This is a genomic window from Exiguobacterium sp. s133 (genome assembly GCF_018618595.1).
In the GTDB taxonomy this organism is placed as follows: domain Bacteria; phylum Bacillota; class Bacilli; order Exiguobacteriales; family Exiguobacteriaceae; genus Exiguobacterium_A; species Exiguobacterium_A oxidotolerans.
Map to the genome: position 1 here is coordinate 1 of NZ_JACSMK010000002.1, position 230686 is coordinate 230686.

Genomic DNA, 230686 nt, shown 5'->3' on the forward strand with positions numbered 1-230686 from the left:
ATTACGTGAAGGGGGAGCGTGAAAAGCAATTCGCCTATTCCTTTCATACAGCATGTGATCGGAATGGTTTTGTCCTCGGGACAATTGTCACACCAGGTAATATTCACGATAGTATCATTTTAAAGCCCTTGCTCGAACTCATCATCCACCGTTTTACCGTCCCGTTTGCAGTCGTCGCAGACTCCGCCTATAAAACCGCCCCCATCGCACATTTACTTCTCAGACAGCGTATTTTGCCAGTCTTCCCCTACACCCGCCCCAAAGGGGTGAAGGGTATGTTCAAAACGAATGCCTTCTATTATGATGCGTATTACGACTGCTATCTCTGTGAAAATAATCAGCCGCTTATCTACCGAACAACTACACGGGAAGGAAGACGGGAGTACGTATCAGATCCAAAAATCTGTGAAACTTGTCCATTTCTAGAACGGTGTACGAAAAGTCAGACGATGCAGAAAGTGATTCATCGGCATGTCTGGCAAGATGCAATCGACGAAGTCGAGCACCTTCGCCACACACTGGTTAATAGGCAGCTGTATGCCCGACGAAAAGAGACAATCGAACGTGTCTTTGCCGACGCGAAAGAAAAGCATGGCATGCGTTGGACTCGCTACCGCGGGTTAAAAAAAGTGACGATGCAGGCCATGCTCACTTTTGCTGCCCTGAACCTCAAAAAATTGGCCAATTGGTCATGGGATTCCAGTCGGAATCCTAATGGAGTGTCATATTTTTTACGCATACATAAGACAAACCCTCATTTCCAAGCGGAAATGAGGGTTTGTCTACAGTCTGAGACCGGACATGATGTCCGGCCTTCGTGTAGATAAACTCTTACGAAACGTGAACATGCGATATCGAGGCGGATTGCGCTCTAAAGTGTCTGCATGCTGGATTTCCATCATGGTATTCCCTAAAAAGCGTCACGTTTCGTTGACTCCTACGGAAAAGTGCGTGTTTAACGCACGTTCAGAGGCAGGCAAAACCCTGCTCGTTGTCCGCTAGGATCCAAGGAGCAACGGCTTGCGCCTCGCCCGAGGAAAGCAACAAAAAAAGACGCTTGATCTCCCGATAGCACGTTGTCTACAGTCAGAAGACCGGACATGACGTCCGGCCTTCTGCATGTTAGTACTTATGCATTTTGTTCAATCAATCCACCGACACGAACTGTGTCACGTGCGATCATCAATTCTTCATTCGTTGGAATGATGATGACTTTGACTGGTGAGTGCGGGTAGTTGATGAAGAGTTCTTCTCCGCGCGCTCCGTTGTTAAGCGATGGATCCCAGTAGACGCCCATGAACTCGAGTCCACGGAGAACACGCTCACGAATCGAGTCAGAGTTTTCACCGACACCTGCCGTGAAGATGATGGCATCGACGCCGTTCATCTCTGCAGCATATTGTCCGATGTATCCATGAATCCGGTTCGCGAAAATACGAAGTGCCATTTCAGAACGATGGTTTCCTTCCGTTGCTGCTGATTCAACATCACGTAAGTCACTTGAAAGACCAGATAATCCGTAGATTCCTGATTCTTTGTTCATGACGTTCAAGACATCTTCTGCCGACTTCCCTGTTTTCTCCATCAGGAACGGAATCAAGGCCGGGTCAAGCGAACCAGAACGTGTTCCCATCGTAATTCCTTCAAGTGGCGTGAAGCCCATCGTCGTATCGAGTGACTCACCGCCAGCAACTGCTGCAATCGATGCCCCACTACCGAGGTGACAAGAAATCAAACGAAGGTCTTTAAGCGGACGTCCGAGCAACTCAGATGCACGTTCCGTAACATATTTGTGGCTCGTACCGTGGAAGCCATATTTCCGAATGCCGTATTCCGTATAGTATTCGTACGGAAGGCTGTAAAGGAAGTTTTCTTCTGGCATCGTTTGGTGGAAGGCCGTATCGAAGACAGCCACTTGCTCGACTTCCGGCAAGATTGCTTGGAACGCACGAATCCCAATCAAGTTTGGTGGGATGTGGAGTGGACCGAGCTCTGTATAGGAATCGATATCTTTAATGACATCTTCCGTAATCACGACAGAATCCGCATACTTTTCTTTACCATGAAGTACACGGTGTCCAACACCTTTGATTTCATCGTAAGAAGAAATGATGCCAAACTCCATCAACTTTTCAAGTGAGAGTTCTACTGCTTCTTTATGTGTTGCAAGCGGAAGGACGTCTGTATACTTTTGTCCTTCACCATATTTAATTGTAAAGATTGCATCGTCTTTCCCGACACGCTCTACTAAACCGATTGCTACTAACGTTTCACTCGGCATCTCAAGTAGTTGGAACTTAAGCGACGAACTACCAGCATTTACCGCCATAATTTTTGCCATGATCTATTTTCCCCTTTTCCATTCAAAATCAGTAGACATTCACATCTGTGTGGGTGTTCTATTTTTTCTGTCTTACATTAGGATAGTCAAATTAACAATAGAATTCAATTACTTTTCACTTTTCATTTTAATTCTGTATTAATCCATTCATCAATCTGTTTCACCATTCCACCAAATGCACGTGCATCGGTGAATGACGGGAGTTCAGCAAGTAATGCTTGTTTTGGCATCGTCATTCCCGCTAGGTGATTTCGGACGATTAAATAACTTTTTGCTGCCTGTTCTTGCTTGAACATGGTTAATGGCAGTTGCAAGATGCCGACGACATGTGCCTTCGTCTCAAAATACTGCTTCAATTTCCCTTCCGTATCGTGCTCAAATAAGCCATTCGGGATGACAAAGACACCGAATCCGCCTGGTTTAACATAATTCATCGCCTGTTCAATCAAAAGAAAGTGGCTGTAACTCATTCCTTCTTCTCGTTTTAACACATACTCTTTTGATACTTCTTCGTCCGGATAGTAACCAATCGGCAAGTCTGCCATCGCGAGATCGACCGGATCTAACAATAGAGGACGGAGTGCATCTTGATGCGTGTAAGTGACGGGATAATTGAGTAATTCCGTGATTGAAGCCGATAACCGGACTAACGTTTCATCGACTTCGACTGCTTCTGCTGCCGTCCCCGTCGGAAGTTGACTCATGACGGCATGAAGCATCCCACCTGTTCCACTACCAAGATCAAGTAACCGAGCGTCGTCCTTCTTGATTAGTTTCCCGATTAAATAACCTGCAAACAATGCAACGCTGTCCGGTGTCGGCAAATGATTCGGTTGTGCCTGTTTCATTCCTTCGAGAACAGCAAGCGAAACAGATTTCCGAATGACTTCTGGATCGACTTTTTCAGTATGGCGGTCATTTAAGCGATCAATGACCTCCGTCAGCGCCTCTAAATAGGGCATATCAAGGTCGCGTTCTAATTTTCTCGTTTGTTGCGTTAGTTCCTTATATAATTTTTCTAATGCTTCCATCGTCAGTTCATCCTTTCAAAACGAAACGGCCCCCCATATTTCCTGGGAGCCGTTCTTCTCATTACATCCATTGTATCTGTTTTACGTCGTTTGTAAACTATTCTTACTTCGCAGCTTTTGCTGCGGCGATCGCCGCATCAAAATTCACTTCGTCTGTCGATTCTGGCATATATTCGACATAGACGACTTGATTTGCTGAATCAATAACGAATACCGAACGAGCTAGCAAACGAAGTTCTTCAATCGCGACGCCATAGCTATGCCCAAACGATAAATCACGGTGATCCGATAATGTTACGACATTATCAAGCCCGCTTGCGGCACACCAGCGACGTTGTGCGAACGGAAGGTCGTTTGAGATTGTCAACACTGTCACGCCATCGATTTGTGCTGCTTCTTCATTGAACTTACGTGTTTGAGCGTCACAGACGCCCGTATCGATCGATGGAACGACGCTAATCATACGAATTCCTTTGTATGTATCGCGCGAAACCGGCGAAAGATCGTTAGCGAGTACCTCGAAGTCTGGTGCTTGTTGTCCGACTTCAACTTGTGTACCAAGTAATGTAATATCATTTCCTTTAAACGTTGCCATGTGTATTCCCCATTTCCCCATGTTGTCTTTCAAATGCATTTCCAATCTTACTATAGGAATGTTCGCCTTATAACGCAAGCTTTCTGACGAACTTCCTAGCTATCGGTTCCCGATTTCTGAAAAAACAGTTATAATGAAAGAGTACATGAAACGCTTTCAAGGGGGAATTGACCATGGCTCGAAACAATGTCTACCTGTATTACCGAAATAAACAAAGACACGAGACGCAGGTACGTAAATTAGTTGAAGTCGGCAAGCGATACGGATTGAATGTCGTCCAGGATCATAAACAAGCAAATATCATCGTTTCAATCGGTGGTGACGGCGCGTTTCTTCAAGCAGCTCGCTTTACAGGCTTCCGTGACGATGCCATCTATGTCGGTTTCGCAGAAGGTCCAAATTCCTTTTACTGTGACTTCGACATTAATGACCTGTCCTCCGTCGAAGCCATTTTCAAAGAAACAGGCGATCGCGTCTCGAATGGCGAAATTGAAGTCCGACGTTATCCATTGCTTGAAGCATCGATCAATGGCGGGCCAGGTATGCTTTGCCTCAATGAATGTTCCGTTAAATCGAGCATCATTAAATCACTCGCAATTGAAGTCTACATTGATGGATTCTTATTTGAAACGTTCCGTGGCGATGGTATGGTCATTTCGACGCCGACCGGATCGACCGCTTATAACAAGTCCTTGTCTGGTGCAATCGTCGATCCATTGATTCACTGCCTCCAAGTCAGCGAAATCGCATCCGTCAACAATAACCGCTACCGGACGCTCGGATCGGCTTTCCTCTTGAACCGCGGTCGTAAATTATCGCTTCGCATCATCGAAGACGGAAACGACTATCCGATCATCGGGATGGACAATGAAGCGTTAAGCTTAAAACGAACGGACTCCGTCGACATCCAATTGTCCGATAAAGAATTAAAAACCGTCAAATTAACGAACAATACATTTTGGCACAAAATCCAACGGTCATTCTTATAAAACAAACAAAAACTTCCCTGTCCACCAAGGACAAGGAAGTTTTTTTATCACCTAAGGAACGTACAGAAAAGAACGTCTTGAATCGCTTTAAACCGCGAAAAGCGGATCATCGGTCATTTGATTGATAGAGGACGGAAACGTTCATCCTCGACTCCGAGGGGAAAGGAAGCGCGTCCGTCACAAAGGGTGGTGTTCATCTGACTATGAGTCATCCCCTTTTGAGGATTTACGGAACGAACGCAACCTCTTAAGTCGTTGTCAAAGATGCTTCCTGGCGATAGACCGTTTTTCCTTGTTGTACCGTTTCGACTAGTCGATTCGTAAGAATCTGTTCATCTGCAAGACGATAAAAATCTTCTTCGAAGATGACGAAGTCTGCATTATATCCAGGCAATAACATTCCTTTTCGTCCATGTGTCTCTGTTGCGACATGTGGATTTTTTGTGAATAATAACAATGCTTCGTACATTGAAAGAACTTCGTTCGATTTATTAATCCGCCCTGCTTTCCCCACGGTCGCTGCATAGAGCGCTCGGCGAACATCGGGACTTGAAATCGGCGCGTCAGAGCCGCCACACATTAAGGCTCCTGTGCCCGCTAGCGACTTCAAGCGATAGGCCGAGTCGAGACGCTTCAAACCGAGACGTGCTTCAGCAAAATCAGCATCATCTAACAAGAAGACCGGTTGCACATCAATTAAGACAGGCAACTTCCGAATCCGTGCCAATAATTCAGGTCGTACGACCGTTGCGTGAATAATACGATCGCGCGTCCCTTTCGGAGCCGGATACTTTTCAAGCACATCCACGAAACGTTCGATTGCAAGATCTCCGATGACGTGCGCCGCGACAGTGAAACCGTAGCTTCGTGCTCGTTTCACGAGTTGTTCAAGTTGGTCCTGCGAGTGAACTTCAATGCCACGCGTCGTCGGGTCGTCCGAATAGCCACGATGCAATAATGCCGTTCTTCCACCGAGCGCACCATCGACAAATAATTTCATCGCTCCAATTGAGAGCGTGTCAGGGAGAACAGGGTTTGCTTGAATGAATTCATCAAGGACGAGATGATGCACGAGAAGATGGGCATGAAAACCCGTTTCTTCCGTCACTTCTTTATAAGCTGATAAGACTTCGTTTAATGCACCGTGATAAGATAAATCCTCTGTATGTGCCGCCACGATCCCATGACGATATAAGTCTTTGATTGCCGCGCGCAACGATGATTTGTTTCGTTCCGTCGATCCTGCTTGCAACGCATAGAGCGGTTCCATTGCTGCATCATAAAGAAAACCATCTGCTTCCCCTGAATCGAGCAAACCGATTTTCCCACCCTCGATGACCGTTGATGCTTTATATCCCAATTGTTCAAACAATACGTCATTGACGAGTACCGTATGCCGATCCGTCCGCTTTAGTAAAGCTGGTTCTGTCGGGAACAGTTGATTCAACCAAGTTTTTGTTGGCGCTTGATCTAGCTTGGTCTCGTCGTAGCCTTCTGCCACATGAATTCCATTGATCGCTTCCGCTTTTAAAAAGGCCTGTCCGAGTTCTTCTAGCGTCATGTAACGCGAAGCATCGACACGACCTATCGCTTCGCCATATCCAATGAGGTGGATGTGCGCATCGGTAAAGGCAGGATAGACGGCTTTGCCATTCAGATTCTCAATCGAATCGACGCGTTTACCGAAACGTCGCCGTAACTTCCCCTCATCCCCCATGGCTATAATCCGACCTGCTTCGATAAACATCGCCGGATGAACATCATGTTCATGCGCCATCGTTCGAATGATTCCGTTTACATAAAGTATTCCCATCTTAATCGCTCCTTTTTTTTACGAAAACAGGGTGACCGCGGCGGCCACCCTGAGTTGTCAGTGATGATTACATATGAATCGTTTCTTGCTTGGCACATGCTTGTTTGATTCGTTCAATTGATTGTGGATCAAATTGTTCGAGGACACGTTCCCCTAGTAAAATCGCACGTTCGTAATCGCCAGCGAGGAACTTCGTCTCAGCAATCGTCAACGACATATGTATCTCATTATCATTGCGACGGAAACGATTCGCGTACTGGACAAGTCGTTCTGCATAAGTGACTTCGAACACTAATGTATCTATCCGTTCTTGCAATTGTTTAAACGTCAACTTGACATCTTCGCTTTGCGAAACGATGTAACCGACATTAAACGGAATCTCCTCAAAACGTGCCTCGAGCGTCTGTAACGAACGACTCGCTGTTTGAAGCGCTTCTTCGACATCTTGCGGCATCTTCGGTAACCCGAGCCGTTTCAATCGTAACCGGGCACTAGAGAATGCATGACGCCATTCATTGATGCGTTCGCGTACTTCCAGCTCTTCTTTGCGTAGTGCTTGGAGTTCGATACTGAACCGTTCGTATTGAATCGTTAATTGTTCTTCCAGCCGAATGGCATCACGCATCTGATCTTCTAACATGCTGAACGGAATGATTCGGCTAGCGATGGATTCGTCTAAATCCTTCGCTGCCCCAAACAACATCTCTTCATCGCGCTGAATCGACTCGTAATGCTCTCCTAAGTCAGCTGAAATCTCATACTGTTCACGGAGCGAACTAAATTCTTGCGCCAATTGGTGGACTTTTTCACGCATCCGCAGTGCTTTTTGTTTCAAGACTTGATTTTCTTTTTTCACATGATGACGCGCGTCGACTTCACGACGGAACGTATCGTACATTTGGTCGACATCAGCCGAAAGTTGCTGGACGCGTTCTTCTAAATCGTCCATTTCTAGAAATTCAAGTTTTTTAACTAGGTTGAGGCGTGTTTCCTCAAATCGTTTAATATCCGACTGCATGCCAAGCGGCTCAAGCGGATAGCCATCCAGCGTCATTTCATTATATCCGGCGCTCAATTGGTCGATTCGTTGACGTAACTCATGTGCCAGGACTTTCCAATGATTCGGAATCACTTCGACTAATTGACGCGTCTGTGCGACTCGTTCTTCAAGCTGAAGGCTTGTTTCATACGCTTTCGTCACTTCACCTGCTTCCTCAAAAGCAGACATTTCTGTACGCAACTGATCGATTTCTTCACTGCGTTCTTCAAGTTTCGCTAATGCCGGACCAAACGACGTCGCTTGTAGGAGCAACGATTTACGGACTTGACCTGAATCTGTCTCACCTTGCGCTTTCAATGAAGTCAATGCAGATTGATTATTTTTAAACGTCTCCATCTCACGCAGCATCTCATCGATTAACCCTTCAAGCTCACCGATTAATTGTTCCGTTACTTCTAAATCATTCTTGACGGCAAGGAAATGATATTTATCGAGCCCTTCTTCCGCTCGATACAATGTTTCATCGATTTGCGCGACGTGGACTGTCAACAGTTCCTCCCAAGCCTGATGCCAGGAAGTGAATTTCGTCTCCGTCTCGCCCGCCATCGGAAGCTGCTTTAATTCTTGTAGCTCCTTCGGAATTGATGCGCTAATAATCCCCTGTTTGCGCATATCTAGCTCGTCAATTTTTGTATAATATTTTTTTCGACTAATCATGCTAAATAACATGACGAGTAATACGATGACGATGACACCAATCACCCATGCCCACATTTGTCACGACCTCCACCCTATCAAGCGATTCCATTTTTCAACAATTTCGCTTTTTATCTTATCCTTATAATAGTATAGCGCAACCGATTTGCATAGATTTACTAAGGCTTTTCCTGATTTCTTCGACAGATTACAGCGTCTCGCCGAGAAATCAATTGTTTGTCAGCATCTTTAAAACTCGGGTAAGATAGATTAAATATGATTTTTCAGGAGGAATCTTAATGATGTTTGAGACAACGACGTATGATGGTGACCGAACAAAACAATATGACATGCTGAATAAGCAACTTAATGCTTTACTGACTGGAGAAACGAATCAAATTGCCAATCTTTCAAATGCGAGTGCGTTACTTGGTCAATTTCTCGATCGAACGAACTGGGTCGGCTTCTATTTAACGGACGCAGAACAAAATCAACTCGTTCTCGGACCATTCCAAGGCTTACCTGCTTGTGTCCGGATTCCATTCGGTCGTGGTGTCTGTGGTACAGCGGCAGAAGATCAAACGACACAACTCGTCATGGATGTCCATGCTTTCCCAGGACATATCGCGTGTGATGCGGCAACGAATTCCGAAATCGTCATTCCATTAATTAAAGATGGAAAAACGATTGGTGTCCTCGATATCGACAGTCCTGAACTGAATCGTTTTGACGAAACCGATCAAGCCGGCCTTGAAGCCTTTAGCGAAATTCTTCTTCGTCATATTTGATTGACAGCAGGAATAAGCAGACGTATACTTGTAAAAGTGCAGAAATGATAACGATAGCGGTCAAATCGCTTGCGTATCACATTTCATGACTCGGCTTTGCCGGAGGGGCATCGTGTAACTTTGCTATCAAGCGAGGGTGCTACACCATGAAATGGGCGTAACGTGGGTTTGATGGCGTTATTATTTTTATGCAAATAATAACGAACACTAAGGAGGAGTCTTATTATGGCTCGCTATACAGGTCCAGCTTGGAAACTTTCACGTCGTCTCGGTATCTCTCTTACTGAAACAGGAAAAGAAATCGCAAAACGTCCGTACGCTCCAGGACAACACGGTAACAGCCGTCGCAAAATGTCTGAGTACGGTCTTCAACTTCAAGCGAAGCAAACGCTTCGTCACATGTACGGAGTAAACGAACGCCAATTCAACCGTATCTTCAACGATGCTGGCAAAATGCCTGGTATCCACGGTGAGAACTTCATGTTCTTACTTGAAGCACGTCTTGACAACGTCGTTTACCGTATGGGTATGGCTCGTACACGTCGTGCTGCTCGTCAGCTCGTCAACCACGGTCACATCCAAGTTGAAGGCGCTCGCGTCGACATTCCTTCATTCCGCGTGAAACCAGGTCAAACGATCTCAGTTCGCGAAAAATCGAAGAACTTTGTCGTTATCAAAGAAGCACTCGAAGTTGCACCAGCAACTAAAGACTTCGTTACTTTTGATGCTGAGAAGCTCGAAGGAACGTTCGTCCGTCTTCCAGAGCGTTCTGAATTGAACGATCAAATCCAAGAACAACTCGTCGTTGAGTACTACTCACGTTAATCAGTTGTTTTTAGCACTCACTTCGGTGGGTGCTTTTTTTGTGTCCTTTTAACATTTTTTAAAAATAGTAGTTGCATCATTTTCTTTTTGTGTTAACCTTTTATTTATATTGGTTAACACAAAAAGAAAAGAGGCCCTCATCCATCATGAAAACAAAAGATCTTACATTTACTGCACTCGGTGCTGCAATCATCTCAGCCATTAGTTTACTACCACAACTTCAACTCGTCGGACCTGTACCGATCACACTCCAGATGCTCGCCATCATGACGGTCAGTGCCATTCTCGGTGCGAAGCGCGGCGGGCTTGCCGTCTTGATTTTTTTGCTGCTCGCTGCTGCCGGATTACCACTTCTCGGAGGCAAAGGTGGTCTTGCGCCGTTCGTCGGACCGACCGTAGGGTACTTAGTCGCCTTCCCGATTGCCGGCTTCTTCATCGGCTATGTCGCCGAACGAACGACTCGCTTCATCCCATTGTTTTTTGGAATGGTCGTTTTCGGACTCGGTCTCGTTTACTTACTCGGAACATTCGGTTTAATGCTCGTCCTACATTTATCATTCATGGATGCCCTCGTCATTAATGTCCCGTTCATCATCGGTGATACGCTAAAAGCGTTACTTGCCACGACGATCGCCGTTCGTTTATTACCACTCCGTATTTTTAGAACAGCCTAAGCAAAAAGAACGCTGACGAGCATTCGTCAGCGTTCTTTTTTGTTATATCACTTACGCATGTTCAAGTACGAAGTATTTCTTTTTCCCACGACGGATGATCGTGAAGTCACCAATCGCATCTTGCTTCGTGATCTCTTTCGTCAACTCTTGTTCACGGTCTCCATTGATGTAGATTGCGCCATTCGTCACGTCTTCTCGCGCTTGACGCTTCGAAGGACTGATTTTCGCTTCGACGAGTACGTCGACGAGATTCGTTGCTTCACCAAGCGTAAAGCGCGGCATCCCTTTAAAGGCATCTGCGATATCATCTGCCTTTAACGATTTGATGTCGCCACTAAAGAGTGCTTTCGTGATTCGTTCTGCCTGTTCAAGTGCGTCGCTGCCATGAACGAGTTTCGTCATCTCTTCTGCCAGGCGGCGCTGGGCAATCCGTTTTTCAGGTGCCGTTTCCACTTCCGCTTGCAATCCTTCCAGTTCTTCGTGTGTCAAGAACGTAAAGTATTTCAGGAATTTGACGACATCAAGGTCATCGACGTTGAACCAAAACTGGTAAAACTCGTACGGTGTCGTTTTTTCGGCATCGAGCCATACTGCCCCGCCTGCTGTTTTCCCGAATTTTTGCCCGTCTGATTTCGTGACGAGTGGTACAGTGATGCCGAATGCTTTCTCTTCATGACCAACGCGTCGGATCAGTTCCATCCCTGCTGTAATGTTTCCCCACTGATCACTTCCGCCGACCTGGAGTCGGCACCCTTCGTTTTCATATAGCTTTAAGAAATCAAATGATTGTAATAGCATGTACGAAAACTCTGTGAAAGAAATCCCGTTCTGAAGGCGTGAATCAACAGAGTCTTTCGCTAGCATGTAGCTGATTGGGAAGTGTTTTCCGATATCGCGTAAGAAATCGATGATCGTTAAATCTTTTGTCCAATCCAGGTTGTTCGCAATCGTCACAGGGTTTTCGCCATCCAGCGGTAAAAAGCGTGATAATTGCCCTTTGATGCGGTTCGCAAATTCTTCGACGATATCCGACGTGTTCAGTGATCGTTCTGTCGACCGCCCACTTGGATCTCCAATCATCCCGGTTGCGCCACCGACGAGACCGACCACGTGGTGCCCCGCTTCTTGGAAACGGCGTAGAACGAGAATTGGTAACAGGTGTCCGATATGCAATGAATCTGCTGTCGGGTCGAATCCCGTGTACAGTGTTGTCGGACTTGCCAGGAGTTCTTTAATACCTTCTTCATCTGTCATTTGGCTGATTAGGCCGCGAAACTCTAAATCCTCAAGTAACGTCATCTGTTTTCCTCCTAAAAAAATTGTATAAAAAAACCGCCCCTCCGACTGAACGAAGGGACGGAATATTCCGTGGTACCACCCTAATTGCATGCAACACATGCCACTTAGATCGTCGATAACGGGACGGTCCGCCTGATTTCTCAAGAAGCTCCTGGAGACGTAATTCATGAACACGCTATGTCCTAGTTCGCAGCACCACTAGGTCTCTGATACAGGGAGCGTTCCATTACTAATTCCAATCACAGCTGATTTTTTTCGTATATTTTTCATAAGATGTTTTCATGATACGTCGAAGTAGAATCGACTGTCAAGAGACATTGTCACGTTTCAGTTGTGGTATAATACGTCTATCTGTGATTTAATGTTAATTTACACCCAAGTTTAAGATGTAAAGGAGATCATTTATGCGCGAGAACTGGTCCAAGTTTTGGAATCATCCCCGAACGAAAGCCGTTCGGCACTGGTCGAATATCACATATGACGTATCTTGGAATATCATTTTATTCCTCATCATTGCTGTTCTACTGATTGGGAGTTTTTCTGTCGGTGCAGCAGGCGGCTATTTCGCTTCGCTCGTCAAAGATACAAAAGCACCAGAATTAACGGAAATGAAGCAACAAGTTAATAGTTATGCCATTACGAGTGAAATTTACTGGGGCAGTGGCGAAAAGTTGACGAACATTTCAACAGATGAAGAACGTCAACCGGTCAACATCAAAGAAATTTCACCTTACCTGCTAGACGCTGTTCTTTCGACGGAAGATGTCGATTTTTATGAACATGATGGCGTCGTACCGAAAGCAACACTCCGGGCAGTCTTACAGGAGTTAACGAACTCGTCTTCTCGGACGGGTGGCAGTACGTTGACACAACAATTGATTAAAAACCAAATTTTAACGAATGAAGTTTCATTCGAACGGAAAGCAAAAGAAATCATCTTAGCACTTCGTCTCGAAAATGCGATGACGAAGGATGAAATTCTACAAGCCTATTTAAACGTTGTCTCATTCGGTCGAAACTCTCTCGGACGAAATATTGCCGGAATCGAAGCCGCCTCTCGTGGTGTCTTCAATAAATCCGCGAAAAAACTGACATTACCACAAGCAGCCTTCTTAGCAGGCATTCCGAAAAACCCGTATTATTACACACCCTACCTTCAAGGTGGTGTCGTCAAAGAAGATTTGACAGCAAGTACGAACCGGATGAAAACTGTTCTAAAACGGATGTATGTCGCAAAAAACATTACGAAAAAGCAATATGAAAAAGCCGTCAAATACGATATCACAAAAGACTTCGCCAAAACGTCAACACGTTCGCGTGATACGTACCCGTACGTTTACGATCTTGCTGAAAAAGAAGCCTTGAAAATCATGACGAGCTATTTCATGAAAAAGGATGGCGTCAAAGAAGATGAAGTAAAACCATCCGAACTCGCAGAAGTCAAAGCGAACTATCAGGAACAGGCTTTAGTTGCCATGCGTCAAGGCGGATACAAGATTCACTTGACACTTGATAAGAAAATTCACGAGGCGATGCAGGCACCAGCTAAAAATGCTGCCAACTTCCCTGCTTCTCCACAATACACGCAAGTCGTTGATCCAAAAACGAAAAAAACGGTCTCGAAAAAAGATCCAGAAGAAACAGCTGCTGTCATGATTCAAAATGAGACAGGTCGTATCTTAGGCTTCGTCGGTGGACGTTACACGGATGGAACGGCGGATGATTTCAACCGCGCGTTCCAGGCAAAACGTCAAATCGGTTCGACAGCCAAACCAATTCTTGTTTATTCGAACGGTATCGAAAACGGCTTGATTACACCGGCTTCGACCGTTAATGATGAAAAGTATTATTATCAAACGGTTCCACGTCAACCAGGTGACAACCCAATCAACAATGAAGGCGGGCGTTACCGAGGTAATGTGACGGTCCGTGAGGCATTGGAACTTTCACTCAACGTTCCAGCCGTGAAGATTTACGAAAAAATGAATATGTCGAACTCGATTCAAAAACTAGTCGACATGGGTATTAAAGTTCCTGACAGCATCCGGTACGCACCATCTGCTGCTCTTGGAACGATGGAAATCACACCGGTTGAGCTTGCTGGTGCTTATGCGATGCTCGCGAACTACGGTGAATACGTCGAACCGTATATCATCTCGAAGATTACGAAAGACGGGAAAAGCATCTATAAAGCTAAATCGAAAAAAGAAAAAATCTACGAAGAGCGTACGGCTTATTTAACGCTTGATATGATGCGTGGTGTCTTTGATAACGGAACAGCTCGTTATGCGAACTCGTTATTAAAAGTACCTGGCGATTGGGCCGGTAAGACCGGAACGACGAACGAAATTAAGGACTCTTACCTCGTTGCTTCAACACCAGGGGTTACACTGGCGGTTTGGACGGGGCATGATCAAAACAACTCATTGATGGGTGCAACGACATATTACCAACGTACCCAGAACCTGTGGGCACAGATGGCAAATGCAACGTATGCTGCGAACAACAGTTACTTCAAGTCAGGTGCACGCTTCAATCAACCGGCTTCAGTAGACGCAGATGACTTCAAGAACTCAGGTTCATTCAAAGAAGAAGATAAAAAGAAAAAAGAAGCGGAAGCGAAGAAAAAAGCCGCTGAAGAAAAGAAAAAAGAGGCCGAGGCAAAAGAAAAAGAAGCAGACGCGAAGAAGAAAGACGACGCTGAAGCGCAAGCAAAAGCTGACGCTGAAAAGAAAGCTGCTGAAGATAAAGCAGCCGATGCGGACGCGAAAAAAGCGGCCGATGCCAAAGCGAAAGCTGATGCAGAGGCTAAGAAAAAAGCGGCTGACGACAAGGCGAAAGCCGATGCGGAGGCTAAGAAGAAAGAAGCAGAGGCGAAGGCTGATGCTGAAAAGAAAGCAAAAGAAGACGACAAAAAAACTGAATGAAGCCATTCAAAAAAACGAAGTTCACGTAACAGTGAACTTCGTTTTTTTGTTCATATTAAAAAACTACCAACGAAGCATCGTTGGTAGTTCAAGAACAGTCAATCCTATACGTCACTTACTCTGACATCATTCTTCCATCGTCGAGAGGTCACCCGCTTCAAGATTTAGTTCCCACGCCTTCAAGACGCGGCGCATGATTTTACCGCTCCGGGTTTTCGGAAGCTTGTCTCGGAAGTCAATCTCACGTGGCGTCGCATGTGCTGCAAGCCCTTCTTTGACGAACGCCTGAATTTCTTGTTTCAATTCTTCAGTCGGTTCATAGCCGTCTCGTAACGAAATGAAGGCTTTGATGATTTCACCACGTACTGGATCCGGTTTCCCGATGACACCGGCTTCTGCAACTGCCGGGTGCTCGACAAGACGACTTTCAACTTCGAACGGTCCCACCCGTTCTCCTGCCGTCATGATGACATCATCGACGCGTCCTTGGAACCAGAAGTATCCTTCATCATCCATATATGCAGAATCTCCTGAAACGTACCATCCTTTGAAGAAGTATGATTCATACTTTTGTGGATTATTCCAGATTTGCCGCATCATGGATGGCCACGGTGTTTTCAAAGCTAAATTGCCCATTCTAAACGGAGGTAACTCATTCCCTTGATCATCGATGATTGCAGCTTCTGTCCCAGGAATCGGTTTCCCCATCGACCCTGGTTTGATGTCCATCGATTTATAGTTGCAAATCATCATTGCCCCTGTTTCCGTCATCCACCACGTATCATGGATGCGTTGGTCGAATGCTTCTTTTCCCCAACGAACGACTTCTGGGTTGAGCGGTTCTCCGACGGATAACACGTGCCGTAAGCTCGACAAGTCATGTGTTTGTGCGACGTCTGCGCCGGCACCCATCAGCATCCGGAATGCGGTCGGTGCACTATACCAAACCGTTACCTTGTATTTTTCAATGACACTGTACCAAAACTCCGGATTGAACCGACCACCGACGATGACATTCGTCGCACCATTTAAGAACGGGGCAAAAATCCCATAACTCGTCCCCGTCACCCAGCCCGGATCTGCTGTACACCAATAGATATCATCTTCCTGAAGGTCAAGAACCCAACGTCCGGTCATCATGTGTTGAATCATCGCATTTTGAGCGTGTAAGACCCCTTTTGGTTTTCCCGTCGACCCAGACGTATAATGTAAGATGAGACCGTCTTCCCGGTCGAGCCAAACCGGTTCGTACACATCTGACGCGGACTCGAACGCTGCCCGGAAGTCCAGTAGCCGATCTGTCGTCTCGATGTCTTCATCGACTAAAAAGACGGATTCGAGTGTCGATAACTCTTCAAGCGGAACACGTGGTAATAATGCTTTCGTCGTAATCAACATCTTTGCTTCAGAATCAAGCAAGCGGTCGCGTACAGCTTGTTCCATGAAGGCTTCAAACAACGGACCGACGATTGCTCCGACTTTCAAGGCACCGAGCAACGCAAAATAAAGTTCTGGCGAACGTGGCATGAAGATAAAAATTCGGTCTCCTGCTTTGATTCCAGCATCCGTCAAAACGTTTGCCGCTTTGTTCGTCAAACGTTTCATGTCAGCATACGTAAAAGTTTGCTCCGTCGTTCCATCAAAGTAAATCAGAGCTTTTTTATTCGCTCGTTCACCTTCAGCATGACGGTCAATTGCTTCATGGGCCATATTGACTTTCCCCGTCGTTGCCCATGAAAAATATTGTTCCGCTTCTTGCCAATCGTATGACGCCGATTCATTATAGTCGGATAACCAATGCTTACCCGGAAGCGCTTTCAAAACTTTCATCTCTCGTTCCTCCCCTTCTCTATACTCTTCTCCATTATAAGCTAGTTATGGTGTAGTTCAATCGATTGCCGTTAATTTGTTAAAAAATCCCTCTCTTTCCGCAACTCGCTTCGGCTATAATAAAGAGAAAGGTGGTGACGCTTACATGTTTGAAAAACAATTCAATCATCGTACTCATGAAACATCGCTCGGTCCAGTTGAAATCGAAGGACCTGTCGCGAGTAAACAACTCGCCACTTACCTCCTCGATGACGGTTTAACTGCCTTCAGGCAACCGAAAGAGCAGCATCAAGCGCTCCTTGAAATCGCGGATTTAGATGAAGGACGGATCATTATCGCTAGGCAAAATAAAGAAATCATCGGCTATGTCACATTCCTTTACCCTGATCCCTATGAGACATGGAGCGAAGGAAATAATCCATATATTTTAGAGTTAGGTGCGATTGAAGTGTCTGCTCGTTTTCGCGGTCAACAGATTGGTAAAAAGCTTCTCGAGGTATCGATGCTCGATCCGGCCATGGAAAACTACTTAATCTTGACGACTGAGTATTACTGGCATTGGGATTTAAAAGGCAGTGGACTATCTGTTTGGGACTATCGAAAAATCATGGAAAAGATGATGAACCACGGAGGACTCGTCTTTTTCCCAACCGATGATCCAGAGATTGCATCGCATCCGGCTAATTGTTTAATGGCACGTATCGGGAAACATGTCGCACCAGAAGTCGTCGCTCATTTCGATGCTTTACGGCTCCGCCGTCGCTTCATGTACGATTAAAGGAGGAATAGCATGTTAATCGAACAAATCATGAAGACGAATTGTATTACGATTCAACCAACAAATTCTATTGCGCATGCCGCAGAATTGATGCAACGTCATGAGATTCGCCATATTCCCGTGACAAACGCCCGTCATGAACTTGTCGGTCTCATCGGTCTAAAAGAGCTCCAAAGTGCAAGCAGTGTCTTTCATCCAGATACCCTTCACGTTGATCAACAAAATTCCGTTTCCAGTATTATGCAACAAACTCCTATCACGGCACACCCGCTTGATTTCATTGAAGACGCCGCGATTGTATTTTATGAACATCGCTTATCTTGCTTACCGATTGTTCGGGGACGGCGTCTCGTCGGCTTAATGACAGAAACCGATTTGCTTCGGACATTCGTTCAATTAACAGGAGCGCTCGAGCCGAGCTCACAAATCGAAGTGCGTGTTGAAAATACAGCGGGTACATTAGCAAAGATTGCGAATCTACTCGCCAAAACGAATATCAATATCTTAAATGTCCTCGTGTATCCTACGCCTGATCCGTATGTCCGCATCGTCGCTTTTCGTGTCCAGACGATGAATCCGATTCGAATCATCGAAAAGTTACGGAAGGAAGGATTCGATGTACTCGGTCCCGACGTCAGCCGATGAAAGAGTTTGCTTATATTTACAGTGAGGAAGAAACGAATTATCGTTTTTCCGATACACATCCTTTCAACCCAATTCGACTGGACTTGACCGTCTCTCTCTTAGAGACGATGGGGGCACTCAAGGACGTCGACTGTATCGCACCACGTCGCGCAACGGATGAGGAGTTACGACTCGTACATGATGCCGATTATATTCAAGCCGTCAAGCTGGCGGGTCAAGGTGAACTGACGCCAATGAAGGCACAGATGTATGGGCTAGCAACAGAAGATACACCCGTCTTCCCTGACATGCATGAAGGTGCCGCACTACTCGTCGGTGGAACAATTGAGGCTTGCGAACTCGTCTTGTCCGGACGATATAAACGGACATTTCATATCGCGGGTGGTCTGCACCATGGTTTTCGTGGTCGTGCTTCAGGATTTTGTATCTACAACGATACAGCAGTCGCCATGGCGGCGATGATTGAAAAATATGCGTGTCGTATTCTTTATGTCGATACCGATGCGCACCATGGCGATGGTGTCCAGTGGGCTTTTTATAATCGTTCCGATGCCATGACGCTGTCACTGCATGAAACAGGACGTTATCTCTTCCCGGGGACAGGTATGGTGACAGAGCGCGGATCTGAAGAGGGTTATGGCTTCAGTTGGAACATTCCATTTGATGCTTTTACGGAAGACGCTTCGTTTTTACTCGCCTATCGGACTGCCTTGTTCGAAGCCTGTGAGTTGTTCCAACCTGACTTGATCATTACGCAAAATGGTGCCGATGCCCACGCGCTTGATCCATTGACTCACTTGTCGCTCACGATGAAAAGTTATGAACAAATTCCGCAAATCGCCGTCGAAGCAGCAAACCGTTATACGAAAGGCCGGATTGTCGCTTTAGGCGGAGGAGGATACGATTGGTACCGTGTCGTTCCCCGCGCCTGGAGTCAAGTCTTCGCAGCTTTGACAAATCGTGCACCATTTAGTGGGGACCTCCCGAAAGACTGGATTGAGCGATGGACAAAACAGAGCACGACGGTTCCGACTACGTGGGCAGATCAATTGCCAGTGTATCCTTCGATTCCCCGTCGACCTGAAATCGAGGAAAAAAACTGGGAAACCGTTAAACGACTCCTATGGCCATTTATCGATGACGCGAAAAAAGACCGTTTATCAGAAGCTTCACCCTACTCGAGTGATTAAAAATTGTCCTGTACTTTTCACATATACTTCGTTCGGATTTCACAAGTTATTGGTATACTAAATAAGGTTTCAATACTTTACATAGTAAATGAATAATTGGGGGACTGAACATGAAGAAAATGATGGGGATGAGTGTTGCCGTACTTGCAACTGGTCTATTTCTTGCAGGATGCAACAATAGCGAAGAAAAAGCGATGGACCACGACGCGATGCAAGGTAGTGGGAAACCGGCAGTCGACGTCAAAGTAGAGGTTCCAGCAAAAACGATGGCTGATGAAAAGGTCATATTTAAAGCAACTGCTGTCGAAGATAAAAAAGCAGTCAATGTAGAAGATGTGACGTTCGAGATTTGGAAAGCAGATGAAAAAGATACTGCTCATAAAAAAATTAAAGCTTCTTTGAAAAAAACGGGTTCTTACCAAGCAGAAGCAACACTAGCTGAAGGCGAATACGAAGGACTCTATCATATCAATGATAAAAAGGGTCTACATCACATGGATAAAATTTCTTTTACTGTGATGGATCATTCGCATGAAGAAGCTTCACATACTGATGCTGAGCACGATCATGCTTCGAGCGAAAACCTTGCAGTCCACTATATGGGGGCAACGAAAGTCACGGCAGGTGCGACGCTCCCCGTTTCGTTTCATATTTTTGAAAAGGGTGAAGTCTTAAAAGCAGATGTCCAAGTCGAAGTCATCGAAGAAGGTGTCGAAAAACATACGTACATTCCACTAACGTTGAAAGACGATATGTACGTCGGTCAAGTCAAATTAGCACAAGCCGGTCAAACGACGGTCCGGCTTCATGTTGAAAATGATCAGTTGCATCACCATCAAGATCAACTTATTACCGTGACACCTTAAATAATTTAGAACAAAACAAAAATCGTCTTTTTTCCTAGACTCGACTAGGAAAGAGGACGATTTTTGTTTGAACATCATGAACGTGTAGAGTCCCGGTGCTCAATCCGGTGCGGTAACGTTACATCATTTGTTTCAATTTCTTCTTGATTCAAGATTTTAGTCAACAGACGCATCGAAACTGCTCCGATATCATACATCGGTTGCACGACAGTCGTCAGCTTCGGACGAATCATCGTCGCGAGACGTGTATTATCGTGTCCGATGACTTCGAAGTCTTCAGGAACACGGTGACCTGCGTCCTGTAAGGCATGAATGACACCGAGAGCCATTTCATCCGTCCCAGCGAAGATTGCACGTGGGCACTCCTCACCGAGTTCAAGCAGTTGGTTCATTGCCTTCATTCCTGAATCATACGTGTAGTTTCCTAAAACGACATTTTGTTCGTCAAACGGAAGATTGGCTTCTTCCAGGGCATTACGGTACCCGGCAAATTTCTTCTCACCGTTAATCTGTTGCTCGAGTGGACCCGTGATGAACCCGATCCGTTTATGTCCATGATCGATCAATGATTTGACGGCGTCATATGCCGCACTCTCGTAATCGATGTTGACAGCAGGAAGATCATAGTCTTGATTGAGCGTCGCTGCTAATACGATCGGCACAGGGGATGTTTTGAATTCGCGGACTAAATCTTCATGAAGGCGTCCACCCATGAAAATGATGCCATCGACTTGTTTTCCGAGCAACGTATTCAAGAGATGGATTTCTTTTTCACGATTTTGATCGGAATTACATAAAATGATGTTGTATTTGTACATCGTCGCGACATCTTCAATCCCACGCGCTAAATCGGCAAAGAAAATATTTGAGATATCCGGTACGATGACTCCGACCGTTGTCGTTTTTTTACTTGCGAGTCCACGTGCGACGGCATTTGGGCGATACCCGAGTTGATCGATTGCATCCTGGACTTTCTTGCGCGTGGATGGCTTGACGTTCGGATTTCCGTTAACTACCCGGGAGACAGTCGCCATCGAAACAGCGGCTTCGCGTGCTACATCATAAATTGTAATATTACTGTTCAAAGCAAATTCCTCCTTATTTAAACAATCATTTCGTTTTCATTCTCATTTTCATTTTTAGACAACACGAAAGGAAGACAGGAAAAGATATCTTTCTTTTCCCATTCTTCCTTCATTGTAAAACGTTTTCATTCGCTATAGGTTACCCTTTTTACAAAATCATTGAACGTTTAGTGCCGGAAAAGTTGACGTTAAGTTTTCGACGAACGCATCGAATTCTTTAAAATCAAGTTGTTGGTTCGCATCAGACAGTGCCAATGCAGGGAATGGATGCACTTCGACCATGACGGCATCCGCCCCAACAGCATATGCAGCTTTCGCCGTCGGTAAAAGAATATCTTTTCGTCCTGTCGAGTGTGTGACATCGACCATGACAGGAAGATGCGTTTCTTGCTTCAGGATAGGAACGGCAGAAATATCAAGTGTATTCCGTGTCGCGCGTTCGTAAGTACGAATACCGCGCTCGCATAGGATGACTTGATCGTTCCCGCTCGCCATGATGTATTCAGCTGCGTACATGAATTCTTCGAGTGTTGCTGAAAGACCACGTTTTAAAAGAACGGGTTTGTTCGTACGCCCGACTTCCTTTAACAAATCGAAGTTTTGCATGTTACGTGCACCGACTTGAATGATATCAACATATGGTAAAGCAGATTCAACGGCACTCGGTGTCATAATTTCGGTAATGACATGTAAGTTATGCGCATCTGCTGCTTTTTTTAACATCTTCAATCCTTCTAAACCGAGCCCTTGGAAATCGTAAGGCGATGTCCGTGGTTTGTATGCCCCGCCACGCATGAAGCGAACACCATGCTTTGCAAGCTGTGCGGCTACTTCAAAAACTTGTTCCTCACTTTCAACGGCACAAGGTCCAGCAATCAGTTGTTGGGATCCGTCACCGATGACATCATCTCCAACACGGATAATCGTATTCGTTGGTTTTTGTTTACGTGACACGAGCAATTTACGTGTCCGGTCTTCCCCTTGTAGTTCAAGTGACGCTTTAAAAATCTCTTTGAACATATGCTGAAGGCGCCCATTTTCAAAAGGACCATGATTATTTTCGGCTATCGACTCAAGCATCTGACGTTCACGTACCGGGTCGTAACGGTCAAGCCCTTGCGCACGTTTTACTTTACCGATTTCGACGGCGATTTCGCCCCGCTTGTTGATTAATTCTAGTAAATCAGCGTTTACTAAATCAAGTTCATCGCGTAAACGCTTTAGTTCTGCTTGTTGATCCATCTGTCTACCACTCCCTAATCAGCATATAGCTCGTAATAGCAACTAATTATAGCCGACTTCATGCCGATTGTACATGATAGAACTACTCGAACCCATTCTTTTTTTGATGTGCTCTTATCAAATCAAATTATACAAAAAAATAAAACGTATTAGCTACTAAAAGCAGCTAATACGTTCAGTAAATTACTTCTTCGGCTTTTTCTCGTTTGCCATGTCTGCTTGCGGATCGTTTTCCTCAGCCTCATCTTCTTGATCTTCTTCTAAACCTTCACGCAGTTCTGAAAGATCAGCGACAGTCTCTGTATCGAGTTGTTCCGCAACAGCTGCACCGTTCATTTCCTCACCGATTTCACGTTCGATGTCTCGTACGAGTTGTTCTGCTTCTGCGAGTGCTGCGTCAATGCTTGCCTGATCTTTTTCAAAACCAGCGTATTGTGCCGCTTCTTGAACAGTTGAATTTTTTTTCGCTTTTTCGATGACCGGTGCTGCTTTATCTTTTGCCAGTTGAATCCATTCGCCGACGAGCGGCTCCGCTTTTTCACGGACCACTTGCGTCTGTTCATTCAAGCGTTGACGTGCAGGAGCTGTACGCTCATCGAGCATGCCACGCATCTCGCTTCCTGACTTCGGACTTGAAAGTAACGCAGCGGCTGCACCAATCAATCCTCCAACGATGATACCTGCTAAGAAGCCGCCACCTTTTGAAGTATTTTGGTCCTGGGCTTGGTATGGGTGTTGTTTTGTCATGATTTACGATCTCCCTTCAATTCATCTGGAATACTTTCAACATCCGGCACTGACACGACTTCCGGTGTCACCGGTGTATCTGCCTGTTTACGGAAACGGCGGCGTTGTTTTTTCTCCACCGTTGTCGTAGCCGTACTAGAAGATGAAACAGGTTGACCTGATTCCGGTTTATTCTTTTTAAAGAGTTCAACAGCGACTGAACCCCAACGAACCGCTTGAGCAATCTGTTCTTTGTTCGTATCTGCTGCCCCTGCTACTGTATCAGAAACAGTTCGAACAGAATCCGTCACTTTGTTTAGCGATGTGCCTAACTCTTCAATCGAATTCGCAACCGGCGCAAGGAGCTCTGTTTTTTCTTCGATTGTATCGACAAGACGATTCGTTTTATGTAGCAACGCCGTCGTCTCCATCATAATTCCGTCCAGCTGGCGTTCAAGCCCTGCTGTCGTGTCTGCGACATTATTTAGTGTCTTGCTTGCTGCACCAAGTACGCGCGCAAGGAAGATAACGAGCACTACGAATGCGATCGCAGCGACTAGTCCGGCGATACCGCCTAATGTGATTTCCATGATTCATGCCTCCAATTTCTTTTGCTAGTGTCTTGTTGGTAGTTCGACGTATCTCGAGTCGTTCCTGCTACTCCAATTGGTTTATTTCCGTTACAATGATAGATGAAACCTACATACGCAAATTAGAGGGGGAACTATTCATGCGCGATCCACGTCTTACACAACTTGCAACGAACTTAATTAATTATTCTGTTGCACTCGCTCCTGGTGAAAAAGTTTTAATTGAAAATTTCGGAATTGAGCGCGAATTAGTCGAAGCACTCGTTGATGCTGCCTATGAAGCAGGCGGACTTCCATTCGTCCTGTTGAAAGATAATCGTATTCTACGAAAATTATACCGAAATGCATCAGAAGAGCAACTTCAATTGATGGCTGACATCGAGCAAAAGCAGATGCAAGCGATGGACGCTTATATCGGCTTACGTGCCGGGGATAACATCAATGAATTATCTGACGTGCCATCGGACAAAATGAAGTTATACGGACAAACATTAGGGAAAATGCATACCCAAGATCGTGTTAAAGGAACGAAATGGGTCGTCCTCCGTTTCCCGACAGCTTCGATGGCTCAACTTGCCAACCAATCGACAGAAGCGTTTGAAGACTTCTACTTTGATGTCTGTACGCTGGATTACGAGAAAATGGGCAAGGCGATGGAACCACTCGTCGAGCTGATGAACAAGACCGATCGTGTCCGCCTCGTCGGGGACGGGACAGATTTAACGTTCTCGATTAAAGATATCGCCGCAATCAAGTGTGCCGGTAATGCCAACATTCCGGACGGTGAAGTCTTTACGGCCCCTGTCAAAGATTCCGTCAACGGCGTCATTTCCTATAATACACCGTCACCTTATCAAGGATTTACGTTCGAAAACGTAAAATTGACGTTCGAAAACGGAAAAATTGTTGAAGCAACGGCGAACGATACGGAGCGCATCAATCAAGTGTTTGATACAGATGCCGGCGCCCGTTTCGTCGGTGAGTTTGCGATTGGTGTCAATCCATTCATCCAACATCCGATGAAAGATATTTTATTTGACGAAAAAATTGATGGCAGTTTCCACTTTACGCCGGGTCAAGCTTACGCTGAAGCCTATAACGGAAACGATTCTTCGGTCCATTGGGACTTGGTCAACATTCAACGCCCGGATTATGGCGGCGGTGAAATTTGGTTTGACGATGTCTTGATTCGTAAAGATGGACGATTCGTCCTTCCTGAACTCGACGTCTTGAACCCGGAAAATCTAAAATAAGTAGAAAACGGATGGCCGAATCCTCTAAGGATGCAGTCATCCGTTTTTGTTCACTTATTTTTTTAGTGTCGCACGCAACATCCAAATTTGTTTTTCGATTTCTTTTGCTTGAGCCAGTAAATCATCTTCGACCGTCACGTCTTGCGCCTCTAAATGTTCAATCGCTTCAAGCATTTCTTTACGTACTTGTTGGAAGTCGCTGATGACGGATTCAACCATCTGATCGGCAGATAAGCCAGATTTTGCTTCTTCAAGCGTCGTCTGCTCCAAATATTCTTTCATTGTCGCTGAAGGATTTCCATTGTTCATCAACAGTCGTTCTGCGACAACATCATATTGCTCAGATACCCACGTGTACAATTCCTCTAGTTTAACGTGTAACGTCAAAAATTCTGGTCCTTTAATGTACCAATGATAATTATGGAGTTTTACGAATAAAACACCATAGTTTGCAACTTGTTGGTTTAGTGCTGTTTTTGCGTGATTACTAATCATCTTCGATTACCCCTCTCACGAATTGTAATTTGTTCTATATCATCTTTATCCTTAAATAACATAGAGTAAACATCTTTTTGTGGAGAATCCCGTGATGTTCTTCAAAAGTTTTCATTACTTTTGACGTTTTAACCCCTTCAGCATGTATCCCCCTTTGAAGTCGACCGAATCGAAAGCAACGAGGAATGCTTTTGGCTCATATTCTTCGACTAAACCACGCAATACTTTCATCCGCGTCCGTGCAGCAAGTACATCGAGCCGGTACCGGACACCGTCTCGTCCTTGTCCTTGGTAATGGGTGACACCAAATCCGTTATCGCGGATGACTTGAATCAGTTCAGCCGGAAATTCTTGTGTATGGACTTGAATCATATTGTAGCCAATCGCAAGTTTTCTTTCGACGAAGCCACCAATTAAAATACCGAGCCCGAATCCGAGTGCGTAGACGACCATTCCGAGCGTCGTCAAGTCACGGAACACGACGCCTAAAGCAAAGATATAGATTAACGTTTCGACCGTCCCGAAGACACCAGCGATGACAGTCCGCCCTTTGACGAGCATGATTGTCCGGAGTGTCAGGACAGGCACGTAAATGAGCTGCAATAATAAAATCAAGAAAATTTGTCCCATGTGATTGATTCCTTCCTAAATTAACATACCCCCACTATTCCAAAATTCAATTCAAGATGCAATAAAAAAATGGTTCGGCGTACGTCATCTTTTCTTAACTTCACGAAACCGACAAAAAAGGCATGGATGCCTGAATGCACCCATGCCTTTTACTGATGAAACATTTTATTTTGTTCCTTCATACTGCTGTTGGTACGTTTGGATATCCCCCGCACCCATGAACAATAGAACAGCATTGTCATGTTTACTTAAAATCGAAACATTATCTCGCGTCAAGATGTCAGAATTCGGAATCTTCTCTTGGAGATCCTCAATCCGAACTTGCCCTTCTTGCTCTCGCGCCGATCCGAAAATCTCACAGAGATACGTAGCGTCCGCTTCCCGAAGCGATGTCGCAAAATCATCCATGAATGACTTTAGGCGTGTGTACGTATGCGGTTGGAAAATCGCGATGACTTCCCGGTCCGGATATTTCTTACGTGCCGATTCAATCGTCGCACTAATTTCTTTCGGATGGTGTGCATAATCATCGACTAAAATCTGTGATCCGAAATCTGATTCACTAAAGCGACGTTTGACTCCTCCGAATGAAGCGAGACGTTCCGCGACATCCTCTTTGTTCAACCCTTCATACTGACAGATTGCGATGACCGATAAAGCATTCAAGACATGATGTTGACCGAATCCCGGAATCAGGAACGTGCCATAAAAATCATCCCGTAAATAGACATCGAATGATGTGCCGTCTGGTGTTGATGCGACATTTTCAGCGCGGAAATCATTGTTCTGTCCAAAACCATAGTAGAGGACAGGCACATTCGCTTGAATGTTTTGAAGATGCTCGTCGTCCCCACAAGCAACGATCGCTTGCTTGACTTGCATCGCCATTTCTTGGAACGCCGAAACGACGTCATCAATGCCTGTAAAATAATCCGAGTGATCAAAATCGATGTTCGTCATGATTGCATAATCTGGCTTGTAGTATAAAAAGTGACGTTTGTATTCACATGCTTCAAACACAAATGCTTTTGCCTCTTCGACACCTGCACCTGTACCGTCACCAATCAGAAATGCGGTTGGCGTGATTCCGCTTAAGACATGTGACAACAGACCTGTCGTCGATGTTTTACCGTGTGACCCTGTGATTGCGACTGAACGATATTCGTCTGCTAGGTGACCTAAAAAATCGTAGTAATGATAAATTGTTAAACCAAGTTCATTTGCCCGCGCGATTTCTGGATGTTCATCACCAAACGCATTTCCTTGAATGATGATTTGATCTTCTTTGATGTTGTCGGCGTTGAACGGGAAAAACGGAATACCTTTCGCCCGTAAAGCGTCCTCAGTAAAGATGTGTTTTTCGATATCAGAACCTTGTACTTGATGGTTCATCTCATGTAATACTTGGGCAAGTGCACTCATTCCAGTCCCTTTAATCCCAACAAAATGATACTTTGTCATATAAAAGCCCTCCAATTCACGTTCCGGTTCGTACCATCGGGCTTGGGTACAAAACCTGTACCATTATAGCAAACCGACTTATTTTTTACCATGTAAATTATTTTGTTCACGTCGTGCACGATACATCGCCATTAAGTCTTTAGTTGTCATCACAACGTTGACAGGCGGTCCAACAGGTTTCTTGACTGCACTTGACTGTACTTGTGTTTTTTCTTCAGCGCGCTTTTCCGTGAAGACATGTTGTTCTTGCACGGTTTCCGTCTCAAGGACATGTTCGACGGTGTTTTCCGAAGAAATCTCATCTCCGTTTTCGACGGGAGGTTGTTCCGTGTCTTCACTTAAAGATGTCACTTCTAATGATTCATCTTGTTGTTTTAGTTCAGTAACCGGTTCTTCTTCAACTGGCTCTTGTTCCGTTAGAGCTGAATCAAAAGATTCTACAGCAAATGCTTCAGTTGATGACTCGATTGATGGGTCAGGGTTGAGTAGTTCAGAATCCGTCACTGGAACAAGACCTGCGTCTACTTCGGTTAAGTCCGTCTGTTCCATCGTCTCGATCCCTGACGCTTCAATTGTTTCATCTGTCATGTTCTCAAGCGCCTCATCGGTTTTTCCCTCTTCTGATTCACTTGAAACGTCCATTTCCGATTCAATCGAAGTTACATCTTCTTGGATCGACCGTTGCTTTTTAGGCCGTTGGAATCCGTAAATAGGCGATGGAACATCCGTCAACACGAAGCGATCTTCTCGCTCTTCTTTTTTCGGTCGTTCGACTGGAGTCGTCTCTTTTTCGCCCGCTAATTCCCGTCGAATCCGTGCCGCTTGTTCCTTCAATGACTGTTCGTAACGATTGCTCATTCCTTCACCCCTCCATCTTGTTAAAAAATCGGCCGAATCAACGGCCGATTAAGAATGCCTCTCCAGTATGTGCTGAATCCTCTAATACAAGAATTCCTTTTTCTTGTGGTGCGTCTGGTAATGCGAGTTCACGGGCAGAACACAGCATCCCGCTTGACGGTATACCTCGAAGTGCAGAAGGTCGAATGATTAAACCGGATGGCATGACCGCCCCTGGTTTAGCAACGACAACTTTTTGTCCTTCTGCGACGTTCGGCGCGCCACAAACAATTTGAAGTGTGTCTCCGTCCACCTCGACTTGGCAAATCGATAGTTTATCCGCATCCGGATGTTTTTCACAAGAGCTAACGTATCCAACAACGAATTTTGGTGAGTAATCGATGTCATCGATTACAAGCGCTACGCCGTTGTCCGCTAAAACGCTTTGAATTTTTTTGACGAGTTCGGGTGTCAGTTCAACTGGTCCGACTGCATTCAATTCAAATTGCTGTGACGCTTCAAAAATATTGTATCCAATCACGCGCTCATGATGGAAAATCGTCGCGACAGCACCTGCACGTTCAGCCGTAACTTCCGCTCGTGGTGCATCTGATAAGATGACCATCAAGACGTCTCCGACACCTTCTTTATTATAAAACACATTCATTCAATCCATGACTCCCTTCAGACTTTCTCACAATGCTTATTGTATCAGATTATTCAAGGTTTCGGATGCTTGTTTTTCGCAAGGACGAAGACCGGTTCAAGATTTCCGTCTTCATATAGGAATGGGAGTGCCGTAACCGGTACACGTCCATTTGTGAAGAAGTCAAACATTAGCTGTTGCAAGACATCATAGCCCGCGTCATTTCGGATATCCGCAAAAATTAAGACGTCCTGATGAGGAATCCCAATCGAAAATTCACCTGTCACTTTGTCTGCATAATCTGCTAACAATTGTTTGTTGAGGACGCGGCTAGCCTCATAGCCATCTCCTGTACTCAAGAAATAAAAGACATTTCCTGCGACTTCATCGACCTTGAATGGTGCTTCGAGCGACTTCAAGTTGAAGCGTGCTGCTTCAGACAAGTGTTCAGTCGTCCACCCCGCCTGTTCAACTAAATCTTCATCAATTAGGCGATAGGTCGCTCCTAAGTCAAGAGCGTACATGATTTTTGTTTCACCCGTATGTGGCGTACTGATGATTCGCTTGCCATCTTTCGTTTCGTCAGCGAACGACTTCGCTCGAATGACTGGTAATACTTTTTGTTCATTTCCGACTAATGAGATAGGCTCCGTTTGTTCTAGAACCGCTTTGATGTACTCAATCGTCTCTTCAACAGCAATGACACCTCGCCGCTTTGCCTTTGCGACGAGCGGGTTTAATCCAAGGTCAACGCCCGTCCGGTCTTGTTTTCGTTCAATCCGAAGGACCGATTTTTCACGATCAAAGTACGTCGTATAACGTTCTTCTTCAAATGCTTCCGTCACCATACGGCGAATTTGTTGCAGTTCCATGGGTCATTTCCATCCTTTCTTAATGAAAAAAAGCGAGACAGCGCTCGCTTTCGTGTCAGACTGTTTCTAAAAATTCGGTCACTTGTTCAGGTGTTTTACGTTCTTTTCCGACGTAACGTCCTGTTTCTTCGTTTCCACGATAGGCAACGAAACTCGGAATGCCGAAGATGTCCATTTCCTGGGCAATTTCCATATGTTCATCACGGTCGACGTAATAAAATTCAAACTCACTGAATTTACTTTCGATTTCTGGCATGAACGGATCGAGAAAGCGGCAGTCCGGGCACCAGTTTGCTGAAAAGAGAAAAACAGCATTTCCTTGCTTCGCTGTTTCAAATAGTTGTTGAGAATCAAGTTTTTTCATGGTAGTTCCTCCTTTGATTACTTCTTAATTTCATTGGGTACATCATAGCATATTCGAATGTTTCTGTGCGTTTTCACGCTCTGTTTGCTATACTTCAACTAGAAAACGCCTTGAAAGGAAATCACTATGACGGACCAACCTATTAAACATCCATTCGAACGTTTCGTCGGCTTCGTCGGAATGACGAGTTGCCTTCGCTACGGTTACTCTTTTATCGATTCTGAACGAGGATTACCTGAGATTTTAACATTCTTAGTTATCGGGTTTGCGATTATCCTTGTCCTTGAAGCACTCGGGAAACGTGTCGCCCGAAAGTTACCAGTTGTCCGGATGCGTTACTTGACCCCCCTCTATTTAATTTATCTCTACGTATTTCTGACGAGTTTCTACTCGAGTTCGTTCGGTTTTTCTTTATAATGACAAAAGGGACTGACTTAAAAGCGTGAACGACTCTCAATTAATTAGAAATGGCCGACGATCCCGTGAAAAGTGGGATCATCGGCCTTTTGATTGATGGAGGACGGAAACGTCCGCCACAAGGATTATTTTTTTTGCTTATGAGTCAGCCCTTTTTTTAGATTCAATAGTCGATTTTTAAATCGCCGTCCTTAATACGTCCATACCGGTACAATACCCGATAAATTAGATAACTGATGATTGCCGGAGCGACGAAACATAGGATGCCGACAGCAAGATAATATTCTGTCGTGAAGCCCATTGTCTTCAGTACCATCAATGGACCAACTAATCCGCTCGTCCCCATTCCAGAACCCGCCGGATTACTCTCGAGACTGAACAAGACTGTCGCGAATGGTGCCAACAACGCACCGGCAAGCGTTGGGGGAATAATCGTCCACGGATTACGGATGATATTTCCGACTTGAAGCATCGATGTCCCGACCCCTTGTGCAATCAATCCACCAATCCCGTTATCACGATAACTGATGACACCAAATCCAATCATTTGGGCTGCACAACCGATCGTCGCTGCCCCTGCGGCTAATCCATCCAGTCCTAACATGATGCCTAAAGCAGCACTTGAAATGGGCGCTGTCAATGCGAGTCCCATGACCGTCGCAACAAAAATCCCCATCAGCAGTGGTTCGCGTTCCGTTCCCCAGCGAATGACTTCTCCGAGATCCGTCATCAACGTTCCAATCCAAGAACCGATATACTTCCCACTTAAAAAGCCGATCACTAACGTAAGTAAAGGTGTCACGATAATATCGAGACGCGTCGTTTTTGAAAACAGTTTTCCGGACTCCGTCGCAATCAACGCCGCGATATAGCTCCCGGCAGGTCCGCCTGCTTCATAACCGAACGCTCCGACAACGACTGCTGAAAATAAAATCAACGGCGGTGCCTCTAAAGCGAACGCGACAGCAACACCAATCGCTGGTCCGGTCAACGCAATCGCTTGATCCCCAATCGTGACGAGAATCGATGCATCGACTCCGCGTGTCACCAACCCGTCGCCAATCGTTTTTAGAATCAATCCCATAATCAACGAGCTAAATAAACCGAGCGCCATATAACTGAGCACTGTAATGAAATAAATCCGAGGGCTTAATGATATTCCTTTATCTTTTAACAAGTCGCCACGTCCTTTTCGTCAAATCAACGTTATTATAACAAATTTCCCACAAAAGAAAACACAAATGTTATTTCATCTGACAAGACATGTGTTTCGCGAAAAAGAAGGTGAATTTGTCCATAGAGACAAATCCACCTTCCGGATTGCTTACTTCACTTGTAGTGTCGCGAGCGTTGTCGCATCCAATTGCGTGACGAGTTTTTTCAACAACTCTTTCGCCGCATCGTAGTCATCCGTATGCATGATTGAAGCATGCGTATGGATATAACGAGCCGGTAAGCCGACGACCGTCGTCGGAATCCCATTGTTCGAACGATGAATGACACCGCCATCCGTCCCGCCCGCTCCAACATAATACTGATACGGAATCTGATTCGATTCTGCCGTATCAAGTACATAATCCGTCATTTCCTTCGATAGAATCATGACGCTATCCTTGATGCGTAACAAAGGACCTTGACCAAGTTGACCAAACTCCGTTTTATCGCCTGAAGCATCGTTCGCTGGTGAAGCGTCGACAACAAATGCGACATCCGGATCAATCATGTTCGTCGCCGTCTGTGCTCCGCGTAATCCTACTTCTTCTTGGACAGTTGCACCAGAGAATAAGACATTCGGATGATCGGCTGCCTTCGTCTCTTCAAGCAACTCAATCGCCATACCGACCCCGTACCGATTGTCCCAGGCTTTCGCCATGATTTTTTTCGGATTCGCCATCGGTGTGAACGGGAAGAATGGAACAGCCGGAATTCCTGGTCGAACGCCAAACGATTCCGCTTCTTCTTTTGAATCCGCCCCGATATCGATAAACATGTCTTTGATCGCCATTGGTTTATTCCGCACTTCCTCTGTTAAGAGATGTGGCGGTGTCGATGCGATGATTCCCGGAATGATTCCATGATCGCCGCAAATCGAAAAGCGTTGTGCAAGTAGAACTTGACTCCACCAACCACCTAGCGGCTGAATCCGAAGCATCCCGTTCTTCGTGATTTGTGTGACCATGAAGGCAACTTCGTCCATGTGACCTGCGACCATCACTTTCGGACCATCGGCCTGACCCGTCCGTTTACCGAAAATCGATCCGATACCATCTGTAACGATTTCATCCGTCACCGGTGTAATCCGCTCTCGGACGAACTGTCTGACTTCATGCTCAAACCCCGGAGCCCCGTTCAATTCCGTCAATGTTTTAAATAGATCTTTTGTCTTTTCATTCACTATGTATCGCCTCCTATTTTTCTATTATACAAAAAAATGCTTCAATCACTTAAGCTTTTGTTTCTATCTTGACGAATTATTTGGTACAGTAGGTATAGAAACCTGTAAGGAGGGGAAATTTTAATGAAAAAACGCTATTGGATTATCGGTTTGGCAGCAGCTGTCGTTGCAACTTTCGCAGTTAAGAAGGCTGTCGACAACAAACAACTATCTGCCGAGGAAGCTCTCGAAATCACGAAACGCACATTTTCAGCAAAAGGACGTGTCCAAGGTGCATGGATCTCTGCAACACCAGAGGCGTACGCATATGAGTCACGTGACTACCAAAGCTACAAAGGTGGCATCTCGGTCCTTGAAGGTGACGATGAAAAAACGTATCAATTCACAGTTGATGCAGAAACAGGCGCTTTACTCGAATACGCATAATATCGGGACCATACTTCGTCAGTCGAAGTATGGTCTTTTTTTAAGGAGCGAACTTTCATGAACCTACTCGGAACGATTCTTGTTTTACTTGTTGCCCTTGAACATTTCTATATTTTAGCTCTTGAAATGTTTTTCTTATCTTCAAAACCAGCGCTTCGTACGTTTGGACTGACGAAGGAAATCGCAGCAGATCCACGCATCAAAACATTGTTTGCCAATCAAGGATTATACAATGGTTTTCTTGCTGCCGGATTGATTCTCGGTCTTGTCCTTGATTCATCTGTCATTCAACTGTTTTTCTTAAGTTGTGTCATCATCGCCGCCCTGTACGGTGCAGCGACAGCAAATGTCTCGATTCTCTACAAACAAGGACTGCCTGCCATTTTGGCATTTCTCGTCGTATTATTTTTTTAGTTCAAAAAAAACCCACCTCTTCGGAATCTTACTTCCTCTTAGGCGGGTGTTTCGTTTTGTCCGACAACGATTAACGTGGGTTATCGTTACGTTCGTAGATCGGGTTCATGTATTCACTTGTCGAATAAAGACGTGGTACGACGACATAAAGTACAATTGCTGGTACGGCAATCAACAAGATCATCAATAACATCGGTAACCAGTAGACTACTTTCTGCTGTAAGTTGTTCGAGTTTTTGTCGATGTATTCTTTGACGCCATCTACTTTCGCAGCATCTGCGTTCGTCAACATCTCTTTACTCTCCGTGTTATAGAAGTGGATTTCACGTTTGATTGTGATAAAGATGCCATCACGGACTGTCTCGATGACAGCGATTCCGCCGATGATTTCTTCACCTTTTTCACCAGTGAATGTTTTCGGGTCCTCGATTTCTACAGAACCTTTTTTATAATCGTAATGCGAACTCTTTAATTCCTCGTCGAGAGCCTTTTCCATTGCTGACGTATCAATCGCAGCGAATACCGATTGACCGATACTCAGCGCGAGAAAGAGTGCTGTTACGAAGGCTAAGCTTTTTTGCCACATCCCCAAATTCCCCCTTTACCTGTAAGTACAAGTTCTTCAGTCAACAACATTGTACCAATTAATAAGAAAAAAGTGTGAAAGAAATACCAGGAAAATAAGAAAACTTTTTGTCTAAATCATTTTCCGTACGTTGCTTCCATCCGATAAATCGGTTGACCAAGTGCTGAAAAACGTTCTTCGTACTCCGTTCTGACGTTATCTTCCGGCTCATTAACGTGTAAATCAAGCGACATCCAGTCGAATGTCATACCGTAAGCTGACATCGTCATCAGGCTCGATTCAAATAGTTTACGGTTATCCGTCTTAAAGTGAATCTGACCTTGCTCCGGCAAAATGTCTTCGTACGTCGCGAGGAACGTCTTATATGTGAGACGTCGTTTCGCATGACGCGACTTCGGCCAAGGATCAGAGAAGTTTAAGTAGACACGAGTGACTTCTCCCTTTTCAAAGAAGTCACGTAAGTCTTTTGCATCGACCGTCAAGACACGGACGTTAGGTAGTGGCTCTTCGACCAATTTTTGAACGATTGCAACCGCAACACTTTCAAATAATTCAATCGCGATGAAGTTGATATCCGGGTGTTGCTTTGCCATGCCCGTGATGAATGCCCCTTTTCCGGAACCTACCTCAATGTATAGTGGATGTTCATTTTTAAATTCTTCTGACCAGTTTCCTTTTAAGGTCGCCGGGTCCGCGATATAGATCGATGCCTGTTCTTTCATATAATCCAGCGCCCAAGGCTTGTGGCGTAAACGCATATTGTTCATCCTTTCAATTCTTAAATTATCCGCAGATAAGTTTATCATGATTTGGGTAATTATATAAGATGTTATTCGTTTAGCAGAGTCGAATGTTCAGCAGATCGTCACTTGAGAATTACTGAGCAATCTACTACACTTACTATACGGACTATCCCTAAAGGAGGTTTTGACATTGGAAAATTTCTTAATCATGTGGGCATCACCGATCGTTCTCGTCATGGGCGTGACTGCTCTTTTCGTTTGGGCGACATTCGGTAAAGTTGACGCTAAATAATCGCGATTCAGTAGGCATCTTGTGTTCTGTCACAAGATGCCTTTTTTACTTTCTAAAGGATTATGGTTGGTTTCTGACTAAAACAGATGTATAATTTCGATGAAACAGTTTTTATATTACAGCTATCAATCGACAAAATACGTTGATAAAGAAGGAGAATTGTAATGAACAAAAACGAAAACAGAGAAAATGAAAATTTAGTACAGAAAAAAACAGGAGCTGATTTGGTCGTTGATACGTTAATCGAGCAAGGGGTCGAATACATCTTCGGAATTCCCGGAGCAAAAATCGATTCTGTTTTCAACGTCTTACAAGATCGTGGTCCTGAATTAATCGTCGCACGTCACGAACAAAATGCCGCTTTCATGGCCCAAGCAATCGGACGTTTGACGGATAAACCAGGGGTCGTCCTCGTTACGTCTGGTCCGGGCGCATCAAATCTCGCAACAGGTCTCGTGACAGCTAACTCGGAAGGCGATCCGGTCGTCGCGATTGCCGGTGCCGTCTCACGTGCCGATCGACTCAAACGGACGCATCAATCGATGGACAACCAAGCACTCTTTACGCCAATCACGAACTTCAGCGCGGAAGTTCAAGATGCGGATAATATCCCAGAAGTCCTCTCGAATGCTTTCCGGACTGCCGAAACGACGTCCGGTGCTGCTTTCGTCAGTATTCCGCAAGATGTCGGTTTGAACGAATCAAACGTCACGTCCTTTAAAGCCGTACCGACACCAAAACTCGGGATTGCTCCAGAAGAATGGGTCGAAGAGACGGCCACACTGATCGAACAAGCGAAACTCCCTGTTCTCCTGCTCGGTATGCGTTCCAGTCAACCGGACGTCGTCAAAGCGATTCGCACTTTATTGAACCGTGTTTCGATTCCCGTCGTCCAAACGTTCCAAGCTGCGGGGACTTTGTCACGTGACTTAGAATCTAATTTTTATGGTCGTGTCGGTCTATTCCGCAACCAACCAGGTGACGCGTTGCTCGCTGAAGCGGATCTCGTCTTATCCATTGGTTATGACCCGATCGGCTACGATCCGAAGTTTTGGAACAAACCAACGAATGAACGGACATTAATTCATATCGACCAAATGCGGGCTGAAATTGATCACTTCTATCGTCCTGATCGCGAGCTTGTAGGTGACGTCGCGAAAACGATTGATGCGTTATCCGATCGTCTGAAGCCACTCGCCTTGTCAACAAGCACGGATACATTCTTGAACGGTCTTCAACAACGGCTCGTCGAGCGGGACGTCCCGCCGGTTGTCGAAGACTCGCTATTGACGCATCCACTTTATTTCATGAAGACATTACGCGAACAGATTGCAGATGACGTTACCGTAACGGTTGATGTCGGTTCACATTATATCTGGATGGCGCGTCACTTCCGTTCATACGAACCACGTCACCTCTTGTTCAGTAACGGGATGCAGACACTTGGTGTTGCATTACCTTGGGCTATCGCAGCGACACTCGTCCGTCCTGGTAAAAAAGCCGTCTCGATTTCAGGTGACGGCGGGTTCCTTTTCTCTGCAATGGAACTTGAGACAGCCGTCCGCTTGAATGCTCCGATCGTCCATTTCGTTTGGCGTGACAGCGGCTTTGATATGGTCGCGTTCCAACAAGAAATGAAATATAAACGGAAATCAGGCACATCATTCGGCGATGTCGATCTTGTGAAGTATGCGGAAAGTTTTGGTGCAAAAGGCTTACGCGTCAATCATCCGTCTGAACTCGTCGCTGTCATGGAAGAAGCTTGGAAAACAGAAGGACCTGTCATCATTGATGTTCCGATCGATTACAGCGATAATGCTGCGCTCGGAAAAGAAGTACACTTGGATCAATTAAACTGATAAGGAGATGAGCAGATGACGAACGATGATACGTTACTTCAAATCTCGACGATGATGGCGTTACTCGACGGCGTCTTCGAAAGCGAGGTCAGTTATGCGTCCGTTCTTGACGGGCGCGACTTCGGCATCGGAACCTTCGACCATCTCGACGGAGAAATGATTGGTTTTGATAATACCTTTTATCAATTGCGTTCTGACGGGAGCGCCCGCCCGCTCGACCCCGAAACGACGACACCGTTTTGTACGTTGACTCGATTTACTCCGACACAGTCGATTCAAATCGATCAAGAAATGACGAAACAAGACTTCGAGCATTGGCTAAGCACGCAACTCGCGACAATCAACAGCTTTTATGCCGTGCGAATCGATGGAGAGTTCACGGAAGTCAAGACACGGACGGTCGCACGCCAAGAACAACCATTCGTCCCGATCACGGAAGCCGTTGCGACACAAAGTGCACGGACGTTCGAACAGACGGAAGGGACACTTGCCGGCTACTATACACCACGCTTCGGTCACGGGATTGCCGTCGCCGGATATCATCTACACTTCATCGATCAAGCCCGCGAAGGTGGCGGGCACGTCTTCGATTACACGGTCAAGAACGTCACCGTCTCATTCGAAGAAAAACCACGCCTTGATTTACGTCTACCGACGACAGCTGCTTACCGAGAAGCAGATCTTGAAAGTCATGACATCGAACAAGAAATAAAAATAGCAGAAGGTTAATGTTCAGGCTGTAGACAAAGTTCTATCAGGAGATAAAGTGTCACGTTTCGTTGCTTTCCTCGGGCGAGGCGAGACAGGGCAACGCGAATTGTTTGCATCTCGATATAGCATGTTCACTCTTTATAAGAGTTTGTCTACAATCTGTGGTTAATTTTTTCGCTTCAACTAAAACCGCCAAAGCGCTTATTGCACTTTGGCGGTTTTTTAGTTATTTTCATTTTCTGTGACTCCTGCGGGAAACGAATGTTTTAACGGTATCACAGAAAAAAGATGGTCGATCACCCGCAAGTGATGCCCACCTTTTTTCACTGGTCCAACCGCCCCTGCCGATTACATTTCATTTTCGAGCAACTGCGCGAGAAAAACATAACTTTCTGGTGCATCCGGATGTTGTGCATCTTCATACCAGTAAATCGACAAAATCGCTTGCGCCACCACGTACCAATGCATGCGCTGTTTTAATTCAAGGGTCAACGGATGACCGTAACTCGCAAACCATTCCGGCCAGTATTCCTCGTCAACATAACTATAGAGCATCATCCCTAAATCATAGGCACGATCGGCGATGATCGCATCATCCCAATCATTTAAATAGAGATGACCATCCGCCCCCGTCAACCAATTGTTGTGATTTAAATCTGAATGACAAACGACTTGCTCATCCGTTCGGACAAGCGCTAAATGCGTCTCTAGATAACCAATTGCCTGTTCAATCAAGTTTGCTTCACGTAGTTCTGCCGGTTGAAAATAGAGCCGGCATTGACGCAATAGCTCATCTGGTTCAATTGGTCGTTGATCAAGTTGTTGTAACATGAACAACAACTCTTTTGAATCATGTATTTTCCCTAGTAATCGGGCCACCTCTGGACGCTCCATCATTTCCGGTTCGAGTTCGTTTCCTTCAATGAATTGTTGCGCACTGATGACATCCCCACTGTAAATTCGTTTAGTCCAAAGCAACTTCGGAACGATTCCATCCGCCGATAAAATGGCTAAGAACGGAGAAGAGTTCCGCTTCAAAAATAATTTTGACTGTCCAGTCGAAGCGACGTACGCTTCACCTGTAATGCCGCCTGCTGGCGTAAGCGTCCAGCCTTCGCCAAGCGCATCTAAAATATCTAATTCCATCATAATCCGCTCAACTTTTTAATAGATTTGCCATAAGGCACAATGAATATCTTAACATGTCGCAATCGTCGTTGACAACGGAAGCACTTTAATCTTGGCGACGCCTTTTTCGATTGGGGTGACGGATGCTTCATCACCTTGAACATGAAGATTCCACATCGGGTGATCGAGCGCAATCTCGATTGTTTCATCCGTCACATTATGCACGACGAGTGTTCGCTGCCAGGCATCATAAGAGTGAATCGCATCCACTTCGTAAGCGATGACACCCGGTCGCATCGGTAAAAAATGAAGCGATTCTTGAATCTGATTCGCCCAGTGCAAGCGGAAACCACCGTGCATCCGTCTAATCTGTAAGATATTTTTAATATAGTCGACCATCTCAAAATGACGATCCCGCAATGTCCAATCCAATCGATTAATGGCATCGGGTGCATTATAACTGTTTTCGACACCTTGTTTCGTCCGACCAAATTCTTGCCCGGCATGAAGAAATGGAATTCCCTCTGCTAAAATCACAATCGTTTGTGCAAGACGACTCATTCGTAGAAGTTGGTTTTCATCGAGATCCGGTCTAGCAAGGCTCAATTTATCAAACAGCGTATGATTGTCATGTGCTTCGACGTAGTTAATCGAGTAGGTCGGCTCTGGGAAACGACCGTACGTTTGATTCTCAAGCGTCACACTTCCGGCTATTCCGTTTCGAACCTCTCCTTCTTTCCAAAGATCGCCCGACACAAATCCACGGTCATGTTCATTAAACGTTGATCCCTTCAGTGCATCCCGAAAGACATCATTAAAATGACCAATCCCAGGCATCCGTGCAGCAGAGGAGCTAATCGCTTTTCGCCGTGCGGCTAACGGTGTCGCAAGATCCCATCCTTCCCCGTAGATGAGGATTGTCGGATCAATCGCATCAAGCGCCGTCCGAAGGCTGTTCATCGTCTCCACGTCGTGAATTCCCATCAAATCAAATCGGAAGGCATCAATTTGGAGTACCTCCGCGAAATAGGTCACGCAGTCAACAAGCAATCGTTTCATCATAAAACGTTCTGATGCTGTATCATTTCCGACGCCCGTTCCATTCGCTAGCGTCCCGTCGAGTTCATAACGGAAGTAGTAACCAGGAACAAGATGTTCGAGTGCTGCCTGCTCACGAATATAGACATGATTCATGACGACATCAAACGTGACCCGGATACCGGCAGCATGCAGCTGATCAATCATCTCGACGTACTCGAAAATCCGCGTTCGCGGATTTGTCGCATCACTCGCATAGCTACCCGCCAGTGCGAACCAGTTTACGGGGTCGTATCCCCAATTGTATGGTGAGCGTGTAATTTCATCCGTCGAACCGAACAAATGTACCGGTAGAAGTTGAACGTGTGTTACGCCCAAGTCAAGCAAATAATCGAGTCCCGTCTTCTTCCCAGCCGGAGAACGCGTCCCCCGCTCGGACACACCCAGGTATTGTCCCGGGTGCGTCGATCCTGATGTCGCATCAATCGTGAAGTCCCGGATATGCGCTTCATAAATTACTGCATCCGTCGGTTTCACAAGAATCGGACGTTTTTTCCGCTTCGGAAATCGCTGCCTGATTTCTTGATCGACATCTGACAGGACGCCGAACCGTCCGTTCGCCGTCACTGCTTTTGCATATGGATCGACGACTTCGGTCGTCCCTAAGTACGTCGTCACGCGATAACGGTATCGGGCGTGTTCATATTCGCGAGCTAACGTAATTTGGTAAACACCACGATCGCCCCGTTTCATCTCGCTCGTTTTCAGAACTGTTTCTGTTGTATCGTAGATGACACACTCGATACGTTCCGCAATCGGTGACCAGACAAAAAGTGATAACATCCCATCATCCATCATGACGCCAAGCGGTCCTTCGTAACTATATTTACGATCGAACAACGATGTTTGAACAACACGCCCCGGAAAGATTCGAATCCGTCCCTGTGTCGCACTCACTAATTCATACACACTCCCTAACTCAATCGCTCCCTCTACTTCCAAAATGAGACGTGCGACTCCTCCGTCTTGTTGTTGCGAAATGACAGCATAATCGATGATTGCCTGATTTGAAACTAACTGCACGTCTTCTTTAGTGAATGACTGTTTCGATTCGACCAAAATCGATTGAAACGTCAAAAATTCCGCTGAAATTAATTGTGGGTGCATCAGCGCTAGTTCGCTACTTTTCATTTTCGTCATATGTGCGCGACAACATCAAAATTTTTGCCGCTCCCTCCTCACGTCTGAATCCGTTCATTCTCTTGATCATTGACCGCCATTTGAAATGTGATCGATGACGTTTCTTTTAGTATCTTTTCACAAACTCGCATTTGAAAAGCTTTTGTATAGGGGGCGGATGTATTCATTTTGTGTAACCAGTGTGCAAAATCGACTTTACTTACATAAGTAGTTTTCGACTCTTTCGGCAGTTGATCAAAATAACCTTTCGACGCAATGACGACTCGTTCGATTGGTAGTTCAAGTTCACTTCCTAAAACAAGCCGTAAAATATCTTCTGTCCGTTTCAAACTGATCAACGGATTCAGAATGTTTTTCGTCGGTGCCTTAAACGGCTGCTCACGCCATAATTTCTCTCGTTTAATATGATAGATGCTCTCTTCTCCATCCAACCAATCGAGTAAATAAATCGCGGATGGGCCGACGGCAAAGGAACTTAACTCGACTTCTCCTTGTTGATAATGAATGACAGCACGATAAAACAAACCGTATTGATCATTTAACAGATGGACCATCTGATAAAAGTCGAGGTGTCGCCGAAGCGGCAATTTCCATATCTCATCTTCAGTTGCCCCGCCCGCTACATAGAGCAACTTTTGAATCTCGACTCGTTTTTTATACCATTTATCAAACGCTGGCTTTGAGATCTGTTTCCCTGGTAACTGGACGACGACAGGAGATTTGAAAAATTGCCACCATTTCTTAGGACGGACGATCGTCTCGCCCGGAAACAAGTCTCCAGCTTCCCACTTATGGAATAGATTCTCGTAGTCTAACTGCCGTTGCTCTTTGTAGCGTTTTGAGACTTCGAGCGGGTTCTTCTCATACTTACTCTCTAAATCATATAACTTCATCAATAACGCCATGAGATCACCTCACTGTTCTTTCCCGCATCTAGCTAAGGTATTGATTCGATATCTCGGACGATTAGCTGGATGGATTTCATATAAAATAAGTTCCGTGACATTAATTTTCGCTTGTAGCGTCATGTCTGGCAATGGTTCTTCACAGTCTGCATTCCAGCGTTTCGCAAGTGTGATATGAGGAACGAACGGTTTATGTCGTTCCGGAGCCAGTTGATTCGCGAGTCGTAATAAAGAAGTCGTCTCTTCCACCCCCGCAGCGAAAACACGTGGACGGTCCTCATTGCCGAACGTAACGAGATGATTGATTATCAAAGTGAACGGCTGAACAGTAGCTGCAATTTCTTTAAGACGACATTGCCATTCATTCAATTCGCGCTCCGTCAATCCACCTAAGAAATGTAATGTCAGATGAAAGTCTTCCTGGCCGTAGACCTGTTGATAGTAATGACCAAGATTAACCGCTTCAGATAACTGCTTCAACTCGAGGAGCGGTACAGGAATCGCGATAAAATAATGTCGGTCCAATTTAATCACTCCTTGATCCTTCCACTTATCAGATAGAGCACTGCCCCAAGCAAGCTACTACTTGTATATACCCAAAAGACACTATAAATTGTCCATTGTTCGAGGACAACGCCACTCATCAAATTGAAAATCGCGGTCGCAAGTCCCGTCGTAGTAGCCATATATGTACTGACAGCCGTAGCTACCATTGATGATGGGACAAGCGAACGCACATAGTCCAGCGCAACGGGAATCAGTAATCCAACAATCATCCCTTGTAGTGCCGCAAGGATCCATAACGAGAAGACCGGTGGTTCTAAAGCAAGCAATCCCGTCCGAACAGCAGATAAAATTGAGACAAACGCGAGGACAGGAATCGCGCCAAATCGCATTAAGACACGTGTCGCAATTCGCATGAACGGAATTTCGCAGAGGACAGCTACAAAAAATAAGGTCCCGACGAGTGCCGTCGATTCGCCTCGAATCGTAACATAACTTCCGAAATAATAGTTGTTCGCAAAAATCGGACCAAAGACGAGACTTCCACCTGCTAAAAATAACAGGAAGCGCTTATTTGAAAATAGTCGTGAAACGGGCATCCGTTCACTGACCGTCAACTGGACTGGAGCTGCTTCGATACCAATCAATACTAAGAACGCTAAAATCAGCGCTGCTCCACTTGCATAAAAAATCGCTCCGAGCGTCCCCCCTTCTGTCACCTGCCCAAGTACGAAGACAGCAAGCGCAAAACCAGCTGAACCGAATAAACGAAGTGCGCCATAATCGACTGATTTCCGCTTCGAAAATTCAATGGCGAGTGTATCGACTAACGGAATATGTGCACATTGGAATAAGGCCCATAAACATGCAATCAATAAGAGCAGGATGTAGACCGATGTCAGTAAATAACTGACAGTAAATCCTGCTGCTGCGAGGAGCGCAACGAGCAACAGACGTTTCGGTCGACCAAAACGATCAGCCGCGAGTCCCCATAGTGGTTGCAACAAAATCGATAAAATCGGACCGATCGCAACAATCGTCCCGATTTCTGAACCAGATAACTGAAACGCATCATTCGAAAAATAAAGCGTTAAGTACGGAATGAGTGCACCTTGCCCGAAGAAGATAAAAAAGTAGAGTGCCTGAAAGTGATATTTTTGACGATTGATCACGCGGTGTACTTCCTTTCAAGAATCAATCCCCCGTCATCGGTGTGCCGGGGGATTCATGTCCATATTATTTGGCTAGTTCATAAATCGCTTCTGCATAAATCGCGACCGCTAACAATAACTCTTCAAAATCAACGTATTCATCGACTTGGTGCGCGACTTCCGGACCACCCGGGAAAACTGGACCGAATGCAACACCTGCTGTTAACGAACGCGCGTACGTGCCTCCACCAATTGCAATCAAGTCCGCTTTTTGATTCGTGTGACGTTCATAGACAGCACTGAGCGTCTGAATCAATTCATGTTCTGGATCAACATGGTGCGGTGGCATGTGCGTCCGCGTCTGAAGGTCGAAACCATAGGCCGAAGCCGCTTCCTTGATCAACTGTAGACGCTCCGTGAAATCAGCGCTGTGCGGATAACGAATATTGAGTGACGCCGTTCCTTGTCCCTCTTCATAGCGGAAGACACCACCATTGATCGTTAAATCCCCCGTTTCATCTGATGCCGCGACACCCAATGCGACACCGCGTGAATCACGGAACATATGCATGACGAGTTCGATGTAACGCCGTCCATTGTAGTCGAGGTGAAGCGTACTTAAGAAACGAGCAAGGTGTAATGCCGCGTTTTTACCATTATCCGGCTCCATCGCATGCGCTGCTACTCCGAAGACGTCAAAGACAAGACCTTCTGCCGTTTGCTTCACTGTCCCTGTCAATCCTTGCTCTTCCAGGTAGGCATGGAATGAAGATTCAATCGATCCGTGTTCAGCTACATGGACCGTCGCTGTCGCATGACCCGGTACCATGTTCGGACGTTCTCCGCCTACGAACGTTACGAGATGATAACCTGTGTCTGCAGTTTGTGCTGGTTTCCCTTGGATCAAAAGGCCATCATATAATCCTTTTTCAGCATTGATGATTGGAAAATCAGCGTCTGGTGCAAATCCAATCGTCGGCATCTCTTCATGCTTGAAGTAGTGATTGACACAACGCCATTCGCTCTCTTCATCTCCACCAGCAATTAAACGAATCCGTTTCGATAACGGTAACCCTAACTCTTTGACGATTTTTAACGCATAGTATGCCGCAATCGTCGGTCCTTTATCATCAATCGCACCACGTGCATATAGTTTTCCGTCCGCTAGCGTCGGATTGAACGGTCCATACGTCCAGCTGTCCCCTCCAGCAGGAACAACGTCGAGATGGCAAAGAATCCCGAGCAGTTCTTCACCTTCACCATATTCAAGGTGCCCTGCATAACCGTCGACATTTTTTGTTTTGAACCCATCGCGCTCCCCAGTCGCTAACATCCAATCAAGTGCACGTTTGACTTCTAGACCAAACGGCGCCCCTTCTTGAATTGTTGTTTCATCGAGTATACTCGGTATGCGTAACAACTCTTTTAAGTCTGTCAAAAGTGCTTCGCGTCGCGTTAAAACTTCTTCTTTCCAATTTACCATATGACACCTCTCCCTTATCCGTTAATACGTTCACCTTTTCAGTATAGCGAATGTTCGGCGATTACGAACATCCAAAATCTTAATTCTTCCATTTCTCTTATTAAGACGAACATTAAAAAATAATAAAACGATTACATTCGTTAATCAATGTTCAATTTGTATGTTTTTTTCAATAACGTTCGGTTAAATTACTTGCATTCTATACTGAAAGAGTTATACTAAAGACGAAACAACTTGATATATCACCGTCTATTGTCACCCGAAGTTTTAGAACACTATTCTATCCATTGGGGGAGTGGTTATACCAATGAAAGATTCTACAGACCGTATGTTGACCCGAATTAAGTCGATCTATCTCTTTATCAACGAGAACGGAGCTACTACGACAGCAGAGTTGGTTGAAGAGTTTGGCATCACATCAAGGACCGTTCAACGGGATTTGAATGTGCTCGAATACAACAATCTCATTGTGAGCCCAAGACGTGGTACTTGGACATCAAGTAAAAAGCAACGCCAAGCCGGTTAATCAAGCAGTTTCAACACTATTTTTCTTTTACGACGCGAATCCTTCGCGTCTTTTTTTGTTTTTATTTTTAACAGACGGGTATACCTAGTCTAGAGAAGGAGATGATTTGAATGAATATCATTATTATTGGAGCAAACGGAACAACAGGTCGAAAAATGGTTGAATTGATTGCAAAACAAGGACAACATCAAGCGATTGCTGTGGTCCGAGAAGAAAATCAAATAAACGATTTAATCGCTCTTGGTGCATCTGAAGTACGAATCGGTGATTTAACAGAAGACATGTCGAATGTCGTTAAAGATGCTGACGTTACGATTTTCGCAGCAGGTGCCGGTGGAGCATCGGACGAATTGACTCGCGCTGTCGATAAAGATGGAGCCATCAAAGTCATCGATGCATCAAAAGCAAACGGAATTGAACGCTTCATCATGCTCAGCTCTGTCGGTACGGATAATCCGCGTGGCGAACTAAAAGTTTATCTCGAATCAAAGGCCGCTGCCGACGAACACTTAAGAGCGAGTGGACTTGATTACACAATCGTCCGCCCTGGTCCATTGAGTGATGAGGACGCAAGTGGTACAGTCGAAATCAAAGAACACTTTGAATCGTACGAAGATCGTAAAGTCCCACGTGCCGATGTCGCCACACTGCTCGTGACATTAGTCGACCACAAAACACAATCACGTCAATTCGAAGTATTAAGCGGTCCTTTCCCAATCGCGGAAGCACTCCGGAACGTTTAATCTGCTCTTCAATTGATGGAATCCAAATAAAAAAACGCTTCTGCCAAGTGCAGGAGCGTTTTTTGACACGACACTTATTCCGGTGTCCAGTCGAACAGCGCTAACTCGCCACGCGTCAGTTCACGGTACTCACCTGGTTCGAGTGTCGAATCAAGTGGCAATTCACCAATCGATAGACGTTTTAAATACGTCACTTCTTTTCCTAACGCCAGCATCATCCGTTTGACTTGATGGAACTTGCCTTCTGTAATCGTCAGTTCCAGAGTCGATGTCTCATCCGTTGCCTCTAAGATCACGAGTTTCCCCGGTTTCGTTTTATATCCATCCTCCAACGTGACACCTTCTTGTACTTCAATCACGTCTTCTTCCGTCAACGTACCGATGACTTCTGCATAGTACGTTTTCGCAACATGTTTTTTCGGTGACATCAACGCATGATTAAATGAACCGTCGTTCGTCAACAGTAATAAACCTTCCGTGTCTTTATCCAGTCGTCCGACCGGGAATGGTTTGAAGTACGTCACGTCCTCGAACAATAACTCAATCACTGTTTGGTCCCGCTTGTCTTCCGTCGCACTGATTACACCAGGCGGTTTGTTCATCATCAAGTAGATATACTTTTGGTAAACGACAGGTTCACCATACATGAGAATATCTTGTGTCTCGACATCGACATGCTGTTTCGGGTCGAGTACAATCTCACCATCTACTTGAATCGCACCGGATTTTAAGAGTTGTTTGACTTCTTTACGGGAGCCTGCCCCCATATTGGATAACAATTTATCTAGCCGCATTGCCACGTCCTCGTTTCATTGAAAATTTTCTTCCTAATACTGCTTCTGCCAGTCCCGTCCAAATGGCTAATCCGGCAAAAATTACGATGCCAAGTCCCGCACCGACGATTAAAATCGCGAGTGACGCAAGTGTCGTTTCTGGCAAGAATGCAACCATTCCCCATTTCACGAGTGCAACACCGATGCCCATGATGGCACTGATGATCATGATTAACGATGTCCGGCGCAAGACACTACTGAACGGAAAATCGACCGTTTGAGTGATGCGGAAGAACATTAACCCTGTCGCGACGAGGTACCCGAGAATCGTTGCATACCCGGCACCCGTTCCGTCACCTGTCAAATGAATCAACGGTGCGTTTAGTAAATACTTCGTCACTAGTCCGGCAAGTGTCGCAATGATTGTAAAGTATTGGCGATTGATTCCTTGTAAGACGGCCGCTGTTACAGAGTAAAGCGCTAGGAACAGCGCACTTGGAGCATAACTTAAAAGATACACCCATGCCTCCTGGTCTTTCGGGAAGAGGACATGGAATGTCTCTTGACTCAATAAAATCATCCCGACGACGGCTGGAATCGTGACGAAAAATGCCAATTGATAAATTTGTGAAATTTGTTTTTTAACTTTTTTCATGTTGCCTTGCGTGAATGATGCTGTCAACAACGGCGTTGCCGACAACGACAATCCGGTTGCGACCGAAACAGGAATCAAGACGATTTTATGACTGTCGGCAATTAAATACGCTGTCGCGTTACCCGCTGCCTCAAGTGTATACCCGATACTTTGTAAGGCTGCGTTCATCGTATTTTGATCGATGACTTGATAAAGTGGCGTCGATAACCCGACCATGACGATCGGAATCGCATATGTCAAAAGTTCTTTGTAGAGATCTGTTAACGGCCGTTCCGGTGATTGAACCGTTTGACTGTCACGTAACTCTTGTAATCCGGGAGCACGCTTCCGGAAATAGTAAACGAGGATTGCCACACTGCCGATTGCTCCAATGAATGCACTGAAGGTTGCAATCGTTGCGGCCCATGCTGCATCCGCATCGAAGATATAAATCGCAATGCTAACACCTGCCAGTAAAAAAACAATTCGAACGATTTGTTCAAGAATTTGCGAAATTGCTGTGGGTCCCATCGATTGGTGACCTTGAAAATACCCGCGCGTCATGCTCATCGGTGGGATGAGTAATAACGCGAAGCTGACCCCGCGAATCGTCATCGTCACGGCATCGATGTAAGAAGCCGAATTGACGTCACCGCCAGGAATTGCCCGATGTGCAAGATAGGGGGCAAGTAAGAATAAGGCGATGAACGAAACGATCCCGGTCAAAGACATGATCTTTAATCCAGAACGATACAGACGTTCACTCGTATCGTATTCGCCAAGTGCATTATATTTAGCGACGAATTTAGAGACAGCGACTGGAATACCCGCTGTCGCCAGCCCAATCATGATTGCATAGTAGTTATACGCATACGTATAAAACATGATGCCGGTCGCACCGACCATAAACTGAAAAGGAAACAGGTAAATCAGACCAAGGGCTCGTGAAATAAGTGATGCTCCAGACAAGAGCATCGTTCCACGAACGAATCCCGAGTTGCCGGATGAAGTCGATTGCTTTTTGTTAACAGTGGCCATGATAACTTCCCTCACGCTTTCTTTTTTTATTAAAATTAGACGAGAATACTCCCACTTTTAAACGTTCAGCGCGTAGTCCTAGTGTGAGTGGGAGATGAATCGTCTTCGGGCAAGACGTGTCTTCCGACACGTCAATTGTCCGACACTCTTAGTTTGAAAACAACCAAGATCAGGAATCCTCTACCTCTAAGCGAAGCGTAGGTGGAGGTAGTTCAACGCTTGACAACCTATAATATATTGTCTCAATTAACAAGTTCTATGATGCACAATTGCAAATCATTATACCGCTCCCCTCTCATAAAAGAAAGAGACGGTTTGTTTACAGACCGAACTTCTGCTAAAGTGGAACAAGCAGAAAACTATTCAATGAGGTGACAGCATGTACGATGTAATCGTAATCGGAGGCGGACCGAGCGGCTTGATGGCAACGCTCGCCTCTTTACAAGCAGGCGCGAAAACACTCCTGCTCGATAAAGGAAATAAATTGGGAAGAAAACTTGCGATTTCCGGTGGCGGGCGTTGTAACGTCACGAATCGTAAACCGCTCGACGAACTCGTCCAGTCGATCCCAGGAAACGGACGTTTTTTATACAGCGCCTTTTCACAATTCAGTAACGAGTCGATCATCGACCTGTTCGAAGGGTTTGGTGTGGCGTTAAAAGAAGAAGATAACGGGCGGATGTTCCCTGTCTCGGATAAAGCAGCTGACGTCGTCCGTGTCTTGATTGATCAAATCCGAGCGCACGGTGCCGAGATTCAAACGAATGCAGAAGTCGCGTCGCTCGAGTTTCACACAGACGGTTCATTTGCAGCCGTTCTCATGCAAGACGGCACACGCCTTGAAGCGAACAGTTGTGTCGTTGCAGTCGGTGGACAATCCGTGCCCCATACGGGTTCGACCGGTGACGGGTACCCATGGGCTGAAAAAGCCGGTCATACGATTACCGAACTTTTCCCGACCGAAGTCCCGATCTTACTGAACGATGCTTCTATTCAAGCGAAATCACTTCAAGGGCTCTCGCTCCGCGACGTCGCTTTGACGGTTCACGGAAAAAAAGATAAAGCCATTAAAACACACACGGGTGATTTGCTCTTTACGCATTTCGGGCTGAGTGGTCCGATCGCACTACGTTGCAGCCAATATACAATCAAGGAACGCAAACGCTCCGGCGAACGAATCGTTCATTTATCGGTCGACTTATTCCCAGAAGAATCAATCGGAGCATTGACGGAACGTTTTCAGGCTGCGCTTGCAGCCAATCCGAAAAAAACCGTCCGAAACGCCTTAAAGGGATTCGTACCGGAACGTTTGCTTGAATTACTCTTCACACAAATCGGTTTTGGTGACGAAGTTTGTACGCAAGTGAAGAAACAAGATTTCACGCAACTGCTGACAACATTAAAACGTTTCCCACTTCATGCGACCGGGACACTTGATTTTGATAAAGCCTTCGTCACGGGCGGAGGGGTCTCAATCAAAGAAATCCATCCAAAAACGATGATGTCGAAAAAAGCAGACGGTCTATTCTTTGCCGGAGAAATTTTAGACATTCATGGTTATACCGGCGGCTACAACATTACAGCTGCTTTTGTAACAGGACACTGTGCCGGAACGAATGCTGCTCTACTCAATCAAACGACGTAATTAAAAAAAGGTGTTCGTTCGTGATTTTTTTCACGAACGGACACCTTTTTAATTTTTTGATCAATCGATCGGGGTAAACGAACGGCTCGAAAATTTGTCTGTTTCGACCAAAGCAAACAGTTCATTGTCTTGAACAAAGATTCCTTCTGCTCCGTATACTTTCGGACTTGCAGATTCTCCCGTGATCGTCTTATCCTTCGCATCAATCGAATAAAGATACAAGGAATCGGAGTCCAACGTATAGATGCGCCCTTGTCGTTCTGCGAGTCCAATCGGACGGAAATTTTCTTCAAATGCTTTTTTTGCATCTGCTCGCATACCATCTGTAGCATCGATTCGATCTCGCGTAACAACCGTCAAATACGGAGGTTTCTGCTTTTTCTTGAGTTTCTTTTTCTCTTTTGCTGTCGCATCAGGACCAATTTTAATTTCATCTTGCTTCATTTTAAAATACGTCAATTCGATGCGCCCTAACGACCGGATGTTATTGATCGTGTAAAATTCTTTTTCTTCAGCATCGTACCCAAGCCCATGAAAATTATCTCGAATGGTCGTGCCTTTGATTTTTTCACGCGTTTCTTCCGACCATGCACCGTCTTTTCGCGTAATCGTCACAAGAATTTGATTTGATGTCAGTAATGCAACCGTTTCACCATCAACGAGTGCCATTCCATCAAGCCCTGCGAGTAACAGTTTGCCATCATTCTTCAATTGGAAGGAAGCATTGATTCGCTCGCCCGTCCCACTGACTTCAAAGAAATGATAATCTTCCGTCACAACAAGATAGGAACCAATCGAATCATCATATAACATCTGTTGAACATCCTTGATTAATGGTTCTTCCGGATTCGGAATCGAAGAAGGAAGGCTTGGCGGCACTTGTTTGACAGCCGCTTGGTGTTTTGATTGCGTCTCGATTTTTGTGAAGGTCTCTTGAATTTGCACTAACGTCTCTGGTTTTGAGAAGACGAGTAGAATACAAAGGATCAGACCGGAGACGACGGCAAAAATCGTTGTATAGACTATATAGGATCGTTTCATTTACACAGATCGCCTTTCTCTCTCGGTTTCTGATTCAGTGTAGCAGAAGGCGCACTAAAAAAAAAGCGGACGCGAGACTGAATTCAAAAACAATCCCCTTCCCCCATGACTACATGGGCAAGGGGATTCGTATTAGTTTGCTACGATATTGATGAGCTTTTTCGGTACGACGATGACTTTACGAACCGTCTTGTCGCCAATCCACTCTTTTGTTTTTTCATCTGCAAAAGCGAGTGCTTCGATTTCTTCTTTTGTTGCGTCGATACTGATTGTCAATTTTGAACGGACTTTTCCGTTGACTTGAATGACGAACTCTATCGTATCACTGACGAGTTTCGTTTCATCATATGTCGGCCATGCCGCATACGTTAATGTCTCTTCAAACCCTAGTTGCTCCCATAACTCTTCCCCGAGGTGAGGTGCGACTGGTGTCAACAACTGAATGAATCCACGAAGGAAGTGACGCGGTAACACTTGCTGTTTGTTCGCTTCGTTGACGAAGACCATCAACTGCGAAATCCCTGTGTTGAATTGAATGTTCGAGAAGTCTTCCGTCACTTTCTTGACGGTCTGGTGATAGACACGTTCAAAGTCGGCATCAACCGTCTCGACATCTTGAATGTCTGCAGTCCGTTCGAACAAACGCCAGACGCGGTCAAGGAAGCGACGTGCACCGTCGAGCCCATTTTCCGACCAAGATACGGACGCATCGAGTGGTCCCATGAACATTTCGTACAGACGAAGCGTATCTGCTCCGTGTGATTTGACGATTTCATCCGGATTGATGACGTTCCCGCGTGATTTCGACATTTTTTCGTTGTTTTCGCCAAGAATCATCCCTTGGTTATACAGCTTTTGGAATGGCTCTTTTGTCGGAACAACGCCGATGTCGTATAACACTTTGTGCCAGAAACGTGCGTACAGTAAGTGAAGGACCGCATGTTCTGCCCCACCGATATAAATATCGACCGGAAGCCAGTATTTTAATTTCTCCGGATCCGCGAGTGCCTCTTCATTATGCGGATCGATGAAACGAAGGTAGTACCAGCAGCTACCGCCCCATTGTGGCATCGTGTTCGTTTCGCGGCGTCCTTTCATCCCTGTCACAGGATCCGTATAGTCGAGCCACTCTTCTGCAAGAGCAAGCGGCGACTCTCCTGTTCCCGACGGTTTGATTTCAGGAATCATCGGAAGTTCAAGCGGCAACTCTTCTTTATCCAGCGTCTTCATCGTTCCATCTTCCATATGGACGACTGGAATCGGCTCGCCCCAATAGCGTTGACGGCTAAAGAGCCAGTCACGCAGACGATACGTAATTTTCTTCCGTCCGACTTGGTTCGTTTCGAGTTCCGCGATGATGGTTTCGATTGCGTCCGCCTTCGAGAGACCGTCGAGCATTTGTGAATTGACATGCTCCCCTTCTCCCGTATACGCTGCTTCGTCGACATTTCCGCCTTTTACGACTTCGATGATTGGAAGGTCAAACTGTTTCGCAAACTCATGATCGCGTTCGTCATGTGCCGGAACGGCCATGATGGCACCTGTTCCATACGTCGCAAGAACATAGTCGGCAATCCAGATCGGAAGACGTTCGCCAGAAATCGGGTTGACGGCGAACGCACCCGTGAAGACACCTGTCTTCTCTTTTGCAAGATCCGTCCGTTCAAGATCCGATTTCGTCTGAACAGACGCGATATAACGTTCGACTGCTGCCTGATGTTCTGCTGTCATGATGTCCGCGACGAATGGATGCTCCGGTGCTAAGACGAGGTACGTTGCGCCGAAGACTGTATCCGGACGTGTCGTGAAGACCGTGACTTGTTTTTTGTGGCCGTCAATCGTAAAGTCGATTTCCGCACCTTCCGATTTACCAATCCAGTTCCGCTGCATTTCTTTCACCGACTCCGGCCAATCGAGTTCATCTAAATCGTCGAGGAGACGGTCCGCGTATTCCGTAATCTTAAGGACCCACTGGCGCATCGGGACACGGACGACGGGATGATTTCCACGTTCAGACAATCCATCGATGACTTCTTCATTCGCAAGGACCGTTCCAAGTGCCGGGCACCAGTTGACTGCCACTTCATCGACGAACGCAAGTCCTTTTTCGTACAGTTGTGTAAAGATCCACTGTGTCCATTTGTAGTATTTCGGATCCGTCGTATTGATTTCACGGTCCCAATCATATGAAAAACCGAGGTCTTTCAACTGACGTTTGAACGTTTCAATATTTTGTGCCGTGAACTCACGCGGGTCATTCCCCGTATCGAGTGCATACTGTTCTGCCGGGAGTCCGAACGCATCCCATCCCATTGGGTGAAGGACGTTATACCCTTGCATCCGTTTCATGCGAGCGAGGATATCCGTTGCCGTGTATCCTTCCGGGTGTCCGACATGCAGTCCTGCTCCCGATGGATAAGGAAACATGTCGAGGGCATAAAAGCCTTCCTTACTTGGGTCTTCCGTCGTTACGAACGCGTTATCCTGTTCCCAGCGCGCTTGCCATTTTGGTTCAATCTCACGATGATTATACGACATCTATTCTTCCTCCTCTGATTAAAAAAACCGGTCCTCCGCCCCTAAGAATAGGGACGAAAGACCGGTTTGGCTTCCGCGGTACCACCCACGTTGTCTGTCAATGACAGACCGCTTGACTCACAGATAACGGTGTGAAGGACCGGATTCGCTACTCGTTGTTCACGAATCATGCTCCCTGACGAGTTCATGGACAGTTCCGACTGGTTTGCACCACCCACCAGTTCTCTAAACGGAATGTCTCCACTACTACTTCAGTTCGTTGCATCTGACTATCTATTAGTTAGTTTAATCTGAATCTTAATCAACCGTCAACGTTTCCGTAAAATTTCTCCAATCGCAGCATGTGTTGAAACCTGATGATCCGCGTGATGTAACATCTGCCCCGGCATCCGGTCGTCGAGTAACGCGATGACTTCCATCCCAGCTTTTTTCGCCCCCATCATGCCGTTCGCCGCGTCCTCAATGACGATACATGACTCTGGGGCGAGACCCATCCGTTTTGCTGTCAGCTCGAAGATAGCTGGGTCCGGTTTAGAGCGCGGGACTTCAAAACCGCTCGTGTAGGCGTCGACTGTCAACCCATAAAATGCGATGACGCGTTCAATTTTTTCAAGCGAACTCGATGATGCAATTGCAATCCCGTAACCTTCGCTTCGAGCGATACTCATCAACTCATGAACTCCTTCCTTTAATCCACAGTCTTCCGGCTTGGCGTGTTGTTGAAATAAGTCATGTTCCTGTGCAAGTAACACATCCGTTTGATGCGGTAAGCGATGTTGTTCAATTAATTCCTGCCACATCTCGTCGCCCGTCTTACCCATGAAGGTCGCATATTGAACTAAATCAAGTGGAATCCCGAGTTGATGAAACATTTTTTTATGTACCCCAAAGTAGCGAATTTCACTATCTAAAATGACGCCATCCATATCGAAGATTAAACCCCTCGTTTGCATCCCATTCACTCCTTTTTTTGATTTTAACAAAAAAAACGACAGTGATGGACTGTCGTTTTTATCATTTCGAAATCAGTGTTGGTTGCGAACGATATCCCGGAAAATAATGTTCCAACTCTCCGTCTCCATAGAGCTGGCACAGTTGTTCATATTGAGCAGGCAGTAGAACATTTTTTCCTAAATGATATTCAAATAAACGATAGCCCGTATAGCGACACTTACTCTCGAACAGGCTATCACGCTCTTTATACCCGCCACCTAAATGCTGTTCGACCAACCCGGCATCTTTCGCACATAAAATAGCCTCAAATTCTAACCGTTGATTTGGATAGACCTTATGTTCATCCCGCTTACAGCCAATCAAATGACCATGTGCAAATTCTCGGCCAAGTAAAACGAAGTAACCTCCGATGATTTCCTCGTTAAGTTCTGCAATCAAGAGGAGCGGCGTACAGAGGCTCGTCGACTCAAATAACTGTTCGAAGTAGTCTCGAGAAAAGTAGTAATGGCTCGAGGCATCCTTTCGGTCCATCGTCTGATAATACAACTGAATGAATGATTGTAAATCTTCGTGTGTCCCTCGTCGGACAACTAAGTCAGAAGCCAATGATTTCCGAACCATACTCCGCGTCTTTTTATGAAATGTCTGTGTAATTTCTTCTACGGATGGTCGTAAGTCGATACTCGTAGTATGTCGAATAAATTCTTTTTGCGTCCAGTGGTGCGCAAACCGCTGATTTTCAGTCAACGGATTGTATCGGATCAACTCTGTGACAATCTTTTTCTGCAACGCCCAGTCATAAAAGGAAGTTCGAGCCTCTGCCCACTCTTTTTCAGTCAAATCACCCACCACTTCAGGGCCGCCATATCCGTATGGAGTAATCAAATCCCAATACTCCGTATCAAAAATAGCTCGTTTTAAGAAAGGATAAAACAGTTTCCCGGCCTCTCCTTGAAAATAAATCAACCCGGGATGTTCCCCTTCTCGTGCATTTAACATAACGTATTCATAACTGTAAAAGATGTCTAGCGGCTGATTGCAAATAAGTGCTGTCCAAGTTGCTTGATCGTCGATGAAAACGCACTTTGCCATTCTGGTACACCTCCTGTTAAAAAAAAGACCATAAAAATAAAATTAAATTTCTTTAATTTGGTTAATTAATTAAATTTTACCTCTTTAAATTATTACCCTATTTGATTTTTTTTATTCCGTCCAGCAAAAAAAAGACCAACTATTTCATTTTCGAAACAGTTGGTCTAAGATATCTTAATTGATTTTAGGAATTGCTCGAACAAATACGATACCTGCAAGTAAAATTAATCCGATTAGCGTCAAGAAGACTGCGTTCATTCCAGATAAATCGTAAATCAATCCACCGACCGTCGGACTAATCATCCGTCCAGCGGAAGCCGCAATGTTGACGTACCCTTGGAATTCCCCTTCTTTACCGATCGGTGCAAGTCGTGCCGCCATCGCAGGGACAGCTGGCCAGATGAACATCTCTCCAACCGTTAAAATGACCATCGCAACAAGAAACATTTCAAAACCTTCAGCAAACGGTACGATGAGATAGGATAATAAGAAGATGCCCGTTCCCGTCAATAATTGACGTTTTAAATCATCTCCGAACCATCTTAAAATCGGCGTCAAGAGCGGTTGTGCGAAGACGATTAATGCTCCATTGATTGTCCATAAAATCGAGTACTCGGAAATCGTCACACCAAGTGATTTCGTGTGGACGGCAAACGTTCCTTGCCATTGTACGTAAACGAACCAAAGCAACGCATACCCGACTGAAACGTAGAGCATCGTCCGAACCGACTCCTTCGATAACGGCTCACGGACTTCTTCCGTCGTAAACTCTTTTTGTCGTTTAACCTGCGGCGCCTGAATCCAGTTCAAACCTATGAACAGAACAATCGCAAACACTACATAGAGCAATAAGTTCGCGATGAAGATAAATTGAATATCAATCGCAGCAATTTGACCACTGACTGCCGTACCGAGCGCAACTCCAACGTTTTGTGCTACATAGATTGCATTAAAGGCACGTCGTCCGCCTTTTGGCCAAATCAGACCGGTTAATGCGTAAATCGTCGGGAACACCATCCCCCCGACGAAACCGATCAATCCAAGCATCGTCACATAACCAATGAATGTCTGATGGAACAACAGCAGACCAATCGAAGCAATCACGAGTCCGATGACACTGATGATGAGCGTCCGCTTCCCACCTAAACGATCAAACGCTTTTCCACCCATGTAATTTCCGACGATTGCGAGCGCAGAGTTGACGAACAAGGCCATTCCTGCCTTGGTCATGGATTCGCCTAAGTATTCATGAATATATAATGTATTAAACGGCCATAAAAAAGAGGCTCCTGTCGTATTGATCGCCATCGCCAACACGAGGATCCAGACCGCACGAGGTAATTTCGGCATAATAGGTGTCCTCCAATATAGTTCTCACCCTTGCCACTTTACGAAATTGTTCTGTGCTCTGTCAAGAAACTTCATTTTGAATGAATTATCGGAATAATGGTATAATCAGGAACAAAAGAATACGTGATGAACGAACAAAGAATAATCTTACTTGAACAGGAGTCTGAACCCATGTCACTAGCCCGCGTCTTACCTTATGCCAAAGAACTCTTAGAATCTGTCATCCACGAAGGAGATTGTGTCGTCGATATGACTGCCGGAAATGGTCACGATACCTTGTTTCTTGCGGAACAAGTCGGACCAGACGGTCGTGTCATCGCCTTCGATGTACAAGAACAAGCGATTGAAGAAACGAAACGTCGTCTAGAAACCGCTCACGTCAAAGAGTGGGTCGATCTTTACCACGAAAGTCATATTCATGTTGGCGCACGCCTCGTTAATGAAGCCCGTCCGATTCGAGCGGGCGTTTTCAATCTTGGTTATTTACCAGGAAGTGACAAGTCCGTCACGACGACCGGTGAAGATACGTTAGAAGCGCTAGGTGCTTTGTTACCCGTCCTCGTACCCGGCGGTTTAATCGTCCTCGTCATCTATCATGGACATGTAGAAGGAAGACGTGAACGGGATGCTGTTCTCGATTATGTCGAAAGTCTTTCGCAGCAAGACTACGCCGTCTTACAGTATCGTTTTCTCAATCAACAAAACAATCCACCTTTCATCATCGCCATCGAAAAAAAATTAAAAAAGCAAACACTCGATTAATAGCAAAAGACGCTGTCAGCACGACAGCGTCTTTTTTGTCATTCCTCAACCATCTTCAAAAAAAGCAATAATTTTTCAGCGAACCGCGTATTGAGACGTTCAAAGCTGAAATGCGGAAATCCATGGAGCCGTTGAAGATAGATTTGATCGCCACCCATTTTCCGGCAAATCTCTAACGTATATTTTACGTCCGCGAATTGATCGTCCGGTGCATAAAAACAAGCGAGGTTGACTCGCGGTAGTTTCTTCCGCTCTTCATCATGTAAGACGATTTCTTCTTCAATCTCCCGGTACTGTGCATATGTCAACTCACCGAGACGTGCCGTATCTTCACTATTTTGACCAAACGGCAACATCCCGAGTGGCGCATCCGGTCGAAAACGATCGAATGCACTTGCAAATACTTGTTTGACGCCACCGAGTTGTTTTGAATTATGCCAATCAAATAACGGCGAAATATACGACAAACTCGCAATCGGCAATTCATATTCCTGCAGTAGCCGGTTGACGACGAGTGCGCCCATGCTGCAGGCGATGATATGAATCGGTAACTTTCGTTTTCCGGCTTCTCGTAAAGCATCCTTCAGCAGTTGTTGATGTTCCTCAAGCGATATCCGGCGCGGAGCATCTACACGTAACACTTCATAATCCTTTTCAAGGACTCGAATTAACGCATCGCTCGGCGTCGCTCGCAGTTGAAGGGGATAGACAAGTACGATAATTCCTGTTGCTTGATCTTCCACAAACTCACCTCTTCATACAAGTATCTCTGTATTATAACGTTTACATCTTGATGTCAAAACCATCTTAAGTTGGATTTTCATTCATATATACGCTTTAAGCGTGTCACAGGTTCCACTTGACCGAAAATTTCTTCAGTCGTTTCACTTTCTTCTTTAAAACCGAAAGAGACTAGAAACTGGCGCGCTTTATAATTTCTTGATTCAACGTAGACTTCAATTGGGGAAGCACCTTGGTGTTCAAGTTCACGAATCAACTTTCGCCCAATCCCATTTTGTTGATATTTCGGTAGTACGTACAAGCGAACGATTTCCCACGTGCCGTCAACATCGATTGCATGGATGAAACCGACGATTTCTTCCTCGATAATGGCGACATTGAAATATTCTCCCCGCGCTTCCTCCGCCGTCCGAATTGCTCGAACGACTTCTTCTTGCGGATACGCCTCTTGTACGAAATGGGCTTTCGAGCTTTCCGAGTAAATCTCTTCATACGTATCCATCCAAGAGGTGATGGCAATATCATGAATGCGTGCCGCATCAGTAGGAATTGCTTCGCGTATCTCCATATCGGACTCCCCCTTTTTTCCGTTTACCGGTACATGTTCTTTTACCCTGTTCTAGAAAAATCATTCGTTTCCCTCCAAAATTCGAGACAAACAAAAAAAGTTCAGAAACAAACTCGTGCGAGTCTGCTTCTGAACTGAAAATTAAGCGAATCGTTTCGCTTGTTCTTCAAGAATTGCTGCTTTATCAGTTTGCTCCCATGGTAATTCGATATCTGTACGACCGAAATGACCATAAGCTGCTGTCTGACGATAAATCGGACGGCGAAGATCAAGCATCTTGATGATCCCTGCTGGGCGAAGATCGAAATTTTCGGCAACGAGTTCGACGAGTTGTGCTTCTGGAAGTTTACCTGTTCCAAACGTATCAACTGCAATCGATACTGGGTGCGCGACACCAATCGCATACGCAAGTTGAACTTCTGCTTTATCTGCAAGACCAGAAGCTACGAGGTTTTTCGCGACGTAACGTGCTGCATATGCTGCAGAACGGTCAACTTTTGTTGGATCTTTACCAGAGAATGCGCCGCCGCCATGACGTGCATAGCCACCATACGTATCAACGATGATTTTACGTCCAGTTAATCCTGCATCACCTTGTGGTCCACCGATGACGAAGCGACCTGTCGGGTTAATGAAGAACTTTGTTTCCGCATCGATGTATTCTGATGGAATCACAGGTGCGATGACATGCTCTTTCAGGTCTGCTTGGATTTGCTCAAGCGTCACTTCTTCTGCATGTTGTGTTGAGATGACGATTGTATCGACACGAACCGGTTCGTTGTTCTCATTGTATTCTACAGTTACTTGCGTCTTACCATCCGGACGGAGGTAGTCAAGTTGTCCAGTTTTACGGACTTCTGCGAGACGACGAGCAAGTTTGTGTGAAAGTGAGATCGGAAGTGGCATCAATTCAGGCGTTTCTTTCGTTGCATAACCGAACATGAGACCTTGGTCCCCTGCACCGATTGCATCGATTTCTTCATCTGACATGTTACCTTCGCGTGCTTCAAGCGCTTGGTCAACACCGAGAGCGATATCTGCTGATTGCTCATCGATTGAAGTCAATACAGCACAAGTGTCTGCATCGAAACCATATTTAGCGCGTGTATAGCCAATCTCACGAATTGTTTCGCGAACGACTTTCGGGATATCGACATAAGTCGATGTCGTGATTTCACCTGCGACGAGGACAAGTCCTGTCGTGACAGATGTTTCAGCAGCGACACGAGCATTCGGATCGGCTGCGAGGATTGCATCTAAGATAGAATCCGAGATTTGGTCACAGATTTTATCCGGGTGACCTTCAGTAACTGACTCCGACGTAAATAGTCGGCGATTAAGGTTTGTCATGTTTGACCCTCCCAAAAAAGAATTTGACGGTGTACTCATTTCCCCTAGTTGAGTGGGACGGTAAAATGAAAAAAAACCTCTCCATGTCCAAAAAATGGTCAGGGAAAGGTTGTGCGTTCTTCCTTTACCCTCTTATCGTTCGAAGTGTTTACTTCGCTTCAGGAGAGCACCTTTTCCTTCATTAATAGAATTCTTAATGTAGGACGGTTGCCGGGTTTCTTCGGGCCTTGTTCCCTCCACCTGCTCAGAATAAGAGTATCCGTTACGAATTACATGATATAAAGTTGTGACCACTCTGTCAAGCTACGTTTTAATTTCTAGTCGAAACTTTCCCGAAGAGATGTTAAACTGTTAATGCTGAAAGCGTTTCCAAATAAATAGAAATCAGCGCTAAAAAAGGATTGCTCATCCTTTAGTATGTCATATATAATAAATGTGTCATACTAAATGTCAGAGCTAAACCAACGTAGGGGAAAGGTGGGGTCAGGATGCCGATGACGGTCCTGAATATCGAAGAGCTACTCAAGAAGGAGCATGTGTTCAAACAACTATCTGTTGCTGAGCTAGTCGAACATGCAATTCGTAACGAAGAAGGGGTTCTTGCTGAAAATGGCGCTCTGTCTGTAGAAACGGGGAAATTTACAGGTCGTTCACCTAAAGACAAGTTCATTGTTCGCGATCAGTCATGCGAGTCACATATCGATTGGGGCCATGTCAATCAACCGATGGAAGCAGACAACTTCGAGCAACTTTTACAAAAAGTTCTTCGCTACATGAATGAAGCAGATCAGCTCTACTACACAGAAGCTGCTGCTGGTGCAGACACTCATTTTACCCTTCCGGTTCGGATCGTGACACAATATGCTTGGCATAATTTGTTTGCAAAACAACTATTTTTGCGTGAATATCCGACAGAAGCTGCTTTTGAGCCTTTCACGGTTATTTATGCGCCTCACTTCAAAGCAGATCCGAAAGTCGATGGAACGAATTCCGAAACGTTCATCGCCATGTCATTCGAACATCGGATTGTCTTAATCGGTGGAACAGAATATGCGGGCGAAATCAAAAAATCGATTTTCTCTGTCATGAACTACCTTTTACCTCAACGAGACGTCTTATCGATGCATTGCTCGGCTAACGTCGGTCATGAGGGTGACGTCGCCTTATTCTTCGGATTATCCGGTACTGGTAAGACCACACTGTCTGCTGACGACAGTCGTCAATTGATTGGTGACGATGAGCACGGGTGGTCCAACGACGGCGTCTTCAATATCGAAGGTGGCTGTTACGCAAAAACGGTCAACCTATCGCGTGAAAAAGAACCACAAATCTTTGATGCGATTCGGTTTGGCACTGTCCTTGAAAACGTCGTCCTCGATGATGCACGAATTCCTGACTATGATGATACGTCAAAAACGGAAAACACACGGGCCGCTTATCCGATTACAGCGATTGATAATATTGCAGTACCATCACGCGCCGGACATCCGAAAACAATTGTCTTTTTAACAGCTGATGCTTACGGCGTCCTGCCGCCAATCAGTAAGTTGACGAAGGAGCAAGCGATGTATCACTTCTTATCCGGGTATACATCGAAGTTAGCCGGGACAGAGCGTGGCGTAACAGAACCGGAAGCGACATTCTCGACATGCTTCGGTTCACCCTTCTTACCGCTCATTCCTGAAAAATATGCAACGATGCTCGGTGAGCTCATCGACCGGCACGGTGTCACGGTTTACCTCGTCAATACAGGCTGGACGGGTGGCGCATATGGGACGGGAAGTCGGATGAAGCTTGCATATACACGGACGATGGTCAATGCAGCTGTCAACGGCACACTCGCTGATATCCCGACGGAAGAGCATCCGATTTTCGGGCTACACATGCCGCTCGAAGTCCCTGGTGTCCCAAGCGACTTGCTCAACCCTGTCAAAGTTTGGTCGGATGCTGATGCGTATGAACAACAAGCACGGGCTTTGGCGACTAAATTCAAACAAAATTTCACACGGTTCGACAGTGCAACTACTGAAATCAAATCAGCAGGGCCACGTGTTTAATTAAATTAAGATAATTAAAAGGCACCAGACACTGTATGTTCAGTGAGCTGGTGCCTTTTAACGTCCATCAGACGATTGAATCTTCTTCATCCGGTTGCAAATGAAGTTCTTTTTTAGTCAACCAATCTTGACTCTCTTTTAATAGTGCATAGGCACGCTGTTTTGAAATACCAAAACGATGGGTTAGTTTTTCAAACTGTTCAAATTCACCACGGTCGGCACTAATCGCGAGCAATAAACAATCACGAAACGGATGATCTTTTCCTTGTAACACGATTTTCAACGTCGACTCGATTGGTAATTGATCAATGATTTCATCAATATCGACTGACAGTAATGCATCGATATGCGAGAGTAAGCCAATCATGTAGGCACTTTCCGGACGTAACGTCTTTGTTTCAAGTGCAAATAACTCGCATAACTTGGCACAATGCAGTGAAGAACGCAACAACTCGTCTGACCACTTGTACGGACTCGCAAGTCGCATCTCTCGTAAAACGATTAACGAAATCCAACTTTTAAGTTGTGAAAACCCGAGTAGTGAAATCGCTTGACGAACGGATTCGACGGTATTTCGAAGACCAATCCCGGGAGAATTGATGAGCTGGAGGACTTGCACACTAATGTATGGATTTCCTTCGATTTCATCGACGACTTGGTCATAATACTCATCTGATTCGAGCCACTTCAACATCTTTAACAATACAGGCAATTGTGGCGGAACAGCCTTCCCTTTCATCAACATCGGTTTTGCATAAAAATAGCCTTGGAACCAGTCGTACCCCATGCTCAAACTACGAAGATGATCTTCATGCGTTTCGACACGCTCTGCCAACAAACGGATATGCGGATAGTTTCGTTTAACGATATGTAAAATCGCACTTTGTTCACGTGGGTTGATTGCTTCGATATCAATTTTTATTAAATCAATTAAATCAAACAACTCTGGACCATGATTTCGTAATAAATCCGTCACGAAATCATCCAAGGCCAATTGAAATCCAGCCTCTTTCCATTTTTTCAAAACCGACAGCATATGTGAATCGATGACGACGGTCTCAAGCACCTCGATGACAAATCGTTCCGGATCTAAGTGATCAATCAGCTCACCTTGTAATAAATCACCGGTGAAATTGATGAATAAACGTTTTCCTTCTGCCACTCGATCGACACCTAAATGGACGAGCGTATTCGTCAACACGTCCATCGTCGCTAATTCACCATCAAAAATAGCAGGCGCTTCCACTGAACGATATAATAATTCAAATGCATCGATGGCACCGGATCGATTCACGATTGGTTGTCGTGCCAGCAAGATTTCCATCCCGTTCTCCCCTTTTGTCTTCCACCCTATTGTTCACTTCATATTTTCTAGTATACCAAATATTGTTTTTTGTTTAAAAAATGCTTTTTTAAAACATATCAATGTTACTGATTTCCTAAAAAAAGTCACCCCGGCTGTTCGAGGTGACTACATCCTATGTTCCATCAGCGCAACATCCAATCGATGATTTCCTTCGTCACAGCAAATTTTTCGTGCAACGGAAATTGATGGGCCTGCTCGTAAATACGAAGCCGCGTCTGACTCGGATAGCGCGCAGCATAATTCGTTGCATGACGTAAGCGAACCTTTTGATCGTACCGTCCGTGAATCAGCAAGACTTGCCCTTGTGGAGCGGCGTAGAGCGGCGAACGGATTTGATACGCTTGTTGTTGCGTCTCTGGCAATCCACCCGTGAAACGGCGTAACATTTTTTGCATCGTTCTCTGTTCTTCATATGTCCAGACGAGATTCGTCACCCCTGCCCATGAGACCGTGCGCGCGACCGGGCGATGATGTGCCAACAACAAGGCCATCTGCCCACCACGAGAGAAGCCAAACACCGAGACGCGTTCCGCGTGACGGGTTAACCAATCATATGCCCCTGTTGCATCACGAATATCATGATGACCAAAATCTTCCTTCCCTGTGCCTCCTAAGTTCCCTCGGTAAAAAGGGGCCATGACTAAAAATCCGGCTTGAGCAAACTGCATCAGTCGCGTCGGTCGAACCATTCCGATATTACGTGTCCCGCCACGTAAATACAGCATCCCTTGCCCATTCGGACGTGTCGGTAAAACGACATAGGCACCGACCCGTTCGTGATCAGATGTTTCATAGTATATACGAAACGTCCGGAAGGGACCTTGCTTCGGCAATTCAAACCAATCGGCGTTCGGCGAGTACACGAAGTGTCTCCGGAAGGACACGGTCCTTCATCATAAAGCTGTATTTTCGATTCGCGTCAAGACGCTGCGGGAGGTCGTCCAACAAAAAGGCTCCGTCTGTCTCATCGACAGCGAGATGCGGAACGAGTGATTCGATTTCGGCGAAGTAGATATTCTTAATGATTGTATCGCCTCGTCCTTCGACACGATATTGACCAATGTAGGCGAGGCTTGCGATGCTACCGCCTGTCTCCTCCATCACTTCCCGGCGTGCCGCTTCTTCCGCTGTTTCACCCGGTTCGACTTTTCCCCCAGGAAACTCGTACCCGCGCTGCTTATGATGCGTCAATAGCCATTTCCCCTCGTACACGGCAATGACCCAGACATGGAGAGGTTTTGTCGAGAAAGGATGATCATCGAAACTCAACTCAACTTGATTTTGATAGTAATCTAAAAATCTAATCACGTACGTGCACCTCATTTCTTCTTCTACCTTCACTTTACCTGTTTCGAAAGCATTCTAAAAGTGAAAGTGCGTAGGAATCGAGGAGAATGACAAAAAAAGGCATCCCCTGTCATCCAGGAGATGCCTTTCCAACTTATTTCAAGCGTGCTTCGAGCTCTGCTTTTTCTGCTTCAAAACCAGGTTTTCCGAGAAGTGCGAACATATTTTTCTTATATGCCTCAACACCCGGTTGGTCGAATGGGTTAACTCCAAGAAGATAACCGCTCATCGCGCAAGCTTTTTCGAAGAAGTAGAACAAGAATCCGAGATGGTACGGCGTCATCTCTGGTAATTCGACTGTTAAGTTCGGAACTTGACCATCTGTATGAGCAAGTAACGTCCCTTCTGCCGCTTTATCGTTGACGAATTGGATTGATTTCCCTTCGAGGAAGTTCAAGCCGTCAAGATCTTGTGCATCTTTTTCAATCGTCAATTCATGACGCGCTTGACCGACTTTAATGACCGTCTCAAACAAATCACGACGCCCCTCTTGCACGTATTGACCCATCGAGTGTAAATCTGTCGAGAAGTCGACCGCTGCCGGGAAGATCCCTTTGAAGTCTTTTCCTTCTGATTCTCCGTACAACTGTTTCCACCATTCTGATACATAATGTAACGCTGGTTCGTAGTTAACGAGAAGCTCGATCGTTTTTCCTTTTGCATATAATGCATTTCGGACGACAGCATATTGATATGCTTCATTTTCAGCCAGGTTTTCGTTCGCAAATTTCTCTTGTGCGTCACGCGCGCCAGCCATCAATTCTTCGATTGAAATACCAGCAGCAGCGATTGGCAAAAGACCGACCGGTGTCAAGACAGAGAAACGTCCACCGACATCATCCGGAATGACGAACGTCTGGTATCCTTCTGAGTCAGCAAGTGTTTTTAACGCCCCACGTGCTTTGTCCGTCGTTGCATAAATTCGGTTTTTCGCTTCAGCCTGACCGTATTTCTCTTCCATGAACGATTTCAACAATCGGAATGAAATTGCCGGCTCCGTCGTCGTCCCTGATTTAGAGATGATGTTGACCGAGACGTCTTTTCCTTCAAGCACTTCAAATAAATCGTGCAGATACGTCGATGAAATGTTATGACCCGCATAAATGATTTGTGGCGCCTTCCGCTCGTCTTTTGATAACAGGTTGTGGAAGGAATGACCTAACATCTCGATTGCGGCACGCGCTCCGAGGTAAGATCCACCGATTCCGACGACGAGCAAGACGTCTGAATCTGATTTGATTTTTTCAGCTGATTCTTGAATGCGAGCGAACTCCGCTTTGTCATAGTTCGTCGGTAAGTCGACCCATCCGAGGAAGTCGCTGCCGGCACCTGTGCCATTATGAATCGCTCCATGTAATGTCTTAACCGTGTCTGCCATGTAATCTACTTCATGTTGCCCTACGAATTGTAATGCTTTCGAATAATCAAAACGTACCGTTGTCATTCCATCGTCCTCCTTATTCATTCGCAAACAAATGCGACCTTCCTTCTCATTAAAACGCAAGAAGGAAGGTCGTTCAAGTCTTTTGTGAAAAGATTAGCAAATGTTAGAGAAACTTATAACGCTGCCGTTACGATTTCACGAACATCTTCATTACCAAGTGATTTGAAGTTACCGAAATCACCGCGTGTCATTGCTGACTTGACGATTGAATCGACTGTATCTTCTTTAATGTCGTAGTCCGCGAGACGGTTTGGTGCACCGAGTGATGTCCAGAATGCACTGATTGCATCGATCGTCGCATGAGCTGCTTCGATTTCTGATTTACCTTCTGTGTCGACGTTAAAGACGTTTTCACCGAGTGTGACGAAACGATGTGCGTTTGACTCGTCTAACACGTGGCGCATCCAGTTCGGGAAGAGGATTGCAAGACCACCTGCGTGTGGGATGTCATGAACCGCTGAGACGGCATGCTCGATATTATGTGAAGCCCAGTCACCGCGTGCTCCCATTTGAAGTACGCCGTTAAGTGCCATCGTACCTGCGAAGAGAATCGTTCCGCGAAGTTCAATGTTTTCAAGATCGTTGACGAGTTTTGGTGCTGCTTCGATGACAGCTTTCATGACGCCTTCTGTCATCCGTTCTTGGACAGGTGCGTGTGCTGTGTGGAAGTACTGCTCAAGACAGTGACTCATCATGTCGACAATCCCGTAAATCGTTTGGTCTTTTGGAACACTGACCGTGTATTTTGGATCAAGGATTGAGAACGTCGGGAATGTAAGCGGGCTACCCCAACCGTATTTCTCTTGCGTTTTCCAGTTCGTGATGACAGAACCAGAGTTCATTTCTGAACCGGTTGCTGCAAGTGTCAAGACGGTACCGAATGGAATGACTGTTTCCGGAGTCGCTTTCCCGATGACGAGATCCCATGCTTCACCTTCATACGGAATACCTGCTGCGATCAGTTTTGTACAGTCGATGACAGAACCGCCACCTAGTGCGAGCAATGCATCAACACCTGCTTCACGTGCGATCTTAATGCCGCGCTCTGCTGTTTCGATGCGTGGGTTTGGTTCAACGCCATCACATTCGACGTATTCGATTCCTGCTTCGTTCAGTTCGCGTGTAACGTCGTCATAGACGCCGTTGCGTTTAATACTTCCGCCACCAAAGACGAGCATGACTTTCTTAGCATTTAGTGTTTTAAGTTCTTCTTTGATTTGGCTGACTTGACCGTCACCAAAAATTAATTTCGTTGGATTGCGATATTGAAAGTTTTCCATTGTGTGTTGCCCCCTCGATAAGTAATGAACATCTTACATTATCCACACATTCCCCTTTCGCATCTATTTTAATGCTTATAACGTAAAAAAAAAGAGAACCGACCGATGTCGATTCTCTTAAAGATTCTTATTTTTGGAAGTTTGATTTTTCAATCCATTCTTCCAATTTGCCTTTTAACACGTTGAAGCCAGGAGCTTCTTCTTGTTTGAAAGCAGGACCTGCATCGCGGCGTCCAGCGTTTTTGCGTGGGCCTTTAGCGCGTGCTTCGCGTTTTGGAGCTTCCTGAGTTGCTTTGATCGAAAGCTTCATTTTTTTGTTAGCTTCGTCGATGTCGAGAACTTTAACAGTTACTTCATCGCCAACTTTTACGTAATCGTTGATGTCTTTTACGTAATCGTGTGAGATTTCTGAGATGTGGACGAGACCTTGTGTTTGCTCGTCAAGTGCTACGAAAGCACCGAAGTTTTGAATACCAGTTACTTTACCAGTAACGACTTGGTCTTTTTCAAAGTTTGCCATAGTTTATACACTCCCTAACTAAATTCATCAACTTATAATAACATACTTTTTACGGATGGTAAAAAATATTTTTTAAATTGTTTATTTTTTATTTTCCGAGGGAACATTTTAGTAGCAAGACTTCAAGTATTCCCCCTGATTCTGCCGGACTTTTCGAGTCCGGCCCTTTTTTTTGCTTTCTTGCTTTTTTATTAAAGGAAAAGAGAAAAATATGTAAAAAAGACAGCAACGTGTAGACAAACGATTAAGAAGCGTAAACATGCGATAACAAGAGGCAATCCGTTCGCGCTTCCCTGTCTCGCCTCGTCTTTAAAGCGTCTGCATGGCTGGATCTTCCTCATGGTATTCCTTAAAAAGCGTCACGTTTCGTTGACTCCTACGGGAAAAGTGCGTTTTCAACGCACTTTCAGAGGCAGGCAAGACCCTGCTCATTGTCCGTTAGGATTAAGGAGCAACGGCTTGCGCCTCGCCCGAGGAAAGCAACGAAAGAAGACGCTTGATCTCCCGATAACACGTTGTCTACAGTCTGAAAAGGACACGTCCGGTCTGCTCGCTTTCCGCGGACAAGTCATCATGCCGCTTCAGATGCGTTGCATCTTCCAGGGTCATGATTAACTTGTTTTTCCGCAGGAGTCGAGCATGACCTCACCTGTCCTAGATTATATGAAATTTCACAGTGAAGCAACCATAATTTAATTCAGATTGATTACTCAATTAAAAGTCGAAACGTAATTGGCAATGGCCATTTACGAATGAACCTGAACGAAAGTGTGCGTCAATCCAATTGTTTCCACGGTAATGACCGCAGACCCAATGGGAATTTCTATAATGCGGAATAATTTTACACATGAGAGTTCCACTCCTTCCCTATTAAGCAGGGAAGATTCACTATTCAACTTTAATTAAATAATAAAGAGATTTACCTAAAAACGCATATGTAGTATTGTTTAATACAACACAATAATACTATTCTTGTTCGAAAAGGCACGCCAATGCTTTTTCGAACGCAACGCGCAGTTGAAGGCTCATTCTTTCCTGCCGTATTAAAGCAGTTGCGCTTTAGCAGCTGCTTTTTTTTGTTCTTTTCGAACCACCCCCTTAAAAATCAAAATTTTCGGTTTTTTTCGGCGTTAGAAAAAGAACTAACTGATTTTGTAGATAAATTTACATCAGTTAGTTCTTTCTGCTTACATTTTATTCGGCTTACAAATCGTCAAATCCGTTCGCATCCGTCACTTTTGCATACGAACGTGATTTTTGTTCGAAGAAATCGGATTTCGTCGCATTCATCGAGTCATCCGAATACGCACGAATCCACGGCATGACGTCCTCGTCATGTCCTTCATAGAGATGGGAGAGACCAATGACACGAAGGCGCTTGTTCGCGAGATATTTGACGTAATCACGCATTTCACTGACATCTAGTCCATCTAAGTCACGCAGGACATACTCACTCCACTCGATTTCGAGATCGACGGCACGCTCGAATGTGGCATACACGAACTTCGTGAATGAACCATCGGCATCGATTTCCGAGTGTTCCGTCAAGACGGCACGCAACAATTGACTGATGAAGTACGAGTGTTGCAGTTCGTCTCGCTGGATGTAACTGATCATCGTCGACGTTCCGACCATTTTTTGATGACGCGCTAAGTTATAGAAGAAGGCAAAACCAGAATAGAAGTTGATTCCTTCAAGAACGATTGATGCGACGAGTGATTTCGCAAAGTTTTCCGGTGTCCGGTCGTTTTGGAAATCTTCATATAAATCAAGAATAAAGGCATTCCGCTTCATGACCATATCGTCATCTTTTGCGATATCGAAAATCCGGTTTTGTTCCGAAAGTGGAACGAGACTCGATAAGACATAGCTGTACGACTGGTTATGGACGACTTCCTGTTGCGCGATGATCGCAAGAATTGCATGAATCGATGCATCTGACGTGAACATCGCCGACTCTAGGATGTAACGCGTTTGGACCGAGTCTAAGATTGATAGCAGACCGATGATCCGTTCAAACGCATCTTGTTCTCGCTCACTCAACTGGTTCCACTGTTGCATGTCTTTTGACATCGAAATCTCATCCGGAATCCAAAAGTTCGACAAAAGCTGTTTATAGATTGAATAAAACTGCGGATAGGCGATATCGTTCCAGTTGACGATTGAACTCGTCTCCCCACCGATAATCGCTGTCGCACGATTCGGATGGCGGGCATCAAGCAGTTTGATCTTTTGTAACTGTTCCATGTTGTTCGACTCCTTCTTGCTGTAATTGCAGGATCGTTCGTTTCGTCCATTCTTTGACGGTATGCGGACGATTCCGTGGTGACTGTTCGATTTTTAACAGTTCACCGGCGAGCGGCACACCAAATTTCGCGAGATGGTAGGCCATTTCATCAACGGCGCGGCAGTACTTGACGAACATCTTATCGCCCGTACCGAAGACGGCAGCTTGCGGAATTTTGTGCGGACTTTCCTTTAAGACAAGCTTCAGGCAGTCACGCATTTCATCCGGTAATTGACCGTCGCCCCATGTGTAAGAACCAAAATAGACGATATCATAAGGTGCTAATTGATATGTCGTCACATCATCAGCGAACATCATCGTTGGTTCGACGTGCATGTCGGAACAGGCTTTCGCAATCAGTTCCGCAACCTCCTCTGTGTTACCGCTCATTGACGCATATACGATTGCTGCCTTCATGATATCGTCTCCTCTCTTATGACGAACACGACTCACATTCATCGATTTCGACGGTTGTCGAACGTGTATAATAAATCGTCTTCATCCCGAGTTGCCATGCTTCCATGTGCATCTCGAGTAATTCAGTCGCTTTGACGTTGTTTTTGACATAGAGATTAAAACTGATCGCTTGGTCGATATGACGTTGACGTGATGCATTTTGACGAATGCTCCACAGTTGATCAATCTCAAATGCTGATTTATAGAACCAGTTCGTATCCGGCGTCAAATCCGGAACCGTCACAGGAATCTTGTAGTTTTTCTTTTCTTCTGCGTAGACTTTTTTATAGATTGGATCAATCGATGCCGTACTACCGGCGATGATTGCTGTCGACGAGTTCGGTGCGACTGCCATCAGGTAGGCGTTTCGCATACCATGCTCTGTGATATCTGCTTGGAGACGATCCCAGTTCAGCGCGGCAGTTGATTTATAGTGACGACGTTTGATGTATTCACCTGTTTGCCATTCTGATCCTTCGAATAAACGGTATGCCCCTTTTTCTTTCGCAAGTTGCATCGATGCATCAATCGTCAAATAAGCGATTTTTTCGTAAAGACGATCCGCATACTGGACGGCTTCGACCGATTCCCAGCGAATCCCTTCGAGTGCAAGCAGATGGTGCCAACCGAACGTCCCGAGACCGACGGCACGGTATTTTTGGTTCGTGATTTGTGCTTGCGGGACGTCAATCGTATTCAAATCGATGACGTTGTCGAGCATCCGCATCTGAATCGGAATCAACCGTTCGAGGACATCCGAACGAACGGCGCGCGCGAGGGCGATCGAAGATAAATTACAGACGACGAAATCACCCGGTGTTTTCGTAATGATGATTTTTCCATCTTCCGTGTATTCTTCCGTCACCGTCGTCGGACTCATGTTTTGCATGATTTCCGAGCAGAGGTTTGACGAATAGATCATGCCGGCATGCTTGTTCGGATTGGCACGGTTTACCGCGTCACGGAAGAACATGTACGGTGTTCCGGTCTCGAGTTGCGAACGCATGTAGCGTTTGACGAGATCGATCGCCGAAACTTTCGTCCGGCTGAGACGCGGTTCGTTGACACAGGCTTCATACTTTTCAGTGAAGCTGCCCCCTTGTTCCGTCTCATCGAAATGATCTTCAAGACTAAAGCCCATCACCGTCCGGATTTCGTGTGGATCGAATAAATACCAATCGCCACGCGCTTCAACCGTACGCATGAAGTGGTCCGGCAAACTCACGCCCGTAAAGAGATCATGTGTCCGCAATCGCTCGTCCCCGTTGTTGAGTTTCGCATCGAGGAACTCGAGGATATCTTTATGCCAAATGTCGAGATAGACCGCAATTGAACCTTGACGCATACCGAGCTGATCGACACTGACTGCTGTGTTGTTCAACTGTTTCATCCAGGGAATGACACCACTCGAAACACCTTTGAATCCTTTAATGTCTGATCCGCGCGAACGAATTTTACCCATGTAGACGCCGATTCCGCCGCCGCCTTTTGAGAGTGTCGCAACGTCCGTATTCGAGTCGTAAATCCCCCGGAGTGAATCATCTACCGTATCGATGAAACAAGACGATAACTGTCCGTATGATTTCCCGGCATTCGAAAGCGTTGGCGTCGCAACCGTCATGTAGAGGTTCGACAAAGCCCAGTACGATTCTTTGACGAGCTCGACCCGGCGTTCTTTCGGTTCTGTCTGCATCAACGTCATCGCGATAATCATGAAGCGTTCTTGCGGTAGTTCATATAATTTTTTCACGTGATCCCGGGCAAGATAACGATCCGCTAACGTCCGGAGACCAATGTATGTGAAGAGTTGGTCGCGTGAAGGATCGATTGTCGCAGCGAGTTCTTCGATTTCATCCTTCGTGTAGGCTGAAAGTAAATGTGGTGTGAAAATACCAATTTCAGTGAGCTTTTCAATCAACGTGTAAAGCGATCCATAACGTTCATCTGCTACATATCCACGATTTTCACTTGCCTCGAGATAAAGACGATTTAAGTACGTTGCCGTCGCGACGAACGTCCAGTTCGGTTCCTCTGCTTTTAACATGTCGAGCGCATGCATCGTCAAAAGTTCGTAAACTTGATCGGCCTGGAGCGTTTTCCCTTCGAGCGCCCGAATCGCGCGTTCTGTATAACGTTCGATGTCGAGTTCTGGATAAGACGCTGTCACTTGTCGAATCACGAGATATACATCTTCTATTGTCATTGCACCCTTATAGATGCGTGCTGTATTCAGTGGAGATGCCACTATGAACCACTCCCATTCTCTATCGTTAAACAGGTTCGCATTACAGTAAAAAATGCGCTAAACTAAAAAAAGACGTCCTACATATAGAAAGAACTATTAAAGTGTCACTCTATATATAGACGTTTTAAGCGTTTTTAAACCTATTTATGTACAAGATATAGGTTATCACTGAATCAGTAAAAAATAACCCCTTGCATTAAAAATCAGGTCAAACAAATTTAAAAACGCAGACCACCGCCTTTTGAGATATATTGAGATAAGGAGTTGAACGCGTTTTGAGTTCAGAAGAACTTTTAAATAAATATGATCCTTTTCTCCTAGGGTCAGGAAATTATCCAACGGAAATGTCTGCTATACTAGTGCTATTAACGATTCACGATCAAGTAAGCCCACTTGCACTAGCAATTGGTGAAATATTTGAAGAATCGTTTGGGGAACAACCCGATCAGCAGGAACTAACAACACTCGCAACGAATTTACTTTTGTGCGAAGATTCGTGTGAACTTTGAAAGGAGACTTATTATGCAAGTAGACTACACACCAAACCCGAACTCAGTAAAAATCACGCTCGACGGAGACCGTTTCGGCTCAAAAAGTACGAGTGTCAAAAAAGACGATACACCAGAGGACGCATTACTCGCAGCATTGATTACGATCGATGGCATCGATAACCTCTTCGCTTACGGTGATTTTGTCACAGTAACGAAAGAACCAGCCGCTGAATGGAATGAATTACTTCCAGTTATCGAAGAACAGATGTAAGGAATACATGAAGACACCTGGATGTTGCAGGTGTCTTTGTTGAAGGAGCCGATTCTCATGCCAATGGTATCTGTCATCATCCCGACGTACAATCGCCCACGTGAGTTATCTGAGGCGCTCGAAGCATTGACCCGTCAATACTATCAAGATTTCGAAGTGATTCTTTTGAACAACAACGGCGACTCGATTATTCCCGTCGTACGTGCTTTTGAAGACCGCTTAACACTTATCCATGTCGACTTACCTGAAAATCATCACGTCCGGGCTCGCAACCACGGCGTGACAATCGCGAACGGTCAATTCATCTTGCTCCATGATGATGATGATTTATTGTTGCCTTCTCATATCGAGGAATCGCTCGGCGATTTAGAAGCCGGGGCAGACTTGACGTATGCAGATGCCGAACTCTTTACGTATCGCTGGGAGAATGGACGCCGGACCGTCATCGATACGGAGCCATTCGCCTATCCATATGACCGTGACGCGATGAAGCAAGACTCGACGTTCATCCCATCCGGATCAATGTATCGCAAATCACTTCACCAAACACTTGGTACGTTTGATGAAGACGTCTTCAACTACTGGGACTGGGACTGGATTCTCCGTGTCGGGAAGGACCACCTCGTGCTTCATCCAGCACGCGCGACGGTCCTCTATGCCTTTAATCCGTCCGGTAATCATCAATCCGCTCAGCAAGATGCGGCACGAAAAGTCTACTTCGACCGTCTCGTCGCTAAACACGAGTTGCCAACGACCGAAATGAAAAATTTTCATATTGTTCAGTCTGAACGCCGTGCCCGGTTACGTGAGACACGCCGGACGTTTGACGGACAATTGACAGAAAGCGAGTGAATCCCGTGTATACAGAAAAACAATTAGAACTCTTAGAGTTACTATCACAAAGTGGTCCTGTCGATTCGACACTCGCTGCTCAAATGCTCGACCTGCCAGTCGACGAAGTCATCGACTCGATTGCCCGTTTTAAACAAGATGGTGTCTTGTTAGGTTATACGGCAGTCATCGATTGGCAAAAAATCAATTCCCACCATGGCGTCACGGCATTCATCGATGTCAAAGTTACACCGAAACGGGGCCGCGGCTTTGATGAAGTCGCAGAACGGATTCATCGTTTCCCGGAAGTCACGTCGCTCTACTTGATGTCAGGTGCTTACGACTTACAAGTCGTCCTTGACGGAAAGTCGCTTCAGGAAGTCTCGCAATTCGTCTCGGAAAAACTATCGACACTCGATTCCGTCATTTCGACGACGACCCATTTCCGTTTGAAGACATACAAACACGATGGTGTCCTCTTCAGTCAGGATGACGGCGATAAACGATTGAAGGTGTCTCCATGAAGTCACTTTCTGAACGCGTCGAACAATTAGCACCATCCGGCATCCGTCGCTTCTTCGACTTAGCCGGTTCAATGGAAGATGTCATCTCGCTCGGCGTCGGCGAACCCGACTTCGTCACCCCGTGGAACGTCCGGGAAGCAAGCTTCGCAGCACTCGAGCAAGGGTATACGGCATATAGCGCCAATGCCGGTTTAGTCGAGTTACGGCAAGAAATCCGAAACTATATGCACGAAAAATTTGCAATCGAGTATCAAGTCGAAGACGAAATCATCGTCACGACCGGTGCATCCGAAGGACTTGACTTAGCTTTTCGGACGCTGATTAATCCTGGTGACGAGGTCATCGTCGTCGAACCGGCATTTGTCTCGTACGCGCCTTTAATTGAGCTCGCAGGCGGAATTCCTGTTGCTGCTGCCTGTCGCCCGGAAGACGGCTTCGCCATTCTTCCTGAGACGATTGAAGCCAAGATCACGGCACGGACGAAGGCCATCATTTTTTGTTTTCCGTCCAACCCGACCGGTTCTGTCATGACGTGCGATCAACTCGCAGATCTCGCCCTCCTCGCAAACAAACATGATTTATATGTCATCAGTGACGAAATCTATGCAGAGTTGTCGTATGAGGAAGAGGCGACGTGCTTCGCGACGTTACCTGGAATGCGGGAGCGCACGATTGTCATCAATGGTTTCTCAAAAGCCTTTGCGATGACAGGTTGGCGTCTCGGTTTTACCTGTGCGCCAAAAGAAATCACGGCGTGTATGCTGAAAGTCCATCAGTACGGCATGATGTGTGCACCGACGCTCGTCCAATTCGCTGGGATCGAAGCACTCCGTTCACGCCACAAGACGGTTCCTGACATGGTCCGTAGTTATCGCCAACGTCGTAACTACTTCGTCAAAGCTTTGAATGAAGCCGGTCTCCCGACTCATTCACCCGGGGGCGCCTTCTATGCCTTTCCATACATCGGAGATACGGGTTTGACGAGTGAAGCCTTTGCAGAACAACTGTTACTAGCAGAACGTGTTGCCGTCGTTCCTGGTTCCGTCTTCGGGGCGAGTGGTGAAGGTTATGTTCGCGCAAGCTATGCCAGTTCAATCGAACAACTGCAAGAAGCCATCCATCGTATTTCTCGCTTCATGCAACAACTTGAACAACGAACGGCAGTTGCTGATCGTCTGACATGATTTTCCCGACCGTTTTCTTTCAACACACAAAAAGCGAACCACCTTACGAGGCGGTTCGCTTTTTAGCGTCATTTTCTAATTACGCATCAATATAAAGCAACAAAAACATCCGGTGTTCGTCCTCTGAGTGAAACGGTGACACCGGCCCTAACTGTGAAGCATATACATCGATTCGGTACGGGGCTTCTTTAAAGGACAAAGGGGTTTGTTCCTTGATGATCCGTCCGATTTCTTCTGCTTGTTCTTTGACAGCGACCAATTGATCACTTCGCTCAATCGGTGCTTCCAGAACAAATGCCTCGATTCCCTCATTACGAGCACACCGTAAAAAGCGTCGCAACGACGGTAGTGCCTGTTGGATGTTCTCTTCTAAGGAACGTTCCGCTTCATACACCGGCGCACCCCAGAGTCGCTCCTCACTGCCGGTCGCACTCCGGTAATGATCAATCGTCGCCTCCGTAATGGGGTCTCGTGTCAGTGCGAAACGCTTACTGTCACGCACGAGGTTCTTTTCATTCGTCCGATCGATTTCTTTTAACAAATCAAGACCTAATGGACGGGCAAACCGGAACAACTCGCGCTGCAGACGGGCGAGTGACGTACCGACCGTAAGCGTTGCATCTGTCTTTTTCGGTGGCTTGTCTCCTTCGTAGCCGTTCATGACCCGGGCGACCTGACCTGCTTCATGAACGAGTCGGTAAAACGAGGCATCCGCTTCGTCCCGTTCTGTTTTCAACTGCTGATGCTCCGAGGCTAAATCGGTCACGTATTGGTTTGACAGACATGTTGAAATCATTAACACGTCGACGAGTTCGGCACAAAGTAACGTCGTGTCCTCTTTTTCTAACGCTTCTCCCACTTCCCCGACTTCTTCAATCAAGCGCGCGAGGCCAGAGAGCGGACGAAAATAACCACCTAACGCTCGAATCGTCTCATCGACTTTTTGTTGAAGTAGAATCATCTCCTGCATCCGTCTCGACCTCCATCATTTCTTTAATCAACTGCTGCTGCGTTTGTCGTTGATACTGCTCAGTAAATTTTCGGTTTTTACGCCATTCACGGACGGCTACACCACTTGCGATCGCCAAGGAAACCATTAGTCCCACTTCTTTTCGTTTCATCGAAATTCCTCCTCTGTTTGAACTACGTTCTCGTTCCTTAACATGCTATGATGATGGTATTACATATATATAAGAGGTGTTGCTCGTGTCGACTGAACGTCTTTGGCAATTGGCTCGTTTCATCGGTGTCATACTCGCCTTGTTTCTCACAGGTTTTATCATCATCCGCCTGTCTTCGTTGATGTATCCGTTCGTCTTCGCATTTTTATTAGCCCTACTCAGTCGTCCGCTTGTCGACTTTTTCCAAAAACGTCTTCGACTCAACCGTGGTTGGGGTGCGTTATTGTCCATCATCTTAATGAGCGGTCTTTTGATTGGTTCACTCGTCTTGATTGTCATGCAACTGATTCGAGGACTCGTCTTCGTCGCCAATCAACTCCCGGACCAAATTCAGGAACTCAGTCTCTACTTCCAAAAGCTCTACAATGACAAATTGGCCCCGATGTGGAACGACGCTTCGGAAGCGCTCCGGTCACTCGGTCCGTCACAACAGAATACGGTTCAAAACAGTATCGAATCACTCGGAAGCTCACTTGCAAGCTTCATCGGCGAGGGATCTAAAAGTATCGCCACGATGTTGCAAAGTGTGTTAGCGACCTTACCTTCAATCGCCTTGATTCTCGTCATCGTTCTGCTCGCCTGGTTTTTCCTCGCGAAAGACTGGCACAAATATGAAATCAGGATGAAACAGTATGAGATGTTCCCCTGGTTCGCACGTGCAGAAACGGTCGTTTCGAGTCTTCGGTCCGCCCTGTTCGGCTACATCAAAGCCCAATTGACATTGATTACGATTACATTTTTCATCGTCTTAATCGGTCTTTTGGTTCTCGGTGTCGATCATCCGTTTGCGATTGCTTTTATTGCCGCTTTCTTTGACATCTTGCCGTATCTAGGTACAGGGTCTGTCTTTTTACCGTGGATTGCTTACTCGATCATCACAGGAGATACGGGACTTGCGATCGGACTTGGTATTCTGTATGCAGTCGTCATTTTGCAGCGTAATATCATGGAACCGAAAATCGTCGGTGACAATATCGGCATCCAGCCGATTACGGCACTGATTGCCTTGTTCGTCGGGATTAAATTTTTCGGGGTCTTTGGTCTGATTCTCGGACCGCTCGTCGCCGTCATCATCAAAGCGTTATATAATGCACAAATCTTTCATTATTTATGGGACTTTATTAAAGGATCACCCACACCATTCCGGTGAGGGTGATTTTTTAGGTGCTGCCGCATATAAGGGATGACCCGTCGCATCAACCGGTCGATGGTTCGGGAGATATTCCACCGGACAAGTCGCCGCGACGGCAAGCAGACAGGCATCAATCCAGTCGTCAGTCGCAACCCCTTTGACGGATTGTTCCCAAAAAGCAGGACATGCGAACTGTCGTAACAATTCTGTCCGCTCCTTTATCCCCTGGACCGTCTTTTTGTTATGGCGGGCCGGGTGACCGGTCAAGCGAGCAAAACAAACTTCCGGATGCGACTCGTACATCCCGTCCCGGTAATAACTACGCGCTTCCTGAATCTTCGGTAACAAGTACCAGGCTTGTTTTGATAAGCCAAGTCCTGCCGCTTGTTTTGACTGCGCGTTCGCGGTGGCATAGTCACATGCATCAAGCGCCGACACTAATGGTGCATTGAAGACGCTGCTCGTCCGCCCCGGCTTCAGCTCATTTCGTAACAGCTGATCGACGGTTCGTCTTGTGTCTGTTTCAAGCCCGATCGGCATGTCGATGTAGAGCACGTCGCTATTTTCGAGTTGATTGAGGTGTTCGACGATTTGATAGGAAAACTGACCCTCTTCAATCGAGACAGCGACCCAGCCGGCTTTTGCCGCGTCAATCCCGGTGACGCGCATTCGTTTTCTCCCGTAGCACCTTCAGTAATGACAAGACCGTGAAGACTCCTAAAAACGTAGCCCACGCTAGCGAAACGCGTGAACCCGACTCTACATACCAGACGATGCTGAGCACCGTCATGATGAGTAAGAGGACGTTCAGCCATCTCATCCTTCTTGTTCAGCGAACCGGTAAAGACTTCGCACCATGACACCTGTCGCACCTTTCGGACCAAGCTCCGATGCTGATTTTTGCTCTGATGTTCCGGCGATATCAAGATGGAGCCATGGCGTTTTCCCGACGAATTCACCAACGAACGCTCCGCCAAAGATCATGTGTCCCATCCGTCCCGGTGAGTTATTTAAATCAGCGACTTCCGACCGGCGCACTTGTTTAATGAATTGATCGACGTACGGCATCTGCCAAATCATCTCGTTCGTCTCTTTTGTGATGGTTTCAAAACGGCTGTACAAAGCTTGGTCGTTCGTTAAGGCACCCGTGATTTCTGTCCCGAGCGCAACGAGCACTCCACCCGTCAATGTCGCGAGATCAATAATCATTTTCGGATTGTATTCTTTTGCATAGGTGACAGCGTCCGCTAAGACGAGACGCCCTTCCGCATCCGTATTCAAGACTTCAATCGTTTTTCCAGCCATCGATGTAATGACATCATCCGGCTTGAAGGCATCACCTGAAATCATATTGTCCGTTGCCGGAATCACTCCAAGGATGTTGACGTTCGGCTTGAGTTGACCGAGGGCTTCGAATAAGCCGAGGACGGCTGCTGCACCACCCATGTCCCCCTTCATGCCGACGATACCGTCTTTTGGTTTAATCGAGTAACCACCTGTATCGAACGTGACACCTTTTCCGACGACGGCGATTGGTGCTGCATCACCCGCCCCTTTATATTCGAGGACGATCATTTTCGGCGGGATTGTCGAGCCTTGATTGACGGCAAGCATCGCCCCCATGCCGAGTGCTTCCATTTCTTCTTTTTCAATGACTTTTAACGCATGTCCATGACGTTCCGCAATGAAACGAGCTTCGTCAGCGAGTGCCGGCGCCGTCAGGATGTTCCCAGGCATCGTGACGAGACGACGGGCTAAGTTCGTTGCTTCAGCGAGGGCATGCCCGCGTACTGCTTCTTGTTCCCCTTCATCGGACCAAATCGTCAAATCGAGTTCGTACGAAACGCTTGGACCTGTTTTGTAGTGTTTGACGTCATATGTAGCAAGTGCAAACGTCTCAGCGATCAACTCGACAGGTTTCCCCGGGAATGTCGCAGCATCAACCGTGACGTTCGATAGCTTCCGGACTTTTAAAAATTGGGCGGCTTTTCCTAACAGTCGACGTAACTCATCTTGAGATAGACGGTCCGCTTTACCAAGACCGACAAATAACACACGGGCAATCGTCCCCGTCAACGTCGGCAATAACCGGAGTTCGCCTTGTTTCGTCGAAATATCTCCACCGCGGACCCACTCATCAAACCGCTCCGGATAAAGTGCCTGAATCCGTTCTTCCATTTGTGCATTTCCTGAGATACCGACGACGAGTACTTCGATGTCTGCTTGCTGATCTACTTGTTTTAATCGCATCTTAAAAATCCCCCTTTAGTGTTACTAATAAGTATGAAGTGTTTTGCGCCATTTTCCAACTGATAGCCATCACGCAGCTTGAAAACGCTCTCATTTTTGACGTTCGGTAATTTGTCGAAATGCACGGCTCCAAACAATTGTTGCCCGTTTCACAATGTGATAGGATTAACAGGTGAAAAGTACAGGCACTTCATAGAAACGTTCATTTTGGTAACGACAGAAATGTCTACGTTTTCATTCAAAGGGAGAGTTCGCAGTCGACCCGTTAAGAGAGATGCGTTTATGGGTATCTATAGATAGCAGAGAAACGACGTCGTTGCGGCGAAAAAAACTTACTGAAAAGAGGGTAATGCACATGGCACAACATATCAAGGGAATTGGCGCTTCTGCAGGGATCGCGATTGCAAAGGCATTCGTGATGGAAACACCTGTCTTTGACATTCCAAACAATAAAATCGAGGATTCAGCGGCTGAAAAAGAACGGTTCCAGGCAGCGATCGCTCAATCAAAAGGTGAACTCGAAATCATCCGTGAGAACACATTAAAAGAACTCGGTGCAGACAAAGCAGAAATCTTCTCAGCTCACTTGTTGATCCTCGAAGATCCTGAAATCGTCAGCCAAGTCAACGCAAAAATCGACGAGGACAAAACGAACGCAGCGCAAGCACTCGACGAAGTCTCACAAATGATGGTGACAATCTTTGAATCGATGGACAACGAGTACATGCGCGAACGTGCAGCTGATGTCCGTGACGTAACAAAACGGACAATGGCACATCTTCTCGGTATTACATTCGTCACACCTGCACAAATCAACGAAGAAGTCATTATCATTGCAGAAGACTTAACACCATCAGACACTGCCCAACTCAACCGGAAGTACGCAAAAGGTTTTGCGACGAACATCGGTGGACGGACTTCGCACTCGGCGATCATGTCACGTTCTCTTGAAATTCCAGCAGTCGTCGGGACAAAAGTCGTCTTGACTGAAGTCAAACACGGTGATTTCTTGATTCTTGACGGAGCGGAAGGCGATGTCATCGTCAACCCTTCAAGCGAACAAATCGCAGAGTACGAAGAAAAACGCTCAGCATATATCGCTCAAAAAGAAGAATGGAAAAAACTCAAAAACGAAAAAACAGTTACAGCAGACGGTCATCACGTCGAGCTTGCAGCAAACATCGGAACACCAAACGATGTCAAAGGTGTACTTGAAAACGGTGCGGAAGCAGTCGGTCTCTACCGGACTGAGTTCCTCTACATGGATGCGGAAACGTTCCCGACGGAAGATGAGCAATTCACAGCATACAAAACAGTTCTCGAGTCGATGGGCGATAAAAAAGTTGTCATCCGGACACTTGATATCGGTGGGGATAAAGAACTTTCATACCTTGACCTTCCACACGAAATGAACCCGTTCCTTGGTTACCGTGCAATTCGTCTTTGCCTGGACCAAACTGACTTGTTCCGGACACAACTTCGTGCGTTGCTTCGTGCAAGTGCATACGGCAAACTTGCTGTCATGTTCCCGATGATTGCAACACTCGAAGAATTCCGTGCAGCAAAAGCGTTACTTCTTGAAGAAAAAGCGAACCTTCAAGGTGAAGGTGTAACGGTTTCTGACGACATCGAAGTCGGAATGATGGTCGAAATTCCGGCGACAGCAGTCATGGCGAAACAATTCGCGAAAGAAGTCGACTTCTTCTCTGTCGGAACAAACGACTTGATTCAATACACAATGGCGGCAGACCGGATGAACGAAAAAGTTTCGTATCTCTACCAACCGTTCAATCCTGCCATCTTGAACCTCTTGAACAACGTCATCACAGAAGCACACAAAGCCGGTAAATGGGTCGGCATGTGTGGTGAGATGGCGGGAGAAGAACTCGCACTCCCAATCCTCCTCGGACTCGGACTCGACGAATTCTCAATGTCTGCTTCTTCTGTCCTTCGCGCACGCAGCTTGATGACGCGCCTGAACAAAACAGAGTGTGAAGCAATCGTTGAGCAAGTCCTCGACATGGATACAGCCGAAGACGTCGTCAACTTCCTCAGCACGACATTCGATATTAAAAAATAATTTTTTCGGACACGTCCCATCTCGGGGCGTGTTTTTTTGTCGCGTCAAAAGGAACTGTTATTTATACAGACTGTAGACTAACCCTTATGAAGATTAAAAAGTTTTTATAGGTATGGCCTGCCCTGACCGCGCTTCCCCATCTCGACTCGTCTACATAAAACATGTTGCCCAATGTCGCTTTTCCTACACCCTAGTTCAAAAGCTAATATTCATCTGTGCGCTTCCTGTAGAAGCCTCGATTTCTTGAATACAAAAAAAGGGCTGACTCCAAAGTTACTCTAACATCAGTCTTAGTGACGGACGGTTCCGACATCCTCGCTTTCCACGGGCGGAATGTAAGCCGCAGCAACCCGCGTTTCATGCGGTCATGCCGGGTCTTCCCTATTCCTGACGGAAGCGCTGATCGCGCTTCCTTTTCCCATAGGAGTCGAGGATGAACGTTCCGCCCTGTACGCAAAAAAACGCCGATGATTCCGTCTTTCACATACGGACTCATTGGCGTTTTCGATATCTATTCTTCTCGGTCCTGACTGATGTGTATCTAAGCCGCACATCGAAAAGGAAAAGTATGCACTCGTTTTATTCGACTCCCACAGGAGAGCGTATCCTGTTTCCTGTTGGAGAAAAACACGCGTGTGAAAGAGTGATTCCTTTTACGTCAGTCTCTTTCCTATCAAAAATGACTTGAATTATGCTTGTTTCGTTTGTGGTCGATCGCCTTGTTCTTCTTTTAAGATTGGTCGTTCATTACCCATGAAGAACACGAAGATGACACCCAGTATCGCTGGAATCAACGCCCACATATAAACAGAGGAAATCGAATCTGCAAGTGCTGTTTTAATCGCTGTCGCCACTTCCGGTGGCATCTTCGCAAATGCTGCTGCTGTCGGGAACTGTCCACCGTCCGGTGCGCTGCCGCCAGGTAATTGCTCACTAACAGATGACGTAAACGTCCGTGATTGAACGATTCCGAGAATCGTTACACCAAGTGTCATCCCGATTGTCCGGAACGTCGAGCCCATCGATGTCGCCGCACCACGACGTTTCATCTCGATGCCATTGATGCTTGCAAGATTCAATAAAGAGAAACTGAAGCCGACACCAAAACCTAAGATGATCATATAAATCGTAACGGCAGTCCGTGTCGTCTCAAGTGACATCGTACTTAATAAATAAACACCAAGAACAAAGAACACGGCCGAGAGCATCATGACATTTCGGAACCCGTATTTATTCGGGAGACGTCCTCCGAGTTGCGCCGAAACTACTGAAGCAATCAACATCGGCATCAAGATCAGACCTGAGTTCGTCGCACTGCCGCCAAAGACACCTTGGACGAAAATCGGAATGAAGACACTTGCTGAGATGAAGACGAATCCATAAAAGAATGCGACCCCTTGCGTCGCTGCGAACAGGCGGCGACTGAACAGACTGAACGTAATGACCGGATCAGCCGCCCGGCGTTCAATCAGACCGAAGAGAATGAACAACGCGAGTGATGCGCCAAATAATCCAAGAATTTGTGGTGAACTCCACGCGTACTCTTTCCCACCGAGTTCAAGCCCGAGCAGGAACGTGACTAATCCAGCGACCAATGTCGCGGCACCCGCATAATCAATTTTTTGAGTCCGGTGAATCGGTGATTCTTTATAGAAAAATGAAACGAGCGCCAATGCAATTAAACCAAGTGGAATGTTGATATAAAACACCCAGCGCCAGTTAATTGCGTCCGTCAAAACGGCTCCAAGCAATGGTCCGAAAATACTTGAAATCCCGAAGACTGCTCCGAACAAGCCACTGACTTTCCCTCGTTTTTCTGGTGGGAAAATATCAAAAATGATCGTAAAAGCAATCGGCATCAAGGCACCGCCACCTAGTCCTTGAACGGCACGATAAATCGATAACTCTGTAATCGAATCTGCGACACCACACAGGATACTCCCTGCGATGAAGAGCAACATACCGAATAAGAAAAATCGTTTCCGCCCATACATGTCACTTAACTTACCGAAAATTGGCATCCCCGCGACCGTCGCGATCATGTAAGCGGACGTGACCCAGGCATATTGATCAAAACCATTCAGTTCACTGACAATCGTCGGCATTGCTGTTGCAACGATTGTATTGTCCATCGCCGCTACTAAAATCCCGATCAATAATCCAAGAACGACATAATTCGTCTTTGTCTTTGTTTCTGTTGTAGTCGAAGCCATCGACTCACCTCTTTCTTAAAATATAGCTAATCTTCATAATAGCTTACTCATTGTATCATCATATGTGCAAATTCTCATTACTGAATGTTTTGGACTACAAAAAAATCGTATCCGACAATTTCGTCGAATACGATTTCGAGGTCCCATTATTTTTTAAATGACGTCATTTAATCTCATACGTGACTTTCTCTCCTGCTTCAACCGTCCGGCCAATATCAACCGTTACTTTCCGGTCACCACTGTTCGTGACAATGATCGGCGTTAAGAGTGACGGCACAAGCGGTCGAATTTGTTCGAGATCGACGTTCAGCAGTGGTGTTCCTGGCTCAACACGATCTCCCGCTTTCGCGAGTGCTTCAAAACCTTTTCCTTCGAGTGAAACCGTATCGATTCCGATGTGAATTAAAATCTCATCACCATTATCGGCCAGGATTCCAATCGCGTGTTTCGTTGGGAAGAAGGTCGTGATTTCACCGGACACTGGAGAAACAACATAACCTTCAGTTGGTTCGATTGCATACCCGTCCCCCATCATCCGGCCAGAGAAGACTTGATCTGGTACATCATCAAGCGAACGAATCGTTCCGCTCAGCGGTGAGACGTATCCGTCACTTGGTACATACTCTCCACCTGATCCTGCTAAGTCTTCCCGTTCTTCCCCACGTGACTCAGCTCCAGTCGGAACTTGCGGAATCGGGTCAGCTTCTGGTTTTTCAGGTGGTTGATAATTTGGATCGTTCATGATTTCTGCCATTTCCGTCTTGATGCCATCTGATTTCGGACCGAAGATGGCTTGGACATTATCGCCAACTTCTAATACACCAGCTGCGCCAAGTTCTTTCAGACGATCCTTGTTGACACCCGATTTATCATTAACGGTAATCCGCAGACGTGTGATACACGCATCGAGATGTTTGATATTCGATGGTCCACCAAACGCTTGCAGAATCTCATATGGGAGCTCACCAGCCGTCGCACCAGCTGTTGCCGCCCCTTCCTTAATTGCTTCACGTCCTGGAATTTTTAAATCAAACTTCGTGATCACAAAACGGAATCCGAAGTAATAAATGACGGCGAAGACTAAACCAACCGGTATAACGAGCCACCAGGCGGTCCTGTTCGGTAAGATTCCGAATAAGGTGTAGTCAATTAATCCACCTGAGAAGGTCATCCCGATTTTAACGTTCAAGATGTCCATGATCATAAATGACAATCCTGCAAAAACAGCGTGGACTGCAAACAATAACGGTGCCACGAACACGAATGAAAACTCGACTGGTTCCGTAATCCCTGTCAGGAACGATGTTAAAGCAGCAGAGAAGTAGAGTCCTTCAACTGCTTTACGACGATCTTTCGCAACCGTATGATACATCGCGAGACAAGCTGCCGGAAGTCCGAACATCATGAACGGATATTTCCCGGTCATATACGTCCCGGCCGTGAACGGAACACCATCTTTTAACTGAGCGAAGAAAATTCGCTGGTCCCCGTTGATAACCGTGCCTGCTTTATCCGTATACTCACCAAATTGGAACCAAAAACTTGAATACCAAATATGGTGAAGACCGAATGGAATGAGTGACCGTTCGACTAATCCAAAGATGAAGGCTGATAACGTTTCATTTGACTCGATGATTGTTTTCGAAAACGTGTTAATCCCACTCCCGATCGGCGGCCAGATGAAGGACAGTGCAAAACCAGCGACTAAACTGAATAGCGCTGTTGCAATCGGTACGAACCGTTTACCGGCGAAGAATCCAAGAAAGTCCGGTAGTTTGATTTTAAAGAATTTATTATAGCTATATGCGGCAATTAACCCCGCTATGATCCCTCCGAATACCCCCATTTGTAAGGTCGGTATCCCTAATACAGTTGCGTACGATAAGTCACTTGATTGTTGCGCTTCCGAAACTTTTTCCGGTGTGATTTGTAGGAATGAACTGATAACCTTGTTCATGATCAAGAATCCGACGATTGCAGCAAGCCCTGCGACCCCTTCCCCATTCGCAAGACCAATCGCAACCCCGACGGCAAACAGTAATCCTAAGTTCGCAAAGATGATATCCCCTGCGTCTTGCATGACACGCCAGATGACGACGAGCGAATCATTTTCGAGAAAAGGCAGATACTGCGTCAGGTTCGGGTTTTGAAACGCCGTACCAAACGCCAGTAGAAGCCCTGCTGCCGGCAAGATGGCAACTGGTAACATCAATGCTTTACCAATCCGTTGCAACACTCCGAATACATTTTTCCACATCAGTGATTTCCCTCCTTTTTTTGACCAGACTATTTAGTTCATACCCTGAATCTTTCTCCCGCAAAACTAATCACAACAATTCTTTGAAACACAAAAAAATGAGCCTCCCGATTTCGGAAGACTCACTTTACTTAAAGACTTAAACTGATTTTTCTTGTTTACGTGAATTGATGACGGCTTGGATCTCAGATTTGATGTTATCTGATTTTGGTCCGTAGATCGCTTGAACGTTGTTACCCACTTCAAGGACACCAGCGGCTCCAAGTTTTTTCAATTCGTTTTTGTCGACTTTCGACTTGTCGAGAACTTCAACACGAAGACGTGTGATACATGCGTCAAGGTGTTTGATGTTTGATTCAGAACCGAGTGCGTCAAGGATACCCGCTGCGAGCTCAGAACCTTGAGCCAATGAAGTTTCTTGTACTTCATCTTCACGACCTGGTGTTTTCAGGTTGAACTTGCGGATTGCGAAACGGAATCCAACGTAGTAAACGACTGCAAGAACAAGACCGACGACGATGACGAGCCACCACTGCGTACGTCCTGGAAGGACACCGAAGAGAAGGAAGTCAATCAATCCACCAGAGAATGTCATCCCGATTTTAACGTTCAAGAGTTGCATTGTCATGAATGAAAGACCAGCGAAAACTGCGTGTACTGCGAACAAGATTGGAGCAACGAATAAGAATGCGAATTCGATTGGCTCTGTGATACCTGTTAAGAAAGCTGTAAGTGCTGCTGACCCAAGAAGACCACCAACGACTGCGCGACGCTCTGGGCGTGCTTCATGGTACATTGCAAGTGCTGCTGCTGGAAGACCGAACATCATGAACGGGAATTTACCAGTCATGAACGTACCAGCTGTTAATTCAACGTTGTCTTTTAACTGTGCGAAGAAGATTGCTTGGTCACCGCGGACAACATCTCCTGCTGCGTTCGTGTACGAACCGAATTCGAACCAGAACGGTGCGTAGAAGATATGGTGAAGACCAAACGGAATCAATGAACGCTCAATGAGACCGAAGACGAAAGCTGCAAGCGTCGGGTTTTTCTCCATCATGAAGTGAGAGAATGAGTTCAACCCGTCTTGAGCGAATGGCCATACGAAGACAAGTACAAGACCTGCGAACAATGAAACGACTGCTGTAACGATTGGAACGAAACGTTTACCTGCGAAGAATCCGAGGAACTGCGGCAATTCAAGATTATGATACTTACCGTAAGCCCAGGCTGCGAGTAAACCGATGATGATACCACCGAAGACACCTGTTTGAAGTGTCGGAATACCAAGTACGTTTGCGTACCCTTGACCGTTTGCGACCATTTCTGGTGTAACGCCGAGCCAAACACTCATCGTTTTGTTCATGATCAAGAATCCGACGATTGCTGCAAGTCCGGCTGCGCCGTCCCCTGCTAAACCAATCGCGACACCGACCGCGAATAAGAGTGCTAAGTTACCGAAGATGATATCCCCGGCTGCTTCCATCAATTTTGCAACCTTGATGATCGCATCATTTTTTAAGAACTCGAGTTTTGACGTCAAGTTCGGATTTTGCATCGCGTTACCGAATCCAAGTAAGATCCCGGCAGCTGGCAAAATCGCAACAGGAAGCATTAACGCTTTACCGACACGTTGAAGAACAGCGAAAATCTGTTTGAACATGTGTGTTTCCTCCTCTTAATCTAAAATCTAGGAATAATGAATAATACCAATGACAGGTTGAAAAAAGTCAGACATCCGACCGATTTTTACAGAAAAAAATCAGGCACGAGCGGATTGTAGAACAAAATACACTTATTCCGCGAAATGAATCTAACGGAAATAAACCATTTTGTCCGACTTCCCACTCATGCCTGATCGTATCAGTAACACGTAGTCCGTGCGGTCATTTACCTAAATCGTACTGCACTAAGCGTTGCAGATGCATCGTAAGATACGTCGCCTCACCGCGCGGTACCGCTTTCTTCAACTGACGTTCCATGATGGACATCAGCTCCCAAGCAGTATCATAGCACAGGGGATATTCTTCACGCAATAGCTTTTCTACTTTTTCTGGCGCCTCTAGGTACTCCCCATTGGAAACCCTTTCAATCGCCGAGCGGAGATGGCGAATTAAACGCTTATAATCCAACGATTTTCGATCGATTTTAATTTCTAGCCGTTGCTCGATATGACTCGCAATTAATCCGACGAGTTGATGATGACGATTGACTTCGAGCACATCTTTAAAGTTCGTCGCCGAATGAATATGGAGTGCGATGAATCCTGTTTCTGCCGGCGGAAGATAAAAATTCATCTCGGCACTGATGAATTCAACGATTTCCTCAGCAAGCGCATATTCTTCCGGATACAAAGCTTCCGTTTCCGCTAAAAAGGGATTCGTGACCTCCATCCCTTGTTCGAGCCGCTTGAACGTAAACGTCAAATGATCCGTCAGTCCGATATGGATATGTTCATCAACGCGCTTACCGAACCGCGTTTCAATCATCGAGACGATATCATTCATCAAGGCGACGAAATTTTCATCTAAATGCCCGACGAGTGCTTTATATTGGTCTTGCTCTTCTTTATCCTTCAAGGTATAGACTTTTTCTAATTTTTCAAGATCCGTCAGTTGATCGCCTGGCTTCCGTCCGAAGCCAATCCCTTTTGCGAGGATAATGACTTCCTGATTTGCACCAGTCGAACAAATGACGACATTATTATTCAAGACTTTGATAACGTGGTACATTTGTTTATCCATTCGCTCTCAACCCTATCTGCTCTTACACATTTTTTAAAGACACTGTTTTTATTATAACGTGTTTCCACGCACTAAAAAAGCCTACTTACTCAAGTAGGCTTTAAAACATTTGGTAACCACTTTTACGCAGGAAACGAATCGACATTCCGGCAATGATGATACCGGCAAGTCCTGCCGCAAACATCGTAACGTCCGCTGTCTGCAAACCCATGATTCGATCACCTAACGCTGGAATTGCTTTTTTCGCATTCGTAAAATATTCAAGCGTCGACTGATTATCAATCATCATGATGATGATGACCGGATATAAGACGAGCATAATCCATGTGCTACGTAACAACATGTTTAAGATAAAACCAATACTAAAGAACATGACGAGATAAAGTACACTCCCGATCACGGCTTGGATAATATGCATAATGTTCCCCCTTTAAATCTCTTCGTCTAGTATAACCGACAAAAAAGGCAAATGCACGAGTGTACATTTGCCTAAAAGGTGAACTTAGAATTTACCTTTTTTGATCGCAAGACCAATTTTCTTCAGTTCAAGGAAATGTTTGTTGTCGATGACTTTTTTCATGAATGATGCGTTACGACCATAAATCTTCTTACCGAAGACCATACCGATCCCATCTTTATGACCAAGTGATGCGACTGTTCCTTTATTTTCATATGTGAACGTAGATGTTTCACGTCCACCGATGAGTGCTGAAATGTTTTCAGCGACTTTATGCGCTTGTTGTGTCGCGATTTGTGCTGTTGGCGGGTATGGACGGTTTGAACTTGGGTCCATGACTGCTGAACAGTCACCAATCATGAAGACATTGTCATGTCCAGGGACACGAAGATCTTCCTCAACGACAACACGGTTACGCATTGCTTCGAAACCTGATGCCGCAACGACCGGGTTCCCACTGACGCCACCTGTCCAAATGATTGTGTTCGCTTCAATCGTTTCTGTTGTATCACCTTGGAGTGGACCAAACGTAACCGTTCCAGGACCACATTCCTTGATGCCGTTACCGAGTTTGAACTCGATCCCTTGGCGCTCAAGCCATTTGTGTGCGTAGTTGACGAGATCAGCATCAAATCCAGGAAGGACAGTCGGAGCTGCCTCGATGTTGACGACACGCACGAGTTCGCGTGGGATATCGTATTGTTTACAAAGCTCTGGAATCCGGTTGACGAGCTCACCCATGAACTCGATTCCTGTAAATCCAGCTCCACCGACGACGATCGTCAGAAGTGAACGATCCGTTGAACCAGTCGTTTTGTATTCTGCAAATGAATAGTCGATGTGTTCTTTGATTTTCCGGACACTGTTCAATGAGCTGATCGTTAGAGCGTTCTCTTTCAATCCTTTGATTCCGAAAGTCTCTGGAACGCCACCGAGTGCAACGACGACGTAATCGTAAGGAACAGCTCCACCGTCTTGAAGTTTCACTGTGTTGCTTGCCGTATCGACTTTTTCAACAATCCCTTTAACGAGTTTGACGCGTGAAGGATTGATGACATCATTGATATAGATGCGCGCTTGTTCTGCTGACATCGTACCTGCCGCAGGTTCATGTAACCAAGTAGTTTGGTAATGATAGTCATGTTTGTTGATCAATGTGATGTTGGCTTGATCGACGCCAAGTTTCTTTTGAAGGTTGACTGCTGTGATCAATCCACCGTAGCCGGCTCCAAGAATAACAATGTTAGGTGTGTTCATGTTCTGATACTCCTTACGAATGGTAGTTTTGTTGTGATTTTCTTCACATTCAATTACAAATAAATGCTCAAAAACTTTGTTCAAATAATGTTCACATGTCTATAAGCTTATTGAAACACTTTTTCTGACGGATTGCAAAAGAAAATTCTAGAAATGCTGAAAAAAATGTAAGATTTCCCGTACTTGCAACACCCGCCCCTCCTACCTATATAATAGGAGTATCCAACTATAGGAGGGAATCAGATGTACCAACCATATGATGTCACGATTATCGGGGGCGGTCCAGTCGGATTGTTCACCGCGTTTTATTCAGGGATGCGTCAGATGAAGACGAAAGTCATCGAAAGTCTCCCCCAACTCGGTGGGCAACTGGCGACGCTTTATCCTGAGAAATATATATATGATATTGCCGGCTTCCCGAAAGTCAAAGCTCAGGATTTAGTCGATCGTTTGCTTGAACAAGCAAATGAATTCGACCCGACGTATGTCCTCGGAGAAACGGTCGTCGCCTACGAGCGCCTCGAAGACGGAATCATCCGCCTCGTGACGAACAAAGGAGAACACTTCACGAAGACCGTCATCTTGACGGCAGGTAACGGCTCGTTCGCCGCCCGTCCACTTGGTGTTGCCGATGCCGAACGGTTCGAAACGAGTAACTTGCACTATTTCGTCAATGAAATGGATCGCTTCAAAGATCGTCAAGTCGTCTTACTCGGTGGTGGCGATTCCGCTGTCGACTGGTCATTGATGCTTGAGCCGATCGCGAAATCCGTCACGCTCGTTCACCGTCGCGATAAGTTCCGTGCACATGAACATTCAGTCGAACTGCTCCACAACTCATCCGTCAATGTCATGACACCGTATACGCTCGAATCCGTTACCGGTGAAGAGAGTATCGAAACTTTGACGTTCAAACATGCGGAAACGGAAGAAGTCATCGTCGTCGGGGCAGATGACGTCGTCTGTAACTTCGGTTTCGTTTCGTCGCTCGGCCCGTTAAAAGAATGGGAAGTCGAGTTTGAACGCAATTCGATTCGCGTCAATTCGAAAATGGAGACGGCGATCCCCGGCATCTTTGCCTGTGGTGACATCGCGACGTACGACGGTCGTGTCAAATTGATTGCGACCGGCTTCGGTGAAGCACCGATTGCTGTCAATCAAGCGAAACTACTCGTCGATCCGTCCGCCCGTCATCCACAACACTCGACAAGCCTGTTCGAAAAAGTAAAAAATCATTAATGGACATGAAGAAGAAGCGTTTCCTCGGTGTAAATCGAAGGAACGCTTCTTTTTTCGTAGTTTTCCCAAACGAAACCCGACTGATTTCCGCTTCCTTCGTTACGAAAAGGAGAGGGGTAAATCAATCCGGTAAAGGTGTTCCTCCAGTTCTTTCCCACCCCGTTCGATCACACACCCGGAAACACGGATACCTCCGAGTCGTTCATAAAAGTGGCAGGCCGGATTATCCGCGAGCACGGCAATGATGAGTGACGTAACACCATGTTCCTCCAACTGACGGACGACACGGTTGACTAAGGCGCGACCGATTCCGCGCCCTTGATACGAACGCAACAAATAGATCGCTGACAGTTCCCCTTCTGTCGATTCTGTTTGATTTTGCTTGCCGTGGGCAAAACCAATCAAACCTTTTGCGTCGACAGCAACAAAAACAAGTCCATCAACTAACAATTCCCGCCATGCAGCGGCACGCTTTTCTGTCGACAACTGATCGAGGTAGTCGTCAGGAATGATACCGCGGTATGTCTCTTGCCACGCTGAAACGTGGACGGTGGCGATTGCTTCAGCGTCGTCTAACGTCGCTCGCCGTATCTGCATCTCGAAACCCCCTCCCTCAAATTAAAAATCATCCTAATCAAAGTAGGATGATTAGAATGATGTTAAGACAGCGGAACGTTGAATCGTCGTACACGTGACCCGTCTTCTTTCATAAATGACTCCAGTTCTTCTCCGCCGTTCGCTTCGATGACACGTCCTGACGCGATGTTGTCTGCACTGCACGTAATCAAGACCGATTCTAGTCCACGTTCTTTTGCGACTTCAAGTGCTTGACGCAGACCTTCCGTCGCGTAACCGCGCTTCCGGGCGCTCGGCCGAATCCCGTATCCGATATGACCCCCGATTTGTTTTAAACCATCGTTTAAGTCATGACGGAAGTTCACAGCACCGACGATTTGTTTCCCGTCGTAAAACCAATAGGTCGAGTGCGTCACCCAGTTCTCTGGAGCCGTCAATGCCTCTTGTTCCTGCTCCTCTAAAAAGTCAGCGAGGGGTAAAAACGTTTTGCTGACGACACTCGGGACAATCGGTTCCCCGGATTGTTCCCATTCTGCCAAAAAGTCTAAATACTCCGTTTCGAGATGGACGGACGGTTTTACTAACGTAATCATTTGTGATTTCGTACCTCCTCTTCAATGAGTCGATCGAGCCACTCGTCGACGTGTTGGAATAAATAGCCGGCTTTTTTCGCTGCTGACGTATCCATGTAGAAATCACGTTCTGGCGCCAGTGGTGATTCATCGTCGCCCGTCGTCGCGAACGTTGATTCCGTTCCTGCGACACGGTCAATCTTATCCATCAAATCTTGAATCGATAACACCCCGTCACTCGCTGCATTGATTGGTCCTGTCATCGTCGAACGACCACACCATTCAAGGAACGAGGCCGCTTCATAGCTTGAGATATATCCCATTTTCGCATAGAGGTTTTCAGCCACCACAGGAGTCCCTGCGAGCGCACGTTTCACATGGAAGACGAGACGTTCCGTGTAATCATCCGGTCCTAAGACGACCGGGAAGCGAACGGCGATAACAGGAAATGTCGCCCGTTGAAAGAAATAACTTTCTGCTTGGCGCTTTCCTTCCCCGTAATCATGTTCCTGTTCCAAGTCATATTTCCCGAGAAACGGATTGAAATCCCGCTCTGAAAGATTTGCTCCTCCCCCGTCATAGACGGACATCGTCGACGTTAAGATGTAGCGTCCGACCTTTCCTTCGAATGCATCGACGGCAAGTTTTGCTTGATATGGATTAAAACAAATATTGTCGTAGATGATATCCCAGTTTTGACTCCCTAAATCTTTCATCGTACTGCTTGACGTCCGGTCCCCTTTAAAGAATGTCAAGCCCTTCGCGACAGGTGGCGTATGTTCCCCCCGTGTGACGAGCGTCACATCATCGCCGGCGTCAGCGAGTCGTAATGCCAGGCGTCTTCCAAAATAACGTGTCCCACCAAAAATCAACACTTTTCGCATCGATAGTCCTCCTTAATGATGACGTACTCATTCCGTTGCCCTACTGTCTTCTCTACCCGATTCTTAAAATCCTGTATCTCACGAAAAAACAAAAAAACGCGGACTCTGAGGTCCACGTTGTGAGTTAGCAACCACCGGGTGTCCCGGCGTTCGTCGCTGTTCTGAATGATGTCCCGCAGCCGCATGTCGCGATTGCATTCGGATTCGTGATTGTGAATCCGCCACCAAGCATCGATTGTTTATAGTCAATTTCTAATCCTTTGACGACCGGATAGTCTTTTTCATTGACGATGACATTGACGCCATGTTGCTCAAATGTCAGGTCCGTCTCCTTTTGGCTATCGAAACCCATTCCGTAGGAGAGACCACTGCATCCGCCACCTTGAACGAGCATGCGGAGATTTCTTTCATCGTCCGGCGCTTGTTGCATCATCTCTTTGACTTGAAGAGCAGCTGCTTCTGTTAATTGGATCATGTAATCACCTTCCCTTTTTCTATAGTATACGCAACTTTACGTAGATTCGAAACCTAGTTGCTTGAAACTATCTTGAATTCGTTGTATAAATGAATTGTATCAAAAAAATTAAATCGTTCCATCTTCAGGGCAGGGTGAAATTCCCGACCGGCGGTAAACAGACTTTTGTCTGAAGCCCGCGAGCGAATAGGGCGCTATTTGCTGATTCTGTGTGACTCAGGAGCCGACAGTATAGTCTGGATGGGAGAAGATGGCGGCATGTATATAGACTTATTCCGATTTTGCACATTTCGGATAGGCTTATTTTATTGCGGACTTCTCCCCTGTTGAATCTTATTCAACGGGGGTTTATTTTGGACGCAGTCATGCCAATACTTCATCGAGAGGAACGAAAAAAAGGAGATTTTACTCGTATGAAACGCACTCAAAAAATGGTCACACTCTCAATGTTAGGTTCAATTTCATTTGTTCTTATGTTACTCAACTTCCCACTACCCTTTTTACCGAACTATTTAAAAATCGACTTCAGTGATGTCCCGGCGTTGATTGCTGCTATCATGTTCTCACCGGTAGCGGGTGTAATCGTCGAAGCATTGAAGAACGTTCTCTATTATATTTTCCGCGGAAGCGGTGTTCCGGTCGGCGAACTTGCAAACTTTGCAGCGGGTGTTGCTTTCATTCTTCCTGTCAGCTGGTTCTACCATAAAAAGAAATCAACGCAAGGTCTTGCAACCGGCTTAGTCGCAGGAACCATTACCATGGCACTTGGACTTGCGATTCTCAACTATGTTTTGATCCTCCCGGCATATGCTTGGTTCTTCGGGATGGACTACATGCTTGATCCGGCTGTCAAATGGACAACGATCATCGCTGGTATCTTGCCGTTCAACATCATCAAGGCCCTCTTCATCTCAGCACTCTTCATTCCGCTGTTCTTAAAATTAAAACCTTGGATCAACCGTCGTCAACAAGCTGCATAAGTCCTAGGCGCGCCCGCCGACCGACAAAATCCCCCACTTCATTTGAGGTGGGGGATTTTTTTAGAGTTCATTTTCTTCGATTTTAGCGTAGATGTTTTCTAACAGTTCTTCCGGTGTCTCTCCGATGACGGTCTGGCCGTCAACAAGACAAAAATGGTCAAGCGAGCAGATGCCGCAGTAGCCAAGACAACCATACTCGACGACATCGACATTCGGGTCGCGTTCGAGTTGTGACATGACGACTTGGGTCCCTGCCGCTAAGTTACTGATACAAAATTCAATAATGGGATTCACTTTTTTTCCTCCTTTAAGCAGGAATTTACCTTCCTCTTGTCGTATTATACAAGGTCAGACTGATTTAGGGGAACTAAGGGGGATTTTAAGTTATGAAGCAACTAGTCGTTTTAGGTGGCGGATATGGCGGAATGCGAATTTGTGAACGCTTCAAGGATGAAGAGGTCGCCGTGACGCTTGTCGATCGATTGCCGTATCACGCACTAAAGACCGAGTATTACGCTCTTGCAGCAGGTACATTATCCGATCGTGATGTCCGGATTGAATTTCCGGAGGGGAAACATCTCACATATAAATATGGGCATGTCGTTAACATCTCGCCAGAGACGAATTCTGTGTTCTTGCAAGACGGGACAGAACTTTTTTATGACGATCTCATCATCGCATTAGGTTGCGAAGATAAATACCATAACATACCGGGTGCTCAAGAGTTTACTTATAGCATTCAGACACTCGAAGAGTCACGCAAAACGCATCAAGCGATTTGTGGACTGTCGCCCGGCGCGACGGTCTCGATTGTCGGTGCCGGTCTCTCGGGTGTTGAACTGGCAAGTGAACTCCACGAAAGTCGCAAGGACTTGAAGATTCGTTTATTCGATCGTGGTCCATCTGTCCTATCGTTCTTATCTGATAAAGTATCCTCTTACGTTCAGGAATGGTTCGAGGAGCATGACGTCGATGTCATCAACAATTCGAACGTCACCCTCGTCACAGCAGATGATGTCCGCAACGGTGAGGACGTCTATCCGACGAACTTAACGATTTGGACAGCCGGAACGCAACCCGTCAAAGTTGTCCGTGACCTCGGATTTGAAGCAGATAGCGGCGGACGGATTAAACTAGCGGAGCATCATCACGTTCCGGAATACGATAACTTGTTCGTCATCGGTGATTGCGCGAGCCTCCCGTATGCACCAAGCGGACAGCTCGCAGAGCATCAAGCGGATCAAGTCGTTGATGTCCTTGAAGCGAAATGGGCCGGAAAAAAACTTCCGAAATTACCGGAAATCAAATTACGCGGCATGCTCGGGTCACTCGGAAAATCAGATGGATTCGGAATCGTCATGGGTAAACAGGCCCTGACGGGAAAAGTGCCACGCCTTCTAAAATCAGGTGTCTTATGGAAACATAAAAAGATTAAATAAACGCAAAATCCCCAAAGTCCATTTAGGCGCTTTGGGGATTTTAGGCTGTATACACCACTTATGTAGAGTAAAGAGGCTTACATGCCTCTGCTTTCTCCTCACCTTTTCTTACACCGGCCTAAAAAGCTTTTCATTTCGTTGACTCCTGCGGGAAAAAGCGCGTTTTTTCGCGCTGCCGAGAGGCAGGCAAGACCCTGCTCGTTGTCCGCCAGGATCAAGGGGCTTGCGCCTCGCCCGAGGAAAGCAACGAAGAAGAAACAATCTTTGATCACCCCATACTACTTTGTCTACACGCTGAAACCCCCAAAGTCCGCTTAGGTACTTTGGGGATTTTTAAACGTCAATGAAGTTTACTGCGCAGCCTGATTCAATTTCAGATCAATCGCACGCGTGACTTTTTTCAGTTGAACATACCCTTCGTCAATCATTTCGCCATCGAGTAAGACGAGTGGGTAAAAATATTCGTCGTCTTTTAAAGCATCCACCCAACTGTCACGTGTCGTCGCCTGTTCAAAATCGACGTAAACAAATGTTAACTCCGTTTCATATTTCCGTCCAAGTACAGCCTGTAACCAGCTGAACGTCTCTTCCGAACTCGGTGCCCCGACACAGCTCGGACACGTCACAGCTGCCCCATATACCTTGATTTCCATCAGATATCCCCCTTCTTCCGTTTACTCTTTCTCAGTATACAAGTTTTCCAGATTGAGAACATTTTTCAACCCTGTTACAATGAATTTATAAGAAAGGATGTGTTTACGCATGGAAATGTTTGATCAAGTGAATGAAGTCCTCGAAAAATTGCGTCCGTTCCTTCTTCGTGATGGAGGAGACGTTGAGCTCGTAGATGTTGAAGATGGTATCGTTAAACTTCGTTTGATGGGAGCTTGCGGCAGTTGCCCAAGTTCGACAATCACATTGAAGGCTGGTATCGAACGTGCCCTGCTTGAAGAAGTAGCTGGCGTCGTTGAAGTAGAACAAGTCTTCTAATTCGAAAAAACCCCCGATGACATCCGTCGTCGGGGGTTTTTATGGTTATAAAATCCACTCGGCAAGCGAATCGACCATGTACGTCGGCTGAACATCCTGCCCTTGAATAAAGACAGGCGTATGAACACCCGAGTTGACATGCATCGTCCGAATCCCACCATTGATTCCGAATAAGATATCCGTATGGTAGTTGTCACCAACCATGATGACATCTTCCTTCGCAAGACCAATCATTTCAGCAGCGATGTTGACCATGACCGGTTCCGGTTTCCCGATGTAGAACGGCTCTTTTTCTGTCGTCACGCGTAAAACCGACGTCAAGGCACCGTTTCCTGGTAAGAAGCCGCGTTCTGTCGGAATTGCGATATCGCCGTTCGTCGAGATGAATCGTGCTCCTGCCCGAATCGCCAGTGCACCGATCGCTAACTTCTCATACGTGATTTGACGATCGAGTCCGATGACGACGTAATCCGCATGCTCATCGGCAACGACTTGAAGTCCTTGTTGTTCTAAGGCATCGAGCAACCCGTGTTCACCGATCGCATAGACATTTGCACCTGGGTCGAGTTCTGCGATGTAGCGACCTGTCGCCATCGCACTCGTTAAGACATGTCCTGCATCGGAATGAACGCCCATGCCGCGTAGTTTTTCAGCGACGGCTTCTGCTGTCATCGATGCATTGTTCGTCACGAACAGGTACGGCACGCCTTCTGCTTGCAAGCGATTGACAAAATCAACGGCTTCTTGAACAGGTTCTGTTCCGTTATACATCGTGCCGTCTAAATCGAATAAATAACCTTTCGCTTTCATCCTGACTCACTCCTCGTTTGGTAAAAATGCCGAGACGGGTCCGAGTTCTGTCTCTAAGTATTGACGGACCGCGGACGGAAATCGACGAAGCTCTATTTCTTCTTCGCTCAAGACCGTCCGGACTTCTGCTGTACTCGACTTCGTAAACTCACGGACGATCGGTGTCCGCAGTGCGACGATTCGTTTTAAGCTCGTCGCGAGTTCTGCGTCAATCACCCGCTCGTCTTCTAAAATCAATACGATATCTTCATAACTTCCCGGATCACGCATGATGAAACCATCAATCATACTATTTCCGATATCAATGATACTTTCGATGACTAAAAACCCGATCCGTTCCAGCGCTAAAGCTGTCGTCACCGCATCCCCCGTTAACTCTTTGCTTTGACGAAGCGCTGTCTCGAAACAAATCACCGTTTGTTCAATCTTTTCCCGATTCACGAAATACATCTAGCATTCCCCCTTACATCTTCCATTTTAGACCTATCGGCGGTCCATGAAAAGTAGAAACGCCATTTGCATCACATTCCTCAATGTGTTATCCTCAATTTAGATTTTTACCCAAAATAGTATGTCACATTAAGTGACTTGGAGGTTATTTATACATGGAACGGGAACTTGCATTAGAAATCGTCCGCGCAACAGAGGCTGCTGCCCTCGCATCTGCAAAATGGATTGGTCGTGGGAAAAAGAACGAGGCAGATGATGCCGCAACGACAGCGATGCGTGAAGTCTTGAATACGGTCAATATGACAGGAACAGTCGTCATCGGAGAAGGTGAACTCGATGAAGCACCGATGCTGTTCATCGGCGAACAACTCGGCACGACAAATGGTCCGATCGTCGACATCGCAGTCGATCCGCTCGAAGGCACGAACATCGTCGCAAAAGGACTCGGTAACGCCATGGTCGTCATCGCTGTCGCAGACCAAGGCGCACTCTTGCATGCTCCTGATATGTACATGGATAAATTAACGGTTGGTCCGAACTTAAAAGGACATGTCTCGCTCGACGATCCACTCGAAGTCATCATTGAAAAGGCAGCTGAACTGAACAATAAACGGATTGAAGACGTGACGGTCATCATGCAAGACCGCCCCCGTCACGACCACTTCCGTGAAGCCGCTATGCGGATGGGCGCCCGCGTCCGGTTATTCGAGGACGGCGATGTTTCTGCCGGAATCGCCCCCCTTTCACCGGCAACAGGCATCGACATCTTCATCGGAACGGGCGGTGCACCGGAAGGCGTCATTACCGCTGCTGCTGTCAAAGCAATGGGTGGCGACATGCAGGCACGCTTACACCCGATGGATGACGAAGAGACAGCCCGTGTCATTCGGATGGGACTTGCTGATCCGTTACAATTGTTGACGCTCGACGACTTAATCAAGAGCGACGATTGTATCTTCGCGGCGACAGGTGTCACGACCGGTGAAATGCTCGACGGGGTCAAGTTCATCACGGACGATATCGTAGAGACGACGTCGCTCGTCATGCGCTCAAAAACACGGACCATCCGTAAAGTCATCGCGGAACACAGTCTGTCGCGCAAACCGTACTTGCAAAATGTTCCCCAAACCCTTTAATCTGAAAAGAGACTAGGAAATGAGGGACTTTACACGTCATGATGGAAGAACGCGATTTTTTATATGATGATGTCGAACAAACGAAAACACGGTTTATTTGCTGGATTGGTGAAACGAGCCGGTTCGATTTAGCAATCACGCACTCGGAACATTTTTTCGGAAAGATTTTAGTGCTGAATTTACTCTCGAACCGCTTCGCAATCATCGGTGCCGATGATTTTGACGAACCGGGTTATATCGCTCATGCCTTCGACCTCAAGGAAGACGCAGCTGATGAACTCGAACGGTATTTAAGTGAATACATTGGTCTCACATGAAAAAAAGCAGCTCCATCCGTGAAGGATGGAGCTGCTTTTTAAGCATTTTAGATGAGACGATCATTGCGTTCATTCAGTGTATTCGGTCCACTGAACACATTCGTATTGTCTGAATCATCATGAGCTTTACGCTCTGAATGCTGATCTGCCTCGTCCCCGACGAGCAAGACGAATTGATGGTCTTCGACTGCTTTGTTTGCACGGTCGACATCTTCTTTACTTAAGCCACTCGCTTGCAACACATCTGTATGCGTCGTCGAAGCAGCTTCTTTCTTTTTGAAGATCCCTTTGATCTCATGCCATAGGTTCATATGCTCTTCTTGCGACAGCTTCGTTGACGTCTGGTGATTATGCAAATCTGCCATGTCTTCGATTTGATCTAAGTCATAGCGGTCATGGGCAACGACTTTTAAGTCCGTTGAAATGACTCCGGCGACACGCAAATCATGAACAGCACTAACGATTTCTGGCACAGTTTTATAAATCCCGACGATTCTCATGGATGGTTCCCCCTATAGGTACGTGATACTTATAGTAATAGCCGAAATCAGCCCATCAGAAACGTTTTTAAATATGTCTTTTTGATTACTGTGCTTCTTCAGTCGGAGAAAATTTACGTTTAAGCTTCAACGTATTGGCCGAAGATCCGTCGAAGCGAGGTGGTGCTTCTTCTCCTTCTACCGGCTCCATCCGCTTGACGATGAAATAAGCACAGCCGAAATTACAGTATTCATATAAATAATCCGCAACATGCGAAATCTTCGTATCAAACGTCGCCTTGATGTGATCGTCATTATAGAAGCCACGTAGTCGAAGTTGACCGTGCCCCCAATCTCCGACGATGTAATCATATTTTTCGAGGACATCACTGAATCGTCCGATGAAAGCTTCCTCATTGAAACCTTCACGCTTTTCTTCGACGATTTCATATCGTTCGCGATTGACTTGTATCATTTTTCCACCCCCTGCTTCTATTATCATAGCATATTCATTTCTGAAAACGAATCTCCGCGCAGACGAAAAACCGTCCCAGTCGGCTACTGAGACGGTTTCATTTACTCAATCGATTGGTAAAGCAGCTTTATTCTTTTTCGCTGCGTTGACTTGTTCATCCGCATGATAAGAAGAGCGGACGAGTGGACCGGCTTCACAGTGTGAGAAGCCTTTGCCAAGCGCAATTTGTTTTAGTTCAGCAAATTCTTGTGGTGTATAGTATTTGATGACATCCAGGTGTTTTTTCGTCGGTTGAAGATACTGACCGATTGTCATGATATCGACGTCGTTCGCACGAAGATCATCCATCGTCTGTAAAATCTCTTCCCACGTTTCACCAAGTCCTAACATCAAACTTGATTTCGTCGGGATTTCGGGAGCAAGCTCTTTTGAACGGCGAAGGAATTCGAGTGTCCGGTCATACGTTGCTTTTGCACGGACCGTCGGTGTCAAGCGTCGAACCGTCTCGATGTTATGGTTCATGATGTCCGGTTTCGCTTCAATCAAGGTTTGGAGCGCATCAAAGTTTCCACCCATATCAGATGGCAAGACTTCAATCGATGTCTCCGGGTTCATCCGTCGTACTTCACGGACCGTTTCGGCGTAAACTCCTGCCCCGAAGTCATTCAGGTCGTCACGTGCTACTGCCGTGATGACTGCATGTTTCAAGTTCATCAGACGAACCGATTCTGCGACACGTGTCGGCTCTTCTAAATCGAGTTCATTCGGACGTCCTGTCGTCACAGCACAAAAACGGCATGCCCGTGTACAGATACTCCCAAGAATCATAAACGTCGCTGTCCGGCGAACGGCCCAACACTCATGGATGTTCGGACACTTCGCTTCCTCACAGACAGTATGTAGCTTTTTTTCTCGCATCATACTCTTAAGCTCTGTGTAGGTCTCGTTCGTATTCAACTTGATTTTTAGCCATTCTGGTTTCCGTTGAATCTCTCCTCTAGCCATAAATACACTTCCCCCTTCATCCCCCAAAAAAGTCATTTATTTTCTGTTTCAGTATACCAAACAATTATCGTTTAGGGGCATGCAATTCAGTGAATTCTGACTTCTCCGATAGCCGGTTAAATAGCAAATCTCGTAAAAGCTCCGGCATGAAATACTGTTTCGGCATGTCTTTGATTGCTGGGAAGAGAGGTCCAAACGTAAACATGTCTGGCATCGCGACCGTGTAGTGCGCCGACTCGTCCAGTGTGGCTAAAACGGAGTCACGTCCTGCGTAATGCATTTTCCCCATCAATTTCCCGCGAAAACCGAGTCCACGGACTTTTAACTGTTCAAACTGATTCGTTTCGACTTCTTCCATGAACGTCATCAGTTGCCGTCCTGTCATCGTGACGTTACACGGATTGATGGGATGCGGACATAACCGGTGCAGGTCGAAGGAAGAGACGGGACCCGGAGAGAGCGAACCGAGCAACATACCAGCCGGGACACAAGCGATATCGGCTTTACACCAGTCCTGCATCGTGTCTGCTAACAGTTGGGAGAACGGTGACGGACTAAACCAGTCATTCGCTAGACCTGATGTCCTGCCAATCGGTTGTTTCATCACTTTTTCAGCCGCATATTGTTCACGGTCGAGTAATCCGGAACTCGCTTCATCCGCCGCATAGTCGTGGAGCGGGTGCAAGACGGCTTCTTTTTCACCAGTATCCGTGTTGAGATAAATCTCACCTGCGTATTGACCGTGCTTACCGGCTTGGGCAATCAAGACACCATTCTTGACGACACCATCGTCTAAGACATGATGCGTATGGGCTCCGATGATTAAATCAAGCTCCGGGAACCGTTCTGCCAGTTCCTCATCCTGATAAAACCCAAGATGACTCAAACAAATCAGGACGTCGACCTGTCCGCGAAGCGACTCGATTTCACGCGCTGCTGCTTCGAACGGGTCTTCGATTGTCCACCCGAGCAACTCATACAATTCATAGTAAGGAGCCGTCAGACCAAAGACTCCGACGTTACCGGTCGGAAGTTCCTGAATCATGCCAGACTTCGCGAACGGTGCTGTCATATTCGAGACGAGTACAGGGAACGTCGCTTCTGTATAGAGTGCCGCAAGCCAGTCATGGGGAAACGTGATTCCTTCATTGTTTCCGATCGTCACGGCAGTCGGTGCTAACTCATTTAAGAGATGGGTATTGATTTTTCCTTGCGTCGCTTCCGTCGCCGGTGCGACACGGTCTGCATGATCCCCTAAATCAAAGACAAGGGAGTCGTACGTCCGGTGTTCCTTGATGAACGACATATAGCGAGGCCACATATCAAAGTGTGAATGAAGATCATTATAATGGATGACGTGTAACTTCACGCTCAAAGCCTCCTCTAAAATTAAAACAACGAGATTTGCCGGGGAGCGAGTTCATAATCGAGATTAAGGATCTCAATCAGACGTTTCGCATTCGGCGCGGCATCGCCTGCTGAATTGTTATTAAAGAAAACATACACGTCTTTCGCTTGTCCTGCAAGCGTCCGGACATGTTCTGCTAATTCTTGTAATTCTTCTTCCGAGTACCGGTATAAACAACGGACCTTCCGCCAGTCGTCACTGCTTTGCCCCGGCTTTTTCAGCCAGCCGTTTTTGTTCCGACCATGCAAGCGGACGAACGCTGTTTCTTGCGTGACGACAGGAACAAACGGGACGGAACCGTCTTCCGTCTGCGGCTCATCACAAATCGTATGAATGAACTGATGCTCTGCTAAAAAACGAAGTGTCCGTTCCCGATATTCGTCGGAGTACCAGGACGGATTTCTGAATTCGATCGCAACCGGGAGTCCCGCAAGCGATTTACGAACAGTTTGCAAGTATTCAAGGTGAACTTTACTAACGTCGAACCAAGGTGGCAGTTGGACGAGGATCGCCGCAATCTTCCCGCTCTTTCGCATCGGCTCAATTGACGCAATATATTGTTCGAAAATCGGACCGAGTGGATCTTTATTGTCCCGGTCATGCCCGCTCATCGCCCGGTGTACTTTGACGATGAAGCGAAAGGCGTCCGGTGTTTCTGCGACCCATTTTTGATAGTTTCGTTCCGGTTGAATCGCATAAAACGTCGAATCGATTTCGACTGCCGGAAAATGTCCCGCGTAGGCAGCCAGTTTTTCTTTTCGGTCTTGCGGTGTCGGATAGAGGCTATCATGATCCCCCCAACCGGTCACGCCGACATAAATCATCCGCTTATCCCTCCTTACGACAAAAAAGACCTATCGCTTTTTTTGACGCAGGCTTTTTTGCACTGTCTATTTTCTTATCATATCACAGCTAAATCGAAAACTTCTTCTCGAAGATTGTCGTCAGCGTGTTCGTTCGTATCGAAGGACAACACAGCCGGAAGAAGCAAAGTGCCGTTGTTCGACAAGCCGTAAAGCAAGTGATTGGTCGAGTCGTCCAAACATCCGTTTTCCGCCTCCGAGCAGGACAGGATAGACGACAACATGGTATTCATCAATCAAGTCACGTTGCATGAATTGTGCAGCAAGATTTGCGCCACCGACGGATATCCGTTTGCCGGGCATCCCCCGTAAACGTTCGACTTCTTCTTCAATCGTCCCTGTTGCAAGCCGGGCATGCCCATCGACCTGCGTCAATGTCCGGGAGAAGACAATCTTCTCGATTCCTGTCCAAATCAGTGCATAGTCACGAATTTCTGCGACTTCTTCCGTATCGCTTACGTTCGACCAAAACGGATGCATCATTTCATATAATTTCCGTCCATAGAAATGTGTATCAAACTGTTTTTCGTAGTCATTGAAGTAACGATGGAGTTCCTTGTCAGGTGTAAAGGGGAGTAAGCCTTGCCCATCTTCGAGATAGCCGTCAAGCGATGCTTGAAATGAGTAGACAATCGGTCGCATCGGTCATCCTTCCTTTCGAGAGAACTGTTTCTTACTCTCTACCCGTTGTCGGAAAGAACAATCAACAATACCCCAGTAAAATAAGACCGTATGCCAGACGGATAGTTCGTGTTATCCGACACGCTTTCCCTTCTCGAATCACATCTTGAAAACACGTTGATTCTCGTGACTCCTACTGGAAAAAGCGTTCAGCGGTAATCGCTTTAGCAACCAATCTGACTTTCGTTAAAGTCAGCTACTGGAGACAAATGCTGTCTTATGAAGATTGAAGAGCCGACATCACCATACTGCCGCGTCGCGCTTCCATGTCTCGACTCGCCTTACTCTGCGGCACAACCTAAACAAAGCTTCTCTTTTTCGTTGACTCCTACGGGAAAAAGCGCAAGGCAACTTGCGCTGTCAGAGGCAGGCAAGACCCTGCTCATTGCCCGATAGGTCAAGGGGCAACGGCTTGCCCCTCGCCCGAGGAAAGCAACAGAAAAGGAAGAAGCTTATTCTTGTCTAATCCGGCTTCGCCTAAAAAAGTACGAGAGCAGATTTTAATCTAAACGAAATCACGCGCCTCACCCGATTCCTAAAGGAAAACGGATAAAGCGCGTGAGGAGTGTAAAATTCTTTTTCGGAGTTAGATTATCCGATTGAACCTTCCATCTCGAACTTGATGAGACGGTTCATTTCGACCGCATATTCCATCGGCAATTCTTTTGTGAATGGCTCGATGAAGCCCATGACGATCATTTCTGTTGCTTCTTCTTGTGAAATCCCACGGCTCATGAGGTAGAACAATTGTTCTTCCGAGACTTTCGATACTTTCGCTTCGTGTTCAAGCGAGATGTTATCGTTGAGGATTTCATTGTACGGAATCGTATCCGACGTCGATTGGTTATCCATGATGAGTGTGTCACATTCGATGTTCGAACGCGCTCCGGTCGCTTTACGGCCGAAGTGGACGATTCCGCGATACGTAACTTTCCCACCGTGTTTAGAAATCGATTTCGAGACGATCGTTGACGACGTGTTTGGCGCAAGGTGGATCATTTTCGCACCCGCATCCTGGTGTTGCCCTTTACCCGCGATGGCAATTGATAATGTCATCCCACGTGATCCTTCACCTTTTAAGATGACGGCTGGGTATTTCATCGTCAATTTCGAACCGATGTTACCATCGACCCATTCCATCGTCGCGCCGGCTTCACAGATCGCACGTTTCGTCACGAGGTTGTAGACGTTGTTTGCCCAGTTTTGGATCGTCGTGTAACGGCAATACGCGTTTTTGTTGATGAAGATCTCAACGACCGCCGAGTGAAGCGAGTTCGTTGTGTAGACCGGTGCCGTACATCCTTCGACGTAGTGCACAGATGCTTCTTCGTCAACGATGATGAGCGTCCGCTCAAATTGACCCATGTTTTCCGAGTTGATGCGGAAGTAGGCTTGAAGCGGCGTATCCATCTTGACGCCTTTTGGTACATAAATGAACGATCCACCCGACCAAACCGCTGTGTTAAGGGCAGCGAATTTGTTATCTGTCGGCGGAATCAATTTACCGAAGTACTCACGGAACAAGTCTTCGTTCTCTTTGAGTGCTGTATCTGTATCTTTGAAGACGATCCCTTGATCTTCAAGTTCACTCTTCATGTTGTGGTAAACGACTTCTGATTCGTACTGTGCCGAAACACCTGCCAAGTACTTTTGTTCTGCTTCCGGGATACCGAGTTTGTCAAACGTACGTTTGATTTCTTCCGGTACTTCATCCCATGATTTTTCAGCACGTTCCGACGGTTTCACGTAATACGTGATGTCGTCAAAACGAAGATCTGATAAATCGCCACCCCAAGCTGGCATCGCTTGTTCGTTGAAAATCTTAAGCGATTTCAAACGGAAGTCGAGCATCCATTGTGGTTCTTCTTTCATTTTCGAGATCGTTTCGACGACTTCTGTCGTCAAGCCACGTCCAGAACGGAAGATCGAGATATCGCGATCGTGGAAACCATATTTATAATCGCCAATTTCAGGCATGTTCTTAGCCATGTTCATTTCCTCCTCTTACTTACTGACCGAAGTTACTTGCCTTCTTCCACGCCACGTTCGAGCGCTTTCCAAGCAAGTGTCGCACACTTGATACGTGCTGGGAATTTTGTCACACCGGAAAGTGCTTCTGCGTCCCCAAGATCAAACTTCTCATCATCATAGTCTTTCCCTTGAACCATCTCAGAAAAGATTTCTGCGAGTTGTAATGCTTCTTCGACCGTTTTTCCTTTGACGATCTGTGTCATCATCGACGCGGACGCCATACTGATGGAACACCCTTCGCCGTCAAACTTCGCATCTTGGACGATATCGTCTTCGATCGCGAGCTGTAAACGAATCGTGTCTCCACACGTCGGGTTGTTCATATCGATCGTCACGCCTCCCTCGATCGCACCGCGATTACGAGGAGTTTTATAATGATCCATGATCACTTGACGGTACAAGTGATCGAGATTGTTAAAATCCATGACTGAAATACTCCTTCGTTTGACGAAGTCCTGTCACTAAGGCATCGACTTCTTCTTGCGTGTTATACAAGTAGAAGCTTGCTCGTGCCGTTGAACTGGCACCGAGCCAACGCATCAGTGGTTGTGCACAGTGATGACCGGCGCGGACTGCGACGCCTTGCATGTCGAGTACCGTCGCGACATCATGTGCATGGACATCGCCGAGATTGAATGTGACGAGACCGACACGTTCTTCTGGACCATAAATCGTTAATCCATCGATTTCACGCATCTGTGCCATCGCATACCGGGCGAGTTCGCGTTCATGGGCTTCGATGTTCTCTAGACCGATTTCTTCTAGAAAATCAATCGCTGCCGACAGACCGACTGCCCCCGCAATGATGGGTGTACCGGCTTCAAAACGGTACGGTGATGGTTTGAACGTCGATTCTTCAAGTCCGACGTAATCAATCATCTCGCCTCCGAATTCGACCGGTTCCATCGCATTCAGTAATGCTTTTTTACCATATAAGACGCCGATTCCTGTTGGTCCACACATTTTATGGGCAGAGAACGCCAGGAAATCACAGTCGAGATCGACGACGTCAATTTTTTGATGCGGTGCACTTTGCGCTGCATCGACGACCATGACGGCACCGACGGCATGCGCGAGTTGCGCCACTTCTTTGATTGGATTGATCGTACCGAGGACGTTCGAGACATGTGCCATCGCAACGACTTTCGTCCGATCGGAAATTTGTGCTTTGACGGCTTCAATCGTCACGCGACCATCAGCTGTCAAATCAACATATTTCAATTTTGCTTTTTTCTTTTTCGCGACTTGTTGCCACGGAATGAGATTCGCATGGTGCTCAAGATAGGTGACGACGATCTCGTCGCCTTCTTGCACATGCTCCATTCCGTAACTGGACGCGACGATATTAATCGCCGTCGTCGTCCCACGGGTAAAGATAATTTCTTCATGGTGTTGCGCCTTGATGAAACGACGTACGTTCTCACGCGCACCTTCGTACGCATCCGTCGCTCGTGTTCCGAGCGTATGGACGCCACGGTGCACATTCGAATGAACCGTCTTGTAGTAGTTGTCGATCGCTTCGATGACGACGAGCGGCTTTTGTGACGAAGCCGCACTATCTAAATAGACGAGTTTCCGGTCATTAACCTGTTGGTCAAGAATCGGAAACTGATTGCGGATGGATGCATCGATTCCCATATTAGTTTACTTTCCCTTCAATCACTTGAACGAGACGTTCCTTGACGGAGTCAATCGCAAGCTCAGAGACGACAGGTTGTAAGAAACCGTGAACGACAAGGCGTTCTGCTTCTTTACGTGACAACCCACGGCTCATCAAGTAGTAAAGTTGAAGTTCGTCGACACGGCCGACAGATGCCGCGTGTCCTGCCATGACATCATCTTCATCGATCAAGAGGATCGGGTTCGCGTCACCACGTGCCTTTTCAGACAACATGAGCACACGTTCCGTTTGGACTCCGTTTGATTTCGACGCACCATGGTGAATCATTGACGTTCCGTTGAAGATCGACGTCGCCGAATCTTTTTGAACACCGTGAATCAAGATGAATCCTTCCGATCCTTTACCGAAATGATCTGTCCGGACGTTGAAGTTTTGTTTTTGATCGCCACGACCGACAGTAACGGCTTTCGTATCTGAGAACGAATCGTTCCCGACGAGATGCGTTTTCGTTTCTGTGATCGTATGTCCGTCATTCATGTGACCGAGTGCCCATTCGAGCTTCGCGCCTTGTTTGACGACACCACGGCGGTTCATATACGTGACAGCACCTTTCGCAAGCGTATCAACGCCTCCGAAAAGAACTTTTGCGTTCGCTTCGACGAACACTTCCGTCACGACGTTGACGTTATGTGCTTCTTCACCGTAAGAGACGAAGCTTTCGATATACGTCAATTCGCTGTCTTGATCGGCAACGATGATTGCGTGGTGGTAAAGTGCGCCGCCTGCTTGTTCGAGCGTATAAATCGCTTGCATCGGTACTGTCAGCTTAACGCCTTTAGGTACGTACAAGAATGTTCCGCCGTTCATGAGCGCTGCGTTGAGTGCTGCGAGACGGTCTTCATTGACGTTGACGCCTTCTGTCATGAAATACTTCTCAACGAGTTCCGGATGATGCTTCATCGCATCCTCAAGCGTTGTGAAGATGACACCGTTCGTTGCTTCACTGTTTTGCGCATGGACAAGTTGTCCGTTACGCGTGATCAACATATGGTCACGGTTTTCACCGATTAATGTTTCGATATCCGGCGTGAGACCTGTTGCTGTCTCAAGATCTGCTGTGCCTTCTGTGAAGTTCCAGCCACCGATTTTAATTTTTTCTACTTTTGGCAATGCGAGCGTTGGGGCAAGATCAAGTGCATCTTGGCGCTTAGAAATCATCCAAGCGGGCTCCCCTAAGCGAGTCGCACGTTCTGCCACTGCCTCGCGATTTACGGCAAGATTCAGTTCTACAGTCATCATGCTTCCTCCCTCGTCTTACGCTTTTGTTTCGATTTCGACTTCTTCGATGCCGAGTTCTTTTTTAACCCAGTCATATCCTTCTGCTTCAAGACGGTGTGCAAGTTCTTTTCCGCCAGACATGACGATTTTTCCACCCATCATGATGTGGATGAAATCAGGCTCGATGTAGTTCAAGAGACGCTGATAGTGCGTGATGATGAGGCAACCGAACTCAGGTGAACGCATTTCGTTAACACCTTTTGCAACGACTTTAAGTGCATCGATATCAAGACCTGAATCGATTTCGTCGAGGATTGCGATTGCTGGTTTCAGCATCGTCATTTGAAGAATTTCGTTCCGTTTTTTCTCTCCGCCTGAGAAACCTTCGTTGAGGTAACGGTGTGCCATTTCGCCTGGCATTTCAAGAAGTCCCATTTGCGCGTCAAGTTGACGGATGAACTTCATGAGTGAAATTTCATCGCCTTCTTCACGACGTGAGTTGATTGCTGAACGAAGGAAGTCAGAGTTTGTAACACCACTGATTTCGCTTGGGTATTGCATGGCGAGGAACATTCCTGCTTGCGCACGTTCGTTAACTTCCATCTCAAGAACATCTTCTCCGTCGAGTGTGACTGATCCAGATGTTACTTCATACGTTGGGTGACCCATCAATGCAGACGCGAGTGTTGATTTACCTGTCCCGTTTGGTCCCATGACCGCGTGGATTTCGCCGCCTTTGATTTCTAAGTTAACGCCTTTCAAGATTTCTTTGCCGTCGATTGCGACGTGTAGATCTTCAATCTTCAAGTGTGAAGCCTTCATGTAGAATCCCTCCATCTATTCATTTCGTGTCTGACGATTCAGTTCACGAGAGTTACTAATTTAGTATCATTCTAATCTTAATGAATCATACCACATTATTCAAGCGTCATCGCTCATGGTTTTTTCTCAAAATGAAGCCTTTTAGTGAGAATGACTTTAAAGTGATACGACTTCTTTCTCTTCTTCCACCTTCGTTCGTCTGTGAACCCGCTGTGACAGTAAGAGCAGTGGTATTCCGAGTAATGTCAAGAGGGCTAAGCAACCAAAAATCGGCAACGGACGATCGGCGCCAAAATAAAAAAGTAATTGTCCGCCGATGACCGGTCCGATTGACTGACCAATCGATGTTAAGCCCATCGCTCCGAAATAACTGCCCCGTAATTCCGGTTTCGCAAAACTATCGGTCAAAATATCCGTCATCGTGAACATCATCACTTCCCCGCACGTGAAGATGAACATCGCACCGATCATCAACCAGACCGTTCCGGCATTCCCCATGACGAATAAACCGAACGCGACGGTCGCAATCCCGACCGTAATCGAGACGAGCGGCGACGTCTTCATCCCGAACTTCATGATCGGGTACTGGACGATTAATACGGTCACGGCATTAATCGTGATCAATAAAGCAAACAAACTAGTCCCACCGGACAGTAACGTCGTCGTCGTCAAAAATTGCGGCAACGTCGAGTTGAACTGACTGTAGCCGAGAATCCCGAAAATGATACCGGCGAGGGCAAACGTGAAAGCGACGTCCGTTTTCAACAGTTGAACCGTTGCGCCGAACGAAACTTTTTTCCCGCCGTGACTCTCTGTGATCGGATACCGCTGAAACAGGATAAAAATCGCAATCCCGTACGCGAGATAAACAAAGGCTGTTATATAGAAGGTAATCGCTGTATTGCCGGCACTGAGCAATAACGCAATCCCCGGCCCGATCGCAGCCGCGACATTGATCATGGCGTAACGGATGTTGAAGACGAACAGTCGATTTTTTTCATCCGTCGTGTCACTGATCAGGGCGCGGGCGGATGGTTCGAAGATGGAGCGAAACACGCCGTTCAAGGCACTCAAGGTAAAGAACGCCCAAAACGTCTCGACCTGTGCCAAGGCGATGAAGACGAAAACGAAGCCGAGTGTTCCGGTCAGCATCATCGTCCGGCGCCCGTAACGGTCAGACAAGGTCCCGCCGATGAAACTCATGACAAGACTCGAGACGGCTGAAATACTGAGGACCCAGCCGACATCGACCGGGCTGAACTTCAGCACCGTCGATAAATAAATCGCAAAGAATGGCATCGTGATGAACGTCCCGAGCCGTGAGAAAAATGTTCCGAGCAGGACGCCGATCGTCAGCGGATGTAACTGTCGTAAACGGTGCACCTAGAATCCCCCTTCAACTAAAAAAATAATGCATCCTTCCATTATATAGGAAGAATGCATCATTCGAGTGAATTATTTGCTGACCGGAACGACGGCCCCTTTATATTCTTTCGTAATCCAATCCTGTGTCTTTTTCTCGTGTAAGATATCGAGCAATGCCGTCACACGCTCGTCTTTTTCATCACCTTCACGCGTGACGATGATGTTGACGTATGGTGAAGACTCATCTTCAAGGGCAATCGTGTCTTCTAACGGGTTCAAACCGTTATCAATCGCGTAGTTCGTGTTGATGAGGACAGCATCGCCTTCATTGTTTTTGTACGCTTGCGGCAAGAGTGACGCTTCGATATTCGTTTTGAACTCAATGTTCTTCGGGTTTTCCGCGATATCGCTAAGCTGAGCATCTGTCGTCTTACCGTCTTTCAACTTAATTAAGCCTTCGTTTTGGAGGAACGTCAAGACACGTCCACGCTCCGCGACGTTTGAGCTCGTCAAGATCGTTGCACCTTTCGGTAACTCGTCGAGCGACTTATATTTTTTTGAGTAAACGCCGAGCGGTTCAACGTGGACGCCGCCTGCATTTTCAAATTTATAAGATTTGTTCTCTTTTTCCTGTTGCTCAAGGTACGGAACGTGTTGGAAATAGTTCGCATCGATTTCTTTTGCAGCGAGTGCCTTGTTCGGCAACACATAATCTTGGAACTTTTTGATTTCGAGTTTGTAGCCTTTTGCTTCATACTCTTTTTGAACGTGCTCTAGGATTTCAGCATGGGGAACGTTTGAAGCACCGATGACAAGTGTCTTCGCGTCGTCTCCTGACGATTCCTCTCCGCATGCTGCAAGGCTGACGGCTAAGACGGATACGGCTGCTGTACCTACGAATTTTTTCCAAAGTTTCATGAATAATTCCTCCCAAGTTAACTAAAATAGTATTATCGTTTATCGATGGCTTTTACGAGCAGGTCACCAATAATTTGAATGATGAAGACGATGACGAGAATCAACAATGTCGCGATAGCGATGACATCGTTTTGAGAACGCTGGAATCCTTCGATATATGCCATATCCCCGAGTCCTCCACCACCGATTGCCCCGGCCATTGCCGTGTAACCGACGAGCGCGACGAGCGTAACGGTGATACCCGAGACGATTGCCGGAAGAGCTTCCGGAATCAACACTTTATAGATGATTTGGAACTTCGTCGCTCCCATTGATTCCGCTGCTTCGATGACACCTTTGTCGACTTCACGGAGTGCGAGTTCGACCATCCGCCCGTAAAACGGTGCCGCCCCAAGAATCAGTGCCGGAAGTGCTGCTGTCGGCCCTAAGAACGACCCGACGATGATGAGTGTAATCGGAATTAATAAAATCAACAAAATGATAAACGGAATTGAGCGGAAGACATTGACTAAAAAGCTGAGCACGGAATACACTGCCCGGTTCTTAAACAACAAGTCTTCATTCGTCGCGTATAACAACAGACCGATGACCAGTCCGAGAACAAATGTCGCGATTCCGGCAACAACTGTCATATAGACGGTACTGCCAGTCGCCGTCCAGACCATTTCCCAATCAAGGTCGTTAAAAAATGTACTCATCGGTGATCCACCTCCACTTCCACGTCACTCGCTTGAAGCTTCGCGATGACCGCTTGTGTTTCATGTGCCGCACCAATCAGTTGGATGAACAACGTTCCGAGTGCACCGTCTTGCGTCTGTCCGACGTTCCCGCCAATGATATTAAATAATAAGGTCGAATCTTTCATGACTTCTGCGAGGATCGGACTTTCTGCTGTCGAACCGACGAATGTCAGCTGGACGATTTTCCCTGTCGGATAGCGCTCACGAAGTTTCGCGAACGTCAACTCGTTTTCTGTAGACGACGTCAGTTGTTTGACGAATTCTTTTGTCATCGCTTGTTTCGGATGCCGGAAGACTTCTGAAACAAGACCCTGTTCGACGATTTTTCCGGCCTCCATGACGGCGACCCGGTGACAGATTTTTTGAATGACGTGCATCTCGTGTGTGATCAAGACGATCGTCAGTTTTAGTTTTTTATTGATGTCGACGAGTAACTCTAAGATCGAGTCCGTCGTTTTCGGATCAAGGGCGCTTGTCGCCTCGTCACATAATAAGACGTCCGGGTTTGATGCCAGTGCGCGGGCAATCCCGACGCGTTGTTTTTGTCCACCGGATAGTTGTGACGGATAAGCGCCTTCGCGACCGTCGAGTCCAACGAGTTGAATCAGCTCGGAGACCCGTTCTTTCCGGCGTGCTTTCGGATATCCGCCGAGTTCGAGCGGGAACATAATGTTTTCTTCGACCGTTCGTGACCAAAGCAAGTTGAAGTGCTGAAAGACCATCGAGACATTTTTCCGGACGCCGCGTAATTCTTTCGGTCGTAACGTCGTCATCTCGACACCGTCAATTTGAATCGAACCGCTTGTCGGTGCTTCTAACATGTTCAGCAGGCGAATCAAGGTTGACTTCCCTGCACCGGAATAACCAATTATTCCGAAAATTCCGCCGCGCTCAATCGTGAGATCGACGTTTGCGACAGCTTCGACTTCGCCGCGCTTCGAGCGATAAATCTTTCCTACATCCTGTAAACGAATCACTACTGTCCCTCCTAAACATAAAAAAAGTGCGCACGTTTTAGAGCAAACGCGCGCACTTTCAGTACACAAAACCATTTGCTCTCATCTTGCAGACGTTCGTCTGCTGGAATTAGCACCACTTCGGAAATAAATTCCGCGGTTGCCGGGTTTCATCGGGCCAGTCCCTCCACCACTCTTGATAAGAGTTATCGGTATTTAGTTGTTTTTAATATATTTTGAATATTAGCAGGGGTTATTTTGCTTGTCAAACAGTTTTTTCAGAAACTTTTTCGAGCAAACTGAAAGCATGCGTTAAATCTTCTTTCAAATCCTCTGCATCTTCAAGTCCGACCGAGATTCGGACGAGACCATCCGTGATGCCGAGTTCCGCCCGACGTTCTGCTGGAATCGATGCATGTGTCATCCGTGCCGGAACGGAAATCAAACTTTCGACCGCCCCTAAGCTTTCAGCAAGCGTGAAGAAGTGTGATGCTTCCACAAGTTTCTCTGCATTTGCAGCTGAACCGACATCAAAGCTGATCATCCCGCCGAAACCAGTCGCTTGTTTTTGCTGGATCGCATGACCGGGATGCGATGCAAGTCCCGGGTAGAAGATGTTCGAGACGACGTCTTGCGCTTGCAGGAAGCTGACAAGTTCATGTGCTGTCTCTTCAATCGCTTCCATCCGGATACCGAGCGTCCGTAATCCACGGACAAGCAGGAAGCTGTCTTGCGGTCCGAGAATTCCACCCGTCGAGTTTTGGATGAAGTGAAGTTCTTCGCCGAGCGTATCATCGTTGACGACGACAAGCCCTGCGACGACGTCCGAGTGTCCGCCGATGTATTTCGTTGCACTATGCAGCACGATATCTGCCCCAAGCGCGATTGGTTGTTGCAAGTATGGTGTCGCGAACGTGTTGTCGACGACGAGCTTCAAGTCGTGACGACGCGTGATGGCTGCGATCGCTTCGATGTCCGTCACTTTTAATAACGGGTTCGTCGGTGTCTCGACGTAGAGCATCTTCGTGTTGTCCTGAATCGCCGCTTCCGTCGCGCTGAGATCCGTCGTATCGACGAATGTCACTTCGATGTTGAACTTCGGTAGGACACGTTGCATCAAGCGGAACGTTCCGCCGTAGACGTCGTCCGTCATGACGATGTGGTCGCCAGACTGAAGCAGATTGAAGACAGCATGGATCGCCGCCATTCCTGATCCGAACGCGAATCCACGGACGCCTCCTTCAAGATCAGCAATCAATCGTTCGATGCTCGTCCGCGTCGGGTTTGCTGTGCGCGAGTACTCATACCCGTCTTTTAATTGACCGATTTTTTCTTGCTTATATGTGCTCGTTTGATAGATTGGCGGTGTAACGGCACCCGTTGCCTTGTCTACACCCGTTCCTCCGTGAATCAACGCTGTTTTTTTACGCATGTGTCTCGTCCACCTTTTCAAAGATTTGTTGGCTCAAATACCGTTCTGCACTGTCTGCGAAGACGGTGACAATCGTACTTCCAGGATGGCGCTGGGCGATATCGAGCGCCGCGGCGAGTGCCGCTCCTGCTGAACTGCCGACGAGTAACCCTTCACGTGCCGCCAGTTCATGGACCTTCGTAAAAGCATCCGAATCAGAAATCGTATGAATTTCATCGACCAGGTCGCGAGAAACGAGACTTGGCCATTTAGCTGTCCCGATTCCTTCTGTTTTATGCGGTCCGGCTGACCCTCCGTTGAGGACGGAGCCTTCCGGTTCGACGATTGCCCCTTTTGTCCCGAAGCGTTCTTTTAAGAAAGCCGTCGTTCCGGCAAACGTTCCACCTGATCCGCATCCGGCGACGAACCAGTCGATGTGACCGAGTTCCGCCACAAGCTCCGGACCAAGTGTCCGCTGATAAGTGACCGAATTTTCTTCGTTTTCGAATTGGAGTGGCACATAACTGTTCGGAATCGTTTGTCCGAGTTCTTTTGCCTTATCGATTGCGCCTTGCATATCGAGTTCAGTCGGCGTGTTGACGACAGTCGCGCCGAGTGCCCGCATCAACGTCTGTTTCTCTTGACTGAACTTTTCCGGGACGACACAAATGACTTGTAAGTCATATTTTTTAGCGGCGAGCGCCAAACCGATGCCGGTGTTGCCGGCAGTCGGTTCGATGATCGTTCCGCCTGGAGTCACGTACCCCTGTTCGATTGCGGCATCAACGAGTTGGATACCGAGGCGGTCTTTGACGCTGCCCCCAGGGTTCATCCATTCGAGCTTCGCCAAAATCCGCGTACCAGCAGGCAAATCGAACGAAGTAATCTCGTACAGTGGCGTATTTCCGACGAGGTCTCGGACTGACTTCGCGATCATCCGAAGACGATGTCCCATTCGTCGCGACCGGCAAGCATTTTCTCGGCATAGTGCTTCGCTCCTTTAAGGTCATGTGCGCTCGCAAACCCACATTGCGTTTCGTTTTGTGCCGGAATCACTTCAGCCGCTAAGACGTCGTTCAGTGTCTTCTCGACCAGTTCACTCATTTTTTCGACTGAGTCAAAGTTCATCATCGCCATGTAGAAACCAGTTTGGCAGCCCATTGGCGAAACATCGATGACGTCGTCCGAATAGTTGCGGATGTTTTCAGCAAGTAAATGTTCGAGTGTGTGCATCGCACGCATCGGCATTTGCTCGACGTTCGGTTGTGTGAAACGAATATCATATTTGACGACTTGGTCGACTTTACCTTCTTTATAGCCTGCTACACGAATATATGGTGCTTTGACTTTCGTATGGTCCAAGTTAAAGCTTTCTACGTTCATTTTTTTGATTGTCATGATTTATTCCCCCATTTTCTCGGCTTCTACGAGCCAGACGAAGTGATTGTATTGTGTGAATGTCACGTCAAATCCGCGTGACGTAAAAATCTGTTCCATGACTGGAATCAGTGGATAAAATTCGCGTTCTAAATCTTCTGCAAGGTTGTCAAACCCTTGAGTTTTTGCTTCTGCAATCGTTTCTAGACGTGCTGCCTCAGAAACGAACATCGTATCGGCATAGACGATTTTTCCGTCTGCCGGTAAAATCGCTGCCATCAAATCGACGGCCTGTCCTTTTTCTTCATCCGTCAAATGATGAAACGCATAAGTCGAGACAAAACTTTTTGCCTCTGCTGCTTCAAACGATAAGAAATGACCATCTTGAACAGCCAGCGCCGGAATTTTATTGATTAAGATGTCGCGCATTTCCGGACTTGGTTCAATCGCCAGCACCTGCTCATGACGCGCAAGCAAACGTTGCGTCAAGTTGCCTGTTCCTGCGCCAAATTCGGCAACAGGTGACATCGCTTTTTCAGCGACCGTCTCTAATATTTCGTCATAACGGCGAAAGACTTCTTTGTACTCCGGATCTTGCCCCGTTACTGTGTCGTCGTAAGATGACGCCCACTCTGTAAATACATCCATGAAACGTACTGTCATGCCTTTTCGTCCTCCGCATCCCGCTTTTAATTCCGACTAATCGGATATGAATTAAAGTATTTTTCCTTAATCGCATTGTAGCAGGGACAATTCTGATTAGCAAGGCGACAGCTTCAAAATCTTTCGGAAACAAAAAAAAGGCGTTGCCGGAGAACCGACAACACGAATAATGTGGTTAGAAATGCAACGAAGGAAAACCCAGCTCTGATGCGAACTTCTTCGTTCGTCACATCAGAGGACGGCGCCCTTTCGAACTATAAAAGCAAGATGTCACAGTAGTCAGATCGACCATTCGAATCCACCACCTCTTTTTTGAACCGCTTCGTCTTTGGGGGACGACTTAAGGGGAAACAGAAAAAAAGATTTAGGATGTCATTGAATGGTTCTAAATACGAGAAACATCAGGTTCTATACCTCTGCCAGACTTCCTATAAAAGCATTTCTAGAAGTTGATATGAATATACCATTCATAAATTGTCATTGTCAATGAATTATTGTAAATATTCCGACAATTTAACATAAAGAAAAATCATCCTATGATTTTTCTTGTTATTCTGCACAAAACGCAAAGACATTTTGGACGTTTTGGAACGCATATAACCGCTCTACGACTTGATGATCCTTTACTTTGAGCAATGCCGGCACACTCATGACTTGCGCCTGCTCTAGAAATTCAGGAATGAAATTTCCATTCGCTTTTTGGATCCATTCCTCGTCTTTCGTCGCTTCGACGATGTCGAGCATCCGACTGGCGATGGCACATGTGCCGCACATCGGTGCATAGACATACAACAACCCGTTTGCCGGTACTTCTGTTACTTCCTTCATCTTGACCCCTCCTGTTATCCCGTGCTTCTGAAGCCAGTATACAAAAAAAAGGACAGCGATGAAACGAAATCGTTTCACCCCTGTCCGTCTTACCTTAAGTATTACTCGTTAATCATTGATTTGTATGCCGCAGCATCCATCAATGCTTCAACTTGTGACTCATCTTCTAGCTCGATATCAACCATCCATGCACCTTCAAATGGTGATTCGTTAACGAGTTCTGGGGAATCCGAGAGTGATTCATTGATTGCAACGACTTTCCCTGAAATCGGTGCGTACAACTCTGAAACCGTCTTGACCGATTCAACCGAACCGAATGGCTCGTTGATTGAGATCGTATCTCCGACTTCTGGAAGCTCAACGAACACGATATCACCGAGTTCGTGCTGTGCGAAATCCGTGATTCCGATTCGTGCTTTGTTGCCTGTTACTTCGACCCATTCATGCTCTTCCGAATACCGTAGATTGTCTTTGACTTGACTCATTTGCGATTCCCCCTGTGTTCTATAGTGGACTAACGGTTTTAGTATACCAAATTCAATCGGCTTCTTAATACCATTTTCCTTGATACATCTCTTCTTTAAATCCAAGTGTGACATCTGTCCCGTCCGTGACGATTGGACGTTTCAACAGCATGCCGTCACTTGCGAGCAAAGCATACTGCTCTTCTTCCGACAAGTCGGGTAAACGATCTTTCAGACCAGCCGCACGATAGGATTGACCACTCGTGTTAAAGAATTTTTTCAGCGGTTCGCCACTTTTTTGATGGAGTTCGCGAATCGTCGCGGCACTTGGTGTCTCGTTGACGATGTGTTTGTAATCGACTTCGACGCCGTTGTTTTCAAGCGCCTTCTTCGCTTTGACACATGTACTGCACTTTGGATAGCCATACATCGTTACCATATTTCATCACCTCACCTTTAAGACTAGCAGATGGATCAGTGTTCCTTCAAGCGCGCGAGTGCCGCATCAATTTGATCTTGATGATGGTGATCGTGGGCGATGAACGACGCGACGAACTCACGGGGACAAAAGCGCCCTTCATACGTCTGTTCATACTGCGCGTCCGTCAACCGTCCGAGTTGCGTCACGAGTTCGCTTCGAACCGCGATTGCTTTTTTCAGTAACGTCAGTGCGTCGACATGATGCGCATATTCGACCGCTAACCGGTTGAACTCATCAAAGTCCGTCTCGACTAACGTCAGTCGATCGTCAGGGAGCTTCGCGACAGCATGATCGAGGTAATACCGGTCCCACAGGAACAAATGGCCGACACACTCCTGTACCGTCCATTTATCGATCGCGAGCGGCGACTGCCACTCTTCATCCGATAAACGCTCGAGCGATTTGTAGTAGTCGACTGCAAACTGAAGTTCTTTTACATCTTTACGCATCGCTATTCCCTCCTCAAAAAAATTCGCCTTTACAGAGATTTTCCCTGCAAAGGCGAACTCGTAAACCTGACTTAGACGAGATATTTGTTAGCTTCAATCAAACGTTTCGCAATCGCACGTTTCGTGCCGATTGAGTTGATTGGTTGGTAACGGCTGAATTTCTTCAGTGCCGACAGCAACATCCGTAACTCGTCTCCACTTGCTGCTGCGTAGAGTGTTTCTTTCGCGTCACGTTCAACACCTTCGAATGCCTGTTGGGCGAAGACTTCCGTATAACGGATTTTGAGTTCGCTCTTCTCAGCGCCTTTTGAAGCGATCGCTTTTTCCGTCCGGACGATGGCTGACTCGAGCGCATAGATTGCACTCATGATATCGGCCGTGTTCGCGAGAATTTCCTGTTCGCCTTGTAACTTATCTTGATATTTCTGAACAGCCGTTCCAGCCGTCAATAAGAAGATCTTTTTCATCATCGCGAGCAGGTGACGTTCCCGGTCGAGCGGTTCTGTTCCGACTTCTGTCGGCATGAAGCTCATGACTTCCTGTTGGAGGCGCTGCGCTTCCGCTAAGAGTGGTAACTCGCCTTTCATCGCTTTCTTCAAGAGCGTACCTGGTACAAGCAGACGGTTGATTTCGTTTGTTCCTTCGAAGATCCGGTTGATCCGTGAATCACGGTACATGTTTTCGACTTCATATTCCGCCATGAAACCATATCCGCCGTGGATTTGAACCGCCTCATCGATGACATAATCAAATGTCTCGGACGCAAAGACTTTGTTCATCGAACATTCAATCGCGTACTCGGCAATCGAATCAGCGACGCGTTTGCCATCTTTGCTTTCTTCTTCCGACAGCTGATCGAGACTATCTTGGAAGAGACCGCCTGTCCGGTAAACTGAGCTTTCCATCGCATACGTTTGGGCTGACATCGTCGCCAGTTTCTCTTGAATCAATGGGAATGAGCTGATCGGTGTTTTGAATTGTTTCCGTTCGTTCGCATACTGAACGGCGAGATCAATCGCGCGTTTTGATGAACCGACGGCACCGACAGCGAGTTTGTAACGCCCGACGTTCAAGATGTTAAAGGCGATGACGTGCCCGCGGCCGATTTCACCGAGGACGTTTTCGACCGGTACTTCCGCATCTTCTAAAATCAATGTCCGTGTCGATGACCCTTTGATGCCCATTTTTTGCTCTTCCAGACCTGTCGAGACGCCCGGGTACTCACCCTCGACGAGGAATGCCGTGAATTTATCGCCATCGATTTTCGCATAGACGACGAACAGACTGGCGAAACCGGCATTCGTGATCCATTGTTTTTCACCGTTCAAGATGTAGTGTGTCCCGGCTTCGTTCAAGACAGCTGTCGTCTTCGCACCGAGTGCATCTGACCCCGAGCCCGGTTCTGTCAATGCGTATGACGCGATCCACTCACCTGACGAGAGTTTTGGCAAGTATTTTTGTTTTTGCTCTTCGTTTCCGAAGAAGACGATTGGCAGTGAACCGATTCCGACGTGTGCCCCGTAGCTGAGGGCGAATGAACGACCACGTGCGAATTTTTCTGTGATGATCGAAGACGAGATTTTATCCATTTGGTAACCGCCATATTCTTCCGGAACGTCTGCCCCGAGAAGACCGAGCTCGCCTGCTTCACGCAAGAGACCGACTGAAAGTTCGAACTCATGTTTTTCGATCCGGTCAAGCACCGGAACGACACGATCTTCGACGAATTTCGCCGTCATGTCACCGACCATTTTATGTTCTTCTGAAAAATCCTCCGGTGTAAAGAGACGCTCTGCTTTTAATTCATCCAGTACAAAACTTCCACCTTTAATCAATTCGTTTGTCGTTTGGCTCATTGTCCTGTTCCTCCTTCAACTAATTCGAATACACCGGCAGCACCCATGCCGCCGCCAATACACATCGAGACGACACCATATTTCGCGTTGCGGCGTTTCATTTCATGCAAGAGTGATAATGTCAGTTTTGTTCCCGTACAGCCGAGTGGATGACCGAGTGCGATTGCTCCCCCGTTGACGTTGACGATGTCTTCGTTGAGACCGAGCTCACGGATGACACCAAGGGATTGAGAAGCGAATGCTTCATTCAATTCAATCAAGCCGACCTCTTCGAGTGTGATTCCTGCGAGTTCAAGGGCTTTCGGAATCGCGACGACGGGTCCGATTCCCATGACTTCCGGACGGACACCGCCGACGGCAAACGACTTGAACTTCCCGAGAATCGGCAGCCCTTGACGCTCTGCTTCCTCACGCTCCATCACGAGTACGGCTGCTGCCCCGTCTGATGTTTGTGACGAGTTCCCGGCCGTGACACTGCCACCAAGCCGGAAGACCGGACGGAGTTTTGCCAAGCCTTCTTTTGAAGAATCTGCCCGAACCCCTTCGTCATGCTGGACGACCCAGGATTTTTCTTCGACCTTCATGTCATCGTTGACGACGTATTCCGTCACCGTGACGGGGACGATTTCATCCGTGAACTTACCGGCTGCGATCGCGGCTGCCGCTTTTTGATGACTGCGTAAGGCAAAGGCATCTTGATCTTCACGTGAGACGTGATACGTCGCTGCGACTTGCTCTGCCGTATGCCCCATGCTCATATAATATTCAGGTTCCGATTCGATGATTGACGGGTTCGGACGAACGACGTGTCCCGGCATCGGGATTTGACTCATCGACTCGAGACCGCCGGCGATGACTGCCTTCGCTTGACCGGTCATGATTTTCATCGACGCATCGGCGATCGATTGCAGACCTGACGAGCAGTAGCGGTTGATTGTGATGGCCGGTACTTCGTGTGACAAGCCGCCAAGGACGGACGCGTAGCGGGCGATGTTCATCCCTTGCTCTGCTTCCGGAAGAGCACAACCGAGAATGACATCATCGATTGTTCCCTCATATTTCGAACGCTTCAACGTTTCCTTAATCGCGATTCCTGCGAGTTCATCAGAACGCATCGCTTTAAATGACCCTTTTTTTGCTTTACCGACTGGTGTCCGCGCACCAGCGACGATTACTGCTTCTTTCATTCGAATCCCCCCAGTCAGTTACGAAGCGGCTTGCCTTTGACAAGCATATGCTGCATCCGTTGTTGTGTTTTCATCTCACCGATCAAGCTCAAGAACGCTTCCCGTTCAAGGTCGAGCATGTATTGCTCATCGACGTGTGTGCCGAACGCAACGTTTCCGCCCGCGATGACATGCGCTAACTTGTTCGCGATTTTCAAGTCATGCTCCGAGACATAACCGCCATAGAACATTTCCCGCGTTGCCAGCTCAAGCGTCGCTTTCCCTGTCCGTCCGACGACAGGAATCAAGGATTTAGCAGGTGGTGTATAGCCTGTCCGGTCGAGCTCGAGGACAAGTTGTTTCGCATCATACGTCAAGTGATCCCGGTTCATCGAAATCTGGTCGACAGAGCGGATATAGCCGAGTTCGCGTGCTTCGAACGCTGATTTCGAGACTTTTGCCATCGCGACGTTTTCAAATGTCTTTTGCGCTGCTTTTTCGATATTGACTAAACCATCCGGCGTATTTTCAAGTAAACGACGGTACGTGTTGACGTTTCCGCCACCACCTGGAATCAAGCCGACACCAACTTCGACGAGCCCCATGTAAGTCTCGAGTCCTGCTTGCAGGCGAGCTGCCGGAAGTGAAATCTCCGTTCCGCCACCGAGCGTCATCCCTTGTGGTGCTGCGACGACCGGGCGTGACGCGTAACGAATCTTTTGAATCGATTGCTGGAATTTATTGATGATCCAGTCTAGCTCGAACCAGTTTTCATCTTCTGCTTCCATCAGCATCATCGCGAGGTTCGCACCGACACAGAAGTTTTTACCATCGTTCGCGATGACGAGTCCACGGTGATTTTTTTCGACTAAGTCAATCGATTGTTCAATCATCTGCATGATGTCGACGCCGATTGCATTACTCTTCGACGTAAACTCAAGAACTGCTACGTCATCTCCGACATCGAGTAAACGGGCCCCGTTGTTCTCAAGCAAGACGCCGTTCGACTTGCGGACGTCACGTAAGCGGATTTCTTTCGGGTTCTGTTCACTGCCGACATACGTTTTGCTCGTCGCATCATAATGCTGACCATTTTCGTTGTAGAAACTTGTGTTGCCTGACGCAAGCATCTCGTCGACCCATGCCGGGACGTCGTAACCATCCTGCTTCATTTTCGCGACGGTCTTTTCGACACCGAGTGCGTCCCATGTCTCGAATGGTCCCATCTTCCAACCGAAGCCCCATTTCATCGCTTCATCGATTGCTTTGATGTCATCCGCGATTTCATGTGTCAGTTGTGCCGAGTAGAGCAGTGTCTTCGCATGGATCGGCCAGAGGAGTGCACCGACACGGTCTTTTGCAAAAACAACGGCTTTCAATTTATTTTTGGCGCCAGGAAGAGCTTTCGCCTGACCGATCGACGGTTCAGTAAGCGCTTTCTTTTCAACGTATTCAAATGAGTTCACATCGAGTTCAAGGATTTGTTTCCCGACTTTCTTATAGAAACCTTGTCCTGATTTAGCACCGAGCGAACCTTCTGCGACGAGTCGCTTCATTTCCGCCGGTACTTCAAACGTATCTTTTTCAGGACCTTCCGGTAACAGGTCATAGACGTTGTTCGCTACATGGACGAACGTATCGATTCCGACGACGTCAAGCGTCCGGAATGTCGCTGAGCTCGGACGACCGAGTAACGGTCCCGTCACGGAGTCGACTTCTCCGATCGTATAGCCGCCTTTTTTCATCTCTTCCATCGTCACGAGCAGACCATATGTCCCGATCCGGTTGCCGATGAAGTTCGGTGTGTCCTTCGCGATGACGACACCTTTTCCAAGACGCTCTTCCGCGAATTGTTTCATGAAGCGGACGACTTCCGGATGCGTGTCCGTCGTCGGAATCAATTCGAGTAGCTTGAGGTAACGTGGTGGGTTAAAGAAGTGTGTGCCAAGGAAACGTGAATTAAATGATGCCGATCGTCCTTCACGCATCGCTTCGATCGAAATCCCTGACGTATTCGAGCTGACGATCGCATCTTCACGGAGGAACGGTTCAATCGTCGCGAACAATTGTTGTTTAACATCCAAACGTTCAACGATGACTTCGACGATCCAGTCCGCTTCCTTCAAGCGTTCGAGGTCGTCTTCGAGATTACCGACTTCGATTAAGTCGATCAACGACTTTGAAGCGAGCGGTGCCGGATTTTGTTTCAGCAACTTTTGACGGTTTTCCCGTGCGATCCGGTTTCGGACGGCTCTGTCCGATAACGTAAGTCCTTGTTTTTCTTCCTGTGCCGTAAGTTCTTTTGGTACGATATCAAGCATCAATGTCCGAATTCCCGCATTCGCGAGGTGTGCCGCGATTCCTGCACCCATGACCCCTGAACCGATGATGACGGCGAATTGAATATGTTTCGTCAATTTAAGTGTGGTCGGCTGACCGATCTGACTCGCCATGATATACCCCCTGATTCGTAATTGAATGAACAACCATTCATTATTCTGACAAAAAAAGAAGCCCATCAATCTTTCCCCTGCTTCTTCTACCTCTCCATCATAAATGAATAATGATTCAGTAGCAATAAAAAAACACGTTTTGGTCAAATTTTCCTGTTAGACTAAAAGAAACAAGGGGGAGATGTCATGAAACAGACGGAACAGCTGTGGGATCAGAAGGCAACGGACTGGGCGGAACGCTCGGAAATGATGTGGACACAAGGGAGTCGTAAAACGATCATTCCTTTCCTAAAGTCGGTCATCACCGCTGGCAAGATGCTTGATTTAGGCTGTGGCGACGGAGCGGCCTGCCGCTTGCTTACTGACTCTTTTCAAATGACAGGACTTGATTTATCGGAAGAAATGATTCGGATTGCCCGCGACAAATCACCGACCCTCGACTTTGTCGTCGGCACCGGTGAAGCGTTACCGTTTGTAGATGATGCATTTGACGCCGTCCTCGCCGTCAACTCACTCGAGTGGTCGACGCGTCCGCTCGCAGTCCTTCAGGAAATCGAGCGGGTTGCACCAATTGTCGTCATCAGTCTGCTCGGACCGACAGCAGCACCACGGGCTTTAGCCTATCGTCGGCTGTACGGGGAAGATGCACCGATGGGCAATACGATGATGCCGTGGGAACTCGTCCAACTGGCAGAAGAACGTGGTTGGACATTGCTCGACGAAGCAGTCATTCAAAAAGAAGGGGCTGTGTTGACCGGTCACCGGTTACTCGATCAAGCGCATGCGTTTTCGTGTTTGTTTGCGTTTCGGACACGAAATTAAAGAAAATCGGGTCTCTATAACAGACGTATGTCCACCCGCTTTTCTCGGGCGGGACGCAAGCCGCGCCCATCTAACGATGATCGGGTCTTGCCTGTCCCTGACGGAAGCTACGCTTCCTTTTCCCGTAGAAGTCGAGTGGACACGTCTGTTTGCTGATAACCCATTCAACATAATCGTTCATCTGCTGACACGTATCAAGTAGAAAAAATCACTCGATTCATGCAACTCCTACAGGAAAAAGCGCATTTTTTTGCGCTGACAGAGACAAACAAGACCCGACTTGCGAATAGCAAAGTCTGGCTTGTGTCTCGCCTGAGGAAAGTGCATGAATAACGAGTGATTTCTTTTGAGTCTCCCAGCCAGATTAGCTACGAAAAGCACAGGGATAGAAAAAAAATTCAAACAATAAAACAAAAAGATGAAGCCATGACAGCTCCATCCCTATTTTTCGATTACCCTTTGACCATTCCTTTAAGGACGAACGCGACGTTTGCCGGACGTTCTGCTAAACGGCGCATGAAGTAACCGTACCAGTCACGGCCATACGGGACGTAGACACGGACTTTATAACCGAGCTTCACGAGCTCAAGCTGACGTTCGACGCGGATGCCGTACAGCATCTGGAATTCGAACTTATCATTTCCGATTCCATTTTCCTTCGCGTAGCGAATGATTTGTTCAATCATCGCGTCGTCATGCGTCGCGACCGCAGCATAATTTCCGAGTGACAATTGAAGTTTTACGAGTTTGATGTAGTTGTGGTCGACATCTTCTTTTTCCGGGAAGGCGACCGTCGCCGGCTCCTTGTATGCCCCTTTGACGATGCGGAGGTTCGTTTCAAACCGTCCGACCCGTTTGATGTCGTCTTCTGAACGATAGAGGTAAGACTGAATGACGGTACCAATGTTATCAAACGACTGACGCAACTCTTCAAACAATTGAATCGTTTTTTCACAACGTGGTTCATCTTCCATGTCGATGGTCACGAATACGCCAAGCTCTTTCGCCCGTGTCAGAATCCGTTCCATGTTCGATCGAATTAATTGATCTGAAATATCAAGGCCAAGTGACGTTAACTTTAGTGAAAGTTGCGAGTCTAATTTCTCTTCCGCAATCATTTCGACGGCGCGGATACACTCTTGCGTCATCATCTCCGCTTCGGCTCCAGTCGAGATGAACTCACCGAGGTGATCCATCGTCACACATAATCCTTTTGCATTCAAATCTTGAATCGCCCGTTTCGATGCTTCGAGTGAATCCCCCGCCACGAAGCGACCAGCCCCAAACTTCAGACCATATCGTTTCGCTAATCCATTCAATGTCTTATTCTGCGATAAGAAGATAAAACCATCCCGTAGTACTCGTTCCATCACTCATTATTCCCCCTAAATAAATGCTAGGCTGTTTTACCGTATCGGTTCACATCACTGCACTCATATTATGACATAAAGCGCTTACATATGCTCTCTCTTTTGTTTTTTTCGTAAAGATCGTTGTGCAAAAAAACCAACTGCAAAAAACAATACGTATAAAAAGACAGCTAAGAAAAATTGCCACGAAAATGGATCGCGCAGACTCGCCCCGATGTTGTTGTAAACGAACGCCCCAGGAATGATACCGAGATAACTTGCAAGTGCAAACTGCTTAAATTTAATTTTCGATAGTCCGGACGCATAACTGATTGCATCAAATGGAAACAATGGAATCAAGCGGACGAGCAACACGACTGTAAAACCATTCGAAGCAATCCGGTCGTCGAATACCGTCAGCTTACCGGTCCCAATGATTTTCTCGACAGCGCGCCGTCCGAGCAGGCGGGCAATCCAAAAACTGAGTAAACTGCCTGTCCCGGCGCCGATGACGTCAAGCAACGTGCCGAGCCACGGACCATAGGTATAACCGCCGAACATCGTCAGTAAGCTCGCCGGGAAAAAGACGAGTGGACGGATTGTATAAGCGAGGACATAGAGCAGCATGCCGGGAAAGCCTTGCGCGAGAATCCAGTTCGACAACGCCTCTAAATCAAATTGCTCCATCATCCCCGACAAGCGGAAATAAAGGAGCAATCCGAGTCCGAACAATAAATAAAGTGAAAAGGGAAGCCAGTCCCGCAAGCGAAGTTTCTTCATGACATCGGTGCCGGTGCCACGTAATAGAAAATCGACAGGAAAATCAAGACACTTCCTGCGAGAACAAACAGATGCCAAATCGCATGATTGTACGGCAAACGAGCCCAAACGTAAAAGATGACGCCGAGTGAGTACGCGAGTCCACCGCCGAGTAGTAACAAGAACCCTTGTAAACCAAGTGCTTCATAAATCGGTTTAATGGCGAAGAGACAACACCAGCCGAGCACCAAATAAGAAACGTTCGAAATCCAGACGTGTTTCCCCGTCGAATAGAGTTTCCAAATCATCCCGAGCGTCCCGACGCCCCAGACGATGCCGAGCAACGTCCAACCAAGTGGTCCGCGTAACGTAATCAACGCGAACGGTGTGTAACTCCCTGCAATCAAGAGATAGATGCCTGCGTGATCGAGAATTTGCAGGACTTTGTTCGCTTTCGTATGCATCAGCGAATGCATCAATGTCGAGAACAGATAAAGTAAAATCATCGTCGCGCCAAAGATACTGACCGCCGTGATGTTCCATGCACTACCGGATTTCGTCGCCTGTAACACAAGCAACACGAGTGCCACGATACTGAAGATGACACCGAGCCCGTGCGTAACCGCACTGGCGATTTCTTCTTTCAAGGAATCCCCTTTTGCGAGTAACTCTTCGAGCGTTTCTTTGGACTGTTCCTTAATCGTTTTCGTAATTTCTTTTTTTGTGATCAAACAAACACCTACTTTCTAAACAAGACAGACTATGCCCTTGATTATACGCCCGAACAGCAAGACTGCCTATTAAAACATTCTGTCAATTTGATGACGTCCTGGGCACTGTAACCTATTCCCGATTTTTCATCAAAAAAATCCACTTCCCGCAAAGGAATGTGGATTTCGGATTTACCACCGTTCGATATCCGGACGATCTTTGAACGTCGATTTCGTACCGTGCCGTTCGTTCAGCACCGCTTCGACTTCTTTATACGAGACACCGCGGTCAGCAAGCAAGACCGTCAAGTGGTACAGCAAGTCTGCCGTTTCTTCCGCTAATGTGTCGTCGCCTGCGAGGACGACCTCAAATGCTTCTTCCCCGAACTTCTTCGCGATTTTCTCGCGTCCGGACTGGACGAGATAGTTCGTGTACGAAGAGTCCTCATTCGCTGCGATTTTTTCTTTTACTGTCTGTTCCAATTCATGTAGCATGGGGCACCTCCACTTCTGTATAGAAACATGTCCGGTTGCCGGTGTGGCACGTCGGACCATTCGCTTTGACCGTAATCAACAGACTGTCCTGGTCACAATCAATCCACATGCGACGGAGCTCAAGCGTATGTCCGCTCGTCTCTCCTTTCGTCCAGAGCCGGTTTTTCGTCCGCGAGAAAAACGTGACGAGTCCGGTCGCAAGCGTTTTGTCGTAAGCGGCCTGATCCATGAACCCGACCATCAGGACATCGTTTGTTGTTTCGTCTAAAATCACCGCCGCAACGAGTCCTTTTGAAAAATTCAATTCGATCATCGGACGTCGACTCCTCTCGCCTTCAAGTAATCCTTCGTCTCCGGCATCGAATACGTCGCTTCGTGGAAAATCGAAGCGGCAAGTGCAGCGTCGGCACCTGCTTCGAGACCCTCGGCTAAATGTTCAAGTGTCCCGACACCGCCGGACGCAATGATCGGCACGTTAACGACGTCGCGTAACCGTTGAATCAGTTCCAGGTCATAGCCGTCCTTCGTCCCGTCCGCGTCCATCGACGTGACGAGTAACTCGCCGGCGCCGAGCGCAACGACTTCCTGCGCCCACTCGATGACGTCCCGACCGACAGCTTGTGTCCCGCCGTGTGAGAAGACCCCCCACGAGTCGCCCGTCCGTTTGGCATCAATCGCAACGACCGTCGCCTGGACACCAAACAACTGACTGACGTCATGGACAAGTTGCGGATTCTGCAGAGCTGACGAATTGAGGGAGACCTTATCGGCACCAGCTCGTATCAGGCGTTTCGCGTCCTCGAGTGTCTTGATCCCGCCGCCGACCGTAAACGGCATGTAGATGACTTCAGCGACCCGCTCGACGATATCGAGCATCGTCTCCCGTCCTTCTTGTGTCGCCGAGATATCAAGCAAGACGAGTTCGTCCGCCCCTTGTTCATAGTAGTACTTCGCGACGGCGACGGGATCGCCGAGGTCACGTAAGTTTTGGAACTTGACACCTTTGACGACACGCCCTTCCTTGACGTCGAGGCAGGGAATGATTCGCTTCATCAACATACGGTCAGCACCTCTTTCAACGAGAGCGACCCGTCGAGTAAGGCACGGCCGATGACGGCGCCGTCCATCCCGATTTCTTTCAGGCGGGCGACATCTTCGACCGTCGTCACGCCACCGGAGGCAATCAGTTCAACGCCGTCCCGTTTCAAGCGATCGAGTCCGTCGACATCCGGTCCCTGCATCATCCCGTCGCGCGAGATGTCAGTATATAAAAACGTCTTGATGCCTTTTTGAATCAAGTGTTCGATTGCCCGTTCGAGCGTCCAATCACTTGCTTCGAGCCAGCCGCGAGTCTGGACGATGCCATTTTTCGCATCCAGGGCAACTGCTAACTTGTCGCCGGCTTTCTCAATCATCTGTTCGAGCAAGGCTTCGTCCTCGAGGGCGACCGTCCCGATCAAAATTCGATCGATACCGGCACCGACGTAGGCTTCGACCGTCTCGATGTTGCGGACACCGCCGCCTGCTTCCACGAACAACCCCGTCTCTTTTTTTATGTCGGCGATCAGGCTCAAGTGCAATGGTTCGCCGGCTTTCGCGCCATCTAAGTCAATCAGGTGAATCGCTGTCGCGCCGTCGTCCTTAAAGCGTTTCGCGATCGTCAGTGCATCACCGAAAAACGTTTGTTGCTGAAAATCACCTTGCTTGAGCCGGACGGCTTGTCCGCTCATTAAATCGATTGCTGGGTAGAGTTGCATGTCGTCTCTCTCCATTCTTTAAGTAATTTCAGTCCGACTTCGCCACTCTTCTCCGGGTGGAATTGCATCCCCGTCACCAAGTCCTTTTGGACGATTGCCGGGACGAGTCGACCGTATTCGACGGAATCGATGATCCAGTCCGGTTCGCAGACGGCACCGTACGAGTGGACGAAATAGACAGCTTCGCCGTGATTCGTCAGTTCGTGCCAGCCCATATGGGGTAAGCGGACCGTTTCCGGTAACTTCTCGATCGTCCCCGGTAAAATGCCCAGACCCTGCGTCCGACCGTTTTCGTCACTCGATTCAAACAATAACTGCATCCCGAGACAAATCCCGAGGAACGGTTTTTTGGTCGCTTGGTCCCGCAAGAAGTCAATCAAGCCGGTCTCTTTTAACCGGGCCATCGCCGGGGCATAGGCACCGACGCCGGGCAGGACGAGTGCTTCCGCCTGTCCGAGCAGTTCGATGTCACTCGTGACGATGACGGCTTCACCGAGTTCTTTTAACGCCCGTTCGATGTTCGCGATATTCCCGACGCCATAATCTACGATTGCGATCATTGATCAATCAGTCCTTTCGTCGAGGGCACGCCTTCACTCGTCACGGCGATCGCTTGGCGAATTGCCCGTCCGAGTGCTTTGAACAAGCCTTCAATCATGTGGTGCGTGTTCGATCCGTAGAGGACCTCGGCATGAATCGTCATCCGCGCGCTCCGCGACATACCTTGGAAAAATTCTTCCGCGAGCTCCGTATCGAAATCACCGAGCTTCGGATTTTTGAATTCAGCGCGGAAGACCGTATAGGGACGTCCACTGAAGTCGAGAACGACGGACGCGAGTGTCTCATCCATCGGCACACGGGATTCACCGTAGCGTTCAATCCCGGCCTTGTCACCGAGTGCTTCCGTCAAGGCAGCCCCGAGGACGATCGCTGTATCTTCGACCGTATGGTGGGCATCGATCCAAAGATCGCCCTTCGCTTCGATGATGAGTCCGATCCGCGCTTGAAAAGCGAATAACGTCAACATGTGATCAAAGAAGCCGACGCCTGTTTTGATCTCGACCGGGCCTCCCGCGAGATCGACCGCGACCTTGATTTCTGATTCTGAACTTACTCGTTCGCTTGTCCCACGACGCATTGCATTTCCTCCTCTACACATCTTTCTAGTACGTTCATTGATTCAACCGAACCACAACTGATCCGGAACGCTCCGTCAAACAAGCGGATCCGCAGTCCGGCGCTCGCACACCGTTCAGTAAAACGTTCCGCTTCATCGTATTCGACATAAACGAAATTCGCGGCACTCGGATAGGTTGTTCCGAGCGGCTCGACGAGACGGGCAATCGTGTCCCGGCTCGCATACGTTTCCGCTAAGACAAGATCAAGTTCCGGTTCGGCCATGATGGCAATCCCGACCGCTGCCGAAAGGCCGGATACATTATACGGCGACTTGATTTGTTCGACTTCCGCAACGATCGCTTCACTGGCGATCAGAAAGCCAAGGCGCAGGGACGCAAGTCCGAACGCTTTTGATAAGGTCCGGAGGATGATGGCGTTCGGATACTCCTCGAGTAAGCCGACCATCGACTGCTCGAGCGCGAAGTCGATATACGCTTCATCGATGACAACGTATTTGCCGCTGTCGAGTAACCGGCGCACGTCGGCTTCTTTTCGTAAGATACCAGACGGATTGTGCGGGTGACTGATGAAGATGATGTTCCCCGGTGCAGCAATCAAGCCGTCGACGTCGAGTGCCATCCCGTCGAGGAGCGGGACTTTGCTGAAGTCAGCCCGTGCCCGGTCGGCATAAAACTGATACATGACGAAGTCCGGTTGCGAGGCGATGACCGGTGACTCTGGACCGGCGTAGCGGGCACAGAGGTAACCGATCATTTCATCGGAGCCATTCCCGGTCACGAGTTGTGTCGGGCGGACACCGGCATAGGTGCTGTAAGACGTTTTGACTTGGTCGATGATTTCGACCGGATATTCATTTAACGGAAACGTCTCGACGAGTTGTTTAATCGTCTCGATTCCGATTGTACTATGGGCAGTAAAGCGTTCATTTTGGTGGAGTCGCATCAGTTTTCCCTCACTTCTATCGCTTGTGCGTGTGCTTCGAGTCCTTCGACCCGGGCAACTGTTTTTGCGGCATTGGCAAGACGCTGGACACCTTCCCGTGTCGCTTCGAGCATCGTCTGGTGACGCAGGAACGTCCGGGCCGATAAACCGGACGCGAAGCGCGCCGTCCCGGACGTCGGTAAGACGTGGTTCGTTCCGGCGACGTAATCCCCGAGCGTCTCCGGCGTTTCGTGACCGAGGAAAATCATCCCGGCGTGACGGATCGATTTGACGACGTCCTGCGGATTAGCGACGGCGAGCTCTAAGTGTTCGGCTGCTAGGCGGTTCGCTTCCTCGATCGCTTGCTCGAGCGAGGCGACGAAGACTCCGCCGTTTTCCATCGCACGGCGTGCAATTTCTTGACGCGGCAGTTGTTGCAGGCGTGTTTCGATGTTGGCATCGACGTCTGCTTTCATCGCTTCCGTCGGGACGAAGGCAATCGCGACCGCGTCCCGGTCGTGTTCCGCCTGGGCAAGTAAATCAGCAGCAATCCGGTCCGGGTGCGCCGTCTCATCCGCGATGACGACGACTTCTGATGGTCCGGCAACGGAATCAATCCCGACGATCCCGTAGACTTGGCGTTTTGCTTCGGCGACAAACCGGTTCCCCGGTCCAACGATCAAGTCGACGGCACCAATCGTTTCCGTACCGAACGTCAATGCGGCGACGGCTTGCGCGCCACCGATCGTATAGATTTCCGTCACACCGGCGATTTGAGCCGCGACCAAGACTTCATCCGTCAGTCCTGTCACGGGTGTCACCATGACGATCCGTTCGACACCGGCAACTTTTGCCGGGATTGCATTCATCAAAACGGTCGACGGATAACTTGCCGCACCACCCGGGACGTAAATCCCGACCGAATCGACGGGAAGAAACCGTTGGCGCCGTGTGATGTCGGCTTCGACGAGTTCGATGTCGGACGGTAACTCTTGTTCGTGCCACTCGACGAGGCGTGTCGCCATCAATTTGAGCGAGTCGATTAAATTCGTGTCCGCTTGCTCGAATGCTTGTTGAATCCGTGTTTCGTCTAATCGCAAATCCGTCAGCTCGATGTTGTCGAACTGTGCCGTATAGCGACGGACTGCTGCGTCGCCATCGTTTGCGACCGTTTCAAGGATCGCCCGGACGGCTTGTTCCGTCTCACGGTCGACGCTGAAGTTTTTTGTCGTTGCCATTACCGTGTCACTCCTTCTGTCAGCTGTTCCAGTAGTTGAATCACTTCGACCCGCTTGCGTTTGAGTGTCCATTCACTCGTAAAGAACCGGGCACTGATGTCGATGATTTTTTCGTATTCGTTCAGTCCGTTCGCCCGTAACGTCTCGCCCGTCTCGACGATATCGACGATTGCATCGGCGAGTCCGAGGAGCGGTGCCAATTCGACCGATCCGTTCAGCGGGACGATATCGACGTCGACGCCGAGTTCACTGAAGTAGCGTTTTGCGATGACCGGATACTTCGTTGCGATCCGGACCCGGCGTCCGCCTTCGAACTGGAGCGGCTCTTTCGCACAGACCGACATCCGGCAGACGCCGAACGGTAACTCCGTCAGTTCCGATAACTCTTGATCCGACTCAAGTAAGATGTCACTCCCGGTGATGGCGACGTCGAGGACGCCCTGGGCGACGTACGGGATTAAGTCCGATCCTTTCATGAAGACGAATTCATGCTCGCCCCGTTTGACGATCAATTCACGTTCAATCGCGCCCCATGTCTCGACGCCCGCTTCTTTTAAGTAACGCTCGGTCGCTTTCGACAGGCGTCCTTTCGTGATTCCGATTCGCATTTACAGCACCTCCGCAAGCCGTTCGACCGAAAATCCGATGCCGAACGCCTGTTGTTGTTGACCAAACTGTTCATATAACCGGTCGTAACGACCGCCGACTAAGACCGGCTCCGTCACACCATCGATGAAGCCGTGGATCGTCACGCCGTCATAATAGGTCTGTAAACCCATCTGTCCGAAGTCGAGATCGGCATTGACGGCGTCCGCTAAATCAAGGACGGCGTTCAACCGTGTTTCATCGACGAACGGTAAGATTTTTTCTGCGCCTTCACGTCCGAATAACAGTGGGAGTTTTGCCAACAATTCATCATCGAGTTCCCGGGCGATTTGTTTCAGTTCAATCACGTTCCGCAACCGTAGCATCTGCGTCACCTGGTCACGCAAGTGGTGATCACCGACCCGTGTCTCGATCAAATGTTCAATCAGTCCGGCGTCGCCGATCGATAACGTGACTGCTTTGCCCGTCAACTCTTCAATCAGGCGGACAGCCAGCTGAATCGCTTCGACGGCTGCGATCTCGCCCCGTTCCTCAAACCCGACTTGGAACTTCTCTTCCGGCTGAAAGACCGAACCGCTGTAAAAGACACGCTTATATTGTTCACGGCCACGCTCACTGAGGGCGCGGGCGACACTTGTCGTAAAGTCCATCCGAATTTGTTCCCGTCCACCAATTTCTTCAATTAAAGGTGTGATTAATCGGGTATAGTTAGATTGTTCGAGTCCATCCTCAAGCTGACGGATGACCCGTTGCAGACGTTCTGCTGACGGTCCGACATAGTCTGTCGCCCCGTCCTTGAGTCGAATCGTAGAAAATGATTGCATGTCGCCACTCCTTTATCTTATTATCACTGTACCACGCTAAATTATTTAACGATAAGATACCTTTTTTGCGGTCCGCTTGTCAATCCTTTTGCCTGTTTTACTACCTAAAAAAACATATCGGAGGTTTTGTCATGCATTTAATGAAATGGGACGGTCACGTCCACAGCCCGTATTGTCCGCACGGAACGAAGGATCCGCTCGAAGCGTATATCGAACGCGCCCTGTTACAAGGTCTCGAACGGATCAGCTTCACCGAGCACGCCCCGTTGCCGGAAGGACTCACCGATCCGGCACCCGATAACGACTCCGGGATGTCGTTTGCGACGGCAGAACGCTACATCGAAGAACTGAAAACGTTACGCGAGACATATAAAAACGATATCGAGATCCGAATCGGGATGGAGTTTGACTACTGGGAGCATGACGTCGACGGGACACGTGACATCATCGCCCGCTACGGCCCCGAGCTGACGGACGGCATTCTGTCGCTACATTACCTCTGGATCGAGGACCGTTATTACATGGTCGACTTCAGTAAAGAAAGTTTTGGTGAGATCGTCACGAAACTCGGCAGCGTCACAGCCGCCCACGAGCGCTACTACGAAGGCATCCAGGCACTCGTCATGACGGACTTAGGGAAACACCAACCGAAGCGTCTCGGTCACCTGACGTTGCCGACGAAGTTCATCCAAGCCTATCCGCTTGAGTCAAACCCGGCGAACCTTGACGATACGTTACGGAAAATCCGTCAGGCGGACTTCACGCTCGACGTCAACACAGCAGGACTCCGTAAGCCGTTATGTGGTCTTTCCTATCCTTACCCGGAACTCCTGCAAGTCACGCAGTCTTTATCGATTCCGCTCGTTTACGGATCGGATGCCCACCTCGCGAAAGATGTCGGGGCTGATTTTGATATGAAATGGTGACGACGATGATTGTCTGATACAAAGAAACGCTCATTTTTCACTTGCTTTCCTCAGGCGAGACACAAGCCGCGGCTCCTCCGTCCAACTATGGACGGGGAACCGGGTCTTGTTTGTCTCTGACAGCGCAGACGCGCTTTTTCCTGTAGGAGTCGCGTGAAACGAGCGTTTCTTTTTTTCATTTATCAGCATATTCATGAATGGACATACAAAAAAGACCGGCAAACGTATCCCTCACGTCTACCGGTCTTATAACTTCTTTTATTCCAAATTAGCATGCTTGCCGTACATCGTTTTTGAATCAAGCTGTTTCGCCGCCATGATGTGGAGAATCAACGCGTCGTAGAACAGCAACATCGTTTGTTCAAACAACGATCCCATCGGCTGAACCGTTTCGTCTGCGGTGGCTGTCCGCTCTTTCGGCACGCCCGGCAGCTTGACGGTTAAGTCCGCTAACTTCGCCAGTGTCGATGTCGGCTCAATCGTAACGACCGCGACGGTTCCACCGATCTGTTTCGCTTTCTCGACGATCGGGACGAGTGTTTTTGTCTCACCGGATCCTGATCCGATGATCAACAAGTCTCCTTCACGCAAGTTCGCTGTGACCGTCTCACCGACGACATAAGCATCGAAGTTCATGTGCATCAGACGCATGACAAACGCTTTTCCCATCAAGCCGGAGCGACCGGCTCCAGCAAGAAAGATCCGGTCTGCCTTTAGAACGGCTTCCGCGAGTTGCATTGTCTCGGCTTGATCAATCGCTTCGACCGTCGACGTCAGCTCGTGTAAAATCGTTTGAATAGGTGTCATTTACGCCTCTTGCAGCATCCGACGCATCGTTGACGCTGTTCCTTGTTTGTCGTCTTGTCCGGTGATTCCGCCACCGACGATGATGAGGTCTGGGCGTGCTGCGATGACTTCCGATAATGTCTCCATCTTGATGCCGCCCGCAACTGCTGTTTTGGCGTTTTTAACAACGGACTTGATTGTCGCGAGATCCTCGAACGAGTTTTGACCGACGGCTTGAAGATCGTAACCGGTGTGGACACAGATGTAGTCAACACCGAGTTCATCAAGTTCTTTCGCACGTGTCGCGATATCTTTGACAGCGATCATATCCACCAAAATCTTCTTGCCTGATTTTTTCGCTTCTTCCACGGCACCTTGGATCGACATATCTTCGGCTGCTCCAAGAATCGTCACAATGTCGGCACCGTGTGCGACAGCTTGGCTGACTTCATAGCCGGCAGCATCCATGATTTTTAAGTCGGCGAGAACCGTTAAGTTCGGGAATGCCGCTTTCATTTCTTTGACGGCGCGAAGCCCTTCGTTGATGACGACCGGTGTTCCAATCTCAACGATATCTAAGTTTTCTTCACCAATTTCTTTGACTAAAGCGATGGCACCTGCTGTATCGACTAAATCGATCGCGAGTTGTAATTTCATCATTGATCTCTCCCATTCTTCTCTCTATTTGTGAATCCTGGCACTTCCTTCTGACGTTCGTGAAGGAACATGACTAAATATAATCCTCATAGACGAACTTGGGAAGTACGCACTTTTAATTTACATAGTGCGGTTTTTCATACATAGTGCGGAAAAGTATACTGTCGATGACAAGAGGGCTATACTAAAAAAGGAGGTGGATTGATGCCACATTTTGAAGACCGGCAGTTTAATTGTGAAAAGGAATTGACCCTCTCGATCATCGGGGGGAAATGGAAGATGCTGATTCTTTGGCACCTCGGGAAAGAAGGGACCAAACGTTTCGGAGAGCTGAAAAGTCTGATGCCCGGCATTACGCAACGGATGCTCGTCAATCAGTTACGGGAGCTGGAAGACCACCACATCATTCACCGGGAAGTCTATCCGGTCGTTCCGCCGAAGGTCGAATATTCATTGACGTCACACGGCCACAGTCTGATGCCGATTCTGGACGCGATGTACGACTGGGGTAAGGATTATGCCAAAAACGTCCTCGAAGTCGACTTTGAACAACAAAAATTATCACAATAAAAAAGATGCTCGTCTGTCCCGTCTCAATCTGAGAGGAGGCAATCGAGCATCTTTTTTTAGACTTCTTCCGTTGTAAAAATCTTCGACATCGCCAGTTCATCGACGTACTCGCCGTCAATCAGCAGCGAGGCAATCCGCGTGCCTTCGATGTTGAAACCGAACTTATGATAAAGCTCGATTGCCCGCAGGTTATCTTTGCGAACCGTCAGTTCCAGCCGGACGAGTCCCGCTTCAACGGCAAAGGCATCGACTGCTTCGAGTAATCCGGCACCAAGACCTTGACCGGTATAGGCGTCGAGCAAGCCGATGACGAGGTTCGCCCGATGACGGATTCGGCTTGGTTTGCCACCAACGACCAACACATAACCGACAAGTTGCTCATCGACATCGACGACGAAAATATCCGAGTTCGCCGCCTGACCAAACCGTTCGATGAACGCTTCCGCCTGCTCCGTCGACATGCTGCGTTCTTCCGGTTCGTACAACATATATTTCGTTTCCCGATCAATCCGTCGCATCAAGTCCGATAATGCCTTTCCGTCCATCAAGGTGGCACGTCGTATCATAGATGTCAGCTCCATTTCGATAAAACATAATATGAAAAAATTCGTTCTTTTAGTGTACTTGATTAAAACGTAACACGTAACCCTTTTTAAAATCTTAGATTGAATTGCACTGCACTACATTTCCAATCAACAAAGATGTCGTTTAGGTAGTATACGCGTAATCCGGTACATTCCCCTCTTTATGAACAGGGTGATTCATTGATTTGATGAAGAATCAAGTCTACGATGTCTTGTTGACTCATATCGATGGTGAGCATCATTTCTCCGTTTATTCCTAACTGATCATGCGGGATCCACCAGGTATTTAAACGTGCTTCCCCAAACTCTTTTGCAGAAGAACGTAATTTATGTCGCTCGACCGTTTCTGTAAAAGGTAAATCAAAGTAATAGACATAGACGTGATGATCAAAGTAGTCAACGAGATCAAGTAGTAATTCTTTATAAACTTGTTTTTTCAATATCCCCTCTAAAATAACCACTTTGCATGTACCTTTACCAAACTCCGTAATTCTTTTGATTAGCTCGATTGACATATTCCCTTGCAAGTCTGGTACCATCAACATCTCGCGGCGCACAATATCCTGTGAAACCAGCAGTGTTTCTTCTCCTAAACTTTTTTGAAGCATTTTTGCAATTGTTGTTTTCCCGCTTCCAGAATTACCACGTAAAATAATCAATTTCGTTTTGATTTTTATCAGACCTTTCAAAATTAAATTCCGAAATGAATCATATGCTTTTCTTCTTCTATCGCTCTTATGATAATCAAAACCAGTTCTTGAAGATCAGCAGATTTTTTTAAACAACTTGAAGAAATTACAATATCACAAAATAACGATAGCGACTCAGGTGGAATAATTGTAGTACCATGGTACGCCAAGCCACTAGCTGGTCGATTAAATGTCTGGAAATATGTTTTCATGATTAACAGTTGCTCCATTAAATCGCTAACAACATTGTCACCAACACTAATGCAATTAAATTTCTTTGGTTCATAATCAATGTACCTCGGTAGATTTTTATGATTATCAATAATTCCAAATTCGTGATTAAGCGCTATATTTTTCACCTTCTTATAATTAATTGATTATGCTAAGACCATTAATCTAAGTACACTTTTTAGCAATACTATAACTTTCTCTTCTTAAATTCAGTAAAAATCCTATAAAAAAAACCCTTGATTTACAAGGGTTTTGACAATCTTTGAAATCTTAACGATTTCAGGGTATGGAGACGGTGGGAGTCGAACCCACGTCCGAAGGCATCGTATACTTAAGCTTCTACGTGTGTAGTCAATTTATTGGGATCTCGTCGTCAGGCTGCCAATTGACAGGCGTCCGTCCGACCAGTCTGATTCCATCTCTTCTCTTTCCCTCCAGACGGAAGGGTCCAAGCGTAGCCTGTTTAAAGTGAGACCCTAGAAATCAGCCGACCAGGCGACGGCTGCTAGGATCCGTAGCTGCTATTAAGCTGCTGCGAGTTGTGTGTTAGTTTTGCCAGTTATGGCTGATGCGTTTTAACGAGGCCGACCCCTCGACACGCCACAGAAGACCGAACTACCCCCGTCGAATCCGTAACGTCCCCAAGATATAAAATTGGGGCTTTCCGAATACTATTATAATAGCAGAAAAGTGTTACGGGTTCAATACTTTTGCTTGTCGCGTAACGCACGGTCGATATCCCGCTTCGCATCCTTCTTCTTCAGGTCGTCGCGTTTGTCGAATTTCTTCTTCCCGCGACCGAGTCCAATCAGACATTTCGCGTAGCCGTTCTTGATGTAGACCTTCAACGGCACGATCGTATAGCCGTCGCGCGAGACCGATCCCATCAAGGTTGCGATCTGTTTTTTGTGCAGCAACAGTTTCCGCGGACGGAGCTGTTCGTGGTTGTACCGGTTCCCCTGTTCGAAGTGGGCGATGTTCGAGTTCCAGAGAATCGCTTCCCCGCCGTCGAACCGGACGAACGCGTCACCGATACTGATTTTTCCTTTACGGACCGATTTGATTTCGGTTCCCGTCAAGACGAGACCCGCTTCGATCGTATCTTCAATCGCATAATCAAACGACGCCCGTTTGTTGTTGGCTAATACTTTTGAACTTGTCCCTTTTGGCATCTCTCTTCCACCACATTTCTAAACAGAAGCGCTTATTTGCGCTTCCGTTTTTTATTCGAGACCGCTTTATGGAACGGCGGTTTATCCTTCTTGTCTTTCCCGGCAAAGCCTTTCCCTTTTGACTGTTCGTTCGGTTTCCCTGGACGTTTCGACTTGCCGCGACGGTCGTCTTTCTTGTCGTCGCGTTTTTGTCCCGGACGGCCGCCAGATGAACGAATCGTCTTCGACTCAAACCGTTTTTTCGGTTGGCGTTCCGGCATCCCGACGACCGCAAAGTCAATCGTCTTCTCATCGATGTTGACACCGGTGACTTTAATCTCGACGACGTCACCGATCCGGAACTGTTGTTTCGTCCGTTCGCCGATCAACTGGTAGTTCGCTTCGTCGTACCGGTAGAAGTCATCCGTCATCGCCTGGATGTGGACGAGTCCTTCAATCGTGTTCGGTAACTCAACGAACATACCGAAGTTCGTCACGCCACTGACGACACCTTCAAACGTCTCGCCGATGTGTTGCTCCATGTACTCGGCTTTCTTCAGGGCATTCGTTTCGCGTTCCGCGTCGACGGCACGGCGTTCCCGTTTTGAGGCGTGATCGGCGATTTCCGGCAGCATTTCGGCATAACGGTCCTGTGTCTTTTGCGATTTATCATTAAAGATGATGTACTCGCGCAGGAGACGGTGGACCATCAAGTCGGGGTACCGGCGGATCGGTGACGTGAAGTGCGTGTAGAAATCGGTCGACAGACCAAAGTGACCGATCGGCTCGACGTCATATTTCGCCTGTTGGAGCGACCGTAACATGACCGTACTGACGACGGCTTCTTCCGGCTCGCCTTCGACAGCGTTCAGAATCGTCTGCAACGTCTTCGGTGTGACTGACTCGCCCTTGCGTTCAACATTGATGCCGAAGTTGGCGATGAACTTGAAGAACGTATCGAGACGTTCAGCTTTCGGCTCATCGTGGATCCGGTACATGAACGGCAGTTTTTGATGTTGGACGTGCTCGGCGACTGTTTCGTTCGCTGCGAGCATGAACTCTTCAATCAGTTTTTCGGCAACGGACCGTTCGCGGAGGATGATTTCGCTCGTCTTGCCTTCTTCATTGACGAGGACTTTCGCTTCCGGGAAGTCGAAGTTGATCGCCCCACGGCGCGAGCGGCGTTCGCGGAGGATCGCTGCCAGTTCCGCCATCTGATCGAAGTTGTCGACGAGATCGTGATATTTCGCGATCACTTCTTCGTCTTCGCGTTCGATGATTTTCCGGACATCGGTATACGTCATCCGTTCCGTCGTCTTGATGACACTCTGTAAAATCTCTTGGTTGACGACAGCACCGTTCTTGTCGATTTCCATGATGCAGCTCAGTGTCAGACGATCGACGTGTGGGTTGAGTGAACAAATCCCGTTCGACAGACGGTGCGGAATCATCGGAATCACGCGGTCGACGAGATAGACACTCGTCCCGCGTTCGCGTGCTTCTTCGTCGAGTGGTGAATCTTCCTTGACGTAATGCGAGACGTCGGCGATATGGACACCGAGCTCATAGTTGCCGTTCGCAAGTCTTTTGACGTGGACGGCATCATCCAAGTCCTTCGCGTCAGCACCATCAATCGTCACTGTGACTTCGTTCCGTAAGTCAACCCGACCGACAAGGTCCTTCTCATCGATTTGATCCGGAATGTTGTTCGCTTCCTCAATCGCTGCGTCCGAGAAGTCGACGTTGATGCCGTGCTTATGGACGATCGATAAGATATCGACACCTGGGTCATTTTTATGCCCGATGATTTGTAAGACTTTTGCGGTCCCGGCGTAACGACCGTCCGGGTACTTTGTGATCCGGGCGAGGACTTTATGACCGTCGACGGCACCGAGCGTATCTTCGTCCGCGACGACCGGTAAGAACGTCAGCTTCGAGTCATCCGGTTCGATGTAGGCGATCGATTCAATCCGTCCTTTAGGACTGACGAACGTCCCGACGAAATCAGCCGGTCCACGTGAAAGAATCTTCAGCAGCTTGCCTTCACGGCGGTCGCCGCCGTTTGATTCGGCGAAGACTTTGACGAGGACACGGTCGCCGTTATAGACGTTACCGAGTTCCGGGGCCGGCAGGAAGATATCGCCTGCTGAACCGTCTTCCGGTGAAACGAATCCGAATCCGCGTTGGTGGACGGAGATTTTCCCGGCGACTTGCCCGATTTGCGCGAGCGTGCCGTATTTGTTCGAGCGGGTCCGGGCGACGAGTGCCTCTTCTTCGAGTGCGTTCAACGTCCGGATCAATTCTTTGAATTCTGTTGTATCCGATAGTTCTAGTTTTTTCGTTAATTGATCGATCGACAGCGGACGTTCTTCCGCCGTGATGACCTCGAGTATTCGTTCACGTAATTCCAACGTGACACCTCCAGTTAATTGCTCCAGTTCAACGATTCTAAAAAGTCATGAATGTCCGCATGGAGCTTATCTTTTTCTTTGTCGAGCGTAATGACATGACCTGAGTTCTCATACCAGATCAGCTCTTTTTGGAAGGCACTGACACCATCATGAATGATGTTGGCCGAGTCCGTATTGATCATATGATCATTGCGGGCCTGGACGACGAGTGTCGGTGCATAGACATCTTCGAGTGAATCGCGTGTGTCTTTCAGCAACGCTTGTAAATCTTTTAAGGTCGGCATCGGTTCGAACGCTGCCATTTCCTGTTCGATTTGTTCCGGTGACTTTCCTTCTCGTTTCTTAAATTCGATAGCGTACTCGGTAACGCCTGCATACATGACGTCTTCACTTTTAATATAAGCGGGTGCGCACATCGGAATGACCGCTTTGACGGGACGGTTCATCGACAGTTTCAGTGACATGACGCCACCGAGCGATAATCCGCAGACGGCGATTTCGTCGTACCCTTTCGCGACGAGCTCTTCGTACCCGTCGAGGACGTCCTGCCACCAGTCGGCTGGCCCGGTCTTCGTCAGCTCTTCGGGTGGGGCGGCGTGCCCTTTATATTGTGGGGCGAGTGATGTATAGCCCTGTTTTTGCAGGTAACGGCCGAGGATCCGGACATCGGCACTCGAACCCGTGAAGCCATGTAACAGTAAGACGGCCCGTTTGCCGGCTTCAAAAAAGAATGGTTTTGGTAATGTAATTTTCATAAAATGATTCCCCCTCTAACTCTATACCCCAAAATGAAAATTTAGAAATCGAGAAAACAAGAAAAAACGACAGCGCAAACGTACGGCTGTCGTTTCAATACTCACTTATAAAAAGCGACGAGTAACGCCAAAATAAAGAATAAAGCTCCTAAAACAGATGCCACACGATTCAGGACCGCATCCAAGCCACGAGCTTTTTGGCGACCAAATAATTGTTCTGCCCCACCAGTTAATGCTCCGAGTCCAGCCGTACGGCCTGACATCAAGAGAACGACAATGATGAGAAGAACGGAAACGACGATGAGGCCGACAAGAGCCACGTTATGAATGATCATCGATGATCCTCCTTCAATAATATACGCTTCTTTCATTATAGAGAAAAACAGGTACGGGAACAAGGAATAGATTTATCGGATTCCAGTTCCTGCAAAAAAACATCAGCCGCTCAAGGATTGCTCCAGTGCGACTGATGATAGAAGACTTATTGTTTGATGAGATCGAGTTCGACTGGAATGTTCTTGTCGACTGTCTCGCCTTTCAAGTGTTTGATTGCTGTCTCGATGCCCATCTTCCCGATTTCTGTCGGTTTTTGCGCAACTGTTCCTGCCATCTTGCCATCTTTAACGGCTTTGACAGCATCGTCTGTCGCGTCAAATCCGATGACTTTGACATCTTCCATGCCGGCTGCTTTCAATGCTTCGACAGCACCGAGTGCCATTTCGTCATTGTGGGCGAAGACTGCTTTGATGTCTTTGTTGTTTTGAAGAATGTTTTCCATGACCGACAGACCTTTTGCCCGGTCGAAGTTGGCTGATTGTTTTGCAACGACGTCCAGTTTCCCGTCGACTGCCGCGTGGAACCCTTCGCCGCGGTCACGCGTTGCGGAAGCACCCGGAATCCCTTCAAGTTCAACGACTTTTGCTTTGTCGCCAACGAGTTCGATCATGTATTCACCCGCTTGTTTTCCACCTGCGACGTTATCCGACGCGATGTGGGCGATGACGTCACCGGCTTCAGCGTTCCGGTCGACCGTGATGACTGGAATGTTTGCATCGTTTGCTGTTTGGACGGCCGCACCGACTGCTGCTGAATCCGTTGGGTTGATCAAGATGAGATCGACTTTCTTTTGAATCATGTCTTCGATGTCGCTTGCTTGTTTTGCCGCGTCATCTTGTGCATCTGCGACTTGCAGTGTTGCGCCTTGTGCTTTTGCTTCTTCTTCGGCGCCTTCTTTAAGTGAAACGAAGAACGGGTTGTTCAGTGTCGAGATTGAGAGACCAATCTTAAAGTCCTTTGTCTTCGTCTCTTTTTCTGTGTCACTGCCTGGCTGCTCTGTCGAACACGCTGCTGCGAACACCATCAAGGCCATCATGACGAGTGCAAGTAATTTTTTCATCTGTAATTTCCTCCTTCAAAATGTGTGTGATTACGTCGTTTGTTTCCGGTCTGCGAGAACGGCGAACAGGATGACGAGTCCTTTGACGACAAGTTGGAAGAACGATGACACACCGAGTAAGTTCAAGCCGTTGTTGAGTGTCCCGATAATCAAGGCCCCGATCAATGTTCCGACGATCCAACCGCGACCACCGGATAGACTTGTCCCGCCGAGGACGACGGCTGCGATTGCGTCGAGTTCATACGATGTTCCTGCTGTCGGTTGCGCCGAGTTGAGGCGTGACGTCAGGATGATGCCGGCGAGTGCTGCCATCAAGCCGGATAGCGAGTAAATCATGATTTTGACTTTGTTGACTTGAATCCCCATCAATTTCGCCGCTTCTTCATTTCCACCAATGGCATATGTGTAACGCCCGAACGTCGTTTTCTTCAAGATGAAGTAAAGGACCGCGAAGGCGATTAACATCGTCACGACCGGTACAGGGAAGATCCAAAAGTAACCCCGACCGAATAATTCAAACCATCCACCTTGCCCGAGTCCTGTGATGGGTCGTCCGTCCGTATAGACGAGCGTCAGGCCACGGAAGATCGTCATCGTCGCCAGTGTCGCGATGAACGGTGCGACTTTCCCGAGTGAGATGACCATGCCGTTTAACGCACCCATGATAGCACCGACGATCAGTCCGGCGAGAACGGCAATAATGGCTGACGTTCCGTCCGTCATCAGTCCGGCGACGAACGCCGACGATAAGGCGAGAATCGAACCGACCGATAAATCAATCCCACCCGTCAAGATGACGAACGTCATGCCGAAGGCGATCAAGGCGTTGATCGACACTTGGCGTAAAATGTTGAATAAGTTATTGAGTGTTAAAAAGTCCGGTTCCATAATCGATACGACGAGCACGATCGCGAACAGCCCGGCGAGCGGACCGAGCTTCTGCCCGATTCCGAGCCGGCGCGGTTTCTTTTCCGTCAGTTTCCCTTGCATCAATTCCATCTCATTGTCCTCCTGTCGCAAGTGTCATGATACTTTCTTGCGTCGCCTCTTGTTGTTCGAGCATCCCGCTCACTTGTCCTTCCCGCATCACGTAGACGCGGTCACTCATCCCGAGAATCTCCGGGAGGTCGGAACTGATCATGATGATCGCGACACCAGACGCGGCGAGCTCATTCATAATCAGGTAAATTTCTTTTTTTGCACCGACGTCGACACCACGTGTCGGTTCGTCGAGGATCAAGACATCCGGTTTCGTCCCGAGCCATTTCGCGAGGACAACCTTTTGCTGATTCCCGCCGGAGAGTGACTTCGCCGGTTGATCCATCGAACTGTGACGGACCGACAACGACTTGAGATAGCCTTCCGCGAACTGGCGCTCCGACTGATCGGAGATGACACCCGACTTCGCTAACGACCGAATCGTCGGCAAAGAGATGTTCTCCCGGAGTGAGAAGTCGAGGAACAAGCCCTCGCCTTTTCGGTCTTCCGTCAAGAAACCAAGTCCTTGTTTGATTGCATCGTGCGGTGATTTGATGTTGATGACGTTGCCATTCAGCTTGATTGTTCCTGCCTTCAAGCGATCAACACCGAACAGACCACGCATGACTTCCGTCCGTCCCGCTCCCATCAAACCGGAAAAGCCGACGATTTCACCGGCACGGACGGAAAACGAGACGTCTTCAAACCGTTTCCCCGTCGCTCCCGTCACTTCTAAGACCGTGTCACCGTGTGTAACCTTGCGTTCCGGGTAGCGTTCACCCATCTCGCGTCCGACCATTTCGCGGACGATTTGTTCAAATGATGTCTCAGCGATCCGGTGGGTCGAGACGGAGACCCCGTCCCGCAAGACGGTGATCCGGTCACACAGTTCGAAGATTTCTTCCATCCGGTGCGAGATGTAGACGATTGAGACGCCTTGCTCGCGTAACGCCGTCGCGACACTGAACAGGGCGCGAATCTCACGTTCCGTCAAGGCAGCTGTCGGTTCATCCATGATGATGACCTTTGCGTGCGTCATCAGTGCTTTTGCGATCTCAATCATCTGTTGTTGCCCGACCGATAACGTCCGCGCCAGTTGATTGACATCCATGAAGACGTTCAGTTCCGCCAGTTCCCGTTCCGCGAGTCGTTTCATTTCCGCCTGTTTCAACACACCGAAGCGTGATTTCAACTCACGACCGAGGAACAGATTTTCCGTCACCGTCAAATCAGGCAGAATGTTTAACTCCTGGTGAATGAAGGCAATCCCCGCTTCTTCCGCCAGTTTCGGATTTTTATAGTGTTGTTCGACACCATCGACTTGAATCGTTCCCTCGTCCGCTTTATGGACACCGGTCAAGATTTTCATCAGCGTTGACTTACCGGCTCCGTTCTCGCCCATCAAGGCATGAATTTCACCTGTCGCGAGTTCGAAGTCGACACCCTTTAAGACGGGCACGGGACCAAACGCTTTTGTGATTCCTGTCATCTCAATGTGCATCGTGCTTCCCCCTTAAAAAATGACGCCGGCGTGTAAAATTACATTGGCGTAAGGTGTCGCTTCACCTGTCCGGATGATGACTTTCGCCTGCTTCGTCAGTTCTTTAAACGCTTCGTGCGAGACGTATTCCGTCGTCACGTTTAATTGACTGACCATAGTGAGCGCCGCTTCGTTTGCTTCCTTGATTTCGGTTGCCAGTGTCACCTGTTCAACCGCCATGTCGTCCGCGACGACGCGCAAGACGTCGGCAAACGCCGGTGTCCCGAGTTCGAGCGCTAAATCAATCCGCGCAACGCCGGTCGGAATCGGTAAGCCGCAATCAGCGATGACGATCATATCGGTATGACCGAGATCTGCTAAGACTTTACTGATTTGACTGTTCAAAATGCCGTGTCGTTTCATACTTCGACCTCCATCTGTTCCCGCGATGGCATGCCGCCTTGAGCACCGAACGCCCGGACGGACATACCGGCTGCCTTGTTCGCAAAGCGAATCGCTTCCGTCAGTGACTTTCCTTCCGTCAACGCGACTGCGAGTGCCCCGTTGAACGTATCGCCGGCACCGGTCGTATCGACGACGTCCGTCTTAATCGCCGGCACCGTCACGATGGCGTTGCTGTCATAGAAACGGGCACCGCGGCTGCCTTCCGTTACAATCAATTTATTCGGATACTGGCTTAACCAATGTTCGAGAGATTGCTGTTGTCCGAAAATCAAGCCACATTCATGTTCGTTTGGTGTTAAGTACGTCACGTCTTCGAGCAACTCGTCGTCAAGGACGATGGCTGGCGCCGGATTCAAGATAACGGGAATACCGTGCTCTTTTCCGTAACGCGCCACCTGTTTGACCGTTTCCAGTGGAATTTCGAGCTGTAATAAAATCATGTCCGTCTGACCGAGCAAGCTGTCGAGCTGGCTCTCATCATAGACGACGGCTAAGTTCGCCGACTGGACGACGACGATTGAGTTGTCGCCTTCAGCGAGCGTGATGTGGGCCGTTCCCGTCCGTTCGTTCGCGATCGTTCGGAGGTGTGTCGTCCCGACGTGTTCCGCTTCGAAGTTTTGGCGAATCGCTGTCCCGCTCGCATCGTCACCGATGCACCCGACCATCTCGACGCTCCCGCCGAGTCGGGCAATCGCGACTGCTTGATTCGCCCCCTTACCACCCGGGACGGTATGAAACGCTGAGCCGATGACTGTTTCACCCGCTGACGGACGACGATCGCTTTCAACGACCAGGTCCATCGAGATACTCCCTACTACACTGATTTGTTTCATATTTGTTCATCCTTCCGCTTCGTCGTTTCCCGTTCGATGACTTCGACCGTCAACTCATGATGGACGGCCGCGATTTCTTTTCCTTCAATTCGTTGAATCAGCAACTTCGCCGCCAGTTCCCCCATCTGATAAATCGGTTGGGCGATCGTCGTCAGTGGCGGTGAAATCATTTGTCCGAGCTCGATTCCGTCATACCCGATGACTTGCAGTTGCTCAGGAATCGCAATCCCGCGTTCTGCCGCGACTTGAATCGTTGCCGCTGCGATGACATCGTTCGCTGCAAAAATTCCGTTACAGGTATAGTGGTCGAACAAATAGTTCGCCGCGTCGAGTGCGCCTTGAAAATGAAACGGGGACTCGATGCTTGCGACGAGATGTTTTCCTGCGACTTCTTCAAAACCATCCCGGCGTTTTTTGATCGTCGGTAACTTTGACGGCCCACTGATGACGACGAGTTCATCCGCTCCGTGATCGAGTAAAAATTGAGCTGCCTTCTTCCCGCCGTCGTACCCGTTTGATGTGACGGTCGGGATTGCTCCTTGTAACACCCGGTCGAGTGCGACGATCGGCACTTCGATGGTTTCATAGTTCGGGTTGTTCGAGTAGTTCGTCGTAATGATCAATCCATCGACATGCATCGCTTCGAGAGACTGGATATATTCATGTTCTTTCTGAAACTGTTCATCCGTGTTACACAAAATCACTTGATATCCATGCTTATGTGCCATATCCTCGACGGCACGTGCCAGTTGGGGAAAATAAGGGTTTGTGATGTCCGGTACGATCAATCCAATCAATCCTGATCGTTTTTGAAACAAGGAACGGGCGACACGATTCGGTCGATAATCAAGCTGTTTAACCGCTTGAAGCACCGCCACACGCGCTTTTTCGCTGACATATCCTTTTTCATTCATGACGCGTGATACCGTTGCGACTGATACATTTGCCACTTTCGCTACTTCCCGGATGGTCGACATGATTTCGCCACCTCTTTCTTTTGATAACGCTTACAATATGTATCATATTGTGTAACCGGTTACACATCAACCGTTTTCCGTAAAATATATTTTATTTATTTTATTCCGCTTACTTTCTAAAACTCCATACATAGCAAAAAAGTACGAAAAAAACGCTTCATACGAACGTTTTTCGTACTTTTCAAGAGTGTTGGTGTCGTTTTTTAAAAGCTCTTCGAAGGATCGCAATGACGAACGCGAGGATCGCGAGCGGTTCGAATAAGTAGATCAGCAAAAATGTAACATCGATGATGGCATCTTGCGGATTGTACCGTAAGATATAAATCGCACCCGGTAGTAAGGCAATCAATCCCCCGACACCCAGGATGGTTCCGATGATTAAACTTTGTCGTGAGAAACGACTCGTGATTTGATAAAGTCCGATGAATAGAATCAATTCCGTGAAATAGATGATACGTAACGGAATATCGTCAATCGATGTCTCCATTCCTAGAAATAAATAACGAAACAGCATGATTCTTCCCTCCCCGTTCTTTCTTCTGTACCCGGTTATTGATTCGATTAATGCAACAACTGCGACTTGACTGCATATCCTAGCTTAATTTAGGGAACTAAACTAGAGGATAGAGGTTAAATCAAGGATATAAGAGAAAGTTGGGGGTTTCGGTGAAAGAAGAATATTCAATGAAAGTCGTCAGCTGTTTAAATGATTTTTTTAAAAACAACAAAGAACCACTCGAAGTCGATTTACTGCGTGGACTTCCACCCGTCGTCTTGTTGCTAAAAGATGGAGCAAAACGATCATTTCCTGTTGAAACCAATCTTCATGATGAATTGCTGAGTGATATCAAGCGACTTGTGCAAGAATGTCTGGATCCGGAGACCTTGCGCAATCTTGATATCGACACAGATTTACCTGAATTTTTTGTCACGAAAGCACCACTGTATTCACCGTATCATTACCTCGTTACGTTTATTGAGGATTGATTTTAAAGCATAAAATTTCATTTTAATATTACGGGATTCGACATTGAGTCGGATCTCGTTTTTTTACATTTACCAAAAAAATCATTCATTCGCTCGCTTTTCTAGGGCGGGACGCAAGCCGCGGAGCTCTTTTCAGATCTCCGGGTCTCGCCTGTCCCTGACGGAAGCGTCGCTTCCTTCTCCCTTAGAAGTCGAGCTATGAATGACTTTCCTTATTTCCTATAAACCGGGGTCACTTATTTCATGCGACTCCTACAGGAAAAAGTGCAAGCCTGCTTGCGCTGTCAGAGACAAACAAGACCCGATTTCCTGCCTACAAGAGGCAGGGAAACTGGCTTGTGTCTCGCCTGAGGAAAGTGCGTGAAATAAGTGTGATCCCGTCTCCCCCCTTAGGAAAGCTAGTGAATCGGTTTTGTTTTTAAACTACAGGACAAAAAAACAGCCCCTCGCTAAGCGAGAGACTGTCGACTCAATCCGTAAATTACTTCTTGAGGTTGTAGAATGATTTGATACCATCGTAGACAGCAACATCTGAAAGCATGTCTTCGATGCGAAGAAGTTGGTTGTATTTCGCGATACGGTCTGTACGTGAAAGTGAACCCGTTTTGATTTGACCAGCGTTTGTCGCAACAGCGATGTCAGCGATTGTTGAATCTTCTGTTTCACCAGAACGGTGAGAAACGACTGCTGTGTAACCAGCTTTTTTAGCCATTTCGATTGCGTCGAATGTTTCAGTCAACGTACCGATTTGGTTAACTTTGATGAGGATCGAGTTAGCGATGCCTTTTTCGATACCTTCAGCAAGTTTTTCTGTGTTTGTTACGAACAAGTCATCCCCAACGAGTTGAACTTTGTGTCCGATACGGTCTGTGAGAAGTTTGTGGCCGTCCCAGTCGTTTTCGTCACAGCCATCTTCGATTGAGATGATTGGGTATTTGTCGACGAGTTGTGCGTAGAATTCAACAAGCTCTTCTGTAGAAAGGACTTTGCCTTCGCCAGCGAGGTTGTATGTTCCAGCTGCTTTGTCGTAGAACTCAGAAGAAGCGACGTCCATTGCAAGGTAAACATCTTCGCCTGCTTTGTAGCCAGCTTTTTCGATTGCTTCAAGGATAACTGTGATTGCTTCTTCGTTTGATTTCAAGTTTGGAGCGAATCCACCCTCGTCACCAACTGCTGTGTTAAGACCCATTCCGCTAAGAACTGATTTCAACGCGTGGAAGATTTCAGCACCCATACGAAGTGCTTCTTTGAATGTTGGAGCTCCAACAGGCATGATCATGAACTCTTGGAAGTCAACGTTGTTGTCAGCGTGTGATCCACCGTTGATGATGTTCATCATTGGAGTTGGAAGTGTTTTCGCATTGAATCCACCGAGGTACGTGTAAAGTGGAAGTCCAAGCTCATCTGCAGCAGCACGAGCAGCAGCCATCGAAACACCGAGGATTGCGTTAGCGCCGAAGTTACCTTTGTTTTTTGTTCCGTCGAGATCGATCATTTTTTTGTCGATTCCAGCTTGGTCGAAAACATCGTAACCGATGATTTCAGGTGCGATTTTTTCGTTGACGTTGTCAACTGCTTTCAAGACACCTTTACCGAGATAACGTGCTTTGTCGCCGTCACGAAGTTCTACTGCTTCGTGCTCACCAGTTGATGCGCCTGATGGGACGAGTGCGCGACCAAAGCCGCCGTCTTCTGTATATACTTCTACTTCTACTGTTGGGTTACCGCGTGAGTCAAGAATCTCGCGTGCATAAATCTCTGTAATCATTGACATTTAAATTCGCTCCTTTTAGTTGAAAAAATAGTGTGTGTTGCTTTGTTAGACGTTTATTCCATCGACGGGATTATTTCTTTAATACGATGGATTTACCCGTCATTTCTGACGGCTGATCTGCGCCAAGTAGATCAAGTAATGTTGGTGCTAAATCCGCTAATGCGCCTGTAAGTGGCTCGAGAAGTTCGACGTCTTCGACTGTCACGATACATGGTACCGGTTCTGTCGTATGGGCCGTCATCTTGCTGCCATCTTTATTGAGCACTTTATCGGCATTTCCGTGGTCAGCAGTCACGATTGCTGCGCCACCTTTGCTGACGATCAAGTCAACGACTTTACCGAGACATTCATCAACTGCTTCGATTGCCTTGATTGTCGGTTCGAGCATACCCGAGTGACCAACCATGTCCGGGTTCGCGAAGTTTAGGATGATGGCATCATGTTTGTCGGAATTGATCGCTTCAACAAGCGCATCCGTTACTTCATAAATGCTCATCTCTGGTTGTAAGTCGTATGTTGCGACTTTTGGCGACGGGATTAAGATACGATCTTCGCCTTCATACGGTTCTTCACGTTGTCCGTTGAAGAAGAACGTGACGTGTGGATACTTTTCAGTTTCCGCAATCCGTAATTGTTTTAAGCCTTGCTTCGAGAGTGTTTCCCCAAGCGTGTTTTTGATATCTTCTGGCGGGAAGACGATATCCGTATCAATCGCATCCGAGTACTTCGTCATGGAGACGAGCAGCAGGTTCTTCGGTGCATTGTCCGGAAGTTCGAATCCTGTGAAGCCAGCTTTTTCTTTGTAGACCTTCGCCAGTTGAATCGCACGGTCAGGGCGGTAGTTAAAGAACATGATTGCATCGTTGTCGTGGATCGGTGCGACTGGCGTACCGTCTTCCTGCACGACGACGGTTGGTTCGATGAACTCGTCCGTAACGTCCGTCTTGTATGATTCTTCTACCATGCCGATTGGGTCTTTTGTTGTCGGGCCTTCACCGTATGTGATGACGTCATAGACTTTCTTGACGCGCTCCCAACGGTTGTCGCGGTCCATTGCATAATAGCGTCCAGAGACACTCGCGAATTGACCGACTTGTAACTCATCCATCTTCGCTTGCGCGTCACGAAGGAAACCAGCACCCGATTGCGGATCACAATCGCGGCCGTCCGTGAAGGCATGCAGGTAAACTTTTTCGATTTCGTGAAGTTTCGCGAATTCAAGAACAGCATACAAGTGGTTGATGTGACTGTGGATTCCACCGTCAGATACTAAACCAAAGATATGGAGTGCTGAATCATGTTTCTTCACGTGACCTGCCGCATCGTTCATCGCTTGACGCGAGAAGAACGAGCGATCTTTGACGGCGTTGTTGATTCGGGATAGCGATTGGTAGACGACGCGACCTGCCCCGATGTTGAGGTGACCCACTTCTGAGTTCCCCATCTGACCTTCAGGCAAACCAACGTATTCCCCTTTCGCATTCAACAACGTATGTGGATATTTGTTCCAAAAACGATCGAAGTTCGGTTTGTTTGCTGCTGTCACAGCATTCCCGAATTCTTCATCACGCATACCGAAACCATCAAGGATGATAAGTGCGACTGGACGTTTTTTCATTTAAATCGCCTCCAACAGTTTGAGGAACGATCCTGTCTCAAGACTTGCTCCACCAACGAGTGCTCCGTCGATGTCAGGTTGAGCCATATATTCTTTGACGTTTTCCGGCTTGACGCTGCCACCGTACTGGATACGAACTGCTTCTGCAGCTTCTGTACCGAATTCAGCAGCGACGACGTCGCGAACGAATTTACAAGAATCTTGTGCATCTTGTTCTGTCGCTGATTTACCTGTTCCGATTGCCCAGACAGGCTCATATGCGACGACGAGATTTTTCACTTGGTCGACAGTCAAGCCTTTAAGGCTGTTTGTCGTTTGTTCACGGATGACGTCTTCGAACTTGCCGCCTTCGCGCTCTTCAAGTGTTTCACCTACACAAACGATTGGAACGAGACCGTGCTCGAACGCTTTTTTCGCTTTGCTGTTGATGAATGCATCTGTTTCACCAAAGTACTCACGACGTTCAGAGTGACCGAGGATGACGTATGTCACGTCAAGCTCTTTTAGCATGACAGGGCTGATTTCGCCTGTGAATGCACCACTTTCTTGATCGTACATGTTTTGAGCACCGATTTTAAGATCAGTTCCAGCTGCTGCTTCCGTTAAATGAGCAAGGAATACAGCTGGTGCACAGACAGCAGCATCGACAGTCGATGCAGCTGGTACTTTGCCTTTTACTTCTTCTGCGAATGCGACTGCATCCTTCAGAGTTAGATTCATCTTCCAGTTACCTGCGATGATTGGTTTACGCATTGAGAAACACTCCCTTGTGAACTATTGGATTACTTGTCGTTAAGCGCTTCGACACCAGGAAGGGCTTTACCTTCCATGAACTCGAGGCTCGCTCCGCCACCAGTCGAGATATGGCTCATCTTGTCTGCAAGACCGAATTTCTCAGCTGCTGCAGCAGAATCCCCACCACCGATGATTGAGTATGCGTCGCTATCAGCAAGTGCTTGAGCGACACCTTTCGTTCCGTTTGCGTATTTATCAAGTTCGAATACGCCCATCGGTCCATTCCAGACGACGAGTTTCGAGTTCTTGATTGCTTCCGCATACAGTTCGACTGTTTTTGGTCCGATATCAAGTGACATGTGATCCGCTGGGATACTGTCGATATCGCGTGGTCCTACATATGTTTCTTCGCCGAATTCCTTCGTGATGACACAGTCGACCGGCATTAAGAACTTGACGCCTTTGTCTTCTGCTTTTTTCATGAATTCTTTCGCTTGGTCGATTTTGTCTACTTCGAGAAGTGACGTTCCGACTTCATAACCTTGAGCTTTGAGGAATGTATAAGATAATCCCCCACCAATGATCAACGTATCGACGATATCAAGCAAGTGATCGATGACACCGATTTTGTCGGCTACTTTCGATCCCCCGATGATTGCAGTGAACGGACGATCCGGGTTCGAGATCGCTTTCCCGAGAACTTGAAGTTCTTTTTCAATCAACAATCCTGCTACAGCAGTATCGACATGGTGCGCGATTCCTTCTGTAGAAGCATGTGCACGGTGAGCTGCACCGAATGCATCGTTGACGAAGATATCTGCGAGTTTCGCAAATCCTTCAGCGAGTTCAGCATCATTTTTTGTTTCTCCAGGGTAGAAACGAACGTTTTCAAGAACGAGAACGTCTCCTGCTTCAAGCTTGCTGACCGCTTCTTCAGCGACCGGGCCATACGCTTCTTCAACGAGCTTGATGTCTTTACCAAGCAATTCGCTGAGGCGTGCTACGACTGGTGCAAGTGAGAACTCAGGATTTTTTTCGCCTTTAGGACGTCCCATGTGGCTTGCGAGAATGACTTTCGCTCCGCCATCCATCAAATGTTTAATTGTTGGAAGTGCCGCACGAATCCGTGTGTCGTCCGTAATTTTACCGTCTTCTAGTGGTACGTTGAAGTCGACACGTGTAAACACGCGTTGACCTTGTACATCGATGTCGCGAATTGATTTCTTATTCATACATTCGTCCTCCGTCTCATACGTATAGTGAGGGGCTGTGACGCCCCTCCAGACTTTTTTTCGCAATAAGAGCGGAGACTGGTAGTTTCCGCTCTTATTCAATTGCTATTTAATTGCTCGAATTACTTAGCGATTTCTGCGAAGTGTTTGAGTGTACGAACGAGTTGGCTAGTGTAAGACATTTCGTTGTCATACCAAGCAACTGTTTTAACGAGTTGCTTGTCGCCGACAGTAACAACTTTAGTTTGTGTTGCATCGAAGAGTGATCCGTAAGAGATACCAACGATGTCAGAAGAAACGATTTCGTCTTCAGTGTAACCGTAAGACTCGTTCGCTGCTGCTTTCATAGCTGCGTTAACTTCTTCAACTGTAACTTTTTTCTCAAGAACTGTTGTGAGCTCAGTGAGTGAACCTGTAGCGACTGGTACACGTTGTGCAGATCCGTCAAGTTTACCTTGAAGTTCTGGAAGAACGAGGCCGATTGCTTTAGCAGCACCAGTTGAGTTAGGAACGATGTTAGCAGCTGCTGCACGTGCACGACGGAAGTCACCTTTAGGGTGTGGAGCGTCGAGTGTATTTTGGTCGCCAGTGTAAGCGTGGATAGTTGTCATAAGACCTTCAACGATTCCGTACTGATCTTGAAGAACTTTCGCCATTGGAGCGAGACAGTTCGTAGTACATGAAGCACCAGAGATAACTGTTTCAGTTCCGTCAAGAATTTCGTGGTTCGTGTTGTAAACGACAGTTTTCATGTCGCCAGTAGCAGGTGCTGAGATAACAACTTTTTTAGCTCCAGCTTTCAAGTGAAGTTCAGCTTTTTCTTTGTCTGTGAAGAAACCAGTACATTCGAGAACGATGTCAACACCGAGCTCGCCCCATGGAAGTTCTTCTGGGTTGCGGTTAGCAAGTGTTTTGATTTCTTTACCGTTTACGAGGAAGTATCCGTCGTGTACTTCAACTTCTCCGTCGAAACGACCTTGAGTCGTATCATATTTTAAAAGGTGTGCAAGCATTTTAGTGTCTGTGAGGTCGTTGATTGCGACTACTTCGATTCCTTCAAATTGAAGAATTTGACGAAGTGCCAAACGCCCGATACGTCCAAATCCGTTAATACCAACTTTTACTACTGCCATGATAATTTTCCTCCTTTTAGTGTAAAGCGAGTTATCTATTATTCAAAAGGGGGCTACCCTTTCAAAATCGTTGTTGCGGCTCCTTCATCCGTAATGAGGATGATGTTTGGAGACTGTTTGACGTAGGCATTGATCGCTTCTGCTTTCGAATGACCACCGGCGACAACCACGACGTGTTCGACTTTTTTCAAGTCGTCGAGTTGTAGTCCGACCGTTTTGACACGGTGGACGATGTTTCCGTCCCGATCAAAATAATATCCGAATGCTTCTGCGACGGCTTGCTCGTCTTCGAGCTGTTCCAAAAGAGCTGTCGAAGCACGACGACGTTTTGCCATCGTTTTTGCCTCACCAATTCCATGTACCACGATTGAAGCATCTTTAATCATCTGTAAGACATTTTTAATGCTCGGCTCCTCGACCATCTTGACGAATGTCTCGGTGCTGACCATGTCTGGAATGTGAAGCAGATGATAGTCGCTTTGGGCACGTGAAGCCATGCGTGAGCAGACCGTATTCGCTTGAAGTTCAAGCGTTTCGCCAAGACCGCCTCGTGCGGGTACAAACGTCATCGGACGATTTTCCTTATCGGGCGACATCATCGCCGCGACCGAAGCCATCGTCGTCCCACCTGTAACTGCGATCGTATTGTGGTCTTTTGAAAGTTCACGTTTTAAGCGGGCAACTGTTGCCCGTCCCATATCGCGTTGCACCCAGAAGGTTTGATCCGAATCACCCGGTACGATGACGACGTCTTTTACACCAAGCTTCTCTTTTAAGGCTTTCGCCATATCGGAGATCCCGGCGAGTTCCGCCATCACACTGTGCATGCTTCGTAATACTGTCCGCCCTTCATCCGTCAAGGACATGCCTTGCGTCGCAACTTCCAGTAAGTCTTGTTCTTTTAAGAAGTCGACCTCCCGGCGTAGAACGCGTTCCGTCAAGCCAAGGCTCGTCGCAAGTGTTCGTCGTCCGATCGGTTGCATCAGGCGTACATAATGAAGAATGTCGTAACGTGTCTGCATTTCTTCAATCAGATCAGGCACGATTCGCTTTTGGATCTGTACTAACTGCCGAATCATGTAACTCCCGCTCCTCTCAAATTGCTGGACACTTTACGTCCCGCGTGTCATATCTTGTCCCACTTGGTACATTGCTATCATAACAGTACCTTGGTTTTGTTTCAAGTCTCGACCGTCATCTTTTTTCAAGTAAACGATTTCTGACCGCCTCCGTCTCAAATTTTCCATAACTTAAGATTTCGTTTTGATGTGCGAGAACCGGTATTTCGTAGAGGTACTTCAGACTGAGCGCCGCATCGTTGTCAATGTTGATTTCTTCGAATGTCCATTCGGGAAATTCATCTAATACAAAATCGAGCAAGATGGCGGCTTCCTCACATAGTGTACAACCCGGACGTGAATAGAGTGTTAAGTGCATGTTTTCTTTTGTTCGCATCATGAATTCGCCTCTCGTCTCTCGAAGTCCGCTTGGGTCAAACCAAGGGCTGCCCGATATTTTGCGACCGTTCGTCTCGCGACCGTAATTTGCTCCCTCGCTAGACAATCGACCAATTGTTGATCGCTCATCGGTACAGGCGACGCTTCGAGAAGTTGAGCGATCCGGACCTTAACTAAGAAACTCGACGTCCCGGTCGTCGTCCGTGAGACGAAAAAATCTTCGAGTAACATCGTGCCCTGAATCGTCTTGACCGTTTTGTTCGCAATCGCCCGTCCAACCGTCGACGGATGATGCCCCGTCACTTCCGCCACTTCTTTTTTAGTCAGTGGCGCGAGCTCGAGCTTTCCTTTAAACCAATTGAGCTGTCGCTCGATGATGACGTCCAGAATCGCCCGAAGCGTCGTCCGTCTCCGTTCATATGCACTCAAGAACGGTTTTGCTTCCTCGAGGTCGGTCCAACTGCGGTCGATTTCGAGATCAGACCAGTTGATCGTCAACTTGCCGTCACGGTATTCAATGTCTGCTTCCGGAATCGTCAGAACGGTCGTCTCCGGAAAGACCGGTGCTTTTGGTAACCGATCGAGCGCCGCCTTGATCCGTATCCGGTCTGTTGCATCATTGATGTCTTGAAGTGCTTGTTTGACAGCAATCCCTTCATTCAAATCCGTCGCGACATCAATCAATAACGCGTCATCTAGTTCGAGCGCGTGCAACAACCGGCATTCGTGCGCGGAACGTGCCGCAATTCCCGTCGGTTCACACCGTTGTAAAACGTGTCGTGCTTGTTTTACGAGACTGACGTCCGCCTCTAACAATGTTGCCAGTTGCGCATCCGTCGTCCGCAATAATCCATCCGTATCTAAGTACGTCATGAGTTGTTCCGCCATATATCCTATTTCCTGTCTCACCGATTCTAAACGTATTTGCTGAAGAAGCGTCGCTTCAAATGAAGCGACACGGTCTGCGACGCGGCCAAAATCAACGTCGATTGTTTTACTGAGATTATTCCGATAAGCGCTTGTCCGGCGTATGATTCGGTATACATGTTCTTCGAGTTCAGCAAATGATTCTTCAAGAATCGTCAACTGAAACAATTGGGACGTCGATAACGTCATCCGTTGCGTCTGTTCCTGGCGCTGTTCCATCGTCGGTTCTCCCTTCATTCCGTTGCATCTTTAACTCTTCTATATAGTATAGAGGAAAAAATCTTCCGACCGTCTAGAAAGTCCTCCTTAAGCATCTTTCGCCCGAAAAAAAATGTTGAATTTATCAATCGAGTATTGCTTTCCTGAAAAAATGTCGGTATACTATTAATTGTTCAGTAAAAAACATGCACCCGTAGCTCAGGGGATAGAGCACTGGTTTCCGGTACCAGGTGTCGGGAGTTCAAATCTCTCCGGGTGTACCATCTTTGAATCTACAGGCAATGCCGTTCGCGGTATTGCCTTTTTTTCTATATTGATATGTTTAATTCAATGCCATTCAGGAAAAATACATAAAAGTCGCATCGTATCTTTTGACCAATATTGACCAAAGGATTATGATAGGAATAAGTCGAATATGAGCTACATACCATCATAAGGAGGCAAAGACTATGTTAATTCCAACAGTCATCGAACAAACCAACCGCGGGGAACGTGCTTACGATATCTATTCACGTTTGCTCAAGGATCGTATCATTCTTCTCGGGAGCGCGATTGACGATAACGTCGCCAACTCAGTCGTTGCCCAGTTGCTCTTCTTAGCAGCAGAGGATCCAGATAAAGAAATTTCGCTCTACATCAACAGCCCGGGCGGTTCAATCACGGCGGGTATGGCGATTTACGATACGATGAACTTCATCAAACCACAAGTTTCAACAATTTGTATCGGAATGGCCGCTTCAATGGGTGCGTTCCTCTTACAAGCAGGCGCAAAAGGAAAACGTTTTGCCCTTCCAAACGCTGAGATCATGATTCACCAACCGCTCGGCGGCACACAAGGACAAGCGTCAGACATTAAAATTCATGCAGAACGTATCATCAAAATGCGTGAACACTTAAACAAAATCATGGCAGAAAACACAGGACAACCACTTGAAGTCATCGAACGCGATACAGAGCGTGATAACTTCATGTCTGCTCAAGCAGCAGCTGACTACGGTCTCATCGACCGCGTCATGGAGCGCGCTTAATCTGTTAACCCGACCGACCGTTGATGTTTTTACATCAGCGGTCGTTTTTTTGTTGTCTTCAAAAAAAAATCCTCTCCACGCCAGGCATGAACTTCATTGAATCATGAAAGTTCGTCCCGAACCTGAAAAGGATCGTTTGTGTTAGTCGATGAGATCTGTAATATCAGACACGATGTCGTGGTTTTCACGAATCAATGTGTAAATCCCGTTCGCATGTGGTGAAAGCTCTTCTTCTGCTTGCAATTGCTTAAGGAAGAGTGATGTTGCGAATGTCACGAGTGTACTTTTCGGTACACCGATTGATTTTGCTTTTTTCGTCAAGACTTCATCAAATTTCGCATCGACTGTCAGCGAAATACGTTTTTTTTCGTTAGCCATTTCAAAAACTCCTTAATTCGAACATTTAGTTGCATCGACTATATATTATAGTAGACTATGGTTCATCTCGCAAGTTTCCCTTTTAGAGCGCACCTGTCAACGACTCACCATTCCGGAGTTTATCCGCGATTTGATCAATTTTCCGCAATCGATGATTGATCCCTGATTTTGAGATGGAGCCGCTCTCGACCATCTCGCCGAGCTCTTGCAGCGTCACGTCTTGATGCGTCACGCGTAAAATCGCGATTTCCCGTAACTTGTCCGGTAAGACATCGAGTCCGACCGTCCGTTCGAGAAATTTGATGTTCTCCACTTGGCGGAGCGCTGCCCCGACCGTTTTGTTGAGGTTCGCTGTCTCACAGTTGACGAGACGATTGACCGAATTCCGCATATCTTTTAAAATCCGGACATCTTCAAAACGAAGCATCGAATGGGTCGCCCCGACTACCTTGAGGAAATCAGAGATTTTTTCACTCTCCTTGATGTAGAGGATGTGCCCTTTCTTACGCTCGATTGCTTTTGCATTCAAATCGAATTGGTTCGTCAAACTCCGAAGCGCCGCATTGTGATCCTCATAGAGACTGAAGATTTCTAAATGGTACGACGACGTCGCCGGATTGTTCAGTGACCCTCCGGCTAAGAACGCCCCCCGTAAATAGGCACGTGCCCGCCGTTCATCTTTTAAAATCGTATCGCTGATTGAACGAATCATCGTGAATCCTTCGCCGAGGATGCCTAAATCCTGCAGAATCTTATCGGCTTGTTGCTTCACGCGAACGATGTAGACGTTATTTTTTTTGAGGCGCATTTTCTTTCGGACGAGTAGATCCAGATGGACCCCGTATGCCCGTTTTAATAATGAATAAATCCGTCGCGCGATCGACGCATTTTCAGTCGAAATATCAAGTGTCAATCCGCGGCCGAGTCCGAACGAAATCGCACCGTTCATCCGTGCGAGCGCCGCTAATTCCGCCTTCATCTCGTGATCCGTGATGGCAATCTGTGTTAATTCTTTTTTAACTTCTGAAGCAAAACTCACGTCAATTCCTCCTTCCCTTCGAGTTGACGCACCCGTCGAATCGATAATACTTTCCGCATGACGAGGCTCGCGACCGCGTCCGCGTCATGACGGATGAAATGATGGTTATAGTCGACGATATCGTCCGCGAGCACTTCAATTCCCGCCTCGACGAACCGTTCATCATCGTAAGTGACGATATCGGCATGATCTTTTTGGTATTTTCGCAAATAGCTTGCATCGATTGATTCGTTATTGACGATGATTGTATCGACGACACCTTGACCAAGAAAACGTTCGAGCGCAGTCAAGTGATCATTTGCCGTGAAGGCCGTCGTCTCACCCGGTTGCGTCATGACGTTACAAATATAGACGACAGGTGCAAGCGATTGTTTAATCGCTTCCCGGATTTCATCGATCAAGACGTTCGGGATGATACTCGTATAGAGACTCCCTGGTCCGAGGACGATGACATCGGCCTCAAGGATTGCTTGAATCGCTTCCGGTACCGGACGGACATCTTCTTCTTCCAAATAAATCCGCTCGATGACCTTTCCGACTTTCGGAATCAACGACTCGCCTTTGACAATCGTCCCGTCTTCGAACTCGGCACATAACGTAATCGTCCGCTCCGTCGCCGGATAGACTTTCCCTTCCGCATTCAACAGTTGTCCCATGACGCCAATCGCCTCGACGAACGAGCCGTTACAGAGCTGCGTCGCAGCCGTCAGCATCAAGTTTCCGAGCGAGTGACCGTGAAGTCCTTCTCCCGTTTCAAAACGGTACTGCATGATCCGGTCCATCAATGTCTCGGACTTCGATAGCGAGACGATGACGTTTCGAATGTCACCCGGCGGCAACATGTTGAACTCTGTCCGTAAGCGCCCCGAGCTCCCCCCGTCATCCGCGACCGTGACGATGGCCGTGATGTCGAGCGGATAATGCTTCAGTCCACGCAAAAGAGTCGACAAGCCCGTTCCACCGCCAATCGCGACGACTTTCCGTTCCCATTTCATTACTTTTCCTCCTTCGCGTGAACATAATCCCGGTGATTCGTGACGACGTGATACTGGTTTTCAAATTCTTTACTGATTGCTTCCGCAAACGTAATCGAGCGGTGTTTACCACCTGTACAGCCGAGGGCGACGACGAGTTGTGATTTTCCTTCCCGTTCGTACTGGGGAATCAGGAACTCGAGCAAGTCGACAAGCTTTTTATAGAACAATTTTGCTTCCGGCCACTTCATGACGTATGACGATACTTCGAGATCGAGTCCCGTTTTCGGACGTAACTCCGGGATGTAAAACGGATTCGGCAGAAAACGAAGGTCAAAGACGAGATCGGCATCGAGCGGCAGTCCGTGCTTGAAACCAAATGACATCACATTGACGGTAAAGGGAATCCGTTCCCCTTCCGTAAATTCTTTGAGCAAGCGTTCTTTCAGTGCAAGCGGTTTGATGTCACTCGTATCGATCAGCATCTGTGCTTTGTCACGGAATCCTTCGAGCAGCGTCCGCTCTCGCTCGATACCGATCAGTGGTGACGCAGTCGGCGCCAGTGGATGCGAACGCCGCGACTCTTTATAGCGGCGCACGAGGACGTCATTGCGTGCGTCTAAGTACAACATACGAATCTGCAGGTTCGTTTTTTTCAAATCTTCGTAAACGACAAAGAAACTATCAATAAAATCACGAGCACGTGTATCGATGGCGACGGCAATTTTCGGACGGACTTGCCCAATCACTTCAATCAATTGCGGCAGTAACGTCGGTGGGAGATTGTCGACACAGAAATAGCCTAAGTCCTCAAAGCTATTCATGGCGACACTCTTTCCAGCCCCACTCATTCCCGTGATGATGACCAATTGCGGTTGATTCTCTTCCATCTTTTCGCCCTCCAGACAACAGTTCCGCGTGTATTTTTTATTCCAAATTCAGTATAGCATAAAAAAAGAGCCAGCCTCATTGAAGTCCCCTCCAACAAAGCTGGTTCCTGTCTTACACCTGTGATGATTCCTGTAATTCCTCGAGTAACGCTTCGATATAATGCTGTGCATTTTGAGCAGCAATCGAACCATCATTCGTTGCCGTAACGACTTGACGGAGCGTTTTCTCACGGACGTCTCCAGCTGCGAAGATTCCTTTGATGTTTGACTCCATGCCTTCGTTCGTCACAACATATCCTTGATCGTTCAAGATACCAAGATCTTGGACGTAACCTGTGATCGGGTTCATTCCGATGTAGATGAAGACACCATCGATCGGATGTGTCGTCACATCTGCCGTTTTCGTATTGATTAAATCAATCGAACCGACTTTACCGTCTTGTTCGTTGATTTGTTTGACGGTATGATTCCAGATGAAATCGATTTTCGGGTTATCGAACGCACGTTTTTGAAGAATTTTTTGTGCACGTAATTCTTCACGACGGTGGACGATTGTGACTTTTTTCGCGAAACGTGTCAAGTAGACACCTTCCTCGACCGCTGAATCCCCACCACCGATGACGAACAATTCTTTTTCTTTAAAGAAAGCTCCGTCACAAACGGCACAATACGAGACACCACGGCCGCCGAGCTCTTCTTCGCCCGGTACACCGATTTTCTTATATTGTGCGCCCGATGCGATGATGATCGCCCGCGCATGATAATCCTTGTTGTGTGCATGGACCGTTTTAAAAGCACGTCCATCCTCGATGCTACGGACGTCACCGTACGCATATTCTGCGCCGAATGCTTTCGAGTGATCGAACATTTTTTGTGAAAGGTCCGGTCCAAGGATGCTATCGTATCCCGGATAGTTTTCGATATCTTCCGTGTTGGCCATTTGACCACCTGGAATACCGCGTTCGATCATCAGTGTTGAAAGGTTTGCGCGTGATGCGTAAAGTGCTGCCGTCATTCCGGCAGGACCTGCACCGATGATGATGACATCATAAATTTTTTCAGCAGTTTCTGTCATGTTTCCACCCCATCTTAAGTTTCGTTGTAATTTGAGTATAGGTGAGAATATGGCAAACGTCTAACATTTTGCCCGAGCAGGTGTCAGGTGTTGTTTGTAGGCACGAATCGTCATCGCCACCTCGTCAAAGGAGACATCAACCAGTTCGGCACACTCTTCAATCAACATCCCTTCCCGTAACTCGTGAAACAGATGGATTAATGCAGCGGCTGAACCTTCGACCGAGTCGAACGTTTCGCCACTGAGGACGAGTCGGGCAAACCGTTCATAAAAATCGCCTTCGAGACTCATCCGCTCTTCGTCAGACACGTAATGTTCTGCGAGACGAATCGTCTGTAAGGCACGATGAATCCGTTCATCGACGATATCGCCCCGTCCATTCATCTCATGCAAAATTTGTTCTGTCAGCTGCAGGACATCTTCGTGATCCGTCACTTCTGGCATCATCGAAAGGGCCAACCGTGCTTCCTCGTCATTTAGTTTCCCGAGTAGCAAAGCCGTGAAAATGCGTGAGACATCATCTTCCGTTTTCAACGCTTGAATCAAGGCTGAACGAAACTGAAGGTTATGACGAATGTCGTATGCCTCTTGTTCTTCCCGTAAGCTCGCGGCCTCTTTTGATTGTAAGAAGGCTGCAGCTTCTTCGACATGTCCTGTTTTGAATGCAGAAATCGATAACCAGTGACCGAATAATGGATCGCCTCGGTAGCCACGGCGTTCGAGCAATTTCAATTCTTCGTACGCTAAGTCATGACGACCGATAATCGCAAGAGTCGATGCGACTTTATAACGTGTTTCAAGATTGACGGAACGAACGTGTTCGAGCTTCCGTGACAGACGGTGCGCTTCTTCATCCTGCCCCATCTCATGTAAGAGAACGAGCGTATTACAAAGCGCGTGGAGATTTCCCGGATTTCCTTCTAAGACGCGTTCAAGCGAATGGAAAGCCCGGTCGTTTTCACCGAGATAAAATTCGACGATTGCCAAGTTATTGTAGGCTGGCCAAAATGTCGGGTACGTCGCGATCAAGGACTCGAGTGTGTCCTGTGCTGCAAACAACATCCCTTTATCGATTTGGCGCTGGGCTTGTGCATGGAGACGAATCAACTCATCTTCATCGTCATCCTCAAGCTCTTGCTCAAGATCAATCAATTCCACGAGTGCGGCCGATGCCTCTGCGTGTTTGCCTGCCGGCGCATGTTTTAAATATTCGAGCGCATATTCTTTTGCTTCTTCATATAAAGAAACGTGCGCATAGTTGTTCGCTAAATAAAAGAGTGATTCGGTATTTGACTCATCGAGTGCACGGACACGTTTCAATACATCGTTCGCATGATTGATTTCTCCCGTTTCGAACAGGACACGTGCGTAACGTAGTAGGTAACGGACATCTTCTGGTTGAAGCGTCGTTGCTTCGTCAAGATGATAGACCGCCTCTTCGAGTCTCCCTTCCCGATGCGCCTTCCGTCCGCGAAAATAAAAAAGTTCCGCTTGGCGCGTTGTAATCGCAAAGGGGTCTGCTTTGTATTCCGTTAATTCCATAGTGATTCAAGCCCCCATAATATAAATCTAGTTTCGTAGTTGCAGAGACAAGAATAACCTATCTCGGATAGCGTTGCAACAGAAAAAAACGCCGGGGTTTACGCCCAGCGTTTCGCATAAATGGTTTCGAGTTCCTTGTAGTTCTCTAAGCATTTTCGTACAAAAGCATCTTCTTGCGGATTCTTGTTTTGCAGACGCTCAACATCTTTTTCGAATGCTTGGCGTAAGCTGTCGGAATACGCTGGAATCTCTCCGTCATATGCATAGACGACGCTTGGAGAAACCGTGATTTTTTCGTGTTGATGTAAGGCGGTACGGATATGGAAGAGCGGTACGTCAACTTGGTTCGGTTGATGCAGATCACCTTGCGTCGGATGTTTCTCGACCGCGAGGACTTCAACGACGAGACCTTGTGGACGTTCTGCGAATAATCTTCCGAAATACTTTCCTGTCTTATAGGTGAAGCGAATATAATTCATTGCGAATCGACCTCCTTCTCACAGTTTCGTCACATTTCATGCCGGCGAAGCGGCTGACTCGAGACACGTTCGTTCGGTAAGATGTCCCGGTGAACGACGGAACCGGCACCGATGACAGCACCGTCCCCGATCGTCACCCCTGGTAAAATCGTCACGTTCGCGCCGATTAAGACGTCACTACCGATCGTCACGTTGCCGATCCGGTACTCGGTCGTCAAATACTCATGACAGAGAATCGTCGTGTTGAAGCCGATGATCGTATTCGAGCCGATCGAGATCCGTTCCGGGAACATCGTGTCCGGCATCACCATCAAGGCAAGCGCCGTCCGATCGCCGATCTTCATCCGGAGACACGTCCGGTACAAGCCATTCTTAAAGCGGAGCGACGGCGAAAAGCGTCCGATTGTAATGATGAGGAAACACCACATGACCTTGAAGAACGAAACCGTCCGGTACATGTGCCATAACGGATTCGTCGCCCCGACGTGATAGCGATCAGTCCGCCGTGCCATTTTGCGCCTCGATCCAGTCACTCAGGTGTTCCATCGAGTCGATGATGACGCTTGGCTCTAATGCTTCGAGATACGGACGTCCTTTAATCGCCCAGCCGACAGCAACGGTTTTCAACCCGGCATTTTTCCCGCCGTTGATATCCGTGTCGTTATCCCCGACCATGATTGTCTCGTCTGTTGTCGAACCGAGAAGTGCCATCGCTTTTTCAAATGGTTCGACGGCTGGTTTTTCTTCCGTCACGTCGTCTGCTGCGATGATCGTCTCAAACAGTGACGTCAGTCCGAACAGCTCAATCCCTTTTAAGGCGACGCGACGACTTTTTGACGTCACGACCGCCATCTTGTAGCCCTGTTCCTTCAAGCGGCGTAAACCGTCGAGGACACCCGGATATTCAAGGACGAGTGCGTCATGCATCGCGATGTTATAGCTGCGGTAAAAGGCGACCATTTCTTTCCACTGCTTGGCGTTGAGCTCTGAAAATGATTTTTCCAGTGTCGGACCGATGAACGGAAGCAATTCTGCCTCCGTAAACGTCCGTTCCGGATAGTAGTAACTGAGCGTATGTTCAAAACTTTTTAGAATCAACGGGTTCGTATCAATCAACGTACCGTCTAAATCAAATAGAATCGTATTAATCATGGTTTCACTTCGCCTCCCGTGTCGTTCCATCCAAGTAGCGGACAGCATTTTTCCGGATGACCATCATGACGAGTCCGAAGACGATTAAACAAATCGAGACGATTTGTGCCGTCCGCAGTCCGTCCCCCATCAACAGACTATCCGTCCGGAGTCCTTCAATATAGTAACGTCCAATCGAGTACCAGACGAGATAACCGAGGAAGACGTAGCCGCGACGCGGATTGAACTTCATCCGCCAGACGATCAACAAGATGACGCCGATGATGTTCCAAATGCTCTCATAGAGGAACGTCGGCACGTAATAGACGCCGTCGATATACATCTGATTGACGATCCAGTTCGGCAAGTGCAACGTATCTTGCAGGAACGACCATGTCGTCTCTCCCCCGTGCGCTTCTTGGTTGAAAAAGTTACCCCAACGTCCGACCGCTTGACCAAACAGGAGTGACGGCGCCAGGATATCGGCGATTTGCCAAAACGAAATGTTTTTCTTTCGCGTATACAGGATGACTGTCAAAATCGCCCCGATGATGGCACCGTGAATCGCGATTCCGCCTTGGCGGATGTTGATGATTTGATCGAGATGTTGACCGTAATACTGCCACTCGAAAGCCACATAGTAAATCCGGGCACAGATGATGCTGATCGGAATCGACCAGATGACGACATCGACCGCGTATTCTTCGTTGAAACCGATCCGCTTCGATTCGAAGATGGCGATCATCAAGCCGACGATTGCGCCCAAGGCGATGACGACACCATACCAATAGATTGGAATCGGACCGAGCTCAATCGCGACGCGGTCGAATGTCGGTTGTACCGTTGCGAGTGTCCCCATCATAGACCACCATTCCCGTCTTCGATCGCTTGCGCGAGACGTCCGGCGAATTCTTCTGCTGTGTTGATGCCCATATTTTTCAGACGATAGTTCATCGCCGCGACTTCGATGATGACGGCAAGGTTACGCCCGGGACGAACCGGAATCGTCAAAAACGGAATTTCCGTATCGATGATTTGTAACGTCTCTTGATCAAGACCGACGCGGTCATAGACTTTCGTTTGATCCCAAATTTCCAGATTACAGACGAGGCTGATTTTTTTATGCGACCGTACAGCACCTGCACCGAACAACGTCATGACGTCGATGATGCCGATTCCGCGAATCTCAAGGAGGTGCTGAATCAATTTCGGCGCTGTGCCGACTAAGATGCCGTCACCCGTCTGACGAATTTCAACGGAGTCGTCCGCGACAAGGCGGTGTCCCCGTTTGACGAGTTCGAGTGCCGTTTCGGATTTACCGACACCACTTGCCCCTTTGATGAAGACGCCGACTCCGTAAATATCGACGAGGACGCCGTGCATCGCTGTCGTCGGGGCGAGTTCCGCTTCGAGGAAGTTCGTGATTTGAGATTCGACCGATGTCGTATGTCCCTTCGTCGTCAAGAGCGGTACGTTCGTTTCGTCAGCTGCTTTGATGATCGCTTCCGGTACCTCAAACCCGCGCGTCACTAAAATCCCTGGTGTTTCATCTGTACAGAGGACGTTTGCTCGTTCGAGCTGTTCCTCATACGTCAGGTTGTTGAAAAACGTCAATTCTGTTTTCCCGAGGACTTGCAGACGTTCTGCCGGATAATACGCATAATAACCAGCGAGGACAAGACCGGGTCGACAGAGATCAGCCGTTAAAATCGGACGATGTAGTCCTTCTTCTCCGGTGACAATTTTTAAATTGAATTGCTTTACGATTTCAGCTGTTCGCACTTTTGCTTGCACGCTCAATCAGCCCCTTTCACTTGAAGTATTGTACCATATTTTTGCTAAAATCAATGAATTCGATTAGAAGCTGATAATCTTGGGAAAGGAATAACGTTAGAGAAAACAAGAAAGGAGGTTTTGATAATGATGAATATGTCAGGTAGTGGTATCGGAATGATTATCATTATGATTTTATGCGGGATTCTTGCGATCCTCGGACTCGTCTACATCATCATCTCGTTAATCGATATGTGGAAGTCCTATTCGCGTGATCAAAATCAAACGGCACTTTTATTCTTCATCATTTCGTTGATTGGAATTGTTTTGAGTGGTCCTTTTATTTCGCTCATCCTCGCAATTATCTTTTATTGGAATCGTGTCCGTCGTAAAAGCTGGATGGGAATCGGCTTAATTATTGCCGCAATCGTCCTCGCTATCGTCGGTGTCATCACGTTCATTTCATTCGGGTATGACATGAACAACTTCGACAATATGAACTGGGACGAACCCATGATGGATGAAGACTATAACTACTAATCCAAAAAAAGGGGATGCGCATCATTTAGATGGCATCCCCTTCTTTTTGACTGTAGACAAACGCACATCATTTTTTGATTGCGATGCTTAATCATACATTTTCATCAAGAAGCGATAAAAAAATCCCGCCGGCTCCGGTTTCAGGAAGCAGGCGGGATTTTTGATTAGAACGCTTGCGGACTTAAGTGAACACCGTGCGTCACGGAAATCGTTCCCGTTTTCGTATCGGCTTCGACTTCAATCTTCGGCGTCCGATCACGACCGGAGACGAAATGAAGTTTACGGTTCACGACATCTTTTTGGTCGCGAATCACTTCCATCTCATCGAGGTTACAATTCAACCCACCAAAGTTTGTTTCCAGCTCACCATATACTTCAGCACCATGCGGCAACATCAAAGCAATGCTTCCCGCGAGTGACGACGCTTGAATCTTCGCGTCATGGGCTGTTTTGAGTTCACAACGGACATTGCCGTTCGCGGTTTTCAGCTCAGAACGTTCAAAAACCCCGTTCGCGATGATTTGACCATTCGCCGTCTTCGCTTTTAACATTTTGACTTCTGACTCTTCGACTTCAATCGAACCGTTCGCCGTCGAAGCTTTCAAATCCTCACTATAAAGATCGCGGACATGGATCCGTCCGTTCGCTGTCATCAGTTGAACGCTCGTCGCGTCAAGCGACGACAACGTAATCTCGCCATTCAACGTCTGTAACACGAACGCCTCGTAGTGACGACGCGGAACTTTTAAGTGGATCGTCGCCCGGACGCGTTTATCTTTCAAGCGAATCGATAGCGTGTTAGCGGAGACGGAATGTTGAAGCGACGCTTGAAGTTGTTCGAGCGCTTGCTCCTCATTGACTTGGCGAAGCGGACGCCCCGTCACCGTCAACTCACACTCCTCTAAATCACTTGGTTCGACGACGGCATTGGCATTAAATAAATCCAAATGAATCGTCTCTCCACTGAATGGGAATTGTTTGACGTAGGTGACGTTCGGACCGGACGTCTGATTTAATGAGAGATCACTCTCTTTAATCCGGTTGACGAGACCATCAAAAGCAGACATCACTTTCGACGTCAGTGAATCAACCGTGTAATGATCGACGCGGTCGTACTGTTCCGGTTCATCGACATACTTATGATTACTTGCTGTCGTCGATTGTTGCTGATCGAGTGCTTCAAGGCGTTCGAGCTTATCGAGTGCCTCATCGATCGTCAACTTTCCTTCTTTTACCTGTTCAAGTATCAACTGACGCATATCTTGTTTCATGAACATTCCCCTCCTATTTTCTGAACACGCTATGACGCAGGAAAACTTATTCACTCTTTCGTTCTACTTCCCTTACTTCCCTTTTACGAATCCTCCGTCAAAAAAGTTTCATGATTCGATTCGGGCTGCGTCCCGTTCCAAAACAGGTGCCAAGTAATGTCCTGTATACGATTCCTTGACTTGCACGATGTCTTCCGGTGTTCCTGTTGCAACAATCATACCTCCACCATCGCCACCTTCCGGACCAAGATCAATCAAGTAATCCGCCGTCTTAATGACGTCGAGGTTATGCTCGATGACGAGGACCGTATCGCCGTTGTCGACGAGGCGTTGCAAGACTTTCAACAGGCGGGCGATATCATGGACATGCAGTCCCGTCGTCGGTTCATCGAGAATGTAAATCGTTTTCCCAGTCGACCGCTTATGCAGTTCCGAAGCAAGCTTCACGCGTTGTGCTTCACCGCCCGACAGTTCCGTCGCCGGCTGTCCGAGACGCATGTACGTCAATCCGACGTCAGCAATCGTTTGCAGCTTCCGGCTGATTTTCGGAATTTTTTCGAAGAACTCGAGTCCCTCTTCGACTGTCATCGCAAGAACGTCCGAAATCGTTTTACCTTTATATTTTACTTCGAGCGTCTCGCGGTTATACCGTTTCCCGTGACAGACTTCACACGGAACGTAAACGTCCGGCAAGAAATGCATCTCGATTTTAATGATCCCGTCTCCGCGACACGCTTCACACCGGCCACCTTTGATGTTGAAACTGAAGCGTCCTTTTTTATAGCCGCGTAACTTCGCTTCGTTCGTCGAAGCGAAAACATCACGAATGTCGTCAAAGACACCGGTATACGTCGCCGGGTTCGAACGTGGCGTCCGACCGATCGGGGATTGGTCGATGTCGATGACTTTATCGATTTGGTCGAGTCCTGTGATGCCTTTATGCGCTCCCGGCTTTTCTTTTGCCCGGTTCATCTCATGTGCAATCGTCTTATAGAGAATTTCATTAATCAATGTCGACTTCCCGGAACCTGATACTCCGGTCACGGCAACAAACAAGCCGAGCGGGATATCGACGTCGACATTTTTTAAGTTATTTTCTGACGCTTTTTTAATTCGTAACGCCCGTCCGTCCGGTTGTTTCCGTTCAGTCGGCACAGGAATGAACTTCTTCCCCGACAAATATTGTCCGGTCAGTGAATTCGCGTCGTTCATTAATTCTTCCGGTCGACCGGCCGCTGTGACGAAGCCGCCGTGATCACCGGCACCGGGTCCGATATCAATCAGATAATCCGCTGCCATCATCGTGTCTTCATCATGTTCGACGACGATCAACGTATTTCCGAGATCGCGCATCGTTTTCAGCGTACTGATCAATCGGTCGTTATCACGTTGGTGTAAGCCGATTGACGGTTCGTCAAGGACATAGAGGACACCTGTCAGACGGGAGCCGATTTGTGTCGCGAGACGAATCCGTTGCGCTTCCCCACCGGACAATGTGCCGGCAGCACGGGAAATCGTCAAATAATCGAGACCGACGTTTTCTAAGAACGACGACCGTTCATGAATCTCGCGGACGATCATCCGCGAAATCGTTTGATCTTTTTCCGATAGTTTCGCCGGTAACTCTTCGAACCAGATGACGGCTTGCTTGACTGACATCTTCGTCACTTCTCCGATGTGGATACCGGATACTTTGACAGCAAGCGATTCGCGTTTCAGACGATGCCCTTTACAAGTCGGACATGCTTTTTTCGCCATATATCCTTCCATCTGTTCGCGGATGTAATCCGACGACGTCTCCTTGTAGCGACGTTGCAAGTTATTCAAGACACCTTCAAAGAACAGATCCGTGTTGCGGACCATGCCAAAGTCATTTTCATAACGGAAGTGAATTTCTTCTTTCGAGCTGCCGTTTAAGATGATGTCGCGTTGTTCGTCTGACAACTGTTCGAACGGCGTATCCATGTCGATTTTAAAGTGCTCACAGACTGCTTTGAGCAATTGCGGATAATATTGTGAGCTCGTTGGTTCCCACGCGACGATTGCCCCTTCGTTGAGTGACTTGTCTGCATGCGGTACGACAAGATCGACATCGACTTCAAGTTTCGTCCCGAGTCCGTCACATGAGGCACAGGCCCCGAATGGCGAATTGAACGAGAACATCCGCGGTTCGAGTTCTCCGATTGAGAAACCACAAATGGGACACGCATGATGCTCACTGAAAAGGAGCTCATTGCCATCCATCGTATCGACGATGACACGTCCCTCCGCGAGGCGAAGTGCTGTTTCGAGTGAGTCGGCGAGCCGTGATTCGACGTCCGGTCGGACGACGACACGGTCGACGACGACTTCAATCGAGTGTTTCTTGTTTTTTTCGAGTGCGATGTCATCCGTTAAATCAATCGTATCGCCATTGACACGGACACGAACGAAGCCCTCTTTTTTCAAATCTTCAAAGACTTTGACATGCGCCCCTTTTCGTCCGGAAACAATCGGTGCCAAAATCTGCAACCGCGACCGCTCAGGTAACTCCATCACTTGGTCGACCATCTGACTGATCGTTTGACTCGAGATCTCAATCCCGTGGTTCGGACAGATCGGTTTGCCGATTCGCGCATACAGCAGACGGAGGTAATCATAAATCTCCGTCACCGTCCCGACAGTCGAGCGGGGGTTTTTACTCGTCGTTTTTTGATCGATCGAAATTGCCGGACTAAGTCCCTCAATCGCATCGACGTCCGGTTTATCCATCTGCCCTAAAAACTGGCGTGCATAAGCGGAGAGGCTTTCGACATAACGTCGTTGCCCTTCCGCATAAATCGTATCGAACGCGAGTGATGACTTACCGGATCCCGATAAGCCCGTCAAGACGACGAGCTGATCGCGCGGGATTTCGACATCGATGTTTTGGAGGTTATTGACGCGAGCGCCTTTGATGATAATCTTGTTTTTCTTGTCTCCCAACTTAGGCACCTGCTTTCAATTCTAATATAAGATCTCGAAGCTCTGCTGCGCGCTCGAATTGCATGTCTTTCGCTGCTTGTCGCATCTCTTGATCCAACTGTTCGAGTAGCGTTTCGCGCTCCGGTTTTTTCAGTTTATTGAATTTCTCCAGTTTTTCGACCGTATCATCACTTTCAATCGTCGTACTGATGACACCGCGAACGTCTTTTTGAATCGTTTTCGGCGTAATGCCGTGTTCTTTATTGAACGCGAGCTGAATGTTGCGCCGACGTTCCGTCTCATCCATTGCCCGTTGCATCGAATCCGTAATCTTGTCTGCAAACAGGACGACGTGCCCTTCCGAGTTCCGGGCCGCCCGTCCGATCGTCTGAATCAATGATCGCTCGGACCGTAAGAAACCTTCTTTATCCGCATCGAGAATCGTCACGAGCGACACTTCCGGAATATCGAGTCCTTCACGAAGCAGATTGATCCCGACGAGTACGTCATACTTACCAAGCCGCAGATCGCGAATGATTTCAATCCGTTCGAGCGTCTTGATTTCCGAGTGCATGTAGTTGACCTTGACACCGTTCTCTTTTAAATAATCGGTCAAGTCTTCCGACATTTTTTTCGTCAATGTCGTCACGAGAACCCGTTCATTTTTCGCAACGCGGTCCCGGATGTTGTCCATCAAGTAATCGATTTGACCCGTGATCGGATGAATCTCGATCGTCGGATCGACGAGTCCTGTCGGACGAATGATTTGTTCGACCATCTCTTTTGAGTGCTCGAGCTCATAAGGTCCCGGCGTCGCTGAGATATAAATTGCTTGACTGACCTTCTCTTCAAACTCTTCAAAACGAAGCGGCCGGTTATCTTTCGCTGACGGCAAACGGAAACCATGCTCGACGAGGACTTGTTTCCGCGCCTGGTCACCGTTATACATCCCGCGGATTTGCGGTAACGTGACGTGCGACTCATCGGCGACGAGCAAGAAGTCTTTCGGGAAGTAATCGATGAGCGTATACGGCGTTGATCCTTCCGGCATCAGGTTTAAATGACGGGAGTAGTTTTCGATTCCTGAGCAGTAACCCATTTCACGCATCATCTCGAGATCGTAGTTCGTCCGCTGCTCAAGACGTTGTGCCTCGAGTAACATCCCGTCTTCACGCATCTTCGCGAGTTGCGTCTCAAGTTCGACTTCGATGTTCGCGATTGCTTTTTGAAGACGTGTGTCCCCCGTCACGAAGTGGGACGCCGGGAAGATTGAGATATGTTCACGGTCGGCGATGATTTCACCTGTCAACGGATCCATGTCGCGAATCCGTTCGATTTCGTCACCAAAAAATTCGACACGGACACATTGTTCGTCTCGTGACGCCGGGAAAATCTCGACGACATCACCACGGACACGAAACCGCCCGCGCTGGAAGTCGATGTCATTTCGTTCATATTGAATGTCAATCAAACGACGGAGCATCTCGTTACGCCCCATCTCATTGCCGACACGAAGCGATAACACATGATTATTGTACTCTTCCGGGTTACCGAGACCGTAGATACACGAGACGGACGCAACGATCAAGACGTCATCTCGCTCAAACAAGGAAGATGTCGCCGAGTGACGGAGTTTATCAATCTCATCGTTGATGGACGAGTCTTTTTCTATGAACGTGTCCGTCGACGGGACATACGCTTCCGGTTGATAGTAATCATAAAAGCTGACGAAGTACTCGACCGCGTTGTTCGGGAAAAATTCTTTGAACTCCGAGTACAGTTGCCCGGCCAGTGTTTTATTATGCGCCAGGACTAACGTCGGCTTTTTAATCTCTTTGATGACGTTCGAGACGGTGAACGTCTTACCGGTTCCGGTCGCTCCGAGCAACGTTTGATGCCGCTCGCCGTTCTTGACGCCGGTGACCAATTGTTTAATGGCAGCCGGCTGATCGCCGCCTGGTTCAAATGGTGACACTAACTCAAAATCCATCGCTAACTTCCCCCTCATTCCGTAAAAAATCTATCTTTATTGTATCACTTTACGAACAAACATTCGATTATGAAGTGCTCCTTCTAGGAAGTTACCCGTTTTTCCAAAAAAGAAAAAGTCCCAGTACGGATTATCTCTGAAAAAGATAAAGTTCACTCAAGAAACAACAACATCCCCTACCACTCACGTGATAGAGGATGTTCATTATTGAAGCGTTCGAATTTTCGTCCGGCGATTCCCCGGCTCACTGACGAACATGATGCCGAGTTCATGATGATCTTGTTCATAAAAAGCCCGTTGTGCAAACCGAACATCTCCATTATGATTCATCACTTCGAGACGTAAGTATGGTTTATGCTTTTGAATCGCTTCATAGAAGCTCGTCTCGGAATCAACAAAATCACCGTTGACCTTATAGATGGCTTCTCCGGGTACGAGCCCCATTTCTGATGCCGGTAATCCAGGGAACGTCCCCAGGATGACGACACCCCGTTTTCCATTGAGGAAAATCGGCGTCGCTGAACGATTCAAACGTTTGACCCGTTGGTGCAAGATGATGTGCAAGACGAGCAGGAGCGGTAGACCGAATAACCATTCTTCCCGGTTCGTCACGTACGCACCAAGTGTCAACAAGACCGCGAGTAACAATGTGATGACGCGACCCCGAATCAATGGACGCATCAACTCAGCCGGCAATTTTCCTGTGAACAGAAAACTGAAGCCGAGCGGGAAAAAGAGCACGAGCGGGACGTACTCCGGAAAAGCGAACCGCGGAAACCATTCCTCGAGACTACTGCCTGGAACAATGACGAGCAACGGAATCAACCACAGTTTGTTCGCGGACAACCCACCGATGAAACGCCCCCGCTTCGATAAGACGAGTGATGGGGACAACTGCTTTTGACCGCGCCACGCGACGAGCGCCAATTCTGCCAGCAGCGTCAAGCTCGCAAGCAACAGCAACGTCGTCGCGTCGACCTCTTTAATCCCGTCCATCCGTTCATCCGTCACGAACCACCCGATAAGTGCCAAAACGCTGAGCGGCCAAAGCGGCAAGTTAAACCGGACGACGCCAATCACTAATGTCACGGCAGCGAGCGCCGTAAAGGCGACAATGAAGACCGGGCTGACGGTCACCTGTAAACTCAAACTGATTGCAGATAAGACAATCCCGACGAGCAGACCGGGCAGTAATGTCTCAAAAATGTCGGTCCGTTGATCGCGTGATTTCGAGCGGAACAAGTTCCGTTCTCGCCTGACGCGACGAATACCGATTACAACACTGACTAGAATGGCTAACCACAGGATTGGACTAGCGATAAGACTAATCACTGTCCAACCGATTCCATCGAATAATTCCACGCCCATTCAGACCTCTTTCCGTGATTTATTCAGCAGCAACTTCAAGTGCCTTGATGCGTTGTACATCATTTTTCGAGTCTTCTAACTTTTTCAAGAGACGTGTCTCCATCTCGGAAGCCGTCACCGGGTCAATCTTACCCGTGACTTCGAGCTTGGCATCTTTTTGAAGTTGTTCGACTGCTTGTTTCATCGTGTCGCCATAATACCCATCCTGCCCTTTCGGATCGTAACCGATCGCTTCGAGCACGAGATGTGCATTTTCGACAGTTTTTCCATAGTCCCCGACATTGAGCGCTTTGTCATCCGTCAATATTTTCGTGACATTGAAATACGCGGGTTGTTTGACTTCAACGGTCGGTTTAACTCCTTTTTTGTGAATCCAGTTCCCATCTGGCGTCAACCATTTGTTCGTTGTCAGCTTCAGGTCACTGCCATCTTTTAAGTCATACGCACTTTGGACGATCCCTTTACCGAATGACTTTGTACCGACGACTTCTGCACCGGCGCCTTCTTTCAGACCGGCGGCTAAAATTTCTGACGCTGACGCGGAACCGCTATCTTCCAACACGACGATGTTATAAGGTTTCTTCGCGTCCGCCTTCCCGAATTCCTGCGTCCGGTCGCCTTTATTGTCTTCGACCTGGAAAATCGGTGTATCTTTCGGAATGAATGGCGCAATCATTTTCGAAACTGCCGTCAACAGTCCGCCCGGGTTTCCCCGGACGTCAATGACGAGTCCATCGATATTCTTCGCTTCGAGAGCAGCGAGTTGCTTTTCGAACTCTTCTGCAGTCGGGTCAGAGAACTGAGTCACTTGGAGTACACCAATCGTTTTCCCGTTCACTTGTTCTGTTTCCGAATAAACGGTCTCAATCGGAATCGTATCGCGTTCAATCGTGATTTTCATCGGGTCTTGTCCCCCGCGTTGAATCGTCAAGACGACCTCCGTCCCTTTTTCACCACGAATCTTTTTGACAGCTTGATCCGTCTTTTGACCTTTCGTCGACTTGCCATCGATTTCTATAATGACGTCACCCGGCTTGATTCCTGCTTTTTCAGCGGGTGCCCCTTTAATCGGAGCGACGATGACAATTGCCTCACCCTTTTGCTCCAGTGTCGCGCCAATTCCTTCAAACGATGAAGACAGATTCGTGTTGAACGACGCCGTTTCCGATTCATCCATGTAGACCGAGTAGGGATCGTCAAGCACTTCCGTCATCCCACTGAGTGCTCCTTCAAGCAATTCTTGATCCGTGACATCTTCTAGGTAATACTGTGAAATCATCTGGCGGACTTGATCAACCTTTTTCCAGTCCCCCGATTCGCCCGATGAACTGGTCGTCACCGTGTCGGTACCACCTGTTGCTAACATACCGACTGCGCCTGCCCCTAGGCCAAGTCCGAATGTACTGACTGCTATGACTGCCGTTGTAGATTTTTTCACGCTTGATTCCTCGTTTCCGGTGTAAACCTGCTATTTTTTTCAGTATAGCAAAAAAAGATAGGTTACCCTATCTTTTCGCTAAAGAGCTATAGGTCAATCAAAAGATGTACGGGGCTGGATCGACCGCGTTCGGTTGTCCGACCGCCCACTCCCCTTGATGAATCTCAAAGTGAAGATGAGGACCAGTCGACCAGCCTGTCGAACCTAACTTTCCGATGACCGTCCCCGGCATGACCGTTTGCCCTGCCTCCACGGCGACGGAATCAAGATGTCCGTAAACCGTCGTCCAGACTTTCCCGTCGATCAGATGGGTGATCATCACGACATTCCCGTATCCTGTCGCACTTCCGGCGCGCAGGACGATACCACCCGCCGCCGCCTGAATCGGTGTTCCTTTAGCATTGACGAGATCGATGCCCGTATGAATCTCCGACTTGCCGGTCAACGGATTGTTCCGTGGACCGAACGGGCTGGACACGTAACCGGAGACAGGTAATTGAAATGGCTTTGCATGATCCGTCGCAGATGGTACCGGTTGCGTTTTCGTCGTTGGCGATGCCGTCCGGTCCGCTGCCTGCGTGTCGTCCGCTTCCTCTTGCTCACGTTTCGCTGCCTCGATACGGGCGAGACGTTCTGCTTCCGCCTTTATCTTTGCTTGTTCAGCGGCACGTGCTGCTTCTTCGAGTTCCGTCAGTTGCGTGCTAATCAATTGTTGCTGATCTGCTAAGATTTGGGCTTCTTCCGCCTTCGTGAACTGCTCCTGCTTCAATTGTTTGACCTGATCGTTCAATTGGACGACCAGTTTTCGTTTCAACTCAGATTCCGCGATAATCCGCGTCTGCAGAATCAACAGTTTCCGTTGGTCTTTTTTTAGCTGACCGAGGATGAGTTCTTGACTTGCGCGTTGCTCCGTCAATTCCGTGACATTTGCTTTATAGGCATTCAAAACACCATCATCTTGTTTAATGATTTCACTGACAGTACTAAAACGCGAGATTAAATCGCCAAAATCTTTTGAGTCGAGCAACACTTCGATGTATTTGATGTCGCCATCCCGCTGAACGGCACGAAGCCGGTTCCCAAGTAAATCTTCCTGCGCCCGTAACTCGGACAATGTTTGTTTAATCGCTTCTTCAATCGCTTGCAACTCTTCTTTTGATGCAGAAACAGCCGCTTGTTGATCTGCAATTTCACTCGCTAAATCATCCAAACGGCTGTTGACTTCATCCAAACGCTCCTCTGCGAGGCGGCGTTCTTTTTTCGTCAAGATTAACTTCTCAGATGTCTGATTCTGTGATCGTTCCGTCTCTTGCAGACGGGACTCGATCTCCTGTTGTTCCTTCAACAATTCTTCTTTAGACACGGCGTGAACGGATACACTTGAACCAACCAGGGCCAAGCTGAGCACAGCTGAACAGAATCGAACCTTCATGAGAAGCATCTCTCCTCTATATTTTGTTTTTGCGTAACTTATACTTTTAAGAAACGTCCGAGTGACGTCGTTGATCCCCATACTCCGATGAAGGCACCGAGCGCAAGTAAAATCAATGCGACTTGAACGGATAGTTCACCTGGTGGAATCAAGTTAAAGATTGATGCATTTAAAGATACGAGTTGTGGTTGAAGGGCATTGTATGTCACTTCATAACCAAAATAAACGACAGCGATTGGAATCAATGCTCCGAGTACACCCATCAAGAGTCCCTCGACGAAGAACGGTGCACGGATGAAGCCGTTTTTCGCTCCAACGAGACGCATGATTTCGATTTCCCGACGACGCGAGAAAATCGTTACTTTGATCGTATTCGAGATGAGGAACATCGCCATGAAGGTCAGACCGACAATTAAGATGATTCCACCGACGCGTACCCCTTCAAGGAAGTTGAACATCTTCTCGACGTAATCTTCGCCATACTCGACACTATCTATATTTTCCATTTTTTTGACTGTATTTGCAATAGTTTCTGTCTCATTTGGTGAAGTTGCTTTGACGATGTAGCGATCGTGAAGCGGGTTATCCTTCTCGACCGACTGGTACGCCTGCGATCCTTCTCCTAACTGTTCTTTAAAACGATTCAGTTCATCTTCTTTTGAACTGTACCGGACAGACGCGACACCCGGCATCTGTTCTAATTTTGAACCAACGGCGTCGATTTTTGCTTGATCGGCCTCGCGTTCGACGAACACTTGAATTTCGACGTCTTTTTCGACGTTGTCTGAAATTTTGTTGACGTTGAACATGACCATCGCAAAAATTCCGACGAGTAATAATGTCACGGTTACGGCACTGACAGAGGCGAATGTCATCCAGCCGTTTCGGACAAGACCTTTCGACCCTTCCCGTAAATGACGGAATCCATTAAACTTCATAGCCGTACATTCCTTTCTCTTCGTCACGGACGATTTTTCCACCGTCAATCGCCAGTACACGATGACGCATTTTGTTAACGATGTCTCGATTGTGTGTCGCCATTACGACCGTTGTCCCACGGCGATAAATCTCTTCGAAGACCTCCATGATTTCCCATGCCGTATCCGGGTCAAGGTTTCCTGTCGGCTCATCAGCGATGACGAGTGACGGACGGTTGACGATGGCTCGGGCAATCGAAATCCGTTGTTGTTCCCCACCCGATAACTCATCGGGATAGTTCCGCGCTTTATGTTTGAGTTTGACGAGATCGAGGACTTCGTTTACTTTTTTACGGATTTGCGCTTTGTCGTCTCCGACAACTTCGAGTGCGAATGCGACATTTTCATAAACCGTCAATGACGGGAGGAGTTTAAAGTCTTGGAAGATGACGCCGATTTGGCGACGGAGTTCTGGAATTTGACGGTTTTTTAATTTACCGACTTCGATTCCTTTAAACAAAAATGAACCGCTCGTCGGTTTCTCTTCGCGGTACATCATCTTCATGAATGTTGATTTGCCGGCTCCAGAAGGACCAACGATATAGACGAACTCACCTTGATTGATCGTCAAATTGACCTCACGAAGTGCAGTGACTCCGTTCGGGTATATTTTACTAACTTGTTGCATCTTGATCACTTACTTCACATCCTTATTTGATTACTGGGGTGATCAGCTAGGTCTTAAAACCTACCGATTCCCATTATAACAGGCATGAAAAAAAACCACATTACAATCAAATGTCAATTCCGGCTGTTTTTCATAAAAAAAGGGATAAGAAATGACGAACACGTGTCGTGTCTGTCATCTCTTATCCCATACTATCACATAGTTATGCTTATTTCTTTTCTGCTAACCAATCAGCAACAGCAACGATTTCTTCGTCTTCTTTCAGGATTCCGGCAGGCATTTGCCCTTTACCGTTCTTGATGATGTCCTGAATCTCTTCAGACGAATACTTTGAACCGACTTTTGTTAAGTTTGGTCCAACATTTCCTTCTAAATTGTTCCCGTGACATGAGGCACAGTTATTCGCGAAGATTTTTTCCGCATCAACTGCTGATTCTGTTTTTGAAGAATCATCATTCATCGACGTGTCTTCTTTCGTTGTATCCGAAGAACTGGAATCATCACTGCCGCAAGCGCCGAGTACGAGTGTCGCGCCAAGTCCTGCCGCGAGTAAAAGATTTTTTAACTTCATCCGTATACCCCCCCTTAAAAAATACCAATCAACGTTCTTACCTATTAGAGTATAACCGTTCTTGATGTTTTCTAAGCGTGATTTCACAAAAACTTCACGTTTTCGATGTGTTTACGGAACATTGTGATACCGTTTGTCATCCGTGAAGCCAAGCCCGAGTACTTCATGGGCCTCACTGACGACAAGGAACGCTTCCGGGTCAATGTGTTTGACGATTTCTTTCAACGTCGTGATTTCACCTTGACGGACGACGACCATCAGCATCGGCTTCCGCTTCCGTGTATAGGCACCCGCTGCCTCGATTTCCGTTGCGCCGCGATCGAGTGTCTGGAAGATCTCTTTAACAAGGGCTTCCCGTTGATCAGAAATGATGTAGGCCAGCTTATCGTTCGTGATTCCGAGCTGGACGATATCAATCATCTTAATCGTGATGAACAAGGCGACGAGCGCATACAGACCAATTTCGAGCGAGAAGATAATCGCGGCACTGATGACGATTGTCCCGTCAAGCAAGGCGATGCACAAATGAATCGGTAACTTCGTAAACCGGTGTAGAATCTGGGCGATTAAATCCATCCCGCCGGTCGACGCCCGACCTTTAAAAATCAGACCGAGTCCGATTCCGACGCCGGCCCCGCCAAAAATCGCAGCGAGCATCGGATTCATCGTCGCTGCCGGGACCTCGAACCGTTCATAAATCAAGATGACGACGGGCAAAAAAATCGATCCGACGAGTGACTTGACGCCGAACCCCATCCCGAGAATCATCCAGCCGATCGCGAGTAATAGGACGTTCGCAACGAGCTGGAACAGTCCGGGTGAAATCCCGAATAAATCATTCAAGACAATCGATAGCCCACTGACCCCTCCTGAGGCGAGTTGATTCGGTGCGAGAAACAGACTGAACGCACTGGCGACGAATAATGAACCTAATAATAAATAAATATAGTCGCGAACGACTTCCTGACGCGTTGATGTCATGGCGTTGCATTTCCCCTTACCTTAAAATCTAGAACCCGTTTTTTATTTTAGCGCAAAAAGGGAAGTGACGACTAGCCCGTCCGACCAACTCGCAGTGGTTCTCTTATACCGCACTAAAGGGTTTCGGATAACGGACCGTCCCTTTGACGCCCGTTAAGCCATTTCGGACGAGCGGCATGACGAGAAATACTTCAGCCGGGACCGGGAATGGTGCTTCAATCCCGTAATCGATCGCCCGTTCGAATCCGAACTGGGGATAATAACTGTCGTGACCGAGCACGACGATGTGGTGTTCCCCCGCTTCCCGGGCGTCCTCGATGACTTGGCGGATCAACTCTGACCCGATGCCTTTGCGTTGCCAAACCGGCATGACCCCGACCGGCGCCAGGGCGAGCGACGGGACGTCCTCGATGTAAATCCGGCTCAGCAAGACGTGCCCGACGATTTCGCCCCGGTCAGCGACGGCGACCCGGCTGAAACGTGGTGCCGCCTCGTCATCTTCCCGTAAGGCGTCGACTAAATCCGCTTCAGCCGCCTGTTCGAACGCTGCTTCATGCACGCGGCGAATCGCGGCTGCATCCTTAAATTTTTCCTGACGAATGATCATCTCATGTCCTCCTTTTTGAAAAAAAACCGTCGACTTGACCGTCGACGGTAGGTGCTTCTTACATATTGAGTAAACGAAGGTAGGCATCGATGAAGCCCATGATGTCTCCATCCATTGCCCCTTGCGTATTCCCGACTTCATAGTTCGTCCGGTGATCCTTGACCATGCTGTATGGATGGAAGACGTATGAACGAATTTGGCTACCCCACGCGATATCCGATTTTTCGCCACGGATTTCATCGAGTTTCTTTTGTTTCTCCTCGATTTCACGTTGGTAGAGTTTCGCTTTCAACATCTTCATCGCCGCTTCACGGTTCTTGATCTGCGAACGCTCTTGTTGACACGAGACGACGACGCCCGTCGGCACGTGCGTGATCCGGACGGCTGAGTCGGTCGTATTGATGTGCTGTCCACCGGCACCTGACGCCCGGTACGTATCGACACGAAGATCTTCCGTCCGAATGTCGATATCGATGTCATCGTTGAACTCCGGCATGACGTCACATGAAACGAACGATGTATGACGGCGGCCTGACGAATCAAACGGTGAAATCCGGACGAGACGGTGGATTCCTTTTTCCGCCTTCAAGTATCCATAGGCATTGTGCCCTTGAATACGGAGCGTGACCGATTTAACACCGGCTTCGTCACCTGGTTGGTAGTCCATCGTCTCGACTTTCCAGCCCTGTTTGTCGCAAAAACGTTGGTACATCCGGAGTAACATCGAAGCCCAATCTTGCGACTCGGTCCCACCCGCACCCGGGTGCAGCTCAAGAATTGCGTTGTTTGCGTCATATTCTCCGTTCAACAAGATTTGTAATTCAAACTCGTCGAACTTCTGTTTGATGTCACCGAGTTCCGACTCGAGTTCTTCTTGTAACTCGACGTCCGGCTCTTCTTTAATCAATTCATACGTCAGGACGATGTTTTCGTGTCCATCGGCGAGGTGTTGGTACTTATCTACCATCGCCTTCAAACCGTTCGACTCGTCGATGACTTTTTGCGCTTCTTCTTGATTGTTCCAGAAGTCCGGGAACGTCATCTCGTTTTCGAGCTCTTCGATCCGGGAAATCTTCGTTTCTAAATCAAGCGATGCCTTATATTCTCCGAGTTTCTTCTCCATCCACTCGGCGGTGTTGCGTATTTCTGCTAATTCCATTGTGTTCCACCTTCTCTTTCCGTCAAAAGAGGCAGGAATCTCCCGCCTCTTTCAGTCGATTCATCACTTATGCCTGACGGCCGTGACAGTTCTTGTATTTTTTACCGGATCCGCACCAACATGGGTCGTTGCGTCCGATTTGGTCGTTCGGATTTTTGCGGACAGGCGCTTTTTTGACGACCTTGTCCTCTTTGCCTGAGACGGCGACTTCATCCTTGACGACTTTTTCGCGTTTCAAGTTCGGGTCAAGATCAGCACGAAGGACGAATTGTGTCACTTCTTCCGCGATCGCCGCGTTCATTGTATCGAACATCATTGAACCTTCCGACTGGTATTCCCGCAGCGGATCGTTTTGACCGTAAGCACGAAGGTGAATCCCTTCACGCAACTGATCCATCTGATCGATGTGGTTCATCCAGTGTTGGTCGACGGCACGTAAGACGATGACTTTTTCAAACTCGTCAAACGCTTCAGCCGGTACTTCCGACCGTTTGTGTTCGTAGTGTGCGAACGTCCGCTCTTTGAGCAGTTCGATGATTTCTTCGCGTTCTTTGCCGAACAACTCTTGTTCCGTCACTTTTTCTTCGACGGCAAGTGTCTGGTTTGACCAATCCGCGAGTGCACCGATGCTCCACTCTTCCGGTACGAACTCGATTGGCGTGTACTGATGCACACCTGATTCAATCGTTTGTTCCATCATCGGACGAACGATGTCTGAGACAGACTGGGCGTCAAGAATCGCTGCCCGGTCCGCGTACATGACTTTCCGTTGATCAGCCATGACGTTATCATAACCGAGGACTTGTTTCCGTGCGTCGAAGTTATTTCCTTCGACCCGTTTTTGAGCGGACTCAACGGCACGTGAGACCATCCGGCTTTCAATCGGTTGCGAGTCGTCCATTCCGAGACGATCCATCATCGATTGCAGGGAATCGGATCCGAAACGGCGCATCAATTCATCTTCGAGTGAAAGATAGAACTGGGATGCCCCCGGGTCACCTTGACGACCGGCCCGGCCACGTAACTGGTTATCGATCCGGCGTGATTCGTGACGCTCTGTCCCGAGAATGTAGAGACCGCCTTTTTCGATGACACCTGCACCGAGCTTGATGTCGGTACCGCGTCCGGCCATGTTCGTCGCGATCGTGACCGAGTTCGCTTGTCCCGCGTTCTCAATGATTTCTGCTTCCCGTGCATGGTTTTTCGCGTTCAAGACTTCGTGGCGGATGCCGCGTTTCTTGAGAATCCCGCTGAGGAGCTCAGACGTTTCGACGGCGACTGTACCGACGAGGACCGGTTGTCCTTCGCGGTTGGCACGTTCGATTTCGTCTGCAACAGCAGCGAATTTCCCGTTCATCGTCTTGAAAATCAAATCAGGCTGATCGTTACGGATGACGGGCTTATTCGTCGGAACGGGAACGACATGCATGTTGTAGATGTTCCGGAACTCTTCTTCCTCGGTCTTCGCCGTACCGGTCATACCGGCAAGCTTCGTATACATCCGGAAGAAGTTTTGATACGTGATCGTTGCAAGCGTCATCGATTCACGTTGAATCTCGACGCCTTCCTTCGCTTCAATCGCTTGGTGCAGTCCTTCTGAGTAACGACGTCCTTCCATGACACGACCCGTGAATTGGTCGATGATCATGACCTCATCTTCCCGAATCATATAGTCGACGTCGCGGTGCATGACGGAGTTCGCACGGAGCGCGAGACTCAAGTGATGGTTGAGGGCGACGTGCTCGAGACCAAACAGGTTGTCGATGCCAAAGTATTTTTCAGCGCGGTCGATGCCTTGCTCCGTCAACAGCACACTTTTCGTTTTGATGTCGACCGTATAGTCTTCATCTGCCTTCATCATCTTCGCGAACGTATCTGCTTGTGAGTAGAGGGCCGTCGATTTCTCAGCAGAACCTGAAATGATCAACGGTGTCCGTGCTTCATCAACGAGGATCGAGTCGACTTCATCGACGACAGCATAAGAAAGCGGACGTTGAACACGGTCTTCTTTATACAGGACCATGTTGTCACGCAAGTAGTCGAAACCGAACTCATTGTTCGTTCCGTACGTGATATCACAGCTATAGGCTGCTTGTTTTTCTTGACGCGACATGCTTGACAGGTTCAAACCGACCGATAGACCGAGCGCCGCATAGAGCGGCTCCATGATGTCACGGTCACGTTTCGCCAAGTATTCGTTGACGGTGATGACGTGGACGCCATTGCCGGCGAGTGCGTTCAAATAGACAGGAAGCGTCGCGACAAGCGTTTTCCCTTCCCCTGTCTTCATTTCAGCAATATCACCGTTGTGAAGGACATATCCCCCAATTAATTGGACACGATAATGGCGCATGCCTAAGACACGCGTCGATACTTCACGACAGACGGCGAATGCTTCCGGCAAGATATCATCTAAATCTTCTCCGCCCGCAAGACGCGTCCGGAACTCCACCACTTTACCTTCTAATTCTTGATCTGATAAAGCACCCATTTGTTCCTCGAATGCTTCGACGGCGTCTGCCACTTTTTCTGCTTTTTTCAGGACACGTTTCGTCGGTGCGAATAACTCTTTTAGAAAATTAGCCATGCCATACAGTCCCCTTACTTCGAACGATTCTTTATATGAACAGAATTCCGAGATTTTTCCTTTATTCAGTGTACCGAATACAGCGTCAAATTTCAACAAGCGGACGACGTGACGTCTCGTCCTGTTCAATCTATGTAGCATACGCATCGACTTAAGATATAGTTTTCTAACATATCAAAAAGGGACCCACTCCTAAGAGCGAGTCCCTTGTACATTCATTATTCTGGTTCAATCAAGCCGTAACGACCATCTTTTCGACGGTAAACGACGTTCGTGTTACCCGTTTCAGCGTCTGAGAAGACGAAGAACGTGTGACCGAGCATGTCCATTTGAAGAATCGCTTCTTCCGTATCCATCGGCTTGAGTGTGAAACGTTTTGTTCGAACAAGTTCGAGTTCCGCTTCATCCTCTTCGTAGACAGGTGCTTCTGCCTCCGGTCCTTCGAGCGTTTTGAAGTATTCGCCAATGCCGCCTTCTTTGGCGCGTCCTCTCCGGTTGATTTTCGTTTTATGTTTCCGGATTTGACGTTCGAGCTTATCGACGACGAGGTCGATTGCTGCGTACATGTCGCCATTTACATCCTCTGCACGAAGCAAGAGATTTGGCATTGGAATCGTCACTTCGACTTTCTGTTTCTCATTGTTGACTTTGAGATTGACATAAGCCGTCTGCGCTTCCGTAGGAGTTGTAAAATAACGAGTTAACTTTTCAAGCTTTTTCTCGACGTAATCCTTGAGAGCATCTGTGACGTCCAAGTTTTCACCGCGAATGTTGTAGATCATGTAAACTCCTCCTTAAGTAACCGGTTGAACCTATGAATTCGCTAAACTTCAGTCGTTTCCTTCTGAAGATTCAAAATTCTTTTGGTTCGTATTTATTATACCACGATAAATGATACAAGGAAATGAAAACGATGACATTCTGTTGAACATCCCCCTCAATCTTTAGCGTACTATAATAGTTTTGTGTGGTGATATTAGCGTATATACCCTTACGAAACTAAATCGAAACAAAAAAACCGCCTTTAGACAATGCCTAAAGACGGTGGCGGCTGCTATTCGGATTAAAGTTTTGTAACGTTCGCAGCTTGTGGGCCACGATCGCCGTCAACGACTTCAAACTCAACTTCTTCGCCTTCTTCAAGTGACTTATAGCCGTCTGCTTGAATTGCTGAGAAGTGGACGAAAATGTCTTTTGCGTCCGATGTCTCGATGAAGCCGTAACCCTTTTCAGCATTAAACCATTTTACTTTACCTTGTTCCATTCGAATTCACGTTCCCTTCGCAAACCAGAGTTCGAGAGCAAGCTCTCTACCGCTTAGTCTATCAAAAGAAGGAATTATTGACAATTGAAAATTCTGATTAATGCGAATTCATTGATGATTTTAAATAAATAGCGCGATCTATTGCTGTTCTTTTCAAAAAATTACATTGTCATTACAGGTGTAGTATTGTATTATATCGTTAGTAATTACCTATTTTATCCATTGTCCTAATTGAGGAGGATGTAGTCGAATGCGACCATTCCATAATGACGAAAAATACCGAATCACGAAACGGACCGTCGCGATCCTGCCGTGCTATGACATGATGAAACAATCCATCATCGTCCTAGAAGACGGCTCAACGATCATGACCCCGCTTCGTCCGTATCAACTCCTGCAACTATCTTGCAGGCAGTACAACAGTTCCATCGAGGAACGGATCGTCACGGCAAAACGTGTCGCTTCCGTCAAAGGAAAAGTTCCAGTCGTCATCGAACCGACGCTCGGTCTTGTCTTTTTCCCTACCAAATCACCAAAACGTGATGATTGCGAGTGGTACGCCTGGAGCCACATGTCCGACGTCATCGAGGAAGACGGACAAACGAAACTCCAAACTCGTAATGGCATGATCCTTCCTGTAAACGCCTCTCCTTACATTGTCCGTAACCAAATGAAAGCAACTGGCGAGCTGATGGCTCGTTACCAACAATTGAACGCGATGACACTAGAGGAACGCTTTAATTCAATTAAACATTAAAAAAAACGGGTTGGGCGATAATTTCGCTCAATCCTTTTTTATTTATGCCGATATATAATAAGATGAAGAAATTATGAAACAGGAGGTGCCTCGATGAACATCCAGTTGCAACCAAATAGTCCGGCCGTTCCGTCGCCACCGACGACGTTGTCCGACAAAAAGACGTATAGCGGGACTGTCCTTGAAAAAACGGGTCCGCATACAGCGCTCGTCCAAGTCGGACGCGACCAAATCGAGATGACGTTTACAGGTGACGTCCCAACAGGAGACTTCCAGTTTAAGGTAAAGGGAGCGACAGCAGAAGGCTATTTGATTGAACAATTGACGGATACCCCGGACACAGCGCCGACAGGCTCCGTCAAGACCGATGCAACTGGCATCGATCCGACCTTACTCGACGAATTGCCACAAGAGTTAAAGCAAGCTGTCGCCCGATTGCTTGCGACAGGACAATTGCCGCAAACGAAGGAAACCGTCGCTCGGCTCGTCGCCGCTCTTCAGGGAACGTACAAAGATCTCGTCGTCGCTCTCGTCTCACGCCCTTCCGACAGTGCCTTGCCGACGGACGTCGATGCGTTGATCAGCAGCCTGCTGACTGAAACGGATTCACTCGTCGACCTTTTACCGGAACGTCAGGCCGTCGTCGATAAACCGACACTCGGCACTGCCATCGCGCTCGACGTTGCTCGAACGACCTTGCCGACACAAGCAGACATCGAGCAAGCGAATGCGCCAAGACTTCGGCAAATCGCAAATCACCTGCCCCTGAACGAGCAAGCCGCGATTGTCGAAACGATCGAACGTGGTGCTTTGACGCAGGCACGGGAGCAACTGCGTCCGCACTTCCCCGTCACGCTCAAAGCGCCGGAACCGACGAAGCTCGAGCAGTTAACGGCATTGACCGCTGCGCGCCAGACGACGGAACCCGTCCGGTCGGCGTTAACGGTCGTCCGCGAAGTCACGCCACGGCTGGCCGAGATGACGAACGACTTCCGGAGTAATCAGCGAACGATCGTCTCGCAACTCAAACAGATTGAACCGCTCGTTGAAGGGCGTCCGGCACAGATGGCACAAGTCATCGAGAGTACGGCGAACCGGCTTCGCCAAACGTTCCAACAGACGGATGCGATGCTCCATACATCGATGCGGGACGAAAAACAATTGATTCAGTGGCTCTCGAAACTGGAGCGCGGTGCCGATCTTGCCGCAACTGGTCGCGGGACGGAAGCAAAAGCACTTCTCCAGGAAGTCCGGATCGGATTCGAAGCGTTCCGCTTCACACCGGCGAACGTCCGAACGACGTACTTACCGGAGCTCAATCAACCGGTTCGTCCTGTCAGCGGACAAACACAGACCTCACAAACACCGAGCCGCCCGCTGCCATATGAACCAAGCCAAAACAGCCCGCGCGTCTTACAGGAGACGGTCCAAAAAACACTCCAACTGCAGACGGCCGAGTTGAAGCTCGCGACACCAGCCGCGAACCCGGAAGCAGCGAAACTGCAAACATTCCTGGCGACACAACAACAAGTCAATAAACCGGATGCCAGTCAACAGCTCCAACAATTGTTGCTCGCCCTTCCTATTCAACTTGTCGAAGGGACAGCCGGCTTACACGTCCATCTGCAAAATAAACGCCCGGACGAAGTGATTGACTGGGAAAACAACACACTCTATGTCCAGCTTGAGACACCGCGGCTCGGCGATATCGGCGTCCGCGTCGAAACGGTCAACCGGAAGATGCAGATTACGATTGAAAATGATGTGCCGATTCTCGAGCGACTGGCAACCCCGTTCCTCGAGCGGACGACCGAGGCGTTAGAAGCGACCGGCTTCCAAGATGTCCGGATTCGCTTCAGTCCATTTACAAAAGAACAGGCGACGCCAGAACCTGTCAAACCGGCAGAGACACCAGCTGGCTACGATTACCGGATTTAAGGAGGAGCCATGTATCAAAAAATTGATTTAAAACATAGAAAATCAGCTGCCGTTCTACGGTATGATGAACATTCAGGCAACGCTCCCGTCGTCGTCGCCCGGGCGACCGGGCAAGCCGCCGACCGGATTTTACAGGAAGCGCGCGCCAGTGGTGTCGCGATCGAACAGGATACATCGTTGCTCGGTCACTTACTCGACCTCGATCTTGGAACGGCGATTCCGCCACAACTCTACGACGTGATGGCCGAATTATTGTTATTGATTGAAGAACTCGATCATGCGAAAGGACGGGACTGATGACAGAACAGGAACTGTTTCAAATGACACCGCAACAATTGACGGAAACGATGCTCCAGGGACTCGTCTTGCAATACGACCGGTCGTTGCTCGCCCGCGACGACAACCGGTTCGATGAAATCAACGAACGGTTGCAAAAAGCGTATCAACTCTTAACGAAACTACAAGCAGGGCTCCATGACGACGGTGGCATCATCACCGGTCAACTCGACGCCCTTTACCAGTATTTAGCAGACCAGACGTTACAGGCCTACCGGACGCCACTCGTGTTAGACGAACTGCTTCAACTCGCAGAAGAACTGCTCGTCACGTGGCAAGCCGCCAGTCTGAAAAAAGAACGACCGCTCGTCCGGGCGGCACACCATGAACGGTATGAAGGGATGGATTATTAATGCGGATCACCAATAACGTACAGGCACTGAAAGCGTACCGGAATTTAAGTGCTAACCAACTGAACGTCAAGACGACGATGGATAAACTGTCGAGCGGACAAAAAATCAACCGCAGCGCCGATGACGCGGCCGGTCTCGCCATCTCGGAGAAGATGCGGAACCGTCTCAAAGCGCTTGATAAAGCGGAGCAAAACGTCCTCGACGGAATCTCGATGGTTCAGACACTTGAAGGCGGCATGAGCGAAACACATAACTTATTACAACGGATGCGCGAGCTCGCCGTCCAGGCCGGCAACGGAACACTGGCGACAGAGGACCGGACAGCCATCCAGGAAGAAATCAACCAATTGACAAATGAAGTCTCACGAATCGCGCAAACGACGCAGTTCAACGGGAAAGACTTATTGACGGGTAACTTCAGCACGGAAGACAATGCGATCTTCATCCAGACAAACATAGGCGCGAACGAAGGGATTTCCTTAACGATTGACGATATGCGGGCGCAAAGCATCGGCATCAGCACGACTACCCAGCTGAACACCGATGTCCGCAAACTCGATGTCCCAAGCGTCGACGGCACACCCGAATACGCCCTCAGCGTGATGACGGAACAGGACGCGAATGATGCCATCAGCCGTTATACGCAAGCAATCGACACGGTTTCAGCGCAACGGTCGAAACTCGGTGCCATCCAAAACCGCTTCGAAGCGATGACATCCGTCCTCAGCGTCAGTAAAGAAAACTTGACGGCATCGGAGTCGCGGATTCGTGATGCTGATATGGCGCGTGAAATGATGGAATATGCAAAATACAATATTTTGAATCAATCCGGAATGGCAATGATTGCCCAAGCGAACGCTTTACCGCAAGGCGTCTTACAACTACTCAACTAATCAAGGAGGACGACAGCTATGGATATCCGGCGCATCCAAGAAACGAGCCGCCTGCAGACACCGAAGACCGGACCACGCGAGGTCGAGGCGTCGACGACGTTTTCTGCGTTGATGCAAGATAAACGCGAGCATAAAGGCTACGAACGGCTTCAACAAAAGTTGACACTCGTCGAAGAACACGGACAATTGCTCGCCGAGAGCCAGACGATCGAGAACCTCGAGAGCTACAAAGAGAAAATCAAGGACTTCCTAAAAGATGCCCTTGATCAATCGCAGCAACTCGAGGAAAAACGCGGCTTCAACCGGCGCGGACGGACGAAAATCTACAAAGTCGTCGAACAGGTCGACACGAAGCTGCTCGAGCTGACAAACACCGTCATCTCCGGTGAGTCACGCCGTCTCGACATTCTCGACCAAGTCGGAGAAATCAAAGGGATGCTCGTCAACGTCTTTGTCTAAATCGATCCCGAGGAGTTTTATCTAATGCCTGCTATCTACTCAAAAAAATGTAAATGCCCGTACTGCTTGAAGGAAACAGAAACGAAGCGCGTCTTAAGTCGACAGATCCGTGTCGTGCAGACCGACTTCGACGGTTTCATTCACTATGACGGACCAAACGTCTATTATTACGAACCGGTTCAATGCACCCATTGCCGTTTCATCTTCCATGAAGCGTTCGAGAAGCTCCGTCCGGACGTCCGGGAACGACTGACGACGGACATTCTTCCCGCTTTACCGGTGTTAGCGTTCGCTACGACTGAGCGGACAGCGGAGCAGGCAATCCAGCTTTATAAGCTTTGTCTTTATAGTGCTCAAGTGACACTCCAAAAAGAGAGTATCCTCGCGATGCTCGGCGTCCGAATCGCCTGGTTAAATCGTTTGCTTGCAAACAAAGAGCAGGAAGTGCTCTGGATGGAGCGGTCGGTCGAGAAGTACGAAGCGCTTTATCTCAATTATACCGATGCTGTCCGGACCGGGATTCCGCATGATGTTTTATTATTACGAATTGCCGATCTCTATGCGAGTCTCGAGCGGACAGATGACGCGAAGCAATGGTATAGCCTTATCTTTCAGAGTCAAAAAATATCTGACCGAATCAAAAAAGAGGCACGGGAACACTGGGAACTGTATCGGGAACGGCACCAAATCTAAATATCATAACAAAAAAGGACATCCATACAGGATGCCCTTTTTTGTTACGACTCGCGTCGATATTTTTCTTCTTCATAGACGTCAGGCCCGTCCGAAATCGGGCGTTCCGCCTCTTCCCAAGATTCGGACTCGACGTCCGGTTCGATGAATTGATCGTACGAACCATCTGATCGGTAAAACGGTTTCGGCACGGTACGTTTTTTCTCTTCACGTTTAGTCACGCAAGATCCCTCCCTGGAATAAGAAAGTTACTGACGAGAATCAAAATATGGTGAAAAACTACCTTCGACTTCTTCGTACGGGTCGATATACGATTTCCGGCTGACTTTCGTCTGTCGGAGTTGATTGATTTGTACCCCTAATTTAGCGGTTTCTTCAGATAATTTCAAGTCCAGTTTCCGACTTTCGGCGACAAGCTCTTGAATAACCGCTTGATTGGCCCCGGCAAGCAAGTTCGAATGAGCGGCAATGAACGCTTCCCGTTCATTCAGCAAGTTTTGAATCTTGACGACCCATTCGTCATAAACTTCTTCCTCCGGTGTCTGCTCAAGTAGTTCCATCAAATGTTTCGTCTTCAGGCGCAGCGGATCGAGTGGACTCATCGTTGACGGGCGAGCTTCATCGCTTCTTTCCATGTTTCACGAAATTCTTCCGCGAACCCAATCACTTCGTCAATCGCCGTCACATCATTTTTGATGTTCGCATCAATCAAGCGTCCCTGCATGTAATCATATAAATTATTTAAATCCGTTGATAGAGCAATCGATTTATTGAGCGTCAGTTGGAGCTCCATGATGATGGCCTGCGCTTTTTGAATATACGTGTTTTTATCTTGAATATTTCCTTGTTCGATATTACGTTTCGCCATCATTGCAAACTTAATCAGTCCTTCATACAACATCAACGTCAAGTCTTGCGGCAATGCTGTCGTCACCGAGTTCGTTTGGTACGTCGCATATGGATTCATCGTCAGAAACCCTCCTTATTGTCCTAAGTATGAAGCGAGTGTTGCCGATTGACTGTTCGCTTGATTCATTGCCTGTTCCATCGCCGCGAAGCGGCGGTAATAGGCATTTTCTTTAGCTGTTAATTTGTCTTCCCATGAAAGGATACTCTTATCGACGTCAGCAAGTGATTGGCCGAGACGATACGTCGTCGCGACTGCACCATCTAGACCTGCAACCTGTGATACTTTACTCCGCATAGTAGTTGCAAATACTTGAATTTGACGAACAAATCCATCTAATCCATTAGAATTTTGTGTAAGACTTCCATCTGGATTCGTAACCGGTCCTGGTGCATCCGTCGTAAACAACTTGTAAACTCCATCCGGTTGTTCTTCGAGCATTTTCTTCAACTTCGTTTCATTAATTTGCAATTTACCACCATCACGGAAATCGCCTGTAGTTGTAATTCCAATTTGTGACATATAGTTCAAGGCAATCGTATCCGTTCCTGATTGATATGTATAACCGGTGTCAATTTTTGAAGAAATCGCACTGCGAAACTGGTTCATCCCGCTTTGTAAATAACTATCATTACGTAAGATACCACTACTTGCTTTTTCTTCCCATTTTTTAATTTCATCGTCACTTAATTCTGTTCGTTGAGCATCAGTTAACGGCTGATAATCTCTATACTTTTCTTCATTCACTTTACTATTCATTTTATCAATCATATCGTTGTATTTATCAACGAATTTTTTAATAGAATCAAAATTTGTTTGCACATCAAGTTTTGTATTCAATGTTGTTGGTGTTGTCGATATCTTGTTTAAAGTGATTGTTAATCCATTTTGTGTAAACGTGTTTGTTCGTTGTTCTAATTCTTGACCACCAATTGTATACTTGGCATTTTGACCCTCTTGCCCTAAAGTAGCGGTTTGAGAATTTACTTTCTCTATTCCAGCATTAACATCTACAATCGAAATGTCTGATCCGTTCGGATTAAGTTTTCCTGTATTCGTTTTCGTTAAAACTAGTTTCCCTGTAATTTCATTATAGACTGCATTCATGCCAAGACTTGATTTACCATTAATCGCTGCAGTTAAATCAGAGATTTTCTGTGTAGCATCGAGTGAAATCGTTTCATTAATAGCCGTTCCATCAGAAGAAAACGTATTGATTTGAACATTAATTTTACCGTTAACGTCTGCTTCAAATAAACCACTATCTGTAAGTGTGGTGCTACTTGGTCGACCTGCCGTTATTGTCATACTCACAGAAGAAGCTGAAGCTAGCTGACCAATACTGTCAATCGTTACACTTCCGGTACTTGCTATAGAACTTGCAGAAACACTTACTATTGATAAATCAGAGCTGGTCACAGTTTTTGCTGTATAGTTTTTAGATAAAATCATATCACTTGCTGCTGTTCGCAGGTCAAGCAATGCTCGGTTAATTTCTCGATATGCATCACGTTGCCACGTCAATGTTTGTTTCTTTTGGGCTAAACGATCGACTGGCGCACGTTCCACCTGCATTAATTGTTTAATCATCGTTTCCGTATCAATCCCACTTGCGAGACCACTTAATCGAAGTACTGCCATCCAATCAGTCCTTTCTAAATTAAACCCGTTTATCGATTAATTGATTAAATTCCATAAATGCAGCGAAAAAATCCAATTCTTTTTTACTTGGAATTTCTTGCACGACATTATCATTCATATCAACGATTTGAATATAAAATTCATTTAGTTTTTCATGTTTTACGAACTTCAAACCAGTCCGTTGTATTTCGAGTTGGGAGTTCGCTTTTTCAATTGCTGTTTCAAGCTTCGTAACATGTTGAGATGTAGGCAAGACGACAACCCCATCTTGCTCTAGTTCTTCTTGGTTCGCTTCAACAAAGACGTTCCGTGTCGCTTCGTATGATAAGACGTTTGCAGGCAGGTGAAGCCGAATCTCCGTATTAATGGAATTCATAGACCAACACTCCTTATTTATTCTCTATGTAGTATATCGGCATTGTACTAAAAAATTATAATAGACATTTTATAAAATACATAAAAAGGTCACGGAACGAGTCCATGACCTTTTTTAGTCGTAATAGCTTAACCTTTGATTAACGGAGTAATTGAAGAACAGCTTGTGGCTGTTGGTTTGCTTGAGCAAGCATTGCTTGTGATGCTTGGTTTAAGATGTTGTTTTTAGTGAAATTCATCATTTCTTTCGCCATGTCTACATCACGAACACGTGACTCTGAAGCAGTTAAGTTTTCAGAAGCGTTGTTCAAGTTATTGATTGTGTGCTCTAAACGATTTTGAAGTGCACCAAGGTACGAACGACCAGACGATACAGATTCAATTTGTGTTTGAACAGTAGTAATCGCACCATCTGCTCCAGCTTGTGTGCTGATATCGAGAGCTGAAACTGCCGTAGAAACAGCACTTAAATCAACTCCAGCAGTAGTGAAATCGATATCAATTGTTTGCGTCGCATCTGCTCCAACATGAATTTTCCCGTTAGCATCTGATCCATCAAGAAGTTGTTTCGTATTGAAGGTAGTATTATCTTTGATACGTCCGATTTCTGAAGAAAGTTGATCGAACTCATCTTTCAATGCAGTTCTGTCAGCAGCAACGTTCGTATCGTTTGAAGATTGAACAGCAAGTTCACGTTGACGTTGGAGAATAGAATGCACTTCGTTCAAACCACCTTCTGCAGTTTGAATTAACGAAATACCATCTTGTGCGTTACGTGAAGCTTGTTCTAACCCACGAACTTGACCACGCATTTTTTCAGAAATTGCAAGTCCTGCAGCATCGTCACCAGCACGGTTGATACGAAGACCTGAAGAAAGTTTCTCCATTGCTTTTCCAGCGTTTGCTGTGTTTGCACTCATGTTACGATGAGCATTCATTGCGTTAAGGTTGTGATTGATAATCATTTTAAGTTTCCCTCCATAGGAATAATTTTTTTGTCTCTTTGAAGATCCTTCTTCTCCGAGATGCGCCCCCTGGCCGGCCCAAGGGTAGCGCGATGGTTGTAGTCGATGACTGCTTCCACTCTATATATCGTCGCCGTGCCGAAATGTTTAACAGTTTCTCTCAAAAAAAAATAAAAAAATTCAAAAGAAAAATCGCAGACGGGACTTCCGCCTGCGATTTCTAAATTAGAGACGCGTCGCGCCCGTTTCTTCTTGCAGTTGTTCCGCGACTGCGACGAGCTCTTCCATCGCACCGTTGACTTCACTGAGTGAAGCCGCCTGATGACTAGAAGCCTGCAAGACTTGCTCCGCATGTTTCGATGCTTCTTCAACCATCGCGAGGATGTTCGCCGTCGTCAAACCGACTTGGTCAATCTCTTTGTCCGACTTCACGACAAGCTGGTCAACCGATTTAACACGTGAATACACATGTTCTGTTGAATGGTGAATTTCTTCGAATGACGACCCTGCTTGTTCGACAAGTCCGACACCGGTCGCGACTTCTTTTTGGACGTCCGTCATCGCATTCGCCGTATCGTTGACGAGACGTTTGACACCGGAAATCAAATCGGTGATTTCTTTTGCTGACGTCGCTGTTTGTTCAGCAAGCTTCTTGACTTCCGCCGCAACAACGGCGAAACCGCGACCGGCTTCTCCGGCACGTGCTGCTTCAATCGAGGCATTCAAACTGAGTAAGTTCGTCTGTGCTGAAATGTCACTGATGACGTCCGTGATTCGTGAAATTTCACCTGTCATATCCGTCAAACGACCGTTCAGTGTCGCGGATTGTTCCATCTTACTAGAAATCATATGCATCGCTTCAACCGAATCCGTTGCGAGCGTCTTGCCGTTCTCGGCTTCTGTCTGCATGACCGTCGCGGATTTCAAGGCTTCGTTCATTTCTTTTGCGACTTCATCCATCGTTCGTTTGACGGTACCGAGTGCATCCATCGAGAGGTAGGCTTGATCGACGTTTTCGTTCATCTTCGTCGAGAGTTCCGCCATTGCAGTCCGGATGCTTTCTCCTGACGCGTTGCCTTCATGGACGGCTGCCGCGATTTCCTGGGCTGACGCCGTCAGCTTGTCGCTTGAGCTACCCATCTGTGTCGCTTGCTTGCGGATATGTACCACCATCACTTCGAGTTCATGCATCAACTGATCGACTTCGTCACCACGCTTCGCTTCTTCGAAATCCACATCAAAGTTACCGTTCGCGACTTCACGTGCCGTTTGTGTTGCTTTTTCGATTGCTTTGATTGGCTGACGGAGAATCAATTGAATCAACAGTGATCCGAGAATCGACAAGACTAACCCGATGCCCGCTCCAAATAAAATCGCCTGGTTTTCTGCGACGTCGACTCCGCGCGAGAGGAATAATGTCAGCTGGGCAGAAATTCCGCCTGTAATGATTGAAATCACGAGAACCCATACAAATAACCGAATCTTTAAATTGCTACGTAACTTGCTCATATCCGTAACTTCCCTTCCTGATTCTTTTCTCAACATTCTCCTTATCGGCAAGATATGAGGACGCTTTAATAGAATTGACCTGATTTCAAAGTCGGTTATAGGATTTACTTGTCACAAAATAACAATTTGATTTATGCCAACGATAAATTAGTACAGCAACGTGTAGACAAAGGAACATCAGGTAATAAAAAGCGTCTTTTTTTCGTTGCTTTCCTCGGGCGAGGCGCAAGCCGTTGCTCCTTGATCCTCACGGACAATGAGCAGGGTCTTACCTGCCTCTGAAAGTGCGTTAAAAACGCACTTTTCCCCGTAGGAGTCAACGAAACGTGACGCTTTTTAGGGAATAGCGTGACTGAAATCCAGTCATACAGACGGGTTAGAACACATTCCGTCTTGAATCCCTTTAAACCGCTAACAGGAATCAGTCGCAACCCTGCAGTGAAGTGAAGAAATGCGGAAGATTGCCGCTTGGAAGACGCGTCGAGATAAGGAAGCGCAACATGACAATACCCATTTAGAAAAACTCTTCCTGACACAAAAAACCGTCCGCTTTGTCATCTAAACATGATAAGGCGAACGGCTGATGTTTTACTTACGATCAATTTCAACGTACTTATACGAGATGTCTGTCCCGACGTTGTGTCGGGCGAGGTGCGTGACTTCCGTGTTTTGCAAGAAGGCGTTTTTGCGTTGGTAGACCGGCGAAATCGCTTGATCGTCGAGTAACAGCGATTCAGCCTGACTCAACAGTTCCAACCGTTTATCTTGATCGAGTTCTTTTTCTGCCTGTTGCAAGAGACGGTCATACTTTTTGTTCGAGTAATCCATCATGTTGAACGGATTTCCCGTCATGAACAAGTTCAAGTATGTCGTCGCGTCTTGATAATCCGGTGCCCAGCTTGCAAGTGACAAATCATAGTCCCCTCGTCCTTCACGGGCAAGACGTTCCTTCTTCGGCAATGGCAAGAGTTTGACGTCGAGGTTTTGACGCTTTAACGTTCCTTGAATGTACTCCCCAATTTTTTTCGAGACGTCATCGTCCTCGATGATCATCGTCAATTCTAGATTTTGCGGTTCGAGGACTTTCTTCGCCTGCGCTTCGTCGAATGATGACGTGATTTGACGTGTTTTATCGTACTGCGGATCAAGCTCTTGCGGGACGATATAGTCGGCCGGTAACGAGCCGTTTCCGAGTAACGTTTCCGTCAACGCTTCTTTATTATAAGCAGCGTCAATCGCTTGGCGGGTCTGCTTGTCTTTTAAGGCGTCCGTTTTTTGATTCATCCGGATGAAGAACATCCGTGAATCACTGAACGTGTTGTACTCTTTTTTATCTTTATAGTTGATGACGTTTTCCGAGTTGAGCGGTGCGACATCGAGTTCGCCTGTTTCAAACAAGTTGATCGCAAGCATCGGGTCCTTGATGATTTTGACGTCGACTTCGTCAATCTTGACTTGTTTTTGGTCGGCGTAGTCAGCATTTTTCGCGAGCGTGTAGCCTTGCTCCGCTTGATACTTCTTGAACGTGAACGGTCCGTTGTAGACATTCGTCTCCGGATCCGTCCCGAACTTGTCGCCTTGTGCTTTGACGATGTCTTCACGGACCGGCATGTACGTCCCGAACGTCGTCATGCTGAGGAAGTACGGCGTCGGCCGTTTCAGTTCGATTTGCAACGTTTCGTCGTCGATGACTTTCGTTTCTTTGACGGGCTCAAGCAAGTACGCAAACGGGGAGTTCGTCTCGATGACGCGCTCATAGGCATAACGGAAGTTTTCTGCCGTGACGGGTTTTCCGTCAGACCATTTCGCCGTCGGGTCAAGCTTGAACGTATAGACTTTTCCGTCTTCCGATACGCTGTGCGACTCAGCAGCTGCCGGGACGAGTTCATTGTTTTCATCGAAGCGGTACAGTCCTTCATAAATCTGGTTGAAGATGTTCGACGTGATGGCATCCGCCGGGTCGACCGACAGGAGATCATAACTTTCCATCGTGTGCAGGACTTTCTTTTCGTTTTCGTTCGGCGCCGCTTGTTCTGTGTCTGTCGTCGAGCATCCTGCGAGTAGGAACGCCGTGCTTGCCGCCGCGATCAATGTCTTTTTCATAAAAAATTCCTCCTAAAGATAATGTGCGTTGGATGATTCGGCGTTCCTTGACGTAAAACAAAAGACGCCCTCTATGCATAGCAAAAGCTGCTGCATAGAGGACGCCTGTATCCGCGCGGTGCCACCTCTAGTTGAGATTAAAAATCTCCTCTTGTCGCTGGTCCAACAACCAGCTAGCCTTGTAACGGGGGCAACCGTCCTGTCTACTGCAATCGTTCAACAGGCTCTCAGCGGTCCATTCCCTAATCAGCTTACCGCGTCAGGCTCTCACCTTTCCTGACTCGCTTTGTCGGCAGTGTTGACGGTACTTACTCCGCTTCGTTGATTTGTTTGATATGGCTTAACTTGGTCTTTACTTTACACGGCTCGGATTTCACTGTCAATCAAAAGTGCTCAAAACGGATGATCTTCCTGTTTCTCCTGTTCTTTCCGGACCGGACGGGGACGAATCGGTTCGACCCGCTCGACGTGGGTCCGTGTAATAATCCGGTTACCAAATGCCGCGTCAAGTAAAATCGTGATGGCCGCTGCCATGTGCAATAACATCCCGACGACCGGAATGACACCGACTGTCGACGCGACGATTCCGACGATGTTACCTTTTGAGACATTGCCGGCCCGCGCCGTCAACACCACAACCACGATGTGGAACGCAAGCATCAACCATAACGCGTTATAACCTGACCCGATAACAATCAATCCACCGAGAATCGGAATCCCGAGGATGGCCTCTAAACCACCTGACACCCACTTCAACGTCCGTAATGATTCCTGTCGATCATTCATGTCGTCGCCTCCTCTATTTTTCCATATGTCTAGTATACGACAAAACACGGGAGAGGTTTCAGACTTCCTTTAGATTATGAACTTATTTTTTTCAGCGGTTTCCTTCTCTCCTTATCACTGGATTCCTAACAAAACAGTTTCCGTCGTCCGGGCGCGACTCCTACGGGAAAAGGAAGGGCTCGTCCCTTCCGTCAGGAACAGGCAAGACCCGGTCGGCTGCAAGTCGATCGCGGCTTGCGTTCCGCCCGAGGAAAGCGCGCCCGAGGACGATAGGATACGACATCCTATTTTTTAAAAGAGTAGTAAGACCCAAACGCCTATGCCTTTTATAACGATTACATAAACAAGCCCACTCCCATGAACTTTCCATCAAACTGCTTATGCTCCTATCGTCCGGGCGCGACTCCTGCGGGAAAAGGAAGGGCTCGTCCCTTCCGTCAGGAACAAGCGAGACCCGGTCGGCTAAAAGCCGATCGCGGCTTGCGTTCCGCCCGAGGAAAGCGCGCCAGCGGACGATCGGAAACGATATTCTATTTTCTTAGAGAGTAGTAAGACCTAAGGTCTATGCTTGCTATACGATTTCACAAAAAAAGCCCACTCCCGTGGACTTTCGTTCAACCTTCTTATAATTCAAGCACGTGGAACTGATAACCGCGACCGACGACGAATCCCGCATCTTTATAGAGATCCAGTGCCCGTGCGTTATCCGTCTCGACATCGAGTTCAAGCTGCGTTCGACCTGTCCGGAACATCGCTTGGACCATCAGTTTCAACATCTTCTTCCCGTAGCCATTGCCCTGCGCTTCCGGACGAACAGCGAACGCATGGATGCTCGCTTGTGTCTCGGATGCTAAATATGCACGGACGACACCGACCGGCTGACCGTTCGCCACACCGACATACGTGACGCGATCCTCTGTCTCAATCGCTTGATAAATCGCTTCCGCCTCGTCCGCTGTATTTCCGAACGACTGTCCGAGCGTCTCGACGATGAACGGACGGTCCGATGCCGTCGCTTCGCGTAATTCGAAATCAGGATCTGCTTTTAAGAACAATTGCGCTTTTTTCAGCACCATATTGTATTCCGTCATCCGGTACTCTGCCCCAAGCTTGCCCAAGACTGCTTTACCGGATTGACTTGCATCATCAATCACGAACGTAAAGGCTTCCGCGCCCGTTTCGCGCGCTACGCCAGCCGCCGTTTCGACGAGCGATTTAAAAATCCCTTGCTGCCGGTAATCGGGATCAACGAAGACGTTGACTTCCCATTCTGTCGGTAGATACGCGAAGGCTTGCAGGTAGCCAATCAATTTTGAGCCGTCGTAGACAGCAAAATCATTCTCGCCGACATAATCTGCCGCCACCTTCAATTCAATTCCATCATGATCGTTGACACATTTCTCAAGTTGCAAGACATCTGTCGTTTGTAAGACTTTCGTTACTGTAAATTCCATCTCTCTTCACCTCAACCTTTACTATAGCGAACCACTAAAAGAAGCACTAGCAAAAGCTAATGCTTACTGCAGTTTAAATGTTTTCATCATCCGCGGAACGTGATATGTGATCAAGCGTTCGATTGTTTTGTTCCCGACCGCACCTTTAACAGCTTCCGTCGGTTGGACATAATAGTACGTTTTATTGTCCTTCGTCCCAAGATACGTGCCGTACCCGACTTGACGATCGAACTGTTTTTTCGACAGTTTCTTCGGTTCATAGTTCAAGTTGACGAGCAACTGATCTTTTCCCTTCACTTTATAATAGAGCGAAAACGTTCCGCTTCGTGTCACGGTACCGTACTTCGTCTTGACCGTCTTGTTTTTGATCAGCTCGACTTTGTCTTGCGCAATCGCTTTCTTCAGCGTCTCTGTCGCCTTGACGGTATAACCAAGCTGTTTGTTTTGAACCATCCCTTTTTGATAAGAGACGTTCGTCGCACCAAAGGCCGTCACCGGAATCAGACATGCCCCGATTAATAGTCCTGTCATTGCGATTCGTTTCATGCTGATTCCTCCTTTATGTATGCGATAATAGTAAAATTCCCTTTCGTACAATAGGTAAACCTTATTCTCGAAAAAGATTTGACGGAATTGTCTAAATTTCTTACGATAAGAGTAACGAAACGAAATGGGGTTAAAAGGATGGCTGAACAAGAACAATTAACACAAGAACAGCTCGATAATCTGCTCAAGAACTCATTCGCGATGCAGGTACCAATCCTCGAGAAGTTCATGAAAGATACACATGACCGCTATGCACTCGCAACGACTTCTTTCAAACGGGATATGGACGCGATGAAAGAATCGGAATGGCATCAATTCTTCGCCGGCAAATTGTTACCGCACTTCTTCCTCGAGCATCTTGGATTCGGCGCTTCGTTCCGCTTCAACGGACACGATAAAGAAGTCGACCTCCCGGAAAACGTCGTCCCTGTCCGTAATGATGCAGATGACCAAATCGCGAAAGTCGTCCTCGGCGTCGAAAAAGCGATGAAAGACATGCACATCAAAAACCACAGCCTCGTCGCGAAATTTTACCAAGAGACACTCGAACTCGCTTGCCAAATGGGCAGCCGTGTCGGCATGAGTGATGAATTCTATACACTCGTCAAACCGAGTCTCGTCCACGAAAACGAATCAAAATAAGCACTGACAGCCCCGCTCCTCTCGACGAGGAACGGGGCTTTTTTACATTATAGACGAATAAAGAAACACGCTCCGCCTTGCGGACTCGTTCGGACGCCATAGACCAGTTCATGGCTGTCGAGAATCAAACGGCTAATCGCAAGCCCGAGCCCGTGCCCGGAACTGCCGTCTTGTTTGACGTACAAATCCCAAATCGTCGTCCGGTCGGACTCCGGGACGCCACGCCCCGCGTCCTCGACCGTCAATTCAGTCTCCGTCAGCCGAATGATGACCCGGCTATCAGGCGGAGCAGCCGCGTGGGCATTCATCAGGAAGTTGACGAGGACCCGTTCGAACATGTGCCTGTCAACACGACGCGTGACGGACACAGCTTCAGCGACAAGTGCCACTCCATCCTTCGCAAACGTCGCCTCCAACCGTCCGACCGTATCGAACACCAGGTCATCTAGTCGCGTCTCAATCCGTTCGAGCGGCATCATCCCTCCGGCAAGCTTCGAGTAGACGAGCGTCTCATCAATCAATAGGCCGAGGCGATCCGTCTCCTCGATGATGCTGTCCGTGACATCCGGTAGTTCGTCTAGCGGAATCACTCCTGCTGCGAGCGCCTCCGTTTCGTTGCGGATGATTGCGAGCGGCGTCCGCAAATCATGGGTGATACCGGCGATGAATGACTTTTGCAACGTTTCTTTTTGGAGGAGTTGTTCCTGCATTTCATCGACGGCAGCAATCAACTCACCGACTTCATCATTCGGTCGTTCGGGTAGCGGGACGCTTTTTTTCCCCGCTCCGATTTGCTGGGCGACGGACCGTAAGTTGACGATCGGCCGCGTGAACTGTCGTCCCATATAATAAGCAAGCCCTGTCGCAAGCAACAAGGTCACGAGGAGCGCGACACCAATCGCCAAGTAGACACCGTTCAACGCACTACTCGCGAGCGGTGCATTTCGAATCGTCGTGATGACCGTGTCCCCCTCTTTCAGCTGATAGGTCAACAAACGTTGATTCTGAACATCAATCACGTCTTGTTGCTGCAACTTCTCGAGCGCCGGTAAGTTGACCGGTTGCGGTCCTCGTCCACCGAGGCGTTGCGTTTGTCCGTCGATCGTGATGAAACCTTGAATGTCACGGGGAAGCGGTTGATTGCCGTCGATCGCTTCTTGAATGATATTTGCTTCACGTGCGAGTTGACTGTAGCGTTCGTCTTCCGCAAACCGATTGACGAGCACCGCCGTCAAGATAAAACTCAAGCTACCCATGACGAGGAGCGGTGCGACGACCGCCAGTAAAAACTTCCGCATCAATTTACTCATTCCATCGCCTCCAGTCGATATCCGACCCGGTGGACCGTCTTTAACTGTTGTTTGATCGTCGGTAACTTATCACGCAATTGTTTGACGTGCGTATCGACGGTCCGGGTATCGCCACCGAATGTATATCCCCAGACATCATCCAGGATTTGATCGCGACTGAGTGCTTCACCGATATGTTCGACGAAATATGTCAACAGCTCAAACTCCATCTTCGCTAGACTGAGCGACTGCTCGCCGTTTTTGACGAGACGCGCTTTCGGATCCAGTGTTAAATCACCCAACCGGAAGGCGGTGTCTTTCGGACGCTGGTTCAGCGCCCGCTCGAGCCGAATCGTCAGTTCTTTCAAGACGACGGGTTTGACGAGGTAATCGTCTGCTCCGAGCTCAAGTCCGAATACACGGTCATCCGCTTCACCACGCGACGTCATCATGAAGACGACGGGCGGCATAGCGACCGCTTTAATCGACGGAACAAGCGACCAGCCGTCCCCATCCGGGAGTCGAACATCGACGAGGACCGCGTCAAACGTCGTTTTGCTTAAGGCGTCCTTCGCTTGTCCAATCGACATCGCGAGTGTCACTTCATATCCGTGGTGCCGTAAAAAACGTTCTGTCACGTGTGCTAACTTTACTTCATCTTCAATCAATAAAATATTCATCGTTATCCCTCCACATGCTTAGTGTACCGCCTTTTCCAGCCGATTTGCTTTTCTTGGCAATTTCTTTGCAACTTCCTCACAACTTCGTTTTCGATCCACGCTAACATACAAGGTGAAAGGAGTGATCAACCATGAAATTCAAAAAACAATGGATCACCGCACTTACAATCAGCGCATTAACAGTAGGAGGAGCTTCTGCTCTCGCTGCAACAAATGATAGCGATGCATCGAAAACGAAATCCGAGCGTCATCACTTCGAAGGTATGAAAAAAATGGACGTTACAATCCTCTTAGATAAACTCGGCATCACAGAAGACGAGGCACAAACAGCACGGGAAGCGAAGACATCGATCGCTGAGCTTGCAGAAGAAAAAGGCATCTCGTTCGCCGACTACAAAGCGGCTGAACTTGCAGCAACAAAAGAACAACTCGCGAGTCTTGTCGCCTCAGGGGATCTTACGAAAACACAATCCGCTGATATGTTAGAACGTCAAACGGAACGCTTCAGCAAAGTCTCGAGCTATGACGAATTGAAAGAACAGCAACCTAAAGGGCAACGTCACGGTAACAAGGGCGGTTTCTTTAATAAAGAACTCGTCGCAGACGTCCTTGCCGCACTCAACTTAAATCAAGAGGACTTCGATGCTGCGAACCAATCACTCGCCGCGTTCGCGAAAGCCCAATCAATCCAGTTCGCCGACTACAAAAAAGCGGTCATCGCCTCACAATCAGAACAACTTGACCAATTCGTCAAAGACGGTAAAATGACGGAAAAACAAGCGACGTCGATTAAAGAACGGATGACGGAAGAATTCTCAGACATGACGAGTTATGACGAGTTGCCGGATCGGGAAAAACAAGGACAAGGCAAACGTGACGGCGGACCACGCGACGTCTTCGGTAACACGACTGCAACGGTCTTAGCGAGTCTCAAACTCGATGAAGCGAAATTCGAAGCCGCCGATCAAGCACTTCCTGAATTTGCGGAAGCGAACGATATCGCCTTCGACGACTTCGAGCAAGCGGTTCTCACCGCTCAAACGGCTGCAATTGATGCGAAACTAGCAGACGGTTCCATCACAGAAAAACAAGCGACGTCGATGAAGGAACGGATGCAAGAACGTGCGGATCAGGTCTCAAGTTATGACGACCTTAAGCAAGGACCACGCGATGGTGGACAAGGTGGACGTCACCACGGAATGAACGAAAAGAATACGGATCAATCAACGGATCCGAATGCAAGCGAGACATCTGTCGATCTTGCCATTTAATCCATTCAAAAAGAACAGGTGCTTCTGTACCTGTTCTTTTATTTGTTTTTTGATATTCCGATTCTCTTTTTTTGAAAAAACAGTCTATTTTTCGAACTTTAATTGCAATTGTCGCCACTTAGAACCGATACTAGAAATAGGATTACAGATTCTTGAATTACATTCTAGTGAGGAGATATAGCTATGACTTTTTTCGACGCTATGCAACGACTAAGTCGTTCATCGACATCCCCTCTATTCATTGGTGGATTAGAACTCTCACATCCCGATAGCGCAGAATTCTTTTTCCATCAAAACGCGGATGCGATTTTCTTTTTTAACCATCTTGGTGAAATCATATATTTCAATGAAAAATTGCCTGCAATGCTTGGGTATTCCACGGAAACACTGTATGAACACTTTGGAGTATTTAATCCCCCTGAACAAATTGATGCAGTCACAGCATTTTTTGAACGTGCTCTTACAGGAGAGACCGTTCACTACACCGCCCAAGGCCTCCATAACGATCATTATCGGCTGACCTTAAAGATTACGAACATGCCCATTCTTCAAGATAATCGAGTCATTGGTGTATACGGGATCGCACGTGATATCACTCGAGAAAAACAACTTGAAGAAGATGTTGTTCAAATTCGATCACAGCTCGAACTAACGGAACACATTCCAGAACTTGTTGTCTTCCATTACGATCCTTCTACGAGGAGCATAGAACATTCCGCCTCTTTGATGAATTACTTAGGCGTTTCATCTGACGAGTTGGGGACATTATCACGCGAACAGTTACATAACCTCATTCACCCGCGCGATTTTGACCCGCTTCTGTTTAATATGGAACGACTCATTGATTGTGAAGTGGAGATGTTTGAACAAGAGGTTTCTGTCTTAAATGCCTCAAACGGATATCAATTATTACGCTTAAAAGCATTTCGCCGCCCGGAAAACAATGAACTAATTTCCGTTATCCTGTATGACTTATCGGAAGTCAACGAAGCGCGACGCCAATTAACGCTTGAACGGGAACAGACACGTGAAATTTACGAAGCGCTTGATGCAGCCATTTCGCAAATCGACCCTTCTACTGGCCGAGTCCTCTTCCACTCCCAGGGGTTTCTTCAAATTTTTGAAGAATTGCCAGAGGATTTGTGCTTAAGTCAAAAATGGCTATTCGAGCGAATAGACGAACGGGATCACCTGGCGATGAAACATTTTATCCAACAACTGCTTTCTGGAAAATCCGGAACGATTCAATATCGTCTCCGCTTTCCAGATGGACGACGGAAATGGATTGAAGATCAACAGTTACCTGTTTTCCACCTGGATGGGAACATTGCCTATTCAAACAGTATCATGCATGACATCACGCTTCAAAAAGAGTATGAGGAACGGCTGCAGCAACTCGCATTGATTGATGCAATCACCGAATTGCCGAACCGTCAATTATTAACGGACACCATTGAGGAATGGATGAAGAACGATCAATCTTTCTCCGTTCTTTCGGTTTCCTTCAACCGGATTTCTGAAATCAATAACGCGTTCGGCCATGCATCCGGTGATCAATGGTTACAAGCGACGAGTCGCATTCTGTCGATCACTAAACCGGAAGAAGTATTCCTTGGCCATCTTGGGGGAGATGAGTATGCCATGCTCGTACCCTCCAGTTACAGTGATGACATTACTTCCTGTGCGGAAAAACTGCTCGCACTCTCGGCAAATCCGATTTTGATTGAACCGTATGAATTGTTCGCCCGTATTTCTGCTGGGGTTAGTCGTTTCCCGGGAGACAGTCAGGATGCGATTGAACTGCTAAAACATTCCTACACTGCTTTACGCCGTTCACGACGGGAAGATCACAGTACGTTTCATCATTACGCTTCGAATCTTGACATCGATTACTACAGACGTTACCGACTCGAACAAGACTTACACTATGCCATTGAACGCAACGAGCTATTCCTTGAATACCAACCGAAAGTCGATAGCTGGACCGGAAAAATCATTGGACTTGAAGCTTTAATCCGTTGGCAACATCCAGAATGGGGACGGATTCCGCCAAATGACTTCATCCCCCTTGCTGAGGAAAGCTCACTTCATCTTGCAATTGGCGACTGGGTCATTGAGACCGCATGCCAAGCAATGAGCTCTTGGGCACGGGCCGGTTCAAATCTTATTCCAATTTCAGTGAACGTCTCACCAAAACGTTTCTTGATTCCCGGTTTTGAACATCAGATTGAGCAGGCATTGCTAAAATACAATTTATCCCCTCATTTATTTGAACTCGAAATCACGGAAGCAGCACTTATTATGGAAGACCCGAACACGAACCGTATGCTCGAACACTTAAGTCACCTCGGTGTTCGAATTGCATTGGATGACTTTGGTAAAGGTTACTCATCGATGGTTTATTTACAGCGATATCCGATTGATGTCGTCAAGATTGACCGTCAGTTTGCAACGCACATTGCTGATGACGCAAAAGCACAGGCCATTGTTAAAAGCATTCTTTATATGGCGTCCGTCTTCAATCTTTCCGTCGTTGCAGAAGGTATTGAAACGATACGACAGCTGGAAACGTTCCGTGCCCTCAATTGTCCGAACATTCAAGGATATTTGTTCAGTCGTCCTGTTTCAACAGAAATCATGCAAAGTTATTTGTTACGGGAAATTTTGTATCCGATTGAAGCCTGCGCCCTGACAAGTGAAGGTACTCCCAGTTTTTCGATTGAAGGGAAAATTAAGATGTTGACGCACCATGAAATGGCGCTGGATTTCGATTATTCGGACATTCATGCGCATCAGACGGATACACGCCACCTCTATTTCACAACAGAAGTCCCGCTGCCTTTAAACACAGCGACCTTCGAAGTCCGTTTATCCGAAGGGTTACAACTTGTCAGCTGCACACTGACCGTCATCGGTTTCGAACATGGACAATATATCGGTGCCTATACGAACACTTCGGAAGCAGAACTCGTTTTACGGTTTTTCCAATCAATTCGACCGTTTATCTAATTATTCGCACTAAGGTTGCTCTCGCATGCCTTAGTGCTTTTTTGTTATAGTAAACACAGAAACACTTTTCAAAAAGGGGGAATTCGATGAGTGGTGCGATCCAAACGAAAGCTCACCGACGAACGACGAAATGGCAACTTATACGCCGCCTTTTGTTATTGACGATTGGTGCCATCGTCTTCGCAATCGGTTTGAAAGGATTCCTTGTTCCGAATAATATCATCGATGGTGGGATTGTCGGAATTTCCATCATTGGGTCAAAACTGACGGATACGACACTTGCATTATGGCTCTTCTTTTTAAATATCCCGTTCATCTTTTTTGGTTATAAACAGATTGGTAAGACCTTTGCCCTGTCTACGCTTTATGCAATTTTCATCATGGCGGTCGCGACGAAATTACTCGAAGGCATCGGACCGATGACGAACGTCGATCTCCTTGCGACCGTCTTCGGTGGTTTAATTCTCGGAATTGGCGTCGGTATCGTCATCCGGGCCAGTGGATCGCTCGACGGAACGGAGATTCTTGCTGTTTCCTTCAGTCGCTCGACCCCCTTTTCCGTCGGTGAAATTGTAATGTTCTTTAACGTCTTCATCCTCGGAGCAGCCGGATTCGTCTTCGGTTGGGACCGGGCGATGTACTCGCTGATTACGTATTTCATTGCCTTCAAGACAATTGATGTCGTCATTGACGGACTCGATCAATCAAAGAGTGTATGGATCATTTCTGAGAACTACGAAGAAATCGGCCTTGCCATCATGGACCGGCTCGGTCGGAGCATGACGTACTTACACGGAGAAGGATCCTTTTCCGGAGATGATAAGAAAGTCATTTTTTGTGTCATCAGCCGGCTCGAAGAAACGAAATTAAAAGAAATCGTCCGCGACTTCGACGAACAGGCCTTCATCGCCATCGGCAACATTCATGACGTCCACGGTGGCCGCTTCAAGAAAAAAGATATTCATTAATTCACAGTTGTTCGAGAAAGGGAGTCGCGCCGTTGTTGAAGAAACATCGCAAGAAAATCATCGGGGGATTGATCCTCGTCATCGTTCTTTTGTTGATTGCTCTCGTCGGAATTTCTGCTTATGTCGGTTCGTCCTTAACGAAACCGGAACGGGAAGCATTGACGACGAATCCTAAAAAAGCAGAAAAACTGGCTTATGAAGACGTCTCCTTCCGCTCGCTAAAAGATCGCACGCGGCTATCCGGCTGGTGGATTCCGAGTGAGGATGCGAAACTGACAATCGTCTTTGCTCACGGCTATGGGAAAAACCGGGAACAGACGGATGTCCCCATCTTCCCGCTCTTCAAAAAATTTCATGATGCCGGCTATAACGTCTTAACATTTGATTTCCGCGGGTCCGGGATCTCGGAAGGAAAACGTGTCACGGTCGGGGCAAAAGAACAAGATGACTTGCTGACAGCTGTCAGCTATGCCAAATCACGTGCTTCAGAGCCGGTTGTTCTTTATGGTATCTCAATGGGCGCTTCGACTGCCCTTGTCACGGCTCCAAAAGCAGATGTCGCCGGTGTCATCGCGGATAGTCCGTTCAGTGATTTAGAAAATTATTTAGAAACGAACCTCCCCGTCTGGAGCGGGTTGCCGAACTTCCCGTTCACACCCGTCATCCTGCAAGTGACGCCTCCACTGACAGGGCTGAACCCGGAACGTGTCAAACCGATTGAAGCGATTCGACGGATTGATCTTCCCATCCTGATGATTCATGGCAAGGACGATGATGCGATTCCGGTCACGGAAAGCATGCGCCTTCAAAAAGCGGCGCCACATTCTGAGCTTTATGTGACGGAAAACGGCGGACATGTCCAGTCTTATGCCCATGACCGCAAAGCCTATGAAGACAAGGTCCTATCTTATTTAGAAGACATCAAATGATTTCACATCAATAATCGCAGCAACTCTTTAATTAAGGAACAGTCGCTGTACCTTCAATCTCTTAATCCAAAAAAAAGAGTCAATCCAAGCTGATTTTTTATCAGTAGGTTAGACTCTTTTTTTGTTTGGGACGACTTCACTAAAATGATTCGAATTAGAGAAAAACACGGCGACTACGCTCAGACCTTAGACAAATGCTTATGAAGCGTGAACATGCTATAACGAGATGCGATCCGTTCGCGCTTCCCTGTCTCGCCTCGTCTTCAAAGCGGCAATCGGTCACGCCGATACAGCAAAGCTGCAGGGTCGCGACCGATTGCTTTTCGCGGTTCTAAGCGATTCGAAACGGATTGCGCTCTAAACCGCCTGCATGCCTGGATTTCTGTCACGGTATTACCTAAAAAGCGTCACGTTTCGTTGACTCCTACGGGAAAAAGTGCGTTTTTAACGCACTTTCAGAGGCAGGCAAGACCCTGCTCGTTGTCCGTAAGGACCAAAGAGCAACGGCTTGCGCCTCGCCCGAGGAAAGCAACGAAAAAAGAGACGCTTTCTCTCCCGATTACACGTTGTCTACAGTCTGAGTACGTTTTTAACGCACTTTCAAAGTCAGACAAGACCCTGCTCGTTGTCCGTGGGGATTAAGGAACAACGAACAAGGAAGACGCCTTCTCTCCCGATTGCACGTTGTCCACACGTTTAAACCCAGCTACTACACTGTTCAGAAACCGCGGCAGAACATTAAAGTTCTGGACTCCTGCTAACGACAAAAAACACTTACCCACACGCCTCATCCTGCCAAGCGTCATGTGTAAGTGTTTCTCTTTTAGTCAGGTCATCATCGTTTTAAAACCGCACTTCCGACGATTTTCAAGACTTCTGGTCGACTGAGCTTCTCTTTTCCCCGAGCGAGCGCATCCAGCGTCCCATGTGCGAGGGCAAGTGGAATCTTACAAAACTCATAGATCGTCGTCTCTTTCGGAATCGACGCGAGATACCGATCCGCTTCTGCCAAGTTATCCTGCGCGTACGTAAACATCGTCTCCGTCGTCCAACCGGGTGGGAAGTACCCGACACCGCGTTCTGCATCTTCTTGTTGGTTCCGTAAGATGTTAACTGCTTGGAGTCCCCGACCAAAACCAATCGCCTGTTGTTTATCCGTGACGATACCCGCTTTCCAGTACCAAATATCTGACAACATGACACCGACGAGTCCGGCAACATAATAGGTGTACTCATCAAGATCAGCTTCCGTCTCGACCGTCCAGTCACGTTCTGCCCAGACAGCCATCCCTTCTGCCATCTCTGCCGTTGATTCAAGGACTTTCGCCCGAATCCCCGCCGGACAGTAAGCAATCCATTCTGAAAGACGAAGGGTCACTTCCGGCAACTGATTTGCATACGGTGCAATCAATGCTTGATAAGCAGCTCCCGAAAACGTTCCACGCATCTGGAGGGCCGTCTCCCGAAGGAGCGTCGTCTTGACGTCTGTCGGCAAGTCTTCATGGTCCTCAATCTCATCAATCGCACGCATGCACAGGTAGGCAGACCCGACTGCCTCTTGCAGTTCTTGCGATAGGCGACTGATTGGTATATAAAAGGTTCGGCTCGTCGCTTTTAGTACACGATTCGCATCTTTTTTCAGCTGCTTCGTCTCATTCATTGCTTACACTCCCTCTTTGTCTAAAAAGGTTTCTTTTCTCTACATTACTATACACGATTCGAAAGGAATGAGCATTTTTTTCGTGGAAATGAAAAAAACTTCTTTTGGTCGCGTGCGCACAAAAGAAGTTCACCTCATTATTCAGAACGCTGTTTTAACAACTGACTCATCAATCCGGTACTTCGAGATGCTTCCGCATTTTCATCTTGGATTGCAAGATAAATTTCTTTCCGATGGATGTCGATGTGACGCGGCGCATCGATTCCGAGTTTGATTTGGTCCCCTTCGATTGCAAGAACCGTCAACTCGATATCATCCCCGATTTGAATCGCTTCCCCCGTTTTACGTTTTAAGACGAGCATCAGCGACCACCTACTTCCGTTAGACTACCAATCACATGCCGGTTTGAATACGTTTCATCAAGGATGACTTGTTTCGCTTGCCGACGTTTCGTCTCCATTACGAACGGTGCGCGTAAGTTCGTCGTCGACTCCTCGAACCGTTCACGTAACGTGACCGTCGTATAGACAGCGACTTGTGCCGTATCTTGGATACCGAGTTGTTCTTTCGCTGATTCTGGTAATTCAAAGACATACTCCGGATCAATCCAAAACGGATTCGTCACGACGAATGCGCATTCCGTTTGATCAATCGATTGGAAGGACCAGAACGGAATGCCTTCTCCGAACGGTAATAAGATAAAACGACGTGCCTCTGGAAAACCGGGTACTTCGGAAGCGAACGTGATGATTTCACTTTCCTCGATTTGAACCGTTCCAAAAAAATCTGTTTCGATATGCATGTGATTATCCTTCCCCATCGAATATGCCGCCGACTGGCCACATATCCAGTTGATTTTGTTCCCGTAGGTAAATTTCTGTCGTGCCTGGCGTGACGTTTAATTCCGGTCGATGTATCTCAACATCGATTTGCGGTTTTTGCGCCGTATAGTTGACACGCACCTCTGCCGGTGTGTAATTGATTTTGACCCGGTCGAGACTGCGTGGCGTAAAGCCGAGCGTCGTCACTTCTGCCGGTGGTGCTTGCCGGGATGTCGCGATGCGAGCAACGGCATCTCCCCGTTGCTCGATCCGCATCAACTGATCCCCTTCAGCTGCTGCCCGCCCGACTGCTTGTTGTCCCATTTGTCGTCCGTAATCAGCATAACGCTGAACGGATTCAAATGCCGGGATTCGTCCGATTTCAATCCATGCCTGGGATGAATCAATTTCGAGTCGTGCCGCGACCGTTTCGAGCGACAGCTCGCCTTTCGGTTGCTCGATTGACAAGGAGGCTTGTTGTTGGTGTTGTTCAAGCGTCGCCCGTGTCGTATTGATACCGATTTTAGCAGACGTTTGACGCATTTCAAGATGCGGAAGGTTCATCTCCCGTCACCTCCTTAACGTAGGAAATCGAGTAGTGTCGGTTGAATGATTCGCGCACCGGCACTGAGTGCGGCCCGGTGAAGCGTCTCGTACGATTTGAGTTCCATGATGACTTTTTCCGCTTCGATGTCTTCGTTATCCGACATGACGGATTTCGCGATGATTTCTTGATCTTCAAGGCGTGACGCATTCAGTTCAAGACGATTGACGCGTGCTCCGAGATCCGCTCGTGTCTCGACCGTTTGATTCAGCATCGTGTCTAAATCCTTTAGCATCCCTGACAACTCGGCTCCATTGTTTGAGCTATCGACGGCTCCCGTGTCTGAGACACCACCAAGCGCATCATATAATTTTTTTAGTGTTGTAAACGTCTCTGCGCTAAACACGCTCGTCGGCGAGACATTGACCTGGACTTCGATTCCTGACGACACTTCATAGCGGATTACTTCGCTGTCTTTACCGCCCGGGTTTCCGTCCGTAAAGACCGTATCGACAGACTTACCAGGCGTCGCTAAATACTCTTTTAGACCTTCCATCGAAACGAACGGTTGATCCGTCTTCGTTCCGTTGAAGATGACTTTTTCATTGTATTTCGTGTTGGCGAGTGTCCCGATGTGTTCAATCAGCTGCCCGACCTCACTTTGAATTGCTTTTCGTTGTGTCGCGTCATACGTATCCGTTGCTGCTTGCGTCGTCAATTCACGAACACGACTCATCGCTGACGTCACTTCGTTCAGTGCCGAATCGGTTAAGTCCATCCAACCTGTCGCTTCGTTGACGTTCTTTTTGAACTGTTCGACTTCACGGACTTCTGTCCGGTAACGGATTCCTTGCATCGCGACGACGGGGTCTTCCGAGGGACGTTGGATTTTTTTACCGCTGATCAATTGCTCTTGTAATGTGCTTAATTTTTGGTAGCTTGACGATAAGTGTCCGATATTCGTTTTCGTCAGCATCGTTTGCGTTACTCTCATTTAGTCATCACCGTCCTACGATTCCCATACCGTTGATGATCTTATCGAGCATCTCATCAACCGTCGTGATATTACGCGCTGCCGCGTTGTAAGCATGTTGGTACTGAATCATCATCGTCATCTCTTCATCGATTGAGACAGCCGAGACTGACATACGGCGCTGTTCCGCGCTTTCCATCAAGACGGCCGAGCTTTGCCCGAGTCGCGCGACTTGGTCGGTCGCGACCGCCATGTCACCGATGACGTTTTGATAAAAGGAACCGATTGTCGTTGTCGTATCCGACTGGTCGAAACGAATGCTTGCCGTCTTCATGTTGGCGAGCTTCAAGGCACCGGCGCTGTCCCCGATGTTTCCATCCGTCGACGTCGCGATGTTATCGAGACTCCTCTTGATTTCGCTTCCTAGTGCGATCGTCTTCGCTGTGATCGGACCGTTGGATGAACCGAAAAATTCGTTTGTCCCATTCGTCCCGTCTTTTTTAAGATTCCCTGCGTGGGCTGTGTTGAAGGCTTCGGCAAATGTTGCTGCCATCTCATCGAGGTGCCCTTGCATGTTGACGTATTCGCCCGTTGCTTGACCATTCTCGACATGACCATACATCTCAATCAGACCGATTAGCCGTCCTGATGAGAAGCCGCCCGCTGTGTCAAATGAAATCGTTTGTGAATCTGTTTTAAACCCTGTATAGAGTCCGTTCGCATCGGTCGTGAACGTGAGTGTCCCGGCCTTCGGTAAATCCGAGTCGACTGCAAGCAACTTATCGCCGTTCGGTAGTTTAATCCGGACATCGATTCGTCCTTCTGCCGTTTTGACGGTATTTCCGAGTTGCCCTTGCTGGATCGCATCGCTGTCGACGGAGACTTTTTCAAAGTCGACATATTCAGCGAGCTCATCAAAGTAACGGTCCCGCTCATCATATAGCGCATTCGGTAAGACGCCGAGCGGCTCAACCGTATGGATTTCCGCATTGATATTGTGAATTTTTTTGAACAAATCGTTGACTTTTTTCGTCGAGACGTCGATTTCGCTTTTCAGGTCGCCTTGCACTTGATTAAGCGCCTTCGCCATGTAGTTGAACGTTTGCGTCAAGGTTTCTGCTTTTTGACGGACGACACTGCGCGCCCCGGAATCTTGCGGATTCGTCGACAGTGTTTGGAGCGACTCCCAAAATCCATCAAAAGCTTTTGATAGACCGGTATCCGACGGTTCATTGATGATGTCTTCCATTCGGCCGAATGCCGCTTCTTTCGTACCATAGTACGATGTCTTCGTCGCTTCGTCGCGATACTGTTTATCGAGCATCACGTCACGCACCCGTTCAAGCAATTCCCCTTTGACCCCTGTGCCGATTTGCCCCATCTTGCCCGTTCCGATCGACATCGAGAGTTGCTCTGTCGTCGCCATGATTAAGCGCTGACGTGAAAAACCAGCCGTTCCGGCGTTCGCAATGTTGTTTCCTGTCGATTGGAGCGCCCATTGGTTCGTCGTCAGTGCCCGACGTCCTGTCTCAAGCCCCATAAAAGTTGATGCCATTCGTCTACCTCCTTAAGCATTCCGGTTAAAGTGTGTGCGGTCGAGTGCGGACTGACCATATGTAAAATCATCGGCTTCCGGGATCAGCAATTGTAAGTGCCAATCGAGATAATGAAGCGATTGTTCGAGTAATTCAGCGTTCAGGTCGTTCAGTCGTTTGAGCTGACCGATCGTCTGTAACAAGCGGCGTAATGAAGCGACATCCTCCGGGTGATCTTGTAACCACTCGGTCATCGTCACCTGTCCCATCCGTTCAAGCCGTTGTTGTTCGAGCTGTTCAATCCGTTTCAGATGTACCGGTTCTTCTTTGACGATTTGTGAGAGTCGCTTCATATCATTTTGAATCAAAATTGTCTTTTTTTCTTTTGCAAGATCCAATAAAGCATCGTGCTCACTTACGAGTTGTTCAAGGATTTCCATCCGATTGCCTCCTCACAGTTTGCTCTTCATATAAAAAGCGACCCGCGCATCCGTGCCCCGAGTCGCCTCTACTGTCATAGTTGTCCCTCTTACAAGTTCAAAAAACGCTCCGCGATTTTTTTCGCGTCTGGTTTATAGGTTCCATCCTGAATGGCTTGACGAAGGGATTCGATTTTTTCGGTCCGTGATGTTGGTGTCTCATTGAAACGCGCACGCGCTTCACTCGAGATCGTCACTTCATCCGGCCGATTCGTACGTTTTGCTTCTGTTCCTTCTACTGCTTGATTTCTTTCGTACGCTTTAGGCATATTCACCCATTTCGTAGAATCAATTCGCATGTGAACACCTGCTTTCTAGATTACAAGATTCTTAATTCATGTTCGATACGTTCTCGGTTTCGAAGGGGCAGAAGAATCTAGCATCGCTTGGGCGAGGTCGCGTCGTAATTTCTCACGACAATCGGCACAGATCGTACCGTCACGGGAAGGTTTCCCGCAACTCTCACACGTGATTTCCATCTGTGTGATTTCTGACATCAGTAAACGCCCATCCCTAATGTACCGGAGGACTGTTTCTCGTTTGACCCCGACCGCTTGCTCAACATCAATAGGTGAGGTTCGGATTTTCCGCCGTTCTCGCAGGAACTCACGCACCTTCTCAAAATCAGTATGATCTTTCCTAATGCAATCGATGCACAGGTCAGAAGATTGACGAATAAATAATTTCCCGCAAGATTTGCAGTTTAATACATCCATTTCCTTCACCTCATTATGAATATCGGCAGAAATGAAGAATTCTTAAACACTTCGAAATAAAGTTACGGCAGAAATTTCTTTTGCACCTGCTTCATGTAGTCGCAAAGCCGCTTGATGCAAGGTCGTTCCCGTCGTATACACATCATCGACGAGTAAAATCGTTTTCCCCTCGACGGAAGTGATCACTTCATACGGATTGGCCCGAGACAGGCGCTCTCGCCTCGCCTTGCGACTTTGCGCCGGACCATCTGAACGTGCCAAACACAATGTGACCTTTCCACGCATCATCCGGGCGATGCCTTCCGCCTGATTGAAACGCCGTTCGCTCAGTCGCTCTCGACTGAGCGGAATCGGCACAATGAAATCCTGTTTCACTTTTACCTTCTTCAGCTCTTCTTTAAACACGTCCAACAGCGCCGTATCCCCTAAAAACTTATAGCGCTTCAAAAAATCCTTTGCGGTTGCCTCATATAAAAATAATGGGTCCGTCTTCAAATCATAACCGAGTCGCCGCCACTGCTGACAATCGCTGCAAAGGGTGAGACCCGGTTTTCCACAATCCGTGCATTCCCCTCTTTTTACAAACTTTATTTTACAGGTTCGACATACCGTTTGCCTAGTCCATACGTTCGACAATGACCAGCTCGGTAAAAAAAATTGTTGGCAAAGCAGACAATTCATCGGAAACCCTCCCGGTTCGCACGCTGAATATCAGCGATTGCTTCGTATAACGCATTCGATCGATCATTTGCGAAAAAGATGACGTCCCCACTCGGGAAATCGACATCTCGCCCGACACGTCCACTGATTTGAATCAATGCCGCTGCCGTAAACGACACGTCTGCATCGACGACCGCGACTTGGACATTCGAAAAGGTGACGCCACGTTCTAAAATCGTCGTCGTCAATAAAATCGTTGCTGTCGTCCGAAAGCGTTCGACCTTAACGATCCGGTCAGGATCTGCCGCGTGGACCGTTTCAGCCGTTAATCCCGCTTGTTCGAGTCGCTCCTGCCATAACGCGAGTACGGCAACGGTCGGCACAAAGACGAGTCGTGGTTTGTCTGCGTGACTGTGAAGCCATTCAATCAAATGGGCTGGTGTATAGGAAAAGTGGAGTTGCGGAACGGGTAACGGGAAGCCGTGATACCGCCGCATCAGGCGGACGGTCGGCAGGCGTTTGTTCCTAAAGGAAGGGGTTGCACTGAGAAGGATGAGTGATGCCGCGCGGCACATCACCCGTTTGACGTAGCGATGTAGCGTCCGGTCCGTACTATAGGGAAAGGCATCGACCTCATCGATGAAGACGACGTCAAAGCAAGCACGGTAATGAATCAATTGATGGGTCGTACTGATCGTAATATCTCCGAGCTGAAGACGTTCCTCCGAGCCGCCGAACAACGAGACGATTCGCGCGTCCAAAAAAGCACGTTTGACGTGTAACGTTAATTCTCGGACGACATCCGCCCGTGGCGTCGTGATGAGGACACGTTTCTTCAGACGCAGTGCCGTCTCGATGCCGGGAAACAGCATCGGTGTTTTTCCGGCACCGCAGACAGCGTGGACGAGCAAACGTCCTTGTTGCTCAATCGTTCGTTCAATCGCCGTCGCAATCCGTTGTTGGTCGGGTGTTAATGCGAGCGGCTCGTGCCGACTCGGCAGGACGGAGTCAAGCGGACGGGCATCCGTGACGAGCGTATCACACGTTCTTAATTTACCGAAGATGAGGCAGTGCCGACAATAGTAACAGCGTTTCCCGCATGTACATGGTCCGCGTGTCGGCAGTCCCCCGCATCGTTGACACCGCCATGTCACAGCAGGGTACCGACGTTCATTCGAACCAAGCGAAACCTTTACTTGATCGCTCGGAATCAGGCGTCCTCGAATATCCATGACTCACTCCCTTTCTTGATGAGACTCCCCCTCCTTTCGTCAGTCTTGCGTGCGCTTCCTGCCGGCAGTGTAAAGACGAGTCAAAAAAGAAAGAACATCCCATTGAAGTGATGTTCTTTCTCGGTGCAACACTTGTTTCATTAATCCGCTTTGTACCACGTGATCCCGATCGCACCAGGACCAAGGTGTGTCCCGATAACCGGACCGAACACGCTCATTTCAATTTGCGCTTTCGGGAACCGTTGCTCGAGTACTTCGATTTCAGCACGTGCTTTGGCATCGTCTTCGGCATGGATGACACCGATGACATATCCTGCACCCTCATTATGAATCGTATCTTCCATCATCTCTTCAATCCGTTTAACCGCCCGTTTGAACGTCCGAATCTTTTCGAACGGAACGATTTTCCCATCGACGAAATGAAGAACCGGTTTAATCTTTAAGAAAGAACCAACGACGGCTTGCGTCATACTGAGACGTCCGCCCCGTTGTAAATGCTCTAAATCATCAACGACGAAATACGCACGAATCATCCCTTTAAGATCTTCAAGACGTGCGACGATTTCTGTTGCCGTCGCCCCGGCATCACGCATCCGGACAGCCTCCTTCACTAAGAATGCTTGCGGCATACATGAAATTCGTGAGTCGACCGGGTGCACTTGAACGTGATCAACCATCATATTAATGGTATGTAAAGCTTGATACGTTCCACTAATCCCGCTTGATAACGTAATTCCGATGATATCCGTTCCCGCCGGTAGTCGTTCAAAGGCATCCGTGATGTCACCGATGTTCGGCTGCGAAGTCGTTGGCAGACTTCCCGTTTGAATCTTCGCATAAAACTCAGGGACTGAGATATCGAACCCTTCACGATATGCATCACCATCAAAAATGACGCTGAGCGGTGCGACATGAACATTATTTTCTTCACAATAGGTAGTTGACAGATAGGCTGTACTATCCGTTAAAATCACAATCTGGCTCATCCGTGAATTTCCTCGCTTTTAAGAGTTCCGTCGTGACTTGTAATTTTCTGACACGTCACAATCGTTATTAAGTGTATCATAGTTCGTTTCGATACAAAAACAAAGACGGCGCCGCTTTGGCAACCGTCTTTTTATTATACGACGACGACCCAGCCGCGTCGGATTGCTTCGACGACAGCACCTGTCCGGTCGGGTACATTCATTTTCCGCAAAATTGAGGAAACATGATTTTTGACTGTTTTCTCACTGATATAGAGCGTATCACTAATCGCCCGGTTCGAGAAACCGTCAGCAAGCAACTGCAGTACTTCGCACTCACGACGCGTCAAGACGTGTAACGGCGCTTCCGCGACACGTTTTTCAATCGGTTGGGAAGACATCGTTTGTTTCATCTTCATCAAACGACGGTACTCTTGCAAAAGGTTTGGTGTGACTTTCGGGTGGACGTATCCCCCTTCGCGATAGACGGAACGAATCGCATTCACGAGTTCATCCGTCGCCATTTCTTTCAGAAGATAACCAACCGCTCCTGCGCCTAACGCGTGCATGACGTACGTTTCATCGTCATGAATCGACAAAATGATGACGCGGACATCCGGATGGACCTCCATGAGACGTTTTGTCGCTTCAACACCATTGACTTGCGGCATATTAATATCCATTAAGACGATATCCGGTTGATGGGCTTCGACGAGTGGAATCACTTCCGCTCCGCTCGCCCCTTCTGCGACAACGATGAATTCTTCTTCAAAATCAAGAATCCGTTTGACGCCTTCCCGGAATAACTGATGATCGTCGATGATGACTACTTTTACTTGCTCGTTATTCACTGTGTTTCCCCTCTCGCTTCGGATTCTTCGATCGGAATCCCTACCTTGATGACCGTCCCTTTATCTGGTTTCGTTTCGATTTCAAACGAACCATCAATCAATTCAATTCGCTCACGCATGCCAACAAGTCCAAACGACTCATCGCACGAAGCAAAAATTTCATCAAAGTCAAACCCGATCCCATTGTCCTTCACATGAATACGGACAGAATGTTGATACTGTTCTATGATAATACGAATGTCACTCGCTTTGGAATGCTTAACTGCATTTTGGACGGCTTCTTGAACAATTCGGAAGACAGCGACTTCATACGTCGACTCAATCCGCTCCCCACCGCCAAGATAATTAAAATGAATCGGAATGTTCGAAATTTCCTGCATATGACGAAGATAACGCTCGAGTGTCGGAACAAATCCAAGATCATCGAGTGTCATCGGACGTAAATCATAAATGATCCGGCGAATATCCGCGAGCCCGTCACGAATCAAGATCCGGAGGCGATGTATTTCTTCAAAGGCTGCTTCTGCTCCGTTATGCTGGTGAATCTTTTCAATCAAATCTGCACGAATCAAAACGTGAGCAAGCGTTTGTGCTGGTCCATCGTGCATGTCTCGAGATAAGCGCCGTCGCTCATTCTCAGCCGACTGAAATACTTTTAAACCCATCTCTTGTTTTTGCATCGCCTTTTCATACTTTTCATTCATGACCTGCATATCGTCCGTCAAAAAATTCAGGACAACCGAGACGCGACTGATCAGCATATCGGCTCGCTCAATCGTCTCATCAAGGTGGACTAAGCGACGCTCGAGTTCATCCCGCCGCTTTCGGCAGTTCATTTCATCCCGTTGGTTGATGAACGACTCGAGTTGAAGGGCATTCGCCGTTTCGTAGGCGCTTCTGACGTCTTGTTCGGAGTAATGATCGAAGTTCTTGCTGACGACGACGAGTCGTGCTTTTGAATCCTTGATCAGTCGTTCCAGTCGTTCGGCTTCTTTAATATAGTCATGAACACGCGTCTTCAAATCCCGTAACTCCTGTTGGATTTCTGCGTATTGTTCTCTTG

General features: G+C 47.5%; 232 protein-coding genes, 1 tRNA gene, 1 other RNA gene, 2 pseudogenes, 3 riboswitches and 3 other annotated features (1 of these 242 cut by a window edge). Of the genes and pseudogenes, 55 read left to right on the top strand and 181 right to left on the bottom strand.

Going from position 1 to position 230686, the window contains the following annotated elements; translation table 11 throughout:
- The coding region (locus KNP96_RS02595; protein ID WP_214768747.1) for a transposase at positions 1-827 on the top strand (827 nt) is incomplete at its 5' end.
- Positions 828-1129: 302 nt separating this feature from the next.
- On the opposite strand, the gene KNP96_RS02600 is transcribed toward KNP96_RS02595, so the two are convergent.
- The 3 genes from KNP96_RS02600 to tpx form a co-directional block, all read right to left on the bottom strand.
- Positions 1130-2341, bottom strand: a complete 1212-nt coding sequence (locus KNP96_RS02600; RefSeq protein WP_088837619.1) for an acetate kinase — start codon at positions 2339-2341, stop codon at positions 1130-1132.
- 122 nt (positions 2342-2463) lie between these two features.
- A complete protein-coding gene (locus tag KNP96_RS02605; RefSeq protein ID WP_214768748.1) occupies positions 2464-3372 on the bottom strand; it encodes a class I SAM-dependent methyltransferase in 909 nt (302 codons plus the stop codon).
- Between the two features lie 103 nt (positions 3373-3475).
- On the bottom strand, positions 3476-3973 hold the full coding sequence (gene tpx, locus KNP96_RS02610; protein ID WP_157898524.1) for a thiol peroxidase: 498 nt from the start codon (positions 3971-3973) through the stop codon (positions 3476-3478).
- A gap of 167 nt (positions 3974-4140) precedes the next feature.
- Between tpx and KNP96_RS02615 the strand changes: the two genes are divergently transcribed.
- On the top strand, positions 4141-4956 hold the full coding sequence (locus tag KNP96_RS02615; RefSeq protein WP_029331162.1) for an NAD kinase: 816 nt from the start codon (positions 4141-4143) through the stop codon (positions 4954-4956).
- Positions 4957-5203: 247 nt separating this feature from the next.
- Here KNP96_RS02615 and KNP96_RS02620 read toward each other — a convergent pair whose 3' ends face one another.
- Together KNP96_RS02620 and ezrA are read right to left on the bottom strand one after the other, a co-directional pair.
- Positions 5204-6769 (bottom strand): amidohydrolase, encoded by a 1566-nt coding sequence (locus tag KNP96_RS02620; RefSeq protein ID WP_214768750.1) that lies wholly within the window; start codon positions 6767-6769, stop codon positions 5204-5206.
- 67 nt (positions 6770-6836) lie between these two features.
- The gene (gene ezrA, locus KNP96_RS02625) at positions 6837-8543 is read right to left on the bottom strand and encodes a septation ring formation regulator EzrA (RefSeq protein WP_088837623.1); all 1707 of its coding nucleotides are present in this window, start codon (positions 8541-8543) and stop codon (positions 6837-6839) included.
- Positions 8544-8767: 224 nt separating this feature from the next.
- On the opposite strand from ezrA, the gene KNP96_RS02630 reads away from it, so the two are divergent.
- The 3 genes from KNP96_RS02630 (at position 8768) to KNP96_RS02640 (ending at position 10752) form a co-directional block, all read left to right on the top strand.
- On the top strand, positions 8768-9253 hold the full coding sequence (locus KNP96_RS02630; protein ID WP_214769053.1) for a GAF domain-containing protein: 486 nt from the start codon (positions 8768-8770) through the stop codon (positions 9251-9253).
- Between the two features lie 225 nt (positions 9254-9478).
- Positions 9479-10078: a 30S ribosomal protein S4 gene (gene rpsD, locus KNP96_RS02635; protein WP_026827721.1), complete on the top strand. Its 600-nt coding sequence runs from the start codon at positions 9479-9481 to the stop codon at positions 10076-10078.
- A gap of 146 nt (positions 10079-10224) precedes the next feature.
- Positions 10225-10752: a biotin transporter BioY gene (locus tag KNP96_RS02640; protein ID WP_088837624.1), complete on the top strand. Its 528-nt coding sequence runs from the start codon at positions 10225-10227 to the stop codon at positions 10750-10752.
- A gap of 51 nt (positions 10753-10803) precedes the next feature.
- Here the strand turns inward: KNP96_RS02640 and tyrS are convergent, their stop codons facing one another.
- On the bottom strand, positions 10804-12051 hold the full coding sequence (gene tyrS, locus KNP96_RS02645) for a tyrosine--tRNA ligase (RefSeq protein WP_214768752.1): 1248 nt from the start codon (positions 12049-12051) through the stop codon (positions 10804-10806).
- Between the two features lie 50 nt (positions 12052-12101).
- Positions 12102-12303 (bottom strand) — a binding site (T-box leader).
- 152 nt (positions 12304-12455) lie between these two features.
- Here tyrS and KNP96_RS02650 point away from each other — a divergent pair.
- Complete coding sequence (locus KNP96_RS02650) at positions 12456-14978, top strand: transglycosylase domain-containing protein (RefSeq protein ID WP_214766582.1); 2523 nt, start codon at positions 12456-12458, stop codon at positions 14976-14978.
- A gap of 126 nt (positions 14979-15104) precedes the next feature.
- On the opposite strand, the gene acsA is transcribed toward KNP96_RS02650, so the two are convergent.
- A complete protein-coding gene (gene acsA, locus KNP96_RS02655; protein WP_214766584.1) occupies positions 15105-16808 on the bottom strand; it encodes an acetate--CoA ligase in 1704 nt (567 codons plus the stop codon).
- 145 nt (positions 16809-16953) lie between these two features.
- On the opposite strand from acsA, the gene KNP96_RS02660 reads away from it, so the two are divergent.
- The 4 genes from KNP96_RS02660 to KNP96_RS02675 all read left to right on the top strand — a co-directional run bounded on the left by KNP96_RS02660 (position 16954) and on the right by KNP96_RS02675 (position 20287).
- Positions 16954-17586, top strand: a complete 633-nt coding sequence (locus KNP96_RS02660; RefSeq protein WP_159173470.1) for a GNAT family N-acetyltransferase — start codon at positions 16954-16956, stop codon at positions 17584-17586.
- A 12-nt stretch (positions 17587-17598) separates the two neighbouring features.
- Complete coding sequence (locus KNP96_RS02665) at positions 17599-18231, top strand: acetoin utilization AcuB family protein (protein ID WP_214768754.1); 633 nt, start codon at positions 17599-17601, stop codon at positions 18229-18231.
- Entirely contained in the window at positions 18228-19421 is a 1194-nt protein-coding gene (locus KNP96_RS02670) for an acetoin utilization protein AcuC (protein ID WP_088837630.1), read from the top strand. Before KNP96_RS02665 ends, KNP96_RS02670 begins: the two co-directional genes overlap by 4 nt.
- A gap of 110 nt (positions 19422-19531) precedes the next feature.
- The gene (locus tag KNP96_RS02675) at positions 19532-20287 is read left to right on the top strand and encodes a FixH family protein (protein WP_214768756.1); all 756 of its coding nucleotides are present in this window, start codon (positions 19532-19534) and stop codon (positions 20285-20287) included.
- A 74-nt stretch (positions 20288-20361) separates the two neighbouring features.
- Here KNP96_RS02675 and ccpA read toward each other — a convergent pair whose 3' ends face one another.
- The 4 genes from ccpA to KNP96_RS02695 form a co-directional block, all read right to left on the bottom strand.
- The gene (gene ccpA / locus KNP96_RS02680) at positions 20362-21372 is read right to left on the bottom strand and encodes a catabolite control protein A (RefSeq protein ID WP_088837632.1); all 1011 of its coding nucleotides are present in this window, start codon (positions 21370-21372) and stop codon (positions 20362-20364) included.
- Between the two features lie 156 nt (positions 21373-21528).
- Entirely contained in the window at positions 21529-22614 is a 1086-nt protein-coding gene (locus KNP96_RS02685) for a bifunctional 3-deoxy-7-phosphoheptulonate synthase/chorismate mutase (RefSeq protein ID WP_088837633.1), read from the bottom strand.
- A gap of 183 nt (positions 22615-22797) precedes the next feature.
- Complete coding sequence (locus KNP96_RS02690) at positions 22798-23361, bottom strand: YtxH domain-containing protein (protein ID WP_214768758.1); 564 nt, start codon at positions 23359-23361, stop codon at positions 22798-22800.
- Positions 23358-23930: a DUF948 domain-containing protein gene (locus KNP96_RS02695; RefSeq protein ID WP_029331178.1), complete on the bottom strand. Its 573-nt coding sequence runs from the start codon at positions 23928-23930 to the stop codon at positions 23358-23360. The genes KNP96_RS02690 and KNP96_RS02695 overlap by 4 nt, the downstream gene beginning before the upstream one ends.
- Positions 23931-24070: 140 nt before the next feature.
- Here KNP96_RS02695 and KNP96_RS02700 point away from each other — a divergent pair, with 140 nt between their 5' ends.
- Complete coding sequence (locus tag KNP96_RS02700; RefSeq protein WP_088837635.1) at positions 24071-25183, top strand: aminopeptidase; 1113 nt, start codon at positions 24071-24073, stop codon at positions 25181-25183.
- A gap of 54 nt (positions 25184-25237) precedes the next feature.
- Here the strand turns inward: KNP96_RS02700 and KNP96_RS02705 are convergent, their stop codons facing one another.
- From KNP96_RS02705 to KNP96_RS02735, 7 genes are all read right to left on the bottom strand, one after another.
- Positions 25238-25678 carry a Dps family protein gene (locus KNP96_RS02705; protein ID WP_029331180.1) on the bottom strand — a complete coding sequence of 147 codons (441 nt, stop codon included), beginning with the start codon at positions 25676-25678 and terminating at the stop codon, positions 25238-25240.
- 114 nt (positions 25679-25792) lie between these two features.
- Positions 25793-26308, bottom strand: a complete 516-nt coding sequence (locus KNP96_RS02710; RefSeq protein WP_088837636.1) for a DUF5698 domain-containing protein — start codon at positions 26306-26308, stop codon at positions 25793-25795.
- A 165-nt stretch (positions 26309-26473) separates the two neighbouring features.
- Positions 26474-27769 (bottom strand): UDP-N-acetylmuramate--L-alanine ligase, encoded by a 1296-nt coding sequence (gene murC, locus KNP96_RS02715; RefSeq protein WP_214766592.1) that lies wholly within the window; start codon positions 27767-27769, stop codon positions 26474-26476.
- Between the two features lie 78 nt (positions 27770-27847).
- Positions 27848-28627 carry a hypothetical protein gene (locus KNP96_RS02720; protein ID WP_088837638.1) on the bottom strand — a complete coding sequence of 260 codons (780 nt, stop codon included), beginning with the start codon at positions 28625-28627 and terminating at the stop codon, positions 27848-27850.
- Positions 28628-28664: 37 nt separating this feature from the next.
- Complete coding sequence (gene ytpR / locus KNP96_RS02725; protein ID WP_214766594.1) at positions 28665-29273, bottom strand: YtpR family tRNA-binding protein; 609 nt, start codon at positions 29271-29273, stop codon at positions 28665-28667.
- 53 nt (positions 29274-29326) lie between these two features.
- Positions 29327-30124 carry a DUF1444 domain-containing protein gene (locus KNP96_RS02730; RefSeq protein WP_214766596.1) on the bottom strand — a complete coding sequence of 266 codons (798 nt, stop codon included), beginning with the start codon at positions 30122-30124 and terminating at the stop codon, positions 29327-29329.
- Positions 30125-30179: 55 nt separating this feature from the next.
- On the bottom strand, positions 30180-30488 hold the full coding sequence (locus tag KNP96_RS02735; RefSeq protein ID WP_029331186.1) for a thioredoxin family protein: 309 nt from the start codon (positions 30486-30488) through the stop codon (positions 30180-30182).
- A 126-nt stretch (positions 30489-30614) separates the two neighbouring features.
- Between KNP96_RS02735 and KNP96_RS02740 the strand changes: the two genes are divergently transcribed.
- Positions 30615-30905 carry a hypothetical protein gene (locus KNP96_RS02740; RefSeq protein WP_214768760.1) on the top strand — a complete coding sequence of 97 codons (291 nt, stop codon included), beginning with the start codon at positions 30615-30617 and terminating at the stop codon, positions 30903-30905.
- Positions 30906-31068: 163 nt separating this feature from the next.
- On the opposite strand, the gene KNP96_RS02745 is transcribed toward KNP96_RS02740, so the two are convergent.
- Complete coding sequence (locus tag KNP96_RS02745) at positions 31069-32082, bottom strand: PTS sugar transporter subunit IIC (protein ID WP_214768762.1); 1014 nt, start codon at positions 32080-32082, stop codon at positions 31069-31071.
- Between the two features lie 147 nt (positions 32083-32229).
- The gene (locus KNP96_RS02750; RefSeq protein ID WP_088837642.1) at positions 32230-33300 is read right to left on the bottom strand and encodes a M42 family metallopeptidase; all 1071 of its coding nucleotides are present in this window, start codon (positions 33298-33300) and stop codon (positions 32230-32232) included.
- A 123-nt stretch (positions 33301-33423) separates the two neighbouring features.
- On the opposite strand from KNP96_RS02750, the gene KNP96_RS02755 reads away from it, so the two are divergent.
- Positions 33424-33726 (top strand): PepSY domain-containing protein, encoded by a 303-nt coding sequence (locus KNP96_RS02755; protein WP_029331190.1) that lies wholly within the window; start codon positions 33424-33426, stop codon positions 33724-33726.
- Positions 33727-33783: 57 nt separating this feature from the next.
- Positions 33784-34140: a DUF1304 domain-containing protein gene (locus tag KNP96_RS02760; RefSeq protein ID WP_214768764.1), complete on the top strand. Its 357-nt coding sequence runs from the start codon at positions 33784-33786 to the stop codon at positions 34138-34140.
- 70 nt (positions 34141-34210) lie between these two features.
- On the opposite strand, the gene KNP96_RS02765 is transcribed toward KNP96_RS02760, so the two are convergent.
- Together KNP96_RS02765 and trmB are read right to left on the bottom strand one after the other, a co-directional pair.
- Positions 34211-34726, bottom strand: a complete 516-nt coding sequence (locus tag KNP96_RS02765; protein ID WP_029331192.1) for a hypothetical protein — start codon at positions 34724-34726, stop codon at positions 34211-34213.
- A 116-nt stretch (positions 34727-34842) separates the two neighbouring features.
- A complete protein-coding gene (gene trmB, locus KNP96_RS02770; protein ID WP_088837643.1) occupies positions 34843-35484 on the bottom strand; it encodes a tRNA (guanosine(46)-N7)-methyltransferase TrmB in 642 nt (213 codons plus the stop codon).
- 175 nt (positions 35485-35659) lie between these two features.
- Between trmB and cydS the strand changes: the two genes are divergently transcribed.
- From cydS to budA, 3 genes are all read left to right on the top strand, one after another.
- Positions 35660-35761: a cytochrome bd oxidase small subunit CydS family protein gene (gene cydS / locus KNP96_RS16980; protein ID WP_371816015.1), complete on the top strand. Its 102-nt coding sequence runs from the start codon at positions 35660-35662 to the stop codon at positions 35759-35761.
- 164 nt (positions 35762-35925) lie between these two features.
- Positions 35926-37620 (top strand): acetolactate synthase AlsS, encoded by a 1695-nt coding sequence (gene alsS, locus KNP96_RS02775; protein ID WP_214767953.1) that lies wholly within the window; start codon positions 35926-35928, stop codon positions 37618-37620.
- 15 nt (positions 37621-37635) lie between these two features.
- Positions 37636-38349: an acetolactate decarboxylase gene (budA, locus tag KNP96_RS02780; RefSeq protein ID WP_029331195.1), complete on the top strand. Its 714-nt coding sequence runs from the start codon at positions 37636-37638 to the stop codon at positions 38347-38349.
- Positions 38350-38679: 330 nt separating this feature from the next.
- On the opposite strand, the gene KNP96_RS02785 is transcribed toward budA, so the two are convergent.
- The 6 genes from KNP96_RS02785 to pepV all read right to left on the bottom strand — a co-directional run bounded on the left by KNP96_RS02785 (position 38680) and on the right by pepV (position 45740).
- Positions 38680-39477 (bottom strand): phosphotransferase, encoded by a 798-nt coding sequence (locus KNP96_RS02785; protein WP_214769055.1) that lies wholly within the window; start codon positions 39475-39477, stop codon positions 38680-38682.
- A 51-nt stretch (positions 39478-39528) separates the two neighbouring features.
- Positions 39529-41697 carry a type I pullulanase gene (pulA, locus tag KNP96_RS02790; protein ID WP_251135710.1) on the bottom strand — a complete coding sequence of 723 codons (2169 nt, stop codon included), beginning with the start codon at positions 41695-41697 and terminating at the stop codon, positions 39529-39531.
- Positions 41698-41735: 38 nt separating this feature from the next.
- Entirely contained in the window at positions 41736-42602 is an 867-nt protein-coding gene (locus KNP96_RS02795) for a hypothetical protein (RefSeq protein WP_088837646.1), read from the bottom strand.
- Between the two features lie 9 nt (positions 42603-42611).
- Positions 42612-43127: an RNA 2',3'-cyclic phosphodiesterase gene (gene thpR / locus KNP96_RS02800; RefSeq protein WP_214768766.1), complete on the bottom strand. Its 516-nt coding sequence runs from the start codon at positions 43125-43127 to the stop codon at positions 42612-42614.
- 5 nt (positions 43128-43132) lie between these two features.
- The gene (locus tag KNP96_RS02805) at positions 43133-44278 is read right to left on the bottom strand and encodes an MFS transporter (RefSeq protein WP_088837648.1); all 1146 of its coding nucleotides are present in this window, start codon (positions 44276-44278) and stop codon (positions 43133-43135) included.
- Positions 44279-44342: 64 nt separating this feature from the next.
- Positions 44343-45740 (bottom strand): dipeptidase PepV, encoded by a 1398-nt coding sequence (gene pepV, locus KNP96_RS02810; RefSeq protein ID WP_088837649.1) that lies wholly within the window; start codon positions 45738-45740, stop codon positions 44343-44345.
- A 307-nt stretch (positions 45741-46047) separates the two neighbouring features.
- Between pepV and KNP96_RS02815 the strand changes: the two genes are divergently transcribed.
- Positions 46048-46266: a DeoR family transcriptional regulator gene (locus KNP96_RS02815; RefSeq protein ID WP_029331202.1), complete on the top strand. Its 219-nt coding sequence runs from the start codon at positions 46048-46050 to the stop codon at positions 46264-46266.
- A gap of 110 nt (positions 46267-46376) precedes the next feature.
- On the top strand, positions 46377-47009 hold the full coding sequence (locus KNP96_RS02820; protein WP_088837650.1) for an SDR family oxidoreductase: 633 nt from the start codon (positions 46377-46379) through the stop codon (positions 47007-47009).
- Between the two features lie 74 nt (positions 47010-47083).
- Here KNP96_RS02820 and KNP96_RS02825 read toward each other — a convergent pair whose 3' ends face one another.
- Positions 47084-47803 carry a pseudouridine synthase gene (locus KNP96_RS02825; protein ID WP_029331204.1) on the bottom strand — a complete coding sequence of 240 codons (720 nt, stop codon included), beginning with the start codon at positions 47801-47803 and terminating at the stop codon, positions 47084-47086.
- Complete coding sequence (locus KNP96_RS02830; RefSeq protein ID WP_214768768.1) at positions 47790-49454, bottom strand: putative polysaccharide biosynthesis protein; 1665 nt, start codon at positions 49452-49454, stop codon at positions 47790-47792. The genes KNP96_RS02825 and KNP96_RS02830 overlap by 14 nt, the downstream gene beginning before the upstream one ends.
- Before the next feature lie 379 nt (positions 49455-49833).
- Here KNP96_RS02830 and KNP96_RS02835 point away from each other — a divergent pair, with 379 nt between their 5' ends.
- A complete protein-coding gene (locus KNP96_RS02835; RefSeq protein ID WP_214768770.1) occupies positions 49834-51099 on the top strand; it encodes a BaiN/RdsA family NAD(P)/FAD-dependent oxidoreductase in 1266 nt (421 codons plus the stop codon).
- Positions 51100-51159: 60 nt separating this feature from the next.
- Here KNP96_RS02835 and KNP96_RS02840 read toward each other — a convergent pair whose 3' ends face one another.
- From KNP96_RS02840 to KNP96_RS02860, 5 genes are all read right to left on the bottom strand, one after another.
- Positions 51160-52140 carry a hypothetical protein gene (locus KNP96_RS02840; protein ID WP_214768772.1) on the bottom strand — a complete coding sequence of 327 codons (981 nt, stop codon included), beginning with the start codon at positions 52138-52140 and terminating at the stop codon, positions 51160-51162.
- Between the two features lie 132 nt (positions 52141-52272).
- The gene (leuS, locus tag KNP96_RS02845) at positions 52273-54678 is read right to left on the bottom strand and encodes a leucine--tRNA ligase (RefSeq protein ID WP_214767963.1); all 2406 of its coding nucleotides are present in this window, start codon (positions 54676-54678) and stop codon (positions 52273-52275) included.
- A 46-nt stretch (positions 54679-54724) separates the two neighbouring features.
- Positions 54725-54947 (bottom strand) — a binding site (T-box leader).
- Between the two features lie 39 nt (positions 54948-54986).
- Positions 54987-55631 (bottom strand): HAD family hydrolase, encoded by a 645-nt coding sequence (locus KNP96_RS02850; protein WP_088837655.1) that lies wholly within the window; start codon positions 55629-55631, stop codon positions 54987-54989.
- 61 nt (positions 55632-55692) lie between these two features.
- Positions 55693-56724, bottom strand: a complete 1032-nt coding sequence (locus tag KNP96_RS02855) for a peptidoglycan bridge formation glycyltransferase FemA/FemB family protein (RefSeq protein WP_214768774.1) — start codon at positions 56722-56724, stop codon at positions 55693-55695.
- A 174-nt stretch (positions 56725-56898) separates the two neighbouring features.
- Complete coding sequence (locus KNP96_RS02860) at positions 56899-58074, bottom strand: MDR family MFS transporter (RefSeq protein ID WP_088837658.1); 1176 nt, start codon at positions 58072-58074, stop codon at positions 56899-56901.
- Positions 58075-58200: 126 nt separating this feature from the next.
- Between KNP96_RS02860 and mnmM the strand changes: the two genes are divergently transcribed.
- Complete coding sequence (mnmM, locus tag KNP96_RS02865; RefSeq protein WP_157898525.1) at positions 58201-58836, top strand: tRNA 5-(aminomethyl)-2-thiouridylate-methyltransferase MnmM; 636 nt, start codon at positions 58201-58203, stop codon at positions 58834-58836.
- A 38-nt stretch (positions 58837-58874) separates the two neighbouring features.
- Here the strand turns inward: mnmM and KNP96_RS02870 are convergent, their stop codons facing one another.
- From KNP96_RS02870 to metK, 3 genes are all read right to left on the bottom strand, one after another.
- On the bottom strand, positions 58875-59579 hold the full coding sequence (locus tag KNP96_RS02870; RefSeq protein WP_088837660.1) for an alpha/beta fold hydrolase: 705 nt from the start codon (positions 59577-59579) through the stop codon (positions 58875-58877).
- A gap of 77 nt (positions 59580-59656) precedes the next feature.
- Positions 59657-60145, bottom strand: coding sequence for a GNAT family N-acetyltransferase (locus tag KNP96_RS02875; protein ID WP_088837661.1), 489 nt, complete (start codon positions 60143-60145; stop codon positions 59657-59659).
- Positions 60146-60286: 141 nt separating this feature from the next.
- Positions 60287-61495, bottom strand: coding sequence for a methionine adenosyltransferase (gene metK / locus KNP96_RS02880; protein ID WP_088837662.1), 1209 nt, complete (start codon positions 61493-61495; stop codon positions 60287-60289).
- A gap of 129 nt (positions 61496-61624) precedes the next feature.
- Positions 61625-61751, bottom strand: a riboswitch (SAM riboswitch).
- A 232-nt stretch (positions 61752-61983) separates the two neighbouring features.
- On the opposite strand from metK, the gene pckA reads away from it, so the two are divergent.
- A complete protein-coding gene (pckA, locus tag KNP96_RS02885; protein WP_214768776.1) occupies positions 61984-63552 on the top strand; it encodes a phosphoenolpyruvate carboxykinase (ATP) in 1569 nt (522 codons plus the stop codon).
- A 67-nt stretch (positions 63553-63619) separates the two neighbouring features.
- On the opposite strand, the gene KNP96_RS02890 is transcribed toward pckA, so the two are convergent.
- From KNP96_RS02890 to KNP96_RS02930, 9 genes are all read right to left on the bottom strand, one after another.
- Positions 63620-64876: an EAL and HDOD domain-containing protein gene (locus tag KNP96_RS02890; protein ID WP_088837664.1), complete on the bottom strand. Its 1257-nt coding sequence runs from the start codon at positions 64874-64876 to the stop codon at positions 63620-63622.
- 164 nt (positions 64877-65040) lie between these two features.
- Positions 65041-65781, bottom strand: a complete 741-nt coding sequence (locus tag KNP96_RS02895; protein WP_239456741.1) for an alpha/beta hydrolase family protein — start codon at positions 65779-65781, stop codon at positions 65041-65043.
- Positions 65753-66226, bottom strand: coding sequence for an RNA deprotection pyrophosphohydrolase (ytkD, locus tag KNP96_RS02900; RefSeq protein ID WP_029331221.1), 474 nt, complete (start codon positions 66224-66226; stop codon positions 65753-65755). Before ytkD ends, KNP96_RS02895 begins: the two co-directional genes overlap by 29 nt.
- A 133-nt stretch (positions 66227-66359) precedes the next feature.
- The gene (locus KNP96_RS02905; RefSeq protein WP_029331222.1) at positions 66360-67709 is read right to left on the bottom strand and encodes a glucose-6-phosphate isomerase; all 1350 of its coding nucleotides are present in this window, start codon (positions 67707-67709) and stop codon (positions 66360-66362) included.
- A 113-nt stretch (positions 67710-67822) separates the two neighbouring features.
- A complete protein-coding gene (locus KNP96_RS02910) occupies positions 67823-68989 on the bottom strand; it encodes an iron-containing alcohol dehydrogenase (RefSeq protein ID WP_214768778.1) in 1167 nt (388 codons plus the stop codon).
- Between the two features lie 127 nt (positions 68990-69116).
- The gene (gene yugI, locus KNP96_RS02915) at positions 69117-69509 is read right to left on the bottom strand and encodes a S1 domain-containing post-transcriptional regulator GSP13 (protein WP_012371159.1); all 393 of its coding nucleotides are present in this window, start codon (positions 69507-69509) and stop codon (positions 69117-69119) included.
- Between the two features lie 1203 nt (positions 69510-70712).
- A complete protein-coding gene (locus tag KNP96_RS02920; protein WP_214768780.1) occupies positions 70713-71756 on the bottom strand; it encodes a ribonucleotide-diphosphate reductase subunit beta in 1044 nt (347 codons plus the stop codon).
- Positions 71725-72213, bottom strand: coding sequence for a flavodoxin domain-containing protein (locus KNP96_RS02925; protein ID WP_029331225.1), 489 nt, complete (start codon positions 72211-72213; stop codon positions 71725-71727). Before KNP96_RS02925 ends, KNP96_RS02920 begins: the two co-directional genes overlap by 32 nt.
- A 16-nt stretch (positions 72214-72229) precedes the next feature.
- Positions 72230-74455, bottom strand: a complete 2226-nt coding sequence (locus KNP96_RS02930; RefSeq protein WP_251135025.1) for a ribonucleoside-diphosphate reductase subunit alpha — start codon at positions 74453-74455, stop codon at positions 72230-72232.
- Positions 74456-74772: 317 nt separating this feature from the next.
- On the opposite strand from KNP96_RS02930, the gene KNP96_RS02935 reads away from it, so the two are divergent.
- From KNP96_RS02935 to KNP96_RS02955, 5 genes are read left to right on the top strand one after another with little or no spacing between them, the layout of a single operon-like run.
- Positions 74773-75006, top strand: coding sequence for a DUF1871 family protein (locus tag KNP96_RS02935; protein ID WP_214766927.1), 234 nt, complete (start codon positions 74773-74775; stop codon positions 75004-75006).
- Between the two features lie 13 nt (positions 75007-75019).
- Positions 75020-75259: a NifU N-terminal domain-containing protein gene (locus KNP96_RS02940; RefSeq protein ID WP_088837669.1), complete on the top strand. Its 240-nt coding sequence runs from the start codon at positions 75020-75022 to the stop codon at positions 75257-75259.
- A 57-nt stretch (positions 75260-75316) separates the two neighbouring features.
- Positions 75317-76111: a glycosyltransferase family 2 protein gene (locus tag KNP96_RS02945; RefSeq protein ID WP_214768784.1), complete on the top strand. Its 795-nt coding sequence runs from the start codon at positions 75317-75319 to the stop codon at positions 76109-76111.
- 5 nt (positions 76112-76116) lie between these two features.
- Positions 76117-76614, top strand: a complete 498-nt coding sequence (locus tag KNP96_RS02950) for an Lrp/AsnC family transcriptional regulator (RefSeq protein ID WP_051667304.1) — start codon at positions 76117-76119, stop codon at positions 76612-76614.
- A complete protein-coding gene (locus tag KNP96_RS02955) occupies positions 76611-77798 on the top strand; it encodes an aminotransferase (RefSeq protein WP_088837670.1) in 1188 nt (395 codons plus the stop codon). Before KNP96_RS02950 ends, KNP96_RS02955 begins: the two co-directional genes overlap by 4 nt.
- A 79-nt stretch (positions 77799-77877) precedes the next feature.
- On the opposite strand, the gene KNP96_RS02960 is transcribed toward KNP96_RS02955, so the two are convergent.
- Positions 77878-78768, bottom strand: coding sequence for a MazG nucleotide pyrophosphohydrolase domain-containing protein (locus KNP96_RS02960; protein ID WP_251132453.1), 891 nt, complete (start codon positions 78766-78768; stop codon positions 77878-77880).
- Positions 78731-78919 (bottom strand): hypothetical protein, encoded by a 189-nt coding sequence (locus KNP96_RS02965; RefSeq protein ID WP_214766923.1) that lies wholly within the window; start codon positions 78917-78919, stop codon positions 78731-78733. The genes KNP96_RS02960 and KNP96_RS02965 overlap by 38 nt, the downstream gene beginning before the upstream one ends.
- An 85-nt stretch (positions 78920-79004) precedes the next feature.
- On the opposite strand from KNP96_RS02965, the gene ytvI reads away from it, so the two are divergent.
- Positions 79005-80129, top strand: a complete 1125-nt coding sequence (gene ytvI, locus KNP96_RS02970) for a sporulation integral membrane protein YtvI (RefSeq protein WP_159173454.1) — start codon at positions 79005-79007, stop codon at positions 80127-80129.
- Here ytvI and KNP96_RS02975 read toward each other — a convergent pair.
- From KNP96_RS02975 to KNP96_RS02985, 3 genes are read right to left on the bottom strand one after another with little or no spacing between them, the layout of a single operon-like run.
- Positions 80109-80780: a DUF429 domain-containing protein gene (locus KNP96_RS02975; RefSeq protein WP_088837673.1), complete on the bottom strand. Its 672-nt coding sequence runs from the start codon at positions 80778-80780 to the stop codon at positions 80109-80111. The genes ytvI and KNP96_RS02975 overlap by 21 nt on opposite strands.
- On the bottom strand, positions 80761-80931 hold the full coding sequence (locus KNP96_RS02980) for a hypothetical protein (RefSeq protein ID WP_157898492.1): 171 nt from the start codon (positions 80929-80931) through the stop codon (positions 80761-80763). The genes KNP96_RS02975 and KNP96_RS02980 overlap by 20 nt, the downstream gene beginning before the upstream one ends.
- Positions 80928-82361 (bottom strand): leucyl aminopeptidase, encoded by a 1434-nt coding sequence (locus KNP96_RS02985; RefSeq protein ID WP_214766919.1) that lies wholly within the window; start codon positions 82359-82361, stop codon positions 80928-80930. Before KNP96_RS02985 ends, KNP96_RS02980 begins: the two co-directional genes overlap by 4 nt.
- Before the next feature lie 355 nt (positions 82362-82716).
- Here KNP96_RS02985 and ptsP point away from each other — a divergent pair, with 355 nt between their 5' ends.
- Positions 82717-84441 carry a phosphoenolpyruvate--protein phosphotransferase gene (gene ptsP, locus KNP96_RS02990; RefSeq protein WP_214766917.1) on the top strand — a complete coding sequence of 575 codons (1725 nt, stop codon included), beginning with the start codon at positions 82717-82719 and terminating at the stop codon, positions 84439-84441.
- A gap of 689 nt (positions 84442-85130) precedes the next feature.
- Here ptsP and KNP96_RS02995 read toward each other — a convergent pair.
- The 6 genes from KNP96_RS02995 to KNP96_RS03020 all read right to left on the bottom strand — a co-directional run bounded on the left by KNP96_RS02995 (position 85131) and on the right by KNP96_RS03020 (position 93369).
- Positions 85131-86654, bottom strand: a complete 1524-nt coding sequence (locus KNP96_RS02995; protein WP_214768786.1) for an MDR family MFS transporter — start codon at positions 86652-86654, stop codon at positions 85131-85133.
- A gap of 163 nt (positions 86655-86817) precedes the next feature.
- Positions 86818-88911 carry a glucose-specific PTS transporter subunit IIBC gene (ptsG, locus tag KNP96_RS03000; protein ID WP_214766915.1) on the bottom strand — a complete coding sequence of 698 codons (2094 nt, stop codon included), beginning with the start codon at positions 88909-88911 and terminating at the stop codon, positions 86818-86820.
- A gap of 139 nt (positions 88912-89050) precedes the next feature.
- Positions 89051-90574 (bottom strand): glucose-specific PTS transporter subunit IIBC, encoded by a 1524-nt coding sequence (gene ptsG / locus KNP96_RS03005; protein ID WP_088837677.1) that lies wholly within the window; start codon positions 90572-90574, stop codon positions 89051-89053.
- Between the two features lie 223 nt (positions 90575-90797).
- Complete coding sequence (gene glcT / locus KNP96_RS03010) at positions 90798-91655, bottom strand: glucose PTS transporter transcription antiterminator GlcT (protein ID WP_029331241.1); 858 nt, start codon at positions 91653-91655, stop codon at positions 90798-90800.
- A gap of 100 nt (positions 91656-91755) precedes the next feature.
- Complete coding sequence (locus tag KNP96_RS03015; RefSeq protein ID WP_029331243.1) at positions 91756-92073, bottom strand: YuiB family protein; 318 nt, start codon at positions 92071-92073, stop codon at positions 91756-91758.
- An 84-nt stretch (positions 92074-92157) separates the two neighbouring features.
- Positions 92158-93369 carry an NAD(P)/FAD-dependent oxidoreductase gene (locus KNP96_RS03020; RefSeq protein ID WP_088837678.1) on the bottom strand — a complete coding sequence of 404 codons (1212 nt, stop codon included), beginning with the start codon at positions 93367-93369 and terminating at the stop codon, positions 92158-92160.
- 243 nt (positions 93370-93612) lie between these two features.
- Here KNP96_RS03020 and KNP96_RS03025 point away from each other — a divergent pair, with 243 nt between their 5' ends.
- A complete protein-coding gene (locus KNP96_RS03025) occupies positions 93613-94608 on the top strand; it encodes an NAD(P)/FAD-dependent oxidoreductase (RefSeq protein WP_088837679.1) in 996 nt (331 codons plus the stop codon).
- A gap of 99 nt (positions 94609-94707) precedes the next feature.
- Here KNP96_RS03025 and KNP96_RS03030 read toward each other — a convergent pair whose 3' ends face one another.
- From KNP96_RS03030 to KNP96_RS03045, 4 genes are all read right to left on the bottom strand, one after another.
- Positions 94708-95205 (bottom strand): GNAT family N-acetyltransferase, encoded by a 498-nt coding sequence (locus KNP96_RS03030; protein ID WP_214768789.1) that lies wholly within the window; start codon positions 95203-95205, stop codon positions 94708-94710.
- A 62-nt stretch (positions 95206-95267) separates the two neighbouring features.
- Positions 95268-95777: a GNAT family N-acetyltransferase gene (locus tag KNP96_RS03035; protein WP_088837681.1), complete on the bottom strand. Its 510-nt coding sequence runs from the start codon at positions 95775-95777 to the stop codon at positions 95268-95270.
- The gene (locus KNP96_RS03040; RefSeq protein WP_214768791.1) at positions 95774-96640 is read right to left on the bottom strand and encodes an NAD-dependent epimerase/dehydratase family protein; all 867 of its coding nucleotides are present in this window, start codon (positions 96638-96640) and stop codon (positions 95774-95776) included. Before KNP96_RS03040 ends, KNP96_RS03035 begins: the two co-directional genes overlap by 4 nt.
- Positions 96641-96764: 124 nt before the next feature.
- Positions 96765-97115, bottom strand: a complete 351-nt coding sequence (locus tag KNP96_RS03045; RefSeq protein ID WP_029331252.1) for a HesB/IscA family protein — start codon at positions 97113-97115, stop codon at positions 96765-96767.
- Between the two features lie 116 nt (positions 97116-97231).
- Positions 97232-97371, top strand: a riboswitch (FMN riboswitch).
- Between the two features lie 157 nt (positions 97372-97528).
- Between KNP96_RS03045 and KNP96_RS03050 the strand changes: the two genes are divergently transcribed.
- Positions 97529-98095: an ECF transporter S component gene (locus tag KNP96_RS03050; RefSeq protein ID WP_088837683.1), complete on the top strand. Its 567-nt coding sequence runs from the start codon at positions 97529-97531 to the stop codon at positions 98093-98095.
- Between the two features lie 60 nt (positions 98096-98155).
- On the opposite strand, the gene KNP96_RS03055 is transcribed toward KNP96_RS03050, so the two are convergent.
- Entirely contained in the window at positions 98156-98389 is a 234-nt protein-coding gene (locus KNP96_RS03055; protein WP_088837684.1) for a YuzB family protein, read from the bottom strand.
- Positions 98390-98481: 92 nt separating this feature from the next.
- Between KNP96_RS03055 and KNP96_RS03060 the strand changes: the two genes are divergently transcribed.
- Positions 98482-99534: an NAD(P)/FAD-dependent oxidoreductase gene (locus tag KNP96_RS03060; RefSeq protein WP_088837685.1), complete on the top strand. Its 1053-nt coding sequence runs from the start codon at positions 98482-98484 to the stop codon at positions 99532-99534.
- Between the two features lie 350 nt (positions 99535-99884).
- On the opposite strand, the gene KNP96_RS03065 is transcribed toward KNP96_RS03060, so the two are convergent.
- A complete protein-coding gene (locus KNP96_RS03065; RefSeq protein WP_088837687.1) occupies positions 99885-100187 on the bottom strand; it encodes a DUF1462 family protein in 303 nt (100 codons plus the stop codon).
- 109 nt (positions 100188-100296) lie between these two features.
- On the opposite strand from KNP96_RS03065, the gene KNP96_RS03070 reads away from it, so the two are divergent.
- Positions 100297-100524 carry a NifU family protein gene (locus KNP96_RS03070; protein WP_012371190.1) on the top strand — a complete coding sequence of 76 codons (228 nt, stop codon included), beginning with the start codon at positions 100297-100299 and terminating at the stop codon, positions 100522-100524.
- Positions 100525-100569: 45 nt separating this feature from the next.
- On the opposite strand, the gene KNP96_RS03075 is transcribed toward KNP96_RS03070, so the two are convergent.
- On the bottom strand, positions 100570-101334 hold the full coding sequence (locus KNP96_RS03075) for a TIGR01457 family HAD-type hydrolase (protein ID WP_088837688.1): 765 nt from the start codon (positions 101332-101334) through the stop codon (positions 100570-100572).
- Between the two features lie 6 nt (positions 101335-101340).
- Positions 101341-101784, bottom strand: coding sequence for a DUF86 domain-containing protein (locus tag KNP96_RS03080; RefSeq protein ID WP_088837689.1), 444 nt, complete (start codon positions 101782-101784; stop codon positions 101341-101343).
- A 155-nt stretch (positions 101785-101939) separates the two neighbouring features.
- Here KNP96_RS03080 and glpX point away from each other — a divergent pair, with 155 nt between their 5' ends.
- Together glpX and KNP96_RS03090 are read left to right on the top strand one after the other, a co-directional pair.
- Positions 101940-102920 (top strand): class II fructose-bisphosphatase, encoded by a 981-nt coding sequence (gene glpX / locus KNP96_RS03085; RefSeq protein ID WP_088837690.1) that lies wholly within the window; start codon positions 101940-101942, stop codon positions 102918-102920.
- Between the two features lie 38 nt (positions 102921-102958).
- Positions 102959-103237: a DUF3055 domain-containing protein gene (locus tag KNP96_RS03090; protein ID WP_214768793.1), complete on the top strand. Its 279-nt coding sequence runs from the start codon at positions 102959-102961 to the stop codon at positions 103235-103237.
- A 47-nt stretch (positions 103238-103284) separates the two neighbouring features.
- On the opposite strand, the gene KNP96_RS03095 is transcribed toward KNP96_RS03090, so the two are convergent.
- From KNP96_RS03095 to KNP96_RS03220, 26 genes are all read right to left on the bottom strand, one after another.
- Complete coding sequence (locus tag KNP96_RS03095; RefSeq protein WP_214768795.1) at positions 103285-103737, bottom strand: general stress protein; 453 nt, start codon at positions 103735-103737, stop codon at positions 103285-103287.
- 85 nt (positions 103738-103822) lie between these two features.
- The gene (locus KNP96_RS03100; protein ID WP_029331264.1) at positions 103823-104191 is read right to left on the bottom strand and encodes a YutD family protein; all 369 of its coding nucleotides are present in this window, start codon (positions 104189-104191) and stop codon (positions 103823-103825) included.
- A gap of 105 nt (positions 104192-104296) precedes the next feature.
- The gene (gene lipA / locus KNP96_RS03105; protein WP_088837694.1) at positions 104297-105196 is read right to left on the bottom strand and encodes a lipoyl synthase; all 900 of its coding nucleotides are present in this window, start codon (positions 105194-105196) and stop codon (positions 104297-104299) included.
- Between the two features lie 64 nt (positions 105197-105260).
- Complete coding sequence (locus KNP96_RS03110; protein ID WP_214768797.1) at positions 105261-106565, bottom strand: bifunctional metallophosphatase/5'-nucleotidase; 1305 nt, start codon at positions 106563-106565, stop codon at positions 105261-105263.
- Positions 106566-106585: 20 nt separating this feature from the next.
- Positions 106586-107428 carry a DUF72 domain-containing protein gene (locus KNP96_RS03115; RefSeq protein WP_214768799.1) on the bottom strand — a complete coding sequence of 281 codons (843 nt, stop codon included), beginning with the start codon at positions 107426-107428 and terminating at the stop codon, positions 106586-106588.
- Between the two features lie 120 nt (positions 107429-107548).
- Positions 107549-108109, bottom strand: coding sequence for a dihydrofolate reductase family protein (locus KNP96_RS03120; protein WP_214768801.1), 561 nt, complete (start codon positions 108107-108109; stop codon positions 107549-107551).
- Between the two features lie 630 nt (positions 108110-108739).
- A complete protein-coding gene (gene sufB, locus KNP96_RS03125; protein ID WP_028105809.1) occupies positions 108740-110137 on the bottom strand; it encodes a Fe-S cluster assembly protein SufB in 1398 nt (465 codons plus the stop codon).
- 32 nt (positions 110138-110169) lie between these two features.
- The gene (sufU, locus tag KNP96_RS03130) at positions 110170-110604 is read right to left on the bottom strand and encodes a Fe-S cluster assembly sulfur transfer protein SufU (RefSeq protein ID WP_029331275.1); all 435 of its coding nucleotides are present in this window, start codon (positions 110602-110604) and stop codon (positions 110170-110172) included.
- Entirely contained in the window at positions 110594-111817 is a 1224-nt protein-coding gene (locus KNP96_RS03135) for a cysteine desulfurase (RefSeq protein WP_029331277.1), read from the bottom strand. The genes sufU and KNP96_RS03135 overlap by 11 nt, the downstream gene beginning before the upstream one ends.
- A 1-nt stretch (position 111818) precedes the next feature.
- Positions 111819-113096: a Fe-S cluster assembly protein SufD gene (gene sufD, locus KNP96_RS03140; protein WP_088837698.1), complete on the bottom strand. Its 1278-nt coding sequence runs from the start codon at positions 113094-113096 to the stop codon at positions 111819-111821.
- An 18-nt stretch (positions 113097-113114) separates the two neighbouring features.
- Complete coding sequence (sufC, locus tag KNP96_RS03145) at positions 113115-113900, bottom strand: Fe-S cluster assembly ATPase SufC (protein WP_012371204.1); 786 nt, start codon at positions 113898-113900, stop codon at positions 113115-113117.
- A gap of 156 nt (positions 113901-114056) precedes the next feature.
- Positions 114057-115283 carry an MDR family MFS transporter gene (locus tag KNP96_RS03150; RefSeq protein ID WP_214768802.1) on the bottom strand — a complete coding sequence of 409 codons (1227 nt, stop codon included), beginning with the start codon at positions 115281-115283 and terminating at the stop codon, positions 114057-114059.
- Positions 115284-115355: 72 nt separating this feature from the next.
- On the bottom strand, positions 115356-116183 hold the full coding sequence (locus tag KNP96_RS03155; RefSeq protein ID WP_214768803.1) for a MetQ/NlpA family ABC transporter substrate-binding protein: 828 nt from the start codon (positions 116181-116183) through the stop codon (positions 115356-115358).
- Positions 116184-116215: 32 nt separating this feature from the next.
- Positions 116216-116881: a methionine ABC transporter permease gene (locus tag KNP96_RS03160; RefSeq protein WP_214768804.1), complete on the bottom strand. Its 666-nt coding sequence runs from the start codon at positions 116879-116881 to the stop codon at positions 116216-116218.
- Positions 116878-117900, bottom strand: coding sequence for a methionine ABC transporter ATP-binding protein (locus tag KNP96_RS03165; RefSeq protein WP_214768805.1), 1023 nt, complete (start codon positions 117898-117900; stop codon positions 116878-116880). Before KNP96_RS03165 ends, KNP96_RS03160 begins: the two co-directional genes overlap by 4 nt.
- Positions 117901-117978: 78 nt before the next feature.
- A riboswitch (SAM riboswitch) is annotated at positions 117979-118085 on the bottom strand.
- Positions 118086-118144: 59 nt separating this feature from the next.
- On the bottom strand, positions 118145-119311 hold the full coding sequence (locus KNP96_RS03170; protein WP_088837703.1) for a bifunctional cystathionine gamma-lyase/homocysteine desulfhydrase: 1167 nt from the start codon (positions 119309-119311) through the stop codon (positions 118145-118147).
- A complete protein-coding gene (locus KNP96_RS03175; RefSeq protein WP_214769062.1) occupies positions 119304-120227 on the bottom strand; it encodes a PLP-dependent cysteine synthase family protein in 924 nt (307 codons plus the stop codon). Before KNP96_RS03175 ends, KNP96_RS03170 begins: the two co-directional genes overlap by 8 nt.
- A complete protein-coding gene (locus KNP96_RS03180; RefSeq protein ID WP_088837705.1) occupies positions 120224-120688 on the bottom strand; it encodes an S-ribosylhomocysteine lyase in 465 nt (154 codons plus the stop codon). Before KNP96_RS03180 ends, KNP96_RS03175 begins: the two co-directional genes overlap by 4 nt.
- A gap of 3 nt (positions 120689-120691) precedes the next feature.
- Positions 120692-121330 (bottom strand): class I SAM-dependent methyltransferase, encoded by a 639-nt coding sequence (locus tag KNP96_RS03185; protein ID WP_214768806.1) that lies wholly within the window; start codon positions 121328-121330, stop codon positions 120692-120694.
- A gap of 549 nt (positions 121331-121879) precedes the next feature.
- Positions 121880-122158, bottom strand: coding sequence for a thioredoxin family protein (locus KNP96_RS03190; protein WP_029331290.1), 279 nt, complete (start codon positions 122156-122158; stop codon positions 121880-121882).
- 101 nt (positions 122159-122259) lie between these two features.
- Positions 122260-122643 (bottom strand): glycine cleavage system protein GcvH, encoded by a 384-nt coding sequence (gcvH, locus tag KNP96_RS03195; protein ID WP_029331292.1) that lies wholly within the window; start codon positions 122641-122643, stop codon positions 122260-122262.
- Between the two features lie 64 nt (positions 122644-122707).
- Positions 122708-123061: an arsenate reductase family protein gene (locus KNP96_RS03200; RefSeq protein WP_214768808.1), complete on the bottom strand. Its 354-nt coding sequence runs from the start codon at positions 123059-123061 to the stop codon at positions 122708-122710.
- 35 nt (positions 123062-123096) lie between these two features.
- Positions 123097-123552 (bottom strand): DinB family protein, encoded by a 456-nt coding sequence (locus KNP96_RS03205; protein ID WP_214768810.1) that lies wholly within the window; start codon positions 123550-123552, stop codon positions 123097-123099.
- A 71-nt stretch (positions 123553-123623) separates the two neighbouring features.
- Positions 123624-125408 carry an acyl-CoA dehydrogenase family protein gene (locus tag KNP96_RS03210; protein WP_088837709.1) on the bottom strand — a complete coding sequence of 595 codons (1785 nt, stop codon included), beginning with the start codon at positions 125406-125408 and terminating at the stop codon, positions 123624-123626.
- Positions 125405-126595, bottom strand: coding sequence for an acetyl-CoA C-acetyltransferase (locus tag KNP96_RS03215; RefSeq protein WP_214768811.1), 1191 nt, complete (start codon positions 126593-126595; stop codon positions 125405-125407). The genes KNP96_RS03210 and KNP96_RS03215 overlap by 4 nt, the downstream gene beginning before the upstream one ends.
- A 14-nt stretch (positions 126596-126609) precedes the next feature.
- Positions 126610-129027 carry a 3-hydroxyacyl-CoA dehydrogenase/enoyl-CoA hydratase family protein gene (locus tag KNP96_RS03220; RefSeq protein ID WP_214768812.1) on the bottom strand — a complete coding sequence of 806 codons (2418 nt, stop codon included), beginning with the start codon at positions 129025-129027 and terminating at the stop codon, positions 126610-126612.
- Positions 129028-129213: 186 nt separating this feature from the next.
- Between KNP96_RS03220 and KNP96_RS03225 the strand changes: the two genes are divergently transcribed.
- On the top strand, positions 129214-129849 hold the full coding sequence (locus KNP96_RS03225; protein WP_214768813.1) for a class I SAM-dependent methyltransferase: 636 nt from the start codon (positions 129214-129216) through the stop codon (positions 129847-129849).
- 452 nt (positions 129850-130301) lie between these two features.
- On the opposite strand, the gene KNP96_RS03230 is transcribed toward KNP96_RS03225, so the two are convergent.
- The 12 genes and pseudogenes from KNP96_RS03230 to KNP96_RS03285 form a co-directional block, all read right to left on the bottom strand.
- The gene (locus KNP96_RS03230; RefSeq protein WP_029331301.1) at positions 130302-131219 is read right to left on the bottom strand and encodes a proline dehydrogenase family protein; all 918 of its coding nucleotides are present in this window, start codon (positions 131217-131219) and stop codon (positions 130302-130304) included.
- Positions 131220-131303: 84 nt separating this feature from the next.
- The gene (locus KNP96_RS03235) at positions 131304-131978 is read right to left on the bottom strand and encodes a TVP38/TMEM64 family protein (protein WP_088837713.1); all 675 of its coding nucleotides are present in this window, start codon (positions 131976-131978) and stop codon (positions 131304-131306) included.
- Complete coding sequence (gene trhA, locus KNP96_RS03240; protein WP_201302359.1) at positions 131975-132658, bottom strand: PAQR family membrane homeostasis protein TrhA; 684 nt, start codon at positions 132656-132658, stop codon at positions 131975-131977. Before trhA ends, KNP96_RS03235 begins: the two co-directional genes overlap by 4 nt.
- A gap of 201 nt (positions 132659-132859) precedes the next feature.
- Positions 132860-133475, bottom strand: a pseudogene (gene hisIE, locus KNP96_RS16985) (bifunctional phosphoribosyl-AMP cyclohydrolase/phosphoribosyl-ATP diphosphatase HisIE).
- Positions 133472-134221: an imidazole glycerol phosphate synthase subunit HisF gene (gene hisF / locus KNP96_RS03250; RefSeq protein ID WP_029331307.1), complete on the bottom strand. Its 750-nt coding sequence runs from the start codon at positions 134219-134221 to the stop codon at positions 133472-133474. The pseudogene hisIE and the gene hisF overlap by 4 nt, the downstream one beginning before the upstream one ends.
- Positions 134215-134919, bottom strand: coding sequence for a 1-(5-phosphoribosyl)-5-[(5-phosphoribosylamino)methylideneamino]imidazole-4-carboxamide isomerase (gene hisA, locus KNP96_RS03255; RefSeq protein WP_029331308.1), 705 nt, complete (start codon positions 134917-134919; stop codon positions 134215-134217). Before hisA ends, hisF begins: the two co-directional genes overlap by 7 nt.
- On the bottom strand, positions 134892-135479 hold the full coding sequence (hisH, locus tag KNP96_RS03260) for an imidazole glycerol phosphate synthase subunit HisH (RefSeq protein WP_214768814.1): 588 nt from the start codon (positions 135477-135479) through the stop codon (positions 134892-134894). Before hisH ends, hisA begins: the two co-directional genes overlap by 28 nt.
- On the bottom strand, positions 135476-136057 hold the full coding sequence (hisB, locus tag KNP96_RS03265; protein ID WP_214768815.1) for an imidazoleglycerol-phosphate dehydratase HisB: 582 nt from the start codon (positions 136055-136057) through the stop codon (positions 135476-135478). Before hisB ends, hisH begins: the two co-directional genes overlap by 4 nt.
- Positions 136030-137001 (bottom strand): pyridoxal phosphate-dependent aminotransferase, encoded by a 972-nt coding sequence (locus KNP96_RS03270; protein WP_214768817.1) that lies wholly within the window; start codon positions 136999-137001, stop codon positions 136030-136032. The genes hisB and KNP96_RS03270 overlap by 28 nt, the downstream gene beginning before the upstream one ends.
- Positions 137001-138218 (bottom strand): histidinol dehydrogenase, encoded by a 1218-nt coding sequence (hisD, locus tag KNP96_RS03275; RefSeq protein WP_214768819.1) that lies wholly within the window; start codon positions 138216-138218, stop codon positions 137001-137003. The genes KNP96_RS03270 and hisD overlap by 1 nt, the downstream gene beginning before the upstream one ends.
- Positions 138218-138826 (bottom strand): ATP phosphoribosyltransferase, encoded by a 609-nt coding sequence (hisG, locus tag KNP96_RS03280; RefSeq protein WP_029331313.1) that lies wholly within the window; start codon positions 138824-138826, stop codon positions 138218-138220. The genes hisD and hisG overlap by 1 nt, the downstream gene beginning before the upstream one ends.
- Entirely contained in the window at positions 138827-139648 is an 822-nt protein-coding gene (locus KNP96_RS03285; protein ID WP_214768821.1) for an ATP phosphoribosyltransferase regulatory subunit, read from the bottom strand. It lies immediately after the preceding gene.
- Between the two features lie 131 nt (positions 139649-139779).
- On the opposite strand from KNP96_RS03285, the gene hisJ reads away from it, so the two are divergent.
- A complete protein-coding gene (gene hisJ, locus KNP96_RS03290; protein ID WP_214768823.1) occupies positions 139780-140574 on the top strand; it encodes a histidinol-phosphatase HisJ in 795 nt (264 codons plus the stop codon).
- Positions 140575-140832: 258 nt separating this feature from the next.
- Here hisJ and hxlB read toward each other — a convergent pair whose 3' ends face one another.
- Both hxlB and hxlA read right to left on the bottom strand, forming a co-directional pair.
- Positions 140833-141381 carry a 6-phospho-3-hexuloisomerase gene (gene hxlB / locus KNP96_RS03295; RefSeq protein ID WP_214768825.1) on the bottom strand — a complete coding sequence of 183 codons (549 nt, stop codon included), beginning with the start codon at positions 141379-141381 and terminating at the stop codon, positions 140833-140835.
- The gene (hxlA, locus tag KNP96_RS03300; protein ID WP_214768826.1) at positions 141382-142017 is read right to left on the bottom strand and encodes a 3-hexulose-6-phosphate synthase; all 636 of its coding nucleotides are present in this window, start codon (positions 142015-142017) and stop codon (positions 141382-141384) included. It lies immediately after the preceding gene.
- A 204-nt stretch (positions 142018-142221) separates the two neighbouring features.
- On the opposite strand from hxlA, the gene hxlR reads away from it, so the two are divergent.
- Entirely contained in the window at positions 142222-142587 is a 366-nt protein-coding gene (gene hxlR / locus KNP96_RS03305) for a transcriptional activator HxlR (RefSeq protein ID WP_214768827.1), read from the top strand.
- Between the two features lie 56 nt (positions 142588-142643).
- On the opposite strand, the gene KNP96_RS03310 is transcribed toward hxlR, so the two are convergent.
- The 14 genes from KNP96_RS03310 to KNP96_RS03375 all read right to left on the bottom strand — a co-directional run bounded on the left by KNP96_RS03310 (position 142644) and on the right by KNP96_RS03375 (position 155051).
- Positions 142644-143153, bottom strand: coding sequence for a GNAT family N-acetyltransferase (locus tag KNP96_RS03310; protein ID WP_214768828.1), 510 nt, complete (start codon positions 143151-143153; stop codon positions 142644-142646).
- A gap of 179 nt (positions 143154-143332) precedes the next feature.
- Positions 143333-143842 (bottom strand): AAA family ATPase, encoded by a 510-nt coding sequence (locus KNP96_RS03315; protein ID WP_214769065.1) that lies wholly within the window; start codon positions 143840-143842, stop codon positions 143333-143335.
- A 533-nt stretch (positions 143843-144375) separates the two neighbouring features.
- Positions 144376-144734: a transfer-messenger RNA gene (gene ssrA / locus KNP96_RS03320) on the bottom strand.
- A gap of 58 nt (positions 144735-144792) precedes the next feature.
- Positions 144793-145263 (bottom strand): SsrA-binding protein SmpB, encoded by a 471-nt coding sequence (smpB, locus tag KNP96_RS03325; RefSeq protein WP_088837732.1) that lies wholly within the window; start codon positions 145261-145263, stop codon positions 144793-144795.
- Between the two features lie 32 nt (positions 145264-145295).
- Positions 145296-147653, bottom strand: a complete 2358-nt coding sequence (gene rnr / locus KNP96_RS03330) for a ribonuclease R (protein ID WP_214768829.1) — start codon at positions 147651-147653, stop codon at positions 145296-145298.
- A gap of 14 nt (positions 147654-147667) precedes the next feature.
- Positions 147668-148408: an alpha/beta hydrolase gene (locus KNP96_RS03335; RefSeq protein WP_214768830.1), complete on the bottom strand. Its 741-nt coding sequence runs from the start codon at positions 148406-148408 to the stop codon at positions 147668-147670.
- Positions 148409-148509: 101 nt separating this feature from the next.
- A complete protein-coding gene (gene secG / locus KNP96_RS03340; RefSeq protein WP_029331335.1) occupies positions 148510-148743 on the bottom strand; it encodes a preprotein translocase subunit SecG in 234 nt (77 codons plus the stop codon).
- Between the two features lie 146 nt (positions 148744-148889).
- Complete coding sequence (gene rbsB / locus KNP96_RS03345) at positions 148890-149804, bottom strand: ribose ABC transporter substrate-binding protein RbsB (RefSeq protein WP_214768832.1); 915 nt, start codon at positions 149802-149804, stop codon at positions 148890-148892.
- 30 nt (positions 149805-149834) lie between these two features.
- Complete coding sequence (gene rbsC, locus KNP96_RS03350) at positions 149835-150794, bottom strand: ribose ABC transporter permease (RefSeq protein ID WP_029331338.1); 960 nt, start codon at positions 150792-150794, stop codon at positions 149835-149837.
- A 10-nt stretch (positions 150795-150804) separates the two neighbouring features.
- A complete protein-coding gene (locus KNP96_RS03355; RefSeq protein ID WP_214768833.1) occupies positions 150805-152283 on the bottom strand; it encodes a sugar ABC transporter ATP-binding protein in 1479 nt (492 codons plus the stop codon).
- Positions 152284-152295: 12 nt separating this feature from the next.
- On the bottom strand, positions 152296-152685 hold the full coding sequence (gene rbsD / locus KNP96_RS03360) for a D-ribose pyranase (RefSeq protein ID WP_214768835.1): 390 nt from the start codon (positions 152683-152685) through the stop codon (positions 152296-152298).
- The gene (gene rbsK / locus KNP96_RS03365; RefSeq protein ID WP_214768837.1) at positions 152682-153560 is read right to left on the bottom strand and encodes a ribokinase; all 879 of its coding nucleotides are present in this window, start codon (positions 153558-153560) and stop codon (positions 152682-152684) included. Before rbsK ends, rbsD begins: the two co-directional genes overlap by 4 nt.
- Positions 153557-154537: a LacI family DNA-binding transcriptional regulator gene (locus KNP96_RS03370; protein WP_088837739.1), complete on the bottom strand. Its 981-nt coding sequence runs from the start codon at positions 154535-154537 to the stop codon at positions 153557-153559. Before KNP96_RS03370 ends, rbsK begins: the two co-directional genes overlap by 4 nt.
- A 181-nt stretch (positions 154538-154718) precedes the next feature.
- Complete coding sequence (locus tag KNP96_RS03375) at positions 154719-155051, bottom strand: hypothetical protein (RefSeq protein WP_029331344.1); 333 nt, start codon at positions 155049-155051, stop codon at positions 154719-154721.
- 152 nt (positions 155052-155203) lie between these two features.
- On the opposite strand from KNP96_RS03375, the gene KNP96_RS03380 reads away from it, so the two are divergent.
- Positions 155204-155524: a hypothetical protein gene (locus tag KNP96_RS03380; protein WP_088837740.1), complete on the top strand. Its 321-nt coding sequence runs from the start codon at positions 155204-155206 to the stop codon at positions 155522-155524.
- 481 nt (positions 155525-156005) lie between these two features.
- Here the strand turns inward: KNP96_RS03380 and eno are convergent, their stop codons facing one another.
- The 8 genes from eno to KNP96_RS03420 form a co-directional block, all read right to left on the bottom strand.
- A complete protein-coding gene (gene eno / locus KNP96_RS03385; RefSeq protein WP_023469213.1) occupies positions 156006-157298 on the bottom strand; it encodes a phosphopyruvate hydratase in 1293 nt (430 codons plus the stop codon).
- Between the two features lie 70 nt (positions 157299-157368).
- Positions 157369-158916: a 2,3-bisphosphoglycerate-independent phosphoglycerate mutase gene (gpmI, locus tag KNP96_RS03390; RefSeq protein WP_214768839.1), complete on the bottom strand. Its 1548-nt coding sequence runs from the start codon at positions 158914-158916 to the stop codon at positions 157369-157371.
- Positions 158917-159669: a triose-phosphate isomerase gene (gene tpiA, locus KNP96_RS03395; protein WP_088837742.1), complete on the bottom strand. Its 753-nt coding sequence runs from the start codon at positions 159667-159669 to the stop codon at positions 158917-158919.
- A gap of 29 nt (positions 159670-159698) precedes the next feature.
- Positions 159699-160883 (bottom strand): phosphoglycerate kinase, encoded by a 1185-nt coding sequence (locus KNP96_RS03400; protein ID WP_088837743.1) that lies wholly within the window; start codon positions 160881-160883, stop codon positions 159699-159701.
- Between the two features lie 122 nt (positions 160884-161005).
- Positions 161006-162016, bottom strand: a complete 1011-nt coding sequence (gene gap, locus KNP96_RS03405) for a type I glyceraldehyde-3-phosphate dehydrogenase (RefSeq protein ID WP_088837744.1) — start codon at positions 162014-162016, stop codon at positions 161006-161008.
- Between the two features lie 53 nt (positions 162017-162069).
- Positions 162070-163092 (bottom strand): sugar-binding transcriptional regulator, encoded by a 1023-nt coding sequence (locus KNP96_RS03410; RefSeq protein WP_029331355.1) that lies wholly within the window; start codon positions 163090-163092, stop codon positions 162070-162072.
- 118 nt (positions 163093-163210) lie between these two features.
- Complete coding sequence (locus KNP96_RS03415) at positions 163211-163474, bottom strand: glutaredoxin family protein (protein ID WP_088837745.1); 264 nt, start codon at positions 163472-163474, stop codon at positions 163211-163213.
- Complete coding sequence (locus KNP96_RS03420; RefSeq protein WP_214768841.1) at positions 163471-164619, bottom strand: RNA polymerase factor sigma-54; 1149 nt, start codon at positions 164617-164619, stop codon at positions 163471-163473. The genes KNP96_RS03415 and KNP96_RS03420 overlap by 4 nt, the downstream gene beginning before the upstream one ends.
- 187 nt (positions 164620-164806) lie before the next feature.
- Here KNP96_RS03420 and KNP96_RS03425 point away from each other — a divergent pair.
- Positions 164807-164882, top strand: a tRNA-Arg gene (locus tag KNP96_RS03425).
- A gap of 180 nt (positions 164883-165062) precedes the next feature.
- Positions 165063-165647, top strand: a pseudogene (gene clpP / locus KNP96_RS03430) (ATP-dependent Clp endopeptidase proteolytic subunit ClpP); the annotation flags it as partial.
- A 141-nt stretch (positions 165648-165788) separates the two neighbouring features.
- On the opposite strand, the gene KNP96_RS03435 reads toward clpP, so the two are convergent.
- From KNP96_RS03435 to hprK, 11 genes are all read right to left on the bottom strand, one after another.
- Positions 165789-166025, bottom strand: a complete 237-nt coding sequence (locus KNP96_RS03435) for a hypothetical protein (protein ID WP_029331360.1) — start codon at positions 166023-166025, stop codon at positions 165789-165791.
- Positions 166026-166107: 82 nt separating this feature from the next.
- Positions 166108-167064, bottom strand: a complete 957-nt coding sequence (gene whiA / locus KNP96_RS03440) for a DNA-binding protein WhiA (RefSeq protein WP_088837747.1) — start codon at positions 167062-167064, stop codon at positions 166108-166110.
- Positions 167061-168059 carry a gluconeogenesis factor YvcK family protein gene (locus KNP96_RS03445; RefSeq protein WP_029331362.1) on the bottom strand — a complete coding sequence of 333 codons (999 nt, stop codon included), beginning with the start codon at positions 168057-168059 and terminating at the stop codon, positions 167061-167063. The genes whiA and KNP96_RS03445 overlap by 4 nt, the downstream gene beginning before the upstream one ends.
- Entirely contained in the window at positions 168059-168928 is an 870-nt protein-coding gene (gene rapZ / locus KNP96_RS03450; RefSeq protein WP_029331363.1) for an RNase adapter RapZ, read from the bottom strand. Before rapZ ends, KNP96_RS03445 begins: the two co-directional genes overlap by 1 nt.
- A 112-nt stretch (positions 168929-169040) precedes the next feature.
- Entirely contained in the window at positions 169041-170003 is a 963-nt protein-coding gene (gene trxB, locus KNP96_RS03455; RefSeq protein WP_029331364.1) for a thioredoxin-disulfide reductase, read from the bottom strand.
- 60 nt (positions 170004-170063) lie between these two features.
- A complete protein-coding gene (locus tag KNP96_RS03460) occupies positions 170064-171545 on the bottom strand; it encodes a tetratricopeptide repeat protein (RefSeq protein WP_214768843.1) in 1482 nt (493 codons plus the stop codon).
- Between the two features lie 98 nt (positions 171546-171643).
- Entirely contained in the window at positions 171644-172024 is a 381-nt protein-coding gene (gene kapB, locus KNP96_RS03465) for a sporulation phosphorelay system protein KapB (RefSeq protein WP_088837750.1), read from the bottom strand.
- Between the two features lie 29 nt (positions 172025-172053).
- Positions 172054-172536 carry an acyltransferase gene (locus KNP96_RS03470; protein ID WP_214766843.1) on the bottom strand — a complete coding sequence of 161 codons (483 nt, stop codon included), beginning with the start codon at positions 172534-172536 and terminating at the stop codon, positions 172054-172056.
- Positions 172520-173176 (bottom strand): pyrophosphatase PpaX, encoded by a 657-nt coding sequence (ppaX, locus tag KNP96_RS03475; RefSeq protein WP_214766841.1) that lies wholly within the window; start codon positions 173174-173176, stop codon positions 172520-172522. The genes KNP96_RS03470 and ppaX overlap by 17 nt, the downstream gene beginning before the upstream one ends.
- A gap of 4 nt (positions 173177-173180) precedes the next feature.
- Positions 173181-174014 carry a prolipoprotein diacylglyceryl transferase gene (lgt, locus tag KNP96_RS03480; protein WP_088837753.1) on the bottom strand — a complete coding sequence of 278 codons (834 nt, stop codon included), beginning with the start codon at positions 174012-174014 and terminating at the stop codon, positions 173181-173183.
- Positions 174014-174949 (bottom strand): HPr(Ser) kinase/phosphatase, encoded by a 936-nt coding sequence (gene hprK / locus KNP96_RS03485; RefSeq protein ID WP_029331373.1) that lies wholly within the window; start codon positions 174947-174949, stop codon positions 174014-174016. The genes lgt and hprK overlap by 1 nt, the downstream gene beginning before the upstream one ends.
- A gap of 126 nt (positions 174950-175075) precedes the next feature.
- On the opposite strand from hprK, the gene KNP96_RS03490 reads away from it, so the two are divergent.
- Positions 175076-175468, top strand: coding sequence for an Asp23/Gls24 family envelope stress response protein (locus KNP96_RS03490; RefSeq protein ID WP_214768844.1), 393 nt, complete (start codon positions 175076-175078; stop codon positions 175466-175468).
- 164 nt (positions 175469-175632) lie between these two features.
- On the opposite strand, the gene KNP96_RS03495 is transcribed toward KNP96_RS03490, so the two are convergent.
- The 15 genes from KNP96_RS03495 to KNP96_RS03565 all read right to left on the bottom strand — a co-directional run bounded on the left by KNP96_RS03495 (position 175633) and on the right by KNP96_RS03565 (position 194684).
- Entirely contained in the window at positions 175633-176739 is a 1107-nt protein-coding gene (locus KNP96_RS03495; RefSeq protein WP_029331375.1) for a DUF4097 family beta strand repeat-containing protein, read from the bottom strand.
- A 108-nt stretch (positions 176740-176847) separates the two neighbouring features.
- Entirely contained in the window at positions 176848-179703 is a 2856-nt protein-coding gene (gene uvrA / locus KNP96_RS03500) for an excinuclease ABC subunit UvrA (RefSeq protein WP_214766837.1), read from the bottom strand.
- A gap of 1 nt (position 179704) precedes the next feature.
- Positions 179705-181672 (bottom strand): excinuclease ABC subunit UvrB, encoded by a 1968-nt coding sequence (gene uvrB / locus KNP96_RS03505; protein ID WP_371816394.1) that lies wholly within the window; start codon positions 181670-181672, stop codon positions 179705-179707.
- Between the two features lie 204 nt (positions 181673-181876).
- On the bottom strand, positions 181877-183040 hold the full coding sequence (locus KNP96_RS03510; RefSeq protein ID WP_088837757.1) for a PDZ domain-containing protein: 1164 nt from the start codon (positions 183038-183040) through the stop codon (positions 181877-181879).
- Between the two features lie 19 nt (positions 183041-183059).
- On the bottom strand, positions 183060-184478 hold the full coding sequence (locus tag KNP96_RS03515; protein ID WP_088837758.1) for a S41 family peptidase: 1419 nt from the start codon (positions 184476-184478) through the stop codon (positions 183060-183062).
- Positions 184479-184575: 97 nt separating this feature from the next.
- Positions 184576-185910, bottom strand: a complete 1335-nt coding sequence (locus KNP96_RS03520; RefSeq protein WP_088837759.1) for a murein hydrolase activator EnvC family protein — start codon at positions 185908-185910, stop codon at positions 184576-184578.
- 38 nt (positions 185911-185948) lie between these two features.
- Positions 185949-186848, bottom strand: a complete 900-nt coding sequence (gene ftsX, locus KNP96_RS03525; RefSeq protein WP_029331384.1) for a permease-like cell division protein FtsX — start codon at positions 186846-186848, stop codon at positions 185949-185951.
- Positions 186838-187524, bottom strand: coding sequence for a cell division ATP-binding protein FtsE (gene ftsE / locus KNP96_RS03530; RefSeq protein WP_088837760.1), 687 nt, complete (start codon positions 187522-187524; stop codon positions 186838-186840). Before ftsE ends, ftsX begins: the two co-directional genes overlap by 11 nt.
- Positions 187525-187723: 199 nt before the next feature.
- Positions 187724-188086, bottom strand: a complete 363-nt coding sequence (gene cccB / locus KNP96_RS03535; protein WP_088837761.1) for a cytochrome c551 — start codon at positions 188084-188086, stop codon at positions 187724-187726.
- 111 nt (positions 188087-188197) lie between these two features.
- A complete protein-coding gene (locus KNP96_RS03540) occupies positions 188198-189067 on the bottom strand; it encodes a YitT family protein (RefSeq protein WP_088837762.1) in 870 nt (289 codons plus the stop codon).
- Between the two features lie 103 nt (positions 189068-189170).
- Positions 189171-189674 (bottom strand): GNAT family N-acetyltransferase, encoded by a 504-nt coding sequence (locus tag KNP96_RS03545; protein ID WP_088837763.1) that lies wholly within the window; start codon positions 189672-189674, stop codon positions 189171-189173.
- 58 nt (positions 189675-189732) lie between these two features.
- On the bottom strand, positions 189733-190833 hold the full coding sequence (gene prfB / locus KNP96_RS03550; protein WP_034800913.1) for a peptide chain release factor 2: 1101 nt from the start codon (positions 190831-190833) through the stop codon (positions 189733-189735).
- Between the two features lie 67 nt (positions 190834-190900).
- Entirely contained in the window at positions 190901-193420 is a 2520-nt protein-coding gene (secA, locus tag KNP96_RS03555; protein WP_088837764.1) for a preprotein translocase subunit SecA, read from the bottom strand.
- 218 nt (positions 193421-193638) lie between these two features.
- Positions 193639-194202, bottom strand: coding sequence for a ribosome hibernation-promoting factor, HPF/YfiA family (gene hpf / locus KNP96_RS03560; protein WP_026827559.1), 564 nt, complete (start codon positions 194200-194202; stop codon positions 193639-193641).
- A gap of 281 nt (positions 194203-194483) precedes the next feature.
- Positions 194484-194684 (bottom strand): cold shock domain-containing protein, encoded by a 201-nt coding sequence (locus KNP96_RS03565; RefSeq protein WP_088837765.1) that lies wholly within the window; start codon positions 194682-194684, stop codon positions 194484-194486.
- 250 nt (positions 194685-194934) lie between these two features.
- On the opposite strand from KNP96_RS03565, the gene KNP96_RS03570 reads away from it, so the two are divergent.
- The 7 genes from KNP96_RS03570 to KNP96_RS03600 all read left to right on the top strand — a co-directional run bounded on the left by KNP96_RS03570 (position 194935) and on the right by KNP96_RS03600 (position 200113).
- Positions 194935-195441 carry a competence protein ComK gene (locus KNP96_RS03570; protein ID WP_088837766.1) on the top strand — a complete coding sequence of 169 codons (507 nt, stop codon included), beginning with the start codon at positions 194935-194937 and terminating at the stop codon, positions 195439-195441.
- Positions 195442-195534: 93 nt separating this feature from the next.
- Positions 195535-197379, top strand: a complete 1845-nt coding sequence (locus KNP96_RS03575) for a hypothetical protein (RefSeq protein ID WP_214768845.1) — start codon at positions 195535-195537, stop codon at positions 197377-197379.
- A gap of 9 nt (positions 197380-197388) precedes the next feature.
- Complete coding sequence (locus KNP96_RS03580) at positions 197389-197676, top strand: EscU/YscU/HrcU family type III secretion system export apparatus switch protein (RefSeq protein ID WP_088837768.1); 288 nt, start codon at positions 197389-197391, stop codon at positions 197674-197676.
- A complete protein-coding gene (locus tag KNP96_RS03585) occupies positions 197676-198068 on the top strand; it encodes a flagellar export chaperone FliS (RefSeq protein ID WP_214766826.1) in 393 nt (130 codons plus the stop codon). The genes KNP96_RS03580 and KNP96_RS03585 overlap by 1 nt, the downstream gene beginning before the upstream one ends.
- Complete coding sequence (locus tag KNP96_RS03590) at positions 198068-198961, top strand: flagellin N-terminal helical domain-containing protein (RefSeq protein WP_214766824.1); 894 nt, start codon at positions 198068-198070, stop codon at positions 198959-198961. Before KNP96_RS03585 ends, KNP96_RS03590 begins: the two co-directional genes overlap by 1 nt.
- 18 nt (positions 198962-198979) lie before the next feature.
- Positions 198980-199420, top strand: coding sequence for a YaaR family protein (locus tag KNP96_RS03595; RefSeq protein ID WP_214766822.1), 441 nt, complete (start codon positions 198980-198982; stop codon positions 199418-199420).
- A gap of 24 nt (positions 199421-199444) precedes the next feature.
- Positions 199445-200113 carry a DUF2225 domain-containing protein gene (locus tag KNP96_RS03600; protein ID WP_088837771.1) on the top strand — a complete coding sequence of 223 codons (669 nt, stop codon included), beginning with the start codon at positions 199445-199447 and terminating at the stop codon, positions 200111-200113.
- Positions 200114-200157: 44 nt separating this feature from the next.
- On the opposite strand, the gene KNP96_RS03605 is transcribed toward KNP96_RS03600, so the two are convergent.
- The 11 genes from KNP96_RS03605 to KNP96_RS03655 all read right to left on the bottom strand — a co-directional run bounded on the left by KNP96_RS03605 (position 200158) and on the right by KNP96_RS03655 (position 210399).
- Positions 200158-200334, bottom strand: coding sequence for a hypothetical protein (locus tag KNP96_RS03605; RefSeq protein WP_204251403.1), 177 nt, complete (start codon positions 200332-200334; stop codon positions 200158-200160).
- Positions 200335-200361: 27 nt separating this feature from the next.
- On the bottom strand, positions 200362-200748 hold the full coding sequence (locus KNP96_RS03610; RefSeq protein WP_239456752.1) for a hypothetical protein: 387 nt from the start codon (positions 200746-200748) through the stop codon (positions 200362-200364).
- Positions 200712-201080 carry a flagellar export chaperone FliS gene (gene fliS / locus KNP96_RS03615; protein WP_088837773.1) on the bottom strand — a complete coding sequence of 123 codons (369 nt, stop codon included), beginning with the start codon at positions 201078-201080 and terminating at the stop codon, positions 200712-200714. The genes KNP96_RS03610 and fliS overlap by 37 nt, the downstream gene beginning before the upstream one ends.
- Positions 201081-201095: 15 nt before the next feature.
- Complete coding sequence (fliD, locus tag KNP96_RS03620) at positions 201096-202661, bottom strand: flagellar filament capping protein FliD (protein ID WP_214768846.1); 1566 nt, start codon at positions 202659-202661, stop codon at positions 201096-201098.
- Between the two features lie 19 nt (positions 202662-202680).
- Complete coding sequence (locus KNP96_RS03625; RefSeq protein ID WP_088837775.1) at positions 202681-203037, bottom strand: flagellar protein FlaG; 357 nt, start codon at positions 203035-203037, stop codon at positions 202681-202683.
- A gap of 139 nt (positions 203038-203176) precedes the next feature.
- Positions 203177-204001: a flagellin N-terminal helical domain-containing protein gene (locus tag KNP96_RS03630; protein WP_088837776.1), complete on the bottom strand. Its 825-nt coding sequence runs from the start codon at positions 203999-204001 to the stop codon at positions 203177-203179.
- Between the two features lie 225 nt (positions 204002-204226).
- Positions 204227-205510 (bottom strand): methyl-accepting chemotaxis protein, encoded by a 1284-nt coding sequence (locus tag KNP96_RS03635; RefSeq protein ID WP_088837777.1) that lies wholly within the window; start codon positions 205508-205510, stop codon positions 204227-204229.
- A 588-nt stretch (positions 205511-206098) separates the two neighbouring features.
- Entirely contained in the window at positions 206099-207613 is a 1515-nt protein-coding gene (locus KNP96_RS03640) for a peptide ABC transporter substrate-binding protein (RefSeq protein WP_088837778.1), read from the bottom strand.
- Positions 207614-207707: 94 nt separating this feature from the next.
- Positions 207708-207944, bottom strand: a binding site (T-box leader).
- A 62-nt stretch (positions 207945-208006) separates the two neighbouring features.
- Positions 208007-208399, bottom strand: a complete 393-nt coding sequence (locus KNP96_RS03645) for a hypothetical protein (RefSeq protein WP_088837779.1) — start codon at positions 208397-208399, stop codon at positions 208007-208009.
- Positions 208400-209022: 623 nt separating this feature from the next.
- A complete protein-coding gene (locus tag KNP96_RS03650; protein WP_029331434.1) occupies positions 209023-209853 on the bottom strand; it encodes a GNAT family N-acetyltransferase in 831 nt (276 codons plus the stop codon).
- Between the two features lie 63 nt (positions 209854-209916).
- Positions 209917-210399, bottom strand: coding sequence for a hypothetical protein (locus KNP96_RS03655; protein ID WP_214768847.1), 483 nt, complete (start codon positions 210397-210399; stop codon positions 209917-209919).
- 138 nt (positions 210400-210537) lie between these two features.
- Between KNP96_RS03655 and KNP96_RS03660 the strand changes: the two genes are divergently transcribed.
- Positions 210538-211041, top strand: a complete 504-nt coding sequence (locus KNP96_RS03660) for a hypothetical protein (RefSeq protein WP_029331436.1) — start codon at positions 210538-210540, stop codon at positions 211039-211041.
- 47 nt (positions 211042-211088) lie between these two features.
- Here the strand turns inward: KNP96_RS03660 and KNP96_RS03665 are convergent, their stop codons facing one another.
- Together KNP96_RS03665 and KNP96_RS03670 are read right to left on the bottom strand one after the other, a co-directional pair.
- Positions 211089-212351 carry a HAMP domain-containing sensor histidine kinase gene (locus KNP96_RS03665; protein ID WP_214768848.1) on the bottom strand — a complete coding sequence of 421 codons (1263 nt, stop codon included), beginning with the start codon at positions 212349-212351 and terminating at the stop codon, positions 211089-211091.
- The gene (locus KNP96_RS03670; RefSeq protein WP_088837783.1) at positions 212348-213010 is read right to left on the bottom strand and encodes a response regulator transcription factor; all 663 of its coding nucleotides are present in this window, start codon (positions 213008-213010) and stop codon (positions 212348-212350) included. Before KNP96_RS03670 ends, KNP96_RS03665 begins: the two co-directional genes overlap by 4 nt.
- Positions 213011-213141: 131 nt before the next feature.
- On the opposite strand from KNP96_RS03670, the gene KNP96_RS03675 reads away from it, so the two are divergent.
- The 5 genes from KNP96_RS03675 (at position 213142) to KNP96_RS16825 (ending at position 219548) form a co-directional block, all read left to right on the top strand.
- Positions 213142-214281 carry a hypothetical protein gene (locus KNP96_RS03675; RefSeq protein WP_214768849.1) on the top strand — a complete coding sequence of 380 codons (1140 nt, stop codon included), beginning with the start codon at positions 213142-213144 and terminating at the stop codon, positions 214279-214281.
- A gap of 183 nt (positions 214282-214464) precedes the next feature.
- Complete coding sequence (locus KNP96_RS03680; RefSeq protein WP_214768851.1) at positions 214465-217290, top strand: sensor domain-containing protein; 2826 nt, start codon at positions 214465-214467, stop codon at positions 217288-217290.
- An 86-nt stretch (positions 217291-217376) separates the two neighbouring features.
- Complete coding sequence (locus tag KNP96_RS03685; RefSeq protein WP_088837786.1) at positions 217377-218258, top strand: YitT family protein; 882 nt, start codon at positions 217377-217379, stop codon at positions 218256-218258.
- Between the two features lie 32 nt (positions 218259-218290).
- The gene (locus KNP96_RS03690; protein WP_088837787.1) at positions 218291-219187 is read left to right on the top strand and encodes an alpha/beta hydrolase; all 897 of its coding nucleotides are present in this window, start codon (positions 218291-218293) and stop codon (positions 219185-219187) included.
- A gap of 226 nt (positions 219188-219413) precedes the next feature.
- Complete coding sequence (locus tag KNP96_RS16825) at positions 219414-219548, top strand: hypothetical protein (protein WP_285801447.1); 135 nt, start codon at positions 219414-219416, stop codon at positions 219546-219548.
- Positions 219549-220022: 474 nt separating this feature from the next.
- On the opposite strand, the gene KNP96_RS03695 is transcribed toward KNP96_RS16825, so the two are convergent.
- From KNP96_RS03695 to KNP96_RS03760, 14 genes are all read right to left on the bottom strand, one after another.
- Complete coding sequence (locus KNP96_RS03695; RefSeq protein WP_214768853.1) at positions 220023-220847, bottom strand: squalene/phytoene synthase family protein; 825 nt, start codon at positions 220845-220847, stop codon at positions 220023-220025.
- Positions 220848-220984: 137 nt separating this feature from the next.
- On the bottom strand, positions 220985-221209 hold the full coding sequence (gene csrA, locus KNP96_RS03700; RefSeq protein ID WP_029331452.1) for a carbon storage regulator CsrA: 225 nt from the start codon (positions 221207-221209) through the stop codon (positions 220985-220987).
- Entirely contained in the window at positions 221209-221649 is a 441-nt protein-coding gene (gene fliW, locus KNP96_RS03705; protein WP_239456754.1) for a flagellar assembly protein FliW, read from the bottom strand. The genes csrA and fliW overlap by 1 nt, the downstream gene beginning before the upstream one ends.
- 4 nt (positions 221650-221653) lie before the next feature.
- A complete protein-coding gene (locus tag KNP96_RS03710) occupies positions 221654-222232 on the bottom strand; it encodes a DUF6470 family protein (RefSeq protein WP_088837790.1) in 579 nt (192 codons plus the stop codon).
- Between the two features lie 14 nt (positions 222233-222246).
- Entirely contained in the window at positions 222247-223206 is a 960-nt protein-coding gene (flgL, locus tag KNP96_RS03715) for a flagellar hook-associated protein FlgL (RefSeq protein ID WP_214768854.1), read from the bottom strand.
- Between the two features lie 7 nt (positions 223207-223213).
- Complete coding sequence (gene flgK / locus KNP96_RS03720) at positions 223214-224740, bottom strand: flagellar hook-associated protein FlgK (protein WP_214768855.1); 1527 nt, start codon at positions 224738-224740, stop codon at positions 223214-223216.
- Positions 224741-224752: 12 nt separating this feature from the next.
- A complete protein-coding gene (locus KNP96_RS03725; protein ID WP_088837792.1) occupies positions 224753-225160 on the bottom strand; it encodes a flagellar protein FlgN in 408 nt (135 codons plus the stop codon).
- Positions 225161-225249: 89 nt separating this feature from the next.
- A complete protein-coding gene (gene flgM / locus KNP96_RS03730; RefSeq protein ID WP_088837793.1) occupies positions 225250-225498 on the bottom strand; it encodes a flagellar biosynthesis anti-sigma factor FlgM in 249 nt (82 codons plus the stop codon).
- Positions 225499-225534: 36 nt separating this feature from the next.
- Positions 225535-225696: a hypothetical protein gene (locus KNP96_RS03735; protein WP_159173375.1), complete on the bottom strand. Its 162-nt coding sequence runs from the start codon at positions 225694-225696 to the stop codon at positions 225535-225537.
- Between the two features lie 261 nt (positions 225697-225957).
- The gene (locus KNP96_RS16665) at positions 225958-226320 is read right to left on the bottom strand and encodes a ComF family protein (RefSeq protein WP_353048309.1); all 363 of its coding nucleotides are present in this window, start codon (positions 226318-226320) and stop codon (positions 225958-225960) included.
- A 272-nt stretch (positions 226321-226592) separates the two neighbouring features.
- On the bottom strand, positions 226593-227807 hold the full coding sequence (locus KNP96_RS03745; protein WP_214768857.1) for a helicase-related protein: 1215 nt from the start codon (positions 227805-227807) through the stop codon (positions 226593-226595).
- Positions 227808-227947: 140 nt separating this feature from the next.
- The gene (locus tag KNP96_RS03750; RefSeq protein WP_214766794.1) at positions 227948-228793 is read right to left on the bottom strand and encodes a DegV family protein; all 846 of its coding nucleotides are present in this window, start codon (positions 228791-228793) and stop codon (positions 227948-227950) included.
- A gap of 134 nt (positions 228794-228927) precedes the next feature.
- Positions 228928-229623 carry a response regulator gene (locus tag KNP96_RS03755; RefSeq protein WP_088837798.1) on the bottom strand — a complete coding sequence of 232 codons (696 nt, stop codon included), beginning with the start codon at positions 229621-229623 and terminating at the stop codon, positions 228928-228930.
- Positions 229620-230686 carry the 3' portion of a sensor histidine kinase gene (locus tag KNP96_RS03760; protein WP_088837799.1) on the bottom strand. Its footprint extends 106 nt past the window's final position, so only the last 1067 of its 1173 coding nucleotides appear in the window; its start codon lies off the right edge, out of view; it ends in the stop codon at positions 229620-229622. Before KNP96_RS03760 ends, KNP96_RS03755 begins: the two co-directional genes overlap by 4 nt.

Bases quoted from the DNA above. Each gene is read 5' to 3' on its own strand.
- KNP96_RS03375 (WP_029331344.1), bottom strand. From the start codon at position 155,051: ATGCTGTTTCGTTATTTATTTCTAGGAATGGAGACATCGATTGACGAT.
- KNP96_RS02860 (WP_088837658.1), bottom strand. From the start codon at position 58,074: ATGCCGAAATTACCTCGTGCGGTCTGGATCCTCGTGTTGGCGATGGCG.
- KNP96_RS03045 (WP_029331252.1), bottom strand. From the start codon at position 97,115: ATGATCCAATTAACAGAAGCAGCTGCTCTTCAAGTCAAAGAGATGATG.
- hisB (WP_214768815.1), bottom strand. From the start codon at position 136,057: ATGCGTCGTGGGACAAGCGAACGAGTAAGTTCAGAATCAGAAATCAAG.
- acsA (WP_214766584.1), bottom strand. From the start codon at position 16,808: ATGAAAGTTTTGAAAGCGCTTCCGGGTAAGCATTGGTTATCCGACTAT.
- prfB (WP_034800913.1), bottom strand. From the start codon at position 190,833: ATGGAATTAGCAGAAATACGCAACACCGCCGAGTGGATGGAGAAGAAA.
- rpsD (WP_026827721.1), top strand. From the start codon at position 9,479: ATGGCTCGCTATACAGGTCCAGCTTGGAAACTTTCACGTCGTCTCGGT.
- KNP96_RS02710 (WP_088837636.1), bottom strand. From the start codon at position 26,308: ATGGGACAAATTTTCTTGATTTTATTATTGCAGCTCATTTACGTGCCT.
- yugI (WP_012371159.1), bottom strand. From the start codon at position 69,509: ATGGCAAACTTTGAAAAAGACCAAGTCGTTACTGGTAAAGTAACTGGT.
- KNP96_RS02615 (WP_029331162.1), top strand. From the start codon at position 4,141: ATGGCTCGAAACAATGTCTACCTGTATTACCGAAATAAACAAAGACAC.
- KNP96_RS02605 (WP_214768748.1), bottom strand. From the start codon at position 3,372: ATGGAAGCATTAGAAAAATTATATAAGGAACTAACGCAACAAACGAGA.
- KNP96_RS03355 (WP_214768833.1), bottom strand. From the start codon at position 152,283: ATGCACATTGAGATGACAGGAATCACAAAAGCGTTTGGTCCCGTGCCC.
- KNP96_RS03540 (WP_088837762.1), bottom strand. From the start codon at position 189,067: ATGACATCAACGCGTCAGGAAGTCGTTCGCGACTATATTTATTTATTA.
- hisH (WP_214768814.1), bottom strand. From the start codon at position 135,479: ATGATCGCAATCGTAGATTATGGCGTCGGGAATATCGCGAACATCGAA.
- KNP96_RS03600 (WP_088837771.1), top strand. From the start codon at position 199,445: ATGCCTGCTATCTACTCAAAAAAATGTAAATGCCCGTACTGCTTGAAG.
- hisJ (WP_214768823.1), top strand. From the start codon at position 139,780: ATGCATTTAATGAAATGGGACGGTCACGTCCACAGCCCGTATTGTCCG.
- KNP96_RS03400 (WP_088837743.1), bottom strand. From the start codon at position 160,883: ATGAATAAGAAATCAATTCGCGACATCGATGTACAAGGTCAACGCGTG.
- KNP96_RS03470 (WP_214766843.1), bottom strand. From the start codon at position 172,536: ATGGCACGGCGGACTGATCGCTATCACGTCGGGGCGACGAATCCGTTA.
- KNP96_RS02720 (WP_088837638.1), bottom strand. From the start codon at position 28,627: ATGAGCAATCGTTACGAACAGTCATTGAAGGAACAAGCGGCACGGATT.
- ezrA (WP_088837623.1), bottom strand. From the start codon at position 8,543: ATGTGGGCATGGGTGATTGGTGTCATCGTCATCGTATTACTCGTCATG.
- KNP96_RS03190 (WP_029331290.1), bottom strand. From the start codon at position 122,158: ATGAAGGAAGTAACAGAAGTACCGGCAAACGGGTTGTTGTATGTCTAT.
- csrA (WP_029331452.1), bottom strand. From the start codon at position 221,209: ATGCTCGTCTTAAAACGTAAAACGGGGGAAGCGATTCAAATCGGGGAT.
- rbsK (WP_214768837.1), bottom strand. From the start codon at position 153,560: ATGAAACAAATCAGTGTAGTAGGGAGTATCTCGATGGACCTGGTCGTT.
- KNP96_RS03175 (WP_214769062.1), bottom strand. From the start codon at position 120,227: ATGATCGCGAAGTCAGTCCGAGACCTCGTCGGAAATACGCCACTGTAC.
- ptsP (WP_214766917.1), top strand. From the start codon at position 82,717: ATGGCACAACATATCAAGGGAATTGGCGCTTCTGCAGGGATCGCGATT.
- KNP96_RS03520 (WP_088837759.1), bottom strand. From the start codon at position 185,910: ATGAAGGTTCGATTCTGTTCAGCTGTGCTCAGCTTGGCCCTGGTTGGT.
- KNP96_RS03060 (WP_088837685.1), top strand. From the start codon at position 98,482: ATGAAGCAACTAGTCGTTTTAGGTGGCGGATATGGCGGAATGCGAATT.
- KNP96_RS02640 (WP_088837624.1), top strand. From the start codon at position 10,225: ATGAAAACAAAAGATCTTACATTTACTGCACTCGGTGCTGCAATCATC.
- hisA (WP_029331308.1), bottom strand. From the start codon at position 134,919: ATGCAACTCTACCCAGCAATCGATTTAATGAGCGGACAAGCCGTCCGG.
- ytpR (WP_214766594.1), bottom strand. From the start codon at position 29,273: ATGAATGTGTTTTATAATAAAGAAGGTGTCGGAGACGTCTTGATGGTC.
- KNP96_RS03225 (WP_214768813.1), top strand. From the start codon at position 129,214: ATGAAACAGACGGAACAGCTGTGGGATCAGAAGGCAACGGACTGGGCG.
- KNP96_RS02735 (WP_029331186.1), bottom strand. From the start codon at position 30,488: ATGAAAAAACTTGATTCTCAACAACTATTTGAAACAGCGAAGCAAGGA.
- ptsG (WP_088837677.1), bottom strand. From the start codon at position 90,574: ATGTTCAAACAGATTTTCGCTGTTCTTCAACGTGTCGGTAAAGCGTTA.
- KNP96_RS02955 (WP_088837670.1), top strand. From the start codon at position 76,611: ATGAAGTCACTTTCTGAACGCGTCGAACAATTAGCACCATCCGGCATC.
- KNP96_RS03065 (WP_088837687.1), bottom strand. From the start codon at position 100,187: ATGGAAATCAAGGTATATGGGGCAGCTGTGACGTGTCCGAGCTGTGTC.
- KNP96_RS02700 (WP_088837635.1), top strand. From the start codon at position 24,071: ATGCGCGATCCACGTCTTACACAACTTGCAACGAACTTAATTAATTAT.
- tpiA (WP_088837742.1), bottom strand. From the start codon at position 159,669: ATGCGTAAACCAATCATCGCAGGTAACTGGAAGATGAATCTAACTCTG.
- KNP96_RS02730 (WP_214766596.1), bottom strand. From the start codon at position 30,124: ATGGAACTGCAACAAATTCGCCGTATGGTGACGGAAGCATTTGAAGAA.
- KNP96_RS02620 (WP_214768750.1), bottom strand. From the start codon at position 6,769: ATGGGAATACTTTATGTAAACGGAATCATTCGAACGATGGCGCATGAA.
- KNP96_RS16825 (WP_285801447.1), top strand. From the start codon at position 219,414: ATGCGATCCGTTCGCGCTTCCCTGTCTCGCCTCGTCTTCAAAGCGGCA.
- KNP96_RS03155 (WP_214768803.1), bottom strand. From the start codon at position 116,183: ATGAAACTTTGGAAAAAATTCGTAGGTACAGCAGCCGTATCCGTCTTA.
- KNP96_RS03285 (WP_214768821.1), bottom strand. From the start codon at position 139,648: ATGCAATCATTTTCTACGATTCGACTCAAGGACGGGGCGACAGACTAT.
- KNP96_RS03640 (WP_088837778.1), bottom strand. From the start codon at position 207,613: ATGAAAAAGACATTGATCGCGGCGGCAAGCACGGCGTTCCTACTCGCA.
- KNP96_RS02835 (WP_214768770.1), top strand. From the start codon at position 49,834: ATGTACGATGTAATCGTAATCGGAGGCGGACCGAGCGGCTTGATGGCA.
- KNP96_RS02910 (WP_214768778.1), bottom strand. From the start codon at position 68,989: ATGGAAAACTTTCAATATCGCAATCCAACGAAATTAATTTTTGGTGAC.
- KNP96_RS02920 (WP_214768780.1), bottom strand. From the start codon at position 71,756: ATGGAACAGTTACAAAAGATCAAACTGCTTGATGCCCGCCATCCGAAT.
- KNP96_RS03310 (WP_214768828.1), bottom strand. From the start codon at position 143,153: ATGATACGACGTGCCACCTTGATGGACGGAAAGGCATTATCGGACTTG.
- KNP96_RS03415 (WP_088837745.1), bottom strand. From the start codon at position 163,474: ATGATGCGAACAAAAGAAAACATGCACTTAACACTCTATTCACGTCCG.
- murC (WP_214766592.1), bottom strand. From the start codon at position 27,769: ATGACAAAGTATCATTTTGTTGGGATTAAAGGGACTGGAATGAGTGCA.
- KNP96_RS03270 (WP_214768817.1), bottom strand. From the start codon at position 137,001: ATGCGACTCCACCAAAATGAACGCTTTACTGCCCATAGTACAATCGGA.
- KNP96_RS03215 (WP_214768811.1), bottom strand. From the start codon at position 126,595: ATGAAAGAAGCAGTAATCGTCGCTGGTGCGCGGACACCAGTCGGTAAA.
- ftsX (WP_029331384.1), bottom strand. From the start codon at position 186,848: ATGAAGTTTAATGGATTCCGTCATTTACGGGAAGGGTCGAAAGGTCTT.
- KNP96_RS02850 (WP_088837655.1), bottom strand. From the start codon at position 55,631: ATGCAAACGAGGGGTTTAATCTTCGATATGGATGGCGTCATTTTAGAT.
- KNP96_RS03725 (WP_088837792.1), bottom strand. From the start codon at position 225,160: ATGGAAATCCTTGAACAACTCGTAAGTGAGCACGATGCTTTATTGGAT.
- KNP96_RS03035 (WP_088837681.1), bottom strand. From the start codon at position 95,777: ATGATTACGTTAGTAAAACCGTCCGTCCATCTCGAAACGGAGTATTTA.
- KNP96_RS02940 (WP_088837669.1), top strand. From the start codon at position 75,020: ATGCAAGTAGACTACACACCAAACCCGAACTCAGTAAAAATCACGCTC.
- KNP96_RS03040 (WP_214768791.1), bottom strand. From the start codon at position 96,640: ATGCGAAAAGTGTTGATTTTTGGTGGGACACGTTATTTTGGAAGACGC.
- mnmM (WP_157898525.1), top strand. From the start codon at position 58,201: ATGAACGAACAAAGAATAATCTTACTTGAACAGGAGTCTGAACCCATG.
- KNP96_RS03025 (WP_088837679.1), top strand. From the start codon at position 93,613: ATGTACCAACCATATGATGTCACGATTATCGGGGGCGGTCCAGTCGGA.
- KNP96_RS02795 (WP_088837646.1), bottom strand. From the start codon at position 42,602: ATGGCGTTATTGATGAAGTTATATGATTTAGAGAGTAAGTATGAGAAG.
- KNP96_RS02760 (WP_214768764.1), top strand. From the start codon at position 33,784: ATGAACCTACTCGGAACGATTCTTGTTTTACTTGTTGCCCTTGAACAT.
- ppaX (WP_214766841.1), bottom strand. From the start codon at position 173,176: ATGATTAATACGATTCTATTTGATTTAGACGGTACGTTGATTGATACG.
- uvrB (WP_371816394.1), bottom strand. From the start codon at position 181,672: ATGGATTTTGAGTTAGTGTCACCATTTGAACCAGGCGGCGATCAGCCG.
- KNP96_RS03635 (WP_088837777.1), bottom strand. From the start codon at position 205,510: ATGAGCAAGTTACGTAGCAATTTAAAGATTCGGTTATTTGTATGGGTT.
- kapB (WP_088837750.1), bottom strand. From the start codon at position 172,024: ATGAATTATATTCGCTTCACCTATAAGACAGGAAAGTATTTCGGAAGA.
- KNP96_RS03685 (WP_088837786.1), top strand. From the start codon at position 217,377: ATGAGTGGTGCGATCCAAACGAAAGCTCACCGACGAACGACGAAATGG.
- KNP96_RS03625 (WP_088837775.1), bottom strand. From the start codon at position 203,037: ATGAATTCCATTAATACGGAGATTCGGCTTCACCTGCCTGCAAACGTC.
- KNP96_RS03585 (WP_214766826.1), top strand. From the start codon at position 197,676: ATGACAGAACAGGAACTGTTTCAAATGACACCGCAACAATTGACGGAA.
- KNP96_RS03210 (WP_088837709.1), bottom strand. From the start codon at position 125,408: ATGAGCCAAACGACAAACGAATTGATTAAAGGTGGAAGTTTTGTACTG.
- KNP96_RS02825 (WP_029331204.1), bottom strand. From the start codon at position 47,803: ATGCGGCTAGATAAATTGTTATCCAATATGGGGGCAGGCTCCCGTAAA.
- KNP96_RS03075 (WP_088837688.1), bottom strand. From the start codon at position 101,334: ATGAAAGCGAAAGGTTATTTATTCGATTTAGACGGCACGATGTATAAC.
- pckA (WP_214768776.1), top strand. From the start codon at position 61,984: ATGCCGATGACGGTCCTGAATATCGAAGAGCTACTCAAGAAGGAGCAT.
- KNP96_RS03735 (WP_159173375.1), bottom strand. From the start codon at position 225,696: ATGTCAGAAATCACACAGATGGAAATCACGTGTGAGAGTTGCGGGAAA.
- KNP96_RS03545 (WP_088837763.1), bottom strand. From the start codon at position 189,674: ATGATCATTCGTCAGGAAAAATTTAAGGATGCAGCCGCGATTCGCCGC.
- KNP96_RS03680 (WP_214768851.1), top strand. From the start codon at position 214,465: ATGACTTTTTTCGACGCTATGCAACGACTAAGTCGTTCATCGACATCC.
- sufB (WP_028105809.1), bottom strand. From the start codon at position 110,137: ATGGCTAAGAACATGCCTGAAATTGGCGATTATAAATATGGTTTCCAC.
- ptsG (WP_214766915.1), bottom strand. From the start codon at position 88,911: ATGTGGAAAAATGTATTCGGAGTGTTGCAACGGATTGGTAAAGCATTG.
- KNP96_RS03710 (WP_088837790.1), bottom strand. From the start codon at position 222,232: ATGAACCTTCCGCATCTTGAAATGCGTCAAACGTCTGCTAAAATCGGT.
- smpB (WP_088837732.1), bottom strand. From the start codon at position 145,263: ATGCCAAAAGGGACAAGTTCAAAAGTATTAGCCAACAACAAACGGGCG.
- gpmI (WP_214768839.1), bottom strand. From the start codon at position 158,916: ATGAAAAAACGTCCAGTCGCACTTATCATCCTTGATGGTTTCGGTATG.
- KNP96_RS03565 (WP_088837765.1), bottom strand. From the start codon at position 194,684: ATGGAACAAGGTAAAGTAAAATGGTTTAATGCTGAAAAGGGTTACGGC.
- KNP96_RS02755 (WP_029331190.1), top strand. From the start codon at position 33,424: ATGAAAAAACGCTATTGGATTATCGGTTTGGCAGCAGCTGTCGTTGCA.
- KNP96_RS02600 (WP_088837619.1), bottom strand. From the start codon at position 2,341: ATGGCAAAAATTATGGCGGTAAATGCTGGTAGTTCGTCGCTTAAGTTC.
- KNP96_RS03070 (WP_012371190.1), top strand. From the start codon at position 100,297: ATGGAAATGTTTGATCAAGTGAATGAAGTCCTCGAAAAATTGCGTCCG.
- KNP96_RS03020 (WP_088837678.1), bottom strand. From the start codon at position 93,369: ATGAACACACCTAACATTGTTATTCTTGGAGCCGGCTACGGTGGATTG.
- eno (WP_023469213.1), bottom strand. From the start codon at position 157,298: ATGTCAATGATTACAGAGATTTATGCACGCGAGATTCTTGACTCACGC.
- flgK (WP_214768855.1), bottom strand. From the start codon at position 224,740: ATGGCATCAACTTTTATGGGGCTTGAGACAGGACGTCGGGCACTGACG.
- KNP96_RS03650 (WP_029331434.1), bottom strand. From the start codon at position 209,853: ATGGAATTTACAGTAACGAAAGTCTTACAAACGACAGATGTCTTGCAA.
- KNP96_RS02980 (WP_157898492.1), bottom strand. From the start codon at position 80,931: ATGAGATGGCTGAACGTCCTCTTACTCATCATGACGGTGCTCAGCATC.
- KNP96_RS03220 (WP_214768812.1), bottom strand. From the start codon at position 129,027: ATGGCGAGTCAGATCGGTCAGCCGACCACACTTAAATTGACGAAACAT.
- gap (WP_088837744.1), bottom strand. From the start codon at position 162,016: ATGGCAGTAGTAAAAGTTGGTATTAACGGATTTGGACGTATCGGGCGT.
- fliW (WP_239456754.1), bottom strand. From the start codon at position 221,649: ATGCATATCGAAACAGATTTTTTTGGAACGGTTCAAATCGAGGAAAGT.
- hxlA (WP_214768826.1), bottom strand. From the start codon at position 142,017: ATGAAATTACAACTCGCGATCGATTTAGTCGATACAGCAGGTGCCATC.
- secA (WP_088837764.1), bottom strand. From the start codon at position 193,420: ATGGCTAATTTTCTAAAAGAGTTATTCGCACCGACGAAACGTGTCCTG.
- KNP96_RS03445 (WP_029331362.1), bottom strand. From the start codon at position 168,059: ATGAAATGGGAACGGAAAGTCGTCGCGATTGGCGGTGGAACGGGCTTG.
- flgM (WP_088837793.1), bottom strand. From the start codon at position 225,498: ATGCGAATTGATTCTACGAAATGGGTGAATATGCCTAAAGCGTACGAA.
- KNP96_RS03050 (WP_088837683.1), top strand. From the start codon at position 97,529: ATGAAACGCACTCAAAAAATGGTCACACTCTCAATGTTAGGTTCAATT.
- KNP96_RS03180 (WP_088837705.1), bottom strand. From the start codon at position 120,688: ATGACAATCAAAAAAATGAACGTAGAAAGCTTTAACTTGGACCATACG.
- KNP96_RS02675 (WP_214768756.1), top strand. From the start codon at position 19,532: ATGAAGAAAATGATGGGGATGAGTGTTGCCGTACTTGCAACTGGTCTA.
- rapZ (WP_029331363.1), bottom strand. From the start codon at position 168,928: ATGGAAGAGAATCAACCGCAATTGGTCATCATCACGGGAATGAGTGGG.
- KNP96_RS03100 (WP_029331264.1), bottom strand. From the start codon at position 104,191: ATGATACAAGTCAATCGCGAACGATATGAAATCGTCGAAGAAAAGCGT.
- KNP96_RS02815 (WP_029331202.1), top strand. From the start codon at position 46,048: ATGAAAGATTCTACAGACCGTATGTTGACCCGAATTAAGTCGATCTAT.
- pepV (WP_088837649.1), bottom strand. From the start codon at position 45,740: ATGGTAAATTGGAAAGAAGAAGTTTTAACGCGACGCGAAGCACTTTTG.
- secG (WP_029331335.1), bottom strand. From the start codon at position 148,743: ATGATCATTCATAACGTGGCTCTTGTCGGCCTCATCGTCGTTTCCGTT.
- KNP96_RS03230 (WP_029331301.1), bottom strand. From the start codon at position 131,219: ATGGAACGAGTACTACGGGATGGTTTTATCTTCTTATCGCAGAATAAG.
- fliS (WP_088837773.1), bottom strand. From the start codon at position 201,080: ATGAATCCATATGCGACGTACCAAACGAACTCGGTGACGACAGCATTG.
- KNP96_RS02820 (WP_088837650.1), top strand. From the start codon at position 46,377: ATGAATATCATTATTATTGGAGCAAACGGAACAACAGGTCGAAAAATG.
- hisG (WP_029331313.1), bottom strand. From the start codon at position 138,826: ATGCGAATCGGAATCACGAAAGGACGCCTGTCGAAAGCGACCGAGCGT.
- KNP96_RS03595 (WP_214766822.1), top strand. From the start codon at position 198,980: ATGGATATCCGGCGCATCCAAGAAACGAGCCGCCTGCAGACACCGAAG.
- glcT (WP_029331241.1), bottom strand. From the start codon at position 91,655: ATGGATAAACAAATGTACCACGTTATCAAAGTCTTGAATAATAATGTC.
- leuS (WP_214767963.1), bottom strand. From the start codon at position 54,678: ATGTCGTATAATCATCGTGAGATTGAACCAAAATGGCAAGCGCGCTGG.
- hxlR (WP_214768827.1), top strand. From the start codon at position 142,222: ATGCCACATTTTGAAGACCGGCAGTTTAATTGTGAAAAGGAATTGACC.
- KNP96_RS03170 (WP_088837703.1), bottom strand. From the start codon at position 119,311: ATGCGTAAAAAAACAGCGTTGATTCACGGAGGAACGGGTGTAGACAAG.
- KNP96_RS03590 (WP_214766824.1), top strand. From the start codon at position 198,068: ATGCGGATCACCAATAACGTACAGGCACTGAAAGCGTACCGGAATTTA.
- KNP96_RS02630 (WP_214769053.1), top strand. From the start codon at position 8,768: ATGTTTGAGACAACGACGTATGATGGTGACCGAACAAAACAATATGAC.
- sufD (WP_088837698.1), bottom strand. From the start codon at position 113,096: ATGACTGTAGAACTGAATCTTGCCGTAAATCGCGAGGCAGTGGCAGAA.
- KNP96_RS03235 (WP_088837713.1), bottom strand. From the start codon at position 131,978: ATGAAGAAACTTCGCTTGCGGGACTGGCTTCCCTTTTCACTTTATTTA.
- KNP96_RS02960 (WP_251132453.1), bottom strand. From the start codon at position 78,768: ATGCAGGAGATGATTCTACTTCAACAAAAAGTCGATGAGACGATTCGA.
- KNP96_RS02930 (WP_251135025.1), bottom strand. From the start codon at position 74,455: ATGACAATAGAAGATGTATATCTCGTGATTCGACAAGTGACAGCGTCT.
- KNP96_RS03370 (WP_088837739.1), bottom strand. From the start codon at position 154,537: ATGTCGACCATCCGGGAAGTAGCGAAAGTGGCAAATGTATCAGTCGCA.
- KNP96_RS02670 (WP_088837630.1), top strand. From the start codon at position 18,228: ATGAAAGAGTTTGCTTATATTTACAGTGAGGAAGAAACGAATTATCGT.
- KNP96_RS02830 (WP_214768768.1), bottom strand. From the start codon at position 49,454: ATGGCCACTGTTAACAAAAAGCAATCGACTTCATCCGGCAACTCGGGA.
- KNP96_RS03460 (WP_214768843.1), bottom strand. From the start codon at position 171,545: ATGGAATTAACGGAATACAAAGCAGACCCCTTTGCGATTACAACGCGC.
- KNP96_RS03670 (WP_088837783.1), bottom strand. From the start codon at position 213,010: ATGAATATTTTATTGATTGAAGATGAAGTAAAGTTAGCACACGTGACA.
- KNP96_RS03660 (WP_029331436.1), top strand. From the start codon at position 210,538: ATGGCTGAACAAGAACAATTAACACAAGAACAGCTCGATAATCTGCTC.
- KNP96_RS03095 (WP_214768795.1), bottom strand. From the start codon at position 103,737: ATGAGAATCGTCGGGATTTATAAAACTGTGCCAGAAATCGTTAGTGCT.
- KNP96_RS02705 (WP_029331180.1), bottom strand. From the start codon at position 25,678: ATGATTAGTAATCACGCAAAAACAGCACTAAACCAACAAGTTGCAAAC.
- rbsC (WP_029331338.1), bottom strand. From the start codon at position 150,794: ATGCAAGGGAAACTGACGGAAAAGAAACCGCGCCGGCTCGGAATCGGG.
- KNP96_RS03495 (WP_029331375.1), bottom strand. From the start codon at position 176,739: ATGAAACAAGATATGCGTCAGTTGATACTTGAACAGGTAAAAGAAGGA.
- KNP96_RS03655 (WP_214768847.1), bottom strand. From the start codon at position 210,399: ATGAAACGAATCGCAATGACAGGACTATTAATCGGGGCATGTCTGATT.
- KNP96_RS02995 (WP_214768786.1), bottom strand. From the start codon at position 86,654: ATGGCTTCGACTACAACAGAAACAAAGACAAAGACGAATTATGTCGTT.
- KNP96_RS03630 (WP_088837776.1), bottom strand. From the start codon at position 204,001: ATGATTATCAATCACAACCTTAACGCAATGAATGCTCATCGTAACATG.
- KNP96_RS02685 (WP_088837633.1), bottom strand. From the start codon at position 22,614: ATGGATCAACAAGCAGAACTAAAGCGTTTACGCGATGAACTTGATTTA.
- hisD (WP_214768819.1), bottom strand. From the start codon at position 138,218: ATGGCAACGACAAAAAACTTCAGCGTCGACCGTGAGACGGAACAAGCC.
- tyrS (WP_214768752.1), bottom strand. From the start codon at position 12,051: ATGACGTTACTTGAGGATTTAGAGTTTCGCGGCCTAATCAGCCAAATG.
- KNP96_RS03435 (WP_029331360.1), bottom strand. From the start codon at position 166,025: ATGGCTAACGAAAAAAAACGTATTTCGCTGACAGTCGATGCGAAATTT.
- KNP96_RS03645 (WP_088837779.1), bottom strand. From the start codon at position 208,399: ATGAATGATCGACAGGAATCATTACGGACGTTGAAGTGGGTGTCAGGT.
- fliD (WP_214768846.1), bottom strand. From the start codon at position 202,661: ATGGCAGTACTTCGATTAAGTGGTCTCGCAAGTGGGATTGATACGGAA.
- KNP96_RS02875 (WP_088837661.1), bottom strand. From the start codon at position 60,145: ATGGAGATACGCGAAGCAATTCCTACTGATGCGGCACGCATTCATGAT.
- cccB (WP_088837761.1), bottom strand. From the start codon at position 188,086: ATGAAGTTAAAAAATCTTTTACTCGCGGCAGGACTTGGCGCGACACTC.
- KNP96_RS03205 (WP_214768810.1), bottom strand. From the start codon at position 123,552: ATGCGTAAAGATGTAAAAGAACTTCAGTTTGCAGTCGACTACTACAAA.
- KNP96_RS03610 (WP_239456752.1), bottom strand. From the start codon at position 200,748: ATGGAAAGAAGCGATGAAGCTCGCCCGTCAACGATGAGTCCACTCGAT.
- KNP96_RS03420 (WP_214768841.1), bottom strand. From the start codon at position 164,619: ATGGAACAGCGCCAGGAACAGACGCAACGGATGACGTTATCGACGTCC.
- KNP96_RS02785 (WP_214769055.1), bottom strand. From the start codon at position 39,477: ATGGAATTAGATATTTTAGATGCGCTTGGCGAAGGCTGGACGCTTACG.
- glpX (WP_088837690.1), top strand. From the start codon at position 101,940: ATGGAACGGGAACTTGCATTAGAAATCGTCCGCGCAACAGAGGCTGCT.
- KNP96_RS03015 (WP_029331243.1), bottom strand. From the start codon at position 92,073: ATGCATATTATCCAAGCCGTGATCGGGAGTGTACTTTATCTCGTCATG.
- KNP96_RS03575 (WP_214768845.1), top strand. From the start codon at position 195,535: ATGAACATCCAGTTGCAACCAAATAGTCCGGCCGTTCCGTCGCCACCG.
- flgL (WP_214768854.1), bottom strand. From the start codon at position 223,206: ATGAGAGTAACGCAAACGATGCTGACGAAAACGAATATCGGACACTTA.
- KNP96_RS03090 (WP_214768793.1), top strand. From the start codon at position 102,959: ATGATGGAAGAACGCGATTTTTTATATGATGATGTCGAACAAACGAAA.
- KNP96_RS03665 (WP_214768848.1), bottom strand. From the start codon at position 212,351: ATGAGTAAATTGATGCGGAAGTTTTTACTGGCGGTCGTCGCACCGCTC.
- KNP96_RS02690 (WP_214768758.1), bottom strand. From the start codon at position 23,361: ATGACAAAACAACACCCATACCAAGCCCAGGACCAAAATACTTCAAAA.
- sufC (WP_012371204.1), bottom strand. From the start codon at position 113,900: ATGAAGGCTTCACACTTGAAGATTGAAGATCTACACGTCGCAATCGAC.
- KNP96_RS03335 (WP_214768830.1), bottom strand. From the start codon at position 148,408: ATGAAAATTACATTACCAAAACCATTCTTTTTTGAAGCCGGCAAACGG.
- KNP96_RS02740 (WP_214768760.1), top strand. From the start codon at position 30,615: ATGACGGACCAACCTATTAAACATCCATTCGAACGTTTCGTCGGCTTC.
- KNP96_RS02855 (WP_214768774.1), bottom strand. From the start codon at position 56,724: ATGGCAAAGTGCGTTTTCATCGACGATCAAGCAACTTGGACAGCACTT.
- KNP96_RS02925 (WP_029331225.1), bottom strand. From the start codon at position 72,213: ATGAAGGCAGCAATCGTATATGCGTCAATGAGCGGTAACACAGAGGAG.
- KNP96_RS02945 (WP_214768784.1), top strand. From the start codon at position 75,317: ATGCCAATGGTATCTGTCATCATCCCGACGTACAATCGCCCACGTGAG.
- sufU (WP_029331275.1), bottom strand. From the start codon at position 110,604: ATGGATTTTAACAATCTCGATCACTTGTACCGTCAAGTGATCATGGAT.
- KNP96_RS02665 (WP_214768754.1), top strand. From the start codon at position 17,599: ATGTTAATCGAACAAATCATGAAGACGAATTGTATTACGATTCAACCA.
- metK (WP_088837662.1), bottom strand. From the start codon at position 61,495: ATGACAAACCTTAATCGCCGACTATTTACGTCGGAGTCAGTTACTGAA.
- KNP96_RS02650 (WP_214766582.1), top strand. From the start codon at position 12,456: ATGCGCGAGAACTGGTCCAAGTTTTGGAATCATCCCCGAACGAAAGCC.
- KNP96_RS03120 (WP_214768801.1), bottom strand. From the start codon at position 108,109: ATGCGACCGATTGTCTACTCATTTCAAGCATCGCTTGACGGCTATCTC.
- KNP96_RS03080 (WP_088837689.1), bottom strand. From the start codon at position 101,784: ATGTATTTCGTGAATCGGGAAAAGATTGAACAAACGGTGATTTGTTTC.
- KNP96_RS02840 (WP_214768772.1), bottom strand. From the start codon at position 52,140: ATGAAACGATCCTATATAGTCTATACAACGATTTTTGCCGTCGTCTCC.
- KNP96_RS02965 (WP_214766923.1), bottom strand. From the start codon at position 78,919: ATGAAACGAAAAGAAGTGGGACTAATGGTTTCCTTGGCGATCGCAAGT.
- KNP96_RS02765 (WP_029331192.1), bottom strand. From the start codon at position 34,726: ATGTGGCAAAAAAGCTTAGCCTTCGTAACAGCACTCTTTCTCGCGCTG.
- KNP96_RS03675 (WP_214768849.1), top strand. From the start codon at position 213,142: ATGAAATTCAAAAAACAATGGATCACCGCACTTACAATCAGCGCATTA.
- hpf (WP_026827559.1), bottom strand. From the start codon at position 194,202: ATGATCTACAACATTCGCGGTGAAAACTTGGACGTCACAGATGCTCTC.
- trmB (WP_088837643.1), bottom strand. From the start codon at position 35,484: ATGCGTTTACGCCACAAGCCTTGGGCGCTGGATTATATGAAAGAACAG.
- KNP96_RS03695 (WP_214768853.1), bottom strand. From the start codon at position 220,847: ATGAATGAGACGAAGCAGCTGAAAAAAGATGCGAATCGTGTACTAAAA.
- trxB (WP_029331364.1), bottom strand. From the start codon at position 170,003: ATGACAGAAACTGCTGAAAAAATTTATGATGTCATCATCATCGGTGCA.
- lgt (WP_088837753.1), bottom strand. From the start codon at position 174,014: ATGGGGACACTCGCAACGGTACAACCGACATTCGACCGCGTCGCGATT.
- KNP96_RS02695 (WP_029331178.1), bottom strand. From the start codon at position 23,930: ATGGAAATCACATTAGGCGGTATCGCCGGACTAGTCGCTGCGATCGCA.
- hisF (WP_029331307.1), bottom strand. From the start codon at position 134,221: ATGTTGATGAAGCGAATCATTCCCTGCCTCGACGTCAAGGAAGGGCGT.
- KNP96_RS02660 (WP_159173470.1), top strand. From the start codon at position 16,954: ATGTTTGAAAAACAATTCAATCATCGTACTCATGAAACATCGCTCGGT.
- KNP96_RS02985 (WP_214766919.1), bottom strand. From the start codon at position 82,361: ATGCGATTAAAACAAGTAGATCAGCAAGCAGACATCGAAGTACTCGTC.
- rbsB (WP_214768832.1), bottom strand. From the start codon at position 149,804: ATGAAAAAATTACTTGCACTCGTCATGATGGCCTTGATGGTGTTCGCA.
- KNP96_RS03185 (WP_214768806.1), bottom strand. From the start codon at position 121,330: ATGACAGTACGTTTCATGGATGTATTTACAGAGTGGGCGTCATCTTAC.
- KNP96_RS03200 (WP_214768808.1), bottom strand. From the start codon at position 123,061: ATGGTAACGATGTATGGCTATCCAAAGTGCAGTACATGTGTCAAAGCG.
- KNP96_RS03745 (WP_214768857.1), bottom strand. From the start codon at position 227,807: ATGGATATTCGAGGACGCCTGATTCCGAGCGATCAAGTAAAGGTTTCG.
- KNP96_RS03115 (WP_214768799.1), bottom strand. From the start codon at position 107,428: ATGATTTATGTCGGCGTGACCGGTTGGGGGGATCATGATAGCCTCTAT.
- KNP96_RS02975 (WP_088837673.1), bottom strand. From the start codon at position 80,780: ATGCGCGTCACCGGGATTGACGCGGCAAAAGCCGGCTGGGTCGCTGTC.
- pulA (WP_251135710.1), bottom strand. From the start codon at position 41,697: ATGACGAAAATGAAAAGTAGCGAACTAGCGCTGATGCACCCACAATTA.
- rbsD (WP_214768835.1), bottom strand. From the start codon at position 152,685: ATGAAACGACACGGCATTTTGAACAGTCAAATCAGTAAAGTCTTAGCA.
- KNP96_RS03135 (WP_029331277.1), bottom strand. From the start codon at position 111,817: ATGGGAATCGATGCATCCATCCGCAATCAGTTTCCGATTCTTGACCAA.
- gcvH (WP_029331292.1), bottom strand. From the start codon at position 122,643: ATGAGTCAAGTCAAAGACAATCTACGGTATTCGGAAGAGCATGAATGG.
- KNP96_RS03490 (WP_214768844.1), top strand. From the start codon at position 175,076: ATGATGAATATGTCAGGTAGTGGTATCGGAATGATTATCATTATGATT.
- budA (WP_029331195.1), top strand. From the start codon at position 37,636: ATGACGAACGATGATACGTTACTTCAAATCTCGACGATGATGGCGTTA.
- KNP96_RS03030 (WP_214768789.1), bottom strand. From the start codon at position 95,205: ATGCAGATACGGCGAGCGACGTTAGACGACGCTGAAGCAATCGCCACC.
- KNP96_RS03570 (WP_088837766.1), top strand. From the start codon at position 194,935: ATGCGACCATTCCATAATGACGAAAAATACCGAATCACGAAACGGACC.
- lipA (WP_088837694.1), bottom strand. From the start codon at position 105,196: ATGGCTAGAGGAGAGATTCAACGGAAACCAGAATGGCTAAAAATCAAG.
- KNP96_RS03750 (WP_214766794.1), bottom strand. From the start codon at position 228,793: ATGAGCCAGATTGTGATTTTAACGGATAGTACAGCCTATCTGTCAACT.
- alsS (WP_214767953.1), top strand. From the start codon at position 35,926: ATGAACAAAAACGAAAACAGAGAAAATGAAAATTTAGTACAGAAAAAA.
- KNP96_RS03580 (WP_088837768.1), top strand. From the start codon at position 197,389: ATGTATCAAAAAATTGATTTAAAACATAGAAAATCAGCTGCCGTTCTA.
- hxlB (WP_214768825.1), bottom strand. From the start codon at position 141,381: ATGACACCTATTCAAACGATTTTACACGAGCTGACGTCGACGGTCGAA.
- KNP96_RS02905 (WP_029331222.1), bottom strand. From the start codon at position 67,709: ATGACAACGGTACGTTTTGATTATTCGAAAGCATTACAATTCGTAGGG.
- KNP96_RS02890 (WP_088837664.1), bottom strand. From the start codon at position 64,876: ATGGAAATCTTGCTGGCACGACAACCAATCGTGAATCGATCCGGTGCC.
- KNP96_RS03160 (WP_214768804.1), bottom strand. From the start codon at position 116,881: ATGAGTACATTTTTTAACGACCTTGATTGGGAAATGGTCTGGACGGCG.
- KNP96_RS03510 (WP_088837757.1), bottom strand. From the start codon at position 183,040: ATGGGCGTGGAATTATTCGATGGAATCGGTTGGACAGTGATTAGTCTT.